Below are 230686 nucleotides of genomic sequence, written 5' to 3'. Positions count from 1 at the left end.
CAGATCTTCCCTGCGACTCATGTGTCCGATTCCTGGTGCGGTTCGCTGTGCTGCCGTGGTCCGACCTGGCCTTCGTCGAGGAATGGCGACCGGAGCCGCGCGAGGTCGTCGAACCCGGGCGTTTCCCGGACGAGGTCGCCCACGCCCTCATCGACGGCGGCTGGCAGATCAGCATGTTCAACGAAGCGCTCGCGATGGGTGCGATGACCGAGACGAAGGAGATCGCGGGACAGCATCACCGGCATGAGCCCTTCCCTGCCGCCGAGGCGGCGCTCACCGCGTTCCCGGCCGTGCTGAGTCGACGGCGCGGGCCCGGGGAGCAGGTCTGGATCAGCCGGTTCACCACGAATCCGCTGCGGGCCGCGCACACCGCCGACTCGCTCGCCGACTTCGCCGCCTTCCTGGGCGCCCGCCTCTTCCCGCTCGGCAGCGAACGGCAGGAGAGCATCCTCGCGGTCGACGAGCACGGCCGGATCTTCGCCCTCGACCAGGCCGGCGAGTGGTTCCTCGGTGCCGACATCGACGCCGCCCTCACCACCCTGTTGCTCGGCCGCGCCCCCGCCCGGGTCCGCGACGACGGCACCTGGTGAGCGTGCGGGCGATCAGAGGGCCACGCCGGTCAGCACCGTGACACGCGGCTCGGTGTAGTCGTCCATGGCGCTGCGCAGCCCTTCGCGCCCGGCCCCGGAGCCCTTCGTACCGCCGTACGGCATCTGGTCGGCCCGGTACGACGGCACGTCCCCGACGATCACGCCACCGACCTCGAGCGTGCGGGCGGCGTCGAACGCCACGTCGAGCCGGTGGGTGAGGACGCCGGCCTGGAGCCCGTACGCGGAGTCGTTGACGGCGGCGAACGCGGCCCTGTCGTTCACGACCGGGGCGACCACCAGCACCGGTCCGAACACCTCCTCGGCGCACACCTTCGCGTCGGCCGGCACGCCGCTGAGCACTGTGGGCGGGTAGGTGGCGCCGTCGCGCCGCCCGCCGGCCTCGATGGTGGCGCCGGCGGCGACCGCCTCGTCCACCCAGGTCTCGACGCGCTGCGCCGCCTCGACCGACACCAGCGGGCCGACGTCGGTCAGCTCGGATCGCGGGTCGCCGGTGCGCAGCGCCTGCACCGCCGCGACGAGCCGGGGCAGGAAACCGTCGTAGAGCCATTCGTGCACGTAGACCCGCTGCACCGCGATGCACGACTGCCCGGCCTGGTAGTTGGAGAACGTGGCGATGCGGTGCGCGGCGAAGGTCAGGTCCTCGTCCGCCGCCCAGTCCTCGCAGATCACCACCGCGGCGTTGCCGCCGAGTTCGAGCGTGACGTGCTTGTCCGGCGCGGCCCGGCGGATGGCCGCGCCGACCGGTCCGGAGCCGGTGAACGACACCACCGGCAGCCTGGGGTCGGTGACCAGTTCGGCGGCGCGCTCGTTCGGCAGCGGCAGCACCGAGAACATGCCCTCGGGCAGGTCGGTCTCGGCCAGGATCTCGCCGAGCAGCAGCGCGGTGAGCGGGGTCGCCGGTGCGGGCTTGACCACGATCGGGGTGCCGACGGCGAGCGCCGGGGCGACCTTGTGGGCGACCAGGTTGAGCGGGAAGTTGAACGGGGTGATGCCGAGCACCGGCCCGCGCGGCACGCGCCGGACCAGGGCGATCCGCCCGGTGGCGGCCGGGTCGGTGTCGAGCCGTTGCAGCTCGCCGGAGAAGCGGCGGGCCTCCTCGGCGGCCCAGCGGAACGTGGAGACCGCGCGCCCCACCTCCGCCTTCGCCCATTTGACCGGCTTGCCGTTCTCGGCGGTGATCAGCGCGGCGACCTCGTCGGCCCGCTCGGCGAGCCGGCGGGAGACGTGGTCCAGGGCGGCCGCGCGGGCGTGCGCGGGCAGGGCCGCGGCCTCCGCGGCCACGCCGGCGGCGCCCGCGACGGCGGCTTCGACCTGGTCGGGCGTGGCGAGCGTGGTACGCCCCACCGGCTGCCCGTCGTACGGGTGGGTGACTGTCAGCTCGTCCTCGCCGTGGGCGGGGCGACCGGCGACGTAGAAGGCTCTTGGCTCCACGACCGGCAGCCTAGACCACAGGCGCCCACGCGGAAACAGTTGCTCAAACCCTTGTCTGCCTCGGATTTAGTAGCCAAGATGGCAGTCAGATTGCGATAACCTCCGCTGACCCTCTCCCCGGCCACCCTCTCGGAGACTTCTGATGAGCGACCAGCAGCAGCTGCGCAACTTCGTCAACGGCGAGTACGTCGATCCGGTGGACGGCGGCTACGCCGACCTGATCGACCCGTGCACCGGCGAGGTCTTCGCCCAGGCCCCGGTCTCCGGCGCGGCGGACGTGGACGCGGCGATGAAGGCCGCCTCCGCCGCGTTCGAGACCTGGCGGGACACCACGCCGGCCGAGCGGCAGCGGGCGCTGCTGAAGTTCGCCGACGCGGTGGAGGCCCGGGCCGCCGAGCTGGTCGACGCGGAGGTGCGCAACACCGGCAAGCCCCGGCAGCTCACCACCGAGGAGGAGCTGCCGCCGGCGGTGGACGAGTTGCGCTTCTTCGCCGGGGCGGCCCGCCTGCTGGAGGGGCGCTCGGCCGGCGAGTACATGGCTGGGCACACCTCGTACGTGCGGCGTGAGCCGATCGGCGTCTGCGCCCAGGTGACCCCGTGGAACTACCCGCTGATGATGGCGGTCTGGAAGATCGCCCCCGCGCTGGCGGCGGGGAACGCGGTGGTGCTGAAGCCGTCGGACACCACGCCGGTGTCGACGCTGCTGCTGGCCGAGATCGCCGCCGAGCACCTGCCCCCGGGTGTGTTCAACGTGGTCTGCGGCGACCGCGACACCGGCCGTACGCTGGTCTCCCACCCGACTCCGCAGCTCGTGTCGATCACCGGCTCGACCCGCGCGGGCATGGAGGTCGCCGCCGCGGCGGCGCCGGACCTGAAGCGGACCCACCTGGAGCTGGGCGGCAAGGCCCCGGTGGTGATCTTCGACGACGCGGATCTGGCGGCGGCGGCCGAGGCGATCGCGACGGGTGGCTACTTCAACGCCGGCCAGGACTGCACGGCGGCGACCCGGGTGCTCACCGGGCCGGGCATCCACGAGGACTTCGTGGCCGCGCTGACCGAGCAGGCCCGCAACACCCGCACCGGCGCGCCGGACGACGCCGACGTGCTCTACGGCCCGCTGAACAACGCCAACCAGCTCGCCCGGGTGAGCGGCTTCGTGGACCGCCTGCCGGACCACGCGGACGTCACCACCGGCGGTGCCCGGGTCGGCGAACGCGGCTTCTTCTACGCCCCGACCGTGGTCTCCGGCGTACGCCAGACCGACGAGATCATCCAGGACGAGGTGTTCGGGCCGGTCATCACCGTGCAGCGCTTCTCCGACGAGGACGAGGCGGTGCGCTGGGCCAACGGTGTGGACTACGGCCTGTCCGCGTCGGTGTGGACGCGCGACCACGGCCGGGCCATGCGGATGACCCGTCGGCTGGACTTCGGGTGCGTCTGGGTGAACACGCACATCCCGTTCGTCTCGGAGATGCCGCACGGCGGTTTCAAGCACTCCGGCCACGGCAAGGACCTGTCGGTCTACAGCCTGGAGGACTACACCCGGGTCAAGCACGTCATGCACAACATCGAGGGCTGATCGGCGATGGCGACCAGCGAGGAGTTGCACAAGCGCCGGGTCGGGGCGGTGGCGCGGGGCGTGGGCAGCACGATTCCCGCGTACGTGGACCGGGCGGGCGGCGGCACGATCACCGACGTGGACGGGCGGGAGTGGATCGACTTCGCCGCCGGCATCGCCGCCACCAACGTGGGCAACTCCGCGCCGCGGGTGGTCGAGGCGGTACGCGCGCAGGTCGAACGGTTCACCCACACCTGCTTCATAGTCGCGCCGTACGAGTCGTACGTGGCGGTCTGCGAGCAGCTCAACGCGCTGACCCCGGGTGGTTTCGAGAAGCGCTCGGCGTTGTTCAACTCCGGCGCCGAGGCGGTGGAGAACGCGGTGAAGATCGCCCGGCACGCCACCGGGCGGCCCGCTGTGGTGGTGTTCGACCACGCGTACCACGGCCGGACCAACCTGACCATGGCGCTGACCGCGAAGAACATGCCGTACAAGCACCGGTTCGGGCCGTTCGCCGGTGAGGTCTACCGGGTGCCGATGTCGTACCCGCTGCGCGACGGCGGGCTGGACGGGGCCACCGCGGCGGCCCGGTCGATCGAGATGATCGAGAAGCAGGTGGGCGCGGAGAACGTTGCCGCGCTGCTGATCGAGCCGATCCAGGGCGAGGGCGGTTTCGTCGTACCCGCTGAGGGTTTCCTGCCGGCGCTGCGCGAGTGGGCGACGGCGGCCGGGGTGGTGTTCGTCGCCGACGAGATCCAGACCGGTTTCTGCCGCACCGGTGACTGGTTCGCCTGCGAGCACGAGGGCGTGCAGCCGGACCTGGTGACGCTGGCGAAGGGCATCGCGGGCGGGCTGCCGCTGGCGGCGGTGACCGGCCGGGCGGAGCTGATGGACGCGGTGCACGTCGGCGGCCTCGGCGGCACGTACGGCGGCAACCCGATCGCCTGCGCCGCCGCGCTCGCGGCGATGGAGACGATGCGGGAGCTGGACCTGGCCGCCGCCGCGCGCCGGATCGGTGCCGTGGTGGGCGAGCGGCTGCGCGCGATCGCCGCCGGTGACCCGCGGGTGGCCGAGGTACGCGGCCGGGGCGCGATGCTCGCAGTGGAGATCGTGCAACCGGGCACGCTGACGCCGGATCCGGCCGCCACGGCGGCGATCTCGGCGGCCTGCCACGCGGCCGGGCTGCTCACGCTGACCTGCGGTACCTACGGCAACGTGCTGCGGTTCCTGCCTCCGCTCGTCATCTCCGACGACGATCTGGGCCGGGGCCTGCACATCCTGGCGGCCGCCTTCGGCTGACCCCGGACGTGGAACACCATGGGCCCGATCTCCCCCAGGACCGGCCCATGGTGTTCCACCCGGGAGGTCAGCGGATCAGCTCGACGGTGTTGCGCCGGACCAGGTTCTTGCCGGGCTCGCGGATCGCGTCCATGGCCGCCGTGTTCAGCAGCACGCAACTGCCCGACGGCCCGGTGACAGTCACCGTCACGGTCTTGCTGTTGTCCAGGTTCGTCACCCGCAGCCGGGTGCCGGGCGGGAACTGGCCGCTGGTGGCGGCCGGCGCCCCGCCCTCGGCGAAGAACGTGATCGCACCGGAGCAGACGCCGCCGCCGATCGGCTGTGCCGCGCCCGGCCGGGTCTCGCCCGGCTGCGCACCTGGTGTGGGCGCGGCAACGCCGTCGAGGCGTTCCACCACGTTGCGGCGGATGACGTTCTTGCCCGGCTCGCGTACCAGGTCCATGGCGGCGGCGTTGAGCAGCACGCAGCTCCCGGACGGCCCGGTCACCGTCACCGTGGCCACCTTGCGGTTGTCCAGGTTCGTCACCCGCAACCGGGTGCCCACCGGGAACCGGTCGCTGGTCGCGGCCGGTGGCCCGCCCTCGGCCGAGAAGGTCACCGACCCGGCGCAGGCCGACCGCGCGGCCGGCGCGGTGTCCGCGAAACCGAGTCCGGTGCCCACCGAGACCGCCACCGTGGCGGTCACCGCCACCGTGGCCGCCAGCACGTGCTTACGCTGCACCCTCACGTTCTCTCCCGTCGTCGCTGTCGTTCGACGCGTGGTACGGACGGGAGGGCCGGACCGTTCACCCGGCTTCCTGGACCACAACGGACCGTAGCGGGTGTGTGGCGCTGCGGAAAGGTCGCCACCATCTGCCGCCGCGCCTTGGCGATCAGCAGTGAGCTGGGTCACCATGGGCGCGAGGAGGTCGCCGATGGCTGACCCGTGGCTCGCCCTGGAGTTCGGCGCGGATCCGGCGGAGCGGATCGCGCAGGTCGGCGCCGCCCACGAGGCGTTCCTCACCGCCGGCACCACCTCCGGGCGGGTCCGCGAGGTGGTGGCCCGGTCCTGGGAGCGGTCCGCGCTGCTCGACCCGGAGGCCACCGCACCGGTCGACCTCGTCGACAACGCGCTGGAGACCTACCGCGCCGCACACCCGCTGGCCCGGGTGATGCCGCTGTTCCGCGATCTGCTCGGCGGCATCGCGCAGGACGGCGCGCACCTGATGGCGGTCTGCGACGCCGCCGGGCGGCTGCTCTGGGTGGAGGGCCACCCCGGGGTGCTGCGGCACGCCGAGCGGATGAACTTCGTGCCGGGCGCCCGCTGGGACGAGGCGCACGCCGGCACGAACGCCCCCGGCACGGCCCTCGCCGTCGACCACGGCGTGCAGATCTTCGCCACCGAGCACTTCGTCCGGCCGGTGCAGCGCTGGACCTGCGCCGCCGCGCCGATCCACGACCCGGCCACCGGCGCGCTGCTCGGTGCCGTCGACATCACCGGCGGGGACCACCTGGCCAACCCGCAGAGCCTGGCCCTGGTCCGGGCCACCGCCCGGGCCGCCGAGGCGTTCCTGGCCGGCGCCGCGCCCGCCGCGCCGGACGGGGCGTACGTGTCGGCGCTCGGCCGCGACGAGGCGGAGCTGCGCGTCGGCGGTCGGCGCGTACGGCTCGGCCGCCGGCACAGCGAGCTGCTGGTGCTGCTGGTCGACCATCCCGAGGGGCGCACCGGGGAACAGCTCGGCCTCGACCTGTACGGCGACGACAGGCGGCATCCGGTCACGCTGCGCGCCGAGCTGTCCCGGCTGCGCCGTGTGCTCGGCGAAGAACTGCTCGACTCCCGCCCGTACCGGCTGCGGCCGGCCGTGCGCGCCGACTTCCGTACCGTCACCGAACTGCTGGAACGTGGCGATCCCGCGGCGGCGCTGCGCGCGTACCCCGGGCCCCTGCTGCCCCTGTCGGACGCGCCGGGAGTCGCGCGACTGCGCCGCCTGGTCGACGGCCAGTTGCGCGCCGCCGTGCTGGCCGGCAACGACCCGGGGCTGCTCGCGGCCTGGACCGCGACGGCCGCCGGGTCCGACGACCTGGCCGCCTGGCAGGCCCTGGCCCGCTCGCTGCCGCCGGGCGCGCCCCGCCGGCCGCTCGCTGTCGCGCGGGCCCGCCAGCTCGCCGAGGAGTACGCGCTGCCGCGCGCAACGTTCCTGCAACGTCCCGGAAACTAGCCTGCCCGCCATCCACCCCAGACGGACGGCGGAGGTACCCATGACGCGCTACGACGCCCCCACCCACTGGCAGTCCCGCTACGACCACTACATCGGCGGCGAGTACGTGAAGCCGCACGGTGGCAGGTACTTCGAGAACCCGACCCCGGTGACCGGGCAGACCTTCTGCGAGGTGGCCCGGGGCACCGGCGAGGACGTGGAGAAGGCGCTCGACGCGGCGCACGGCGCGGCCGACGCCTGGGGCCGCACCTCGGTGGCCGAGCGGTCGCTGATCCTCAACCGGATCGCCGACCGCATGCAGGACAACCTGGCGTCCCTCGCGATCGCCGAGACATGGGAGAACGGCAAGCCGGTACGCGAGACGCTCGCCGCCGACATCCCGCTCGCGATCGACCACTTCCGCTACTTCGCCGGGGCGATCCGGGCGCAGGAGGGCTCGCTCGGCGAACTCGACGACGACACCGTCGCCTACCACTTCCACGAGCCGCTGGGCGTGGTCGGGCAGATCATCCCGTGGAACTTCCCGATCCTCATGGCGGTGTGGAAACTCGCCCCGGCGCTGGCCGCCGGCAACGCGGTGGTGCTCAAGCCGGCCGAGCAGACGCCCGCCTCGATCCACTACCTGCTCTCGCTGATCGGCGACCTGCTGCCGCCGGGCGTGCTGAACGTGGTGAACGGCTTCGGCGTCGAGGCGGGCAAGCCGCTGGCGTCCTCGTCACGCGTGGCGAAGGTGGCGTTCACCGGCGAGACCACCACCGGGCGGCTGATCATGCAGTACGCCAGCGAGAACATCAAGCCGGTCACGCTGGAGCTGGGCGGGAAGAGCCCGAACATCTTCTTCGACGACGTCAGCGCCGCCTCCGACGACTTCCGGGACAAGGCGCTGGAAGGCTTCACCATGTTCGCGCTCAACCAGGGCGAGGTGTGCACCTGCCCGTCCCGGGCGCTCATCCAGCAGGGCCACTACGCCGACTTCCTGGCCGCCGCCGTGGACCGGACCCGGCAGATCACGCAGGGGCACCCGCTGGACACCGACACGACGGTCGGCGCGCAGGCGTCCAACGACCAGCTCGAAAAGATCCTGTCCTACCTGGACATCGGGCGGCAGGAGGGCGCTCGTGTCCTCACCGGCGGTGAGCGGGCCGACCTGGGCGGCGAGCTGTCCGGCGGCTACTACGTCCAGCCGACCATCTTCGAGGGCGACAACTCGATGCGGATCTTCCAGGAGGAGATCTTCGGCCCGGTGGTGTCGGTGACGTCCTTCGCCGACCTGGACGACGCCGTGAAGATCGCCAACGACACGCTGTACGGGCTCGGCGCGGGCGTGTGGACCCGGGATCTGAACACCGCGTACCGGGCCGGGCGGGCCATCCAGGCGGGCCGGGTATGGACGAACTGCTACCACGCGTACCCGGCGCACGCCGCGTTCGGCGGCTACAAGCAGTCCGGCATCGGCCGGGAGAACCACAAGATGATGCTGGAGCACTACCAGCAGACCAAGAACCTGCTGGTCAGCTACTCGCCGAAGAAGCTGGGCTTCTTCTGATGGGCGAGCCGGTGACAGTGACCCCCGCGGCGGCCGACCTGATCCGGTCGCTGCGGGGGCAGCACGGCCCGCTGATGTTCCACCAGTCCGGCGGCTGCTGCGACGGCAGCGCGCCGATGTGCTACCCGGCCGGTGAGTTCCGCACCGGCGGCTCGGACGTGCTGCTCGCCTCGCTCGCCGTCGACGGGGTGCCCGAGCCGGTGGAGTTCTGGATGTCGAAGGCCCAGTGGGAGCTGTGGCAGCACACCCGGCTCACCGTCGACGTGGTGCCCGGCCGGGGCAGCGGCTTCTCCCTGGAGGCCCCGGAGGGCGTCCGCTTCCTCATCCGCTCCCACCTGAACCGCTGATCTGTCCGAGATCTTGCAGCTCGCGGGTATCGCGGCGGTGGGATGCTGACGCCGTCCACTTCGGAATCAGCGTCCCGCCACCGCCCGACAGGAGACCGCGCATGTACCCGGTCCGACAACCAGTGCTCGCCGCCGGCCTCACCGCCCTGGCCACCGCCGCCACGCTCGGGCTCGCGCCGGGCGCCGCCGTCGCCGCCCCGGCTGCTTCCCCCAGCATCTCCGTCAACTGGTTCGGCACGGCCGGCGTGCGCGCGCACACCGCCACCGTCGGCGGCCGGTTCGACTGTGGCGCCGAGCGCGGCCTCGCGTACATCGAGGTGCACCTGGAGCAGCGGGTACGGCGCGGCACGGTCACCGGTTTCGGGTTCGGCGTGATCGGCGCGTGCACCGACGAACGCACCGCCGGCACCTGGACCGCCACGATCCCCGCCGACCAGGGCGCGTTCCGCGGTGGTCCCGCCACGGCGATCGCGCGCCTGGTGGTCGAGCCCAACTCCCTCACCGAAACCACCGAGCCCGTGCGCCTGCGCCCCCGCTGCACCCACCCCTGACCGCGTCGGCGGCCTCCGGTCAGGCGATCTGCCGGAGGTCGTCGCCGTAGTCGAAGATGATCCGTAGCCGGGCGCCGAGGGCGTTGGCATAGCGGCTCAACGTGGCCACCTCGTTGACGTCGAGGTCGCCGTTCTCGATCTGGCTGACCCGGCCGGGCGTGACCCCCATGATCTCGGCGACCTGCCGCTGGGTGAGCCCCAGCCGCTTGCGCTCCTCGGCCAGGTGGAACGCGCTCACCCAGGCGTCGGTCCGGGCGCGCTCCGCCTCGTACGCCTCGTCGTCACCGCCGAGTTCGGCGCGGACCTCGTCCCAGTGATAGAAATCCGTCACGACTCCCCCCTTCGCTCGCGCTCGCTGTCGAGCCAAGCCTTGTAGGCAACCTCCGCCGCCGGGATGTGCTGCCGGTACCAGCGGGTCCAGTTGCCCGCCTTGTTGCCGGCGACCAGGAGGACCGCCTGCGACCAGGGATCGAAGACGAACAGCACCCGGATAGCCACGTCCCGGCCGGAGCGGGGCCGCAGCTCCTTCAGATTACGGAGGCTGCTTCCACGCAGCGTGTCCACGAGCGGGCGACCCAGCCCTGGCCCGACCTCGGCCAGTTTGTCCACCGCCACCCGGACGCTCTCGTACGACGCCGGGTCGTGGTCCCGCAGGTCGCGCAGCCAGTGCCGGACCTCTCCGGTCACCCGGACCGACCAGCGCTTCCCGTCCGCACCCATGCCCCGACTATAGCCCGAGCTAAACATGCCGGGCTACCGGTCAGCGGTCGTCCAGGAGGGGCTGGGTGGGGTTCCATGGGGTTCCGGTTGTTGCGTCGTGGCGGCGGCGGGCTATCGCGGACAGCGCCTCCAGCACCACGCGGTTGCCGAGGAACGCGGTGATGTCGGCGTGGTCGTAGGGCGGGGCGACCTCGACCACGTCCAGCCCGACCACCGGCAGTTCGTAACACACCCGCCGGACCGCGTCGAGCAGCTGCCGGGAGGTGAACCCGCCCGGCTCGGGCGTGCCGGTGCCGGGTGCCATGCCGGGGTCGACCACGTCCACGTCGACGGAGAGGAACACGCCCTCGCACTCGTCGGTCGCGATGCCGAACGCCTCGGTCAGGCAGGTGTCCAGCCCGCGCGCCACGATCTCGGTCATCTCGTACGAGCGCATCCGCTGCCCGGCCATCCACGCCAGCGTGTCCGGGCCGGGCCAGTACCCGCGCAGCCCGATCTGGAGGAAGCGGTCGCCGCGTACCGCACCGGATTCGATGAGCCGCCGCATCGGCTGGCCGTGGCCGTGCAGCGAGCCGAACTCGACGTCGCCGGTGTCGGCGTGCGCGTCGAAGTGCACAAGCGACACCCGGCCGAGCCCATGGTGCCGGGCCACCCCTGTCGCGTCGGGCAGCGCGATGGAGTGGTCGCCGCCGAGCACCACCGGGATCGCCCCGGCCGACGCGACCGCGTGCACGGCGGTCTCCAGCGCGGCCAGTGAGCGCTCGATGTCGCCGCCGAACATCTCCACGTCCCCGGCGTCGTAGACGCACAGGTCCTTCAGCCCGTCCACGCGCAGCGCCAGCGAGGGGCGGGATCCGTCGTGCGGCAGGTAGCAGGCCTGCCGGATGGCGGACGGCCCGAACCGGGTGCCCGGCCGGTGCGAGGTGCCGCCGTCGAACGGGGCCCCGATGATCACGACGTCCGCGTCGGCGTACGTGACCGGTTCCTCGACGGTGCACGGCGGCACGCCGAGGAACGTGATGTCGGGACCGTACATCGGGCCGTACCGGGTCATCGTTCCTCCATCCCCCACGGCGAACCGTAGTCGGTGAGCAGGTCCAGGAAGGGGGCCGGCGGGAACGCCTCCGGGCCGAGCACGCCCGTGCCGGACCAGGCGCCGGTGGCGACCAGTTCCAGCGCGACGACCGGGTTCACTGCGGTCTGCCAGACCACCGCCTGGTGGCCGTACTCGGCCATCGACCACTCGTTGTCCACCACGTGATAGAGGTAGACCCGGCGCGGGCGGCCGTCCGGCCCGGTGCCGGTGACGTACGTGCCGGCGCACGTCCTGCCGCTCATCCGGTCACCGAGCGTGGCCGGGTCGGGCAGGGCGGCGGCCACCAGGTCGCGCGGCGATACGTCGACCCCGCGCACCCGCACCGGCTGGGTCGAGTCCAGCCCGAGCTTGTGCAGCGTGCGGAGCACCTCGATGAACTCGGCACCGAGGCCGTACTTGAAGGTGACCCGCTTCGCCGGCACCCACCGCGGGATGAGCAGCACCTCCTCGTGCTCGACGTTGACGCACTCGACCGGGCCGATCCCGGCCGGGAAGTCGAACACCTCCGGTTCGCTGAACGGTTCGGTGGTGAACCAGCCGCGCCCGGCCTCCCAGATCACCGGCGGGTTGAGGCACTCCTCGATGGTGGTCCAGATGGAGAACGAGGGCGCGAACTCGTACCCGGCGACTGTCAGGTTCGCGCCGTCGCGTACCCCGATCTCGTCGATCTCGGCGAAGAGTTCGTCGGCGGCGTAGCGGGCGAAGACGTCGGACAGGCCCGGTTCGACGCCGATGCCGCAGAGCGCCAGCCGCCCGGCGGCGGCCCACCGCTCCGCGACGGCGAACTGCTCGTCGCCGAGCTTGACGCCGGTCTCCGCGTAGGGGTGCTCGGGGTGCGGCCGGGACAGCGACATCGCCATGTCGAGGTAGTCGGCCCCGGCGGCGAACGCGCCGTCGAAGATCGGCATGACGAAGCGCGGGTCGACCGCGTTCAGCACGTGCGTGATCCGGTGTTTCCGGCACAGCGCGGCGACCGCGTCGGCGGAGGAGGCGTCCACGGTGGCGGCGACGAACCGGTCGCCGTGCCCGGCGACGGCTCGCGCCGCACGCGCCGGGTCGTGGTCGGCGACCACCATGGTCTCGAAGAAGGAACGGCGGGCGGCGATGGATACGGCGGCGGAGCCGACGCCACCGGCGCCGACGAGGAGGATACGCATCAGGAGTCGAACCCCAGTCCAAGACGGTCGAGAGTACGGAGCCAGAGGTTGCGCCGCCCGTCGCGCGCGTCGGCGCGGGCGAGCGACCAGCGGGTGAGGTTGATGCCCACGGACCGGGCCGGTTCCGGCGGGAACGGCAGCGGCTTGCGGCGCACCAGGTCGAGCCGGGTGAGCGGGGTGTCCGCGCCGGAGAGCAGGTCGAGCGTCACGCGGGCCCCGAACCGGGTCGCGCCGACGCCGAGCCCGGTGAACCCGGCGGCGTACGCCAGGCGCCCGTCGTACGCGGTGCCGAAGAACGCGCAGAACCGGGTGCAGGTGTCGATGACGCCACCCCAGCGGTGACTGAAGCGCACATCGGCGAGCTGCGGGAACGTGGAGAAGAAGTGCGACGCCAGCGTGGTGAAGGTGGCCTCGCGCTGCTCCAGCGCTGGTGTCACCCGGTTGCCGTAGTGGTAGATCGCGTCGTAGCCGCCGAACAGGATCCGGTTGTCGGCGGTGAGCCGGTAGTAGTGGAACTGGTTGCCGGTGTCGGCGAGCCCCTGCCGGTGCCGCCAGCCGATCGCGTCGCGTTGCGCCCCGGTCAGCGGCTCGGTCATCAGCGCGTAGTCGTAGACCGGCACCAGCCAGGAGCGCAGCCGGCGCAGCAGCGGCGGGAACGCGTTCGTGGCCAGCACCACCTGCCGCGCCCGTACCGCGCCGGGCGCCGCGTCCGCGCCGCCCGCCGTGGTGGCGCGCAGCCCGGCTCCGTCGCGGGCCAGGCCGGTGACGCGGGTGTGCTCGTGCACGCGTACGCCCAGGTCGAGCGCGGCCCGGCGCAGCCCCCAGGCGAGCTTCGCCGGGTCGAGCAGGGCCACCCGGTCGGCGTCCCACATCCCACCCAGGTACGTCGGCGACGCCACCTCGGCGCGTACCTCGTCGCGGTCGAGCAGCCGCACGTCGTGGCCGTACCGGCGGGCCAGTTCGGCGTCGGCGGCGAGCCCGTCGAGCTGGTACGGCTCGACCGCGACCGCCAGTTCGCCGGTGCGCTCGAAGTCGCAGTCGATGTCGTACTTCGCCACGGTGGCGGCGATGGCGTCCAGGTTCTCCCGGCCCAGCCGTTCCAGCTCGCCGATCTCGCCGGGGAACCGCTCGACGCCGTTGGCGAGCCCGTGGGTCAGCGACGCAGCGCAGAACCCGCCGTTGCGCCCGGACGCCGCCCAGCCGCACGTGCCCGCGTCGACGAGCAGGACGTCGCGGTCCGGGTCGGCCTCCTTCGCGAGCAGCGCGGTCCACAGCCCGGCGTACCCGCCGCCGACCACGAGCAGGTCGGCGGTGTGCATCCCGGCCAGCGGCGGCAGCGGGTCGGGACGAACCGGGCGGTCCAGCCAGTACGGCACGGGCGCGGCGTCGGCCAGCGCCCGGCCGGTATGCGGGAGTGTCATGGCTTGCCCGACGGTGTGGCGACCACCGCGAGGGCGGCCCGTCGCGCCCGCCGCCCGCGCAGCGAGGTGGCCCCGACCAGCAGCAACGCGATCACGAACATGGCCGTGCCGATGACGTTGACCTGCGGCGGGATGCCCCGCTGCGAGGCACCCCAGACGTACATCGGGAACGTGACAGTGGTGCCGGCGTTGAAGTTCGTGATGATGAAGTCGTCGAAGCTGAGCGAGAACGCCAGCAGCGCGGCGGCCACGATGCCTGGTAGCACGAGCGGCAGCGTGATCCGGCGGAACGTCTGCCACTCGCTGGCGTACAGGTCCATGGCGGCCTCCTCCAGCCGCCGGTCCATGCCGGCGAGCCGGGCCTTCACGGTGACCACGACGAACGACACGCAGAACATGACGTGCGCGATGACGATGGTCCAGAAGCCCTGCGGCACCCCGGCGGCCACGAAGAGGGCGAGCAGCGAGGTGCCCATCACCAGTTCCGGGGTGGCCATCGGCAGGAAGATGAGCCCGTTGAGCCCGGACCGGCCGCGGAAGCTGTGCCGGACCAGCGCGAACGCCATCAGCGTGCCGAGGAGCGTGGAGACGACTGTGGCGATCAGGCCGATCTGCATGCTGCGCACGACCGCGTCGCACATGTCCGCTGTGGCGCAGGGCTGCTTCCAGTTGTCGAGCGTGAACTCGTTGAAGTCGTAGGAGAGCCGGCTGGAGGGCCGGTTGAAGGACAGACCGGCGACCACCATGATCGGCAGCGTCAGGTAGCCGAGGACGAGCAGAGCCACGCCCATCACCCACCGGTCGGCGAGCCAGCGCCTGAGTTTCACAGGACCTCCTCCGTGCCGGCCCGCCGCAGGTAGACGAAGACGATCGCCAGGATCGCGGCCATCAGCAGGAACGACAGCGCCGCGCCCTGCGGGTAGTCCAGCCGGACCAGGAACGCCGAGTCGATGACGTTGCCGATCATGTACTCGTTCGGCGTACCGAGCAGCTCGGCGTTGATGTAGTCCCCCGTGGCCGGGATGAAGAACAGCAGCGTGCCGGCGATCAGGCCGGGCATCGACAGCGGTAGCGTGACCTTGGCGAACGCGCGCAGCGGACTCGCGTACAGGTCGCTCGCCGCCTCCAGCAGCCGGGGGTCGAGCCGCTCCAGGCTCGCGTACAGCGGCAGCACCAGGAACGGCAGGAAGTTGTACGTCAGGCCGAGCACCACGGCGATCGGGGTGGCCAGCAGCCGGCCGTCCGGGCCGAGCAGGTGCACGTCGCGCAGCAGCCCGACCAGCGCGCCGTTGTCCGACAGGATGGTCTTCCAGGCCAGCGTGCGCACCAGGAAGCTGGTGAACATCGGCGCGACCACCGCCACCAGCAGCAGGTTCTTCCACCGGCCGGCCTTCTGGGCGATCGCGTACGCCAGCGGGTAGCCCATCAGCAGCGCGAGCACCAGCGCGATCGCCGAGTAGAGGAAGGACCGGGAGAACTGCGGCCAGTACGCCTGCAACGCGTCCGGGTAGTTGCCGAACGCCCAGGTCATGGCGTACCCGGTGGTGAGCGAGCCGGACGGGTCGTAGAGGCTGGCGGAGGCGAGCTGCACCAGCGGGAGAGCGAAGAAGACGAGCAGCCAGGCCGCGCCGGGAAGCAGCAGCAGGTACGGCAGGAGGCGGCTGCGCCCGCGCCGCACCGGCGGCGGCGCCGGCTTCCCGGCGGAGGCCGGTACCTGGGCCAGCGCGCTCATGCCGCCACTCCGCTTCGCTCCGCGCCGCCATGAGGCACCTCCGCGCCGAGCCAGCCGATTCGCTCGCTGCACTCGCTCATGCCGCCACTCCGCTTCGCTCCGCGCCGCCATGAGGCACCTCCGCGCCGAGCCAGCCGATTCGCTCGCTGCGCTCGCTCATGGCAGCGCACCCACCGGCGGCTCGTCGAGCAGCGGCGCGGTCTGGTCGTCCTCACCGGCGTCCCGGGGCAGCAGGAACGCGTGCCGCGGATCCCAGTGCGCGGTCACCGCCGTACCGACGGCGAGCCGGCCACCCAGCCCGCTGTTCGCCGCGAACGCGGACAGCTCACTGCCCCACGCGGTGCGCACCAGGTACTGGGTGCTCACCCCGACGTAGGAGGTGTCGGTGACGACGCCGCCGACGTGCTGGTGCCCGGCCGGCACCCGGTCCGGGCCGTCGGCCAGGTGCAGCTTCTCCGGACGTACGCCGAGGAAGGCCGGCCCGTCGGTGAGCCGGGCCCGGCCGGCGGGCACGGAGAAGCGCGCGCCGTGCGCCGTGACCAGCACGTCGTCGGCGGCGCGACCGCCGGCTTCGGCGGCGAGCAGGTTGGACTGGCCGAGGAAGTTCGCCACGAACGCGGTGGCCGGGTACTCGTAGATGTCGGCGGGTGCGCCGAGTTGCTCGATCCGCCCGGCGTTCATCACCGCGACCGTGTCGGCCATCGTCATGGCCTCCTCCTGGTCGTGGGTGACGTGCACGAACGTGATGCCCACCTCGGTCTGGATCCGCTTCAGCTCGATCTGCATCTGCCGCCGCAGCTTGAGGTCGAGCGCGCCGAGCGGCTCGTCGAGCAGGAGCACCTGCGGGTGGTTGATGAGCGCCCGGGCCAGCGCGACGCGCTGCTGCTGGCCGCCGGAGAGCTGGGCCGGGCGGCGCCGGCCGTACCCTTCGAGCTGGACCAGCGCGAGCATCCGCTCCACCTGGTCGCCCACCTTGCGGATGCCGCGGCGACGCAGCCCGAACGCCACGTTCTCGTGGATGTCCAGGTGCGGGAAGAGGGCGTAGCTCTGGAAGACGGTGTTGACCGGCCGCTTGTACGGCCGCAGCCCGGCGGTGTCCTGCTCGCCGAGCAGTACCTTCCCGCTGGTGGGCTGTTCCAGCCCGGCGATCATCCGCAGCGTGGTGGTCTTGCCGCAGCCGGATGCGCCGAGCAGGGCGAAGAACGAGCCCTGCGGGACGGTGAGGGTGAGGTCGTCGACGGCGGTGAAGACGCCGAACCGCTTGGTCAGGTCGACCAGTCGCAGGTCACCGGCCGGGGTCTGCTGCCCCTTCACGCGCCGATCACCTGCTGGAACTTGGTCTCGTACTCCTTCTCCTGCGCTTCGTCGAGCGCCATGAAGACCTTTGCCTTCGACAGCATCGCGTCGTCCGGGAAGATCAGCGGGTTGGTGGCCAGATCCGGGTCGATCTTCTCCATCTCGGCCTGCGCGCCCTGCACCGGGCAGATGTAGTTGACGTACGCGGCCAGCTTCGCCGCGACCGCCGGGTCGTAGTAGTGGTTCATCAACGCCTCGGCGTTGGCCTTGTGGGTGGCCTTGTTCGGCACCAGCATGTTGTCCGACCAGAGCATCACGCCGGACTCGGGCACCACGAACTTGATCTTCTCGTCCTCGAAGCCGAGCTGCACCACGTCGCCGGACCAGCCGATGCACGCGGCGATGTCGCCCTTGGCCAGGTCGGGCGCGTAGTCGTTGCCGGTGAACCGCCGGATCTGCTTGCTGTTCACGGCCTTCTTCAGCTTGTTCAGCGCGTCGTCGAACTGGGCGGCGGTGAACTCGGCCGGGTCGTGACCGAGCGACTGGAGCAGCAGGCCGATGGTGTCGCGCATCTCCGACAGCACCGTCACCTTGCCCTTGAGGTCGGGGCGGGTGAGCAGCTCGTCGACGGTGCGGATCTCCTTGGTGACCTTCGCGTTGTAGGCGAGCCCGGCCAGCCCGGACTGCCACGGGACCGCGAGCTGGGTCTCGGCGTCGAAGGAGCGCCCGCGCAGCGACTGCAGCAGGTTCGCCTCGACGTTGGGCATCTTCGACTTGTCCAGCTTCTGCACCCAGCCGAGGCGAATCATCCGGGCGGCCATCCAGTCGGTGAGCACCATGATGTCCCGCCCGGTGCTCTGACACCCGGCGAGCTGGTTACGCACCTTGCCGAAGAACTCGTTGTTGTCGTTGACGTCCTCGGTGTACGTCACCTGGATACCCGAGGCGGCGACGAACGCGTCGAGCGTGGGGCGCTTGGACTCGTCCTTGTCGTCGGTGTCCATGTACTGCGGCCAGTTCGAGAAGGCGACCTTCTTCTCGGTGGCGGACAGATCCTCGCTCTTGCAGCCGGCTTCGGTCTGCTGGGCGCCCTTGGTCCCGCAGCCGGCCAGGGTGCCCGCGGTGGCGAGCAGCGCGGCCGAGCCGACGGTCCCGGTGAGCAGACCGCGCCGGGTGAGGGTCCGGAGGGGACTACGCATGTGACGACTCCTTGGGGGCATCGTCGGCGGCGGGACGGGGGCGGCGCGCCGGCGGGAGGGTCAGTGGCGATGGACGACTGATCCTGACATGAGGAAACCTCTCTCACAAGGGATTCCGTTGCCGGAATAGCCAGTCGCCACGAAATACGCCAGACTGCGCGGGGGACTACGCTCAACACGGAGAATCGGACACGAGGAGCGTCGATGGTCAACCGGCAGCAGGAGAACCCCAACGGCAGCCGCCGGGTCACCGTCCGTGAAGGAGCCAATCACGCTCTGCTCGACGACGTGGCCAAGCAGATCATCGAGCAGCTCCAGGAGGACGGTCGCCGCCCGTACGCGAGCATCGGCAAGGCGGTCGGCCTCTCCGAGGCGGCGGTACGCCAGCGGGTGCAGCGGCTGCTCGACGCGGGCGTCATGCAGATCGTCGCGGTCACCGATCCGCTCCAGCTCGGCTTCCCCCGCCAGGCCATGATCGGGCTGCGCACGGACGGCGACCTGGAACCGGTCGCGGACCGGCTGGCCGAGTTCGAGGAGATCGACTACGTGGTGATCACCGCCGGCTCGTTCGACCTGCTGGCCGAGGTGGTCTGCCGCAACGACGCGCACCTGCTGGAGATCCTGCAGAAGCTGCGCGGTGTACCCGGAGTGCTCTCCACCGAGGCGTTCGTCTACCTGAAGCTGCGCAAGCAGACCTACAGTTGGGGTACCGTCTGATGCGGATTCCGTTGACACGGAAGTGATGCGGCGCTGAATCCGTCGCGTTGAGGCTTGTTCACTTGCCTTATCGGCATCGCCTGTGGGATAACCGTGGGCAGAGCGGCCGGTGTCACCCCTGACCGGCCCGAGACCCGATGGGGCTGACATGGCCAACGCCACCGACCACCTGTGGATGCACTTCACCCGCATGGCGAGCTACCCCGCCGGCGAGGTTCCGACAATCGTCCGGGGCGAGGGCGCGTACGTCTGGGACGCGCAGGGCCGCCGCTACCTGGACGGGCTGGCCGGGCTGTTCGTCGTCAACGCCGGCCACGGCCGCACCGAGCTGGCCGAGGCCGCCGCCAAGCAGGCCGGCGAGCTGGCCTACTTCCCGCTCTGGTCGTACGCCCACCCGAAGGCGGTCGAGCTGGCCGAGAAGATCGCCACGCTCACCCCCGGCGACCTGAACCGGGTCTTCTTCACCACCGGCGGCTCCGAGGCCGTCGAGGCGGCGTGGAAGCTGGCCCGGGCCTACTTCAAGCGCACCGGCAAGCCCACCAAGCACAAGGTGGTCAGCCGGTACATCGCCTACCACGGCACCTCGATGGGCGCGCTGTCGATCACCGGCCTGCCCGGCATCAAGACCGACTTCGAGCCACTGGTGCCGGGCGGCATCAAGGTGCCGAACACCAACTTCTACCGGGCCCCCGAACACGGCGACGACGCCGAGGCGTTCGGCCGCTGGGCCGCCGAGGAGATCGGCCGGGCGATCGAGCGGGAGGGACCGGAGACGGTCGCCGCCGTCTTCCTGGAGCCGGTACAGAACTCCGGCGGCTGCTTCCCGCCGCCGCCCGGCTACTTCGAGCGGGTACGCGAGATCTGCGACGCGTACGACGTGCTGCTGGTCAGCGACGAGGTGATCTGCTCCTGGGGCCGGCTCGGCGAGTACTTCGGCGCGGTGCGGTACGGCTACCAGCCGGACATCATCACCACCGCCAAGGGCATCACCTCCGGCTACGCCCCGCTCGGCGCGATGATCGCCGGCGAGCGGCTGATGGAGCCGTTCCTCACCGAGACCGGCATGTTCGCGCACGGCGTGACGTTCGGCGGCCACCCGGTCTCCTGCGCGGTAGCGCTGGCCAACCTGGAGGTGTTCGCCCGGGAGGATCTGATCGGGCACGTCCGGGCCCACGAGGGCGCGTTCCGGTCCACCCTGGAGAAGCTGCACGACCTGCCGATCGTCGGCGACGTCCGGGGCGACGGCTACTTCTACGGCATCGAGCTGGTCAAGGACAAGACGACCCGGGAGACGTTCGACGAGGCCGAGTCCGAGCGGCTGCTGCGGGGCTTCCTGTCCACCGCCCTGTTCGACGCCGGGCTCTACTGCCGGGCCGACGACCGGGGTGACCCGGTGGTGCAGCTCGCCCCGCCGCTGATCGCCGACCAGCAGCACTTCGACGAGATCGAGCAGATCCTGCGCGCGGTGCTGACCGAGGCGTGGTCGCGGCTCTGACGCCGATGACCGACTACCGGCATCTGTCGTACTGGCTGTCCGGCCTGGACGAACCGCTGACACCGCGACCCGGGTTGCCCGGCGGCACGGACGCCGACGTGGCGATCGTGGGCGCCGGGTACACCGGGCTGTGGACGGCCTGGTACCTGGCCGAGGCCGACCCCACGTTGCGCGTCGTCGTGCTGGAGCGGGAGATCGCCGGGTACGGCGCGTCAGGCAGGAACGGTGGCTGGTGTTCGGCGCTGTTCCCCACCTCGCTGCCGGCGCTGGCCCGGCGGCACGGCCGGGACCGGGCACTGGCCATGCAGCGGGCCATGCACGACACGGTCGGCGAGGTGGGGCGGGTCGCCGCCGCCGAGGGCATCGACTGCGACTGGCGGGCCGGCGGCACCGTGACGCTCGCCCGCGGCGAGGCCCAGCTCCACCGGGCCCGCGCCGAGGTGGCGCAGGCCCACACGCACGGGCTGACCGACGACGACCTGACGCTGCTCGACGCCGGCGAGGCCGCCGCGCGTTGCAACGCCGAGGGGGTACGCGGCGGCACGTACACCCCGCACTGCGCGGCGGTGCACCCGGCGAAGCTGGTCCGGGGCCTGGCCCGGGCGGTCGAGCGCCGGGGCGTACGCATCCACGAGGGCACAGCGGTGACCGCGCTGCGGCCGGGCGCGGCGGTGGCAGCGGCGGGCGTGGTCCGGGCACCGGTGGTGGTCCGCGCGACCGAGGGCTACACGCCGGGGCTGCCCGGCCGGCGGCGTGTGGTGGCGCCGGTCTACTCGCTGATGGTGGCCACCCCGCCGCTGCCGGAGGAGACCTGGGCGCGGATCGGGCTGGCGCAGCGGGAGACGTTCTCCGACTACCGGAACGTCATCGTGTACGGCCAGCGCACGGCCGACGGCCGGCTCGCGTTCGGCGGGCGGGGCGCGCCCTACCACTACGCCTCCCGGGTGCGGCCGGACTTCGACCGGGATCCGCGGGTGTTCGCGGCGCTGCGCCGGGCGCTCGGTGAGCTGTTCCCGGTGCTCGGGCCGGACGTGCCGGTGACGCACGCCTGGGGCGGGCCGCTGGGAGTGGCCCGGGACTGGTCCGCGTCGGTGGGGCTGGACCGGCGCACCGGGCTGGCCTGGGCGGGCGGCTACGTCGGTGACGGCGTCGGCACCAGTAACCTCGCCGGGCGTACGCTCGCCGACCTGATCCGGGGCGTGGAGAGCGACCTGACCGCGTTGCCCTGGGTGGGCCACCGCTCCCCGCGCTGGGAGCCGGAGCCGCTGCGCTGGCTCGCCATGAACACCGGCCTGAAGATCATGTCCTCAGCCGACCGAACCGAGCACAGAACCCATCGCTCGTCCCGCCGAGCCGACCTCTTCAACCGCTTCCTGGGCCACTGACGGCCGGGTTCCCACGTGCACAGGGGTTCATGATCGACACCAGTTCGGGGTGGTGGTGGGGTCCGGGTGGCTTGGATGGCACCACATCCCCGTACTGGTGTTGATCTTGGCCTGGCCCGCACGTGGCCGACCAGCGCGACCTTCATGATCGGCCGATGGAGGGCCGTGGCCTGGGCGGGGCCGGTCAGTGGTGGGGTGGGATGACTCGGAGGTGACCCCGGCGGCCCTGCTGGGGGGCCTGGGGCTTGGTGGTGGGCTCGTCCTCGGGGGGACGGGGCGGGGCCGGGCGGGCGGCCTCGCGTACCGCCTCGGCCAGCGCCACCAGGTCGTCGGTGGTGGGCGGCGGCGGCTCGAACTCGCCCTCGTGCCGCACCACGTCCCAGCCGCGCGGGGCGGTCAGGTTGCGGGCGTGCGGCTCACACAGGTCGTACGTGTGCGGTTCGGCGAACGCCGCGAGCGGGCCCACCACCGCCGTCGACTCGTTGTAGACATAGGTCAATGTGGCGACCGCTTGCCGGGGGCAGCCGTTACGGGAGCAGCGCCGTGGTGACCTCACGGCGGCAGGGTATCCCCATTACCGGGTCCGGCGCACCGCTTCGCGTTACGACACGCCCGTCATGGTGATCACAATTCCACCGATCGACGCACCGGCACGCCGGACGGGCCGCGCGACAGCGGGTGGACCCCCGACCCGGGCTACCCTGTGCGTCATGACGAGCCCCCAGAACCGCCGCCCCGGCTCCGGCCGGCGCACCCACCGTGACCGGCACGGTCGCGGGCTGCGCGGGCGGCTGGTGCCGGCCACGGTGCCGCTGGCGCGGACGAAGGCCGAGGTCTTCGACGATCTGGTGCTCGACATGGTGGAGACGCTCGAACGCCGTTTCGCCAAGGAGTTGGCCGGGGTGGAGTTCGCGGTCGAGGACGTCCCGCCGGATCTGAACGTCTACGACTCGGACGTGCTGGAGGACGGCGAGGTGCCGCTCGCCCGGCTGCTGCCCGGGCGGCCCGGCCGCCAGGAGGTGCCGCCGCGGATCGTGCTCTACCGGCGGCCGCTGGAGTTCCGCGCGATGGACCGCGAGGACCTCGCCGACCTGGTGCACGACGTGATCATCGAGCAGGTGGCGAATCTGCTCGGGGTCGACCCGGACGAGCTGGCCTGACCGGGTAGGGCGCCGCCCCCCGGCCGGACGCGCCGGCCGGACGGCGACCCGGGTCCGGGCGGCCCCCACCGCCCGTGGACCCGTACGTGGATCAGGCGGCGACCCGCCGCTTGAGCTTGCGCCGCTCCCGCTCGGAGAGGCCACCCCAGATTCCGAACCGCTCGTCGTGGCCGAGCGCGTACTCCAGGCATTCCGTCTTCACTTCGCACCGCGAGCAGATGCGCTTCGCCTCGCGGGTCGAGCCGCCCTTCTCGGGAAAGAACGCCTCCGGGTCGGTCTGCGAGCAGAGCGCTCGCTCCTGCCACTCCGGCGCGTTCCCGAGCAGGTCGGCCACCTCGAGCTGGCCGTCCATCCATTGCCTCCTTGTCGCGCACCGGCGTCATTCGCCGCTGCAACCCCCCACGCGAAAGGCGTGCCTGTCCGTACGGTCACCATTTGTTGCGTTCCGTGCGAACAACCCCATTCAAATTACACGCGTGTAATGCGTGCGCCGTCAAGCCAAACTTGATAATGGAGTCGCCCTCCCGACACGTCCGGGACGACCGCCGCGGCCGCCCGTAGCCTCGCAACCTGCCCTATCGATTCAGACCCCGGACGAGTAACGCCCTCCCCGGCGAGTTGCCGGAAGTTTTCTGCCGTGGCGCATCGCCGACAGGCCGGCCGGACGCCCCCGCCGGCCGCTCGTACCAAGATCAGAATTGGTGGGGCAAAGGGTAACCCGCCTCCCGCGGTACCGCCCGTCGAGCCGTCCAACGCCGACCGCGCCCCGTCCATCATGTGGACGGGGCGCAGGTTCCGGCGCGACTGACGACTCAGTCCACGCGGGCTGGTGAGCTGGTGGGCCAGACGAATTCGGCGACGGACCCGCCGGTGACCGAGATTGCGCCGGCGGACGTGCACTCGTCCCACCAAACGGTATAAACACCCGCCTCCAGGTCCGGGTAGACGGCACTGTGGAACACCCCGTCCCGGACGTGCCGCTCGCGTACGGCGGAGTGGGTCCGCGGGCCGTCGAGGTCCGCACGGCTGATCTCGATCTCCCGGCCGTGCAGGTCCCGCCCGGTGTGGATGATGAGGACGCCTCGGTCACCGCCGAGGTCGAGCACGACGCTTCCGACCTCCGACGGGCCGAGATCGTGATGGTGTGACATCAGCCGCCTCCCGTCAGGACTTCTTCGCCTGCGGGTTGCCGAACCCGTCGTACGGCGTCCCGAGGAACGGGAAGTCGGCCAGGAACGGCGCTGTGACGTCGGCCGCGCTCAGGCCCGGCGTCACCGCCGCGGCGGCGGCGTCCGGCCGGAACGTCTTGTCGACCAGCGGCACGGTCAGCCCGGCGATGGCGCGCAGCGCGATCGTCACCACGTCGTCGGCGGGGCGGCGGCCGTTGGGGAAGCCGGCCAGGTCGCCGCCGAGCACCCCGAACCGGTCCGGCCTGCGGCTGGGCCGGATCGCCGTGTTCAGCCGCAGCATGTCCGCCTGCACGTCGCCTGTGGTGTTGGCGAAGCCGTCGATCAGTCCGGCGGGGACGCCGGTGAGCAGGATCGCCACCAGGTCGGCGCGCGGCTTCTTCGACTTGTTCAGCGCCTCCAGGTTGGGGAACACACCCGGGTAGAGGGTGGGCAGCAGCGCGGCCAGCTCGGGCCGCTCGACGAAGCCGGCGAACCGCTTGTCCTCCGACGGCGGCAACGTGTTCCAGACGTCCTTCCTGGACATCGGCACGATGACCTCGTTGAACAAAGGGTTACCGAGCCGCGACACCTGCGTGAAGGGACCGGCGGCGGTGTCGGCGGCGACCCGGTCCCCCAGCACCCGGACCTGCTGGCGGGACGCGCTGGTCCAGACCCCGATCGTCGAGGCGCGGTCGGCGGAGCCGTAGCGGGCCGCCTTCCGGCGTACCTGGGCGAGCGGCACCTGCACGGCGAGACTGTGCACGTTCAGCCGGTCCAGCGCGTTCACCGGCTCCCCCTCATCCCGGAACAGCTTCTTGCCGGCGACGTGCAGCTGCTGGAACGGCCGCAACGTACCCAGGTCGAACACCGCGCCCAGGTCGACGAAGAAGCCGTCGGCGCGCTGGCCGGCGAAGACCTTCTCGCCGGTGGACAGCTTGAACGTCGCCTGCCGGACCAGGTTCTGGTAGTTCGGTGTGGACAGCGGTCCGACGTTGCACGGCGGGCAGGGCAGCTTGTGCGCCAGCACACGGGCGCGGCCGTCGGCGATCCGGGTCAGCCGGTAGAACTGCCGCCGGTTCCAGTTCTTGCTCTCCAGCGACTCGATCGGCCCGGTGTTGTAGAGAAAACTGTTCTGGTTCGTGATCTCGGTAGTGAATTCGAAACGATAGGTGACGTCCGGATAACCGTCCCCGTCGTTGTCGATGTGAATCTCGTACCGGACGTCGTCACCGAACTCGAAGAAGTTCGGGCCGCCGGACGGGAGCTGCACCGGCACGTAGTTGGCGATCAACGTGACCGTGTCCGGCTGGCTCGGCGTGACGAACGCGTACAGGTCGGAACTGTCGGCGACCGGATCCTTGGCGATCTCCGGGGCCTCACGGTGAGAGGACATGGCGGACGCACCTTCGTCGGGGGAACGGAAAGCGGAACCGGCGCCGGGAGCCGCGCCGGCGGAGGGGCGGGTTCAGCGCCGACCGGCGGCGCGCACCAGGCGGTCGGCCAGGCCGCGGTCGCGTACCTCGACCCGGCCGGTGCCGACGAAGACGTCCATGACGCCGGTGGAGGCGTCGCGGAGGTGGACCACGATCGGCTCGTCGCGCCGCCCCGACGTGGGGGCGTTCTGCGCGGCGGACAGGCCCGGCACGGTGAGGGCGGCGGCGCCCAGTGTCGCGCTCGCCGCGGCGGTGAGCGTCTGCCTGCGGGTCAACCGCGGCCAGGTCCGCCGCTTCGGCGCGTCGGTGGTGTCGTCAGTGCTCATCGGCAGCCTCTCCGGACCGGCGCCGCAGCGCCGCAGCGGGCCGGGCACCCGGACACCGCCGGGCCCCGGTTCGGGTCACCGGCGGCGGTCCTCGCCGAAACCGCCGCCGGCATCCACAGGTACGGCGGGCGACGGGGAAAGGTTCGACCTCAGGCGCGGGCGTGACCGTACGCGGTCGTCCGCTTGCGGAACGGCCGCCCTGCGGCGGTGGCGACGGCCCGCAACTGCTCCTCGGTACGCGCCGAGCCGTTGCCCGAGCCGGCCATCCGGGAGATCGTCTCCTCCATCAGCGTGCCGCCCAGGTCGTTGCAGCCGCCGCGCAGCATCTCCACCGTGCCCGCGTCGCCGAGTTTCACCCAGGAGCACTGGATGTTGCCGATCCGGCCGTGCAGCAACAGCCGGGCCATCGCGTGCACCGCCCGGTTCTCCCGCCAGGTCGGACCCGGGCGGGCGAGGCCGGCCAGGTAGATCGGCGCGTTGGTGTGCACGAACGGCAGCGCCACGAACTCGGTGAACCCGCCGGTACGGTCCTGCACCCCGGTTAGCACCCGGAAATGGGCAAGCCACTGGCCCGGGTGGTCCACGTGGCCGTACATCATCGTGGAGCTGGACCGGATGCCCAGCTCGTGCGCCGTGCTCACCACGTCGACCCAGGCGGAGGCCGGCAGTTTGCCCTTGGTGAGCACCCAGCGCACGTCGTCGTCGAGGATCTCGGCGGCGGTGCCCGGGATGGTGTCCAGCCCGGCCTCGCGGAGCTGGAGCAGCCACTCCCGCACCGGCACCCCGGCCTTCGCGGCGGCGGTGACGATCTCCATCGGGGAGAACGCGTGCACGTGCATGTCCGGCACCCGCGCCTTGATCGCCCGCACGATGTCGGCATAGCCGGTCACCGGCATCTTCGGGTCGATGCCGCCCTGGAGACAGACCTCGGTCGCGCCGGCCGTCCACGCCTCCTCGGCCCGGTCGGCGACCTGCTCCAGGGAGAGCCGGAAGGCGTCGGCGTCGCTCTCCCGCTGGGCGAACGCGCAGAACCGGCAACCCACGTAGCAGACGTTCGTGAAATTGATGTTGCGGTTGACCACGTAGGTCACGTCGTCGCCGACCGCGTCCCGGCGCGCGTCGTCGGCCAGCCGGCACAGCTCGTCGAGCGCCGGGCCGTCCGCGCCGAACAGCGCCAGCGCCTTGGCCTCGTGCGCGGGCGTCAGCAGCGCGGCCGGGTCGTCCGCTGCGAGCCGCAGGCCCGCGCGCAGGTCGGCATCCGCGCCACCACCGAGGGGTACGCCCGCGCGCGCCTCCGGCGCCACCTTGCCGGCCACCTCGGCCCAGTCGCCGTACACGCTGTCGAAGTCGCCGCGACGGTCGTCGGTCCGGCCGGAGACGTCGATGGTGACGTGCAGGTCGGTGCGGCCGCCGAAGACCTCCTCCGGCTCCTGCCAGGGCCGTCCCACCGGGCGTGCCGCCTCGACCGCGAGCCCGGTGGCCGGGTCGGCGAGCGCTGTGACGTGCGGCAGCACGCGCGGGTCCAGCCACGGCTCGCCCGCCCGGACGTACTCCGGGTAGACGGTCAGCCGCTCACGCAGCGTGAACCCGGCACCCGCGGTACGCGCCGCCAGGTCGTCCAGGTGCGGCCAAGGCCGCTCCGGGTTGACGTGGTCGGGCGTGACCGGGGAGACGCCGCCCCAGTCGTCGATGCCGGCGCGCAGCAGCAGGTCGTACTCGCCCGCGATGAGGTTCGGCGGCGCCTGGATCCGGGCCTTCGGGCCGAGCAGCACCCGGGCCACCGCCACCGTGGCGGCCAGGTCGTGCAGTTCCGCGTCGGGCATGCCGCGCATCGCGGTGTCCGGCTTGGCGCGGAAGTTCTGCACGATCACCTCCTGGAGGTGGCCGTACTCCCGCATCGCGCGGCGGATCGCGAAGATCGCGTCGACCCGCTCGGCCCGGTTCTCGCCGATGCCGATCAGGATGCCCGTGGTGAACGGCACCCCGACCCGGCCGGCGTCGTCGAGCACCCGCAGGCGTACCGCCGGTTCCTTGTCCGGTGAGCCGTAGTGCGGGCCGCCCGGTTCGGACCAGAGCCGGGTGGCGGTGGTCTCCAGCATCATGCCCATGCTCGGCGCGACCGGCTTGAGCCGCTGCAACTCCGACCAGGTGAGCACGCCCGGATTGAGGTGGGGCAGCAGGCCGGTCTCCTCCAGCACCGCCACCGCGCAGGCGCGCAGGTAGTCCAGCGTCGAGTCGTACCCCCGCTCGTCCAGCCACCGGCGGGCCGCCGGCCACCGCTCCTCGGGCCGGTCGCCGAGCGTGAACAGCGCCTCCTTGCAGCCCTGCGCGGCGCCCTCGCGGGCGATCGCCAGCACCTCGTCGCGTTCCAGGTAGGCGGCGGGCAGCCGGTGCGGCACGGTGGCGAACGTGCAGTAGTGGCAGCGGTCCCGGCAGAGCCGGGTCAGCGGGATGAAGACCTTCTTCGAGTACGTCACCACGCCCGGCCGCCCGGCGTCGCGCAGCCCCGCGTCGCGGATGTCGGAGGCGATCCGGAGCAGTTCGTCGAGCATCGGCCCGCGAGCGGCGATCAGCGCGCCCGCCTCGCCGGCGTCGAGCGCCCGGCCGGTGGCGGCCCGCCCGAGTGCCCGCCGGATGCTCGCCTCGGTCGGTTCGGGGTCGCTGCGATCAACCATCCGCCCAGCCTAAGCGCTGCCGGACGGCCGGATGCCCGCCCCCGGGCCCGGTCCGGGCAGCGGGACGGGCCGGGTGAGCCGCCGCACGGCGGCGGACGACCGTGGCGGGCCGAGGTCGCGGCGGGCGACGACCTCCGTCGCCCGCCGCGCGGGACTCATCGGGGCCGGTTCGGGTCCTCGCGGTCGAACCGCTGGGTCCGCTCGTCGTCGGCGGCCGGTGACGGCGCGCCCGGCTCGGCGGACTGGCGCGGGATCGCCTGCGTCGGGTCGGCCGACGGCGGCTGGCCGAACGGCGGCGCGGGCTGCGGCGAGCCGTACTGCGGGGCCTGCTGCGGCCCGCCGAACGGCGGGCCGGACTGCGGCGCCGACTGCGGGTCGCCGAACGGCGGGCCGGACTGCGGCGCGTGCGGCGGGGCCGTGTTGAACGGCGGCGCCGACTGGGGCTGGCCGTACGGGCCGGGCTGCTGCGGCCACCCGGGCGACGGCGAGCCGGCCTGCGGGTAGCCCTGGCCGGGCTGCTGCGGGTAGCCGCCCGGACCGGGGTAGCCCTGCCCCGGCTGCTGCGGCCAGCCGGGCTGGGCCTGGCCGTACACGCCGGGCTGCGGCTTGGGCTTCGGCACGTGGTAGAGCGTGCGCCAGATCTTGAACACCACGAACGCGGCGACCCCGAAGATCGCCAGCCACGCCACGCGGGTGAGCAGACCAAGGAAGGCGTCCAGCACCTCGCCGTCGGCGAGCCGGCCGACCAGCCAGATCAGGAACGTCAGCGCGCCGAACACGACGGACACGGCGTACTCGACGAGCGCCACCTGCGTGATCAGCTTGGCCTTCGGCACGACCGGGAGGATCACGGTGGCGATCAGGACGGCGAGCAGCGGCAGGACCGTCGACTCCAGGCCGATGAAGGTGAAATACGTGCTCCCGGCCCGGCCGCCGGCCGTGCTGTAGTCGTCGACCGGCAGCAGGCGCACCAGGCCGACGAAGAGAAGCACGGCGTTGGCGCCGAGAAGGACGAGCGCGGCGAGTTCGCGCAACGGCTTGATCAACTGGCTGGCCTGCGTGGCGTCGCCGGACGCGGGCTCGGCGGGGCTGGTCACGGACTCCCCCAGGGGACGAAAACGGACAGTTGCCGAAGTGAGCGTAGTCTCTCCGGCCACCGGACGATCGACGGCGGCGCGTGCGGAAGGATGGACGCCATGCGCATCGTGGTACTGACCGGCGGCATCGGGGGCGCCCGCTTCCTGCTCGGCGTGCGGGCGTACGCCCGTCAGGTGGGCGCCGACGTGACCGCAGTGGTGAACGTCGGCGACGATCTGCTGCTGCACGGGCTGAAGGTCTGCCCCGACCTGGACAGCGTGCTCTACACGCTCGGCGGCGGCGCCGACCCGGAACGGGGCTGGGGCCGGGCGGGCGAGACGTGGACGGTGAAGGACGAGCTGGCCGCGTACGGCGCGGAGCCGAGCTGGTTCGGCCTGGGCGACAAGGACGTCGCCACTCACCTGGTGCGCACCCAGATGATCGACGCCGGTTACCCGCTGTCCCAGGTCACCGAGGCGCTGGCGGCCCGCTGGCAACCGGGCGTGCGGCTGCTGCCCGCCACCGACGACCGCCTGGAGACCCATGCCGTCGTCACCGACGAGCAGGGCCGCCGGGCGATCCACTTCCAGGAGTGGTGGGTGCGGTATCGGGCCGGCGTACCGACCGACCGGTTCGTCTTCGTCGGCGCCGACACGGCGAAGCCCGCGCCCGGCGTGGTCGAGGCGATCGCCGCCGCGGACGTGGTGCTGATCGCGCCGAGCAACCCGGTGGTGAGCATCGCCCCGGTGCTGGCGGTGCCCGGCCTGCGCGACGCGGTGACCGGCGGACCGGCTCCGGTGATCGGGGTGTCGCCGATCATCGGCGGCGCGCCGGTACGCGGCATGGCCGACCGCTGCCTCGCCGTGCTCGGCGTGGAGTGCAGCGCGGCCGGCGTGGGTGGCCTCTACGGCGCGCGATCGGCGGGCGGGCTGCTCGACGGGTGGCTCGTCGCGCCGGAGGACGAGGGCACCGTGGTGCCGGACGTGACGGTCCGCGCAGTGCCGCTGCGGATGACCGACGAGGCGGCGACCGCCGCGATGGTGCGCGCCGCGCTGGAGTTGATGTGAGGCTGGAGATCCTGCCGGTGCCCGGCATGGGTGACGTGACCGAGGGCGACGACCTGGCGGCGTTGATCACCGGCGCGGCGCCCTGGCTGCGCGACCACGACGTCCTGGTGGTCACCAGCAAGATCGTGTCGAAGGCGGAGGGCCGGCTGGTCGACGTGCCGGCCGACGGCCCGGAACGGCTCGCCGAGCGGGACCGGATCCTGGCCGGGGAGACCGCCCGGGTGGTGGCGACCCGGGGCGCGACCCGGATCGTGCAGACCCACCACGGGTTCGTGATGGCCTCCGCCGGCATCGACGCCTCGAACGTGGACAAGACCCGGCTGGTGCTGCTGCCGGTCGACCCGGACGCGTCCGCCCGGGCCCTGCGCGTCGCGTTGCGCGACCGGTACGGCCTCGACGTCGCCGTCGTCGTCAGCGACACGATGGGACGCCCGTGGCGCAACGGGCTCACCGACGTGGCACTCGGGGTGGCCGGCATGCCGGCGATCCGCGACCACCGGGGCGAGGTCGACCCGTACGGCAACGAGCTGTTCGTCACCCAGATGGCGGTGGTCGACGAACTGGCCGCCGCCGGTGAGCTGATCAAGGGCAAGTGCGATCAGGTGCCGGTCGCGGTGGTCAGGGGTTACCTCGCCGAGACCCGGGACGACGACGAGGGCGCCCGCGCGCTCGTCCGCGACGCCTCGATGGACCTGTTCTCCCTCGGTACGGCCGAGGCGCGCGCCGCCGGCCTGCGGGCGGCGGCGACGCTGCCGGACCGGACCGGATCCGAGCCCGCCGACCCGGCTGCGGTGCGGCGGGCGATCGACGCGGTCGCCGACGTGGTCGCCGTGGGCACGGTGTTCACCCACGTCACCGACGACGAGGTACGCGCCGGGCTCGCCGACACCGTGCCCGGCTGGCCCGCCTCGGCCACCGGTCTGCTGCTCGGCGCAGCGCCCGCTCCGGTCGACCCGGCGGACCTGGTCCGATTCGGCGCGGACCTGCAACGCCTGCGCGCCGCACTGGCCGCGGAGGGGATCGGCTCGACGTTGCTCCCGCCCCCGTCCGGCAGCACCGCGAGCGCGACGCTGGCGCTCTGACCAGGCCCGGCGGGGGTCTCAGGCGTCGAGGACGGCCCGGCCCAGCGGCGTGAGCGTGTGCAGGACGGTGTTTCGGTCACGCTGGCTGACCAGCAGCCCCGCGTTGCGCAGCACAGTGGTGTGCTGGCTGGCCGCGGCGGCGGAGATGCGCAGCCGGCGTGCCATCTCGCCGGTGGTGCAGCCCTCGTCGGCGGCCTGGAGCACCCGGGAGCGGGTACGGCCGATCAGGGCGGCGAGCGCCTCGCCCTGCGGCGACGCGGCAGGGCCGGACGCGGGCGTCAGGCCGGCGAGCCGGTCGACCGGGTAGACCAGCACCGGTGGCAGCGTCGGGTCGACCAGTGCCACCGGGGTACGCGAGCAGAAGAACGACGGCACGAGCAGCAGTCCCCGGCCGTCCAGGTGCAGCTCCCGGGTGTCCGGGTAGTCGAGCACCTCCAGCACCCCGGAGACCCAGCGCATGTTCGGCCGCAGGCTGGCCAGCAGCCCTTCGGCGCCGCCGTCGAGCATGGCACGGGCCCGCCGGGCCCGGTCCGCCTCGACCGCCGCCTGCACCCGGGACCAGTACGGCGTGACCGCGAGCGACTGGTATCGCGCCATGGCGTCGGTGAGGTGGTGCAGCGTCTCCGGTTCGCCACGGGCGAGCGCGGTGGCCGACGACGGGAGCGTGGTCTCCCCGGCGAGCCGCGTCAGGTCCCGGCGCAGCATGTCCACAGAGGTGCCCCGGACCGCGTCCAGCCCCGCTTCGAAGCCCTCCCGGCTGGCGAACGGGGTGAGGAAGTCGGGGAAGTAGCCGCGTGGCGGGTTGAGCGCGAGCAGCAGACGGTACTGCTCGGCGTCGGTGTCGGTGCGCAGTCCGTGCGCCACGGCGCGCCGCCACGTGGTCATCATCGGGTCCCGGCTGCGCCCCTGGAGCAGGTGCAGGCTGAGGACCAGCTCCCAGAGCGGGTCCGCGGCCGGCGCGACCCGGGTCCGCAGGACGTCCTCGTCCGAGAAAATGATCTTCAACATGGATTGCTCCCGTGCGGACGGCGGGGGTGCCCGCCACACTTCGCACTGTACCCGCCGGTACTAATCTCCATCTTTAAGCGTCAGGTGAAAGACCTCGACGCTGGGCGGGCCGGTTCGGCAAACTCTCTGTTGCCTGCCGACGCCGGGGCGCAACGTTGACCCGGACGCCGGCTGACGGGCGTGGCCGGGCGGCACCACGAGGGTCTGCGGCATCAGCCGCAGGGGTGCCGCCCGGCCCTCGCTCATCCGATCCAGAGCGCCACCCGATGGTCCTCGTCGGTGACGTAGTAGCAGCGTCCCGCCAGCTCGGCCAGCCCCTCCACGTGATGGAACGGCGCCAGCTCCGTGACCACCTCCCCGGCCACCAGGGCGTCCCCGCCCGCGTCGTGCCGGAACCGCACGTGCCGGGAGGTCACCTCGCCGCCGTGCGGGTGGTCGTCCAGCAGCACCGAACCCTTGCCCAGCGCGTCGATCGACCCGGTCACCGCCGCGTAGCCGCCGTCGCCAACCGGGGTGATCGCGCGGAAGCCGGCGAGCGCGCCGGGAGGCGTCACCCCGGTCAGCGCGTACGCCCCGAGCGCCCGCACGTCACCCGGTCGCTCCGGGTCGTCGAACATCTCCGGTACCCCGGCCAGCTCGACGTAGACCGGCTCCCCCTCGGCGGTCACCGGGAAACGCAGCCCCAGCAGCGCCGTACCGGCCGGGGTGAACGCCGCCGCCTCGACGTTGATCGGCAGGTCGTCCGCGGCGAGCCGGGTCACCCAGCTCTTCGCGCGGGCGGTGCCCCGGGCCAGCGTCTCCACGATGAACCGTTCCCGGACCCGGTCACCGGGCGGCAGCAGCGTCAACGCGGCGGCGGCGAGCGCGTCGTTCACCGCCCGGTGCAGCCGGAAACGGTTGCGCACCACGCGTACCGGCAGCGGCCCGGCCACGGCGTCGTCCTCCCGGAACCGGGCCACGAACGCGCGCCGGGGCCGCAGCGGACCCCCCTTGGACCCGAAGTGCGAGCCGAAGACGTACACCCAGCCGTCGTGGTGGGCCAGCGCCTCGCCGTCCTCGGTGCGGCCGTTCTCGCGGCCGGCGTCGGCGGGCACGTGGTGCGCCACCCAGTGGCCGTCGTCGCGTTCCAGCAGCAGCGCCAGGCACTGCTCGACCGGTCCCTCGTCCAACACCGTCCAGAAGCCGCGGCGCGCGCCGTGCGCCCGCAGCAGCGCGGCCGACCGCACCGGCAGGAGGTCGCTCGCCTCGTTGCCGGCCACCAGGAACTCGACGAGTCGCAGGGTCACCGCGCCAGGGTACGGAGGCCGCGCTCGTAGAGTGTCCGGGTGCCCGATCTCATCCCTTACACCGAGTTGCACACCGACGCCGTCGCGACGCTGGGCCACTGGACGGCGACCAGCCCCGCCGCCGCTGCCGCCCGGGACCGGACCCTGACGCTGCTGGCCGACGGACCGGCGGCGATGAGCCGGACGCACCGGGCCGGACACGTCACGGCCAGCGCCCTGGTGCTCGACCCGGACGGCCGGGTGCTGCTCTGCCTGCACGGCAAGATCCGCAGGTGGATGCAGCTCGGCGGGCACTGCGAGCCCGCCGACCGGACGCTCGTGGCCGCCGCGCTGCGCGAGGCCACCGAGGAGTCCGGCATCACCGGCCTGACCGTCGAGCCGGAACCGATCGACGTGGACATCCACCAGGTCGCCTGCCAGGGCGGGTCGTTCCACTACGACGTCCGGTACGTCGCCCTGGCCCCGGCCGGGGCGGTCGAGCGGGTCAGCGCGGAGTCCGAGGCGCTCGGCTGGTTCCCGCCGGACCGCCTGCCCGAGCCGCTCGCCCACGCCACCGCTCAGCTCGTGCCGCCGGCGCTCGCGGTGCTGGCCCGCCACGCCGGCGGCTGAGCGGCAGCGGCTCAGACCAGGCCCTCCTCGCCGCGTTCCTTCAGCTCGTCCACGATCTTCTTCACGTCCTGCGCGCGGTCGCGCGGGCAGACCAGCAGCGCGTCCGGGGTGTCCACGACGATCAGGTCGTGCACCCCGACGGTGGCCACGAGCCGGCCCGAGTGCGGCACCACCACCGTGCCGGTGGTGTCGTGCAGCAGCACGCCCGGCTTCGCGTCCCCGCCCAGCACCACGTTGCCGGCGCCGTCGGCGGGCAGCACCTCGCCGAGCGTGTGGAAGTCACCCACGTCGTTCCAGCCGAAGTCGCCGGGCACCGTACCCACCCGGCCGGCCGTCGCCGCGCCCTCCATCACCGCGTAGTCGACCGAGATCCGGGGCAGCGTCGGCCAGACCCGGCCGAGCACGTCGTCCTGCTCCGGGGTGCCCCAGGCCGCCGCGATGGCGGTGATCCCGGCGTGCAGTTCCGGCTGCTGGCGGGCCAGCTCGGCCAGGAAGACGTCCACCCGCCAGACGAACATGCTGGCGTTCCAGAGGTGCCGGCCGGAACGGACGTACACCTCGGCCACCTCGGCGGCCGGCTTCTCCTTGAACTCGCGTACCGGGCGCAGCGGGCCGTCCCCCACCGGCTCGCCGGTCTCCAGGTAGCCGTAGCCGGTCTCCGGACGGGTCGGGGTGATGCCCACCGTCATCAGCAGCCCCTGCTCCGCACCGCCGATGGCCTGCCGCACGACCTCGGCCAGCCGGGCCGGGTCGCCGATCAGGTGGTCGGCGGCGAACGAGCCCATCACCGCGTCCGGGGTCCGGGTGGCGATCACCGCAGCGGCCAGCGCGATCGCCGCGCAGGAATCGCGCGGCGACGGCTCGACCAGGATGTTCTCCTCCGGCAGGCCGGCCAGTTGCCGAGCCACCGCCGCGGCGTGCGCGGCCCCGGTGACCACGAGCATGCGCTCCGGAGTGGTCAACGGCGACAACCGGTCGACAGTGGCCTGCAACAGCGAGGCGGGCGTGCCGGTCAGCGGGTGGAGGAACTTGGGATGGCCGGCCCGGGACAACGGCCACAACCTCGTGCCGCTGCCGCCCGCCGGGATGACGGCGTAGAACATCAGCACATCATGCCCGAAGCGGGCGACCCGTCACGGTCGGTCGCCCGGGACCGGCAGCCGACGCTCAGGACCGGGCCCGTCGCCACGCCGCGATGTGGACCTCCGCGCTGGACTCCCAGGTGAACTCCTTGGCCCGGTCGAAGCCGGCCTTTGCGAGTGAGAGCCGCCGCTGCTCGTCGTCCAGCAGGGCACCGAGGTCGGTGGCGATCTGGTCCGGGTCCTCGCTGGTGTAGGCCACCGCGTCGCCGCCCACCTCGGGCAGGGACAGGCGCGGCGTGGTGAGCACCGGAGCGGCGCACGCCATCGCCTCCAGGATCGGCAGGCCGAAGCCCTCACCGTAGGAGGGGTAGGCCGCCACCAGCGCGCCGCCGAGGAAGCCGGGCAGGTCGGCGTAGCGCAGGTAACCCGGGCGCAGCAGCCGCAGGTGCGACGGGACCTCGGCCACCGCGCGGTCGATGTCGTCGTCGTGGCCCTGGCCGCCGGCCACCACCAGCGCGGGCGGGTTCGGCCGGTCGGCCACCGCCCGGGCCCAGCCACGGATCAGGTTGGGTACGTTCTTGCGCGGCTCCTTGGCCCCGAGGAACGCGATGTAGCTGCTGTCGCCCAGCCCCAGGCGGGCCCGGACGCGTGCCTTCTCCTCGTCGCCCGGCGCGTGGAACGCGTCCTGGTCGACGCCGTGGTAGGCGACGTCGATCCGGGTCGGGTCGGCGTCCAGCAGCCGGATCAGCTCGTCCCGGGTGGCCTTGCTCGGCACGATGACGCGGCCGGCCCGGCGCAGCGACGTCTTGATCGCGCTGCGGAAGAACGTCCGGCGCGACTTGTCGTAGTGCTCCGGCTCGGTGAAGAACGTCGCGTCGTGCACGGTGACAGTCACCGGGCACCCGGCCCGCAGCGGGCAGGTGTAGAACGGCGAGTGCAGCACCTCCGCGCCGACCTGCTGGGCCAGCAGCGGCAGGCCGGTCTGCTCCCAGGCCAGCCGCGCCGGCCGGTGCGCCACCGCCGCCGGAGCGGGGATCACCTCGGCGCCCGGCAGCATCCGGTGGTAGCGCTCCAGGTCGGTGCGGAGACTCACCACGGCCAGGTCGACGCCGGTGCCGCAGACCCGGCCCAGCGCGCCGAGCAGTCCGTCGACGTATCTACCGACGCCGCCACGGTCGGCAGGGACACTCGTGGCGTCGATGAGAACGCGGGGCGGGCGACCGGCGGTCACGGGGCGACTCCTCAGGTGGCGCAGTTGTGGGGAAGAACACTCTCGGCAAGCGTACGCCGGGCCCGGCGGAAGGCGCTGACCGCGACCCGACGGTACGCCGACTTGTCGTTGTCATCGAGTACGCACGCGCGGCGCGTATCGTTCGCGCCGATGGCCGACAACATTGCCCGGGTGTTCGCCGACGCGATCGCGACCGACCCCACCCGACCGCTGCTGACCTGGTACGACGACGCCACCGGCGAGCGCACTGAACTCTCCGGCGCCACGCTCGCGAACTGGGTGGCGAAGACCGCGAACCTGCTCACCGACGAGGTGGGCGCCGCGCCCGGCGACGCGGCCGGGGTGCTGCTGCCGCCGCACTGGCAGACCGCAGCCGTGCTGCTCGGCTGCTGGTCGGTGAAGCTGACAGTGACCGACGCACCGGGCTCGGTGGAGGTGCTGTTCGTGGCCGCCGACCGGGTGGACGAGGCGACCGTCTGGCCGGCCGGCGAGCGGTACGCGCTGGCCCTCGACCCGTTCGCGCTGCCGATGCGGCAGGCGCCTCCGGGCTGCACCGATTTCGTCGCCGCGGTACGCGGACACGGCGACCACTTCACGCCGGACCCGGCCGCCGGGGACGGGGACGCGGCCCTGCTGGCCCGCGCACAGGCTCGCGCCACCGAGCTGGGCCTGACCCGGGGCGACCGCCTCCTGGTCGACGTGACCACCCACCCCGACCCGGCCGACTGGCTGCTCACCCCGCTCACGGCAGGAGCCAGCGTGGTGGCGTGCGCCCACCCCGACCCGACCCGCCTGCCCTCCCGCGCCGAGACCGAGAAGACCACCCACACCCTGGTCTAGCCCTCTCTCCCCGTTGATCTTGCAGTTTCGGTCCTCGGCACGGGGGGTTCGCCCCTTTCGCCGGGGCAGAAAGTGCAAGATCAACGAGGGGAGACAGGGCTGTCGGTGGTGGCCCGGCGCTGGGCCAGGGCGGCGAACGCCGTCAGGGACTCCGGGTTGGCCAGGGCGCCCTTTGCGGCCGCGCTGTCGACAGGAGTACCCGTCAGGATCTTCTTAACCGGCACCTCCAGCTTCTTCGCGCTCAGCGTGCGAGGCACGGCCCGGACCTGGTGGATCTCGTCCGGCACGTGCCGCGGCGACAGCGCGGTACGCAGCTCCCGGCAGATCTTGCGCCGCATCTCGTCGTCGAGTTCCAGGCCCTCGGCGAGCACCACGAACAGCAGCAACTCGCCCGCGCCGCCCTCGTCGTCCTCCAGGTGCACGACCACCGAGTCGACCACCTCGTCCAACCCCTCGACCACGGAGTAGAACTCGGCGGTGCCGAGGCGGACGCCACCCCGGTTCAGAGTGGCGTCCGAGCGGCCGGTGATCACGCACCCGCCGCGCTCGTTCACGGTGATCCAGTCGCCGTGGCGCCACACGCCGGGATAGACCTCGAAGTACGCCTCCCGGTAGCGGGCGCCGTCCGGGTCGTTCCAGAACCCGACCGGCATGCTCGGCATCGGCTCGGTGATCACCAGCTCGCCGAGCTGCCCGATCACGGCGCTGCCGTCCGCCGAGCGGGCCTCCACCTTCGCGCCGAGCGCCCGGCAGGCGATCTCCCCGGCGTACACCGGCAACAGCGGCACGCCGCCGACGAACCCGGTGCACACATCGGTGCCGCCGGACAGCGACTGGAGCTGGAGGCGGTCGCTGACGTTCTCGTACACCCAGGTGAAGCCCTCGGCCGGCAGCGGCGCGCCGGTCGACCCGAGGCCACGCACCGCGGACAGGTCGGCGATCTCGCGCGGCACCAGCCCGGCCTTGCGGCAGGCCAGCAGGAACGGCGCCGACGTGCCGAAGTACGTGGTGCCGGTGTCGGCGGCCAGCCGCCACAGCGCACCCAGGTCGGGATGGCCCGGGTTGCCGTCGAACAGCACGATCGCCGCGCCCACCGCCGGGCCGGAGACCAGGAAGTTCCACATCATCCAGCCGGTCGTGGTGAACCACAGGAATCGGTCGGACGGACCCAGGTCGTGGTGCAGCGCCAGCATCTTGAGGTGTTCCAGCAGGATGCCGCCGTGGCCGTGCACGATCGGCTTGGGCAGGCCGGTGGTGCCGGAGGAGTAGAGCACGTAGAGCGGGTGGTCGAACGCCACCGGGGTGAACGTCAACGGCTCGTCCGTCGGCGCCGCCAGCTCCGCCCACGGCAGCGCGCCGTCGGGGGCCGGGCCGTCCGGATCGAGGTACGCGACGGCGACGGTGTGCCGCAGCGACGGCAGCGCGGCCCGGATCGCTGCCACCTCGGCGCGCCTGTCGACCGGCTTGTCGCCGTACCGGTAGCCGTCGACGGCGACCAGCACCGTGGGCTCGATCTGCTGCCAGCGGTCGGTGACGCTGCGGGTGCCGAACTCGGGCGCGCAGGACGAGAAGATCGCGCCGACGCTGGCGGTGGCGAGCAGCAGGACGTACGTCTCCGGGATGTTCGGCGCGTACGCGGCCACCCGGTCGCCCGGCCCAACGCCGAGGCGGCGCAGCCCGGCAGCCACCCGGCGGACCCGCTCACGCAGCTCGGCCGCGGTGAGCGTCTCCGGCGCGCGGGTCTGCCCGTGCGCGATCACCGCCGGGTCGTCGTCGCCCAGCCCCGGCATGCGCAGCACGTTCTCGGCGTAGTTGAGCGTCGCGCCGGGGAACCAGCGGGTGCCCGGCATGGCCCGGCCGGTGAGGGTGGCGCTCGGCGGGGTGTGCGCGACGACGTCGAAGTAGTCCCAGATCGAGCGCCAGAACGTCTCCAGGTCGGTCACCGACCACTGCCACAGCGCGTCGTAGTCGGCGAACTCCAGCCCGCGGTGCTCGGCCAGCCAGCGCAGGTAGTCACCGATCCGGGACCGCTCCCGCACGTCCGCCGGCGGCGTCCACAGCACGTCAGCCACTGTTCCACCCTCCCCTGGGCCCGCCACGACGGTGTGCCGGGCCGTGGCGCCATCTTGCCCTACCTCGTGCCGCCATTGTCCGCGCCGGGTGCGCCGTACGGGGCGTGCCCCGCCCACACCCCACACCCCCACCTCATGTGGCCCAGGTGTAAGGAAGGGCCCCTATTAACGCCTCGTGCATGTGAAGGGCCCCTTGTTAACACCTCGCCCTCCGTGGGGGTCCGCCGCCGCCGGTGGGGTTGCGTCCACGGGAGTGGTGTACGACTTGCCCGTGATGGGCGTGTTGCGTAGATGAGAGACGGCCATCGCGTCGATCCTTCAAGACGACCAAGTCAGAGAAGGAAGAGAGAACGCGATGGCCGCATCTGAGAGTGTGAGCCCTGTTGACCTGCTACGCGAGCAGATCGAGGGCGCGTCGCCGGACATGTTGCAGGCGATGATCAAGACGTTCGCGCAGGCGGTGATGTCCGCTGAGGCCGACGCGATCTGCGGTGCCGGTTACGGACAGCGCAGCGATGAGCGGGTGAATTCCCGCAACGGATACCGGGCCCGGGAGTGGGACACCCGCGCCGGCACGATCGATCTGGCGATCCCGAAGCTGCGGCACGGCAGCTACTTCCCGGAGTGGTTGCTGACGCACCGGCGGCGGGCCGAGCAGGCCCTGGTCTCGGTCGTGGCCACAAGCTATCTGCTCGGGGTGTCGACGCGGCGAGTGGAGAAGCTGGTCGAGCAACTCGGCATCCGGCAGTTGTCGAAGTCGCAGGTCTCAGAGATGGCCGCCCACCTCGACGCCCAGGTCGAGGCCTTCCGCAACCGGCCCCTGGACGCCGCCCACTACACGTTCGTGTGGATGGACGCGCTGACCATGAAGGTCCGCGAGCACGGCCGGACCGTCAACGTCCACGCCCTGATCGCCGTCGGGGTCAACGCCGACGGCGGCCGCGAAGTCCTTGGCATGGACGTGGCCTCGGATGAGGACGGCGCCGGCTGGCTGGCGTTCCTGCGCAGCCTGACCGCCCGCGGTCTGTCCGGTGTCCGCCTGGTCATCTCCGACGCGCACGCCGGCCTCGTGGCCGCGATCGGGGCGGCCCTGCCCGGCGCGACCTGGCAGCGGTGCCGCACCCACTACCTGCGCAACCTGCTGACGAAGGTGCCGAAGTCGGCGCAGCCATGGATCGCCACCCTCGTGCGCACGATCTTCGACCAGCCTGATGCCGATGCCGTCCACGCCCAGTTCCGGCGGGTCGTGGCCACGATCGAGGCGAAGTTCCCGGCCGCCGCTGAGCATCTCGACGCCGCCCGCGACGACCTCCTAGCCTTCACCGGCTTCCCCCGCGAGATCTGGCGCCAGATCTGGTCGAACAACCCGCAGGAACGCCTGAACAAGGAGATCCGCCGCCGCACCGACGTCGTCGGGATCTTCCCCAACCGGGCGGCGATCATCCGCCTCGTCGGCGCGGTCCTCGCCGAGCAGACCGATGAATGGACCGAGGGACGCCGCTACATGGGCCTGGAACTGCTCGCCAAAGCCCGTCTGATCACCGTCGACAGCAGCCAACACGACACCGACCACACCGACGCGGCACCGATCGCCGCATAACATCAGACCGGATCACGCGATGGCCGTCTCTTACACCACCAGCGCGGACGTGACCGCCGGTGGAGGCGGCGCGCGCAGGCGGGCGTGGGTGTTAACAGGGGTCCCCTCCTCTACCGCAGGCGTTAACAAGGGGCCCTTCCTTACACCTCAGCCGGCGCGGTGGGCCTGGATCGCGCGGCGCCGGGCGAGCCGGTGCGCGCGCCGGATCTCGGCCTCCCGGAAGCGGCGCTCGTCCTCCGGCGTCTCGGGCAGCACCGGCCGGACCGGACGGGGCGTGCCGCCCACGTCGACGCCCACGAAGACCAGGTACGCGGTGGCGACCCGGACCGGCTCCTCCTCGGCCGAGTCCCAACGCTCGGCGACCACCCTGACCCCGACCTCCATCGAGGTCTGGCCGGTCCAGTTGATCTGCGCGTGCGCGTGCACGAGATCGCCCACCCGGACCGGCTCGGAAAAGACGATCTCGTCGATGGAGGCGGTGACCGCGGTGCCGCCGCTGTGCCGTGCCGCCGCCGCGCCCGCAACGTCGTCCACGAATTTCATCAGTACCCCACCGTGCACGGTCCCGTACAGATTGACATCGACCGCGGTCATGATGCGACTGAGCGTGACGCGGGAGTACGACGTGGGCTTACCCGGCGGGACCGCGGGATGATCTGTCATGCCGGAAACGGTACGGTGCGCGGATGCGACATCTCTGGAGCTTCCTCGCCGGGTTGGCGGTGGCGCCGGTCACCTGGGTGCTCGTCACCCTCGGTCAGGACGGATCTGAGCGGACCGTCGACCGTTGGGTGGAGATCGGGACGTACAGCACGCCGAACCTGATCGAGCCGGCCGTCTATCTGGGCGTCGCCGGCATCCTGCTCGGCCTGCTCGGCACGTTGCGCTTCTCGCCGTTCGGCCCGCTGGTGGCCGGCCTGCTGCTCGCGGTCCCGTACCTCGGACTGTTCGTCGCGCCGTTCAGCGTGCGGGACCGGGTGCCGGACGACCTGAGGCTGCTCGGTGACCCGCTGCCGCTGCGCGACCCGCTGGACGACGGCACGCTGTTCCTCATCGGCGTGCTGCTGCTGATGGCAGTGTTCAGCACGAGCCGCTGGCGGCGTTTCGCCACACCCCCGGCGGCCGGGGCGGAGCTGACCCCGGCGGTCACACCGGCGGAGCACAAGCCGACGCTCACCGACTGGCCCCCGGCGCCGGCGAAGGACCCGGACACGCCGCCACTCACGCTGGCGTACCCCGAGACCCCCACCGAACCCCTGCCCCGCCGCACCGGCAGCGAGTCGCCGTGGTCCGCGCCCCCGCGCGGCGCGGGCCGGCCGGAGGGCACCGAGAGCCGTTGAACGAATGCGGGCGGGCCGGTAGGCAACCGGCCCGCCCGCCCGAACGCCGCGGTCAGCCCTTGAGCAACTGGCGCGCCATGACGATGCGCTGCACCTGGTTGGTGCCCTCGTAGATCTGGGTGATCTTGGCGTCCCGCATCATCCGCTCGACCGGGTAGTCGCGGGTGTAGCCGTAGCCGCCGAGCAGCTGGACCGCGTCCGTGGTGATCTCCATAGCGGCATCCGACGCGAAGCACTTGGCGGCCGCGCCGAAGTAGGTCAGGTCCGCGTCGCCGCGCTCGGACTTGCCGGCTGCCGCGTACGTGAGCTGCCGCGCCGCCTCCAGCTTCATGCCCATGTCGGCGAGCATGAACTGGATGCCCTGGAAGTCGGCGACCGGCTTGCCGAACTGCTTGCGCTCCTGGACGTAGCCCTTGGCGTAGTCCAACGCGCCCTGAGCGATGCCGACGGCCTGGGCGGCGATGGTGACCCGGGTGTGGTCCAGCGTCTTCATCGCGGTGGCGAAGCCGGTGCCCTCGGCGCCGATCATGCGGTCGGCCGGGATCCGGACGTTGTCGAAGTAGACCTCGCGGGTGGGCGAGCCCTTGATGCCGAGCTTCTTCTCGGGAGCGCCGAAGCTGACGCCCGGGTCGGACTTCTCCACCACGAAGGCGGAGATGCCCTTCGAGCGGGCTGTGGGATCGGTCACGGCGAACACGGTGTAGTACTCGGACACGCCCGCGTTGGTGATCCACCGCTTCACGCCGTTGAGCACCCAGTGGTCCCCGTCACGTACCGCCTTCGTGGTCATCGAGGCGGCGTCGCTGCCCGCCTCCGGCTCGGAGAGGCAGTAGGAGAACATGCCCTCCCCGGCCGCGACCGGGGTGAGGTACTTGCGCTTCAGCTCCTCCGAACCGGCCAGCAGCAGCGGCATGGTGCCCAGCTTGTTGACCGCCGGGATCAGCGAGGACGACGCGCAGGCCCGGGCCACCTCCTCAATCACGATGGCCGTGGCCAGCGCATCCGCGCCGGCGCCGCCGTACTCGACCGGGATGTGCGGCGCGTGGAAGTCGGCGGCGCGCAGGGCCTCGTAGGACGCCTTCGGGAACTCACCTGTCTCATCCGCCTCGGCGGCGTGCGGAGCGACCTTGGCCGCACAGACCTCACGGACCGCCTCCCGGATCGCCTCGTGCTCCTCCGGCAACTGGTAGACGTCGAACGACTGCTCTGCGGCCATGTCGGCCCTCCCCTTTCACCGCTATCATGCGCAGTCTGTGCCGCCCGGGGGCCTACGACTGCCGCAAACTGAAGGATAGCCACCGGCCCCGGCCGAACCTTACCGGCGGGTAGGCTCGCGCCCGAGCCTCGCCCGCCCCAGCCCACTACCCTCACAGCAGACATCCAGTTCCCTCGGTGCCCGGCCTCGGCGCCCCAGCAGAATGCGACGCGTGGAAGCGCCGCCAGTGCGAGCGGAGAAGACAGGCGTGACGATCCCGTACCCGAACACCCAGCCGATGCCCGCCATCGCCGCGGTGACCCCGCCGTCCGGCGCCGCCCGCCCGCGGGTGACGTTCCTCGGCACCGGCTACCTCGGTGCGACCTACGCCATCTGCTACGCGGAGCTTGGTTACGAGGTCCTCGGCTTCGACGTCGACTCGGACAAGATCGCCAAGCTGAACGCCGGCGAGGTGCCGATCCACGAGCCCGGCCTCGACGAATTGCTGCGGCGCAACCTGGCCGCCGGCCGCCTGCGGTTCAGCACCGACATCCAGGAGACCGCCGACTTCGGCGACGTCCACTTCATCTGCGTCGGCACCCCGCAGCGGGCCGACGGGATGGGCGCCGACCTGTCGTACGTCGAGGCGTCCGTGACCAGCCTCGCCCAGCATCTGACCCGCAAGGCGCTGATCGTCGGCAAGTCCACCGTGCCGGTGGGCACCGCCGAGTGGGTGGAGCAGCTCGTCGGCAAGCACACCCCGGCCGACCTCGGCGTCGAGGTGGCCTGGAGCCCCGAGTTCCTCCAGGAGGGCTTCGCCGTCGACGACGTGCTGCGTCCGAACCGGATCGTGGTCGGCGTCAAGAGCGAGTGGGCCAACGGCATGCTGTTCGCCGCCCACAAGGGCGTCTTCGACCTCGCCGCCACCGAGGACCGCGAGGTGCCGCTGGTGGTCACCGACTTCGCCACCGCCGAGCTGGTCAAGGTCGCCGCGAACGCGTTCCTCGCCACCAAGATCTCCTTCATCAACGCGATGGCCGAGGTCTGCGAGGCGGCCGGCGGCGACGTCACCCAGCTCGCCCGCTCGATCGGCTACGACCCCCGCATCGGCAACCGCTTCCTCCAGGCCGGGCTCGGCTTCGGCGGCGCCTGCCTGCCCAAGGACATCCGCGCCTTCCAGGCCCGCGCGCAGGAGCTGGGCGCCGGTGAGGCGCTGCGCTTCCTGCACGAGGTCGACCTGATCAACCAGCGCCGCCGCAGCCGCGTCGTGCAGCTCGCCGCCGAACTGCTCGGCCGCCGCTCCGGCCCGGCCGGGCCGGACCTGTCCGGCACCCGGGTGGCGGTGCTCGGCGCCACGTTCAAACCCAACACCGACGACGTACGCGACGCGCCGGCGCTCGCGGTCGCCTCGCTGCTCGGCAAGGCCGGCGCCGACGTGCACGTGTTCGACCCCCAGGGGATCGAGAACGCTCGCCGGGCGGTGCCCGAGCTGACGTACGAGGAGACCATGAACGACGCCGTCCGCGGCGCCGACCTGGTGTGCGTACTCACCGAGTGGGCCGAGTTCCGCAACGCCGACCCGGTGGCCCTGGGCGAGCTGGCGAACGGCCGCAAGGTGGTCGACGGGCGCAACTGCCTCGACTCGACACTGTGGACGCAGGCCGGCTGGGAGTACCGCGGTATGGGCCGCCCCTGACCCGCTGACCGTGCGGACCGGCCGCGGGGGAACGTCTCCCCGGCGGCCGGTCCGTTTTTGTTCTCCGGAACGCGGTGGCAAGTGTCGAAATCCCGGCCCACTCAAGGCATGCTGCCTCTGGGAGGTCCACAGTGCGGGGGCACGGGCGGACGGGAGACTGTCGTGGAGAGCTTCAGGTGCGCCTCGTGCGGGCAGGACATCAAGCCCGCCGTCGTCTGCCCGCACTGCGGCGCGCACCAGCCCCAGTGGGCCGAGCACCTGGCGGACATCGAGCGCTCGATCGCCGAGATGAAGGCCCGCGACGCCGAGATCGCCCGGGAACAGCGGCAGATCGCCGCCAAGATGCAGGCCGCTCTCTTCCAGCGCGACATCCTGGCGCACGCCGGTGAGGAACGGGTCCGGCAGGCCACCCGGCCGCGCCGGGTCCTGCGCCGCCGGCCCGGCCGCCGCCCGCCCACCGCCGCCACCGGCGCGCCGCCCCGGGTGCCCCGCCAGGGCACTCCGCCGCCCGGCCCGCCGGAGGACCTGCCTCCGTCGCCGCCGCGCGGTCGCCCGCGCTGGCTCGACGCGGACGATCCGGAGCATCCGCCCGAGGCGTCCTCGCGCGAGGTGCAGAACATCCCGCTCGGGCTGGGCGCGCTCCTGCTCGGCGTGGCCGCCGTGGTCTTCGCCGCGGTCGCCACCAGCTCGATGGACGCGCTGGCCCGCCTCGGCGTGCTGCTGGTGGCGACGGCGCTGATGCTGCTCGCCCCGCCGGTGCTGGCCCGGCGCGGGCTCACCTCCACCGCCGAGACCATCGCCGCGGTCGGGTTGCTGCTGGTGCCGCTGGCCGGGTACGCGCTGTGGGCCGTCGACCGGATCGGCGGCGACGGATCGGGTGCCGCGTTCGCCGGGACGATCTTCCTGGTCACCACACTCGTCGCCCTCGGGTACGCGTACGGGACAGGTCTGCGCGCGCCACGCTTCGCCACCGTGCTGGCCGCCCAGCCGGTGCTGCCCCTGCTGGCGTACGAGCGGATCACCGGGCCGGCCGGCTGGGCGCTGGTGCTGACCGTGGTGGCGGTCCTCGACCTGGCGCTCGCGCGTTCGGCTGTGGTACGCGAACGGCCCGTGCGGCGTGACCTGTCCGCCACCGAGCCGGCGCCGCCCGCTCCGCCCCGGCAGCGCGCCGACGACGACCGGCCGGAGTCGGCGCCGGAGGAGTCCGCCGAGGTGCTGGACGGCGAGATGCCGCCGGGTCCGGCCGCCACCGCCACCGCCACCGCCCGCCCGGTGCCCTGGCTGCCCGAGCTGACCTGGCTGCTGCACGGCGTGGCGGTCGTCGTCGCGCTGGCGTACGCGGTGACCGGCCTGCTGCGCGCCGCCACCGTGCCGCCGGCCGCCGCCGCGGGCACGGTGCTACTGCTCGCCGCCCTGGTCGCGCTGGCCGGGACGCTCGTGCTGCGCCGGCCGCCGCTGCCGGACGTCGGCGCCGGCATCCTCACGCTTGCGGTCATCGGCGCGCTCGGCCGGGTCGCCTCGGTGGCCCTGCCCGGCCGGTCCCTGCTGCTCATCTCGGCCGTCATCGCGCTGACCGGGCTCGCCGTCCGGGCCGTACCGGAGACGGCCCGGCGTGGCCCGCAGATCGCCTCCGCGGTGGCGCTGACGGTCAGCGGCCTGGTGGTGGCCGGTGGCGCGCTGCGCGCCGGGCTGGCCCCGGTCCGGGCCGCGTTGCCCGCCTGGTCGGCGGACCTGGCCGGATGGCACGCCGAGCTGGCCCGAGCGGTCGGCCCGACCGGCTGGCAGCTCGCGGCCAGCGCGTTGCTGCTCACCGTCGCCGCCGTGGTCGCGCTGCCGCCCGAGATCCGGCGCGAGTTCGCGGTGGTCGGCGCGGCGCTCACCGCGCTCGCCGTACCCGCCTCGCTCGGTCTGGGCTGGGCGGCGGCCTGCTGGCCGATGCTGTTGACCGCTGTCGCAGTCGGCGTCCTCGGGCTGACCGCACGCACCGAACGGGCCGCGGTGGCGCACGCGGTGACAGCGGCCGGGCTCGGCCTGATCGGTGCCGGCGCGGCGCTCCCCCGCCCGGCGCTCACCGCCGTCGCGCTCACCGTGCTGTTCCTGGCCGGGGCGCTGGTGTCCCTGACGCCACGGGTCCGGCTCGCCGCCGCCGCCACCGACACGGTCTGCGCCTGGGCCGCTGGTGGCGCGGCGTTCGCCCTGCCCGGCGCCGTCGCCGCGTTCGTCACCGCCACCGTGCCGACGCCGCCGGTCCCCACACCGGCGAACCTGCGCGAGATCACCGTGCCGATCCTCGCGGCCGGCTTCCTCGCCGTCTGCGTCACGCTCGGCTACGCCGCCCTGGTGCAGGTGGCGCAGCGGCATCTGAGCATGCCGCACGCGCTCGGCACGGTCCTCGGCGCGGTGGCAGTCGCCGCCGCCGCGTTCGGCGCGCCCGGCGCGACCTCGGCCGACGCCTGGGTGGGCAGCCTGCTCCTGGTCGCCGCCGCGCTGCTGGCGCTCGCTCCGCGCATCGACGCCGGGCGTCGCGCCGACATGTCCCTGGACGGGTCCGACCTGGCGCTGGCCGCCACCACAGTGGCGCTCGTCGCCACGCTGTCCCGGATCGCCGCGGTCCTCGCTCCCGGTGGCCAGCTCGTGGTGGCCTCCGCGCTGGTGCTGCTGGTCGCGGTGGCCGCCCGGGCGCTGCCCGAGGAGTGGCGGCGCGGCCCGATCCTCGGCATCGCCGCCGGTGGCACGCTGATCGGCCTGATCGCGGCCTGGAGCGCGTTGCGCGGCGGGCTCGGCGTGCTGGCCACCCCCGGCCCGATCTGGGCCGGTGACCTGACCGGCTGGCCGGCCGCGCCGACCGGCGGGTCGACCTGGCAGGCCCCGGTCGCGCTGGCGTTGCTGGCGGCGACCGCGGCCATCCTGTTGCCGCCACCGTGGAAGTACGACGTGTCCGGCCTGGCCGCCGTGCTCGCCACCGTCGGTGCCCCCGCCGCGTTCGACCTGCCCTGGTGGTCCCCGGTGCTGGTCGGCTGCATGGTGGCCACCGTCTACGGCATGGCCGCGGCGGCCGCTGTCGATCCGCGGGCCGCGCTGTCCCGGGCCACGGTGGCCGGGGTGGTGGCGCTGCACGCGGCCGGGGCCGGGCTGGTAAGGCCGTGGACCACAGCGCTGGCGCTGGGCAGCATCGCACTGATCGGCGCGACGGTGGCCGCAGTGGCCCGCACGCTCGCGCCGTCCCTCGTCGACGACAGCCGTGCCGAGGGCATGCCGCCGCACCTGGTGCAGGTGGGCGGTGCGGGCGCCGGAGCCGCACTGCTCGCGCTGCCCGGCGCGGTGGCCGCGCTGGCAGTCGAGTACGGCCGCCCGCCCCAGGTGGTGCTCACCGCCGCGCTCGCCGCCGCCAGCATCGGGCTGGCCGCGATCGCCGCGGTACGCCGACAGGTGCCGCAATACCTTCCGTACGCGAGCGTCGCGGTGGTCGGCGCGGCCACCGTCACCGCCGCGGCGGCGCTCGCTGTCGGCCTGCCGGCGGGCGTGTTCGCCGCCGCCGCCGCGCTGCTCGGTGTGCTCGCCGAGCTGGTACGTGCCGCCACCGTTCCGCCCGCCGGTTCCGGCCGGCCGGTACGCCGCTGGACTGTCCTGCTCAACGGGGCGCTGCGGCGTGACCCGGACGATCCGGAGCTGCGCTGGCGGGTCAGTCCGGCCGCCGGTGCGCTCGCCGCCGCGGCGCTGCCGACCGCGCTGGCGCTGGCCACCCTGGCGCCCTCGCTCGTGGTGGCGTTGTTCTCGCCGTTCGCGGTGCTGAGCCGGGTGTGGCAGGGGCCGCCACCGGAGTTGCTGACTCCGCCGCCGGAGGCGGTCGACTCCACGCACGTGCTCACCGCGCTGCTGCTGACGGTGACCGCGGCGCTCGCCGCCACCGGCTTCAGCGGCGGCCGCCGGTCCCGGGCGGTGCCGGTGATCCTGCCCGGCGCGGCGATCACGTTGCTGATCGCTCCGGTGGCGCTGGGGCGGGGCTGGCCGGTGACCGCGCTGGCCGCGCTCGCGGTGTTCACCATCTCGATGCTGGGGCTGGCGCTCACTCCGCCACCGGCGATCGCCGAGCCGGGCCGGTCGATCCGGGTGGCCCGGGTGCTGGTCTTCGCGCTGGGGCTGGTCGCCGGCGGCGCCGGTCTCGCCGGCAGCCTCGCCACGAGCGACCTGACGGTGTTCACGCTCGGCGGGGCGGTCGGCGTGGGCGCTGTCGCCGCGCTGTTCGGCACCACCCAGCGGGCCCGCATCCTGGGCTGGCTGTTCGGCTCGGTGATGGCACAGCTGTTCGTGCTCACGATCGGCCTGAAGTCCGGGCTGGCGGGCGTCTGGTCCGCGTTCGGGGTGCTCGCGGTCGGCGCGGCGTTGCAGGTGTTCGCCGCCACGCTTCCCCGGCTGCGCCGTCCCGAGGCGTACCGGGAGGCGGCCACCGTCGAGTGGAGCGGGTACGGGGCGGCGCTCATCGCGCTGGCTCTGGCGTACGACTCGCCCCGGCACATCGCCGCGCTGCTGGCCGCCTGGGGCGCGGTCCTCGGGGTGGCGGCCAGCCGTCCGGGACGCCGGCCGATGGAACGCAACCTGCTGTTCTGGGCGGTGGTGGTCTGTGAGATCAGCGCCTGGTGGATCCTGATGCGGGTGGCCGACGTGGCGCTGCCGGAGGCGTACACGCTGCCGTTCGCCGCGCTCGCCCTGCTGGTCGGCGTCCTGCAACTGCGGCACCGGCCCGATCTGTCGAGCTGGGTGGCGTACGGGCCGGCGCTGGTCACCGCGTTCCTGCCCACGCTGGCGATCGTGATCGCGACCGAGTCCAGCATGCTGCGTCAGGTGCTGCTGCTGCTCGGTGCCGTCGCGGTGCTGATCTTCGGCTCGACCAGCCGGCAGCAGGCCCCGGTTATCGTCGGGGCGACGGTGACCGCGATCGCGGCCGTGCACGCGCTGTTCAGCCTCGGCCCGTGGCTGGTCCTGATCCCGGTCGGCATCGTGCTGCTGGTGCTCGGCGCGAGCAACGAACGCCGCCGTCGCGCCCAGGAACGCCTGCAGACCGCACTGCGCGGCATGCGGTGAGCCGTCCGGCCGGGCTGCGACTGGCCGGGGCCGGACTGGTCTGGCTCGCGCCCAGGACCGCGCACCCTGCGCGACCGCCCTCGACTCGGTAACCCTCCGTGTCGACAGAGCGCGGCGGGGTAGTTCCCCTCTACCGACTTTGCTCTGCACCCACCGAGGCAACAGTTACCCAGCGTGCCGATCGCCGTCGCCGAGCCGTCGGCGTTGGAATGCCGCACCGCAGGTCGGAGCCGTGCTGCGCCGATGGCTGCAGAGCAAAGTCGGCGGAGGACACGAACACTCACCCGCCCGGTCCGTCACGCAGAGCAACCGACCGAGTTAAGCACGCAGGGTGACGGGCGATCAGGTCAGGGAGGCGCGCAGCGCGGCTTCCTTCTCGGCGACCAGATCCTCCAGGCTCGCCTGGTAGGCGGCCATCTTGTCGCGCAGGACCGGGTCGGAGGCGCCCAGGATGCGTACCGCGAGCAGACCGGCATTGCGGGCGTTGCCGATCGACACGGTCGCGACCGGCACGCCGGCCGGCATCTGCACGATGGACAGCAGCGAGTCCATGCCGTCCAGATGCTTCAGCGGCACCGGGACGCCGATCACCGGCAGCGGGGTCACCGAGGCGACCATGCCGGGCAGGTGGGCCGCTCCGCCCGCGCCCGCGATGATCACCTGGACACCACGGCCGGCGGCGGCCCGGCCGTACTCGATCATCTTGACCGGGGTGCGGTGCGCGGAGACCACGCCCACCTCGTACGCCACGCCGAACTCGTCGAGCGCCTCGGCGGCGGCCTTCATGACCGGCCAGTCCGAGTCGCTACCCATGATCAGCCCGACGGTACTCATCACTGCCCCTCCTGGAGCCAGCGGGCGGCACGCGCGGCCCGGGCCCGTACGTCATCGAGGTCGTTGCCGAGCACGGTGACGTGCCCGATCTTGCGGCCCGGGCGGACCTGCTTGCCGTACAGGTGGACCTTGGCTCCGGGCTCGGCGGCGAACAGGTGGTGCAACCGCTCGTCGATGGACATGCCGCCCGGCTCGCCGCCCAGCACGTTCGCCATCACCACGGCCGGCGCGGTCAGCGACGTGTCCCCCATCGGATAGTCGAGCACCGCCCGCAGGTGCTGCTCGAACTGCGAGGTCCGGGCCCCCTCGATGGTCCAGTGCCCGGAGTTGTGCGGCCGCATCGCCAGCTCGTTGACGACCAGCCCGGACGGCGTGTCGAACAGCTCCACCGCGAGCAGACCGACCACGCCGAGCGCGGTGGCCAGGTCGATGGCGAGCTGCTGAGCCGCGACGGCCTGCTCCTCCGGCAGGTCGGGCGCGGGCGCCAGCACCTCGACGCAGATGCCGTCGCGCTGCACCGTCTCCACCACCGGGTACGCGGCGACCTGCCCGAACGGCGAGCGGGCCACCTGCACGGCCAGCTCCCGGCGCAGCGCCACCCGCTCCTCCACCAGCAGCGGGGTACCACCGGCGAGCAGCGTGGCGGCCAGCTCGGCGGCCTGGCCGGCGTCGTCGACCATCCAGACCCCGCGCCCGTCGTAGCCGCCCCGGGCGGCCTTGAGCACCACCGGCCAGCCGGTCTCCTCGCCGAAGGCGATCAGGTCGGCCGGGGACTCCACCGGACGCCAGGCCGGGTTCGGCGCGCCCAGCTCACCGAGCCGCTCCCGCATCACCCGCTTGTCCTGCGCGTGCATCAGCGCCTCGGCGGGCGGGAACAGCTTCACGCCCTCGTCGGTCAGTGCGCGGATGTGCTCGTTGGGGACGTGCTCGTGGTCGAACGTGACCACGTCGCAGCCCTTGGCGAACGTACGCAGCGCGGCCAGGTCGGTGTGGTCGCCGTACTGGACGTCGGCGGCGACCAGCGCGGCGCCGTCGTCCGGGGCTTGCGCCAGCACGCGAAGCGACTGGCCGAGAGCGATGGCGGCCTGGTGGGTCATCCGGGCGAGCTGGCCGCCACCCACCATGCCCACGACGGGGAGACCGGTACGGGAGTCCATAGCGCCGCCAGCCTATAAGGGCCGGTGCCGGGCCGGACCGCGAGGGCGGCCCGGCCCGTTCCGCTCAGCCGAGCTGCTCGATCAGCTCCTCGACGCCGGTCACCGGCCGCTGGCAGACGAAGCCCCGGCAGACGTACGCGGCGGGTCGCCCGTCGACGAACGGCCGCCCGGCCAGCAGCGGCACACCGGGCTGATCCGGGGCGCCGGCCACCACCACCGCGCCGGGCGGCGCGTGACGCCGGGCGGCGGCCACCAGCGGGTCGCCCACCGGGTCGCCGGTCACCACCGCGATCTCGTACGGCCCCGACAGCAGCGCCTCACCGACGGTGGCCGCGTACCCGGTGAACCGGGCGTGCCGGTCGACGATCGGCGCGACAGTGGTCAGCGTCTGCTCGGCCGCCTCCCGGTAGCGCGTCTCCCCGGTCAGCGCCGCGTACGCCACGAGCGCCGCGACGATCGCGGACCGGCCCGACGGGGTCGCGTTGTCGGTCGGGTCGGCGGGCCGGGTGACCAGGCGCTCGGCGTCGTCGGCGGTGTCGTAGAAGGCGCCGTCCGGGCCGGCGAACCGGGCCAGCGCCACGTCGAGCAGCTCACCGGCCAGCGTCAGCCACCGCCCCTCGCCGGTGAGCTGGTGCATCGCGCAGAACGCCTCGGCGACGCAGCCGTAGTCCTCCAGCACCCCGGCCGGTTCACCCACGATCTTGTCCCGGGAGACCCGCCGCAGCCGGCCGTCCACGAGGTGCACGGCGGCCAGGTGCTCGGCAGCGTCCCGCATCGCGCCGTCGGAGACGATCAGCACGCCGTCCATCAGATTCGCGTCCTCGTCGTCGGGCGACACGAGCAGGGCGGCGACCTGCTGGAACTCCGCGATGGCGGTGATGGCGAGCCCGTTCCAGGCGGCCACCACCTTGTCGTCGCGGGCCGGCTGGGGGCGGGTGTCGCGAGCGGCCAGCAGCCGGCCCACCACGTCCTGCCAGCAGGCCCGCACCTGCGGGTCGGCGTCGTCGACGTCGCGGGCCAGCCGCAGCACGCTGGCGCCGTGCTCGAACGTGCCGTCGGCGGTGACCTCGAACAGGTCCGCGGCGAACCGGCCGTCGTCCTCCCCCAGCACCTCGACGAGCTGGCCGGGCGTCCAGACGTAGGTGAGCCCCTCGACGCCCTCGGTGTCCGCGTCCAGCGCCGAGGCGAAGCCCTCACCGGCGCGGTGCAGTTCGTCGGCGAGGAACCGGGCGGTGTCGCGGGCCACCCGGCGGGCCAGCCGGTCGCCGGTGAGCCGCCAGAGCTGGGTGTAGACCCGCAGCAGCAGCGCGTTGTCGTAGAGCATCTTCTCGAAGTGCGGCACGGTCCAGTGGCCGTCCACGGAGTAGCGGGCGAAGCCACCGGCGAGCTGGTCGTTGAGACCGCCGCGGGCCATCGCCTCGCAGGTGTGCCGGACGATCTCCAGGCTGCGCGCCGAGCCGGTGCGCTGGTGGTGCCGAAGCAGGAACAGCAGGTTCATGTGCGGCGGGAACTTCGGCGCGCCGCCGAAACCACCGTTCGTCTCGTCGTACTCCCGGGCGAGCTGACCGGCGGCGGCGTCGAGCAGTTCGGCGGTGAGCGGGGCGGTCACCCCGCCGACGGCCTGCGCGCCGCCGATCGCCTCGACCACGGCGGCGCCCTGCCGCAGCACCGCCTCGCGCTGGTCGCGCCAGGCCGTGGCGACGGAGCCGAGCAGGCGGATGAAGTTGGCGCGGGGGAAGTACGTGCCGCAGAAGAACGGGGTGCCGTCCGGCGTGGCGAAGACCGTCATCGGCCAGCCGCCCTGCCCGGTCATCGCCTGGGTGGCGGTCATGTAGACCGCGTCGACGTCGGGGCGCTCCTCCCGGTCGACCTTGACACAGACGAAGTCGTCGTTCATCAGCCGGGCCACTGCCTCGTTCTCGAACGACTCGTGGGCCATCACGTGGCACCAGTGGCAGGCCGCGTAGCCGACCGAGATCAGCACCGGTACGTCGCGCCGCTTCGCCTCGGCGAACGCCTCGTCGCACCAGGGCCACCAGTCGACCGGGTTGTCGGCGTGCTGGAGCAAATAGGGCGAGGTGGCGTGGGCGAGTCGATTCACCACCCGACCATAGCGAGCACGCGGAGCCGGTGCGGCGCGAGTGCGGCGGCCGGGCCGGGGCGGAGACGCCGGCCCGGCCCGCGCCTCAGCGGGTCAGGGTGAGCGTCGAGGTGTCCCGCACGGTGAACTCGTTCCAGTAGACGAAGTCGCGGACCAGGATCTCGCTGACCACCTGGGCGGTGCCACGCTGGAACTTGACGTCGGCCGGATAGGTCGTGGCCGACCACGGCACCACCTGGCCCGGGACGCAGGCGATGTGGGGTGAGAAGTAGCCGCGCACGATGCCCGCCTTCTTCTGCTCCTGAACGATCTCGCCCGCGATGGAGAAGCTGTCCGCCCGGGTGCAGGTGATCGAACCACTGACGGTGGCGATGCCCTTGCGGTTCACGGTGGCCACCGGGTCGACGGTCAGGGTCACGTCGAGCGCCGGCACCGGCGGCGGGTTCCCGATGTGGATCTCGCCGCGCAGGCTGCCGGTCGCGCCCTCGCACCGGATCTCGAAGGTGGCATCGAAGCGCTCGACGTAGTCGAAGGGGCCCCAGGAGGCGTCGAGGACCGTGAACGAACCGGTGCTCTGCGCACAGGAACGCCCCCAGCCGCCCTTGTAGAGTCGGATGCCGGCCGCGTCGCTTCGTACGCCGGCTGACCGACGTTCTGGTAGGTGTCGCCCGCCTTCAACGGCTGGCCGGCCGTCCTCCGCTGCCCCGTCCACGGCGGACGGACCGGTCAGGAGGCGCCGTCGGCGCGCAGCGGAAAGACGTTGCCGCGCGCCGCGTCGCGCAGCGATCCCAGCACCGCGGCGATCTTGTCGGCCGGCATCGGCTTGAAGAAGTGGTAGCCCTGGGCGGCGGTGCAGCCCAGCTCGGCCAGCGCGGTGCGCTGCTCGGCGGTCTCGACGCCCTCGGCCACCACCCGCAGGCCCAGTTCGTGGGCCAGCCCGACGGTGGTCCGGACGATCGCCGCCGCCTCCGGTGAGTCGGCCATCCGGAGCACGAACGAGCGATCCACCTTCAACTCGTCGACGGCGATCCGGGTGAGGAACGTCAGCGACGAGAAGCCGGTGCCGAAGTCGTCCACGGCGAGCTGCACGCCCATGGCACGCAGTGTGGCCAGCACCTCGTCGATGACCTCCAGCTCGCTCATCACCACCGTCTCGGTGATCTCCAGGACGAGCCGGTGCGGCGGCACCTGGTGGCGGCGCAGCGCCTCCTCGATCTCGGCAGGCAGCCGGGGGTCGAGCAGGCTGCGCGCGGACAGGTTCACCGAGATCGGCACGTCGAGCCCGTCCCGCGCCCATCCGGAGGCCACCGCCAGCGCCTTGTCCAGCACGTACCGGGTGAAGCTGCCGAGCTGCTCGCTGTTCTCCACCGGGCGGATGAAGTCGGCCGGGCCGAGCCAGCCCCGGCGCGGATGCCGCCACCGGATCAGCGCCTCCACCCCGGTCGGCGCGCCGGTCGCCAGGTCCACCGCCGGCTGCAACGCCAGCACCAGCTGGTCGTCGGCCGCCAAGGCCTCCCGCATCTCCGCGAGCAACGCCAGGTGGTCGGTGCTCGCCGCGTCGCGGGAGCTGTCGTACGCGGCGACGCTGCCGCCGCCCTCCTTCGCCTGGTACATGGCGATGTCGGCGCGCCGCAGCAGCTCGGTCAGGTCGGCCGCGCCCGCGTCGGCGACCACGACGCCCACCGCCACCTCGACGGACATCCGCACCCCGGCCACCTCGGTCGGTGCGGCGAGGCGCTCGGCGACCTCCCGGGCCTGGCGCAGCGCGTACGCCAGCGGGGCCGTCCGGTCCTCGACCAGCGGCACCGAGGTCAGCAGCAGGGCGAACTCGTCGCCACCCAGGCGCCCGAGCAGGTCACCCGGCCGGGTCAGCGCGGCGAGGCGGTTGGAGGTGAGCCGCAGCAACTGGTCGCCCGCCGAGTGCCCGAGCGTGTCGTTGACCTCCTTGAACTGGTTCACGTCGAGCAGCAGCAGGGCCACCGGGTGGTCGTGGGCGCGCTGCCGCAGCGCCTGATCCCCCTTGGCGAGCAGCGCCGCCCGGTTGAGCAGTCCGGTGAGCTGGTCGTGCACCGCGTCGTACGACGAGCGGGCGGTGACCAGCCGCAGCTCCCGATGCGTGGCGGCATCGTGCAGGGCGGCGGCCAGCGCGTCGCCGAACGCCGCCACGCCGTCGCGTTCCCGGGCGCTCGGTGGGGCGGACCGGGCGAACCGCACCCGCAGGCGGCCGACCTCCGTGGATCCCACGGCGAGGCGGCGCACCAGTTCGTGCTCCCCCGCGTCGGCGCCGGCGGACGGCTCCACCTCCCGGTCGCGTACCTGCCCGCCGCGGTCGGCCCGGTAGCGGCGCCAGCGTCCCTCGCCCCGGGCCACGTCGACCTCGGCGAGTTCCGCGCCGAACAGGGTGAGCGCGCCGGTCACCGCGGCGGTCGCCACGCCGCGCTCGTCGAGCTGGTTGAGCGCGGCGGTGGCCTCGGCGAACGCCCGCCAGGTGCGCCGTTCCTGATCGGCCCGCAGCCGGTGGCGGTAGGTCTGCTGGAGCAGCCACAGCGGCGGCGGCAGGAGCAGCAGCCAGCGCGCGTCGAGTTCGAGCAGCGCGACGACCACCAGGCCGACCGCCACGTTGCCGACGAACATGAGCAGCTTGCCGCGCAGCGCGGCCAGCAGCGGCGGCCCGATCGCGATGCCGTGCCGCAGGGCGAGCGTGACGGCGCCCAGGAAGGCGGTGGTCAGCAGGTACGTGACCGCGGCGGCGGTGAGCGTGAGCGCCAGCTCCGGGGTGGGCGCGGCGAGCAGCGGCGGACCGAGCGCGGTGGCCACTGCGGCGGCGAGCGCGGTGGCGGCGGTGAGCGAACCGGCGATGCCGACCAGTTCCAGCGCCGGACGGCGATCGGCGACCAGTGACATCACGGTCCAGGCGGTGCCCACGCCCAGCAGGGCGGCGGCCGGGAGCCAGCCGGCCGGCACCAGCCAGAGGCAGACCACGAGCGCCGCCTCGCCCCAGGTGATGCTCACCATGCCGGAAGCGCTGCGGAAGCGCAGCCGGGCGAGCTGGGCCACCGCGAACGCGACGGTGGCGATGCCGAAGCGCGCCGGACCGGGCAGTGGGTGGTCGGCCGGCAGGTGCGACGGCACGGTGAGGCCGAGCGCGGCGGCGAGCAGACCGGTCAGCGCAACCGCGACGGTGAGCAGGACGACGCCCACCGGCGTCCCGTGCAGGCCGATCCGGTCCGGGGAACGGTCGGCCGGCTCGGTGGTCACGGGGCCGCCCCGTCGACGGGTCGGGCGGGGGCATGGTCGGGGGCCGGTGCTGTCTTCGACATCGGCGTCCCCCTTCCGCGCAGGGTCCGGGGCCTGACGGTCCCCCCGGCGGAAGGCTAAGCCAAAGCCGGTGGTCGCAACAGGGGGCGACGACCGGCTTCGACGTGATTCACGCGGTGTTCAGCTGTTCCGGTGCTGCTGGGAGCCGTTGGGCGTATTCGTCGGTGAATCCTGCTCGACGAGCCCGTCTGTCGGATCGGCGACTGCGGAATCGGCCCGGCCCGGGGCGCCCTGCTGCGGGAAGCGGTCGGGCAGCCGGCGCAGCCGGCCGTTCATGTTGCGGATCAGCAGGACGGTGACGGTGCCCAGCGCGACGATGAGGAAGAGGCCCATCGGACCGGCCAGACCACCCGTACGGGTGTCACCGAAGTTGTTCTGCGCGAGCACCTCGACGGTGGTCAGCATGGTGTTCCTCCCATGTGCGACTGCGCACCAGGGTAGACCCCGGCCTGGTCAGTGGGCACGGCACGCCTCACGTACGCCGGCGAACAGGTCGGACTCGGGCAGCGGGCTGTCGACCATCGACCGGGCGAGTTGGAAGTCCTCCGTCGGCCAGGCGTGCTTCTGCAGCTCCATCGGCACCTGGAACCAGAAGCCGTCCGGGTCGATCTGGGTGGCGTGCGCGCGCAGCGCGTCGTCGCGGACCGGGAAGTAGTCGGCGCACTCGACCCGGGTGGTGATCCGGGCGCCCTTGTCGGGGCGCTCGTCCCAGCGCTTCATCCACTCGCCGTACGGCGATTCGAGCCCGGCGGCGAGCACCGCCTCGTGCAGGCTCATGATCTTGGCGCGGGAGAAGCCCACGTCGTAGTAGAGCTTCAGCGGCTGCCACGGCTCGCCCAGCTCGGGGTGGCGCTCCGGGTCACCGGCCGCGTCGAACGCCGCCACGGTGATCTTGTGGGTCATGATGTGGTCGGGGTGCGGGTAGCCGCCCTCCTCGTCGTACGTGGTCACGACGTGCGGGCGGAACTGCCGCATCAGGCGCACCAGCGGTGCGGCGGCGACGTCCACGTCCTGAAGGGCGAAGCAGCCCTCCGGCAGCGGAGGCAGCGGGTCGCCCTCGGGCAGCCCGGAGTCGACGAAGCCGAGCCACGCCTGCTCGACGCCGAGGATGGCCCGGGCGGCGTCCATCTCGGCCCGCCGGATGTCACCGATGTTCGCCCACACGTCGGGGCGGTCCATCTTGGGGTTGAGCACACTGCCCCGCTCGCCACCGGTGGCGGTGACGACCAGGACGTCCACCCCCTCGGCGACGTATTTCGCCATGGTGGCGGCGCCCTTGCTCGACTCGTCGTCGGGATGGGCGTGCACCGCCATGAGACGCAGCTGTTCTGCCACCTTCGGCGCTCCTCGTCTGTGCCCGCCGACCGGCCCCCGGGCCGACCGGCTGACCTGCCGGAATCTTCCCCCGCGCCCGCGAAAGCCCCCGTGACGGCCGGCCGGGCCCCACCACCGGAGTGGCCACGGCCACGCCCGCCGGTCCAGGCCGACCTGCCATCCTTGACTCAGCGCCGGGCTGGGAAGATGGACCTAGCCATTCTTGCCGATGCCGCCGACAACAACGCCAGGAGATACCCGCCGGTGAGCGAGACGCACGCCACAGTCGCCGCGCAGGCGCCGGTCTTCCCGCCGGGCCGCTACGGCCGCCGCCGGGAGCCGGGACGCCGCCGGCCACTCCTGCTCGTCCTCACGGTGACGGGCCTGCTGGCCGTCCTCGGACTGGGCGCGACGAAGCTCTACTACCAGTACGGCGATCCGGAGTACCGGGGCGAGATGATCAGCTACACCGACATCACCGACTCCCGGGTAGTGGTCGACTTCCGGGTCACCGTGCCGCCGGGCGGCTCCGCCACCTGCCTGCTGCGGGCCCGCTCCCACGACGGGGCCCAGGTGGGCAGCGCCGAGGCCACCGTGACCGCGGAGCCCGGCCGGCGCCACATCCGGGCCCGGCAGGAGGTGCCCACGAGCGCCCGGCCGTTCATCGGCGAGGTCGTGCGCTGCCGGCCCGCCGGCTGAGCCGGCTCGCCGGCGAGTCGCCGGCCACCGCACCCCGGTCCCGCCACCGGCACCCGGGGTGATTGATCACACCTCGACGCGCCCCGCACTGGTAGCCTTGCAAGTTCACCTGTCAGCCAGTCCGCACCAATCGAGGAGACCGCCTGTGTCCACAAATGGAAACGAGGCGCCCGCCACCTGGCTGTCCCAGGACGCCTACGACCGTCTGCAGGCCGAGCTCGACGAGCTGATCGCCAACCGGCCGGTCATCGCTGCCGAGATCAACGCCCGGCGCGAGGAGGGCGACCTGCGGGAGAACGGTGGCTACCACGCCGCCCGTGAGGAGCAGGGCAAGGCCGAGGGCCGCATTCTCTACCTCAAGGAGCTGCTGCGCACCGCCAAGGTCGGTGAGGCGCCGGATGCCGACGCGGTCTCGCCGGGCATGGTCGTGAAGATCTACTTCGACGACGACGCCGACGACAGCGAGACCTTCCTCCTCGGCTCCCGGGAGATCGCCTCCACCACCGACCTCACGGTCTACAGCCCCGAGTCCGCGCTCGGCAAGGCGATCCTCGGCGGCAAGGCGGGGCAGACCTGCACCTATACCGCGCCCAGCGGCGCCGATATCAAGGTGACCATCGTCTCCTTCGAGCCGTACAGCGGCTGACCCCTCCGGACCCGCGCCGGATGGCTCGGGTCCCGAACCCGACCGAGGCTGACAGGCCCTCCTCGGACCCGAGCCGCACACCCGAACGCCCCGACCGGATCATCCGGCCGGGGCGTTCGCGTTCCACCGTGGCGCCCGCGTACCCGCCCGGGGCTCAGCCCTCGCCGGTGAAGACCACCTGGTAGCCGCTGGCGCGCAGCGCACTGATCAGCGTGTCCGAGTGCTCCACCCCGCGGGTCTCCACGGACAGGGCCACCTCCACCTCGCCGAGGCGCAGGTGCGGGTTGGCGCGCTGGTGCACCACGTCCACCACGTTGGCCCGGTGCTCGGCGATCTCGCCCAGCAGGGAGGCGAGCTGCCCGGGCCGGTCCGTGCAGCGCACTGTGATCCGCAGGAACCGGCCGGCCGCCGCCAGGCCGTGCTCGATCACCCGGAGCATGAGCAGCGGGTCGATGTTGCCGCCGGAGAGCACCGCGACGACCGGCTCGGTCACCTCCACCACGCCGGCCAGCAGCGCCGCCACGCCGACCGCGCCGGCTGGCTCGACCACCTGCTTGCCGCGTTCCAGCAACATCAGCAGCGCCCGGGAGATGTCCTCCTCGGAGACCGTGACGACGTCGTCGACGAGCTTGCGGACATGGGTGAAGGTCAGTTCGCCCGGACGGCCGACGGCGATACCGTCGGCGATCGTCGCGAACGATGGCAGCCGTAGCGGCTCGCCGGCCCGCAGCGAGGGCGGGAAGGCGGCGGCGCTCGCCGCCTGGACCCCGATCACGCGTACGTCGGGACGCAGCGCCTTCGCCGCCACCGCCATGCCCGAGGCGAGGCCGCCGCCGCCCACCCCGGTCACGATGGTTCGCACGTCCGGGCACTGTTCGAGGATCTCCAGCGCCACCGTGCCCTGCCCGGCGATCACGTCCGGGTGGTCGAACGGGTGGATGAACACCGCTCCGGTCCGCTCGGCGAAGGTCTGCGCCGCGACGAGCGACTCGTCCACCGTGTTGCCGACCAGCTCGATCTGCGCGCCGTACCCCTTCGTGGCGGCTACCTTCGGCAGCGGCGCGTTCACCGGCATGAAGACGGTGGCGTGCGCGCCGACCAGCCCGGCGGCGAGCGCCACCCCCTGGGCGTGATTACCGGCGCTCGCCGCGACCACGCCGCGGGCCCGCTCCTCGGCCGAGAGCCGGGAGATCCGCACGTACGCGCCACGCACCTTGTACGACCCGGCGCGCTGGAGGTTCTCGCACTTGAGCCAGACCGGCCCGCCGAGCGCGGCGCTGAGCGGGCGCGACGGCTCCAGCGGGGTGGTACGGGTGACACCGGCGAGCAGTTCCCGCGCGGCCTGTACGTCGGCGAGACCGACCAGTTCCGTCATGCCCCGATCGTGCCACCCGGGGTGGGCGGAACCTGCGGCGACGTCGGCGCAACCGGCATCGGCGCGGCGGGCGCGGGCCAACCCGGCTGACCGGGCCAGACCGGCCGGCCGGGCCACGCCAGCACGGCCCGGGAGAGCCGGTCCTGCTGGGCGGCGGAGATCCGGCGGAGCAGCACGACGAATGCGATGCCGGCGACCAGGCAGGCCACCGCCGGCACCAGCCGGGGCGCGAGCGCGTCCTCGTAGAAGCGCACGTACGTGGCGAACTCCGCGTCGTTGCGGGGCAGCTCGGTCAGCCGGTCGTAACGCTGCTGCTCGGCCCGCGCGACGAACCGGTCACCGATCAGGAACACCAGCCAGCTCGCCCACCACACCCCGACCAGCCACGACTGGCGCCGCTGCCAGACGCTGTTGCGGAGCAGGTCGGCGAGCACCCGGGCCGGCACGACGAAGTTGGCGAACGGCACCAGCCAGCCGGCGATCGCCCACGCCGGGCTCAGGTTCGGCACGGCGCCCGGGAACGCGTCCAGGTTCTTGCGCGCCCGCCAGGTCCAGATCACCACGAGCGTCCCCGCGGTCAGCAGGGCGAGCAGGTAGGGCAGGGTGAACAACACCTCGGCCAGCACCGCGCCGAGCAGCACGTCCCGGTCGAGCTGCTCGGCGGCCGAGCGGGCCATCCGCACACCCACCAGCGGGAACAGGGCCGTGAGCAGGTAGCACAGGGTGGCGGCGCCGACCGCGGACGCGCCAGCCACGGCCAGTCCGCGTACGCCGTACGTGGGCACGCCGGGGCTCACGGCGGGCTGACCGACGCGGGTGCCGCAGCGCTGGCACTCCTCATAGGCCGGGGACGTGGCGTCCCCGCAGGTCTGGCAGTGCATCGGGGACCGTCCGAGATGGTGTGCGCGACAGGGGTGCGCACACGCTAGACGATCACGCGGTGGTCGGCGACCCCGTTCCGACGCGCGGATAGCCGGGGGCGTGCCGGGTCCACGGCGCCTGCATCTCGAACTGGCCGGCGACTCCGAGCAGCAGCAGTTCGGAGCCGGGCGGGCCGACGAACTGCACGCCCACCGGCAGTCCGTCCGGACGACGGCCGACCGGCACCACGATCGACGGCAGCCCGGCGATGTTCCACGGCGCCGCGTACGGGGCGTACCTGATGTTCGTCGACATGTTCGCCAGCCAGGAGCGGCCGGACCACCCGGCGGCCTCCGGCGGCGGCCCGGCCAGCGCCGGGGTGAGCAGCAGGTCGACCGAGTTGTCGGCGAAGAACTGCACCGACCGTTCGCGCCAGGCGGCCCGGTCGGCCTCCCGCACGTACCCCCGGCGCTGTGCCCACTCGCCGAGCATGACGTGCCGGCGGCTGCGTCGCTGAAGTCGACGCGGCGCCACCCCGGCGGCGCGCACGTCGGCGGCGGCCGCCGCGAACCAGGTGGCGATGCCCTGGAGGCCGAGCCGGGTCGGGTAGACCGGGTCGGCGGGCACGGTGTCGTGACCGGCGGCGGCCAGCAGCCGGCCGGCGGCGGCGACCGCGTCCCGGTTCGGCGCGTCCGGCGAGACCCCGCGTACCGGCGAGCGCAGCGAGACGCCCACCCGCAGCCGCTCCGGCGGGACCAGCTTGTCCGGACGGCGTCCGGCCAGCACCGAGAAGCCGACCACCGCGTCGGCGACGGTGCTGGTCAGCATGCCGTGCTCGGTGAGGCCGAACCAGTCGTCCGCGCCGAGCTGGCAGGGCACCACGCCCCGGCCGGGCTTGAGCCCGACCAGGCCGCAGCAGGCCGCCGGGATGCGGATCGACCCGAGGCCGTCGTTGCCGTGGGCCATCGGCACCAGCCCGGCGGCCACCGCGGCGGCAGCGCCGCCGGACGAGCCGCCGGGGGTACGCGCCAGGTCCCACGGGTTGCGGGTGACGGCGGTGTCGTCGTCGGTGAGGGCCCACAGACCCAGCTCCGGCATCCGGGTCACACCGAGGATGACAGCGCCCGCGCCGCGCAGCCGCCGGACCACCTCGTGGTCGGCCTCCGCCACCTCGGTACGCATCGCAGCCGACCCGTTCCAGGTGGGCAGGCCGGCCACCGGCGTGTTCTCCTTGACCGCCACCGGCACCCCGGCCAGCGGCAGGTTCGCCAGTTCCTCCTGCTCGTCGACCTTCTCCGCCTCGGTGATCGCCTCGCCGCCGCGTAGCGTGCGGAACGCGCCCAGTTCGGCGTCGACCCGGGCGACGTGGTCCAGGTGGTCGGCGACGACCTGGGTGGCGGAGACGTCGCCACGGCGTACCGCCCGGGCGATCTGTTTCGCGGTCGTCCCGACCCAGGTCGTCGGCAAGATGTCCGGCACTGCCACCCTCCCCAGCCAGCGGTCAGCCCAGGGCCTGCTCCAGATCGGCGAGCAGGTCGTCGACCGTCTCGATGCCGACAGACAGTCGCACGAGATCGCCGGGAACTTCAAGCGGCGAGCCCGCAGCGCTCGCGTGTGTCATCCGGCCCGGGTGCTCGATCAGGGACTCGACGCCGCCCAGCGACTCGGCGAGCACGAACAGCCGGGCCCGGTTGCAGATCTCCACGGCGTGCTCCTCGCCGCCCGCCGCGCGGAACGAGATCATGCCGCCGAACCGGCGCATCTGCTTGGCGGCCACCTCGTGGCCCGGGTGCGAGGGCAGGCCCGGGTAGACGACCTGGGCGACCTTGGCATGTCCGTCCAGGTAGGCCGCGATCCGCTCGGCGTTGTCGCAGTGCCGGTCCATCCGTACCCCGAGGGTCTTGATGCCGCGCAGGGTGAGCCAGGCGTCGAACGGGCCGTTGACCGCGCCCATCGCGTTCTGGTGGTAGCGCAGTTCCTCGCCGAGCGTGCGGTCCGCCGCGACGAGCGCGCCGCCGACCACGTCGGAGTGTCCGCCGACGTACTTGGTGGTGGAGTGCACCACCACGTCTGCGCCGAACGCGATCGGCTGCTGGAGGTACGGCGAGGCGAACGTGTTGTCGACCACCAGCAGCGCACCGGCGTCGTGCGCCACCGCGGCGAGCGCGGCGATGTCGGCGATGCCGAGCAGCGGGTTGGTCGGCGTCTCCACCCAGACGATCCTGGTGGTGCCGGGGCGAATCGCGGCACGCACGGCGTCCGGGTCGGAGACCTTCGCCGGGGTGTACGCCAGGCCCCAGCGCTCGGCCACCTTGGCGAACAGCCGGTAGGTGCCGCCGTACGCGTCGTCCGGGATCACCACGTGGTCGCCCGGCTTGCAGATGGTCCGCAGCAGCGTGTCCTCGGCGGCCAGGCCGCTGGCGAAGGCGAGCGCCACCGGGCCGCCCTCCAGCGCCGCCAGGCACTCCTGGAGCGCGTCGCGGGTGGGGTTGCCGGAGCGGCTGTACTCGTAGCCCTCGCGCGGCGCGCCGACGGCGTCCTGCGCGTACGTGCTGGTCTGGTAGATCGGCGGGATCACCGCGCCGGTGCGGGCCTCCGGGGCCTGACCGGCGTGGATGGCGAGTGTCTCGAAGCCGTGGCTCATGCCGCAGACGTTAGCCCGCCGCCCGGCCGCGCTCCCGCCAACCCGGCGCGAGTCACAACCGCGAAGGTGTCGGGGCGGTCGGTCATACTGGGCCGGTGAGTACGACCGGGGCGCTCCCCTCCCGCCTGCACGGCGTCGCCGACCGGATCCCCACGTGCCTGGACGACCTCAAGGGGCCCGAGCACGGCCGGGTCACCCTGCCGATCCGCCTCGCGTGGTCCGGTCTCACCGAGTTCGACGTCGACGACAGCGGGCAGCGGCTCACGCTCTACCGCACGCTGATGGACTGCGGGCAGCGCGAGGACATCGTCCGGTACGTCAATCCGGCGCTTCTCCGGCAGGACTGGTCCCGCATCCGCAAGCTGACCGCGCACCGGGTGATCCGCCTCTGGGAGAGCAGGATGCCGGGCCTGGCGGCCTAGCCGTGGACGAGTTGCACACACGCCTGCTGCACGTCGGATTCCGCGCCGGTGACGACCTCGGTCTGGTGCTCGCCGGTGGTTATGCACTCGCCGCGCACGATCTCGTGAGCCGGCCGTCCCGCGACATCGACTTCGCCACCGCAACCGCGCTGCCGCTGCCTCTGGTGGCGGCGCGGACCCACTGCCGGCTTTCTCGTCGATCATGAGGTTGACGGTGGTCGCGGTCCGATTTGTCGCCGCCAACCTCATGATCGCGCTCGGCCGGAGGTGGGGTGGCCGGGTGGGGCCTGGGGTGGGGTCGTGAGCGGGTGCGTGTTCTGCGGGATCGTGGCGGGCGAGGTGCCGGCCTTCCGGGTGACCGACGAGCCGGACGGGGTCGCGTTCCTCGACACCCGGCCGGTGTTCAAGGGCCACGTGCTGGTGGTGCCCCGCACGCACCTGGTCACCCTGTCCGACCTGCCGGCAGATGCGCTGCCCGGCTACTTCCGGCTGGTGCAGCGGATCGCCGTCGCCGTGGAGACCGGTCTGGGCTCCGGTGGGACGTTCGTGGCGATGAACAACCGGGTGTCCCAGTCCGTACCGCACCTGCACACGCACGTCGTGCCCCGCACCAAGGGCGACGGGCTGCGCGGCTTCTTCTGGCCGCGTACCCGCTACGCCGACGACGCCGAGGCGACGGAGTTCGCCGGGCGGATCTCGGCGGCGCTGGCCTGACGCCGGCGTGGGCGGGTAAGGAAGCAAGGGCCGACGCTGTTGCACACGCTGGGAAAGCCAAGAGAGGAGTCCCACCGTGTTCCTCCGCCGCATGAAGGCCGAGATGATCTCTCCTGACCAGGCCCTGCCGGGCCGCCCGATCGCGATGCCGATCGCCGACCGGCACGAGGTGCTGCCGTCGACGCTGAAGGGCCCGTTCCCCGAGGGCGCGCAGGTCGCCGTCTTCGGCATGGGCTGCTTCTGGGGCGCCGAGCGGCTGTTCTGGACCCTCCCCGGCGTGATCACCACGTCCGCCGGTTACGCGGGCGGGTACACCACCAACCCGACGTACGAGGAGGTCTGCTCGGGCATGACCGGGCACGCCGAGGTGGTCCAGGTGGTCTACGACCCGTCGAAGATCGCCTACGAGGACCTGCTCAAGGTCTTCTGGGAGAACCACGACCCGACCCAGGGCATGCGCCAGGGCAACGACGTGGGCACCCAGTACCGCTCGGCCATCTACACCACGACCGACGAGCAGCTGGCCGCGGCGAAGTCGTCGCGGGACGCGTTCGCGCCGATCGTGGCGCGGGCCGGCAAGGGCGAGATCACCACCGAGATCGCGCCGCTCGGCGACTACTACTTCGCCGAGGACTACCACCAGCAGTATTTGGCCCCGACGAAGAACCCGAACGGCTACTGCAACCACGGCCCGAACGGGCTGAGCTGCCCGGTCGGGGTGGCCCGCACGTCCAGCGCCGCTGACTGACCACCTGTTGCGGTAACTGGCAAGGCCACCGGGTTCCGACCCGGTGGCCTTGTTCCGTGTTGGGGTCTGGAAGTTTCCGGCTGAGTGTCGTGTCCGCCCGACGCCGTTCGTGGTGAAGATGGAGTGGACGACGGGTCCGCCCGGGACGAGGGAGCAGACATGGCCGAGTACCTCATCTACTTTAACCAGCAGTGGGTTGGTGACCACACCGAGGAGTGGTTTCGCGGGCGTGGGCCACTCGCCGCGGCGGTCGTGGACGAGATCAAGGCAGCCGGGGCCTACGTGTTCGCCGGGGGACTGGAGGAAGACGGCCCCGTCTTCAGTGCCGACGCCACGAGCGGCGCGTTGATGTTCACCGACGGGCCCTACGTCGAAACCAAGGAGTGGCTGGGCGGGCTGACCGTGGTGGACGTGGCCGACGAGGAAACGGCCCGGATGTGGGCCGGCAAGATCGCGGAAGCATGCGGCTGGCCCCAGGAGGTCCGACGGTTCGGGGTGATGAGTTGACTGGGAAAGGCCGATCACCGTGTCGGCAGCACCCCCGCACACGCGATCTTGCACCTTGGGCCCGCAGATTGTCTGGTTCGCGAGGATTGCGGGGCACCAAAGTGCAAGATCGGCCAAGCTGAAGACGCCGGGGCACGCGAGGCGGTCTGTGCGGTGTTCCTCACACCGGAACGGGGCCGGGTTTCCGGCATCCGGGCATGGAGGGCAGGAACCGAAGGCATGACAGGCAACCACCCTGCGTGACGGCGCATCGTAGCAAGCTGTCACACGTTCGTCATCGTCTCAACAGGCGAACTGCAACAAGCTCTGGCAGCATTGGCTCGTATGTGCGGACTTGCGGGAGAGTTCCGCCGTGACGGTTCACGCGCCGACGTCTCGGCCGTGGAGCGGATGGCGGCCACGATGAGTGACCGAGGGCCCGACGACAGCGGCGTCTGGTCGCAGGGCCCGACCGCGCTGGGACACCGGCGCCTGAAGATCATCGACCTGTCCGCGGCGAGCGGCCAACCCATCGTGGACGCCGCCGCCGGGCTCACCGGTGTCTTCAACGGCTGCATCTACAACTATCGGGAGCTGCGCGCCGAACTCCAGGCCAAGGGCCACCGGTTCTTCTCGTCCGGCGACAGCGAGGTCGTGGTCAAGGCGTACGCCGAGTGGGGGCTCGACTTCGTCGACCACCTGATCGGCATGTTCGCGGTGGCGATCAGCGAGCGCGACACCGGCCGCCTGGTGCTGGCCCGGGACCGCCTCGGCATCAAGCCGCTCTACCTGGCCGAGAGCCCCGGCGTGGTGCGGTTCGCCTCGACCCTGCCGGCGCTGCTCGCCGGTGGCGGCATCGACACCACCATCGACCGGGTGGCGCTCGCCCACTACCTGAGCTTCCACAGCATCGTGCCGCCGCCGCGCACCATCCTGGCCGGCGTCACCAAGCTTCCGCCGGCCACGGTCCGGGTGTACGAGGCGGACGGCTCCACCCACGAGCGGGTGTACTGGGATCCGTCCTTCGGCCGCAACGCCGAGCGGGCCGGCTGGTCCGAGCGGGACTGGCAGGACGCGCTGCTCGACTCGCTGACCACCGCCGTACGCCGCCGGATGGTGGCCGACGTGCCGGTGGGCGTGCTGCTCTCCGGCGGCCTCGACTCCAGCCTGGTGGTCGCGCTGCTCGCCGGTGAGGGGCAGGCCCGGTCCGGCCTGGCCACGTTCTCCATCGGCTTCGACGCGGTCGGCGGCCGGGAGGGCGACGAGTTCGTCTACTCCGACCTGGTCGCGAAGACGTTCGGCACCGACCACCACCAGATCCGGGTGCCCACCGGTGACCTGCTGCCGCCGCTGGAGGCCGCCGTCGCGGCCATGAGCGAGCCCATGGTCAGCCACGACTGCGTGGCGTTCTGGCTGCTCAGCCAGGAGGTCGCGCGGCACGTCAAGGTGGTGCAGTCGGGTCAGGGCGCGGACGAGATCCTGGGCGGCTACCACTGGTACCCGCCGCTCGCCGGGGTGGACCGGGAGCAGGCGCTCGAGACGTACGCGAAGGCGTTCTTCGACCGCGACGCGGCCGGACTGGCCCGGGTGCTCAACCCGGCGTGGCTGGCCGAGGGCGACCCGGCGCGGGAGTTCGTCGCCGCGCACCTGGGCCGCGCGGGGGCGCAGACCGCAGTCGACGCGGGCCTGCGGATCGACACCCAGGTCATGCTGACCGACGACCCGGTGAAGCGGGTCGACAACATGACCATGGCGCACGGCCTGGAGGCCCGGGTGCCGTTCCTCGACCACGAGTTCGTCGAGCTGGCCGCGAGCTGCCCGCCGGAGCTGAAGCTGGCCCAGGGCGGCAAGGGCGTGCTCAAGGAGATCGGCCGCCGGGTTCTGCCGCACGAGGTCATCGACCGGCCCAAGGGCTACTTCCCGGTGCCCGGCCTCACCCACCTGGAGGGCAAGCTTCTCGACCGGGTACGCGACGCGCTCACCGCCCCGGAGGCGCGCCGGCGTGACCTGTTCCGCGCCGACTACGTCGACGCGTTGCTCGCCGACCCGAACGCCGAACTGACCCCGTTGAACGGAAACAAGCTGTGGCAACTGGGACTCCTGGAAATGTGGCTCCAGAGCCACGGAATCGACTGACCATGACGGACACTCTCGCCACCGGAACGGCGCGAACCGACCGGGAACGGGTGCTGGGCCGGCGCCGGGAACGCACTGGCCCGGGCGGCGACCCGATCGCACCGGGTACGCCGGAGCCGCGACAGCCGGAGACCGCGTCCACCGACGCCTCGGGCGTGGTGCTGGACTGCGGCTGGGGCCGGCTGGTGTTCGGGCAGACGTTCGACGACCAGGTGCACGTGGCCGACGTGCTGCGCTCCGAAGCGGTCGGCGCCCGGGACATCTGCATCTACCTGCGCGACCCGCACGTGCTGGTGTCCCGGCTGCCGGACGAACTGTTCATCGACCCGTCGCTGACCTACCGGCTGCCGCTGGGCGAGAAGCGGCCCGCCGCCACCGAGGGCGGCGAGGTGCCCGGGCTGACCGTCCGGCCGCTGCGCGACGCCGCCGACGCCGAGGCGGTGAACCGGATCTACGCGCGCAACGGCATGGTCACCGCCCCGGTCGAGGTGCTGGTGGACAACGCCGGCACGAACCGGTTCCTGCACCTGGTGGCCGAGGACGCCACCGGTGAGGTGGTCGGCACCATCACCGGCGTGGACCACGTCGCGGTCTTCGACGACCCGGAGAACGGCGCCAGCCTGTGGTGCCTGACCGTGGACTTCAACACCGCCCCGCCCGGCACCGGGCAGGCGCTGCTGACCGCGCTCGCGGACCGGCTCGACGGGCGCGGACGGGCGTTCGTGGACCTGTCCGTGCTGGCCGAGAACTCGGGCGCGATCCGGCTGTACGAGCGGCTCGGCTTCCACCGCACCGGCACGCTCTGCGTCAAGCGGAAGAACCCGATCAACGAGCGCCTGTTCCTGCCCGCCATGCCCGAGGGGTACGACGAGCTGAACCCGTACGCGAAGATCGTCGCGGACGAGGCGATGCGCCGCGGCATCCGGGTCGAGGTGACCGACCCGCACTGGGGTGAGCTGAAGCTGACCACCGGCGGCCGGACCATCCACACCCGCGAGTCGCTGTCGGAGCTGACCTCGGCGGTGGCGATGAGCCGCTGCGACGACAAGCGGGTTACCCGGCGCATCCTCACCGAGGCGGGGCTGTCGGTGCCGCGCGGTCGCACCGCCACCGGCGAGCCCGACGACGTCACGTTCCTGGACGACGTGGGCCCGGTGGTGGTCAAGCCGGCGCGGGGCGAGCAGGGCAACGGGATCACCGTCGGCGTGCGTACGCCGGAAGCCCTGACCGCGGCCGTCGAGCTGGCCCGCCGGTTCTGCCCGGACGTGCTGATCGAGGAGCTGCGCGCGGGCGACGACCTGCGGGTCGTGGTGATCGACCACGAGGTGGTGGCCGCCGCGGTACGCCGGCCGGCGCAGATCACCGGCGACGGCGTGCACGACATCACCGAGCTGATCGAGCGGCAGAGCCGGCGCCGGGCGGCAGCCACCGGCGGCGAGTCCCGCATCCCCATCGACGACATGACCCGCGAGGTGGTGGCGGAGGCCGGGTACCGGATGCACGACGTGCTCCCGGAGGGCGAGGTGCTGGCGGTCCGCCGGACGGCCAACCTGCACACCGGCGGCACGATCCACGACGTGACCGCCGAGCTGCACCCGGCGATCGCCGAGGCGTGCGTCACCGCGAGCCGGGCGCTGGACATCCCGGTCACCGGGCTGGACCTGCTGGTCCCCGCCCCGGACCAGCCGGAACACGTGTTCATCGAGGCGAACGAGCGTCCCGGACTGGCCAACCACGAGCCGCAGCCGACCGCCGAGCGCTTCGTCGACCTGCTCTTCCCGGGTACCCGGGCACCGCAGCGACTCTGGTCGCCTGCCGGTGCGGCAGGCTCTGGGGCATGACCGCACGCAAACCCCAACCGCTCAAGCTCGATCTCGACTACCTCCGCCAGGTGCTGGTGGAGCTGCTGGAGATCCCCAGCCCGTCGGGGCGCACCGACCACATCCAGCAGTACGTGGGCGAGCGGCTCTCCGCGATCGGGATCAGCTCGACGCTGACCCGTCGCGGGGCGCTGAGCGCCTGCCTCCCCGGCCCCCGGTCGACCGGCGCCGACCGGGCCGTGGTGGTGCACACCGACACCATCGGCGGCATGGTGAAGCGGCTCAAGGAGAACGGCCGGCTGGAGATCAACCCGATCGGTACGCACAGCGCCCGCTTCGCCGAGGGCGCCCACGTGCGGATCTTCACCGACGACCTGGACCGGGTCGTCACCGGCCAGGTGCTGCCCCTGAAGGCGAGCGGCCACCGCTACAACGAGGCGGTCGACCTCCAGGGCGTCGGCTGGGAGCTGGTGGAGGTGCGGGTGGACGAGCCGGTGCACGACGAGGCCGGGCTGCGGGCGCTGGGAATCGACGCCGGGGACTTCGTCGCGTTCCTGCCCAACCCGGCCATCACCCCGAACGGGTACGTCAAGTCCCGGCACCTGGACGACAAGGCGGGCGTGGCGTCGGTGCTGACCGCGTTCAAGGCGATGGTCGACGCCGGTGTCACCCCGGCGGTCACCGCGCATCTGCTGGTCACCGTCACCGAGGAGATCGGCCACGGCGCGAGCCACGGGCTGGACCCGGACGTCGCGGAGATCGTCTCGGTTGACGCGGCGGTCGTCGCGCCGGGTCAGCAGTCCCGGGAGACCGCGGCGACGCTGGCGATGGGCGACGGGGTCGGCCCGTTCGACTACCACCTGACCCGCAACCTGGCCTCGATCGCCAAGGAGCACGGCGTCGACCTGGTCCGGGACGTGTTCGACTACTACCGCTCGGACGTGGCCGCGGCGGTCGAGGCCGGGGCGCACGCCCGGGTGGCGCTGCTCGGGTTCGGCGTGGACGCCACCCACGGCCACGAGCGCACCCACCTCGACGGCCTGCACCAGCTCACCCAGCTGCTCTGCCTCTACCTGCAGAGCCCGCTGGTCTTCCCCGAGTGGGACGCCGAGCCGGAGGGCGATCTGGCCGACTTCCCGTCGCTGGCGGTGCAGCCGGCCCACGAGGAAGGCCCGCGCGAGGGCCCGATCGGCCTGGACTGACACCTGTGATCGAAATCCGTTGCCGCGGCCGCCGCGAAGTGGATAGCGTGGCGGTACACGGGAAAGGAGGTGGTCCAGACTTGTATAGCAATCGGACTCGTGAGGTGGCTGTCCGCTAGCCGCTGTCCTCGACAGTGAAATCTCGTCCGCCGCGAGGCGGGCACCTGCAGGATCGTCGAGACCGTGTGGCAGCGGTGCGGCGAAACCACGACAGCCACCCGACCCCCGGGGTGCCGGCCCAGTCCAGCCGGCCCGCGCGCGAGCGCGGAAGCCCCGGGGGTCGCTTTATGCGCTCCGGAGGATGCCGTGTCCATGCGTGAGCTGGTGGTGCTCGGTACGGCCAGCCAGGCCCCGACCCGGCAGCGCAACCACAACGGCTACCTGCTGCGCTGGGACGACGAGGTGATCCTCTTCGACCCGGGCGAGGGCAGCCAGCGGCAGATGCTGCACACCGGGATCACCGCCACCGACCTGACCCGGATCTGCGTCACCCACTTCCACGGCGACCACTGCCTCGGCCTGCCCGGCATGATCCAGCGGCTCTCGCTGGACCGCGTACCGCGCCCGGTGGCGGTGCACTTCCCGGCCGGCGGCGCGGAGTACTTCGCCCGGCTGAGACACGCGTCCAGCTTCTACGAGACCGCCGAGCTGGCAGTCGAGCCGATCGACGCCGACGGGCAGCGGATCACGCTGGGCATCGGCACGCTGGAGGCCCGCCGGCTGCGGCACCCGATCGAGACGTACGGCTATCGCCTGGTCGAGCCGGACGGCTGCCGGATGCTTCCGGAGCGGCTGGCCGCGTACGGCATCGCCGGTCCCGACGTGGGGCGGCTGTTGCGCGACGGGCACCTGGACCGCGACGGGCGTCGCGTGACCCGGGACGAGGTGAGTGTGACCCGGCCGGGGCAGCGGTTCGCCTTCGTGATGGACACCGGGCTCTGCGACGGCGTGTACGCGCTGGCCGAGCACGCCGACCTGCTGGTGATCGAGTCGACGTTCCTGGAGTCGGAGGCGGCGCTCGCCGCCGAGGTCGGGCACCTCACCGCCGGCCAGGCCGCGCGGGTGGCGGCCGAGTCGGGGGTACGCACGCTCGTGCTCACCCACTTCTCCCAGCGGTACGCCGACCCGCGCCGGTTCCACGACGAGGCGCGCGAGCACTTCTCCGGTGATCTGGTGATCGCCGAGGATCTCCAGACGGTGCAGGTGCCGCCCCGGCGGGTACCGTCGCCCGGGTGACGATATCCCTACGTTCCGCGACCGAGGCCGACCTGATGGCGGTCGGCGCCCTGCACCAGCGCTCCCGGGTGGCGGCGTACTCGCCGTTCCTGCCGCCCGAGGCGCTCGCCGACCCGACGCCCGAGGCGATGGGCCGCTACTGGGTGGAACGGCTGACCTGGGAGGGTGCCGACCACCGAATGACCGTGGCCGAGCGGGACGGGCGGCTGGTGGGGTTCAGCTACCTCGGGCCGGACGACGGGGGCGACCCGGCGACCGGGCTGCTCAACGCGATCCACCTGGAGCCGTCCGAGCGGGGCCGGGGCACCGGGCGGGCGCTGATGGTGGACGCGCTCGACGCGATGCGGGCCCGGGGCTGGACCCGCGCGGCGCTGTGGGTGCTGCGGGACAACACCCACGCACGCGGGTTCTACGAGCGCGGCGGCTGGGCCGCCACTGGTGATCAGCGGGACGAGCACATCGGCCAGGTGCTCGTCCCCCAGCTCCGCTACGCCCGCCGCTTGTAAGGAAGGGCCCCCTATTAACGCCTCCGGTAGAGGAAGGGCCCCTTGTTAACACTGAGTGTTAACAAGGGGCCCTTCCTTACAGGCAGGTCAGCGGGCGCCGAGGTGGGCGAGCAGGTCCTGCCGGGTCAGCACGCCCTTGGGCTTGCCGTCGACGAGCACCAGCGCGGCGTCGGACTTCTCCAGCAGTCCGACCGCCTCGCTCACCGGCTGGCCGCCGCCGATCATCGGCAGCGGCTCGCCCATGTGCCGCTCGATCGTGTCGTGCAGGTGGGCCTGGCCGGTGAACAGGGCGTCGAGCAGGTCCCTCTCGGCGATCGAGCCGGCCACCTCGCCGGTCACCACCGGCGGCTCGGCCTTGAGCACCGGGAGCTGGGAGACGCCGTACTCGCGCATGTAGTCGATGGCGTCGCGGACCGTCTCGGTCGGGTGAACGTGCACCAGCTCGGGCAGGCCGCCGGGCTTGCCGGCGAGCGCGTCCGCGACAGTGGGCTCGGTGCCCGAGTCGTCCAGGAAGCCGTACCGGGCCATCCACCTGTCGTTGAAGATCTTCGACAGGTAGCCCCGGCCACCGTCCGGCAGCAGCACCACGATCACGTCGTCCGGGCCGGCCTTGCGGGCCACCTCCAGCGCGCCCACCACGGCCATGCCGCAGGAGCCGCCGACCAGCAGTCCCTCCTCGCGGGCCAGCCGGCGGGTCATCTCGAAGGACTCCTTGTCCGACACCTCGACGATCTCGTCGGCGATCTTCCGGTCGTACGTCTCCGGCCAGAAGTCCTCACCGACGCCCTCGACCAGGTACGGCCGGCCGGTGCCGCCGGAGTAGACCGAGCCCTCCGGGTCCGCGCCGATCACCTTGACCCGGCCCTCGGACGCCTCCTTGAGGTAGCGGCCGATGCCGGAGATGGTGCCGCCGGTGCCGACGCCCGCGACGAAGTGGGTGATCCTGCCCTCGGTCTGCTGCCACAGCTCCGGGCCGGTGGTCTCGTAGTGCGAGCGCGGGTTGGCCGGGTTGCTGTACTGGTTGGGCTTCCACGCGCCGGGGATCTCCCGGGCCAGCCGGTCGGAGACGTTGTAGTAGGAGCGCGGATCCTCCGGCGCGACGGCGGTCGGGCAGACGACCACCTCGGCACCGTACGCGCGCAGCACGTCCTGCTTGTCCTGGCTGACCTTGTCCGGGCAGACGAAGACGCAGCGGTAGCCCTTGAGCTGGGCCACCAGGGCCAGCCCGACACCCGTGTTGCCGCTGGTCGGCTCCACGATCGTGCCGCCCGGCCGCAGGATGCCCGCCTTCTCGGCGTCCTCCACCATGCGCAGCGCGATCCGGTCCTTGACCGAGCCGCCCGGGTTGACGTACTCCACCTTCGCCAGCACGGTGGCCTGGATGCCCTCGGTGACGTTGCGCAGGCGTACCAGCGGGGTGTTGCCGATCAGCTCGACGACGTTGTCGTAGTACTGCACCTCGTTGTGCCCTTCGTCGCGCCGCCGTCGTGGGGCGGTCGGTCAGCCGTCAGTTCGCCGACCAGCGTACGTGCCGTCAGGGCACCACGTGCCCGGGGATGACGGAGCTGCGACGTGCCTCCCACTCCAGGAACCGCTCGGTCTCGGCGAGCACGCTGCCCGCCAGCCAGGTGACCATGACGGCGTCGTCGGCCAGCCCGAAGATCGCCAGCGGGATCTCCGGCAGCAGGTCGATCGGGGAGACGATGTACGCCGTCGCCCCGGCCATCAGCGCCAGGCGCAGGCCGCCGTCGTACTCGCCCCTGGTGGTCGCGCGGATCATCCGCGGCAGCGCCGCCAGCCGGGCCCCGAGCGACGGCCCGCCCCGCGTGCCCGCCGCCAGCGCCCGGGCCAGTGCGGCGAACGCGGCACTGCGCTTCAACGTCTTCCCCATGATTTCGCCCCTCTCCGCTCGACCATGGTGCGGCCCGGCGGCAAGCCCGCGTCCGCTGCCCCCATCGGTACCCAATCGGGGCAGCGCCCAGCCATCCGATCACGGACAGCAGTGGTCGTACCGGCGCGATACTGTCGGCTCATGGGGGACGCTGGTTCCGTCGCGCCGGTCCGCCGGCAGCGCGCCCGGCAGATCGCCCGCCTCGCGGCGATCGGCACGGGCGCCACGGTGGCGGCCACCGCCGCCACCGGCGGCGTGCTGCTCGGCCAGGCCCGGCAGGCCCGCCGCACCATCCCGATGGCCCAGGCGCCGCCGCCGCGCTGCGACGGTGTGTACGGCGCGAAACTGCCCGGCCCGCCGGTCACCATGGTCGTCCTGGGCGACTCCTCAGCGGCCGGGTACGGCGTGCACAGGCGCCGGGAGACACCGGGCTCGCTCCTGGCCACCGGGCTGTCCCGCCGCCTGCACCGGCCGGTCCGGCTGCACCGGTTCGCCGTCGTCGGCGCGCTGTCGTCCGGGCTGAAACCGCAGGTCGAGTCCGCCCTCGAGGTCGAGCCGGACGTCGCAGTGATCCTGGTCGGCGGCAACGACGTCACCAACCGCACACCGTTCTCGGTGGCAGTGCGCTACCTGGTCGACGCGGTCCGCACGCTCCGGGCGGCCGGTTGCGAGGTGGTTGTCGGCACCTGTCCCGACCTGGGCACGATCCGGCCGATCCAGCCGCCCCTGCGCTGGCTGGCCCGGCGCTGGAGCCGCCAGCTCGCGGCCCTGCAGACGGTGGCAGTGGTCGAGGCCGGCGGCCGTACCGTCTCGCTTGGCGACATGCTCGGGCCGCGGTTCGCCGCCGAGCCCGGCCGAATGTTCGCCTGGGACCGGTTCCACCCCTCCGCCGAGGGGTACGCCATTGCCGCGGCGGCGTTGCTGCCCACCGTGCTGTCCGCGCTGGGCGCGGTCCCGGAACGCAGGCCTGTCCTGCCCGGCGTGGAAGGCGTACGGTCGCTCCCGGAGGCCGCCCACCAGGCGGCCCGGCACGCCGGCACGGAGGTCAGCGGCGCCCAGCTCCGGGGTCGCGACCGCGGGCCGGGCGGGCGGTGGGCGCAGCTTCGCCGGCGGGCCTTCTTCGGCGTCGGCGCGGTGCCCCCGACCGGCAGCGCCGCCGACTCGGCAACGCTGGAGGGAACGGCATGAGCGAGCGCAGCGAGCGAATCGGCCGGCTCAGCGCAAAGGTGCCTCATGGCGGCACGGAGCGAAGCGGAGTGACGGCATGAGCGAGCGCAGCGAGCGAATCGGCCGGCTCAGCGCAAAGGTGCCTCATGGCGGCACGGAGCGAAGCGGAGTGACGGCATGAGCGAGCGCAGCGAGCGAATCGGCCGGCTCAGCGCAAAGGTGCCTCATGGCGGCACGGAGCGAAGCGGAGTGACGGCATGAGCGAGCGCAGCGAGCGAATCGGCCGGCTCAGCGCAAAGGTGCCTCATGGCGGCACGGAGCGAAGCGGAGTGACGGCATGAGCGAGCGGAACGAGGTGGCCCGGTGGGGCCGGGCCGCGGCCCTGTCGCTGCTGGCGGGCACGGTGGGCGGCGCGGCGGTCCTCGCCGGCCAGGCCATCGCCGCCCGCACCCGCGAGTACGCCCAGCCCGAGCTTGGTCTGGTGCTGCGCGCGACGGTCGGCCGTGCGGACGCCCCGCCGCTGCGGCTGGTGCTGCTGGGCGACTCGTCGGCGCTCGGTGTGGGCGTCGACCGGTTCGAGGACACCATCGGCGGTCAGCTCGCCAACCTGCTGGCCGAGGGGCCGGCCGGCCGCCGGGTGCAGCTGTCCAGCGTGGGTGTCTCCGGCTCGCGCGCCACCGATCTGGCGACCCAGGTGGCCCGGGCGCTGCTCGGCGAGCCGCCGGACGTGGCGGTGGTGCTGATCGGGGCGAACGACGCCACCGCGATGGCCCGGCCCGGTGACGCGGCGGCCTACCTCGGCTCGGCGGTACGCCGGCTGCGGGAGGCGCACGTCGAGGTGGTCGTGGGCACGTGTCCCGACCTCGGCGCGGTACGCGCGGTCGCCGCACCGTTGCGTCAGGTGCTCGGCTGGTCCGGGCGGCGGATGGCGCGGGCCCAGACGGCGGCCGTGCTGGAGTCCGGCGGCACCGTTGTCGACCTGGGCACCGAGACCGGTCCGGTGTTCCGCGCGGACGCGGGCACGCTGTGCCGCGACGGCTTCCACCCGTCGGCGGACGGCTACCGGGTGTGGGCGCACGCCCTGCTCCCGGCGGTCGAGGCGGCGGCTGCTGTCGCGTTCCGGCACCGCCGGCAGCCGCCCACGGGGTGACATTTCCCGCCCGCCTCGCGACTTCCCGGGCATGTTACTCGCGCGTTAACGTTGGTTCATGCCGATTGAGTCGCCCCGCGACGCCGTCATCGTCGCCACCGCCCGGTCCCCCATCGGCCGCGCGTTCAAGGGTTCCCTCCGCGAGGTCCGCCCGGACGACCTCGCCGCCACCATCGTCCAGGCCGCCCTCGACAAGGTTCCGGCGCTCGATCCCGCCACCATCGACGACCTCTACCTCGGGTGCGGTCTGCCCGGCGGCGAGCAGGGCTTCAACATGGCCCGGGTGGTCGCCACCCTGATGGGCCTCGACGGCCTGCCCGGCGCCACGCTGACCCGCTACTGCGCGTCCTCGCTCCAGACCACCCGGATGGCGATGCACGCGATCCGGGCCGGTGAGGGTGACGTGTTCGTCTCCGCCGGTGTGGAGATGGTCTCCCGGTACGCCCGGGGCAACTCGGACACGCTGCCACCGGAGGCGCAGGCGCTCGTCGGCGGCGGCTGGGAGAACCCCCGCTTCGCCGAGGCGCGGGAGCGTTCCGCGGCCCGCGCCCAGGGCGGCGCCGAGGTGTGGACCGACCCGCGCGAGGCCGGGCAACTCCCCGACATCTACCTCGCCATGGGGCAGACGGCGGAGAACCTGGCCCAGGTGTACGACGTGACCCGTGAGGACATGGACGCGTTCGGCGTCCGCAGCCAGAACCTCGCCGAGAAGGCGATCGCGGACGGCTTCTGGGCCCGCGAGATCACCCCTGTCACCACGCCGGACGGCACCGTGGTCAGCACCGACGACGGCCCGCGTGCCGGGGTGACCCTGGAGGCGGTGGCCGGTCTGAAGCCGGTGTTCCGCCCGGACGGCCGGATCACCGCGGGTAACTGCTGCCCGCTCAACGACGGCGCCGCCGCCGTGGTGATCATGAGCGCCGAGCGCGCGTCCGAGCTGGGGCTCACCCCGCTGGCCCGGATCGTCTCCACCGGTGTCACAGCGCTCTCCCCCGAGATCATGGGTCTGGGCCCGGTCGAGGCGTCGAAGCAGGCGCTGAAGCGGGCCGGCATGACCATCGACGACGTCGACCTGGTCGAGATCAACGAGGCGTTCGCCGCCCAGGTGATCCCGTCGTACCGGCAGCTCGGCATCCCGGAGGAGAAGCTGAACGTCGCCGGTGGCGCGATCGCTGTCGGCCACCCGTTCGGCATGACCGGCGCCCGGATCACCGGCACGCTGCTCAACGCGCTGGAGTGGCACGACAAGACCATCGGTCTGGAGACCATGTGCGTCGGTGGTGGCCAGGGCATGGCGATGGTGCTCGAACGACTGAGCTGAGACCGGTTCGCCGGAGCGCGGGCCGGGTACGGGAGGCCGCATGGCGACCGTCGTGGAACGTGAGCGCAAGTACTCCGGCGACGAGGGTTTCCGGCTGCCCGACCTGACCGGGTGCGGTGGCGTCGTGACCATGTCCGACGCCACCGTCTCGGATCTGGACGCCGTCTACTGGGACACCGACGACCTTCTCCTGCTGCGCAGCGGGCACGCGCTGCGCCGGCGTACCGGCGGGCACGACGCGGGCTGGCATCTCAAGGTCGGCGCGGTCGGTGGCGCCCGGGTCGAGCACCAGTTCCCGGCCGGGGCGTCCGACGACGGCCCGCCGCCCGAGCTGGTCGCGCTGATCCGGGGCGCGTCGCGCGGCCGCCCTGTCGCACCGGCGGCCCGGGTGGTCAACCGGCGCCGCGAACACCGCCTGCTGGGCGCGGACGGCCGGGTGCTGGCCGAGGTGGCCGAGGACGACGTCCGGTCCGAGGATCTGGTGGACGGCGCCGCGCGGACCTGGCACGAGATCGAGATCGAGCTGGTCGAGGGCGACGAGGCGCTGCTCGACGCGCTCGGCGGGCGGCTGCGCGCGGCAGGTGCCCGTGAGGTGGCGGTCAGCAAGTCGCACCGGGCCGTCGCCGGCCGGATCGAGCGCTTCCACGACCGGGAACCGGACGGTCCGGCGGCACCGGTCCTCGCGTACGTCCGGGCGCAGCTCGACGCGATCGTCGGTAACCACGCGGCCGCGTACCAGGGGGACGAGGACGCGGTCCACGACATGCGCGTGGCGACCCGCCGGTTGCGGGCGACGCTGCGGACCTTCCGGGGTCTGTGGGACCGCCGGGAGAGCGAAGCGGTCCGGGCGGAGCTGCGCCGCCTCGGCGGGGAGCTGGGCCGGGTCCGCGACACCCAGGTGATGGCCGCGCGGCTCACCGATGCGGTGCACGAGCTGCCGGACGAGCTGGTGCTCGGTCCGGTGGCGGCGCGGATCGGCGAACGGTTCGCCGCCGACCGGGCCGAGGCGACCACCGCACTGCGGTCCGCGCTGGACTCCGACCGCTACCCCGAACTGCTGGCCCGCCTGGACCGGCTGGCCGCCGCCCCGCCCGCCGACGTCGGCCGACGGTGGGTGGACCGCCGGATCCGTAAGGCGGTAGGCCGCGCCGACACCCGGCTGGACCGGGCGCTCGCCATCACCGGGCCGGAGGGGGACGCCGCGCTGCACGAGGCACGCAAGAAGCTCAAGGCCGCCCGCTACGCGGTGGAGGTGCGCGAACCGGCCGCCGGCAAGCGGGCCGCCCGCCTGGTGAAGCGGTTCAAGGCGCTCCAGGATCTGCTCGGCACCCACCAGGACTCGGTGGTCACCCGGGAGGTGCTGCGGCGGCAGGCCCTTCAGGCGTACGCCGACGGCGAGAACACGTTCACCTACGGCCTGCTGCACGCGAGGCAGGCCGAGGCCGCCGGCCATGACCGCCCGGCCGTCCTGCGGGCGCGCGACCGCTCACGACGCCGCAAGGTACGCCGCTGGCTGAAGCCCTGACCGTCCCCCTCTTCCCGGCCGATCATGAAGTTGACGGGGATCGGCGTCCGTTTTGTCGCCGCCAACCTCATGATCAACGGGATCGGGGCGGGGCTAGAGGGCGGCGCGGGTCCGGGTTATCTGCGCGGTGGCCTCGGCTAGGACGTGGTCCGGGGGCGCGGCGAGCGTCAGGTCGGCGGTCACCACGCGGAGCTGGTCGGCCAGGGCCAGGTCGCTGGGGAGGCGGGGCACCTCGCGACGCGGCTCACCGGCCGCGTCGGCGGCCAGATTGGCGATCTCCTGGACCAGCTTGTGCACCAGGTCGGCGCGGGACACGTTGCCGCCGTCGGCCTTGGCCGACCAGCGCGGCTGCTGCCAGTGCCCGACCTGTCGGACCAGCAGGGTCACCGCCCGGTCCAGTTCCGCTGCGCTCATCGCCGCCGAGTCTACGGCGACTCCAGGCCCCGACGCGGCGACAGGCGCCCGGAGCCGGCATCAACGCCGACAGGCGCCCCGAGCAGACGGCCGCGGGCTGAGCCGCGACAGGCGTCCGGAGCCGCCGTCAGCGGCGGACATAGCTGAGCAGGCGGAGGATCTGCCAGTACAGGAAGATCAGCCCGACCAGCAGACCGAAGGCGCAGTACCAGGCGTAGCGGCGGGGCAGCCGGTTCGCGGCCGACCGCTCGACCAGGTCGAAGTCGAGGATGAAGCTGAGCGCGCCCGCGATGATCGCCACCACCGAGAACAGGTACGGCAACCAGCCCACCCGATCACTGAGGCTGTAGACGACCACCCCCTGCCGCCCGGTGAACAGGTACGCGAACAGGTTGACCAGGCCGATCGCCACGATCCCGACGAGCGTGCCGATGACCAGCCGGGCCAGGCGCGGGGTGGCGCGCACCAGCCGGGCCCGGTAGAGCACCGCCATGCCGAGGAAGACACCGAACGTGCCGACCACCGCCTGCGCCACGATCCCCGGGTAGACCATCTCGAAAGCGCGGCTGGCCACCCCGAGCAGCAACCCCTGGAGCACCGCGTACCCGACGATGACCGGCGGGCTGGTGATCTGCTTCAGCGAGATGACGAGCACCAGGGCCAGGCTCGCCAGCGCGCTTCCGGCGAGTGCGGCGGGGATCCACGCGGCCTGCGGCACCACCACCCAGGACACCGCCGCCGTGACGCCGGTGACCAGCAGCAGACCCACGGTCCGGCTGACCACGTCGGCCACAGTCATCGCGTCGGCGGTGCCGGCCCCGAGCACCTGCCGCTCGGCGCGGCCGACGTCGTCCAGCCGGTCCAGCACCGGGTTGGCACTGCGCACCGTGACCACCTCCCGCCCACGTACCCGGATCCCACTCTGCCCCGGGCGGCGCGGCGGGGACGGGGAAACGGCGACGCCCGCCGCCGCGGATGCGGCAGGCGGGCGTCGTCGGGGAGGGCGTGATGTCAGTCGTCGCCCTGGAAGTAGCTGAGCAGCCGCAGGATCTCGATGTAGAGCCAGACCAGGCCGACCACGATGCCGAAGGCGGCGGTCCAGGAGTATCGCTGCGGGAGGCCCATCCGGACCCCCTCCTCGATGTCGGCGAAGTTGAGCACGAAGCTCAGCGACGCCACCACGATGCAGACCAGGCTGAAGCCGATCGCGAGCGGGCTGCCGTCGCGCAGGCCGGTGTTCACGCCGAACAGCGCCAGCACCAGGTTGACCAGCATCACGCCGAACAGACCGGCCATGATCGACACGATGATCCGGGCGAACTTCGGCGTGGCCCGGATGATCCGCGCCTTGTAGATCATCGCCATCAGGAAGAAGACGCCGAACGTGGCCACGACCGCCTGGAGCACGATGCCGTCGTAGAGCGACTCGAACGCCTTGCTGACCATGCCGACGAAGACGCCCTCGACGATCGAGTACGCCACGACGAGGGCCGGGTTGGCCATCCGCGAGAACGAGATGATCAGGCCGAGCACCAGGCCGACCACCGCGGCGCCGATCCAGGCCGGGCCGGCGAGCGCGTCCGGCACGAGCACCCAGGCCGCCGCGGCCGAGGCGCCGAGGATGGCGAGCATGAGGACCGTCTTGACGACCACGTCGTCGAGGGTCATCGGGGTCACGGTGGGCGGGGCCACCGGCTGGCCGTAGCCGCCCGGGTAGGGCTGGGCGTAGGGCTGCTGGGGGTACTGCTGCTGCGGGTACTGCTGGGGGTATCCGGGCTGACCGTACGGCCCGGGCTGGGCGTACCCGGCCGCCCGCTCACGCTCTGCCGCCTGGCCGAGCCGGGCGAGCACCGGGTTCGAGGTCTTCACTTCTCAGGCCTCCCTCAGGGGGTCGATCGCACGAAAGACGTGCTACTCCAGGGTAGACGTGGGCGCAATCGCGCGCGCCACGGCTAGCTGTGGGAAACCTGAGAGTTCACGTGCCCGGGGCGGGGGTCGAACCCGCACGCCTTGCGGCAGCCGCTTTTAAGGCGGCCGTGTCTGCCGTTCCACCACCCGGGCGGGTGACACCGGCGCGTCGACACGCGCGGGTGCAGATCTCACCGTAGCGGCTCGGCCGCGACGCGGCGTACCCCGACGGGTGCGGCCGTTATGGTCGAGGCCGTGACCAGCGCCGCCCGCACGGCACCCGGGCCCGATCACGCCCGGGCGGCCCGCCCGGCGGCGGTCACGCGGCGGGTGACGGCCGCCGTCCGGCGGCACCGCGCGGACCTGCTGGCCGGGTTGGCGTTCGTCGCGCTCGCCGGGTGGCTCACCCACGGCCTCTGGCCGGCGCCGGGCACGCGGGTGCTCGCCCTGAACCCGGCCGACCAGACGCTGTACGAGTGGTTCCTGGCGCTGGACGCCCGTGCCCTGCGCGGTGAGCTGAGCCTGGTCACCGGCCGGCTGAACGCCCCGGACGGGGTCAACCTGATGGCCAACACGTCGGTCGTCGCGCTCGGCGTGCTGCTCGCGCCGGTCACGCTGGCGTTCGGGGCGCCGGTGACGTTCGCCCTGCTCGTCGCCGCGAACATGGCCGCCACCGCGCTCGCCTGGTACCTGCTGTTCACCCGCCTCCTGCGGGCCCGCCGGCTCGCGGCCGCACTCGGCGCGGCGCTCTGCGGCTTCGGGCCGGGGATGGTCTCGCAGAGCAACGGACACCTGCACATGACCGCGCAGTGGCTGGTCCCGGTGCTGGTCTGGCTCGTGGTCCGGCTGCTGCGCGCCGCCGACCCGGCCGGTCGCCCGGACGGCCCGGACCGCCGCCGGATGGCGTCCTCGACGGTCGGGCTCGCCGCTGTCGTCGCCGTGCAGGTCTTCGTCGGCGAGGAGGTGCTGTTCCTCGCCGCGCTCACGCTGGCGGTGACCGCTGTCGCGTTCGGGCTGGCCGACCGGAACCTGCTGCGCCGGGCCGGTGCCGGCTTCGCCGGTGGGCTGCTCGCCGCCGCCGGGCTGGCGCTGCCGGTGCTGGCGTATCCGCTGTGGGTGCAGTTCGCCGGCCCGCAGGGCGTCGCGGACGGGATCTTCCCGCCCGCCTACTTCTCCGCCGACCTGGTCGGCTGGACCCGTCTGTCCGCGCTGACGGTGTTCGGCAGCCCGGAGGCGGTACGGCTCACCACCGGCCCGGCCGAGTTCACCACGTTCCTGGGCTGGCCGCTGCTGCTCGTCGCCGTCGGCTGCGCGGTCTGGCTGGGCCGGCGCGCCTCGGTGGTGGCGCTCGTGGCCGGCGCGCTGGCGATGGCCGCCCTCGCGCTGGGGCCGGAGGTGGTGGCCGGCGGGGAGCGGACCGGGATCCCCGGCCCGTACGCGCTGCTGGCCGGGCTGCCGGTGGTCGACGGCGCGCTGCCGACGCGTTTCGCGCTGGCGGTGCTGCCGCTCGTCGGCACCGTGCTCACCCTCGCCGTGCACCGGGCGCTCGGCGAACCCGGCCGGGCCCGCCGGGTCGTCCCGTGCACGGTCGGCGCAGCGCTGCTCAGCGTCTTCCCCGCGCCGCTGCCCACGATGGACCGGCCGCCGCTGCCCGAGTTCGTCACCGGCGGCCACTGGCGGCAGTGCGTACGCCCCGGCGGGGTGCTGGTGCCGGTGCCCACCGCCACTCCACCGGATCCCTGGCCGATGCGCTGGGCCACCGCCACCGGTGTCGCCTTCGCCATGCCGGAGGGCTTCTTCATCGGCCCGTACGGCCCGGACGGCTCGGCCACCATGGGCACCTGGCAGCGGCCCACCTCGGCGCTGCTCGCCGACGTGGCCCGCCGCGGCGTGGCACCCGCGGTCGGTGACCGGCACCGCCGCCAGGCCGTCCGGGACGTCGAGTTCTGGCACGCCTCGTGCGTGGTGGTGACCGACGACGCGCCGCACGCGGAGCTGCTGCGCCGCACCCTGGAGCAGCTCTACGGGCGGCCGGGGGTGCGGCTCGCCGACGCCTGGACCTGGCGGTTCTGAGGCCGAGCGGCGGTTCAGTGCCCGGACACGGCGAAGGGCCCCTCCCGCACGGAAGGGGCCCTGTCGCGAAGGGCGTCAGACGCGCGCGGCGACCGGCGGGGCGGACGCCTCGGCGAACTCCTCGCGCGGATCGTGCAGCTGGCCCAGCGCGACCACCTCACGCTTGAGGAAGAACGCCAGCGTCCAGTCGACCACCACGCGCACCTTGCGGTTGAGCGAGGGGATCCGCGACATGTGGTACGTCCGGTGCATGAACCAGGCCGGCCAGCCGGTCATCTTGATGCCGTAGACCTGCGCCACGCCCTTGTGCAGGCCGAGGCTCGCCACGCTGCCGACGTGCTTGTGCTTGTAGTCGACCGGCTCCCGCCCGCGGATCACGTTCGCGATGTTGTCGGCCATCCGCGCCGCCTGCCGCACCGCGTGCTGGGCGCTCGGGGAGCAGAAGTTGCCCGGCTCCTTGGTCAGGTCCGGTACGGCGGCGCAGTCGCCCGCGCTCCAGGCGCCCTCGACCACCCGGTCGCCGTCCACGATCTGCAGCGTCGGCCGGCAGGTGACCCGGCGGCGCTCGTCACGCGGGAAGTCCGTCGCGTCGAGCATCGGCGACGGCTTCACCCCGGCCGTCCAGACGATGGTGTCGGACGGGAAGGTGTCGCCGTCGGAGAGCTTCACCACACCGTCGACGCACGACTCCAGCCGGGTGTCCAGGCGGATGTCCATGTCCCGCTTCATCAGCTGCTGCACCGTGTAGGCACCCATGTCCCGGTCGACCTCGGGCAGCACCCGCTGGGTCGCCTCGACGAGCACCCAGCGCATGTCCTCCGGCTTCAGCTCCGGGTAGTAGCGCAGCGCGTCCCGGGCCATGTCCTCCATCTCGGCGAGCGCCTCGATGCCGGCGTAACCGCCGCCCACGAAGACGAACGTCAGCGCGCGGCTGCGGACCGCCGGGTCGGTGGTGGAGGCCGCCACGTCGAGCCGGTCCAGCACGTGGTTGCGCAGGAAGATGGCCTCGCCGATGGTCTTGAACCCGATGCCGTTCTCGTGCAGGCCGGGGATCGGCAGGGTGCGGGAGACCGAGCCGGGGGCGACGACCACATGGTCGTACCGGATCTCCCGGGCCGGGCCGCTGATCGGCTGCACCACGGCGGTCATGCGGTCGTGGTCGATCCGGGTGACGGTGCCCGCCACCACGGTGCACTTGCGCAACTCCCGCCGCAGCGGCACCACGGCGTGCCGAGGGGAGATGTTGCCCGCCGATGCCTCCGGGAGGAACGGCTGGTACGTCATGTGCGGCTGCGGGTCGACGACGATGACCTCGGCCTCACGCCTGCTCAGCTTCTTGGACAGGCGCAGAGCGGCGTACAGGCCCACGTGACCGGCACCCACGACAAGGATCCGCTTCGGGTTCACGTCATCTATCTTTCCCCGGGTGCTTCGGGTAATCCCGCGCGAGACCCCCTTCTGTGACGGAGCACAACCGGTGTGACCTGCGCAACGTCCCCGGAGCGCTGCGTCATCGGCGCCGGAGCAGCCAGCCCAGGAGCGCGCTCAGCCCCACCGCCACCAGCAGCCCCGCCACTGTCGCCGCCTGTGAGCCGTCGGTCCCGCCCACTCCCCCGAGCCACGCCAGCACCACGCCGAGCACGGCACTGGCGAGCACCACGCCACCCGCGCGGCCCAGCCACCGCAGCACCACGTCCGGGTCGATCAGCCCGTCGTAGGGCAGCAGCGCGGCGAGCGCGCAGAGCGAGTGCGCCAGGTAGAGCAGCGTCGCCACGGCGAGCAGCCGCCACAGCGCCGGCGGCCGGTCGAAGCCGAGCGTGGCCAGCAGCCAGCCGCCGACAGTCACCAGCGCGGTGAAGGTCGGCCAGATCCGGCGCGGCCCGACCGCCGGCAGCACCGCGGCCACCGTCAGGGCCAGCAGCGAACGCGCGGTGAGGGCCTGCACCGGGTACGCGAGCAGGAAGCCGGCGAGCACGGTGAGGAAGATGCCGCCGCGTACGAGCAGCGGCAGCGGGCTGACCCGGGCGGCGGCGAACCGCAGCGCCCGCACCCGCTCCACCAGGGCATCCGTCACTGAGCCGGCCTTTCGTTCGCGACTGCGGGACTCCGCTCCGCTGCGTTCCTCGCGCTCACTGAGCCGGCCTTTCGTTCGCGACTGCGGGACTCCGCTCCGCTGCGTTCCTCGCGCTCACCGCAACCCTGCCTTCGGGGCGGTCGCCAGCCGGGCCACGTCGCGCAGCACCTCGTCCAGGCTGCCGGCGCCGGCCCAGCGCACCACCGGCACCCCGTGCTCGCGGAGCTGGCCGATCATCGTGTCCCGGTCCAGCCGCCACAGCCGGTACGCGACCTCGGCCCAGCCCCGCTCCTTCGGCACCGGCAGCTCGGCCGGCAACGTGTCCACCGCCACCACGAACCGCCCACCACGGGCCAGCCGGGCGAGCATCTGCGCGGACCGCTCGTCGAGCAGCGGGCTGAGCACCACCACGAGCGCGTCCGAGGAGAGCACCTGCGGGCCGAAGACCTGGTCGTACGGCTCGTGCGGCGACGACTCGGCCTGCACGTCGAGCAGCCACTCCAGGACGGTCAGGTACTGCCGCCGCCCGGTGGCCGGACGCAGCCGGCGCGCGGCCGGACCGTACTCCAGCATCGACACCCGGTCGCCGCGGTGCAGGTAGTGCTCGGCGATCGCGGCGGCGGCCCGGACGGTGGTGTCCAGCACCGACGCGGTCCCGTTCACGCCACCGGAGCGGCCCGCCTCGGCCAGCACGTCCAGCAGCACCACCACCTCGGCGTCCCGGTCCGACAGCGTCGCCGCGACGTGCAGTTGCCGGGCCCGCAGCGACACCCGCCAGTCGATCCGGCGCAGCCGGTCGCCGGGCGCGAACACGCGTACCCCGGCGAGTTCGCCGCCCTCGCCCGGCCGCCGCGAGCGGTGCGCGCCGACCAGCCCGGCGGCCCGGGGCATCGCCTCGACCGCGTCGAACGGCTCGGTACGCGGATAGACCCGGGCCCGGATCGGGTCGGTGAGCACCGCGCGGGAGACCAGCAGCCCGTCGGCGGCGGCGACCCGCACGCCGGCCGGGCCGATCGGGTGCCGTCCCCAGCGCAGGGCGGTGCCGGTCAGTTCCAGGTCGACGGCGCTGCCCCGGGGTACCGAGGTGACGAACGGGCGGTCCGCGCCACCGGAGCGGCTCACGTCCAGCCCGGCGCCGCCGAAGCCGACCTGCTCCACCCGCAGCCAGCGCGACATCCGGGTCCGGACCACCGCCAGGTCGTACCCGACCAGGTCGGGGTTGGCCACCGCGACGGTGGCGGCCAGCGGCGCGCCCTCGACCAGGTGGGTGTCCCCGACGCCGAGTTCCAGCTCGGGCAGCGCGGCGGGGCGGCGGCGCAACGCGTACGCGGTGCCGAGCGCGAACGGTGTGGCGAGCACCACCAGGTCGATGCGGCCGAGCAGCACCGCCGCGACGAGCAGCACGCCGGCGAGCAGCACGGCCCGGCCGAGCGCCCAGGTGGGCGCCCAGCCGCTCGCCGCGTCGGCCCGGTCCATCAGCGGCCGGCGGCGTAGCTGGGCAGCGCGCCGCTGGCCGGCGCGGGCGTGGAGTCCAGCACCTCGCCGACCACGAACGACGGGTCGACGCGGCGCAACCACATCTCCGGCCGCAGCGTGATCCGGTGCGCCAGCGCGGGCGCCGCCACCGCCTTGACGTCCTCCGGCACCACGTAGTCCCGGTTGGCGAGCACCGCCCGCACCCGGGACAGCAGCAGCAGCGCCAGCGAGCCACGCGGGGACGCGCCGACGAGCACCGACGGGTGCTCCCGGGTCGCCGCGGTGAGCGCCACGATGTACCGGCCGACCGAGTCCTCGACCACCACGTCCTCCAGCGCGGCCTGCATGGCGCGCAGCGTGGCGGCGTCCACCACCGGCTTGATCTCCGCCTCCTCGCGGCGGCGGGCGATCCGGCGGCGCAGCACGTCCCACTCCTCGTCGTGGCTCGGGTAGCCGAACGACACCCGCAGCAGGAACCGGTCGAGCTGCGCCTCGGGCAGCGGGTACGTGCCCTCGTACTCGATGGGGTTGGCGGTGGCCAGCACGTGGAACGGCTCGTCGAGGCGGTAGGTCACGCCCTCGACCGAGACCTGCTTCTCCTGCATCGCCTCCAGCAGCGCCGACTGCGTCTTCGGCGGCGTCCGGTTGATCTCGTCGGCGAGCAGCAGGTTGGTGAACACCGGGCCGGCGCGGAAGGCGAAGTCGCCGCTGCTCTGGTCGTAGAGGAACGAGCCGGTCACGTCGGCGGGCAGCAGGTCCGGGGTGAACTGGAGCCGCCGGAAGTCCAGCCCGAGCGCCTGCGCGAAACAGCGCGCGGTGAGCGTCTTGCCCAGGCCGGGCAGATCCTCCAGAAGCACGTGACCACCGGCGAGGATGCCGGCCAGCACCAGCTCCAGCGCGTCCCGCTTGCCGACCACGACGGTGCCGACCGCGTCCAGGACGGTCCGGGCGAGCCGGCCCACCTCGGCGGGGGGCATGCTCCGGTCCACGTCGTTCATCAGATCTTCTCCAGTTCGGCGACGATCGCCGCGAGGTCGCGCGGCGACGGAGGGCGGCGGACGGGGGTGGCGAGGAACGTCCACAGTGGCTCGCCGAGCACCGCCCGGGCGCGGGCCGGGTCGGACTCACGGGTGACGCCGTGGCGCTGGCGCAGCCGTTCGTCGGCCAGCTCGCCGAGGCGGGGCAGGACGCGCTCGGTGAACCGCTCCTGGTTGCCGGCGCACCAGTCCAGCGGGCGCTCCCAGCCGTTGATCGCGGTTCGCAGCGCGTCCCGCGCGGACCAGTTCCAGGTGCCGGGCTCCTCACCGGCGGATGTCCGGGCACCCGCACGGGGCGGCGGCGGGGGTGACAGCGCGGTGGTGACCCGGCGTACGGCGAGCACGGCGAGCACCCCCGCCACGACGATCCAGATCGGCACCTTCAGGCCGACCGCGCGCAGCCCGACCACGACCACCACCACGACGGCGGCGGTGACCGTGGCGGTACGCAGCAGCAGGCGCGCCCGGCCGCCGCCCGAGGGGCGGACGTCCTCCCCGGCGGGCTCCTCGCCGAAGGAGAGCAACTCGTCGATGCTGGTGCTCACGATGCCTCCCCCGCCAGGCTCGTCAGCTCGCCGCGCAGCCGCCGCAACGCGGCGCGGGCCTGGTCCCGGGTGTGCTCGTCGACCGGGTGCGTGGCGTACCGGGCCTCCCGGTAGACGTGCGCGAAACCGTCGAGCACGTCGGCGCTGGCGATCGCCGGGATGCCGGCCGCCGGGTCGCCGCGCAGCAGCCGGCCGACCAGGTCGGTCGGGGTGTCACCGGTGTGCCGGGGCACACCCGCGTCCTCGGCGGCCTCCTCCAGGCGTACCCAGCAGGCGATCACCGCGGTCCGCGGGTCGGTGGAGCGGTCGTCCAGTTCGACGAGTCCGGCGTCGAGCGCGGCCACCACCTCGCGGGCGGTCCCCTCGGCGGTACGCCGGGTGCGCCGCACCGGCACCGCGCGGGTCGTGCGACGCAGCGCGCCCCGGAGCACGTTCCACAGGACGTACCCGACGGCGACCAGCACCGCCGCTGACGACAACACCAGGGCAGCGGTCGCCAGCCAGCCCGGCACACCGCCCGAGGTGGGCTCGCCGGCGTCGCGGGGTTCCACCGGGATCGACGGCACCGCCTCGGGCGACGGGTAGTCCGGCACGTACGGGATGGTGTCGGCGACGGGCGGGATCCGGCTGGCCCCGATGGCGGAGTGACCGGCGGCGAACGCGGCGAGCGCGAGCAGCACCGTCACCGCGGCGACCGGCCACCACCTGCGCAGTACGCCGAAATCCATCCCACCGCCTCAGGTGTTCTCAGTCCACCCCGGCCAGGTCCTTCGCCCGGGTGAACACGTCGTCCAGCATCGCCGGTGTGAGCCGTCCGGTGAAGGTGTTCTGCTGGCTGACGTGATAGCAGCCCAGCAACGCCGGCACCGACTCGCCGGACCAGTGTGCCCCATGACCGAACACCGGTCGCGGTGTGGGCGGTCGCCGCCCGTACACCTGGCGTAGCACCGGCCACCACGCGGCCCACGCGAACGCGCCCAGCGCGACCACGACGCGCAGCGTGGGCCGGATCAGTTCGACCTCGCGGTGCAGCCACGGCGCGCAGGTGTCCCGCTCGGCCGGGGTGGGCTTGTTGTCCGGCGGCGCGCACCGCACGGCCGCGAAGATGCGGGTGCCGTACAGCGTCAGGCCGTCGTCGGCGGCCACGCTCGTCGGCTGGTTGACCAGCCCGGCGCGGTGCAGCGCCGCGAACAGCACGTCACCGGACCGGTCCCCGGTGAAGATCCGGCCGGTGCGGTTGCCGCCGTGCGCCGCGGGCGCCAGGCCGAGGATCGCGATCCGCGCGTCCGGCGGGCCGAGGCCGGGCACCGGCCGCCCCCAGTAGTCCTGGTCGCGGAACGCCGCCCGCTTGACCCGGGCCACCTCCTCCCGCCAGGTCACCAGGCGCGGGCAGGCGAAGCAGTCACTGACCGCGCCGTCGAGGTCGGCCAGGTCGGCCGCCCGCACGGCGCGGGCGACCACGTCCTGCGGGGTACGCGACTCAGCCAAGCTTCGCCCGGAACAGTTCCAGCGTGCGGGCCCAGGCGGTGGCGGCGGCCCGCTGGTCGAAGTGCTCGGGCCGGTCCTCGTTGAAGAACGCGTGCGAGGTGCCCGGGTAGTCGAACGTCTGGCAGGTGCCGCCGGCGGACTCGATGGACCGGCGTACGCTCTGCACCCCGTCGGCGGCGGAGAGGCCGTCCGCCTCGGAGCAGTGGATGAGCGCCGCCTTCCCGGCGTAGCCGGCCCAGCCGCCTTCGTCCGCCGCCCCGACGGCCATGCCCTCCCAGGGCAGGCGGGGGTAGAACCCGGCGGTGGCCACGATGCGCTCGGAGAACGTGCCGGACCACAGGGCCAGGCTGGCGCCCGCGCAGAACCCGGCGCAGCCCACCTTGCCGGTGACCTCGGACCGGCCCGCCAGGTACTCGGCGGCGGCAGCGATGTCGCTGGCCGCCTCGTCCATCTGGGAGCTGTTCAGAATCAGCCGCGGCTCGGTCGGCTTCACGGCCGGGCCGCCGTGCCGGAAGTCTGGCGCGAGGGCGACGAAACCGGCCTCGGCGAAGCGGTCCACCACGGCCCGGACGTGGGGCACCAGTCCCCACCAGTCCTGGATGACGATGACCGCCGGGCTGGCCGCACCGCCGGAGGGTATCGCGAGATACCCCTCGCTCGTCCCTCCGTTGCCGGTGAAGCTCACCATCTCGCCCATGGGCCCGTCCTCCTTGCGGTCAGTCAACGTTGGCTGGTCGCACAGTTGGCTGTTACGTGCCGGTAGCGTGCCACGCGGTGAGCGGCCCGGGGAAGACGGAACAACAGTGGCATTCACCTCCTGTCGGCCTCACATGAGGCCAGTGGACGTCCTGCACCACGACCCGGCGAGATCTTGGAGGAATCCGGCCCCCATGAGGGCCCTTTCCTTCCAAGATCTCGCCGGGTTCGAGTGCGTCAGGGGGTCGACGTGGGTGCCGGGGAAGCGCTGATGGTGGGCGCGGTCGGGGTGGATGTGGTCGGCGTGGGGCTGTCCGTGGGCGTGGGTACGGGCGGGGCGGTCGACGGCGGGGCCGGCGGGCCGAACGGGGCCCGCTCCGGGCAGTACGGGTAGGTGTGCTGCATCTCCGGCGCCACACCCGAACCGTCCATGCAGCTCGGCCAGCCGAGCCGGATCGGCACGCCGTTCTGGTCGAACAGCCGCGCGTCGCGGATCAGCCGCCCCTGCTGGTCGTAGACGAAGACGTCCTCGATCCGGTCGAACCGCCGGTCCTCCGACGTCTGCTCGTAGCCGCTGTAGTGGTCGGAGCTGGCGTTCCGGTCCACATCGACGAGCACCGCGAAGCCGAAGAGCAACAGCGCGGCCGTACCCAGCCGGTGCAGGCGGCGCGGCCAGCCGGTGAAGCCCGCGGAACGGCGGCCGAGCCACAGTGACGCGACCACCGCGCCGATGAGCAGCAGCAGGCCGGCCGACGCGTTGTCGTTCGGCCGGGGCAGCAGACCGAGCGGGCCACCGCCGAGCATCGCGCCGATCAGCAGGGCGGCCAGCCAGCCACGGAGCAGCCACCAGGCCGGACGCAGCGGACGCAGGAAGTCGCTCACCGTCGCGTGCCCGAGCACCGGGCCGAGCTGGCGGTCCAGCAGGCGCACCTGAGTGGCCGCCTGCTCCCGCGCCTCGGCCAGGCGGTGGAAACGCGCCGGTCGCCGCCCCTCCCCGGCGCCGGCGGCGGCACGCAGCTCGGCCGCGTACGCCTCGGGGGTGCCCAGCCGGTCCACGAGCGCGCCCTCGCCCTCGGCGGCCACCTCGGCGAGGTGTTCCGGCAGATCCTCGGTCAGCTCGTCGCGGACCCTCGGCGGGAGGTCGGCGAGCGCCGCGCGTACCCGGTCGACGTAGTCCGTGATCTCCTGCCCAGTGACGGTCATGCCGCCATCCCCCGATCGTCGAGCAGTGCGTCCATGGTGGTGGCGAACGAGCGCCACGTCTTGCCGGAGCGGGTGAGCTGGTCGCGCCCGGCGGCGTTCAGCGAGTAGTACTTGCGGTGCGGCCCGGACTCGCTGGGCACCACGTACGTGGTGAGCAGACCGGCCGCGAACAGCCGGCGCAGCGTGCCGTAGACCGAGGCGTCGCCGACCTCGGTGAGGCCGGCCTCGCGTAGCCGCCGCAGGATGTCGTAGCCGTATCCGTCCTCGTCCTTGAGCACGGCGAGCACCGCCAGGTCGAGCACGCCCTTGAGGAGCTGCGTGGTATCCACGCTCAGCACACTAGTGCGCATTGCGTACTACCGTCAACGACACAGCACCTACAGGCGAGCGGTCCACCCGATGAAACGGTCGAACAGGTCGGCCGGATTCGGGTTGGTGCGCAGCAGGTCGGCGGTGGCGTCGAACAGGCAACCGGCCATGAGGACCGACAGGGCGACGCGGTCGCGCCGGTAGTCCAGCAGCAGCAACAGGCGGGCCGGCTGGCACGGCCAGGGGGCCGCGCACACCCGGCACAACCACAGGGGCCGCATCGGTACGTGCGGCCGCACGACACGGCGACCCCGATCGGGTACGGGAGAACAGCCCTTCACGCTCATCCCCCGATCCTGCTCGCACCGTTGGCGATCGTCAACCCCTATCGCTGTTATCGATCGTCGAACAATCGCAGCTACCTACCGTCAAGGGGTGGTCGAGTTCGTGGGAATCGCCGAGATCCGAGACATGCTCGGTGGCGTCTCGCGTGCCCGCGCATCAGTGGTCGCCTCGCGGCGCGACTTCCCCGCGCCCTATCAGGTACTCCGGATGGGCCAGATCTGGCGCAAGTCCGACGTCGAGAAGTGGATCAGGGAACACCGCCCCGACCTGGCTACTGACTGACGCCCGGCCCTCCCTGTTGACCAAGGAGTTGGCGTCCTCTGAGGCGCCCTGATCGGACACAAACTCCTTGATCACCGCCGCGAGAAGGCGGACGAGGGCTAGGCGAGACTCCAGGCGATGCCGTCGAGGATGTCGTGCTCGGAGGCGACCACCGACGGCATCCCGGCCCGCTCCATGATCACTCGCAGCACCAGCGCGCCCGCGCCGATCACGTCGGCCCGCCCCGGGTGCATCACCGGGTACGCCAGCCGCTGCTCACTGCTCTTGCCGAGCAGGTCGGCGGTCACAGCGGCCACCTGCTCGTACGAGATCCGGGCGTGGTGGATGCGGCTCGGGTCGTACTCCTGGAGCCCTTGCGCCAGGGCGACCACAGTGGTGACCGAACCGGCCAGCCCGACCAGCGTTGCGGCCTCCCGGCCGGGCACGGCGGCGAGCGCGCGGTCGACGGCAGCGGCGACGTCGGCCTCGGCGGCGGCGACCTGCGCCGCGGTCGGCGGGTCGCCGTGCAGGTGCCGTTCGGTCATTCGGACGCAGCCGATGTCCACCGAGATCGCGCCGCGCACACCGTCGGCGCGGGTGCCGACGACGAACTCGGTGGAGCCGCCGCCGATGTCGACCACCAGGTACGGCGGCTCGGCGTCGGCGGGCAGGCCGCGCACCGCGCCGGTGAACGACAGCCGGGCCTCCTCGTCGCCGGTCACCACCTCGGGCGCTACGCCGAGCGTGCGCTCGACCATGGCGCGGAAGTCGGCGGCGTTGGAGGCGTCGCGGGAGGCCGAGGTGGCGCACATGCGTACCCGCTCGGCACCGGACTTCTCGATCTCGGCCGCGTAGTCGGCGAGCGCGACACGGGTCCGCTCGACGGCCTCCGGGGCGAGCATGCCGGTCTGGTCGACGCCCTGCCCCAGCCGGACGATCTCCATCCGCCGCGAGACGTCCACAAGTGGCGCCGAGTCCCCCGCCGACGCCTCCGGCAGGTCGGCGATCAGCAGTCGGATCGAGTTGGTCCCGCAGTCGATGGCGGCCACACGCGCACTCACGGCGCCCACCCTACGGCAGCCCACCCCCACGTCCGCACGATCATGAGGTTGACGGCGACAAACCGGACGCCGAACGCCGCCAACTTCATGATCGCCCGGAGAGGCCGCGACCTCAGAGGCGCAGCAGCATCCGGGTGTTGCCCAGCGTGTTGGGCTTGACCCGTTCCAGGTCCAGGAACTCGGCCACGCCCTCGTCGTACGAGCGCAGGAGCTGCTCGTACACCGGCTGCGGGACGGGGGCGCCGTCGATCTCGCGGAAGCCGAACGAGCCGAAGAAGCCGGTCTCGAACGTGAGCACGAAGATCCGGGCGATGCCCAGCTCCCGCGCCGCGTCGATCAGCTCACCGACGATCCGGTGCCCGATCCGGTGGCCCCGGCAGGACGGGTCGACCGCGACCGTCCGGATCTCGGCCAGGTCCTCCCACATGACGTGCAGCGCGCCGCACCCGACCACCGAGCCGTCCGGCGTCACCGCGACCCGGAACTCCTGCACGTCCTCGTACAGCGTCACGGTCGCCTTGCTGAGCAGCCGCCGGTCGTCGGTGTAGGTGTCCACAAGCCGCCGGATGCCGCGCACGTCGGTGGTGCGGGCCCGGCGCACAGTGATCTCGTCGGCGCTCATCTCACCGGGCCGGTGGCACGTCCACGCAGGGGCCGGCCGCCCACCACTTCTCCACCAGCGCCAGCGTCTCGTCACCGAACGGGTTGACCCCCGGCCCGGCGGCGAGCGCGTGCCCGAGGTGCACGTGCAGGCACTTCACCCGCCCCGGCATGCCGCCGGCCGAGATGCCGGCGATCTCCGGCACCTCGCCGATCGCCTCCCGGCGGGTCAGGTAGTCCTCGTGCGCCGCCCGGTACCGCGCGGCCAGCTCCGGATCCTCGGCGAGCCGCTCGGCCATCTCCTTCATCAGCCCGGCCGACTCCAGCCGGCTGCACGCCGCCGTGGCACGCGGGCAGGTCAGGTAGAACAGCGTCGGGAACGGCGTGCCGTCGGCCAGCCGGGGCGTCGTCTCCACCACGTCGGGCAGGCCGCAGGGACACCTGTGGGCCACCGCGCGGGTGCCGCGCGGCGGGCGTCCGAGCTGCGCGGCCACCGCGGCCAGGTCGGCCTCGGTGGCCGGCTGGCGTTCCGGCGGGGGTACGGAGTCCGCCGCCGGCTCCTGCGGTGGTACGACGCTCAAGGAAGTGCCTCTCGGATCAAAGCTCACTTGTCGGGGCGCTCGGCGTTGGCCGCCCGCACGCTCCCCCAAAGGGTGTCGTACCAGGGCTCGGGCGGCTTCGACGCCCCCGGCCCCGCGTCCCTGCCGGCGTCCTTCGCGGCGCCCTCCGGGTCGGACAGCACCACGAGCAGCGTCTCGCCCGGCTTGCCCATGAAGAACCGCTCCCGGGCCTGCGTCTTGACGTACTCCGGGTCCTGCCACTTGGCCGCCTCGGCGGTGAGCCGCTCGATCTCGGCGCGCTGGGCGGCCTGCGCGGCCTCCATCCGCTCGATGTCGGCCTGCTGGTCCAGGTAGACCCGGACCGGATAGGTGTACGCCAGGGCGAGCGCGATCAGCACCGCGAACAGCACCGTGGCGCGCCCGGTGAAGCGCCGGGGTTGGGGTGCGGTGAGCCGCTTGACCGGGCCACCGGCGGCGGTACGCCGGGCCGCGGCGGGGCGGCTCGCGGGGCGTACACCGTCGGTGGCACGGGACGCGCCGGGTGACCGGCCGGCGGCGCGCGCCTCCGCGCGGACGCCGTTGTCGCGGGCCGTGGACCGGACCCGGGCGCCGCCCGTCCGGCCGGGCTGACCCGGCCGACGGGCGGGCCGCTGGCCACCCGGTGTGCGGCGCTGCTGCATCGTCACACCCCTCCCCCGGAGCGCTCGCTCAGGCCGAACGGTAGCGCGGGAAGGCGCCCGCACCGGCGTACCGCGCCGCGTCGGCCAGCTCCTCCTCGATCCGCAGGAGCTGGTTGTACTTGGCCACCCGGTCCGAGCGGGCCGGCGCGCCGGTCTTGATCTGCCCGCAGCCGGTGGCGACGGCCAGGTCGGCGATGGTGGTGTCCTCGGTCTCGCCGGAGCGGTGGCTCATCATGCACTTGAAACCGGCCCGGTGGGCCAGGTCGACGGCGTCGAGCGTCTCGGTGAGCGAACCGATCTGGTTGACCTTCACCAGCACCGCGTTGGCGGCCCGCTCGGCGATGCCTCGGGCGATACGCTGCGGGTTGGTCACGAACAGGTCGTCACCGACGATCTGGATGCGGTCGCCGAGCGCGGCGGTGAGGGTGGCCCAGCCGCTCCAGTCGTCCTCGGCCAGCGGGTCCTCGATCGACACGATCGGGTAGTCGCCGGCGAGCTTGGTGTAGTAGTTGCTCATCTCCTCGGCGCTCTTGGCGCTGCCCTCGAACGTGTAGGTGCCGTTGTCGAAGAACTCGGTGGCGGCCACGTCGAGCGCGAAGACGATGTCGGTGCCGAGCCGGTAGCCGGCCTTCTCCACGGCCTCGGCGATCAGGTCCAGCGCGGCGGCGTTGGTGGGCAGGTTCGGGGCGAAGCCGCCCTCGTCGCCCAGGCCGGTCGACAGGTCCTTCTTCTTCAGCACCGACTTCAGCGCGTGGTAGACCTCGGCGCCGGAGCGCAGCGCGTCCCGGAACGTCGGCGCGCCGATCGGCGCGATCATGAACTCCTGGATGTCGACGTTCGAGTCGGCGTGCGCGCCACCGTTGAGGATGTTCATCATCGGCACCGGGAGCAGGTGCGCGTTCGGGCCGCCCAGGTAGCGGAACAGGCTCAGCTCGGCGCTGCCGGCGGCGGCCTTGGCCACGGCCAGGGAGACGCCGAGGATGGCGTTCGCGCCCAGCTCGCCCTTGTTGTCCGAGCCGTCGATGTCGATCATCTTCTGGTCGATCAGCCGCTGCTCGCTGGCCTCGTAGCCGATGAGCTGGTCGACGATCCGGTCCTCGATGTTCGCGACCGCCTTCTCGACACCCTTGCCCAGGTAGCGATCCTTGTCACCGTCGCGCAGCTCGACCGCCTCGAAGGCGCCGGTGGAGGCGCCGGACGGCACCGCGGCGCGGGCGATCGTGCCGTCGTCGAGCCCGACCTCGACCTCGACCGTCGGGTTGCCCCGCGAGTCCAGGATCTCCCGGGCGACGATTCCCTCGATGGTTGCCACTGAGTCGCTCCTCGTTTGTGTGGTTCCGGTCCGGTATGGGCCGCGACGGTGCGGCTGAGGCAGGTGTTGAACGCAGCGTATCGGTCCCCGCCCTGCCGCACCCCGCTCGGGGCGGCCCCCGAGGCGCCTGCTGAGACGGACATTCCCGGATTACCGGGCGTCAACCGGCAACCGGTTTGCGAGAGGTTGCGTCAATCGACAAGGCTGGGCATCATGCCTGCCGCCTCGACGACTCTCCGCGTGCTCGCCGCCTCGGTCATCGCGTCGCTCTCGGTCACCGGCTGTCAGGCCCTGGACGACGCCAACGTCGCGCTCGGCCGCTCCGACCTGGTCAACGACCTCGCCGCGCGGATGGACCGGGCGCTGGAGCAGACCTGGGCCGCCGACTACCAGCTCGACGGGGGCCGGACCGCCTCGATCGCGCAGACCAAGAAGCCACTGCGGTCCACGTACACCTGGCCGGGCGGCAAGATCACGGTGACGCAGGAGTCGGTGACCCGGTGCGCCAGCACCGCCGCCCGCACCTCCTGCACCGTCTCGCCGCCCGTGCTCACCGCCGGGAAGCCGTCGGTGGTCGTCTACGACGAGGCGCGCAAGCAGGGCCTGGTCACGCCGCCCGCGGTGATCCGGCTGCTCACCGACGCGGCGCTGGCGCCGGACGCGGTCATCGAGCAGAGCGACACCACGCTCGCCGGGCACCACGCCACCTGCGTCGACGTCACCCACGACGGGGAGCGCTTCACCGCCTGCGTGACGAACGAGGGCGTGCTGGGCAGCTTCTCCGGCGCGCTCGACGGCAAGCCCGCCGAGGTGACGCTGAGCCGCTACACCGAGAGCGTCGAGGCCGCCGCGTTCGCCGTGCCGGCCGGCGCCGGTGTGGTGGACCGCCGCCCCGCCACGTCGTGACCCCACCCGGCGGTTCCGCATCCGGCGCCGGGGGTCGGGCCGCCGACGGTTCCTCGTCCGGCGCCGGGACTCGGGCCGTCGTCGCTCGCCCGCCGGGCACCGGATTCCGGCCCGCGGCCGACCACGGCCGGGCGCCGCACCCGGACGACCTTGCGCTGCCCGTCGCCGGCCGGAAACTGCTGACCGGCCCGGACGCGCAGCCGCTACGGGTCGGCGCGCTGCCCGGCGACCTCGCCTGGACCCCGGTCGGCACGCTCGACGGCACCCCGACGTGGGCGGCCGAGGTGACCGATCCGGAGTCGCTGCCCGGCCGCTGGCGGAGCTGGCGTGGCCTCGCCGCCGAACTGCCCGCGCCCCGCGCCGACCTGGCCGGGCGGGCGCTCGCCGTGGTCACCTGGCGGCGTACGCACAGGTGGTGCGGCGCGTGCCGGGCCGAACTGGCCGACGTGCCGGGCGAGACCGCCCGCCGCTGCCCGGACTGCGGGCTCACCGTGTTCGTGCCGCTGTCCGTCGCGGTGCTGACCGCGATCACCCGCCCCGGCCCGGCCGGTGGTCCCGGCCAACTGCTGCTGGTCCGCCACGCGCAGGGGCCGACGCAGCTGTGGGCGCTCGTCGCCGGGTTCGTCGAGGCGGGCGAGTCGCTGGAGGCAGCGGTACACCGTGAGGTCGCCGAGGAGGTCGGCCTGACGCTGCGGCGACCGGCGTACGTGGACAGCCAGCCGTGGGCGCTGTCCGGGCCGGGCACGCTGCTCGCCGGATTCACCGCCGAGGTCACCGACCCGGCCGCCGAACCGCTCGTCGACGGCACCGAACTCACCGAGGCGCGCTGGTTCCCGGCCGACGCGCTGCCCGCCGAGTTGCCACCCGCGTACTCGCTGTCGCGCTGGCTGATCGACGCGGTCGCCGCCGGCCGGTGACGGCAGGCCGGGTCACCGCCGGGCGGTGAGCCTCACACCCCCAGCAGCGTCCGCAGGTGGCGCGGCGGCGGGCAGTCGTGCGCCAGCATGGCGTCGTGCCAGTCGCGCACCGGCACGCCGTCCGGCCGGGCGGCGGCGATGCCGGCCATCTCGCTGTAGCCGACGAAGTAGGTGGAGAGCTGCGTCGAGGTGAGCAGCGCCCGCCGCCACTTGCCGGCCGCCTCGCCCTCCTCCTGGAAGCCACGCCCGGTCATCAGCGCCATCGCCTCGGACTCGGGCAGGTCGTCGCAGTGCACGAGCTGGTCGAGCAGCGCGTTGATGGTCATCCGGAGCTGCATCTTGAGCTGCTGCAACCGCACCGGCAGGCCGCCGAAGCCGAGCCCGGCCATCAGCTCCTCGGCGTAGACCGCCCAGCCCTCGACGAACACACCCGACTCGGTGAGCGCGCGGACCCGGGTCGGGCCGTCGTACCGGCGGGCGTGGGCGAGCTGGAGGAAGTGGCCGGGCATCGCCTCGTGCACGGTCAGGTTGCGGATCATGTGGTCGTTGTACTCGCGGTAGAACGACTCGACCCGTTGCGCCGGCCAGTCCGCCGGGGTGGGCGAGATGCAGTAGAACGTCGGCACGTCGGCCGTCTCCAGCGGGCCCGGCGAGTCGCAGTAGGCCACCGCCACGCCCCGCGCGAACTCCGGCATCTCCTGGATCACGCACGGGTCGCCGACCATGCTGACCAGGTCGTGGTGGCGGACGAAGTCACTCGCCTCGTCCAGCGTGACCGAGGCGAGGTCGACGATCGTGGCGTCGTCCGGGTGCTCGGCGGCGAGCAGGTCCAGCGCCCGGCGTACCGTCTCGTCGTCGGCCGGACCACCGACCAGCTCGACCGACGCCGCGCGGATCTCCTCGGTGACCCGGTCGAGGTTGGCCCAGGCGCGGCGCTGCACCTCGGCGGCGCTCAGCTCGGTGTCGAGCGTGTGCCACAGCCGCGCCTCCCACCGCCGCCGGCCCAGCCGCGGGTCACGCCCCGGGCCGGCATCGGCGGCCAGGCCCTGCCGCAGCCAGGCCACGAACTCCTCCAGCGCGGCGATCGCGTCGGTGGCCGCCGGGCCGACCCGGTCGCGCAGCGCCGGCGCCTCGGCCAGCAGACCGGGCACCTCGTCGCGGATCAGCGCCGCCGTACCGGTGAACTGCCCGACCGCCGTCTCCGCGTGGACCCGCGGCATGTCCCGCAGCGTCGCGCGCGCCGTGGACAGCGCATCGGGTACGGACGACAGACGCCCGGCGAGACTGGTCAGGCGCTCCTCGGCCGGGGCGAAGGGACGGGCCAGCAGGGCGTGCAGCAGCGGCCCCGGATTGTGGCGCAGCGGATCCCACTCGTGACCGCGGATCTCGGTGGCCTCGAACAGACCCCGGTCGACGAGGCTGGTGAGCAGTGCGTGGTCGACGCTCTCCGCCACGTCGAGCGCGTCCGGGTCGATCTCCGCGAGCGCGTCGGCCGCGTCCTTGAGCATCGCCTGGTCGGCGGCGAGGGCGTCGGCGGAGAGATCGGGTAGCCGGTCGTCGTAGCGGTGGTCTCCGGCGGAGGTCGCCAGCCCGGGCCGGCTCTCCAGCAACGCCTCCACGATCCGCTCCGCCAGCGGCCCGAACGACTCCATCCCCCGACCCTACCGACCTTCTCGCCCACTCTCCTGCCTCGCCGTCCCTTCCCCTTCGCGTTGATCAAGGAGTTCGCGTCCTCGCCAGCGCCCGCCCCCGACCCAACCCCCTTGATCGGTTGGTCGGGCGCGGGCGGCGTAGATCTTGGACGCAAACGGCCCCTATAGGGGCCCCGGCCCGCCAGTCGACTCGGCGATCTTGCAGTTTGCGCCCGGGCAGATGGGGCATTTACGGCACCGCTCGGGCCGAAAGTGCAAGATCGCGGGGAGGGGCGGGGGCGGGTGGGGAGGCTGGTCAGGCGGGGCGGCTCGGGGTGGCGCGTTCGGCGGCTCTGACTGCTTCGGCGTACGCCAAGGTGGCCCGGCGCAGCGCGGCCTCCGGGTCGATGCCGGCCTGCCGAGCGGCGGCGACAGCGGCCAGCAGGCTCGCGCCGAGCCGGGCCTCCGGGTCCACCTGCGACTCGGCCAGCGGGGGCGGTACGGCGAGGCCGACCCGGCCGGCCCGGTCCAGGATCTTCGCGGCCAGCGAGAGCGCGGGCTGGCTCAGCGCGATGCCGTCGAGCACCGAGTCGCGGGTCTTCTCGGCCCGCTTGATCCGCTCCCAGTTCGCCTCGATCTCCTCGATCGAGCCGGCCGGCTCGCCGGAGAACACGTGCGGGTTGCGCCGGACCATCTTGTCGACCAGGGTGCCCGCGACGTCGTCGACGGTCCAGCTCTTGCCCTCCGGCAGGTTCTCCGCCAGCCGGGCGTGCAGCAACACCTGGAGCAGCACGTCGCCCAGCTCCTCGCGCAGCGCGTCGGTGTCGTCGGCGCTGATCGCGTCGTACGCCTCGTAGCACTCCTCCAGCAGGAAACCCGACAGGGTCCGGTGGGTCTGCGCCCGCTTCCACGGATCGCCGCCCGGGGAGGCCAGCCGGTCCATCACCTCGACCGCGTCGAGCAGCCGGGCACCGGGCGGATCCCACGAGCCGTACATCAGCTCCAGCTCGGCCAGGCCGGGCTCCCGGGCCAGCCGCAGCCCCAGCTCACGGGCCAGCGTCTCGTCGCCGGCCGGGCCGGCCAGCCACACCGCGCCGCCGTGCGCCGAGGCGGCTTCGAGCAGAGCCTGGGTCGCACCCTCGGTCACCACGCTGACCTCGGCGCCGGACATCCGGACCGCCCGGGTCAGCTCGCTCTCCGCACCGGCGAGGACCGGCGAGGACCGTACGGCGTCCCAGGCGGCCGAGGTCAGCAGGCCGGCGGGGAGCCGGGGTGAGGTGACGAGCAGGACGATGCGCGCGGTCATACGGCTCCGGGAGTCGGCGAGTCACCGGCCGGCGCCTCCGGCGTCGAGATGTCGGTGACCGGGCCGTCCTGGTCGACGTACGGCAGGGAGTAGAAGACGAGCGACTGGCCGGTGTTGACCAGCGACGGCACCCCGGTGACCCCGAAGCGCGGGTTGACGCGGACGTCCGACTTCTCGGCCTGCTCCTGGAGCGCGTTGCTGAGCGCCGTGGCGCTGCGCACGAACCCGGCCTCGCCGAACGCCTGCCGCACCTCGGCGACGCTCAGGCCCGGCTGGATCGCCCCGGTCTTCTCGATGGCGCGGTAGACGGCCATCAGGGACTCGTCGCTGAGGTCGGCCGGGGGCAGGCTCTGCTGGAGCGCGGCCGAGAGGTCGTACCACTCGCCCCACAGCTTCGTGTACTCGGTGGTCGCCGGCATCCGGAGCTGCTGCTGGAGCTGCTCCGGGGAGACCTCGTCGGTGACCTGGAGGCCCTTGTCGGCCGCCACGCGCTTGCCCAGGTCGAGCGCGACCAGCAGGTTCAGCACGTCCTGCCGGGTCACCGAGGACCGCAGTTCCTCCGGCGACGGCGTCTGCGGAGCCTGGGTGCGGACCGCGTCCGCGTACTGCCGCTGCGCGTCCTCGTAGATCGCGTCGACCCGGTCGACGGAGTACCGGGTGTCGCCGACGTAGGCGGCGACGTCCGGGGCGGAGCGGCCACAGGCGGCGAGAGAGAGCGCGGCGAGGGCCGCGACGCTGACGGCGACGAGGGAACGGCGAGCACGCATGAGGGTCACTCTCTCACGGCGAGTACGGACCTGTGACTCCGCCCACCTCATCGCACACCCGCCCCGGACCGGGTGACACCGGCGAACTCCTCGGGCTTGCCGAGGACATCGGCCAGGAGTTGCCCGCACCACTCCAGCAGCGCCTGGTCGCGCAGCGGCTCGCCGCCGATCCGCCGGGTGCTCGGCCGGGGCACACTGACCTGGTCGAGCGCCTGCTTGTAGACCGAGTCCGGGTGGTAGCGCTTGAGGCGCATCTGCTTCGAGTCGGGCAGCGGCAGCGGGCCGAACCGGATGTGCTTGCCCTGCATCGACACGTCGGTCAGCCCGTAGCGGCGGGCCAGCAGCCGGAACCGCGCCACCGCGACCAGGTTCTGCACCGGCGCGGGCGGCTCGCCGTACCGGTCGGTCATCTCGGCCACCACCTCGCGCAGCCGTTCCTCGTCGCGCGCCTCGGCGAGCTTGCGGTACATCTCCAGGCGCAGCCGCTCCACGGCCACGTAGTCGTGCGGCAGGTGCGCGTCGATCGGCAGGTCGACCTTGACCTCCGTCTCCTCCTCAGTGCTCTCGCCCTTGAAGGCGGAGACCGCCTCGCCGACCATCCGGACGTACAGGTCGAAGCCGACGCCCTCGATGTGGCCGGACTGCTCGCCGCCGAGCAGGTTGCCGGCGCCGCGGATCTCCAGGTCCTTCATCGCCACGTACATGCCCGCGCCGAGTTCGGTGTGCTGGGCGATGGTCGCGAGCCGCTCGTGCGCGTTCTCGGTGAGCGGCTTCTCCGGCGGGTAGAGGAAGTACGCGTACGCCCGCTCCCGGCCCCGGCCGACCCGGCCGCGGATCTGGTGCAGCTGGGCCAGGCCGAGCAGGTCGGCCCGCTCGACGATGAGCGTGTTGGCGTTCGGGATGTCGATGCCGGACTCGACGATCGTGGTGCAGACCAGGACGTCGAACTCCTTCTCCCAGAAGCCGACCATCACCTTCTCCAGCGCTTCCTCGCCCATCTGGCCGTGCGCCACCGCGACCCGGGCCTCCGGCACCAGCTCCCGCAGCCTGCGGGCCGTCTTCTCGATCGACTCGACCCGGTTGTGCAGGTAGAAGACCTGACCGTCGCGCAGCAGCTCACGGTGGATGGAGGCGGCCACCTGCCGGTCGTCGTACGCGCCGACGAACGTGAGCACCGGGTGCCGCTCCTCCGGCGGGGTGGCGATGGTGGACATCTCCCGGATGCCGGTGATCGCCATCTCCAGCGTGCGCGGGATCGGCGTGGCCGACATGGCGAGCACGTCGACCGAGGCGCGCAGCGTCTTCAGATGCTCCTTGTGCTCGACGCCGAACCGCTGCTCCTCGTCGATGATCACCAGCCCGAGGGACTTGAACCGGGTGGACGCCTGGAGCAGCCGGTGGGTGCCGATGACGATGTCGACGGTGCCTGCGGCGGCCATCTCCAGCGTCTGCTCGGTCTCCTTCGGCGTCTGGAACCGGGACAGCTGCCGGATCGACACCGGGAACTGGCTCATCCGCTCGGCGAACGTGTTGTAGTGCTGCTGCACCAGCAGCGTGGTCGGCACCAGCACGGCCACCTGCTTGCCGTCCTGCACCGCCTTGAACGCCGCCCGGACCGCGATCTCGGTCTTGCCGTAGCCCACGTCGCCGCAGATCAGCCGGTCCATCGGGACGGTCTGCTCCATGTCCCGCTTGACCTCCTCGATGGCGGCCAGCTGGTCGGGCGTCTCCTGCCAGGGGAACGCGTCCTCCAGCTCCCGCTGCCACGGGGTGTCGGGGCCGAAGTTGTGCCCCTTGGACGCCTTGCGCGCGGCGTAGAGCTGGATGAGCTGCGCGGCGATCTCACGGACCGCCTTGCGGGCCCGGGCCTTGGACTTCTGCCAGTCCGAGCCGCCCATCTTGTGCAGCGTGGGCTGCTCGCCGCCGACGTAGCGGGAGAGCTGGTCGAGCTGGTCGGTGGGCACGAACAGGCGGTCGCCGGGCTGGCCGCGCTTGCTCGGCGCGTACTCGATGACCAGGTATTCGCGGCTCGCGCCGTTGACAGTGCGCTGCACCAGCTCGACGTACCGGCCGATGCCGTGCTGCTCGTGCACCACGTAGTCGCCGGCCTTCAGCTCCAGCGGGTCGATGGTGTTGCGCCGCCGGCTGGGCATCTTGCGCATGTCGCGGGTGGAGGCGCCCCGGCCGCCGGTGACGTCGTTGCCGGTGAGCAGCACGAACTTCGACGCCTCGTCGACGAATCCGGCGGTCAGGCAGCCGCACGACACGAGCAACTCGCCCGGTGCGGGCGCGGCGGGCACCTCCTCGGTGAGCCGGGCGCCGAGACCGGCGTCGCGGAGCACCTCGACGGCCCGCTGGGCGGGACCGTGCCCCTCGAACACGAGGGCGATGGACCAGCCCTCACCGGCCCAGCGCAACAGGTCGTCGACCACCCGGGCGGTCTCGCCGTGGTAGAGCGGAGCCGGCTGGGCGGCGAGGCTCACCGCGATGGCGTCGTCGGGGGTGACGTCGACAGCGGCCGGCTCGTCCTCCCAGGGCTGCCGGGCCGGTGCCGCGTCCGCCTCGACCAGGCCGAACGGCGCGAGCGTCCACCAGGGCTGGCGCAGGACGCGGGCCGCCGTGCGTACCTCGGCCAGGGTCTTGAAGGCGGCGGCGCCCAGGTCGACTGGGGCCTGGCCGCCGACGGCGGCCGCGGCCCAGCTGGCCTGGAGGAACTCCTCCGAGGTACGGACCAGGTCGTGCGCGCGGGTACGGATGCGCTCGGGGTCGCAGAGGAGTACGTGGGTGCCGGTCGGCATGCAGTCGACGAGCAGTTCCAGCGCGTCGGCGCCGATCAGGGCGGGGGCGAGCGACTCCATGCCCTCGACCGGGATGCCCTCGGCCAGCTTGTCCAGGATCTCGGCCAGCTCGGGGTGCTCGGCGGCCAGCGCGACGGCCCGCTCCCGCACCGCCGGGGTCAGCAGCAGCTCCCGGCACGGCGGCGCCCACATCTGCGCGACGCCCTCGATGGTGCGCTGGTCCGCGACCGCGAACGTGCGGATCTCCTCCACCTCGTCGCCCCAGAACTCCACCCGGGACGGGTGCTCGTCGGTGGGCGGGAAGACGTCCAGGATGCCGCCGCGTACGGCGAACTCGCCGCGTTTCGTGACCAGGTCGACCCGGGCGTACGCCATGTCGGTGAGCCGGCGGGCGACGTCCTCCAGGTCGGCCTCGTCCCCGGCGGCGAGCTGCACCGGTTCCAGGTCGCCGAGGCCCTTGAGCTGCGGCTGGAGCAGCGACCGGACCGGCGCGACGACGACCCGCAGCGGCCCGGTGCGGCCGTGCGCGTCGGCGGCGTCCGGGTGGGCGAGCCGGCGCAGCACGGCGAGGCGCCGCCCGACCGTGTCGGAGCGGGGCGACAGGCGCTCGTGCGGCAGCGTCTCCCAGGAGGGGAAGACCGCCACCTGCTCCGGCGGGAGCAGGCTGCCCAGCGCGGAGGCCAGGTCGTCGGCCTCGCGGGTGGTGGCGGTGACCGCGAGCACCGGGCGGCCCGCGCCGCCGGCCGGCTCGTCGGCGGCGACCGCTGCCACCGCGAACGGGCGCAGCGCGGCCGGGGCGGTCAGGTCGAGCCCGTCGACCTGCGCGGCACCGGAGCGCGCCAGGTCACGCGCCCGGGCCAGCCCCGGGTCGGCCAGGGCGGCGGAGAAGAGTCCGGTGAGCATCAGTGATCACTTCCAGCGGATCGACACACGACGACGACCCCGCGTCCAGCCGGACGGGGGGTGCACCGTTCGAGCCTATCCCCCTCCACCGACGAACCGGGCCCGCCCGATCTTCGATCTTGACCGGCTGCGACCGGCGTGATGCGGTGGGCGGATGGTCGAGTATCGGACGGTCTTCGACGCCGAGGTGGTTTTCTCCAACGGTGGCGGTCTGCGCACCGACGGGTTCCGGCTGGACGTGCCGCACCCGGACGTCACCGACGACGAGGTGGCCGCGCTGCTGGTCCGGCACCTGGGGCTGCTCATGGTCGGCGAGGTACGGATCACCAACCGGACCGTCGTCGAGGAGCCGCACAAGGGCGGGCGCGGCGTCGAGCCCCCGGCCTCCGGTGGCCGGCGGCTGGTCGAGCTGAGTCACGTGATCACCGACGGGCTGGTCACGCTGCCCGGCTGGCCCGCCCCGAAGGTCACCGAGTGGCTGACCCGGGAGGCGTCCCGGGGGCGGTACGCGCCGGGTGTCGAGTTCCACGTCGCGGGGATCGACATGATCGCCAACACCGGCACGTACGTGGACACGCCGTCGCACCGCTTCGCCGACGGCCCGGACCTGACCGGGGTGCCGCTGGACCGCCTCGCCGACCTGCCCGGCCTGGTGGTACGCGTGCCGGCCGGCACGCGGGCGGTGGACCGGCTGATGCTCGCCCCGTACGACGTGGCCGGGTGCGCGGTGCTGCTGCACACCGGCTGGGACGCGCATTTCGGCACCGACGCGTACGCCGCTCCGGACGCGCCCTACCTGACCGGTGACGGCGCGCAGTGGCTGGCCGAGTCGGGCGCGGCACTCGTCGGCATCGACTCGATCAATATCGACGACATGACTCCGGCCGCTGCGGGTCAGCGCCCGGCGCACACCGGCCTGCTGGCCGCCGGGGTGCCGATCGTGGAGCACCTGACCGGCCTGGACGCGCTGCCCCCGACCGGCTTCCGGTTCACCGCCGCCCCGCCGCGCGTGGCCGGCATGGGCACGTTCCCGGTGCGAGCCTTCGCCGTCGTGTGATCCCGCTCCGCAAGATCCACTCCAGTGCGCCGAGGTGGCGGGGACCAGCGCCCGCCGACGCCGCCACCTCGGCGAGGCGGAGTGGATCTTTCGTGTCTCGCGCACGCTGCCCGCCGTCCGCCCGCACCCCGGCCAGCGGGTCGAGCCGCAAAGGGTGGCGGGTGGAACGCCACGGGTGCCACAGCAGACCGGAGACACCCATGACGTTCCGTCCAGCCGGTGAAACGGCGGTGGGTGGAACGTCATGGGTGCCAAACCGGGCCGGAGAGACACATGACGTTCCACCCACCCGCAGGGAGCGGCGGATGGAGCGGCGCGGCTGCCAGGAGAGGGCTGCCGGGTCGAGTCGGTGGAGCAGGCGCTGGAGGCGCGACAAGTTACCGAGCGCACCGAACTCTGCGCCGAGTTCGACGTCCCCGGCGCAGGTGCCATCGTGCGGGGGTCAGTAGCGGACCGAGATCCGGCGCTCGACCGCGTCCACCCGGATCTCGCCGCCGTACGGGATGATCAGCTGCGGATCGGTGTGGCCCAGGTCGACGTCGAAGACCACCACCGGGTCGTCGGCGTACGGCCCGATCGCCCGCAGGATCGCCTCCCGCTGGTCGGCGGCCCAGGACAGCCGCTCCGTCACGGAGTGCGGCCGGTCGAAGTCCCACGCCTTGGGGCGGCCGGCCACGATCGCGGGGAAGCCGGCGAGCAGCCCGCGCTCGCCCAGGTTGCGCACGATCCGGAAGACCTCCTCGGCCGGCGGCATCTCCTCCGAGGTCTCGACGACCAGCACCGAGCCGGCCAGCGCGGCGGCGGACGGCACCCGGTCGACCGCCGCCAGCCAGTGCAGGATCTCCAGGTTGCCGCCCCAGGTACGACCCCGCACCACCCGGGCCGGGCCGTGCCAGCGCCAGCCCTCGGACGGGTACATCGGCGGCTCCTCGGCCAGCGTGGCCGGGTCGCGCCAGTCGCACGGCTCGTCGCCCCACGCCGGGGCGGCGGTCAGCTCGTACCAGCCGTTGGTGAACAGCGCGGCGCGCAGCGAGTCGAGCGTGAGGGGGTGCGGCTTGCCGGAGCGTCCGAGGTGCACCAGCACGGACCCGCCGTGATAGCCGACGACGCCGAGCCGGTACAGGTGGTTGAGCACGTTGGTGTTGTCCGAGTAGCCGAAGTACGGCTTCGGGTTGGCCCGCAGCACGTCGTCGTCCAGGTACGGAGTGACGGTGATCAGGTCGTCCCCGCCGACGGTGGCCAGCACGGCGGTGATCGTCGGGTCGGCGAACGCGGCGGTCAGGTCACGCGCCCGGTCGCGCGGGTCGGCGCCCATGACCCGGGTGGTCGGATACTCCACCGGTTCCAGCCCGAGCTCGTCGCGGAGGCGGCGCAGCCCCAGCTCGTACACGTGGGGGAAGAGACCCGGCAGGCCGGCGGAGGGTGAGACGACCGCGACCCGGTCGCCCGGCTGCGGTTTGGCGGGATAGACAGGCACCGTCATGGTTCGACGCTATCGGCGCGGACCAGCGGTTTTCGCCCGACGAAACCCCATGGGCCGGGCATATGCCCGCAATAGGCTGAGGCCGTGGACGACGAGCCGGAGCTGCGTACCCGGGACTGGCTGCCGCGAACGGCGGCGCTGATCCTCGGCACCCTGGCGCTGGCGAGCGCGTTCATCGCCGCCTACGTCGGCGCGCTGCACAAGCCGGACCCGCGCGACGTGCCGGTCGCCGTCGTCACGAGCGACCAGCAGGCCCAGGCCGTGATGTCCGCCGTCCGCGCCCGCACCGACACGATCGAACCCGTCGGGTACGACAGCCGCGACGCCGCCTCCGGCGGCCTCAACGACCGGTCGGTGTACGCGGTGCTCAGCTCCGCCCCCGACGGCGGCCTGACGCTCGCCACCGCCAGCGCGGGCGCGCCCGCCGCCACCGAACTCGTCACCGACGTGTTCACCGAGGCGGCCCGGCAGGCCGGTGTGCCACTGGAGGTCACCGACGACGTGCCGGTCTCCGCCGACGACCCGCGCGGCCTGGTTCCGTTCTACCTGGCCGTCGGCGTGGTGCTCGGCGGCTACCTGGCGTCCACGGCGCTCGGCATCTCGCTCGGCACCAGCCCGCGCGACCTGCGCCGGGCCGGGCTGCGGATCGCCACGCTCGCGGTGCACGCGATCCTGCTCGGCGTCATCGGGGCGATCCTGGTCGGACCGGTGCTCGGCGTGTTCGACGATCGCGTGGCGACGGTGGCGGTGGTCGGCGCGCTCGCCGCGTTCGCGGCCGGGATGGTCGCCGCCGCCGTCCAGGGCTGGCTCGGACTGCTCGGCACCGGCATCGTGATCCTGCTGCTCGTGGTGCTCGGCAATCCCGGCTCCGGCGGCATCTACGCGCCCGAGTTCCTGCCGCCGTTGCTGCGCGGGATGCACCGCTGGAACGTGCCCGGCCTGGCCACCGACCTGTTCAAGTCGGCCATCTACTTCGACTGGCGCGGCGGCGGCTGGGCACTGACCGGGCTGCTGGTCTGGGTGGTCGCCGGGCTGGCCGGTCTGCTCACCGCGACCATGTTCCGCGCCCGCCGCCGGCGGGAGTCGGATCGGCACGCCGTCGGGCGGGGCTGACCTCCGGGCCGTCCCAGAGTGCAGATCATCACGCCGTCCCCCTCCTGTCCGCCGGGGCCGCGCGGATACCATCCAGAGGAGTCGGACAGCGCTGTCCTTCGTCCTCGCGTAAGGAGCGCAACCGTGACCGACCAGCACGACCACGACGGCCCCGACGCCGCTCTCCGGGCCGACATCCGCCGCCTCGGCACGCTGCTCGGGCAGACCCTCGCCCGCCAGGAGGGCCGCCCGCTGCTCGACCTGGTCGAGGAGATCCGCGCCCAGGTCCGCTCCGACGTGCCGGCCGCGGCCCAGCGCCTCGCCGGGCTCGACGTCACCACCGGCACGAAGCTGGCCCGCGCCTTCTCCACCTACTTCCACCTGGCGAACATCACCGAGCAGGTGCACCGCGCACGGGACCTGCGCCGCCGCCGGGCGACCCACGGCGGCTGGCTGGACCAGGCGGCCAAGATGATCGCCGAGCGGGGCGTACCGGCCGAGGAGATCGCCGCCGCGGCCCGCCGGCTGGCCGTACGCCCGGTCTTCACCGCCCACCCCACCGAGGCGGCCCGCCGGTCCATCCTGTCCAAGCTGCGCGCGGTCGCCGACGAGCTGGACACCGAGACCGCGAACGCGATCCTGTACGGCGCCAGCGACGAGGGCCCGGCGAACCGCCGCCTGGCCGAACTGCTCGATCTCATGTGGCAGACCGACGAGCTGCGGCTGGACCGGCCGGACCCGACCGACGAGGCGCGCAACGCGATCTACTACCTGCGCGACCTGTACGCCGAGGCCGCGCCCCAGGTCCTCGACGACCTCGCCGACACGCTGCGCACGCTCGGCGTGGAGACGTCGCCGACGTCGCGCCCGCTCAGCTTCGGCACCTGGATCGGCGGCGACCGCGACGGCAACCCGTTCGTCACACCGGTGGTCACCCGCGAGGTGCTGCGCATCCAGCACGAGCACGGCATCGCCGCCACCGAGAAGGCGATGGACGAGCTGATCACCGAGGTCAGCGTCTCCCGGCGGCTGCGCGCGGTGTCGCTCGACCTGTCCGCCAGCCTCGCCAAGGACCTGGACGCGCTGCCCGAGGTGGCGCCCCGGTTCCGCCGGGTCAACGCGGAGGAGCCGTACCGGCTCAAGGCGCGGTGTGTGAAGGCGAAGCTCGCCAACACCCGGGATCGGCTGCGGGCCGACACGCCGCACGTGCCGGGCCGGGACTACCGGGGCTCGACCGAGCTGATCGCCGACCTGGAGCTGCTGCGCGCGTCGCTGGCCCGCAACTCCGGCCAGCTCACCGCCGTGGGACGGCTCGCCTCGGCCATCCGTACGGTGTCCGCGTTCGGCCTGCACCTGGCGACCATGGACATCCGGGAGCACGCGGAGAAGCACCACGAGGTGCTGGCCCAGCTCTACGGGGCGGTCGGCGAGGTGTCCGACTACCCGGCGCTGTCCCGGCTGGAGCGCACCAAGCTGCTCGCCGACGAGCTGACCGGCCGCCGTCCCCTCTCCACCCAGGACAGCCCGCTCACCGAGTCGGCCCGCAAGACGTTCGACGTGTTCGCGGCGATCCGCGAGGCGCAGGACCGGTTCGGCCCCGAGGTCATCGAGTCGTACATCATCTCGATGACGCTCGGCGTGGACGACGTGCTCGCCGCCGTGGTGCTGGCCCGCGAGGCCGGCCTGGTGGACGTGCACTCGGGGCGCGCCCGCATCGGCATCGTGCCGCTGCTGGAGACCCCGGCCGAGCTGAACGCCGGTGGTGAGCTGCTGGACGAGCTGCTGTCGCTGCCCGCGTACCGGGCGCTCGTGGCGGCGCGGGGCGACGTGCAGGAGGTGATGCTCGGCTACTCCGACTCCAACAAGGAGGCGGGGATCACCACCAGCCAGTGGTCCATCCACCGGGCGCAGCGCGCGCTGCGGGACGTGGCCGCGCGGCACGGCGTACACCTGCGGTTGTTCCACGGCCGGGGCGGCACCGTCGGCCGGGGCGGCGGGCCCACGCACGACGCGATCCTGGCCCAGCCGTACGGCACGCTCGACGGCGCGATCAAGGTGACCGAGCAGGGCGAGGTCATCTCCGACAAGTACACGCTGCCGGCGCTGGCCCGGGAGAACCTGGAGCTGACGGTGGCCGCCGTGCTCCAGGCCACGCTGCTGCACACCGCGCCCCGGCAGCCGGCCGAGATGCTGGAGCGCTGGGACGCGGCGATGGACGTCGTCTCGGAGTCGGCGTTCCGGTCGTACCGGTCGCTGGTCGAGGATCCGGACCTGCCCGCCTACTTCTGGGCCTCCACCCCGACCGAGCTGCTCGGCGCGCTGAACATCGGCTCCCGGCCGGCGAAGCGCCCGAACACCGGTGCCGGCCTGTCCGGCTTGCGCGCCATCCCGTGGGTGTTCGGCTGGACGCAGACCCGGCAGATCGTGCCGGGCTGGTTCGGCGTGGGCTCCGGTCTGGCCGCCGCTCGGGCGGCCGGGCTGGCCGACGTGCTCGCCGAGATGAACCGGAACTGGCACTTCTTCCGCACGTTCCTGTCGAACGTCGAGATGATGCTGACCAAGACCGACCTGACCATCGCCCGGCGGTACGTGGAGACGCTGGTGCCGAAGAAGCTGCACCCGATCTTCGACAAGATCGAGCAGGAGTACGAGCTGACCAAGCAGGAGGTGCTGGCGGTCACCGCCGAACCGGCGCTGCTGGACAACTCGCCGGTGCTCCAGCGGACGCTCGCCGTCCGGGACACCTACCTGGAGCCGCTGCACCACCTCCAGGTGGCGTTGCTTCGGCAGTACCGCGAATCCGGCGCCGCCGGGCGGGCGGTGGTGACCGCGCCGGGTGGGCGGCGTGCCCCGAACGACGGGACGGCGTTGGAGCGGGCGCTGCTGACCACCGTCAACGGCATCGCCGCCGGCATGCGCAACACCGGCTGAGGTGTAAGGAAGGGCCCCCTCTTAACGCCTCGTGCAGAGGAGGGGGCCCTTGTTAACACGCGCGCGCGACGCACCGCGCGCCTCGCCCGGCGCCCGAGGCACGGCGCCCGACGCGGCGGCGTCGGCTAGAAGTCGCCGCCGCCGAAGTCACCACCGAAGTCCCCGCCGCCGAAACCACCGAAGTCGCCGCCGCCGTAGTCCCCGCCGCCGAAGTCGCCGCCCTGGTCGCCGCCCATGTCGCCGCCCTGGTCGCCGGCGTCCTGGCCGTCGCCGAACCCCTCCTGGTAGCCGGCGTCGTACCCGGGGTCGGCGAATGCGGGTGAGAACAGCGCATCAGCGATCAGAAGACCACCGACCACGCCGACGCCCGCGCCGAGCGCGGTCTTCCACCACGGCGTGGAGTACCAGCCGGCCGGCACCGGCCGCCCCTGGAACCGGCCACCCGGGTAGTAGTAGGGCGTCGCGTTCCCCGGCTGCGGGCCGGCCCGGAACGTCTGCCCCTGCACGTCGACCTCGCGCTCCTTGGTGAGCGCGCCCGCACCCTGCGCGGCGGCCAGCGGCGGCAGCTCCGGGCCCGGGTCGATGCCCATCGCGGTCCGCGCCGCCCGGATGTACGCCAGCCCCTCCAGCGCGGTCTCCCGGGCCAGCCCGAACTGGCGCGACGTGGTCGCCTGTTCCAGCTGCGAACCGGCGGCGTTGTACCGCTCACCGGCGTCGGCGAGCGCCTGCCGGACCGCCGGGGCGTCACCGTGCAGGTTCATCAGCTGGCCGCCGAGCCGCTCGTACCAGCGCTGCGCCTCGGCGCGGGCGTCGGCCAGCTCGTTGGACCGCCGCGATCTGCTCCCCCGCTGCCAGAGCACGAAGGCACCCCCGAGCAGCAGGATCAGGACCAGCCACAACGCGAATTCCATGACTCGAACGTACCCACCGGGCGCCCGTCGTACCCGTTTGGCAAGCTCTTGGCCATGAGCTTTGCGACGCTGGCCGTGGTGGTGCTCTGCCTCGCCGCGGGCGGCGCGGTGGGCTGGCTGGCCGCCCGCGCGCGTGCCGCGGCGGACATCGCCCGCCTGGAGGCGACGCTCGCCGCCACCCGGGCCGGCGAGGGCCGGCTGGAGCAGTCCATGCGGGCGCTCAGCTACGAGGCCACCGCACAGTCCCAGGAGGCGGTGGCCCGCGCGGTCGCGCCGCTGCACGACACGCTGCGCCGCTACGAGCAGCGGGTGGCGGAGCTGGAGCGGGACCGGGTCGACGCGTACGCCGAGCTGCGCGAGCAGGTGCGGTCCATGAGCGCCGTCTCCGGCGAGCTGCGCACCGAGACCAAGCAGCTGGTCGCCGCGCTGCGCGCGCCGCAGGTGCGGGGCCGCTGGGGTGAGCACCAGCTCCGCCGGATCGTCGAGGCCGCCGGCATGCTCGAACACTGCGACTTCAGCGAGCAGGTCACCGCCGCGACCGACCACCAGGGGGTACGCCCCGACCTGGTGGTGCGCCTGCACGGCGGCCGGACGGTGGTGGTGGACGCGAAGGCGCCGTTCGACGCTTACCTGACCGCGATGGAGGCGCGCGACGAGCGGGGCCGCGACACCCACCTGGACGCGCACGCCCGGCACCTGCGCGCACACGTCGACGGCCTGGCCGCCAAGTCCTACTGGTCGGCATTCGACCAGACCCCCGAGTTCGTGGTGCTGTTCGTGCCGGCGGACCCGTTCCTCGACGTGGCACTGCAACGCGACCCGTCCCTGCTGGAGCACGCGTTCGCCCGCAACGTGGTGCTGGCCACGCCGGCCACGCTGGTGGCGCTGCTGCGTACGGTGGCCTACTCGTGGCGGCAGGAGGCGCTGGCCCGCAACGCCGCCACGGTCCACTCGCTGGCCCGCGAGCTGTACGGGCGGCTGTCCACACTGGGTGACCACGTCGGCAAGCTCGGCAGTTCGCTGAGCGGGGCGGTGACGGCCTACAACCGGGCGGTGGGCTCGCTGGAGGCGCGGGTGCTCGTCAGCGCCCGCAAACTGGCCGAGCTGGGGGTCTCCGACGACGAGCTGGCCGCGCCGGCGCAGGTCGAACTGGCGCCGAGGCAGCCGCAGGCGCCGGAGCTGCTCGGTTCGCCATCCACATCGACCGAAAGGTCGATGGACGTCGACGCCTAACACGGCACACCTGACGATGTAGACCGATCCGTGTCACGGACTGGTCACAAACCCGATCCGGGTAGTGACACATGTCGTCGTGACACGCAGGATCACCGTCACACGTGCCCTGCCCCTCAAGGGCCCTGTTCTCTGGAGGAAGAGAACGTTGAGTAAACCCCGCACGCGCAGCCGGCGACCGTCCGCCGCGCTCCTGGCCTCGGTTCTCGCGGCCGGTGCCCTGACCGTCGGAGGTGGCGCCGGCACCGCGAGCGCCGCCCCCGCCCCCCAACCCTCGCAGCCGACCGCCGCGAAGGCACTGGGCGCACACGACGCCAAGCTGCTCGACGAGGCCGAGGCGAAGAACGCCCCGACCGTCACGATGATCATCGCGGCGAAGAAGGGCTCGGCCAAGAAGGTCGTCGACGGCCTGACCGGCCTGGGCGCCACCGTCAGCCAGCGGTACGACCAGATCGGCTACGTGCTGGCCAAGGTCCCCACCGCGAAGGCGCTCAAGGCCGCCACGCTGCCGGGTGTCTCCGCCGTCGACCTGGACGAGACGATCAAGCTCCCCGACCCGGCGCCGGAGGCGGCCCCGAAGGGCGCGAAGACCGCCGCTCAGGCCCAGGCGCCGGCCGGGCCGGGCGGTGACACCGGTGCGGTGAACCCGTACATGCCGACCAACGAGACCGGCGCGGAGGCGTTCAAGGCCGCGAACCCGGCGTGGGACGGCCGCGGCGTCACCATCGGCATCATGGACTCCGGTGTGGACCTCGACCACCCGGCACTCCAGCAGACCACCACCGGCGAGCGCAAGATCGTCGACTGGGTCACCGCCACCGACCCGCTGGAGGACGCCTCCTGGCGGCCGATGCTCACCGAGGTCAGCGGCCCGACGTTCACCACCTCGCTCGGCACCTGGACCGCGCCGGCCGGCAACTACCGCTTCAACGTCTTCCGCGAGAACATCACCGCGAACAGCGACGCGGAGGGTGACCTCAACCGCGACGGCGACACCACCGACTTCTGGGGCGTGCTCTACAACCCCACCACCGGTGACGTGCGCGTCGACGCGAACCAGAACAACGACTTCACCGACGACGAGGTGATGCGGCCGTACAAGGAGCGGTTCCAGGTCGGCCGCTTCGGCACCGACAACCCGGCCACCGCCGTGCGGGAGCAGATCCCGTTCGTGGTCGAGTACCGGCGCAACGTCAACACCGCGCCGGTCGGCGGCCCCGGTCTGGTCGACTACGTCAACATCGGCATCATCGAGAGCACCCACGGCACCCACGTCGCCGGCATCACCGCCGCCAACGACATGCTGGGTAACAGCGCCTTCGACGGCGCCGCCCCGGGCGCCAAGCTGGTCTCCGCCCGCGCCTGCTCGTGGGGTGGCGGCTGCACCGCGGCGGCGCTCACCACCGGCATGGCCGACCTGGTGATCAACCGCAGGGTCGACGTGGTGAACATGTCGATCGGCGGTCTGCCCGCGCTGAACGACGGCTCGAACGCCCGCGCGGTCCTCTACAACGACCTGATCAACACCTACGGCGTGCAGCTGTTCATCTCGGCCGGCAACTCCGGTCCGGGCGTGAACACGGTCGGTGACCCGTCGGTCGCCACCGACGTGGTCAGCGTCGCGGCGAGCATCAGCAAGGACACCTGGCTGGCCAACTACGGCTCGGTGGTCCGCAAGGACAACGCGCTGTTCAACTTCTCCTCGCGCGGCCCGCGTGAGGACGGCGGCTTCAAGCCGAACATCGCAGCTCCCGGCTCGGCCATCTCGACCGCGCCGACCTGGCAGCCGGGCAACCCGGTGCCGGAGGCGGGCTACCCGCTGCCCCCGGGCTACCAGATGCTCAACGGCACCTCGATGGCCGCTCCGCAGGCCGCCGGCGCCGCCGCGCTGCTGCTGTCGGCAGCCAAGGCGACCGGCAAGGGCGTGACCCCGGCCGCACTGCGCCGGGCCGTCTTCACCTCGGCCAAGCCGATCACCGGCGTCCCGACGTACGCGCAGGGCTACGGCATGTTCAACGTGCCGGGCGCGTGGAAACTGCTCGCCAAGGGCGTGCCGACCCGCACCTACACCTCCGAGGCGGCGGTCTGCACCGAGCTGTCGCCGAACCTGACCCGCTACGACCGGGCCTCCGGCACGTTCGTGCCGACCCCGAACGTCGGCAGCGGCCTCTACAACCGCTGTGCCGCCGACCGGGGTGGCCAGAAGGTCAAGGAGAGCCGTTACTACGAGGTCAAGCTGACCCGGACCAGCGGCCCGAACAAGGGCATCAAGCACGAGGTCGCCTTCCGGGGCAACGACGGCACCTACAGCGCCCCGAAGGTGGCCTGGCTGCCGCTGAACAAGACCGTCACGGTCAAGGTGAAGGCCAAGCCGATGACGGCCGGCGCGCACGGCGCCATCATGACCGTCGACGACCCGGCCACCAACGTGGTCGACTTCGAGGTCGCCACCGTCGTGATCGCGTCGAACCCGGTGCCCGGTCCGGCGTACTCCTTCTCGGCCGAGGGCTCGGTCGAGCGGAACAGCTTCACCTCGTACTTCGTGACGGTGCCGCCGGGTGCGGGCGCGTTGCAGGTCAACCTGTCCGGCATCGCGACCGGTTCGCAGACCCGCTTCATCGCCATCAACCCGTACGGTGTGCCGGTCGAGAGCACCGCCAGCACCGCCTGCTACACCAACTTCTCCGACGCCGCGGTCTGCAAGCCGCAGGAGCGGGACTACCAGAACCCGCTGCCGGGTGTGTGGGAGATCGAGGTGGAGGCGCGTCGCACCTCGCCGGCGCTGGACAACCCGTTCCGGCTCCAGGCCCGCGTGCAGGGCGTCACTGTGGAGCCGGCAGTGGTCCAGCTCCCGTCGGTCACCGCTGGTGCCCCGGCCCCGGTGAGCTGGACGCTCACCAACACCTTCGGCCCGGTCCAGGTGACCGGCGTCGGCGGTCCGCTGGCCAGCGTCCGGACCGAGCGGCCGAGCATCGCCGAGGGCGCCAGCCAGGAGTACGTGGTGGAGGTGCCCGCGGGCGCCACCTCGTTCACCGCCCGGATCGGCAACCCGTCCGACCTGAGCGCCGACCTGGACCTGACCGTCTTCCGCGGCACCACCCAGGTGGGGCAGGCCGCCGACGGTGACTCGGAGGAGGCCGTCACGCTGACGAACCCGACCCCGGGCACCTACCGGGTCGTGGTCGACGGTTACTCGGTGAGCGACCCGACCACCGCGTACGACTACCGGGACTCGTTCGCGTCCCCGGAGCTGGGCACGCTCTCCGCGCCGTCCACGCCGCTGTCCCTGGCCAACGGCGCCACCGCCACCCTCACCGGTGCGGTGACCGCCCTGTCCACCCCGGCCGCCGGCCGGGAGCTGTACGGCGACATGGCCGTTACCACCACCGAGGGCGCGGTCGTCGGCCGCGGTTCGGTCGAGGTTCTCGCGGTCAACTGATCCGCTGATCCGAAGGAGCCCCGTCCCCTCTCGTAGGGGGCGGGGCTCCTTCGCGTCGTCAGGCGGGGCGGGCGGACTCGACCACGAACGGGGTGCCCTGCTGGCAGGTGGTCATCATGCCCGGCTCGGGGCGGCCGGTGACCTCCACCTTGGCGCCGGCCTTCAACAGGTCGCGCGGACCGCCGACCAGCAGGTGGTCGTCGAGCAGGAGGCAGTTCGGCTCCACACCCGCCCGGATCGTGCCGGTGATGGTGGTGCCACCGACACCCGGCGGGGTCGACGGGCCACCCTTCCAGGTGGGGTTCGGCCGGCTGGGCGTCACGCTGGGCACGGGATCGGGCTGGCTGGTCACCGGGGCGGCTCCCGTCGTACTCGGGCTGGGGCTGGGATCGGCGGACCCGTCGCCGGGTGCGGCGCAGGCGGTCAGCGCGAGACCGGTGAGCAGTGCGACAAGCACCGTACGAGGAGTCTTCATGGTCGGTTGGACGCGGCGGGCGGCCGATCCGTTCCCGGTCAGCCGCGGGCCGCGGCGGCGGCCTTCATGTCGCGCTTGAGCTCCTGCGGCAGCGAGAACGTCAGCCGCTCGTCCGCGGTGGTGATCTCCTCGACGTCGCCGAAGCCCCGCTCGGCCAGGTGGGCGAGCACCTGCTGGACCAGTTCGTCGGGCACGCTCGCGCCGGAGGTCACACCCACTGTCCGGGCGCCGGTCAGCCAGGCGTCCTCGATCTCGTGCGCGAAGTCGACCAGGTAGCCGGCGCGGGCCCCGGCGTCGAGCGCCACCTCGACCAGCCGGACCGAGTTCGAGGAGTTGCGCGAGCCGACCACGATCACCACGTCGCACTCGGGGGCGATCTCCTTGACCACGTGCTGGCGGTTGGAGGTCGCGTAGCAGATGTCGTCGCTGGGCGGCGACTGGAGCAGCGGCAGCCGCTTCTTGAGCCGGGCCACGGTCTCCAGCGTCTCGTCCACCGACAGCGTGGTCTGGGAGAGCCAGACCACCTTCTCCGGGTCGCGCACGGTGACCTTGTCGACCCCGTCCGGGCCGTCGACGAGCTGGATGTGGGCCGGGGCCTCACCGGCGGTGCCGATGACCTCCTCGTGCCCCTCGTGGCCGATGAGCAGGATGTCGTAGTCCTGCGCGGCGAACCGGCGGGCCTCGTGATGCACCTTCGTGACCAGCGGGCAGGTGGCGTCGATCGCCCGCAGCGAGCGCTGCTTGGCCTGCTCGTAGACCTCGGGGGCGACACCGTGGGCGGAGAAGATGACGGTGGCGCCCTCCGGCACCTCCTCGTTCTCCTCCACGAAGATCGCGCCCTGGGCCTCCAGCGTGCGCACCACGTGCTTGTTGTGCACGATCTGCTTGCGGACGTAGATCGGCGCGCCGTAGAGCTTCAGCGCCTCCTCGACGGTCTGCACCGCCCGGTCCACGCCCGCGCAGTAGCCGCGGGGGTTCGCCAGGAGCACGCGCTTGCCGGTCCGGGGAGTCGTCTCAGCGTCAGTCACCCGCCCATCGTACGTGCCGCGCTCCCGCACGGCAGCGGCCGCGAGGCGCACGCGGGCGCTGTCGGTCCCGGGCCGTAGGGTGGGCGGGTGAGCGCGGGAGAGGACGGGCGGGGCACCCCGGACGGGCGGAGCACTCCGGACGGGCGGAGCACTCCGGACGGGCGGAGCACGGCCGAGGAGCCGTGGCCGGTCCGGGTGGTCAGCCAGAAGGTCGGCGCCTGGATCGCCCGCCTGGGCTGGGTCTGGGTCGACGGCCAGGTGGCGCAGATCAGCCGCCGGCCGGGTGCGAGCACCGTCTTCCTCACGCTGCGCGACCCGTCGGCCGACCTCAGCCTGACCGTCACCACCAACCGGGACGTGCTGGACGCGGGCGCGCCGGAGCTGCGCGAGGGCGCCCGGGTGGTGCTGCACGCCAAGCCCGAGTTCTACGCCGCGCGGGGCTCGCTCAGCCTGCGGGCCGACGAGATCCGCCAGGTCGGCCTCGGTGAGCTGCTGGCCCGGCTGGAGAAGCTCAAGAAGCTGCTCGCCGCCGAGGGCCTGTTCGACCGGTCCCGCAAGCGGCGGCTGCCGTTCCTGCCGGGCCGGGTCGGCCTGATCACCGGCCGCGCCTCGGCGGCCGAGCGCGACGTGCTGACCAATGCCCGCCGCCGCTGGCCCGCCGTCGACTTCCGCACGATCAACGTGGCGGTGCAGGGGCCGGGCGCGGTTCCCGACATCGTGGGCGCGCTCAAGGTGCTCGACGCCGATCCGGCCGTCGACGTGATCGTCATCGCCCGGGGCGGCGGCGGCATCGAGGATCTGCTGCCCTTCTCCGACGAGGCGCTGTGCCGGGCGGTCTTCGCCTGCCGCACGCCGGTGGTCAGCGCGATCGGTCACGAGACGGACGCACCGCTGATCGACTACGTGGCCGATGTGCGCGCCTCCACCCCCACCGACGCGGCGAAGCGGATCGTGCCGGACCTGACCGAGGAGGTCCGGCTGATCGGCCAGGCCCGGTCCCGGCTGGAGCGGGCGGTGCGCCACCTGGTCGACCGGGAGCAGCACCGGATCGACCTGCTGCGGTCCCGCCCGGTGCTGGCCCGGCCGCAGGTGATGGTCGAGCAGCGGACCGTGGACGTGTCCGCGCTGCGCGACCGCGCCGGCCGGTCCCTGGAGCACCGGCTGCGGGGCGCCACCGACGACCTGCGGCACACGCTGGCCCGGCTGCGCGCGCTGTCCCCGGCGGCCACGCTGGAGCGCGGCTACGCGATCGTGCAGCGCGCCGACGGCCACGTCGTCCGCGCGGCCTCCGAGGTCGCCGAGGGCGATCCTCTGCGGGTACGCCTCGCCGAGGGCGAGCTGACCGCCACCGTCGACGGCTGAGGGAAGAGAGAGATGACCGGGACGAAGCAGGACGAACAGCTCAGCTACGAGCAGGCCCGCGCCGAGCTGGCCTCGGTGGTGGAGAAGCTGGAGGCGGGCGGCACCTCGCTGGAGGAGTCCCTGGCCCTCTGGGAGCGCGGCGAGCATCTCGCCGGGGTGTGCCAGCGCTGGCTGGACGGTGCCCGCGCCCGCATCGACGCCGCGCGCCAGCGCTCCGAGGACTGACGGTGGGGTTCGGCGCGATCGCCGACCCCCCCACCGCAGACCTCAGTTGAACAGGTTGTACAGCTCGGCGGGCGCCTCGACGACCTGGTCGGCCGAGGGCTTCTGGGCCGCCGACGCGTTGCCGTAATCCGTGTAGGTGATCTTCAGATCCTGCGCGGCGCTCTGGCCGGCCGCCGGGATCTTGAGCACCATCTCGCTGAGCCGGCCCTGCGTGTCGACCTTGGCGGTGAACGGCACCGACTCGGCCTGCGCGCCGAGCGCGGTGATCACGGCCGGGTCGAGCGTGCCCACCTCGGCGGCCTTCGACACGTCGACGGTGCCCTCGTACGCGCCCTCGCCGGTCTGCCGTACCTCGGTGATGCCCTGGGTGAGAACGGCGCTGCCGGCCGGGTCGAGCTTCTCGAAGTCGAAGCCCAGCGCCCGGTTGCCCTTGATCCGGTTCTGGTCGAGGTGGTGGTACTTGCCGGTGTTGAGGTTCTTCACGCCGGGGATCTGCGTGGCCGCCGTGCCGCCGAGTTCCAGCTTGACCCAGCTGTCCGGCTTGGCGTGGATCAGGTCCAGCTTCATCATCAGATCCGACGACGGGTCGCCGATGGTCATCCGCATGTCGGCGCTCTGGCTCGGCTCGTGCACCTGCCCCTCGGCGGTGGAGCCCGCGCCAGTCATGGAGAACTTGAAGTTCCCCTCGCGGATCGCATTCGTGGAGTCGAGCAGAGCCTGCTTGGCCGCGCTGCTGGACGCCGTGGCGCTCGGTGCGACGCTGCCGGAGGCGCTCGGGGTCGCGGAGGCGTCGGACGTCGACCCGTTGCCGTTGCAGGCCGCCAGGCCGGGAATGAGCAGCGCCGCGGCGAACGCGGTGGCGCTGAAGCGTCGAATCTTCACGTCAACCTCTCCAGGTGGGTCGTCCGGGCTCGATGTCCCTTCTGTTCCCGGAAGCGGGGTTGCGCAATCCCGCGTCACCCGGAGGGAGGACGGTCAGCGCAGCGACATGGCGAGCTTGCGCAGCTCCGTCTCGCCCGCGTCACCGACCACGATCACCGTGCGGTCCGGTTCCAGCAGGACGAGCGCCTGCTCGTTGCCGCGGGCCGTGTAGCGCTGCCAGCTCAGCCCGCCGGGCAGGTCGGCCTGGCCCTGCGGCTGCCCCTCGGCCAACTCGGCCGGCAGCAGCTTCTCCGCCGGGACGTTGCTCTCCACGAGCTGCGCGCCCCGGCCCTCCGGGGTCACGTACCCGATCCGCAGCGTCGAGCCGTCCGCCTCGGTCCGGAAGCGGGCGTTCACCGTACGCCACTCGTCGCCCAGCCCGGTCGGCTCGCTCACCGGGAAGACGTTCGCGGAGCTGGCCTGCTCCAGCGCGGGCGCCGGGTCGACGGTGACCGGCGAGTCGCCGCCGAGGAAGCCCCGGTAGAAGGCGAGCAGGAGCGCGATCGGGATCAGCAGGATCAGCAGGGACAGCGCCATGTCCTTCGGGGACCGCTCGGACCGGGCCTTCTCCTTGCCCGCGGGCGGCGCGGGGGTGTCCACCGCGGCGGCCGGCTCGGCCCGCTCCGCGACGAGTGCGGGCTGACCCTCGGACGGGGCCGGGCCGTCGTCCGGCCGGACCGGCGGCTGGCCCTCCGGTGGGGTGGCGTCGGTCGGTGTGCGGTCGGCAGGCTGTGCGGCTTCCACCGGGCCATTGTCGCAGCCGACCGGGTGACGTGATCCTGGCCTCCTCCGCCCCACCGGGACGGCGAACCTGAGATCGTGTGAGGATCAGCGACAAAACCGGCGGCGATGACCGCCGGTCCCACCCCGCAACGTCGCGAGGAGGCCGCCATGACAACCACCAGGACGCGGACGCCCCAGGATCTCGACCGCAACCTCGCCCTCGATCTGGTCCGGGTCACCGAGGCCGCGGCGATGGCCGCCGGCCGCTGGGTCGGCCGCGGCGACAAGGAAGGCGGCGACGGCGCAGCGGTCGACGCCATGCGAAAGCTGATCAACTCGATCCCGATGCGCGGCGTCGTGGTGATCGGCGAGGGCGAGAAGGACAACGCCCCCATGCTGTTCAACGGCGAGGAGGTAGGCGACGGGACCGGCGCCGAGGTGGACGTGGCGGTCGACCCGATCGACGGCACCACGTTGATGAGCAAGGGCATGCCGAACGCGCTGGCAGTGCTCGCGGTGGCCGAGCGCGGCGCGATGTTCGACCCGAGCGCGGTCTTCTACATGGAGAAGCTGGCGGTCGGCCCGATGTACGCCGACGTGGTGGACATCAACGCCGGGGTGGCCGAGAACATCAACCGGATCGCCAAGGTCAAGGGCACCGACGCCGCCGAGGTGACCGTGTGCGTGCTGGACCGCTCGCGCCACGACGACCTGGTCAAGCAGATCCGGCGTACCGGTGCCGGGATCCGGTTCATCTCCGACGGCGACATCGCGGGCGCCATCGCGGCGGCCCGCGGTGAGTCGGACGTGGACGTGCTGATGGGCATCGGCGGCACCCCGGAGGGCATCACCGCCGCCTGCGCACTCAAGTGCATGGGCGGCATGATGCAGGCCAAGCTCTGGCCCAAGGACGAGCAGGAGCGCCGCAAGGCGCTGGACGCCGGGCACGACCTGGACCGGGTGCTGTTCACCGACGACCTGGTCACCGGTGACAACTGCTTCTTCGTGGCCACCGGCGTCACCTCCGGCGACCTGCTGCGTGGCGTGCGCTACCGCTCCGGCGGCGCGTACACGCAGTCGATCGTGATGCGCTCCAAGAGCGGCACGATCCGGGTGATCGACTCGTACCACCGCCTGGAGAAGCTCGCCCTCTACTCGGCTGTCGACTTCGACGGCCGCCCGCTGGCCGAGCAGGAGTGAGCAGGACCGGGACGGCGGCACCAGCGGCACCGCCGACGCTGTCGGCCGGGCGACGTGTCGCCGGTGTCGGGCTGGCCACCGCCTCGGGCGTGATGGTCGCCGTCCAGTCCCGGATCAACGGCGAGCTGGGCGTACGCCTGGCCGACGGAATCGCCGCCGCGGTGGTCTCGTTCGGCGTGGGCCTGCTGATCCTGCTGGTGCTGGTCCCCGCCACCCCCGGTGGCCGGCGGGGACTGGGCGCCCTGCGTGGCGCGCTGCGCACCGGCACGCTGCGGCCCTGGCAGTGCCTGGGTGGCGTCTGCGGCGCGTTCCTGGTGGCGACGCAGGGATTGACCATCGGCGCGCTCGGCGTCGCGGTCTTCACCGTCGCGGTGGTGGCCGGGCAGTCCGGCAGCAGCCTGCTCGTCGACCGGGCCGGCATCGGCCCGACCGGCCGGCAGCCGGTCACCCCGAACCGGCTGATCGGCGCGGTGCTCACCGTGCTCGCGGTCCTGCTGGCGGTGGGCGACCGGCTCGGTGACCCGGACGCGCTGGCGCTGGCCCTGCTGCCGCTGGCGGCGGGGGTGGGCATCGCCTGGCAGCAGGCGGTCAACGGGCGGGTCCGGGCGGCCTCGGGCAGCGCCATGACCGCCACGCTCGTGAACTTCACAGTCGGCACGGCGGCGCTGCTCGTGACCTTCGCGGTGGACCTGGTGGTTCGCGGCCGGCCGGCCGGCGCGTTCCCGGACGAGCCGTGGCTCTATCTCGGCGGCCCGCTCGGCATCGTGTTCATCGCGCTGGCCGCCGCCCTGGTCCGGTTCACCGGGGTGCTGCTGCTCGGCCTGGCCACGATCGCCGGGCAGATCGTCGGCGCGGTGCTGCTGGACCTGGTGCTGCCGACGGCCGCCTCGCACCCCGGGCTGGACACGCTGCTCGGCGCGGCGCTGACCATGGTCGCCGTGCTGGTGGCCGCCTTCGGCCCGGCCCGCCGCCCCTAGCGGGCGGCGGCGGGCGTCGAGGCGCGCAAGCCGGTGACCATCTCGTCGAGCACCCGGTCGAGCGGCGTCGCCTCGATCCCGAACGTCTCGCTCGCGGCGGTGGAGTCCATCACGAACGGCCCGGCGAACTGGTGCGCGGTCTCCCGCATCTCCCTGGCGAACGGGTCGGCCAGGCCACCGAGCCAGAGCACCGGGTAGGGCATCCGGGTGAGTCGTGGCGCCGGCGCCCCGGCCCGCTTCGCCGCCCGTTCGGCGACCGCCCGCATGGACACCGGGGGCGCGCTCGGCACGTGCCAGGCCCGTCCCCAGGCCCGCGGGTCGGTGGCGGCGGCCACGAGGGTACGGGCGACGTCCCCCACGTACGTCCAGGTGTGCGGCGCGTCCCAGGCGACGGGCAGGAACACCCGCTGCCCGGCGAGCACCTTGGGCAGCACCATCATGGGCAGCGACGTGCCGCCGAGCCCGATGTAGTCGGAGCCGCGTACCTCGGTGATCCGGGCCCGGCCGGCGCGGTGGGCGGCCAGGGCGTCGGCCCACATCCGGTTACGGACCCGGCCCTTGACGCCGGTGGCGGCGAGCGCTGTCGTCTCGGTCATCGGCGCGTCGACCGGGCCGTACCCGTAGAGGTTGCCGACGGTGGCGAGCACCGCGCCGCTGCGCTCGGCGGCGGTGAGCAGGGCGGCTGCGAGCGGCGGCCAGTCCGTCGCCCACGTGTGGTATTCCGGGTTGGCGCAGTTGTAGAGCGCGTCCGCGCCGTCGGTGATCGCGGCGAGCCGGTCCGCGTCGGCGGCGTCGGCGGCCACCCGCTCGATCGCCTGGTGTTCGGGGCCGGTGCCGCGCCGGGTGACCACCCGTACCCGCTCGCCGCGTTCGGCGAGGAGGCGGGCGGTGGCGGTGCCGACAGGGCCGGCGCCGACGATCACGTGCAGTGCCATGAAGATCCACCTTCGCAGAAGCAGTAATCCGAATCGAGAGCACCGCTCTCACAACAGAGCATGACTCATGCCGGCGGGCCACGTCAAGAGCAGTGCTCTCGCTTTTGATTGCCGCTCTCGCCCGTGGCAGAGTGGGGGCATGGTCGCTCCCTCGCTCCGCGCCCGGGTCCGCGCCGGGATTATCGAAGAGATCAAGACCGTCGCCCGCCGCCACCTGGACACCGACGGCGCGAACCTGTCCCTGCGCGCGGTGGCTCGGGATCTCGGCATGGTGTCCTCGGCGATCTACCGCTACTTCCCCAGCCGCGACGACCTGCTCACCGCGCTGATCCTGGAGGCGTACGACGCGCTCGGCGACGCGGTGGAGGCGGCCGACGCCGCCGCCGACCAGGCCGACCTGCGCGGACGCTGGCTCGCCGCCTGCCGGGCCGCCCGCACCTGGGCGCTGGCCCACCCCGCCGAGTACGCGCTGCTCTACGGCAGCCCGGTGCCCGGGTACGCGGCCCCGGACGACACCGTCGCACCGGCCCAGCGCCCCCCGGTGACCCTGGTCGGCATCCTGCGTGACGGGCTGGCCACCGGCCGGCTCGCCCCGCCCGGCGAGGACCTGCCCGAGCCGCTGCGCGGCGACGTGGCCGAACTGGTCGAGCTGCTCGGCATGGACGTGCCGCCCGCGCTGCTGGCCCGCGGCATGGCCGGCTGGACCCAGCTGTTCGGGCTGATCAGCTTCGAGCTGTTCGGCCGGATCAACCGGGCGCTGCCGCACCGCGACGAGTACTTCGACCACCAGATCGGCCTGATGGCGGACCTGGTCGGCCTGCCCTGACGGCGGCCCGCCGGTCGGGCCGCGCTACAAGCGGTCCACAGCGACCGACGGCGGGTACGGCGGCTCGACAGGTGGGCGCCACGGCTCGATCAGCCGGGCCGCGCGCCACCCGAGAAGCAGCCCCGGCACCGTACCGAGCACGGCGAGCGTGACGGCGGTCGAGGCGTACACCGGGCGGCCGTGGAGCCAGCTCGCCAGCGTGACGCCGGCCAGTGTCAGCGTGAGCACGGCAGCCGCCACCACCTCGGCGAACCACCCGCCGGGCACCTCCCGCGAGCGGCGCGGGATCAGCGCGAGCAGGGTGCTGCCCAGCAACAGCACCGCGCTGCCCAGGACCAGCACCGGCAGGATGAGGTCGTCGGTGAACCAGACGCCGAGCAGGAACATCGCGGCGACGGCCAGGATCGCGGTCTGGAGGATCGCCTCCGGCGAGCCACGGCCGGACGCTCGCCCGGCTCGCACCCCGGAGACGGCAAGGACCAGAACGCTCAACGCCACGGCCAGCAGCATCGCCCGGAGCGGATCGTTGTGCCGGTCGGCGGGCGAGATGACGCCCAGCGGCGGCGGCTCGGCACCCCACCGGCCGCCGGCGAACCCGATCCGCCGCCAACCGCCGTCGGCGTCGCGTACGGCGAAGCCGTCCCGGCCGTTCGCGACCAGGACCACATGCTGTCCGCCTGCGACGTCGAGCACTGTCAGATCCTGACCGGCGACCCGTTCGCCGTTCGGCCCGGACTCCGGGTAGCGCGCCCGCAGCAGCTCCCGCTGCTCGTCGGTGACCTGCCAGGACAGTCGCCAGGTGCGCCCCCCGTCGTCACTCTCCTCCACCCGGATCGCGCCCGGTCGCAGCCGGTAGCAGCGCTGCGGGGACGCGGTCGAGCAGACCCGGTCGCCGATCCGGGCCGTCCGTTCCGGGCGACGGTACAGGGCCGCCTCCTCGGCCTCGGCCGCGGCGCGCCACCTCGTACCGGCGTCGTCACTGATCCGCCACAGCCAGGGATCGCCGTCGGCGGCGCCGGCCGGGGTGTCCGTGGCGCCGGCTGCCAGCCGACCGCCGACCACAGTGGTGGTCACCGCGTCGGGATACCCGACCGGACCGGTGGCCGCCACCGCGAGCGTCGCGGCCGGCAGCAGCACGAGCAGCCGTACCGCGCGTACGGCACGGCGTCCCACCGGATCGCGCCGGGCCCGGCCCCGGACCCAGGCGGCCAGGACGAGCGCCGGCAGGGTGAGCAGGTCGGTGAGGTCGGCACGGATCAGTGACGGCCCGCTCACCGCGCTCCACAGGTCGGAGGCGACAGCCGCGGCGTACCCGCTGCTCTTGACCAGCGTGAAACCGAGGCCGACCGAGCCCAGCGCGACCCCGGCGGCGGCCCGGGCGGGAAGCCGCGGGGCCACGAGCGTCACGAGCACGGCGACCAGCGGCGGCGCGAGCACCAGGCCGGCGACGTCGCTCAGCTTGCCGGTCACCGGACCGGGACGGGCGTCCTTGAGCAGGTGATCGTTGAGCACGAGCACGACGAGCGCGAGCACTGTCACCGGATGGCCCAGCCAGGCCAACGCGACGCGGGCGCCGTCGGGCGGGGGCGGCTCGGCACGCGTCATCGGTCCATGGTGGGCCGCGGGTGATCTCGCCGGGGTCACGCGGCGGTGAGGATCGGGCGTCAGGTGCCGTCGGAGGAATGGCCGGGGAACAGGTGCGCGGTCGGGTCGATGACGACAGCCGCGTTGTTGACGGCGGTGGCGGCCTCGCCGAAGCCGGTGGCGATCAGGCGGACCTTGCCCGGGTACTCGGTGATGTCACCGGCCGCGAACACCCGGGGCAGGTTGGTGGCCATCGCGCTGTCCACCACGATGTGCCGCCGGTCGAGGTTCAGCCCCCACTCGCCGAGCGGGCCGAGGTCGGCGGTGAAGCCGAGCGCGGCGACGACGGTGTCCACCGGCAGCGTCTCCACCTCGCCGCCGCGTACGGTCAGCTCGGCGCCGGTGACCGTCTCCTCGCCGTAGAGCCGGCTCACCTCGGCGTTCACCACGATCCGCACCGGCAGTGCGCGGACCCGCTCGATGGTGGCCGCGTGCGCCCGGAAGCGGTCCCGCCGGTGCACCAGCGTCACCGACCGGGCCAGCGGCGCGAGCGTGGCCGCCCAGTCGAACGCCGAGTCGCCGCCGCCGACGATGAGCACGTGCCGGTCGGTCAGCTCGGCCGGCTGCGGCACGAAATAGACGATCCCGCCGCCGGTGAAGCTCTCCGCGACCGGCAGCGGCCGGGGCGTGAAGCTGCCGAGACCGCCGGTCACCACCACCGCACCGCAGCTGAGCTGCTCACCGCCGGCCAGGCCGAGCACCGGCCGGCCGTCGAGGTAGGACAGCTTCTCGGCGCGTACGCCGAGCCGGTAGTCGGGGTGGAACGGCGCCGCCTGGGCGACCAGGTTGGTGACCAGCTCGCGGCCCTTGATGGCGGGAAAGCCGGCGACGTCGAGGATCAGCTTCTCCGGGTACATCGCGGTGACCTGACCGCCCGGCTCGGGCAGCGCGTCGATCACCGACACGGAGAGTCCACGGAAACCGGCGTAGTAGGCGGCGAAGAGCCCGGCGGGACCGGCCCCGATCACGGCGACATCGACCTCGCGCATGGCGTACCGTCACTTTCCGCTCGGATCGCCCCGTGCTGATGCGGAAACGGTAGGCGGGCGGGTGACCGCGGGCAAGCACGTCCCGCGGTTCGATCAACGCGCCGTCAGGGCAGCGTCATCCTCGGTGAGCCGAGGTGGCCCGTGTCCCCGGTGTCGTTGCGGCGGCGGAACAGGATCGCCGCGACCACGCCGCCGAGCAGCCCGAACAGGTGGCCCTGCCAGGAGATGCGCTCGTCGGTCGGCAGGATGCCGAGCAGTTGCCAGCCGTAGAGCAACCCGACCAGCAGGCCCACGGCGAAGTTCCACCAGCTCCGCTCCACCACGCCCCGGGTGAGCAGGATGCCGAGGTAGCCGAAGATCACGCCGCTGGCGCCGACCACCACCGAGTCGGATGAGCCGGTGAACCAGACGCCGAGGCCGCTGACCAGGATGATGACCGCGGTGGACCAGAGGAACCGGCGGGTGCCCGCGGCGAGCACGAACGTGCCGAGCAGGATCAGCGGGATGCTGTTGCTGTAGAGGTGGTTCCAGCCGGCGTGCAGGAACGGCGAGAAGAAGACGCCGTCGAGGCCCTGGATCCGCTGCGGGATGATGCCGGCGGTGTAGTCCAGGCCGAGCCGCAGGCCGACGTCGAGCGCCTCGATGAGGAACAGCACCGGCACGACCGCGCACATGGCGACGAAGGCCCGGCCGAGCGCCGCGTAGAACGCGTCGGTGCCGAACCGGTGGGGGTCGCCACTAGGGCCGTACCAGGTCACCTACCAAGAGCTATCAGCAAATGCGGCGGGCCGCCACTCGGGCGCGGGTACGACGACGGCGGGACACGCGGGTCCGTCCGCGTGTCCCGCCGTCGTGGTGGTGTCAGTACCAGCCCGAACTCTGCGACTTCTGCCAGGCGCCGCAGGGGGTGTCGTACCGCCCCTCGATGTAACCGAGACCCCACTTGATCTGGGTTGCCGGGTTGGTCCGCCAGTCGTCGGCCACGGAGCCCATCTTGCTGCCCGGAAGGGCCTGCGGGATCCCGTAGGCCCCGGACGAGCGGTTCTCCGCCTTCGGGTTCCAGCCGCTCTCCTTGGACCAGAGCTTGTCCAGACAGGGGAACTGGTCGATGCCGAAGCCCTCGTCGAGCATGATGGCGCAACCGATCTTCCGGTTGCCGCTGTACTCCGCGCACGAGGACGGGATCGGGCCGTCGTACGGCTTGACCTTCGCCTCGGCCTCGGCTGCCTCCTTCTCCCGCTCCTTCTTGCGGGTGGCGGCGGCCGCCTCGGCCCGCTTGGCCCGCTCGGCGGCCTCCTTCGCCGCCGCGGCGGCGCGCAGCTTCGCCTGGTACTCGGCGGCACGCTGCCGGGACGAGTCCACGCGGTGGTCGGACAGCCGGTCGCGCTGGTACGCGTACTCCGCCTGGTCGACCTCCAGGCCGACCTGTGCGGTCAGGCCCTGCTGCTGGGTCTGTCGATCCTCACCCAGATAGAAGCCGCCGGCGACGCCCACGGAGAGCAGCGCGACAGCGGCCGTACGGGCGCCGAACCGGCTCCACAGCCGACTCACGAAGTGTCCCTTCGTCGGGGGCAGGGTCACGGCACGCGCATGGCCGGGTCGGGTCACGCCGGGTGCCGTGAGCGCACCGGTACCGGTGTGACTCCGGGCCGTGTCCGGCTCCCGGGTGGTAGGTGACGCTCGATGGACACCATTGCGCACAGTGAGGCCGGTGGGAAATGGCCGGGCACAAAAGTGATCTGCGTCACCCTAAAAATGCGGACAAAGTAGGGTGAAAGCGGCGGTCAGCCGGATGTGTCCTCCAGCAGATCGGTGACCATGGCGGCGATCGGAGAACGCTCCGATCGGCTGAGCGTGACGTGCGCGAAGAGGGGATGCCCCTTCAACGCCTCGATCACCGCCGTCACCCCGTCGTGCCGGCCGACCCGCAGATTGTCCCGCTGGGCCACGTCGTGGGTGAGCACCACCCGCGACCCCTGGCCGATGCGCGACAGCACGGTGAGCAGTACGCCCCGCTCCAGCGACTGCGCCTCGTCCACGATGACGAACGCGTCGTGCAGGCTGCGGCCACGGATGTGGGTCAGCGGCAGCACCTCCAGCAGCCCGCGCGAGGTGACCTCCTCCAGCACGTTCTCGTGCACCACCGCGCCGAGCGTGTCGAAGACGGCCTGCGCCCAGGGCGACATCTTCTCCGACTCCGATCCGGGCAGGTAGCCGAGTTCCTGGCCGCCGACCGCGTACAGGGGACGGAACACGATCACCTTCTTGTGCCGGCGCCGCTCCATCACCGCCTCCAGGCCGGCGCAGAGTGCCAGCGCGGACTTGCCGGTGCCGGCCCGCCCGCCGAGCGACACGATGCCGATGGACTCGTCCAGCAGCAGGTCGAGCGCGACCCGCTGCTCCGCCGAGCGCCCGTGCACGCCGAACGCCTCCCGGTCGCCCCGGACCAGCCGGATCGTCTTGTCCGGTTGCACCCGGCCCAGCGCCGAGCCCCGCCCGGAGTGCAGCACCAGGCCGGTGTGGCAGGGCATACCCGCCGCGGCGTCGACGTCGAGCGTCTCGCCCGCGTACAGCCGCCCGATCTCCTCCTCGGCCAGGTCCAGCTCGGCCATCCCGGTCCAGGTCGGGTCGCTGGCCTGGCCGTGCCGGTACTCGTCGGCGCGAAGGCCCACCGAGGCCGCCTTCACCCGCAGCGGCATGTCCTTGCTGACGAGCGTGACCTCGCGCCCCTCGGCGGCCAGGTTGAGCGCCACGGACAGGATGCGGGCGTCGTTGGACTCGTTGCGGAAGCCGGGCGGCAGCACGCCGTCGTCGGTGTGGTTCAGCTCCACCCGCAGCGTGCCGCCCTGGTCGTTGGCGGGCACCGGGCGGTCGAGCCGGCCGTGGCGTACCCGCAACTCGTCCAGCATGCGCAGCGACTGGCGGGCGAACCAACCCAGCTCGGGGTGGTGCCGCTTGCCCTCCAGTTCGGAGATGACCACCAGCGGCAGCACCACCTCGTGCTCGGCGAAGCGGTGGAACGCCGCCGGGTCGGACAGCAGTACCGAGGTGTCCAGGACGAAGGCCGGTCCGGCTGGTCGGGGCTCCTCGGCCTCCGCGGCGGCGCCGCGGCGGCTGCGGGTGGTCCGGCGGGTCGGGGCGGTCGAAGCCGGGGTCTGCTCGGCTCCGGCGGGGGTACGGCGAGTGGTCACAGGCCTGCTCCGCGGATGGGCACCCGGCCACCCGAGTTCCGCCTCTTCCGGTGCCCGGAGGACACGGGGTCGGATGCGGGCCCCGTGCGCGAGGACGCAGGTCCGGGCTGTCCGGCTGGCCCGGGAAAACCCCGCGCCATGCCTAGACGCTAATCGCACCGGGGCCGCGGGGCTAGAGGTGCGCGTGGATCATCGATCGGTCTTCGCCGGGCGTACACCCGTTCGAGTGACCGGCGGACCGGAACCGGCCGGGATGCATGCCCCCTGCGCGCACCCCGGCCGGTCGTCGGCGGCGGGCCTCAGCCCTGCCGGCGCACCAGCGTGCCGGCCCTCGGTCCGGCGCCGGCGGCGCCGAACGACGATCCGGTGTACGTGGTGCCCACCCGGCCGACGGCGCCGAGCCGGCCGGTGGCGGTGACGCGGACGGCCGGGGCCGAGCCGGGCCGGGCGGCGACCGCCGCGGGTACGGAGGTGCCGGCGAAGGGCACGGCGGAGCGCCCGGCCGAGGTCACCACCGTCGGGCCGGGACCGGACAGCGCGGAGGCGATGGCCGCCTGGGCGTCGCGCCGGCGGCGGTTCCAGGCGCCCCGGTCGCCGTCGAAGTAGCCCTGGCGGTAGCCGAACCGGTAGCCGATGCGGTAGCTGAGCTGACCGTGCAGGCGGCCGGCCGCGTAGCAGGTGGAGCCGAGCAGGAGGACGAGCACCACGGCGAGAAAGGGGGTCATCGCTCGTCCGTCCCGGATAGTGGGTCGACCACCAGCAGCCGTTCCAAATCGTCGGTGCTGACCTCCTCGACCAGCTCGACGCTGATCCGACATCCGTCGAGGATCACCTCGGCCACCGACGCCCGGCGGATCTCCCCGCCGGAGTCGTAGACCCGCACGCTCAGCTCGGGGCAGCCGAGGTGGGTCCGCCAGGCGTCCCACTCCCCCCGGTCGCCGACGCTGAGCGAGAGGTACCGGCACCCGCGGGCGAGATAGAGACGCCAGGGGGCGCTCAGCCCGGCGGACACCCCGTCCGCGATCAGCCCGAAGGCCTGGGCGCGGGTCGCGAGCTCGGTCACGAGACCCCCTCGGCACCCGCGGAGTGACGCATGTGAGCACTCGTCGTCTCAAGCACGTGACACACCGTAAGTTGTCTCATGAGCGTGACAGTATCAGCTTTTCAGGCCTTTGCCGCCGTACTGGCGTCCATCTATTCTGCCCTTGTGACACCCCTCAGGAGCAGCACTGGATCGTTTACCGGAAATCCCGGACCACCGTCACGTCAGCGTGACAGCAGCGTGCCGAGCCAGCCTCTCGGGACCGACTGGCCGTACCGTCACGGGGTGACCGAGACGACCAACGCACGGAAGATCGCGTTCGCCACCTTCGTCCGGCGCGCGCTCGACGACGCCCGCGCGCTGCGGGCCTGGAGCGGCACCGAGGTCTCCCGGCGCACCGGCGTCTCCCGGCAGACCATCAACCGCTGGGTACGCGGCGACTGGGCCAGCGACCCGGAGGCCGAGCGGGTGGTCGCCTTCTGCGAAGGGCTGGGGATCGAACCGGCCACCGCGTTCACCGCCCTCGGCTGGGACCGGGCCACCGGGCCGCGGACCGCGCCGACCCCGCCCCCGATGGACCCGGACGTGGAGGCGCTGCTGCGCCGGCTGGTCGACCCGAACGTGTCCGACGCGGAGAAGTTCCACATTCGAGAAACCATTCGTTACCTCGCATACCGCCCGACTCTGCCGGGCGGTGCCCGAAATAGGGGCAAACAGGCGGGCTAGTTCCTCAGATGGCGAAAGAACGGAAGGTCGGACCCGATCGTTTCGCCGCGGGGACGGAACGGACCCGCTAGCGTCCACGTTTGTACTGCTAGGGGCTCGTCATCGGCGGGGGGACGGGACACAGCCGAACCCAGCCCTGCGGGACAGAAGGAGGGGTCTGTCCATGACCCTGAAATGGTTGGCAGTCGTGGTCGCGGTGGTGTCGCTGACATCGTGCGTGACCGGCAACGTGGTGGTCGGCGTACTGGACGGCGGGCAGCTTCCCCTGGTCGTCAACCTCATCGCGCTCACCACAGCCGGCACCGCGGTGATCCTCGCCGTCGTCGCCGAGCTGCACGATCGGCTCAACGACCGGGTCAGCGCGCTCACCGAGTTCCTGGTGGCGCGACTCAACGAGATCGAGGCGCACACCGGCGACCGCAACACCGGCTTCGTGGAGGGCTATCTGCTCAGCCACGGCCAGGACGCGGCAGTGGTGCCGTTCGGTCGCCGGGGACGAGGAGCCGCCGAACGCTGACTCCCCACGTCGTTCCGACGTCACATCTCGGCCACGAATACGCCGCCCGGCGCGGGGTACGCTGACGCGCGTGCCGCCGTTGAATCTGGGCAACCAGCAGCCGAAGACCCCGTTGAACGCGGAGCACGCCTGGCGTGCGACCGCCGCCCGCGCGGGTGACGTCGTCCTCTTCTTCGACTTCGACGGCACACTGGCGCCCGTCGACGACGACCCCACGGCCGTACGGCCCGCGCCCAACGTGCTCACCGCGCTGGAGGCGCTCGCTCCGCACGTCCGCCGGATCGCCATCGTCTCGGCCCGCCCGGTGGACTTCCTCCGCGACCACCTCGGCGGCCTCGCCGGCATCGACCTGTACGGCCTCTACGGCCTGGAGCACAGCCACTGCGGCGGCGAGACGGTCACCGAGCCGGCCGCCCTGCCGTGGGTGCCGACCATGTCCGAGCTGGCCGAGCAGGCCCGCGCCGAGCTGCCGGCGGGCGCGCTCGTCGAGTTCAAGCGGCTCTCCGTCGCGCTGCACTGGCGTACCGCCCCGCAGCTCGGCGACCTCGTGCAGGAGTGGGGCCGGGCCCAGGCCGAGCGGCTGGGCCTGCGCGCCCAGCCGGGCCGGATGGTGCTGGAACTCAAGCCCCCGGTCGACCGGGACAAGGGCATGGTGATCGGCGAGACGGTCCGGGACGCCGGTGGCGCCTGGTACTTCGGTGACGACGTCTCCGACATCAAGGCGTTCGCCGCGCTGCGCGCCCGCGCCGCCGCCGATCCCGACTTCCTCGGCGTCTGCGTCGCCGTCGCCAACCCGGAGACCGGTCACGAGGTGGCCGACGCGGCCGACCTGACCCTGGACTCCCCGGCGGCCCTGGCCGACTTCCTCACCGCCGCCCTGCCCCACCTCCGCTGACGGCGGCGGGGGCGAGGTGGGTCAGGTGCCGAAGCGACGCTGGCGGGTGGCGTAGGAGCGCAGGGCCCGCAGGAAGTCGACCTTGCGGAAGTCGGGCCAGTTCAGCTCGCAGAAGTAGAACTCCGAGTGCGCGCTCTGCCACAGCATGAAGCCGGAGAGCCGCTGCTCGCCACTGGTCCGGATGATCAGATCCGGGTCCGGCAGCCCCTTCGTGTACAGGTGCTCGGAGATGTGGTCGACGTCGATCGACGTGGCCAGCTCCTCGATCGTGCCGCCGTTCGCCGCGTGCTCCAGCAGCAGCGAGCGGACCGCGTCGGCGATCTCGCGCCGCCCGCCGTACCCGACCGCGATGTTGACCTGAGCCCCGCCGTCGCGGTCGCGGGTGCGTTCCTCGGCGGCCTTGAGCGCGGCGGCGTGCTGCGCCGGCAGCACGTCGAGCGCGCCGACCATCCGTAGCCGCCAGGGGTTGCCCTCCTCGGCCAGCTCGGTGGTGAGGTCCTCGATGATCTGGAGCAGCGGATCCAGTTCGGCGGCCGGGCGGGAGAGGTTGTCGGTGGAGAGCAGCCAGAGGGTGACGTGCCCGACGCCGGCCACGTCGCACCACCGGAGCAGCTCCTTGATCCGCTCGGCGCCCATCCGGTGGCCGTCGTTCGGGTCGACGAAGCCCATCTCCCGGGCCCATCTGCGGTTGCCGTCGCACATCACGCCGACGTGTGCGGGTACGGGCTTGCCCGCGAGCTTCGCCGTCAGCCGGCGCTCGTACACGGAGTAGAGGAGTTTCCGCAGAGTCATCACCTTGCAGGGTAGCGACCCGCGGGAGAGATCAGTGTCTCGGTGGCATATCACCTGACGGCGAGACGGCCCGGCGCGGTCGCGGCAGGTCCGCCCCGATCGCGATCAGGGTGCGCGCGTCCAGCCGGCCGTCGCCGAGTCCCAGCTCCACCACCGTGCGGTAGACGCGCTCGTCCCGCCGGGCCGCGCCGACCACCGCGTCGACCACCCGGCGCCGCCGGGCCAGCCACGCCGCGACCGAGCTGTGCCGCAGGTGGGTGCCGAGCCGGGCGCGCAGCGCGGCGGCGTACGCCCGGGCGGCCCCGGCGGGAGAGCCGGCCGCCGCCGCGCCGGCGAGCGCCCCCGAGCGCAGCGCGTAGAAGATGCCCTCGCCGGTGAACGGGTTGATCAGCGACAGCGCGTCCCCGGCCAGCAGCACCCTCCCCCGGCCGGGCGCCGGCCGGTGGGTGGACAGCGGCAGGTGGTGCGCCCGCAGGCCGGTCACCGTGGCCGGGTCGACGCCGGGGAGCAGCGCGGCCATCCGGTCCAGCAGGTGCGCGCGGGTCAGCGGCTCGCCGCGCAGCACCTCCCCGTACCCGACGTTCGCGCTACCGTCGCCGATCGGAAAGGCCCAGGCGTACGCGGGCCAGCGCGCCGCCGAGGTGACGATCAGCTGTTCGGGCGGCCCGGCCGGCGCGGGCGCGTAGCCCCGGATCGCGAGGGCCAGGTGCCGGTCCGGGTTGACCGGGTGGCCGAGCGCGCGCCGTACCACCGATCCGGCGCCGTCCGCGCCGACCACCGCCCGTGCGGACAGTTCGCCGTCGAGCACCACCCGGTCGGCGGCGATGTCCACCCGCCGTACCGTGTGCCGCCGCAACTCCGCGCCCGCGGCCACCGCCGCCGCGACCAGGCGTGCGTCGAACACCTGGCGGGGCACCGTGTACGCGGGCCGGGGCAGCGTCCGGGCGACGGTGCCGCCACCGGGGGCGACGAGGCGCAGCGCGGGCAGTGGCGGGTAGCCGTCGACCGCCCCGGTCACGCCCAGCTCGGCGAGGACGTCAAGCGCGTGCGCGGCGATGCCGTCTCCGCACGCCTTGTCGCGGGGGAACTCGGACCGGTCGAGCAGCAGCACCCGCGCGGCCCCGGCACGCCGCGCACCGATCGCCGCCGCGGCTCCGGCCGGCCCCGCCCCCACCACCACGACCTCCCACACCCCCTCATCCTGCCCCGCCGCACCCCGCCCCGGGGCGTCGATCATGAGGTTGACGGCAGTGAGGGAGATCGAATTCGCCGCCAACCTCATGATCAACGAGGTGGGGTGCGGGTGGCGCGGCTCAGGGAGTAGACGGTGAGGGCGGCGGCCGTCACCAGGGGGGCGCCGTCGCGGATCAGGCCGTCGGTGCCCAGCAGCCACAGGCACAGCGGCAGGTCGATCGCCAGGGCGCCGAGCGTGACGGCCACCAGGGCCTTCCGCGCCCAGGCCTTGTCGCGCAACAGGAAGGCGGTGCAGAACAACACGGCGTAGCTGACCGCGATGCCCGCGCCGAACCAGAAGACCACTGCCGGTACGGCGGCCAGCCGCCCGTCCAGCACGGCACCCGTCGCGACGAGTGCCGGCACCAGCATCAGCGGGCTGTAGGTGAACGCCGCGACCCGGGCGGTGAGCAGCCAGCCGTTCGCCTGCGGGCGCTTCGGCGTCATCTCCCGCCAGGCGATCGTTCCGCCCTCGACGACCAGGCCCTTGCGGTGCCGGACCAGGTGCGCGCGGATCGCCTCGGAGCGGTAGAGCAGCACCACCACGGCGACGCAGAGCGCGGTGAGGACGGCGAACCCGATCAGGCCGGGCAGCGCGGGCACCCCCTGCCGGGGCACGATCAGCCGCCCGACCGCGAAGATCGTGGTCACGGCCAGAATCAGCCCGAATGGCCGGGCGCCCACCCGGCCCTTGTTGACCTGCCCGATCAGCAGCAGGAAGCCGAGGGACCGGAGCATCGCCCAGCCGGTGCGTACGGCCAGACCGAACTCCTGCTCCGGGGCGTACCAGTAGTTGAGCAGCTCGACCACGACGGTGGCCGCCGCGGTCACGGCGAGCAGTGTGGTGAGCGCCCGGACGGCGGACGGCCGCCGGACCTCGACAGGTTCAGCGGCCGTCCTCATGGCATCCGATGTTGCCCGGCGGGGGCAACAGGCACACCTGTTACTTCTGCGGCTCCGCGTCCAGCCGGGCGCGCAGCGCGTCCAGCTCGGCCCAGAGCACGCCGGGGAGCTTGTCCCCGAACTTCTCGAACCACTCGGTGACCAGCGGCAGCTCGTTGCGCCACTCGTCCGCGTCGACCTTCAGCGCGATCCGGACGTCCTCGGGGGTCATGTCCAGACCCTCGACGTCGAGCGCGTCCTGCGCCGGGACCATGCCGATCGGCGTCTCCACGGCCTCGGCCCGGCCCTCCAGCCGCTCGATGACCCACTTGAGCACGCGGGAGTTCTCGCCGAAGCCCGGCCAGAGGAAGTTGCCCTCGGCGTCCTTGCGGAACCAGTTCACGTAGTAGATCTTGGGCAGCTTGGACTCGTCGCCGTCCGTGCCCTTGCCCATCTCGATCCAGTGCCGGAAGTAGTCGCCGGCGTGGTAACCGATGAACGGCAGCATGGCCATCGGGTCGCGGCGGACGACACCGACCGCGCCGGAGGCGGCGGCGGTCGTCTCCGAGGAGAGGGTGGCGCCCATGTAGACGCCGTGCACCCAGTCGCGGGCCTCGGTGACCAGCGGGATGGTGTCCCGCCGGCGGCCACCGAACAGAATCGCGTCGATCGGCACGCCGTTCGGGTCGTAGTAGTCGTCGGCCAGGATCGGGCACTGCGTGATCGGGGTGCAGAACCGGCTGTTCGCGTGCGAGGAGAGGCTCTCGCTCTCCGGCGTCCAGTCGTTGCCCTTCCAGTCGACCAGGTGCGCCGGCGGCTCACCCATGCCCTCCCACCAGATGTCGCCGTCGTCGGTGAGCGCCACGTTGGTGAAGACGGAGTTGCCCCGGTCCAGCGTCCGCATGGCGTTGGCGTTCGTCTTCCAGTCGGTGCCGGGAGCGACGCCGAACAGGCCGTACTCGGGGTTGATCGCGTAGAGCCGGCCGTCCGCGCCGAACCGCATCCAGGCGATGTCGTCGCCGATGGTCTCGACCTTCCAGCCCGGGATGGTCGGCTCCAGCATGGCGAGGTTGGTCTTGCCGCAGGCCGACGGGAAGGCGCCGGCGATGTGGTAGACCTTGCCCTCCGGCGAGGTGATCTTGAGGATCAGCATGTGCTCGGCCAGCCAGCCCTCGTCGCGCCCCATCACGCTGGCGATACGCAGCGAGTAGCACTTCTTGCCGAGCAGCGAGTTGCCGCCGTAGCCGGAGCCGTACGACCAGATCTCCCGGGTCTCCGGGAAGTGCGAGATGTACTTGGTCTCGTTGCACGGCCACGCCACGTCCTGCTGGCCCGGCGCGAGCGGGGCGCCGATGGAGTGCAGCGCGTGCACGAAGTCGGCGTCGTCGCCCATCGCCGAAAGGATCGCCGACCCCATCCGGGTCATGATCCGCATCGAGGCGACGACGTACGGGCTGTCGGTGATCTCCACGCCGAACATGGGGTTCTCGGCCTCGACCGGGCCCATGCAGAACGGGATGACGTACATGGTGCGCCCGCGCATGCTGCCGCGGTACAGCTCCGTCATCGTCCGCTTCATCTCGGCCGGCGCCATCCAGTTGTTGGTGGGGCCGGCGTCCGCCTCGTCGACGGAGCAGATGAAGGTGCGCTCCTCCACCCGGGCGACGTCCGTGGGGTCGGTACGCGCGTAGAACGAGTTGGGCTTCTTCTCGGGATTCAGGCGGATCAGGGTGCCGCTTTCGACGAGTTCGTCGGTGAGGCGGCGCCACTCCTCATCAGACCCGTCCACCCAGACCACGCGGTCCGGGGTGGTCAGTTCCGCGACCTCACGGACCCAGGCGAGCAGCTTGGGGTGGGACGTCGGGGCCTGATCGATACCCCGAACAGCAGCCGGAGCAACCATGTCACTTCTCCTTGTGGTCGACGCTGACCGATCTATGGGGTGCACGAGTTCCGGCGGGCTGGTACGCCGCCTCGTGGAAACCTGGGATTGGGCTCAGCGTAAACCGGACTGCCCCGCCAGTCAGTGGGACTGGTTGTGAAGAACTGCACAAGGTACGGCCACGCTGCGGCATCACGATCTGATACCCGCTTTCGCGCGCAGTTTCACGCAAATCCTGCGGTGAACCTTCGACGGCCGGGTCCGGCACCGGAGTGACCGCGACGCCGGATCGCGGGGAAGCGTACGAACATGTCACGAAAGACGATTCCGTGATGCGCTCCACAGATTCGCACAGCGCGTTACGCTCTGCTCACGGACATCGAGAACGGGCCACGCCCTCGGCGACCCCCGCGGGCCCGAGCGCGACGGCCGCGGCGAAGCCGTCGTGGCCGACTCGCCGTTGCAGTCCGCCCGGTCACCGCGCAACCGGTACTCTCGGCGGGTGGCCGCGACGATGACCGGAGACCAGCCGGGCGCTCCGCAGACCCGCCGAGGTCCGATCGGAGCACTGCTCGACCGTTTCGGTCACCTGATCCATGAGCTGAGCAAATTCGCCACCGTCGGCGGCTTCGCCTTCGTCGTGGACTTCATCCTCTTCAACTACCTGTCCAGTGGCCGGGACATGGCCCCGCTGGCCGCGAAGACCATCTCCACGGTGATCGCCGCGACCGTCGCCTTCCTCGGCAACCGGTTCTGGACCTGGCGGCACCGGCAGCGGTCGCACCCGGCCCGCGAGTACGCGCTGTTCTTCTTCTTCAACGCGGTCGGCCTCGGCATCGCGGTGGCCTGCCTGGCGATCAGCCACTACGGGCTGGGCGCGATCTGGCCCGCGGTGTTCCAGACCCCCCTGGCCGACAACATCGCCAGCTTCGTCGTCGGCACCGGCCTGGGCACCCTCTTCCGGTTCTGGTCGTACCGACGGTTCGTCTTCGTCGAGGCGGGAACACCTCCCGTTCCCGCAACGAGCCACGACCGAGAGTCCGGGGCGTGACGAACCGCCCATCCCGACCCGCCGGGCCCAGCCGGCCCAGCCAACTGCCTAAGGTGTTCCGCATGCCTGGAGTCCGTCTGCTGCCCGAGCGCTGGCAGAAGTTCATCCACGAGGCGCTCAAATTCGGCATCGTCGGCGGCATCAACACCGTCATCAATTACGCGGTGTTCAATGCTCTTGCACTCACGGTTTTCCGTGACGGCCAACTGAAGGCGACAGTGATCGCGACCATCGTCGCCACGATCACGTCGTATCTGATGAATCGCCACTGGACGTACCGCGATCGACCGAAATCGGCACTGCGGCGCGAGTACGTCCTGTTCTTCCTCTTCAACGGCGCGGGCCTGGTCATCGAACTCGGCGTCCTGGCCCTGGCCAAGTACGGCCTCGGCGTACACGGCCTGCTCGCGCTGAACCTCGCCAAGACCATCGGTGTCGTGCTGGCCACGCTCTTCCGCTTCTGGTCCTACCGGACGTTCGTCTTCCAGCCGGTCCCCAAGCACGCCGAGGAGACCTGGCACTCGGTGCCGCGTGACGAGTGGGACAACGTCGCCGAGATGGACCCGGTGGCCGAGCTGGCCGAATCGGTCAGCGAGCTGGAGGAGGACCAACCGCGTCCGGGCGCCGGCCGGGCGGCCGACTTCCCGCCACCGCGGGGCCACCGCCCCGCACCGGCGGACGCCGGACTCGGCGGCGCGCTCGGCACCGACCTGGACGCCGAACTCGCCGCGGAACTCCAGCCCCGCCGCGCCCGCCGCTGAACGACGAGGGGCCGGCACCCCCGTCAGGGGTGCCGGCCTTCTCCGTCGGCGGGTCAGGGCTGGTCGCGCAGGGACTTGCCCTCGGACATGTCGGCCAGGATCTCGCGCATCTCGCCGTCGCCCAGGCTGTGCTTGTCGTGGTGCGCCTCGACCAGCTCGTAGAGCTTCGTCTGCACCTTGTCCACGCCCGGCACGTCGTGCAGCACCGACTGGCCGCGCTCACCCGCCGACTCGATGGTCAGCGTGCCGCAGCCGAGCAGCCGCTCCACGAAACGCTGGTGCATGGCGTGGTCGTTGATCCGGGTCAGCGGCAGATCCCGCCGGTTGCGCGACAGCACACCCTGCTGGAGCAGCACCCGCTCGTTGGTGAACAGGTAGTGCGTGGTGCGCCAGACCAGGACCGGCCGCAGACCCAGCCACAACACCAGCACCAGACCGGCCACCGCGATCGCGTAGAGCGCGATCGTGCCGCCGCTGCCGTCGGGCAGCAGGAGCCACCCGGCGACGACCGCCGCGACGGCGAGCACGAGCACCAGGACCGGCCGGATCAGGGCCTTCCAGTGCGGGTGCAGGTGCAACACGACGTGCTCGTCCTCGGTGAGCACGTCTTCGGGGAACGCCACGGCGGAACCTCCTCGCAGAACCGGACGCGCTGACCGTAACCGGTCTCCGCGTCCGACCGGCATCGGCCGCGCGGGCGGCTGCACGTGGTTCGCGCGGGCGGCTGCCCGTGGCTTGGTTAACAGGGGGCCCTTCCTCTACCGGAGGCGTTAAGAAGGGGCCCTTCCTTTCACCGCAGGTGCAGCACGTCGCCTGCCGCGAGCCGCAACGTCTCGGCGTCCGTCTCGACCAGGAGCTGCCCGTCGGGGTCCACGCCGGTGGCTGTGCCGTACGCCTCCCGGCCGTCGGGCAGCAGCACCCGCACCCGGCGGCCGATGGTGGCGCACCCAGCCAGGTACGCCGCGCGCAGCCCGCTGGCCTCCGCGTCACCACCGGCGTCACGCCAGCGCTCGTACCAGTCGGCGAGCGAGCGCAGCAGCGCCCGCAGCAGCGGATCCCGGTCGGTGGCGGTGGCGCCGGCGAGCTGGAGCGAGGTGGCTGGCAGCCCGTTCGGGTTCTCCGGCAGCTCGTCGGCGCGCAGCGTCACGTTCAGCCCGACACCGACCACGATCGCGGGCGGCCGGTCGTTCTCCCCCGGCACCGCCTCGGCCAGCACCCCGGCGCACTTCGCGCCGTCCACCAGCATGTCGTTGGGCCACTTCAGCCGCGCGTCCAGCTCGGCCAGCAGGCGTACCGCCTCGACCAGCGCGACACCGGCGAGCAGCGGCAGCCAGCCGAACCCGGTGGCGGGCACCGGCGACCAGCCACGCTCCGCGACCGCCTCGCCGGGCCGCAGCAGCACGCTCGTCGCGAGACCCGCGCGCGGCGGCGACTGCCAGACGCGGCCCCGCCGGCCACGGCCCGCGGTCTGCCGCTCGGCGACCACCACCAGGCCCTCCGGTTCGCCGGCCCGCGCCGCGGCCACCGCGTCCGCGTTCGTCGAGCCGGTCTCGGCCAGCAGCTCCAACCGGCGCCAGGGCCCGTGCGGCGCGACGAGCGCGCGCCGCAGCCGGGCCGCCGACAGCGGCGGTCGGTCCAGATCGGTGTACGGCGAGCCGGGCATCCCGCCAGCCTACGGTCCGAGTGAGGCGCACTGCACAGCCTCTTCGACCTGAACCATCGTTATATTCCCCTGGTGACTACCGAGACCGGGTTCAACATCCACACGACCGCCGGCAAGCTGGCGGACCTGGAGCGACGGCTCGACGAGGCGGTGCACGCCGGGTCGGCACGCGCGGTCGAGAAGCAGCACGCGCGGGGCAAGAAGACCGCCCGCGAGCGGATCGAGATGCTCCTCGACGAGGGCTCGTTCGTCGAGCTGGACGAGTTCGCCCGGCACCGCTCGACCAACTTCGGGCTGGAGAAGACCCGCCCGTACGGCGACGGCGTGCTGACCGGCTACGGCACCGTGGACGGCCGGCAGGTCTGCGTCTTCGCGCAGGACTTCACCGTCTTCGGCGGCTCACTCGGCGAGGTCTTCGGCGAGAAGATCGTCAAGCTGATGGACCTGGCCATGAAGACCGGCTGCCCGGTCGTCGGCATCAACGACTCCGGCGGCGCGCGGATCCAGGAGGGCGTGGCGTCCCTCGGCCTCTACGGCGAGATCTTCTTCCGCAACGTCCGGGCCAGCGGCGTCATCCCGCAGATCTCGCTCATCATGGGCCCGTGCGCGGGCGGGGCCGTCTACTCCCCGGCGGTCACCGACTTCACCGTCATGGTCGACCAGACCTCGCACATGTTCATCACCGGCCCCGACGTGATCAAGACGGTCACCGGCGAGGACGTGGGCATGGAGGAGCTGGGCGGCGCCCGGACCCACAACGCCCGCAGCGGCAACGCACACTACCTCGGCACCGACGAGGAGGACGCGATCGAGTACGTCAAGGCGCTGCTGTCGTACCTGCCGTCGAACAACCTGGACGAGCCGCCGGTCTTCGACGCCCCCGCGATCCTCGACATCACGGACTCCGACCGGGAACTGGACACGCTGATCCCGGACTCGGCCAACCAGCCGTACGACATGCACCGGGTCATCGAGCACGTGCTCGACGACGGCGAGTTCCTCGAGGTGCAGCCGCTGTACGCGCAGAACATGGTGGTCGGCTTCGGCCGCGTGGAGGGGCGCCCGGTGGGCGTGGTGGCGAACCAGCCGATGCAGTTCGCCGGCACGCTCGACATCGCCGCGTCGGAGAAGGCGGCCCGGTTCGTGCGCACCTGCGACGCGTTCAACGTCCCGGTGCTCACCTTCGTGGACGTGCCCGGCTTCCTGCCCGGCACCGGCCAGGAGTGGGACGGCATCATCCGGCGCGGCGCGAAGCTCATCTACGCGTACGCCGAGGCCACCGTCCCGAAGGTCACAGTCATCACCCGCAAGGCGTACGGCGGCGCGTACGACGTGATGGGCTCCAAGCACCTCGGCGCGGACCTGAACTTCGCCTGGCCGACCGCGCAGATCGCGGTGATGGGCGCGCAGGGCGCGGTGAACATCCTCTACCGCTCGGAGCTGGCGAACGCCGAGGACCCGGCCGCCGTCCGCGCCGAGAAGATCGCCGAGTACGAGGACACGCTCGCCAACCCGTACATCGCCGCGGAGCGCGGCTACGTCGACGGGGTGATCCCGCCGCACGAGACGCGTACCCAGATCGTGCGGGCGCTGCGGGTGCTGCGCACCAAGCGCGAGACGCTGCCGCCGAAGAAGCACGGCAACATCCCGCTGTGACGCGCCGGGTGCCCCCGCCGGTTCGGCGGCGGGGGCACCGGCTCAGCAACTTGGGTTCGCGGCCACGCACAATCGCTCGGCCGCGACGCGGGCCAGATCCCGCAGTGCCACCTCGTCGCCGCCCGGTCCGGTGCGCAGCACCGTGACGAGGTCCCCGACCCGCACCACCGCCTGGTCGCTCGGCGGGCTCGCGGCGCCGAGCGGCGCTCCGGTGTCCAGCCGCCGGACCTTCCCGACGGTGTGCCGCACGAGCACCGACTCGTCTCCCGCGAAGCCGCTGTCGACCGTCTGCCAGGAGTGAACGACCTCCGCCTGGATCCGCTTGCCCTTCCACTCCACCGGGCCGGCGGATCGCCACGCGCGGCAGGGCGCCAGCAGCGCGGGCAGTTCGTCGAACAGCCGCTCGCCGTCCTGCGCCGCGAGCCGGTAGACGTCCTGAAGTGCCACCGCCTGCCGTTCCGACGGGTCGGTGGTGCCCGGCCGCTGCCGCAGGAGGGTCACCGACCGCGAGTAGCGGGACTTCACCCACTCCGTCCGCAGGCCCTGATCCTGCCGGCAGAAATCCAGCATCTGGTCCAGCCGGATCTCCTCCTCCAGGCCGGCGTCGTTCCACGGGGTGATGCCGGCCGGCCGCAGGTCGACCGGTTGCAGCAGCACCTCGGCGGGCACGTCGGTGGCACTCCAGGGGGTCGCCGACGGGGTGGCGGCGACCGGTGCCGGCGCTGGTGAGGCGGCATGGCCGGACGCCACGAACGCGGCCCCGGAGGTGAGCGCGAGCACCGCCACCGCCGCGGCGGCCACCGTGCGGCGGCTGCGACGCCGGGCACGTGCCCGCAGCTCGGCCGGTGCCGCCCAGCGGACGTTGCGCAGGTCCCGCTGCATCGAGTCGATGAATGCCAGGTCGTCGTCACGCATCGGCGGGCTCCTCCAGATCCACGACCGTGAGCAGTTCGGCCAGGGCGGCTCGGCCCCGGGACAGCCGCGCCTTCACCGTGCCGACCGGCGCGTCGGTCTCCCGGGCGACCTCGGCGACCGGCATGCCGAGCAGGTAGTACAGCGCGAGAGCGACGCGTTGCTCTTCGGGCAGCCGCCGCAGCGCGGTCACCACCTCTACCGTGTCGGTGCTCGGAGCCGGCATGCTCTCCTCGGCGCCGTGGCGCAGGTAGGCGCGCGCCCGGCTGCGCAGGCTGCGCCAGCGGCTCACCGCGATCCGGCTCGCCACCACCCGTATCCACGCCTCCGGGTCGTCGTACCCGCGCACTGTGGACCACCGCTGCCAGGCCCGGATGTACGCCTCCTGCACGGCGTCCTGCGCCTCGGCGAGGTCGCCGGTGAGCACGTAGACGAAGCCGAGCAGCCGCTGCCGGCTGCCCCGGTAGAACTCGTCGAAACTGTCGCTGTCGGGCACCTGCCACCTCCCCGTTCGTGAGGGGACACGCCTGGCGGCGCGGTGCGGGTTGCCCGCTCAGCCGACCAGTTTCTCCAGTTCGCCGAGCGGGAAGCCGCCGGCCGGGATCCGGTCGCGGACCGCCCGGCGTACCGCGGTCTGCACCGCCGCGTTGGCCGGGGTGGGCACGCCGTGCAGGCGCCCGAGCAATACGATCTCGCCGTTGAGGTGGTCGGTCTCGACCGAGCCCGCGCCACGGGCCAGGCTCTGCCAGGTGGAGCCACCGGAGCGCTCCGTGCCGCCCACCGGCCGGTGCGACACCCGGTCACCGCGTTCGGCGGCCTCCTCCTCGACAGTGGTGTGGGCGATGCCGGCCGCGGCGAGCGCCGCCTCGCCCTCGGCGCGTACCCGCTTCGACAGCGACTCGGGGACGTCCCGGCCGAGCAGCGCCTGGAGGCCGTTGCCGAGGTTGGCGAGCAACTTGCCGTACTTCCAGCGCATCACGTCGTCGCGCACCGGCGCGACGAACCCGGCGGTGGTCAGGTCCGCGGCGACCGCCCGGCTGGTGTCGTCGGCGCCGCTCGGGTAGCGGCCGATGTGCAGCATGCCCGGATGCGGGTGGCCGTTGGCGACCACCACGCCCGGCTCCAGGTGGGTGGCGGGCAGCCACACGCACACCGGGTGTACGCGGGCGAAGCGCCGCAGCGCGGCCGGTTCGTTGGCCACGCCGTTCTGGGCCAGCACGACCGGCAGCCGTTCGCCCGCCGTGCCGCCGCCCTCGACCGGGGCGTCCGCCCAGGTGTCGAGCGCCGCCACGGTGTCCTGCGACTTCACGGTGAGGACCAGCGCGGTGTCCGCAGGCAGCGGCGGCCCCTCCGGCCCGGCCACCGCCGGGAGCCGGCCGGCCACGTCACGGTCCGGCGTGCGCAGCGTCAGACCCCGCTCCCGTAGCGCGTCCAGATGCGCGCCGCGGGCCACGAGCGTCACGTCGTGGCCGGCGTCGGCCAGGAGTACGCCGATGGTGCCGCCGACCGCGCCCGCTCCGATGATCACGTATCGCACGGATCCGATTCTGCCCTGCCGGGAGGCGGCCCGCTCCGCGACCCGGTGCGGCTCGGCTGCGGGCGCCTCTGCGCGGCTCGCTGCCGGGCGGCGGTGGTCAGGCGGTGAGGCCCACGTCGGCCAGGATCGGGCCTGCCAGCAGCAGCGCGCCGGCGGCCAGCGCGCCGAGGCAGATCACCAGGAACAGGCCCACCCAGAACAGCGCCGGGAACGGCGTGATCCGGGCGAGCTGGTCGGCGTCGGACTGCGGCATCCGGCCCCGGGCGCGCTGCCGGTGCAGCTCGAACACCGGCCGTACGCCGCCGAGCAGCAGGAACCAGACCGACGTCCAGGCGAACGCGGCCTGCACCTCGGGCGAGGTGTACCAGGAGACGGCGAGCACCACGCCGCCGGTGACCAGCAGCGACAGCACGCCGAACAGGTTGCGGATCAGCACCAGCATGGCCAGCAGCAGTGCCACCGCGAGCCAGAGCAGCAGCGTGATCCGGTTCCCGGCCAGCAGCCACGCACCGCCCAGGCCGAGCAGCGACGGCGCGACGTACCCGGCGAGCAGCGTGAGGATCATGCCGGGCCCGGTGGGACGGCCGGCGGAGAGCGTCAGGCCGGAGGTGTCCGAGTGCAGCCGGATGCCGTGCAGCCGCCGGCCGGTGAGCAGCGCGACGAGCGCGTGGCCGCCCTCGTGCGCGATGGTGACCGCGTTCCGGGCGATCCGCCACGGCAGCCGGGTGGCGACCACGGCGAGCGCGACCACGGCGGTGAGCACCACCAGCAGCGGCGGCGGGTCCGGCTGGGCGCTCATGAGCGTGTCCCAGAGCGTGGTGAGACCGTCGATCAGGGGCATGGGCGGGGAGCCTACCGGCCCGAGCCGTGTCGCTCGACCGGCCGAGTCTCATAGAGTGTGGGACTGATCGGACGAGGCGCCGGAGCGGAGGTGAGGTCGGTGAGCGCAGCTCCCTTGGAGCCCTACAGCTCGCACGTCGGTCCGTGGATCGAGGCCGACTACCTCGCGCTGGGCGACAGCCACGACCGCATCGAACTGCTCGACGGGAGCCTGATCGTGCGCCCTGCCCCGAGCCGACGGCACCAGCGGGTGGCGCGACGACTGGCGAACTCCGTGGAGCTGGCGGCCGAGCCGTCCGGCCTGTTCGTCTACGAAGCCATCAACGTGCGGCTGGGCGTGGACCGAATCGTGATCCCGGACCTCGTCGTCACGGACGCCGACGACGACGGCGTGATCCTCGACGCCGATCGCGTGGCGCTTGTCGGCGAGATCGTCTCGCCCGGCAACGCCGCTGCCGACCGGCTGGTCAAGATGCAGCTCTACGCGATCGCCCGAATCCCGTGGTACCTGCTCGTCGAGCAGGACGGCGACAGCCACTCGCTGCGGCTGCACCGGCTCGACGGCGGGCACTACGTCGAGGATGCCGTCGCCAAGGCCGGTGAAACGCTCAGTGTCACCGAGCCGTTCCGCTGGGCGATCGACCCGGGCGCGCTCCGCTGATCAGTAATCGCCACGCCACCTGGGCGAACGACGACAGTCGATGAAAATTTCCTCTCCTCCTGTTGCGATCTAGGGCACTTAGCTCCAAAGATAGGCGTCAATAGATGGACGTCCCTCTGGAGGCAACCATGGCCCGTACCAGACTCTCCGTACGCCGGCTTCTCGCTGCCGGCCTGGCCGCCGCCGCCACCGCGGCCGCGGCCCTCGTGGCGACCGCCGGACCGGCCGCCGCCGCGACCACGCCGGGGATCGACGTCTCCCGGTACCAGGGCAGCATCAACTGGACCAGCGTGCGCAACTCCGGCATCCAGTTCGCGTTCATCAAGGCGACCGAGGGTACGAGCTACAAGGACCCGAACTTCAACGCGAACTACGTCAACGCCTACAACGCCGGAGTGATCCGCGGGGCGTACCACTTCGCCCGGCCGAACATCTCCGCCGGCTCCACCCAGGCCAACTACCTGGCCAGCAACGGTGGCGCCTGGTCGGCGGACAGCCGTACGCTTCCGGCCGCGCTGGACCTTGAGGCCAACCCGTACAGCGGCGGCTACTGCTACGGCCTGAGCACCACCGGCATGCGCAACTGGGTGCAGAGCTTCCTGAACACCTACCGCTCCCGCACCGGCCGGTACGCGGTCATCTACACCACGACGAGCTGGTGGAACCAGTGCACGGGCAACTGGTCCGGCCCGTGGGCCAACCACCCGCTGTGGCTCGCCCGCTGGGCCAGCTCGCCCGGCACGCTGCCGGCCGGCGCACCGTTCTGGAGCTTCTGGCAGTACACCGACTCGGGTGCCGTCTCCGGGATCAGCGGCAACGTCGACCGCAACTACTGGAACGGTGACCGCAGCCGGCTGATCGCCCTGGCCAACAACACCTGACGTACGCACGACACAAGTGGGACCGCCTCCTCACGGGGCGGTCCCACTGTCGTCGTACCCGAGGTCAGGCTCTGCGGCGCGCGGTGGCCGGGACGGGCACCGGCGTCCGGCGCATCAGACGCCACGCCGCCACGCCGGCGACCGTGAGCGTCAGCACGCCGAGGACCGCGACCGGCGCGGACAGGCCGGCGCTGATCAGGAGCAGTACGACGTCTCCGAGCGCCACGAGCATCCACAGTGCCAGCCGCGGGCCGGTGTACCTCCGCCGGTAACCCATGTCGCGCCTCCTTCCGTCGTCGGAGTGATTCATACCCTCGAGGACGGAAAGCCATGCGAGCGAGTTTCGTGACCGGCGGGATTCCCGGTCAGTTCTTGCGGTCCGGCACGAAGCCCTTGGTGATGATCTCCCAGTTGGCCAGGTTGGCGTCCCAGTCCTTCGCGGGCACCTCCCAGCGCAGCGCGAAGCCCCGGTTGCTGGCGGTCGCCACACCACGGTTGCGCACGTGGAAGCGGGTGCCGTCGTCGCGCGTCTCCAGCCAGTCCCAGTCGGCGCAGGTGCGGAAGTAGGGGTCGCACTTGGTGATGTTGACGTACTCGTAGCCCCGGACGTAGTTGCGCCGGCTCGACTCCTGCGCCTTCCAGTCGGCGTACGCGTCCTTCTTCGGCGACGACGTCCACTGGATGAACAGCACCCGCCGAGCGCCGCCGACCTCGTAGAGCACGACGTTGTCGCTGCGGACCCGCGCCTCGAAACCGTTCGGGATCGGCACCTTGAAGCCGTTCGGGCCGGTGTAGAGGCGCCATCCCGCCGGCAGCGTGAACCCCGAGGCCGACGGGCTGGCCGACGGCGTGGGGCTGGCCGGCGCACTGGTCGCCGGGGCGCTCGGCGACGCGCTCTCGCTCGGCGCGGGCGGCGGCGGCGCCGCGGACGCCGAGGTGCCTGCCGTCGGCTCACCGCCGTCGCCGTCGTCACCGTTGTTCAGCAGCGGCACGGCCACCACCAGGCCGACGAGCAGCAGCACGACGAGCGCGCCGATCAGCAGGTTGCGCCGGTTCGGCGCGGACTTCTCGACCGGCAGCACCGTTGCCCGGCCGGTCGACGGCTCGGGATCGGCGGAAGCCGGAGCCGGGCTGACCGGCGCGGAGCCGGACACGGCCGGGCTCACCGGCGCGGCGGTGTCGGTGACCGGCTCGCCGTCCAGCCGCGTCTCGTCCAGCGCCGGGTCGACGCCGTCCTCGTCCACCCGTGTGTCGCCGACCGGCGGCGCGGGGTCGAGCCTCGCCGTCGGATCCGCGGGCGGCGGGGTCACCTTCGCGGTGGGCCCGGCGTCCGAGGTGGGCGCCGGCACCTGCGCCGCCGGGTCGGCGGCTGCCGCCGTACCCCCGGTTGCGGCGATCCCGGACGCCGCGCGCTCGGCCTGGTCGGCGGGGCGCGGCGCGGGCACCAGCGGCGGGCGCGGCACGCGCGGACCGTTCGGCCCGGGCCGGCGTACGCCGTCCAGCAGCGAGATGCTCTTGGCGCGACGGCCGGCGGCCTTGCGCAGCATGCGCTCCGCCACCTCGGCGGTGATCCGCTCGTCCGGGTCCTTGCGCAGCAGGCCCTGAAGCACCGGCTTGAGCGGCCCGGCGTTGCGCGGCGGCGGCATCGGCTCGGTGGCGAGCGCGGCGAGCGTGGCGATCGCCGACGGGCGCGCGTACGGCGACTTGCCCTCGACCGCCGCGTAGAGCGTCGCGCCGAGCGACCAGAGGTCCGCCTCCGGGCCGGCCGTGCCGTCGCGGGCGCGCTCCGGGGAGATGTACGCGGGCGAGCCCAGCACCATGCCGGTGCGCGTCACGTTCGGGTCGCCGGGGATGGTGGCCAGGCCGAAGTCGGTGAGCACCACGCGGCCGTCCTCGCCGAGCAGCACGTTGCCGGGCTTCACGTCGCGGTGCATGATGCCGGCCTTGTGCGCGGCCTTCAGCGCGTTGAGAACGCCGAGGCCGATCTCGACCGCCTTCGCCGCCGACACCGGGCCGTCCTCGGCGATGGTGTCCTGCAACGACTTCGACGCCACGTACTCCATGACGATCCACGGATCGCCGTCGGTGCGCAGCACGTCGAAGATGCGGACCACGTTGACGTTGTTGAGGCGGGCGATCGCCCGCGCCTCACGCAGCGAGCGTTCGCGCATCTCGCGGCGCTCCTCCGGGGTGAGGCCGGGGGGCGGGACCAGTTCCTTGATGGCCACGTCCCGGTGCAGCACCTCGTCCCGCGCCTTCCAGACGCGGCCCATGCCGCCCTGACCGAGCGGCGTGAGAAGCCGGTACCGGTCGGCGACGAGTTGGGGGAGAGCGTTCGACATCGCAGAAACCGTACCCGGCCGCTGCGACGCCCACACCGTCGGCACGCCACTGTACGGCGAAGGTCGAATTCACGACGCGTACCCTTGGGTCATGTCTGCCCAGGAGCCGCTGTTCCGGATCGTCCGTGGCGTGCCCACCGCCGAGGAGCTGGCCGCTCTGGTCGGCGCGATCGTGGTGCGCACCCGCCCGGCCCAGGCCGCCGCGCCGGCCCCCGTGTCGCAGTGGGCGCGCAGCGCGCGTCCCGCCATGGCCGGACCGATCGCCGGCCCCGGCGCATGGAGGGCCTCCGGCCTGGCCCGCTGACGTCTCCTTCCACTTGCGGCGGTGGGCGGGGCTGCCGGGATCCCGGTTGAGCCATTAACCTCACTCAGGGAAACCGTGTGGTGACGGGCAGGAGGCTCCGATGATCCCGGAGGACAACCAGCCAGCCGGCTGGCTGCGCGGCTACGGCGGCATCGAGGCCGACATCCGGCAGATGCGGGAGTTCGCCGACCGCCTCCAGGACGAGGTGACACGCAACTACGCGCCACACCTGTCCTACATCGCCGACGACATGAAGGCCCCGGTGCCCAACCCGGCCGACGCCTTCATCGAGCTGGTCCAGTTCCTCCAGGCCCACCACGACACCCAGACCGCGGCGGTGAGCGCGGTGTGGGATCTCGCACCCGCGACCGGCCGTCTCGCCGACGCCGCCGGACGGATCGCCGCCCGCTACGGCGACGCCGACGCGTTCTCCTCCGCCCGCGTGGCCGACGTGGAACGGGCGCTCGCCGGGCCGTCGAGCACCGTCGCCCGCCCGATGCCGCCACTGGCCGACCCCACCGCCGGTGAACAGAGCCGGGTGGTCCTGCCGTGATCGAACGGGGCAGCGGACGCACCTCCGGGCTGACCGACTGGCGGCTGATGGACGTCCTCAGCATGTGGGCGTGCGTGCAGGACCAGGACACCACCGGCCAGTGGAAGCAGGTCGCCGGCTGGCGCAAGGTCTGCGACCTCGCCCTGGCCCACCTGAGCCGCCTGCGCGAATACCGGCGCGGCCTGGCCGAGGCGTGGCCGCCGGAGACCAACACCGCCGCGCGGGCGTACATCGCCGAACTCGACCAGCTGATCGACCGCGTACAACGCACCCACGACGCCGCCGCCGCGAACTACGACGCGCTGGCAGCCGCCGCACGCGCCATCGGCAGCGCGCGGGCCGAGCTGCAACCACTGCATGAGGAGTACGCGAAGAAGCTGCGGCAGAAGCAGGCCTACGAGGCGACGATCGCCGACCCGAAGGCGGTAGCCGGCAGCCGGTTGCCGGAGCGGCCTCCGGTGACAGACGACGACTTGGAGCAGTTGAACGTACGGGCGCGCGGGTTGATGACGGGGTTGAGCGGCGAACTCCAGCACGCCCAGGTCATGCTCCAGCGCCCGCCGGCTGTTCCTCGACCTGGCATCGAGACGAATAACCCAGATGTCTATGGGGCCGGGGGCACCGCACCTGCTATTCCACCAATCGTTCCGGTTGTCGTCACAGGTCCAAGTCCAAAACCGAAGCCAGTGGCACTTGGCGGCGCTTCTAGCCAAGGGCCACAAACTCCCCCCGCCGTGGGCGTCGGACCGATCCTTGGCGGCGCCGGTTCCACCCTGACCCCTTCTCCACGTGCTGCCATACCAAACAATCCATTGACTCCCCCATCGTTGCCAAACTCGGTTCCCCTTCCGCCCACCACTCCTGGTGCTCTAGGCGCTAACCCGTCCTTGCGAGATACTCGGCCTCACCCCTCCACGGGCAGACCGGTTTCAGGCGAGGCACCAAAGAACGTCTTCCCTCGCACGCAGCCGAACGGATTGATCGGTCAACCATTTGGCCCGGGTCTCGTCCAGCCATCCTCTCCAAATGCCACGCCCCGCAGGGTGAATCCCGTGGGCGGCGTCATCGGAGGCGGCGGCGCGGGCACTGCCCCTACTGGCAATGCTGGATCGCGCCCCGGAATTGGGAAAAACTCAGCGATGGGCTCGATGGGCGGACCACCTCTTGGCGGTTTTCCTTCTACGAGCAGCCGATCCAGTCGCCAAAACGAGGCGGGTGGACCGTCTCGACCGTCTCGACCTTGGGATCCAGACCACCCGTGGGAGACCGATAAGGGGGTTAGTCCAGTCGTGCTACCTCCAACCGACGACGGTCCCATCGATCCAGGACCAGCAATCGGTCGAGATCGTTGACTGATTCAGCATGCGCATAGCCCTATCGATCTTGGCCGCCGTTAGCCTCATCTCGATTCAGGCAGGGCAGCCAGTCGCGCCAGAGGATGCTTCGCGAGTCCGACAAGATCAGTGGCATCTGGCCTTCCTCAAGGTAGACGAGGCTCACAACATCTCTCGTGGGGCCGGGGTCCAAGTGGCCGTCCCTGATACTGGCGTAGATCCTCATCCAGACCTCTCCCGAAATTTGTTTAAGGGAAAGAATGTGCTGACGGGCACAGGAGATGGTTTGCAGGACGCAAACAGCCACGGAACCGCCATGGCAGGGCTGATCGCCGCCCATGGCTCTGATGGGGAAATCGGCGCACTCGGCATAGCACCGGAAGCCAAAATCCTTCCAATCATATCGTCCAGATCAGACAACTATGGAGAGGCCGACAAACTCGCTGAGGCGATAGATTTTGCAGTCACGCAGCATGTCGGAGTTATAAGCATCTCAAGCGCAGGCGTCACGAGCGAGAAGCTGACCCGCTCAGTGAAGAATGCGCTGGCCGCCGACATAGTCCTTATCGCAGGCGTAGGCAACCTCCCTGAAGCCGCCACGATCGGTTATCCAGCCGCAGAGGAAGGCGTCATCGCCGTGAGCGGTACCGATCGGGCCGGGAACCATGCCCCAATTGCAGTCACAGGATCTAAGATCGATGTGGCTGCCCCTGCTGTCGATATCTACAGCACCAGCTACGACGGCAAGTACTCGAAGGGCACGGGGACGTCCAGCGCAACTGCGATCGTTGCCGGGGCTGCTGCTCTCATCCGCTCCAAGTACCCCGATCTTCCCGCCCAGGAAGTCGCCCACCGGCTGACCGCCACCGCCGTCGACAAGGGACCGCCCGGCCGCGACGACCAGTACGGCTACGGCGTGATCGACCTCGTCGCCGCGCTCACCGCCGACGTACCGCCGCTCGGCTTCGAGTCCTCCGACGTCACGCCACCGGCGTCGGCGGAGGCCGCCCCGGACAGGGACGGCGGCAGCAGCTCGACCGCACGTGGCCTTGCCACCCTGGGTGTGCTGGTGGCGGCGGGCGGCGGGTACCTGTTCTGGCGGCGGCGCCGACGTGCCGACGACCCGCCGCCGAGGGTCAGCCGGTAGCGTCGGCGGGGTGTCGACCTCCGTACCGGTGCGCCTCGTGCTCGCCTCGCAGTCCCCCGCCCGCCGCAAGTTGCTCCAGGCCGCCGGGATCGAGCCCGACGTGCTGGTCAGCGGTGTGGACGAGTCGCAGGTGGTGAGCGATCGGGCCGAGGACCTGTGCCTGGAACTGGCCCGGCTGAAGGCGCAGGCCGTACGCGATCGGCTGCGGCCCTCGCCGGACGAGCGCACGCTGGTGCTGGGCTGCGACTCGGTGCTCGCGTTCGACGGCGAGATCCTCGGCAAGCCCGATGACGCGGCGGACGCCACCCGGCGATGGCAGCGGATGCGCGGGCGCAGCGGCGTCCTGCACACCGGGCACTGCCTGATCGACGTGACCCACGAGGCGCGGGCCGAGGCGGTCGCCTCGACCACCGTGCACTTCGCCGACATCAGCGACGAGGAGATCGCCGCGTACGTGGCGACGGGCGAGCCGTTGGCGGTGGCCGGCGCGTTCACCATCGACGGGCTGGGCGGGGCGTTCCTGACCGGGATCGAGGGTGACCCTGGCACGGTGGTGGGGTTGTCCCTGCCGCTGCTGCGCCGACTGCTCGCCGAGGTGGAGCTGAGCATCGTCGACCTGTGGACGAAGGTCGCGCCCGGGGGCCAGGAGATCGAACATCTCGGCTAACGTCCGGACATGACCACGAAGCCGCTGCCGCTCACCCCGGAACTGCACGCCTACCTGGTGGCCCACGGGTCCACCCCGGACGAGGTCGTCCGTGACCTGGCCGAGGAGACTCTTGCGGCCCTGCCCGGCGAGGCGGTCATGCAGGTCGCACCCGAACAGGCCGCGTTCCTGACGTTCCTGACCCGGCTGCTCGGCGTACGGCAGGCGGTGGAGGTCGGCACGTTCACCGGCCTCTCCTCGCTGGCGATCGCCCGAGGGCTGGCCGAGGGTGGCCGGTTGACCTGCTTCGACATCTCCGAGGAGTACACGGGCGTGGCCCGGCGCTACTGGGAGCGCGCCGGTGTGCAGGACCGGATCGAGCTGCGCATCGGCCCGGCCGCCGAGACGCTGCGCGAACTACCCCGCGAGCGTTACCTGGACTTCGCGTTCATCGACGCGGACAAGGTCGGCTACCCGGTCTACTGGGACGAGCTGGTGCCGCGCATGCGTCCCGGTACGGTGATCGCGGTCGACAACACGCTGCGCGACGGCCGTGTGCTGGCTCCGCGCAACGCCGACGACCGGGCGATCGCCGCGTTCAACGACGCGGTCATGGCGGACGTCCGCGTCGAGGCGGTCATGCTGCCGATCGCCGACGGGGTCACGCTCGCCCGGGTGCTCTGAGCCGGCCGAACACAACCTCGCCGAGATGGCGGTATCCCTGATCGCCGGAAGCCGCCACCTCGCCGTAGTGGAGTCGATCAAGCCGCGCGGACCGGCGCAGGCAGGGCGCGGCCCAGCCGCACGGTCAGCAGCACCGCGACCGCGATGAACGCGGGCAGCAGCAGGAACGCCGGGTGCGGGCCGACGCCGTCGGCCACCCACCCCAGCGCCACCGGCGCGATCCCGAAACCCACACCCATCGAGTACGCCGACCAGCCCGCCGCCTTGTCCGCGGCCGGACCGGCGACGGCGAGCGCGATCGAGATCGCCAGTGGGTAGTGCAGCGCGTTGCCGAGCCCGAGCACGACCAGCCCGGCGACCGCGAGCCAGCCGACCGTACTGCCCCAGAACAGCGCGAACCCGGCCATCGAGACGGTGAGCGCGCCGAGCAGCAGCGGTACCGGCGCCCAGCGCAGCGCGGCCCGGCCACCGGCGATCCGCCCGGCGAACATGCCGCAGACGATCGCGGCGACCGCCGCCGACGCCCCGCCCGCGCTCAACCCGGCGTGGGTCCGCAGCACGTCGGCGGTCCACAACGACAGGCACACCTCGATCGAGCCGGTGACGGACATCAGAACCCAGGCGATCCAGTACGCACGCGGCAGCCGTCCCGCCGCACCGGAGCCGGAGGAAACGGGCACGCCGGAGGCGGGAACTGCCGAAGCCGGGACGGACTGAGCGGGGACGGCGGCTTCGGCGGCACCGGAGGCGGGAACGATCGAAGCGGGGACGGCAGAAACAGGCACGGCGGCCTCGGCCACCCCGGAAGCGGGAACGACCGAAGCGGGCACGGCGGCCTCGGCCACCCCGGAAGCGGGGACGGCGGGTACCCGGGTGGAGGCGGCGACGGGGATCGGCGCACCGGCAGCCGCGGCAGCGGGGGCGCGTTGCGGCACGCGTACCCGGAACGTCAGAGCGGCGAGCGCGACGAGCGTGATCAGGCCGACCTCGACGGCCATCAGCGGTCGCCAGCCGAGACCGGCGTCGACGGTGGCGCCGATGGTCAGCGGCGCCAGGATGCCCATGCCGGCGCAGGCCGCGTTGGCCTCGGTGAGCGCGGCGGGGGCGGCGGGTCCGTGCCGGGCGGTGAGCACCACGCTGACGCCGCTGACGACCATCATGCCGAAGGTGGCGACGAACGCGACGGCGGCGAGCGTGGCCGGCAGCGGGCGGAGCAGGCCGAGCGCTGAGACGCCGGCGGCGACGCCGGCGAGGCCGAGCCAGATGGCCGGGCCGCGGCCGAGGCGGCGGGCGACCGGGGCGAACAGCGCGCCGCCGGCGAGCGCGCCCACGGCGATGCCGGTGCTGTGCAGGCCGGCGACGGCGGCGCTGGTGCCCTGTTCGTCGCGGAGCAGGGGCACGACCGGGCCGAAACCGTAGAGGAAGAAGCCCCACAGACCGAGCTGGGCGTAGGTCAGCCAGGTGATCCGGTCACGGGTGAGGCGGGGCACCGGCCTTACGCTACGCGCGCGCCGCCGGTGCCCCGCCGTGAGTGAGAGGCAGCTCTCGTTGCGTGTGTTAAGCGGGGCCCCCTCCTCTACCGGAGGCGTTAAAAGGGGGCCCTTCCTTTCATCTCACGCTGCGGGCGAACTGGCGGGCGGCCCAGAACACGCCCGCGGCGGCGAGCACCGCGATGATGCCGAGGCCCTGCCAGACGCGGTCGTTGCCGAGGTCGCCGTTGAACAGCGCGCGGGTGCCCTCGACCGCCCAGGAGAACGGGTTCCACTTGGCCACGCCCTGGAGCCAGCCGGGGGCGAAGGTGAGCGGAAGCAGGATGCCGGAGAGCAGCAGCACCGGCTGCGCGACGGTGTTCATCAGCGGGGCGAGCGCGTCCTCGCTCTTGACCTTCAGCGCGATGCCGTAGGAGACGGCCGAGGTCATCAGCGCGATGAGGGCGAGCATCAGGTACGCCAGGAGCAGGTTGCCGATGAACACGCGCAGGTCGAACGCGAGCGCCAGCAGGGTGATGATGATCGCCTGCGCGATCAGCGAGACGACGTCGCGCAACGAGCGGCCGAGCAGCAGGGCGAGCCGGCTGACCGGGGTGACCCGGGAGCGTTCGATCACGCCGGCGCGCAGTTCGGCGATCAGGCCGAAACCCTGGAACAGGCCGCCGAAGATGGCCAGCAGCACGAGCAGGCCGGGCACGAAGATCTTGTACGCGGCGGCCTGCGTGGGCGCGTTCAGCGCCGGCTTGAGCAGCGGGGCGAACAGGAGCAGGTACATCACCGGCTGGAAGACGCCGACGAAGATCCATACCGGGTTGCGCAGCAGCAGTTGCGTCTGGCGCTGGAAGATCAGCCAGGTGTCGCGGGCGAGTTTCATGACAGCTTCTCCGGGGGTCAGGACTCGCGCAGCGAGCGGCCGGTCTTGGTGAGGAAGACGTCGTCGAGGCTGGGGCGGTGCAGCTCGATCGAGCGCAGGTCCAGCCCGGCGTGGTCGAGGCGGCGCAGCACCTGCGGGATGGCGGTGGCGCCCTCGTCGACGTAGAGGCGCAGGCCGCCCTCGTCGACGGTCTCCAGCTTGCTCACGTACGCCTCGGTGTCGAACAGCTCGGCGGCGCGCGGGGTGGTGGCGGCGTCCAGGCCGACGATCACCACCTCGCCGGAGATCTCCCGCTTCAGCTCGGCCGGTGTGCCCTCGGCGACGACCTCGCCGTGGTCCATGATCGCGATGCGGTCGCAGAGCGCGTCCGCCTCGTCCAGGTAGTGCGTGGTGATGAAGACGGTCATCCCCTCGGTACGCAGCCGGCGGATCTCGTCCCACATGTGCGCGCGGCTCTGCGGGTCGAGGCCGGTGGTCGGCTCGTCCAGGAAGACGATCTTCGGCTCGTGGATGATGCCGAGCGCGATCTCGACGCGCCGGCGCTGCCCGCCGGAGTAGGTCTTGGTCTTGCGGTCGGCGTACTCGGTGAGCTGGAAGGCTTCGAGCGCGCGCTCGGCCCGGCGGTGCGCCTCGGCCTTGCCGATGCCGTAGAGGCGGGCCTGGAGCACCAGCTCCTCGCGGGCGCTCGACTCGTCCCAGGTGCTGCCGCCCTGGGCCACGTAGCCGATCCGGCGGCGCACCTCGGCCGGGTCCTTGCGCAGGTCGGCGCCGGCCACCGTGGCCTCGCCGCCGTCCGGCTCGATGAGGGTGGCGAGCATCCGCAGCGTGGTGGTCTTGCCGGCGCCGTTGGGCCCGAGGAAACCGAAGATCTCCCCCGCTGCGACGTCGAGGTTGACGCCGCGGACCGCGTCCACGGTCTTCGTCTCGCGACCCGCGCGGGAGCGGTACGACTTCCGCAACCCCCTGGTCTCGATCATTTCTGCTCCTGGTCGTCCGGGCGGACCTGAGCGGCCGCCGATCGTCCGCGAGGACGCACGAATCCCCCGCGATTCCCGCTGAGGCTAACGCGATATAGCTCTTTTGGTCAACGTTGATTATGTCGTGTCATCGGGTTCCGTCGGTCCAGCCCGACCAGCCCTCGGCACGCTCCATCCCATCGGGCAGGTACGACACTCCCGCCTCGATCCGCTCCGCGATCCGCTCGCACCAGGCCGTCTCCGCCTCGGCGCGGGCCAGCCACAGCTCGAACATCCACCCGACGTGCACCGGCTTGCGGGTGCGCACCCAGTCCGAGTCGAGCGAGGCACGCATCGACTCGACCCCGGCCCGGAGCAGGTTCGCCCGGTTGCGCAGCGCCGCCGCGGCCTCCTCGCGCGGCATCGCCGGCAGGAAGCAGAACGCCGCGACGAACGGGTCCGGCGGCTCGTTGATCTCCCACCACTGCGCCCGCAGCAGCGTCTCGAACTCGTCCTCCCCCTTCGGCGTCACCTCGTACGTGGTGCGCGCCGGGCGGGCGCCCACCTGCTCGACCGAGACGGTCCGCAGCAGGCCCTCGTCGGCGAGCTTGCGCAGCGCGTGGTAGATCGAGCCGGGCTGCACGTTCGCCCACTTGTCCGCGCTCCAACTGAGCAGTTCGCGGCGCACGTCGTAGCCGTGCACCGGCTGCATCCACCTGACCAGGCCGAGAATCATCATCCGCGTCGCCGACACGGGGCAAGCGTAATAACCAAGTTTGACTACAGTGCCGCATCCCACACTGAGCGATCGTTAGGCTCCGCAGCCCGGCCGCTAAACTCCCGGCAACGACCGGGAGGAGCCACAAGGTGCGCAAGGTTCTCATCGCCAATCGCGGCGAGATCGCCGTCCGCGTCATCCGCGCCTGCCGCGACGCCGGGCTGGCCAGCGTCGCCGTCTACGCGGACTCCGACCGGGACGCCCTGCACGCCACGCTCGCCGACGAGGCGTACGCGCTCGGCGGCGACACCGCCGCCGACAGCTACCTGCGCATCGACAAGCTGATCGACGTAGCGGCCCGCGCCGGCGCGGACGCGGTACACCCCGGCTACGGCTTCCTCTCCGAGAACGCCGACTTCGCCCAGGCCGTCCTCGACGCCGGGCTGACCTGGATCGGCCCCACCCCGCAGGCGATCCGCGACCTGGGCGACAAGGTGACCGCCCGGCACATCGCGCAGCGCGCCGGCGCGCCGCTGGTGCCCGGCACCCCGGACCCGGTGGGCAACGCGGACGAGGTGATGGCGTTCGCCGTCGACCACGGCCTGCCGGTCGCCATCAAGGCCGCCTTCGGCGGTGGCGGGCGCGGCCTGAAGGTCGCCCGCACCATGGAGGAGATCCCGCACCTGTTCGAGTCGGCCACCCGCGAGGCGGTCGCCGCGTTCGGCCGGGGCGAGTGCTTCGTCGAGCGCTACCTGGACAAGCCGCGCCACGTCGAGGCGCAGGTGCTGGCCGACCAGCACGGCAACGTGATCGTGGTGGGCACCCGGGACTGCTCGTTGCAGCGCCGCCACCAGAAGCTGGTCGAGGAGGCGCCCGCGCCGTTCCTCACCGACGCCCAGCGGGCCCAGATCCACGACAGCGCCAAGGCCATCTGCCGCGAGGCCGGCTACCACGGCGCCGGCACCGTGGAATACCTGGTCGGCGTGGACGGCACGATCTCGTTCCTGGAGGTCAACACCCGGCTCCAGGTCGAGCACCCGGTGACCGAGGAGACCGCCGGCATCGACCTGGTGCGCGAGCAGTTCCGCATCGCCGACGGGGAGAAGCTCCGCTTCACCGAGGACCCGACGCCGCGCGGGCACGCCATCGAGTTCCGGATCAACGGCGAGGACCCGGGCCGCAACTTCCTGCCCGCCCCGGGCACCGTCACCGCCCTGCGCCTGCCCTCCGGGCCCGGGGTGCGGGTGGACACCGGCATCTCGGCCGGCGACGTGATCGGCGGCAACTTCGACTCGCTGCTGGCCAAGGTGATCATCGTCGGCGAGACGCGTACCGAGGCGTTGGAGCGGGCCCGCCGGGCGCTCGACGAGATGGTGGTCGACGGCATGGCCACAGCGCTGCCCTTCCACCGCCTGGTGATCCGCGACGAGGCGTTCACCGCCGAGCCGTTCACCGTGCACACCCGGTGGATCGAGACCGAGTGGGACAACACCGTCCCGGCCTTCACCGCCGCCGCCGGCCCCGCCGACGAACCGGCCGGGCGCGAGACGGTCGTGGTCGAGGTGGGCGGCAAGCGGCTGGAGGTCGTCCTCCCCGCCGGGCTCGGCGCGGGTACGGCGGCAGCCGCGCCCGCCGCGAAGAAGCCGGCCCGCCGGGGTGGCGGGGGCAAGGCGGGCGCCGCGGTCAGCGGTGACACGCTCACCTCGCCGATGCAGGGCACGATCGTGAAGATCGCCGTCGCCGACGGCGACGAGGTGGCCGAGGGCGACCTGGTCGTGGTGCTGGAGGCGATGAAAATGGAGCAGCCGCTGCACGCGCACAAGGCCGGCACGGTGAGCGGGCTCGCGGCCGAGGTCGGCGCGGTGATCACCGCCGGCGCGGCGATCTGCACCATCGCCTGAGGTGTAAGGAAGGGCCCCTTCTTAACGCGTGCGGTAGAGAAGGGGCCCCTTCTTAACAGCGCGGGGCGGGGTGGTCTGAGCCACCACCGGAGGCGGGAGCGCCGCCGGGCGGGAATGATGGCCGGGTGCGGTTCCTTCACGGCGCGGTCCCCGCGCACGACCTGACCTACAACGACGTCTTCATGGCGCCCAACCGTTCCGAGGTGGGCTCCCGGCTCGACGTCGACCTGGCCACCACCGACGGGACCGGCACGACGATCCCGCTGGTGGTGGCGAACATGACTGCCGTCGCGGGCCGGCGGATGGCCGAGACCGTGGCCCGGCGCGGCGCGGTGGCGGTGATCCCGCAGGACATCCCGATCGAGGTCGTCGCCGACGTGGTCGGCTGGGTCAAGCGGCGGCACCTGGTGCACGACACGGCGATCACGCTCGGCCCGACCGACACCGTCGGCGACGCCATCCACCTGCTGCCGAAGCGCTCGCACGGCGCGGTGGTCGTGGTCGACGCGGACGGCCGGCCGATGGGCGTGGTGACCGAGGCGGACACCGTCGGGGTGGACCGGTTCGCCCAGCTCCGGCACGTGATGTCGACCGAGCTGCATACCGTCGGGGCGGACGCGGACCCGCGTACCGGATTCGACCGGCTGTCGGCGGGCCGGCGACGGATCGCGCCGGTGGTCGACGGCGACGGCCGCCTGGTCGGGGTGCTGACCCGGCAGGGCGCGCTGCGCGCCACGCTCTACAAGCCGGCGGTGGACGACCGGGGCCGGCTGCGGATCGCCGCCGCCGTGGGCATCAACGGTGACGTCACCGGCAAGGCCGCCGCGCTGCTGGAGGCCGGGGTGGACACGCTCGTCGTGGACACCGCGCACGGGCACCAGGAGCGCATGCTCCAGGCGCTGCGGGCGGTCCGCCGGCTGGACCCGCCGGTGCCGGTGGCGGCCGGGAACGTGGTGACCGCGGACGGCGTACGCGACCTGGTCGACGCGGGCGCGGACATCGTGAAGGTGGGCGTCGGCCCGGGCGCGATGTGCACCACCCGGATGATGACCGGCGTGGGGCGTCCGCAGTTCTCCGCGGTGCTCGACTGCGCGGCGGCGGCCCGTTCGCTGGGGCGGCACGTCTGGGCCGACGGCGGCGTACGGCACCCGCGGGACGTGGCGCTGGCGCTCGCGGCGGGTGCCTCGAACGTGATGATCGGCTCCTGGTTCGCCGGCACCTACGAGTCCCCGGGCGACCTCTACACCGACGCCGACGGGCGGCGCTACAAGGAGAGCTTCGGCATGGCGTCGTCGCGTGCGGTGAGCGCCCGTACGGCCGAGGACAGCGCGTTCGACAGGGCCCGGAAGGCGATCTTCGAGGAGGGCATCTCCTCGGCCCGGATGTACCTGGCCCCGAACCGGCCGGGCGTCGAGGATCTGATCGACGAGATCATCTCGGGGGTACGCAGCGCGTTCACGTATGCGGGCGCGCGCAGCCTGGACGAGTTCCACGAGCGGGCGCTCGTCGGCGTGCAGAGCGCCGCCGGGTACACCGAGGGGATGCCGCTGCCGACGAGCTGGTGACGCCGGCCCGCCGGCTCAGCCGAACAACCGCCTGATCACGGTACGGGCGGCGGCCTCCGGGTCGTCGCCCACGCGGGGCGGCAGCGCGCCGGAGAGCCAGAGCGTGGCGAAGCCGTGCACGATCGACCAGGCCGCGAGCGCGTCGGCGTCCGGCTCCTGCCCGGTGTGCCGGGCCACGCCGCCGCGCAGCAGTTCGCCGGACCGGGCGCGCGCGGCGACCAGCTCGGGGTCGTCGGCCCGGTACAGCTCGGGCCGGAACATGACGTCGAAGTGTGCCCGGTGCCGCACCGCGAACCCGACGTAGGCCACGCCGGTGTCGAGCAGGTCGTCCCCGGCCTGCCGCAGGGCGTCGGCGAGCAGGTCGAAGCCCTGGGTGGCGAACGCGGTGAGCAGCCCGGCCTTGTCGCCGAAGTGGTGCGCGGGCGCGGCGTGCGAGACCCCGGCCCGCCGGGCCAGCTCACGCAGGCTCAGCGCGGCCGGCCCGGACTCGGCGATCGCGTCGGCCGCGGTGCTGAGCAGGACGCGACGGAGGTCGCCGTGGTGATACGAGGCCATGCCGCCACCCTAACTTGTCATTGACAAGATGGCATGCCGCAGGCAATCTTGTCGCTGACAAGATGCTCGTCGGAGGGATCGACACGATGGCACCCCTGATCGCACTCCTCGCCGGCACCGCGCTGGCCCGCATCGCCGGCCTGCTCGGCGTGGACGCCCTGGACGGGTGGCACCCCGCGCTGCGGGCCGGGCTGGCGCTGATGTTCGTCCTGACCGGCGTGGCCCACTTCGCGTCCCGCCGGGGCGACCTGATCGCGATGGTGCCGCCGTCGCTTCCCCGGCCCGACCTGCTGGTCACCGTGACCGGCGTACTGGAACTCGCCGGCGCGCTCGCCCTGCTGCTCCCGGCCACCGCGCGCCCGGCGGCAGCCGGGCTGGCACTGCTGATGCTCGCCATGTTCCCGCGAACATGTCAGCGGCGCGGCGTCGCCTCACGCTCGCCGGCCGCCCGGTGACGCCGCTCGGCGTGCGTACGGTGCTCCAAGCCGTGTTCGTGGCCGCCGCGCTGGCGGTGGCCCTCGGCGGCTGAGCTGCCGCAGACCCGGCAGCCCGCGCGCGCCGACCGCGGCTGAGGAGATTCTCAGAAATAGTTTGGGCCCTGATGATTCGGGGGCTAATCTGACGCTCGTGAACATGGGCCCGCTCGTCCGCTTTCCCGACGCGTTGCACCACGCGCCACTCGGCCGGCTGATCTCGATCGCCGGTCACGTCGTCGAGCAGCACTGGGGGCGTTACCTGGCCGAACATCACGGGCTCACGTCCGCCGGCATGCGGGTTCTGATGATCCTCCTCCGCTCCGGCGACGTGAGCCACCGGGAAATGGCCGAGCTGTGCTTCGTCCGGCCCGCCACGCTCACCGGCATCGTGGACACGCTCGAACGCGACGGCTTCGTCAACCGCCGTCGCGCTCCGGAGGACCGCCGCACGGTCCGGCTCGCCCTGACCGACAAGGGCGAGGAGCACGCCCGCGCCATCATCGACATGATCCACAGCGACCGGCCGTTGACGTCGGTCGACGCCGACCCGGCCAACCGGGCGGTGATCCGCCAGTTCCTGATCGAAATCATCACCGGCATGTCCGACGGGGACCTCCGTCGGTTGAACCGGGACAGCGAGTCCGACACCGAGCCGCCGACGGGGAGCCATCCGTGTTGATCCGCCTGCTCCGCACACATCTGCGCCCGTACCGACGATGGCTGGCCGCCGTGGTGGCGTTCCAGTTCGTCGGCACCATCGCCTCGCTCTACCTGCCGAGCCTGAACGCCGACATCATCGACCGGGGCGTCGCCGTCGGCGACACCGACCAGATCATCCGTACGGGCGGGTGGATGCTGCTGGTCAGTCTGCTCCAGATCGCCTGCTCGATCGCCGCCGTGTACTTCGGCGCGAAGACCGCGATGGCGTTCGGCCGCGACGTACGCGGCTCGATCTTCCGGCGCGTCAACAGCTTCTCCGCCCGCGAGGTCGCCCGGTTCGGAGCGCCGTCCCTGATCACCCGCAACACCAACGACGTCCAGCAGGTGCAGATGCTGGTGCTGCTGAGCTGCACCATGCTCGTGGCCGCGCCGATCATGAGCGTCGGCGGCGTGGTGATGGCGCTGCGCGAGGACGTCGGGCTCTCCTGGCTCGTGCTGGTCTGCGTACCGGTGCTCGCCGTCGCGCTTGGCCTGATCATCCGCCGGATGGTGCCGGGCTTCCGGCTCATGCAGACCCGGATCGACACCGTCAACCGGGTGCTGCGCGAGCAGATCACCGGCATCCGCGTGGTCCGGGCGTTCGTCCGTGAGCCGTACGAGACCGACCGTTTCCGGGTCGCGAACACCGACCTGACCACCACCGCGCTGCGGATCGGGCGGCTCCAGGCGCTGATCTTCCCGATCGTGATGCTGGTGCTGAACGTCTCCAGCGTCGCGGTGCTCTGGTTCGGCGCCGCTCGGGTCGACTCCGGTCAGATCCAGGTCGGCGCGCTCACCGCGTTCCTGCAGTACCTGATGCAGATCCTGATGGCGGTCATGATGGCCACCTTCATGCTGATGATGGTGCCCCGGGCCGCGGTCTGCGCCGAGCGCATCGAGGAGGTGCTGGACACCGACTCGTCGGTGGTGCCGGCCACCGACCCGGTCACCGAGGTCACCGGCCGGGGCGAGCTGGAACTACGCGGCGCCGGATTCCAGTACCCGGGCGCGAGCGCCCCGGTGCTGCACGACATCTCGTTCCGCGCCGAACCGGGCCGGACCACAGCGATCATCGGTTCCACCGGCGCCGGCAAGACCACGCTGCTGACGCTCGTCCCCCGGCTGGTCGACCCGACCGCCGGCGCCGTCCTGGTGGACGGCGTGGACGTACGGAACCTGGCCCCGGACGAGTTGTGGCGGCGGATCGGACTGGTGCCCCAGCGGCCGTACCTGTTCACCGGCACCGTTGCCAGCAACCTGCGCTACGGCAACCCGGACGCCACCGACGCCGACCTGTGGGCCGCGCTGGAGATCGCCCAGGCGCGCGACTTCGTCGCCGAGATGCCGGGCGGGCTGGAGGCGCCGATCGCGCAGGGCGGCACCAACGTCTCCGGGGGCCAGCGGCAACGCCTGGCCATCGCCCGGGCGCTCGTCCGCAAGCCGGAGATCTACCTCTTCGACGACTCCTTCTCCGCGCTCGACCTCGGCACGGACGCCCGGCTGCGGGCCGCCCTCAAGCCGGTCACCGCGGACGCGGCGGTGGTGATCGTGGCCCAGCGGGTCTCCACGATCGTCGGCGCCGACCAGATCATCGTGCTCGAGGACGGGGGTGTCGTCGGGATGGGACGACATGAGGAACTGCTGGAGAGCTGCCCCACGTACGCCGAGATCGTCGCGTCGCAGCAGACGGCGGAGGTGGCTGCCTGATGACGTCGTCGGTACCGCAGCAGAAGAACGAACCGACGCGGCTGCCACCGGCCGGGCGGCGTCCCGGCGGCGGCCCGCCGCACATGAGCATGGGCATGCCGGCCGAGAAGGCGATGAACTTCGGGCCGTCGGCACGCCGGCTGCTGGGGCGGCTGCGGCCGTACCGGCTCCAGCTCACCGGCGTGCTCGCGCTGGCCCTGGCCAGCGTCGGGCTCAGCGTCATCGGGCCGAAGGTGCTCGGCCATGCCACCGACATCATCTTCAGCGGGGTGATCGGGCGGCAGTTGCCACCCGGCACCACCACCGAGGCGGCGGCGGAGGCGGCACGCGCCGAGGGCAACGGCAACTTCGCCGACATGCTGGCCCGGATGGACGTGATCCCGGGCACCGGCATCGACTTCGCCGCGCTGGGCCGGGTGCTGGCGTTCGCTGTCGTGCTCTACATCGGCGCGAGCATTCTCCAGTGGGCGCAGGGCTGGGTCCTCAACGGGGTGGTGCAGCGCACCGTGCTGACGCTGCGCGCCGACGTGGAGGACAAGCTCAACCGGCTGCCGCTGCCCTACTTCGACAAGCAGCCCCGCGGTGAGTTGCTGAGCCGCGTCACGAACGACATCGACAACGTGTCGCAGACGCTCCAGCAGACGCTGAGCCAGTTGCTCACGTCGCTGCTCACCGTCGTCGGCGTACTCGGGATGATGTTCTGGATCTCGCCGCTGCTGGCGGTCGTCGCGCTCGTCGCGGTGCCGCTGTCGGTGGTGGTCACCGGCCAGATCGCCAAGCGGTCGCAGGGCAAGTTCATCGCCCAGTGGAGGCACACCGGCGAGCTGAACGGCCAGATCGAGGAGGCGTACACCGGGCACGAACTGGTCAAGGTCTTCGGCCGGCAGAAGGAGGTCGAGGCCGCCTTCCACGCCAAGAACGAGGAGCTGTTCCGGGCCGGCTTCGGCGCGCAGTTCGTCTCCGGGCTGATCATGCCGGCGATGTTCTTCATCGGGAACCTGAGCTACGTCGCGATCGCCGTGGTCGGCGGCCTGCGGGTCGCGTCGGGCTCGATGAGCCTCGGTGACGTGCAGGCGTTCATCCAGTACTCGCGGCAGTTCACCCAGCCGCTCACCCAGGTCGCGTCGATGGCCAACCTGCTGCAGTCCGGGGTGGCCTCGGCCGAGCGGGTCTTCGCCGTGCTCGACGCGGACGAGCAGAGCCCCGACCCGGCCGAGCCGGCCCGGGTCGCCGACCCGCACGGGCGGGTCGAGTTCGAGCACGTGTCGTTCCGGTACGACCCGGAGAAGCCGCTCATCGACGACCTGTCGCTGGTCGCCGAGCCGGGCCACACGGTCGCCATCGTCGGTCCCACCGGCGCCGGCAAGACCACACTGGTCAACCTGGTCATGCGGTTCTACGAGCTGGACGCCGGGCGGATCACGCTGGACGGGGTGGACATCTCCACGATGCGCCGCGACGACCTGCGCGGCCGGATCGGCATGGTGCTCCAGGACACCTGGCTGTTCGGCGGGACCATCCGGGACAACATCGCCTACGGCCGGCCGGACGCCACCGAGGAGGAGATCGTCGCCGCCGCCCGGGCGACGTTCGTGGACCGTTTCGTCCGCAGCCTGCCGGACGGCTACGACACGGTGATCGACGAGGAGGGCAGCAACGTCAGCGCCGGGGAGAAGCAGCTCATCACCATCGCCCGGGCGTTCCTGGCCGAACCGTCGCTGCTGATCCTGGACGAGGCAACCAGCTCGGTGGACACCCGGACCGAGGTGCTGCTCCAGCGCGCCATGGCGGCGCTGCGCTCGGACCGGACGAGCTTCGTCATCGCGCACCGGCTGTCCACCATCCGCGACGCCGACCTGATCCTGATGATGGAGCAGGGCCGGATCGTCGAGCAGGGCACCCACGACCAGCTCGTCGCCGCCGGAGGCGCGTACGCCCGGCTCTACCGGGCGCAGTTCAGCGGCGCGGTCATCTCCGACGAGGTGCCGGCGCCCGCCGCGGCCGGCCCGCCGGAAATGCGCGCCGGCACGCCGGTCGGGAACTGACATGGATCCGGCCACAGCTCCGGCACCGGTCCCCGTCCGGGTGCCCTCCCGGCACCCGGACGGGCCGGGGTCAGGCCGGAAGCAGCGCCGCCGACCGGCTCGCGACCACCGCGCCGATCAGGCCCACCGCCTCGTCGGCGGGTATCGGGGCGAGCGACCGGCCGTCGCGCAGGCGCAGCGAGACCGAGCCGCCGGCCGCCTCCCGGGCGCCGAGAACCCCGGTGTACGGGATGCGGCGGCGGGACGCGTCCCGGATCCGGGCGCCCAGCGAGCCGGTGTGGTCCACCTCGGCCCGCAGCCCGGCCGCCTCGGCCCGGCGGGCCAGCCCGGCGGCGGCGTCGGCCTGGGCCGCGTCGACCGGGAGCAGCAGCAACTGCACCGGGGCGTACCAGGCGGGGAACGCGCCCTCGTGCACCTCGATCAGGTACGCGAACAGCCGCTCCATGCTGCCGACGAGGCTGCGGTGCACCATCACCGGCCGTTTCCGGCGGCCGTCCGAGCCGGTGTACGACAGGTCGAACCGCTCCGGCTTGTCGAAGTCGAGCTGGACGGTGGAGATGGTCGACTCCCGGCCGGCCGCGTCCACGATCTGAATGTCGATCTTCGGGCCGTAGAACGCGGCCTCGCCGGGCGCCTCGACGACGTCCACCCCGTCGAGCGCGGCACGGAGCAGTTCCTCGGCCCGCGCCCAGCTCGCGTCGTCGCCCACGTACCGCTGGTCCGGCCCACGCAGCGACAACCGGAACCCGGCGGGACGGACGCCGAGCGCGGCGTGCGCCTCGCCGATCAGCCGCAGGATCTCGCGGACCTCGTCGCCGACCTGCTCCAGGGCGCAGAAGTTGTGCGCGTCGTTGAGCGAGATGGCCCGCACCCGGGACAGCCCGCCGAGCACCCCGGAACGCTCCGCCCGGTACATCCCGCCCAGCTCGGCGACCCGCAGCGGCAGCTCCCGGTAGGACCGGCCGCGGGCGCGGAACACGAGCGCGTGGTGCGGGCAGAGCGCCGGGCGCAGCACGAACTCGTCGTCGGCGCTCAGCCGCATCGGCGGGAACATGTCGTCGGCGAAGTAGCCCAGGTGCCCGGACAGCTCGAACAGCTCCCGCTTGCCGAGCGGCGGCGAGTAGACGTGCCGGTATCCGGCCCGGCGCTCCAGCTCCCGCACGTACTCCTCGACGGCGTGCCGGGCGGCGGCGCCGGCCGGCAGCCAGATCGGCAGCCCGGCGCCCGCGAGCGGGTCGGAGACGAACAGCTCCAGCTCCCGGCCGAGCCTGCGGTGGTCGATCATGTCGCTCTCCTTGATCGGGTACGACCCGGAGGCGAGCAGGCCCGGAACGCCGCGAGGCCCCGGAGCGGATCGCCCCGGGGCCTCGTCGACGGAAACGTCAGTGCGGCGCGCCGGGAACACCCGGCGTCGTGGTCACTACCGCGCTGCGCATGCCCGAACGATAGGCGCGCGGGTGTCGACGGCGCACCTGGGTTTCGGAGAGTGGGTGCGGGTCGCCGGCACGGGACCTGCCGGCGACCCGCGGCGGCCCGGGCATCGGGAACGGGGGACTCGACGACTCCGGTGCCGCGCCCGGTCAACGGTACGCCGGGAATCGACGATGCGCCGCCCCGCCCCGGCGCGTATGCCCCGGTGACCCGTCACCCGCGGGCGGGCCGCCTCGTTTGCCATCTACGGCCTGCCGGTGTCGGCTGTCACCGTGCGGTGGGGCCGGTGGTGGTGACGCCGGACACGGCGTCAGGCTCGATCCGGTCGAACGGAGAACTCCGGCGAGGTGGCGGTCGTGGCCGAACTCATCTCTGACGTCGCGTCGCCCATGTGGGCGTACGCGCTGCTGCTGACCCTGCTGATCGCCGACGCCTTCGTCCCGGTGGTGCCGACCCAGCTCCTCATGATCACCAGTGGGGCGCTGACCGTCTACGGCGGGCTCAGCCTGCCGCTGACCATCGCGGTCGGCGCGGCCGGCGTGTTCATCGGTGACCTGGCCTGCTACCTGATCGGCCGCAGTACGCCGACCCGGCGCGCGGCACGCGCCACCACACCCGGGTGGGCACGCCGGGCAGTCACCCGGGTCACCCGTGGGCTGCGCGAACCTGGGCCGCTGGTGATCCTGCTCTGCCGTTTCGTACCCGGCGGCCGGATGGCGGCCTGCTTCTCGGCCGGGCGCAGTCGCTACCCGTACCGCCTGTTCCTGCCGTACGAGGCGGCGGCGGCCCTCGCCTGGTCCAGTTACGGCACGCTCGTCGGCCACCTGGGCGGTACGGCGCTGACCCACTCGGCGTGGCGGCTGCTGCTGGTCGGTGGGGTGGCCGCTGCGGGGTTCGCGCTGGCCGGGTGGGCGATGACCTGGATCAGCAGCACCCGGCAGACCCGTGCCGAGGCCACCGCCGACTCGACCGGCAGCTGACGCGCAGTTGCCCCGCCCTCCCGTGAAGCCATCTTCCTGGTGGCCGGGGACAAGGCGGGGCAGTGGCAGAGTTGGTACCGGCTCGCCATTCCGTTGGCGGACGAGCGGTTCCAGGAGCACCTGACCAACTTGAAGGAAGAGCAGCCATGAGTGGTGGGGCGGACTGGCGCGACGTCAAGGCGAAGGCCCGAAGCATCGATCCCTCGTGGGACGACAGCGAGCGTGTCGCCCGGCGGGGACAGCTCCGAGAGAAGATGCTGGCTTCGGTCAGCGGCGCGCAGCTGGCGGAGATCCGCAAGCAGCTGGGTATGACCCAGGCTCAACTGGCGGAAGCGGCGGGCTTGTCTCAGGCGCGGATCAGCCAGATCGAGAACGGCGAGAGCGTCAACCTGGAGATCCTTCGCGCCTATGTGACCGGACTGGGCGGACACCTTGATGTGGTCGCCCGAATCGGGAACATCCGCCTCGACGTGGCCTGACGCGGTTCTCGGGGGTCCGGTAGGGGACGACCCGGGTAGCGAAGTGGGTGGTGGTCCCGGATCCGTCTGGGGCAGTTGCGGCGACAGGCTGGCCGTATGCCTGGAACGCGGAGCAGCGGCCTGTCGGCCCTCGGCGGGATCGTCCTGGCGGCGGTGCTCGCGACGGTCGGTCACCTCGAGGTGAGCGACGATCTGGATCCCTGGTCGCTGACCGTCAGCGACTTCGCCGTCTCCGATCGGGGCGGCGTCATCGACACCGCGATGGCGGTGCTCGCGGCGGCCAGCCTGGTGCTGCTGCCGGCGCTGCGCCGGGCCGGTGCGGGCCGGGTGCCGCTCGCGCTGCTGACCGCCTGGTCGGCCGGGTTGCTGGCCGCCGCCGTGGTGCCCACGAACGAGCCGGGTACGCCCATGGACACGGCCGCGTACGTGCACCGGTACGCCTCGGTGCTGTCGTTCCTTGCCCTGCCGGTGGCCGGCTGGCTGCTCGCCCGTCACCCGGTCGCCGGAGCGGCCGCCTGGCTGCGCGGCCTGACCACGGCCAGTCTGATGCTGGCGGGCGCGATGATCTGGTCCGCCTACCCCGGCGACCGCGCGCTGCTCGGCCTGATCGAGCGCGCGCTGATCCTGACGGAGACGGCCCTCCTGACCACCCTGGCCGTGCACCTCACCCTGACCAGAGCCGTCGATCATGCAGTTGTTGCCCCGCAAAGACCGGGCATACCGGTCGGATCGGGGGCAGCAACTCCATGATCGACGAGCAGCGGGGGCGGGCGGGCTACTCCAGCTCGTGGAGCATGAGCTGGCGGGCGGCCTCGGTGATGGAGCCGGACAGGCTCGGGTAGATGGTGATGGTGTGGGCCAGCTCGTTGACGGTGAGGTTGTTCTCCACCGCCATCGTGATCGGCAGGATCAGCTCGCTGGCCTTCGGCGCCACCACCACGCCGCCGATCACCTGGCCGCTCGCCGGCCGGCAGAACAGCTTGACGAAGCCGTCGGCCAGGTCGTCCATCTTCGCCCGGGCGTTGCCGGACAGCGGCAGCATCACCTGGCGGGCCGGAGTCTTGCCCGCGTCCACCTCGTCCTGGGAGACGCCGACGGTGGCCAGCTCCGGGTCGGTGAAGACGTTCGCCGCGACGGTACGCAACCGCAGCGGCCGGACCGCCTCGCCCAGCGCGTGCCACATGGCGATCCGGCCCTGCATGGCCGCGACGCTCGCCAGCGGCAGCACGCCGGTGCAGTCACCGGCCGCGTAGATGCCCGGCACATTGGTACGGGAGACCCGGTCGACAGTCACGTAACCGCCCCGGGCCAGCTCCACGCCGTACTCGGCCAGTCCCAGGTCGGCGGTGTTCGGGATCGAGCCGACAGCGATCAGCGCGTGCGAGCCGGTGACCTGACGGCCGTCGGAGAGCACCACCTCCACCCCGTCGCCGACGCGGCGGACCGCCTCGGCGCGGGAGTTGTTCAGGATGCTCATGCCCCGGTTGCGGAACACCCGCTCGATCGCCGACGCGGCGTCGGCGTCCTCGTGCGGCATGACCCGGTCGCGGCTGGACACGAGCGTGACCTTGACACCCATGGCCAGGTACGCGCTGGCGAACTCCGCACCGGTCACGCCGGAGCCGACCACGATCAGGTGCTCGGGCAGCTCGGGCAGGTCGTACACCTGGCGCCAGGTCAGGATGCGCTCGCCGTCCGGTACGGCGGTGGGCAACTGGCGGGGGGTCGCGCCGGTCGCGACGAGCACCGTCGACGCGGCGATGGAGTACTCCTCCCCGCCACCGGCCGGGGTGACGATCACCCGGTGGGTGTGGCCGAGCGTGTCCTCGCCGAGCCGGGCCGTGCCGGCGACGAACTCGACGCCGGCCTTGACCAGCTTGGTGTGGATGTCGGCGGACTGGGCCAGCGCAAGCCGCCTGACCCGCTCGTGCACCGCCGGGGCGTCGACGGTGACCGCCTCCAGGCCGTCGGAGTGCACCCCGAACTCCTCGGTGTCCCGGTAGCCGGTGACCACCTCGGAGCTGGCGATGAACGTCTTGGAGGGCACGCAGTCGGACAGCACGCAGGCGCCACCGGCGCCCTCCGCCTCGACCACTGTGACATCGGCGTCCAGCTGCGCGGCGACCAGAGCCGCCTCGTACCCGGCCGGCCCGCCGCCGATGATCACGATCTGGCTCACAGCAGTCGCCCCTCGTCTGTGCTCACAGTGACTTTCTTCTCCCCGTCCCGTACGACACGCACTGTCGTATTCTCCCCCACCGGCCAGCCGGGCTATCGTCGTCGCCGTGGGTCTCTACGCTGCTTACGGCTCGAACCTGGATCCCGCCCGCATGCGCGCCTACTGCCCGCATTCGCCGATGGTGGGCACCGGCTGGCTTGAGGGATGGCGGCTCACCTTCGCGGGCGAGGACGTCATCGGGTGGGAGGGCTCGGTCAGCACCGTCGTCGAGTCCCCCGGTGACCGGGTGTTCGTGGCGCTCTACGACATCCACCCGTACGACGCCGCGCAGCTCGACGAGATCGAGGGCGTGACCGCCGGGACGTACCGCAAGCTGACCGTCCGCGTCTCGACGCTCGACGGCGACGTGACCGCGTGGGTCTACGTGTTCGACGGGTACGAGGGCGGGCTGCCCACCGCGTGGTACCTCTCGGAGCTGGCGAACGCCGCGGAGAAGGCGGGCGCGCCGGACGACTACGTCACCGAGCTGCGGTCCCGCCCCACCGGCACCGCGTCCGCGTAGCGCGTCTCCCACCCCGACAGTGTGCGCCGGAGCGCCGCCCGGCCGCTCGGCGACCCCGGTACGGGCGTGCCGGGTCACACCCGCGAGGCGGGCACGCTCCGCTCGTACATGTCGGTCCAGCGCTCCTCGACCAGCCCGACGGAGCGGTAGAGGGTGACCGGCGCGGTCGGGTTGGCCAGGTCGACGCCGAGCCCGGCTCCGGTGCGGCCCTTCTCCGCGTAGATCGCGAAGGCCCGGCGCAGCAGCGCCGCACCCACCCCCCGGCGCCGGTACCCGGGCAGCACCGACAGCGTCCGCACCCACCCCAGGTTCTGGTCGAGTGCCTGGTCGGAGGACTGGAGCGCGCCGGCCGGCTCGCCGTCGACCTCGGCCAGGAGCCACTCGTCCCAGACCTTGCCGTACGACGGCAGCAGATCCCGCCACTGCTCGAAGTCGAGCGGATCGTGGTCCGGGGTGTCCCGGAACGCGGTGTCGTAGATCCGGTGGAACAGCCGCAGGTCGCCCTCGTCGTCGGTGCGCAACGGCCGCACTGTCACCCCGGGCGGGGGCGCCGGCTCGGCGGGCAGGTCGTCGAACGAGCGGCTCATCCGGATGTAGCGCTTGATCCGGGTGAACCCGGCCTCGGCCAGCTCACCGGCCCAGCGGGTCTCCGGCGCGTACACCCCGGTGCGCGCGGTCAACGCGGGCAGGCCGCGCTCGGCGGCCCGTTCGGCGACCCGCTCCAGGAGCCGGGCCAGCAGCGGCGCGCGCAGGTCGGCGCCGCGGTCGGGGTCGACGAGGACGTCCACCCACTCCCGGCCCACGCCGCTCGGGTTGGCCAGGATCGACCAGGCCACCGCCGTACCGTCCGGGTCGGTGACCAGCCAGGAGTCCCGGTCCGGGTCGACGAACGGCGCGGTCAGCGCGGCCCGCACGTCTTCGTCGTCGAAGTCGGGGTAGCCCACGGCGAAGGTGTCGGAGGCGTGCACCACCGCCAGGATCGCGGGCACGTCGTCGAGGGTCGGGCGTCGGGCCGACCAGCCGGCAGGGAGCGTCACGGGCCAGATCCTGGCAGCCGGACCGGCCGAATCGCCTCCCATTTATCCGCCGCGGGCGCGCTGCCGCGCGGCGCCGAGCAGTCCGAGCAGCTCAGCGCCCTCGGCGGCGTCCAGCGCGCGGAACGCCGCCGACGCCAGCCGGTCGGTCACCGCCTCGGCCCACAGCCGGCGCCGCACCAGCGGCCCGACCGGCGGGTACGGCGGCACCCACCCGCACGCGGCCGCCCCGGCCTCGCCCTCCGGCCCGGCCAGCACCGCCTCCAGCGGCGTCAGCCCGGCTGCCCGCACCGCCAGCAGGTACGCCCCGGCGAAGTGCTCGCGCAGCAGGAGCATGCCCACCGCCGCCCGCGCACCGGGGGACGGATCGGGCACCGGCATGGCCCGCCAGGCGGCGAACAGCGGCATGCCGCTGCCGTCCGCTGCGTCGACCGCCCGGCCCAGCAGCGCGGCGAGCCGGGACGACTCGGCGCCGTCGCCCAGCCGGGCGGTGCCCCACCGGCAGCACTCGGCCAGGTTGGCGGTGGCCACCTCCAGCGGCGGGACGGTCCGTACGGCGGCGTCCCAGCCGTCCGTGACCGCCTCCGGTGCGATGAAGCCGAGCGCCGCGGCGACCGTCTCGGCGCGGACGTCACCGAGCGCACCGGCCCGCCCGGTGATGTAGAAGGCCCACCCGGAGATGCCCAGCAGCCGCGCCCGGCGCAGCGTGGACGGGCAGCGGGCGAACGCCTCCCCGAGTTCGAGCACGAGCGGTTTGCAGGCGGCGGCGAGCTGTTCCGGTGTCATCGGCCGCCCGTCGCCGTCGCACCACCGTAGCCATTCATCACGCTCAGTCTGCCGCGTGGTCACCGGTGTCGGCATCCCCCTCTTCGGCGTCGATCGCCTCCAACACGGCCTCCACCTCACCGGCCCGGCGCCGGGCCGCGGTGACCGCCCGTTCCGCGCCCCGGCGGGCCAGCCGGGCCCGGCTCAGCTCCTGCTCGGCCACGGCCCGGCGACGCTCCAGCTCGGCCAGTTCGGTCTCGATCCGGTCCAGCGTCGCGGCGCCGTCCCGCTCGGCCGCGCCGGCCGTCGCCAGTTCCTTCTCGGCCCGGTCGAGGTCCGCGCGGGCCCGGGTCAGCTCCCGGGTCGCGGTCCGCCGCCGCCCGGCCCGTTCGGCCCGCGCCGCCCGCTCGTCGCGGGCCCGGCGCGCGTCGGCCCGCTCGGCCGCCCGATCCGGTACGACCGGCGCCTCCTCGCCCGCCGTCACGAGCCGGAGCTGGGGGCGTGGCACCTCGCCGAACCCGGCGTAGTGGCTGGCCCGCAGCAGGCGTCCGGCGCGTACCTGCTCGGCCACCTCGGTATCCGACAGCGCGGCGTTGAGTGTCGCCTCCACCTCGCCCAGCGGCAGCTTCCCGGCCGGGGGCACGGCGGGCTCGGCGGCGGCGAGCCGGCGTACCTCGGCCACCAGCGCGCCCACGACGGCGCGCCGCTGCGCGGACAGTTCCCGCAGCGTGCCGCCGCGCAGGTCGCGCTGCGCGGCGCGCAGCGACTCGGCCAGCTGGGTCAGGTCGGCGACCAGCTCGGGACGGCGGATCGCCAGCAGGTTGACCAGCCAGGCCGCCACGGTGGGGCGGCGCAGCTTCCCGATCTCCCGGGCGGTACGCGGGTCGCCGGACTGCCGCGCCTGCGCGACGGCGGCGTCCCGGGCCGCGACGAACCGGTCCGGCGGCGTGGCGTAGAGCTGCCGGATCACCTCCGCGGGCACCCCGGCCATGGTCAGGCGTCGATCCGGGTGCCCGGCTCCAGACGGCGGTAGTCGGTCTTGGACAGCGCCGTGTACTGCCGGTCCAGCACGCCGAAGCCGTTGTCGTTGAGCAAGCCGTCGTGCAGCGCGTACGCCCGCCGCGGGGCGACCGCGCGGATGAAGTCGACCACCTCGGAGAACTTCGACCAGGGCGCGTGTATCGGGGCGAACAGCGTGTCCACCTGCACGTCGTCGGGCACGAACAGCGCGTCGCCCGGGTGGTACACCACGTCGGCGAGGAGGTAGCCGATGTTCTGGATCACCGGGATGTCCGGGTGGATGACCGCGTGCTGCCCGCCGTACGCCCGCACCGGCACCCCGGCGACTGTGAACGACTGTCCGGGCTCGACCGTGACCAGCGCCCCGGCGGCGTCGCCGAGCACCCCGGCGAGCGAGGCCGGACCGTGCACCGGCACCGGACGCCGCTCCAGCGCCCGGGTCAGCGCGGCGACGTCCACATGGTCCGGGTGCTCGTGGGTGATCAGCACCGCGTCCGCGCCGTCCAGCGCCGCCGGATCGCTGAAGACACCCGGGTCGACGACGAGCACCGCACCGTCGTGCTCCAGCCGGAGACAGGAGTGGGCGTACTTGGTCACCTGCATCGTGACTCCTCGATTATCGAATCGTGATGTCCTCAGCGCAGTCTGCCGGAACCGGCGCGACCACGCGTCACGTCCGAGGTATCGGCCCCGGCGGGCGGGGCCGTCGACGATCGGAGTACGGGGTATGGGCGGACGACGAGTCCGGGGCGTGGCCCTGGTGGCGCTGGGCCTGGCAGCGGCGCTCGGTGTGGGCGCCTGCGGTGCGGGCGGGGACACCGGCAGCGACTCGGTCGCGCCGGCGGCCGACGGAGGCGCGGGCCGCGACCAGGTCGCCGAGGGCGGCGCGGACGACGGCCAGGTGGCCGGCGGCGCTGATCGCGACCAGGCCGCTCCCGGCGGCACCGGCGGTGCGGACCTGCGGGTCGACCAGCGGTCCATCATCTACACCGGAACCATGCAGGTCCGGGTGGACGATGTGGAGGCCGCCGCGCGGGAGGCGACCACCGCGGTGACGGCGGCCGGCGGATTCGTCGGCGCCGACCGGCGATCGAGCCGGGCCGCCGAGGCGCGGGCGGCGCTGACGCTGCGGGTGCCGGCGGACCGGTTCTCCGCGGTGATCGACCAGTTGGCCGGACTCGGCCGGCAGGAGCGCCGGGAGATCCGCACCGAGGACGTCACCGAGCAGGTGGTCGACCTGGACGCCCGGATCGCCACCCAGCGGGCGAGGGTGGAGAGCGCCCGCAAGCTGCTCGCCCGGGCCACGTCGGTGGACGAGCTGGTCCGGCTGGAGAACGAGGTGGGCACCCGGCAGGCGGACCTGGCCGCGCTGGAGGCGCGCAAGCGCCGGCTGGCGGACCTGACCTCGCTCTCCACCATCACCGTGACGTTCCTCGGTCAGGACGCCAGCACCGCCGAGGAGGAGGCCGACCTCGGCTTCCTGGCCGGACTGGGCGGCGGCTGGACGGCGTTCCTGGCCTCGGCCCGGATCCTGCTCACAGTGCTCGGCGCGGTGCTGCCCTTCGCGGTCGTGATCGGCGTACCGCTGTGGTTGCTGCTCCTGTGGCGACGCCGGGTGCGGGCCCGGCGGACGCCGCCGGCCGGCCCGAGCCCGGCGGTGCCGACGCCGCCGGGGCCGCCCGGCGGTCCGGTCAGCGCGCCGCCGCCAGTGCCCGCAGCGCGGTCTGGACCATGAGGCGTACGCCGGCCTCGATGGCGCGCTCGTCCACGTCGAACGAGGCCCGGTGCAGGTCCACGTTGGGCCCGCTGCGGCCGACGCCGAGGCGGGCGAGCGCGCCCGGCACGTGCTCCAGGTACCAGGAGAAGTCCTCGCCGCCCATGCTCTGCGGCGTCTCGGCGATGCCGTCCGGGCCGAGCGCGGCGGCGGTGGCCGCGGTGAGCACGCCGATCGCGCCGGCGTCGTTCGTCACCGGGGGCCGGCCGCGCAGGTATTCCAGGTCGACTGTGGCGCCGGTGGGCGCGAGCACGTCCCGCACCACCTGAGCCACGATCTTGGGTGCCTGGTCCCAGGTGTCGCGGTCCATCACCCGCAGGGTGCCGGCCGCGCACGCCTCGGACGGGATGACGTTGTAACGGGTGCCGGCCGAGGCGTGGCCGAACACCAGCAGCAGCCCGCTGTTGGCCGGCACCCGGCGGCTGATCAGCGTCGGCACCTCGGTGACCAGGCGGCCGAGCGCGTCCACCAGGTCGACGGTCAGGTGCGGGCGGGCGGTGTGCCCGCCGGGCCCGGTGAGCCGGACGGTGACGTTGTCGGCGGCGGCGGTGATCGGGCCGACCCGCAGGCCGACCTTGCCCACCGGCAGGTTCGGGTCGCAGTGCAGCGCGAAGATCTGCACCACGTCGTCCAGGCCGCCGGCCTCGATGACCTCCAGCGACCCGCACGGCAGGATCTCCTCGGCCGGCTGGAAGATCAGCCGGACCCGGCCGTCGAGGCGGCCGGTGTCGGCGAGCTGGGCCAGCAGCATGCCGACGCCGAGCATCACCGACGTGTGCACGTCGTGGCCGCAGGCGTGGCAGACGCCCTCGACGGTCGAGCGGTACGGCACGTCCTTCGAATCGCTCAGCGGCAGCGCGTCGATGTCGGCGCGGAGCGCGATCACCGGCCCGTCCGGGCGCCCGTCGATGTCGCAGATGACGCCGTTGCCCTTCGGCAGCAGACGCGGCTTCAGCCCGGCGAGGGACAGCTCGCGGTGTACCAGGGCGGCCGTCTCGAACTCCTCACCGGACAGCTCCGGGTGGGAGTGGATGTGACGGCGCGTCTCGATGAGGCCGGGTACGCGCAGCGCGAGCAGATGGTCGAGCTCGAAGGGCAGGGGCTGGTAGCCGGTCGGCGCCTCGGACCGGGACGACGCCAGCAGGCCGCCGGAAGGCAGCGTCAACGCACTCGTCACGTCGAATTCTCGATCACTAGAAGTGGATGGATCTTCGGGTCGGACAGCAGACAGCCTAGACCTCCGGCGGTGACGCTGCGCAACATCTTTCGCGTAGCGGTCGGACCGCGCAGCGTCACGAATGCCCTGGTGAGAGGGGTCGAATATCTGCGGGACAGCAGGTAGATCGCGGTCGAACGCCGTCATCCGCCTCCCACCTCCTACAACGCGTAACCGTTTCAACGGCCACAAATACCGGCCCGTCGTTCCGAATTGTCGCATTAGTCGCGGCAATTAACTGCCGCTCCGACAATTGCACGACAACTGTCGGCTGCCGGAAGACTCCCGACGGTGACACGAGTGTCCGACCGCCGACCGCACAGGCTGTCCGTCCCGTTCACCCGATCGGGTTACCCGAATCGCCGATTCGCACACGCGAAGGAGGCCCGCGCCGCACACCGAGGGTGCGCGGCGGGGCCGCCTGACGGACGGTTTCAGAACCGGTCGCTGGGCCGGTAGATCCCCCACACCTCGCGCAACGTCCCGCAGACCTCGCCGACCGTGGCGCGGGCGCGCAGCGCCTCCTTCATCGGGTAGAGCACATTGGCGTCCCCCTCGGCGGCGGTGCGCAGCTCGGCCAGGGCCCGCTCGACCGCGCCCGAGTCCCGCTCGGCGCGCAGCCGGGCCAGCCGCTCCCCCTGGGCCGCCTCGATCGCCGGGTCCACCCGCAGCGGCTCGTACGGCTCCTCCTCGTCGATCTGGAACCGGTTGAGGCCGACCACCACCCGTTCACCCGAGTCGATCTCCTGGGCGATCCGGTACGCGGACTGCTCGATCTCCCGTTTCTGGAAGCCGGCCTCGATCGCGTCCACCGCCGAACCGTGGTCGAAGACCCGGTCCATCAGCTCGGTGGCGGCCGCCTCCACCTCGGCGGTCATCGCCTCCACCACGTACGACCCGGCGAACGGGTCGACGGTGGCGGTCAGGTCCGTCTCGTACGCCAGCACCTGCTGGGTCCGCAGCGCCAGCCGGGCCGCCTTCTCGGTGGGCAGCGCGATGGCCTCGTCGAAGCTGTTGGTGTGCAGCGACTGGGTACCACCGAGCACCGCGCCGAGGCCCTGCACCGCCACCCGGACCAGGTTCACCTCCGGCTGCTGGGCGGTGAGCTGCACGCCGGCGGTCTGGGTGTGGAACCGCAGCATCATCGACTTCGGGTTCTTCGCGCCGAACTCGTCGCGCATCAGCCGGGCCCAGATCCGCCGGGCCGCGCGGAACTTCGCGACCTCCTCCAGCAGCGTGGTGCGGGCCACGAAGAAGAACGACAGCCGGGGCGCGAAGTCGTCCACGGCCAGCCCGGCGGCGAGCGCCGCCCGGACGTACTCCACGCCGTTGGCGAGCGTGAACGCGACCTCCTGCGCGGGTGAGGCGCCGGCCTCGGCCATGTGATAGCCGGAGATGGAGATGGTGTTCCACTTCGGCACCTCGGCCCGGCAGTAGGCGAAGGTGTCGGCGACCAGCCGCAGCGAGGGCTTCGGCGGGAAGATGTACGTCCCCCGGGCGATGTACTCCTTGAGGATGTCGTTCTGGATGGTGCCGTTGAGCGCCGCGCCGGGCACGCCGTTCTCCTCGGCCACGAGCTGGTAGAGCAGCAGCAGCACCGAGCCGGGCGCGTTGATGGTCATCGACGTGGAGACCTTGTCCAGCGGGATGCCGCCGAACAGCGTGCGCATGTCCTCGATGGAGTCGATGGCGACGCCGACCTTGCCCACCTCGCCGTGCGCGATCGGGTCGTCCGAGTCGTACCCCATCTGGGTCGGCAGGTCGAACGCGACGGACAGGCCCATGGTGCCGGCGCGCAGCAGCTGGTGGTAGCGCGCGTTGCTCTCGGTAGCGGTGCCGAACCCGGCGTACTGTCGCATGGTCCAGGGCCGGGACGTGTACATCGTCGGGTAGACCCCGCGGGTGTACGGGAACTCGCCCGGCTCGCCCAGCCGGGCGTCCAGCTCCGCCGGAAGGTCCGCCGCCGTGTAGACGCTCTGGATCGGGAAGCCCGACTCGCTTGACCGCGCATCGCTCATTACCGGATGGTAGGACGCGCGGACCGCCAGGTGAGTGAGGGGTACGGCACACCTCACGGGGGCGACCCACCGGAGGTGAGCGGCCGACCACATACCGTCGAGTAGGCAAACGCCCGCCGCGTCGGGTTTCGCATCGGGCGTCGGAACCAGCAAGATAGGGGGGTTGTGTCCCAGCCCCCTCGATATCCCCCGGTGGCTTTTCTGTGACTCAGATTCCGACGTGGAGCGGCGGACCGGCCAGTCCTCCCACTGGACGCGCAGCGCCCGGCACCACCATCGGTGGTCGCTACTCGCTGCGCTCCCCGGTGGGCAACGGAGGCATGGGCACGGTCTGGCGGGCCACAGACACGTTGCTGCGCCGTGATGTGGCGGTCAAGGAGGTCGTCCTCCCGCCGGGCCTCGCCCCGAGCGACCGCGACGCGCTCTACGAACGGACGCTGCGGGAGGCCCGCGCCGCCGCCGCGATCCAGCACCCTGCCGTGGTGCAGGTCTACGACGTGGTCACCGAGGGTGGCCGCCCGTGGATCGTGATGGAACTGCTGGACGCCCGCAGCCTGGCCGACATGGTGATCGAGGACGGGCCGGTCGCGCCGCGCGCCGTCGCCAAGATCGGGATCGCGCTGCTCGGCGCGCTGGAGGTGGCGCACGCGATCGGCGTGCTGCACCGCGACGTCAAGCCGGCGAACGTGCTGATCTGCACCGACGGCCGCTGCGTGCTCACCGACTTCGGCGTGGCGAGGATGCCCACCGACGTGCAGCTCACCACGCCCGGCATGGTGCTCGGCTCGCCGCACTTCATCTCGCCCGAGCGGGCCATGGGCCAGAAGTTCGGACCGCCGAGCGACCTGTTCTCGCTCGGCGTGACGCTCTACACCGCGGTCGAGGGCCGGCCCCCGTTCGACAAGGGCGATCCGATCGAGACCATGCACGCCGTGGTCGAGGACCCGCCCGCCACGCCGCAGCGCAGCGGCCCGCTCACCGGCGTGCTGATGGGGCTGCTGGAGAAGGACCCGGCCCGCCGGATGGACGTGCACCGGGCCCGGGCCAACCTGCGCGAACTGCTCGCCGGTCCGCTGACCAGCACCGCCACCGCTGTCAACTCGGTCACCGACCCGTACGCTGTGGTGCCGGTGCCGCGTCCCACGCCACCGCCGATCGCCGCGAAGCCGAAGCCGAGCGGGCAGATCGGCGGCCGGGCGATGATCGGGCCGGACGAGTCGCTCACCGACCGGCTCGCCGCGCTGCGGCGCGGTGAGCGGCCCACTGCCGAGAAGGCCGCGGCGGGTGCCGCCGCGCTCGACGAGACCAGCGCCGACGCGTTGGCCGGCCCGCTGCACACACCGACCGGTGCGATGTCCGGGCCCGGCACGCCGGACGCCACCCAGCGCATCTCGCCGGACGCCACGGTCCGGCTCGGCCAGGGCCCCGCAGCGGACGCGACCCAGGCGGTGCCGACCGCTTACGGCCGCACCGTCGACGCCACCCAGCCGGTGTACGGCGGCGGCAACCAGTGGTCGGTGCCCGGCACCGGCCAGCCGTGGACCACCCCGTCCACCGCGCCCGTGGCCGGTGGTGGCGGCGCGGCCGGCGGCGCCAAGGGCCTGCTCGGCCGGGTGAAGGCGTGGCCGCGCAAGGTCCAGCTCGCCGCCGCCGGCGGCCTGGCCGTGGTGCTGCTGGTGAGCGTGATCGCGCTGACCAGCGGCGGCGACGACGCTCCCCCGCCGATCGTGGGCGCGCTGCCCTCGACCTCGGCGGCGGCCGCGCCCGAGATGCAGGAGCAGACCGTCAAGGGTGTGACCATCCAGGTGCCGAAGGGGTGGCAGCGGCAGACCGGCGGCCTCTACGTCGACTACGTCGACCCGGAGGACGAGGGCCGCAAGGTGCGGGTCATCGCCGAGCCGTGGGGCGGCACGTCGATCAGCTGGGCCGAGTTCGCCTCCCGGAACCTGAACAAGAACAGCACCAAGAGCAAGACCTGCCCCGCCCCCTACACCGAGATGTCCGTCTCCGAGCAGCCGCTCGCCGGCCAGACCGCCGGCCAGCTCGAATACACCTGCGGCGAGGGTGAGTCCATGCGCCACGGCATCTGGCGGGGCGTGGTCAAGGACGGCAAGGTCTACTCGTTCTACCTCTCCTCGACCGACGCGCGGTTCGCCGAGAGCAAGCCGATCTTCGACGCGATGGTCGACTCGTTCCAGCTCACGGCGGCGAACTGAGTCGAGGCCGACGGCCAGTGGTGATCCGCCGCCGTGCTTTCATGAGGCAATGGCGGCGGAAACCACTGACCTTGACGACCTTCGCGTACGTGCCGAGCGCTGGCTCGCCGACGACCCGGACCCGGCCGACCGCGCCGAGCTGCGCGCGGTCCTGGACGGGCTGCCCGGCACGGCGGCCGACCTGACCGACCGGTTCGCCGGTCCGCTGACCTTCGGCACCGCCGGGCTACGCGGCCCGCTGCGCGCCGGACCCAACGGCATGAACCTCGCCGTGGTCACCCAGGCCGCCGCCGGACTGGTCGGCTGGCTCGCCGCCCAGGGCGGTGAGGGCCCGCTGGTGATCGGGTACGACGCCCGGCGCGGCTCGCGTGCGTTCGCCGAGCGCACCGCCCAGGTGGCCACCGGTGCGGGCCGCCCGGCGCTGCTGCTGCCCCGGCCGCTGCCCACGCCCGTGCTGGCGTTCGCGGTCCGGCAGCTCGGCGCGGTCGCCGGGGTGATGGTCACGGCCAGCCACAACCCGCCGCAGGACAACGGCTACAAGGTCTACCTGGGCGCGCAGCTCGGCGGTGAGCTGGGTGCGGGCGCGCAGATCGTGCCGCCCGCCGACGCCGGGATCGAGGCGGCAATCCGGGCGGTCGGCCCGCTCGCGGCGGTGCCGCTCGGCCCGGCCGGACAGGTGCTCGGCGACGACCTGGTGGCCGCGTACGTCGAGCGGGCCGCCGCCGTGGTCGACCCGGCCGGACCACGGGATCTGAAGGTGGCGTACACGCCGCTGCACGGGGTGGGCGCCGCGGTGCTGACCGCCGTGTTCGCGCGCGCCGGCTTCGGCGTTCCCGGCGTGGTGCCCGAGCAGGCCGAGCCGGACCCGGCGTTCCCGACCGTCAGCTTCCCCAACCCGGAGGAGCCGGGCGCGGTGGACCTGCTGGTCGCGCTCGCCGACCGCACCGGCGCGGACCTGGCCATCGCCAACGACCCGGACGCGGACCGCTGCGCGGTGGCGGTACGCGACGCCGGATCCTGGCGGATGCTGCGCGGCGACGAGGTGGGCGCCCTGCTCGCCGACCACCTCATGCGACGCGGCGTGACCGGCCTGTACGCGACCACGATCGTGTCGTCGGCGCTGCTGCGGGCCATGGCGGCGGCCCGGGGCCTGCCCTACGACGAGACGCTCACCGGGTTCAAGTGGATCGTCCGGGCTGGCGGGGGCCGGGAGCCGCTGGTGTACGGCTACGAGGAGGCGCTCGGCTACTGCGTCGCGCCGGCTCACGTACGCGACAAGGACGGCATCACCGCCGCGCTGACGGTCGCCGAGCTGGCGGCCGGTCTCAAGGCGGAGGGCCGTACGCTCCTCGACCGGCTCGACGAACTGGCCGCCGAGTTCGGCGTGCACCACACCGAGCAGCTCTCGGTCCGGGTGGAGGACCTGCGGGTGATCGCGGACGCGATGGCGCGGATCCGGGCGGCCACCCCGACTACGCTGCTCGGGCAGCCGGTGACCGAGGCGTCCGACCTGCTCCCCGACGCGGACGTGGTGATCCTGCGTACCGGCGCGGCCCGGGTGGTGATCCGGCCGTCGGGCACCGAGCCGAAGCTGAAGGCGTACCTGGAGGTGGTGGAGCCGGTGAGCGGCGGCGACGTGCCCGCGGCCCGGCAGCGCGCGCGGGCTGCGGTCACCGAGCTGCGCAACGAGATCGCCGCCGCCCTCGGTCTCTAGCCCCCGATGTAAGGAAGGGCCCCTTGTTAACGCCTGGCGTTAACAAGGGGCCCTTCCTCTACCGGAGGCGTTAAAAGGGGGCCCTTCCTTACCGCTTGCCCAGGGCGGCGTCGACGGCCTGGCCGAGCGCGGCGATGACCAGGCTGATCGACGGGCGTACCACGCTGTCGTCCAGGCTCACCGTGCCGGAGAACCCGGCGCCGGCGGCGATCTCCTCCAGGCGCCGGCCGGCGTCCTCGGCGGCCGGGCCGGTCAGCCCCAGCGCCGGTTCCATCCGCAGCACCGCGACGAGCGTGGCCAGCGCGGCGGTCCGCTCGTCCGGGAGCTGCCCGCTGGTCAGCGCGTCGGCCAGCCGCCGCCGGATGTCCGCCTCGACCGAGGCGTCGGCCACCGGGTAGCGGTGCACGTGGATGAAGCCCAGCTCGGTCTCGTCCACGTCCCGCACCACGCCCCGGCCGCAGAGGTCGGAGAGGATCCGGTCGCGCAGCCCGTGCCGCAGTCGCTGCACCCACGACGACGGCGTGTGCGGGGTGTCCGCGGCGATCTTGGCGAGTACGGCGTCCGCGATCGGCTCGCCGGTCGGGGCCGGGTCGACCACCGCCAGGTTCCCGTCCGCGTACGCGACCCGTCCGGCCAGTGCCAGCTCGACCAGCACCGCCGCGGCCATGCCCAGGTCCAGGCTGATCCGCGGCATGGTGGCCTTGCCGGTTTCGTCGTCATACGCGAGGAGCAGCAGCTCCTCGGCGAGCGCAACACCAGTCATGGCCCGGAACGCTAGCGCCTCCCCGCATCCCCGCGCACCAACTCGCCGGGGTCGCCCGGTTCCCGGTGGAGAGGGCCGTCCGGACCGCCCCTCTCCACCGGACGGTGTCTCAGAAGCGGGGCATGCCGCCGAACTGGCGGTCACCGGCGTCACCCAGGCCGGGGACGATGAACTTCGAGTCGTTCAGCCCCTCGTCGATCGAGGCGGTGACCAGGCGCAGCGGCAGGCCGGAGCGCTCCAGCCGCTCGATGCCGACCGGTGCGGCCAGCACGCAGAGCACGGTGATGTCGGTGCAGCCCCGGTCGGCGAGCAGCCGGCAGCAGTGCTCCAGCGAGCCGCCGGTGGCGAGCATCGGGTCGAGCACCAGCACCGGCAGGCCGGCGAGGTCGCGCGGCAGCGACTCCATGTAGGCGCGGGGCTCGTACGTCTCCTCGTCGCGGGCCAGGCCGACGAAGCCCATCGACGACTCGGGCAGCAGGCCGAGCGCGGCGTCGGCCATGCCGAGACCGGCCCGCAGCACCGGCACCAGCAGCGGCGGGTTCGCCAGCCGGGTGCCCTCGGTGGCGGTGACCGGGGTCTGGATCGAGTACTTCTCGACCGGGAAGGAGCGCGCGGCCTCGTACACCAGCATGGTGGTGAGTTCGCGCAGCGCGGCCCGGAACGACGACGAGTCGGTCCGGGCGTCCCGCATGGCGGTCAGCCGCGTCTGGGCGAGCGGATGGTCAATGACGTGTACGTCCACGATCGCTCAACCTACCGTTTGCCGGCCCGGCGCAGGGCGGGTGCGGTCCGACCAGCGACACCGCTCACGTATGACGCTCACAACGGGTCGGTCGTGAGCAAGATCACTCGACTCGCGGGTGCGTACTATTCGGGGCATGACGGCGACAACGACGTCGGCCCGGTCGGACCTCACCGAGCTGGGACGATCCGAGACCGCTCTGCGGACCTTCCTGCACGGCCTGCCCGGCGTGGACCAGGTCGGCGCGGAGCAGCGGGCGGCACAACTCGGCACCCGCTCCATCAAGACCACTGCCAAGGCCGAGGCGATCGACCTGGCGATCCGGATGGTCGACCTGACCACCCTCGAAGGGGCGGACACCCCGGGCAAGGTGCGGGCGCTGGCGGCCAAGGCGCTGCGCCCCGACCCGGCCGACCCGAGCTGCCCGCACGTCGGCGCCGTCTGCGTCTACCCGTCGATGGTCCCGTACGTGGCCGAGGTGCTGCGCGGCAGCGGCGTGCACCTGGCCAGCGTGGCGACCGCGTTCCCGTCCGGCCAGGCGCCACTGGAGATCAAGCTCGCCGACGTGCGCGCGGCGGTCGAGGCCGGCGCGGACGAGATCGACATGGTGATCAACCGGGGCGCGTTCCTGGCCGGGCGCTACTCCGAGGTCTACGACGAGATCGTGGCCACCAAGGATGCCTGCGGGGACGCGCACCTCAAGGTGATCCTGGAGACCGGCGAGCTGGCCACGTACGACAACGTGCGGCGGGCGTCCTGGCTCGCCATGCTCGCGGGCGGCGACTTCATCAAGACCTCCACCGGCAAGGTTCCGGTCGCGGCCACGCTGCCGGTGACGCTGGTGATGCTGGAGGCGGTCCGCGACTTCCGCGCCGCCACCGGGCGTCAGGTCGGCGTCAAGCCGGCCGGTGGCATCAAGACCACCAAGGACGCGATCAAGTACCTGGTCATGGTCAACGAGACGGTCGGCGCGGACTGGCTGAGCCCGGACTGGTTCCGGTTCGGCGCGTCGAGCCTGCTCAACGACCTGCTCATGCAGCGCACCAAGCTGACGACCGGCGTCTACGCCGGCCCCGACTACTTCACTCTGGACTGAACGCGATGTTCGAATACGCACCCGCCCCCGAGTCCCGCTCGGTGGTGGACATCAAGCCCTCGTACGGGCTCTTCGTCGACGGCGCGTTCGTCGACCCGGCCTCCGGCGGCAGCTTCAAGTCGGTGAACCCGGCCTCCGAGGAGGTGCTGGCCGAGATCGCCGAGGCGGGCGCCGACGACGTGGACCGCGCGGTCCGCGCCGCGCGGAGCGCGTACGAGAAGGTCTGGGGTCCGATGCCGGGCCGGGACCGGGCCAAGTACCTGTTCCGGATCGCCCGGATCATCCAGGAGCGCTCGCGCGAGCTGGCGGTGCTGGAGTCGCTGGACAACGGCAAGCCGATCAAGGAGTCCCGCGACGTCGACCTGCCGCTGGTCGCCGCGCACTTCTTCTACTACGCGGGCTGGGCGGACAAGCTCCCCCACGCAGGCTTCGGCCCGGACCCGAAGCCGCTCGGCGTGGCCGCGCAGGTCATCCCGTGGAACTTCCCGCTGCTGATGCTGGCGTGGAAGATCGCCCCGGCGCTCGCCGCCGGCAACACGGTGGTGCTCAAGCCGGCCGAGACGACTCCGCTCACCGCGCTGCTGTTCGCCGAGATCTGCCAGCAGGCCGACCTGCCCGCCGGTGTGGTGAACATCGTCACCGGCGCCGGTGACACCGGCCGGGCGCTGGTCGAGCACCCGGGCGTGGACAAGGTGGCGTTCACCGGCTCCACCGAGGTCGGCCGCGCCATCGCCCGCTCGGTCGCCGGCACCCGCAAGAAGCTCACGCTGGAGCTGGGCGGCAAGGCCGCGAACATCGTCTTCGACGACGCCCCGATCGACCAGGCCGTCGAGGGCATCGTCAACGGCATCTTCTTCAACCAGGGGCACGTCTGCTGCGCCGGTTCCCGCCTGCTGGTCCAGGAGTCGGTGGCCGACCGGGTGCTGGAGTCGCTCAAGCGCCGGATGGCCCAGCTCCGCGTCGGCGACCCGCTGGACAAGAACACCGACGTCGGCGCGATCAACTCGGCCGCGCAGCTCGCCCGCATCCGGGAACTGTCCGACGCCGGGTCCGCCGAGGGCGCGGAACGCTGGTCGCCGCCGTGCGAGCTGCCCGAGCGCGGCTTCTGGTTCGCGCCGACCATCTTCACCGGGGTCACCCAGGCGCACCGGATCGCCCGCGAGGAGATCTTCGGCCCGGTGCTGTCGGTGCTCACGTTCCGCACCCCGGCGGAGGCCGTCGAGAAGGCAAACAACACGCCGTACGGGCTGTCGGCCGGGATCTGGACCGACAAGGGTTCCCGGATCCTGTGGCTGGCCGATCGCCTGCGCGCGGGCGTGGTGTGGGCCAACACGTTCAACAAGTTCGACCCGACCTCGCCGTTCGGCGGCTACAAGGAGTCGGGCTACGGTCGCGAGGGCGGCCGGCACGGGCTGGAGGGGTACCTCAATGTCTGAGCGGGTCGCGGTACGCAAGACGTACAAGCTCTTCATCGGCGGGAAGTTCCCGCGCAGCGAGTCGGGACGGTCGTATCTGGTGCAGTCGGCGAACGTGTCTCTTGCCTCCCGGAAGGACGCGCGGGACGCGGTCGTGGCCGCCCGTGCCGCGGTGAAGGGCTGGGCCGGGGCGACCGCGTACAACAGGGGTCAGATCCTCTACCGGGTCGCGGAGATGCTGGAGGGCCGGCGCGAGCAGTTCGTGGCCCTGGGCGTCCCGGCCGACGAGGTGGACGCGGCGATCGACCGCTGGGTCTGGTACGCGGGCTGGTCCGACAAGATCGCCCAGGTGTACGGCGGCGCGAACCCGGTGGCCGGCCCGTACTTCAACCTGTCCGCGCCGGAGCCGACCGGCGTGGTGGCGGTGGTGGCCCCCGAGGAGCCCGCGCTGCTGGGCCTGGTGAGCGTGATCGCCCCGGCGATCGTCACCGGCAACACGGTGGTGGTGGCCGCCTCCCCGGCGGCGCCGCTGGCGGCGGTGACGCTGGCCGAGGTGCTCGCCACCTCCGACCTGCCCGGCGGGGTGGTCAACATCCTCACCGGCCGGCTGACCGAGACCGTGCCGACGCTCGCCGCGCACATGGACGTCAACGCCGTCGACCTGACCGGCGTCGCCGACGCCGAGCTGGCCGCCGACCTGGAGATCAAGGCCGCGGAGAACCTCAAGCGGGTGCTCCGGCCGGCCCCGGTCGGCCACGACTGGTACGCCGACCCCGGCATCACCCGGATGACCACGCTGCTGGAGACCAAGACGGTCTGGCACCCGAAGGGCGTCTGACTCGACGGAGTCCAGTCCGGCCCGAAGTGGCGGCACTCCCACCCGGGTTGCCGCCACTTCCCGTTCCCGCACTTCCCGAGCTGGTGTCGATCGCACCCTGCAAGATCAACACCCGTACGGCGAAATGGCCGCATCAAACCACCCCGGATACCGCCACCTCCCCGAGCCGGTGCGGATCTTGCCGAGGCGGGCCAGCAGGATCACCCCCGGAGCGACCTGGACCGAACCCCCGAACACCGGCCAGCCAACAAGATCGACACCACCTCCCCGAGGTGGCTGCATCAACCGGCCCGGGACGGCACCACCTCCCCGGACTGGTGTTGACCTTGCCCGCGCACCCCACCTCGGCCGCCAAGATCGACATCTCTTCCCCGAGGTGGAGTGGATCGGGCCGACCACCACCACGGACCTGGAAGATCGACACCAACACGCCGAGATGGCTGCATCGAACCGCCCCGGACCGCGCCACCTCCCCGAGCCGGTGTTGATCGTCGGGAACAGGAACCGGAACCGGAACCGGAACAGGAACCGGGCCGGCGGAAGGGGTCTACTACCGGGGGTAGGATTGACGGGTGACTCGGCTGGGGGACCTTGAGCGTGCGGTGATGGACGTGCTGTGGGACGCGGCGCCCGCCTCGTCGGGCGGGGTGACGGTGCGCGAGGTCGCCGACGCCCTGGACGGGCGGGAACTGGCCTACACCACGGTGATGACGGTGCTCGACCGGCTCGCCGGCAAGGGCATGGTGCAGCGCGAGCGGGAGGGGCGCGCCTGGCGTTACCGTCCGGCCGCCACCCGCGAGGCGCACATCGCCCAGCTCATGCTCGAAGCCCTCGACCTCGGCGGCAGCCGGGACGCCGCACTCGTGCGCTTCGCCCGCTCGGTGACCGGCACGGAGGCGGACGTGCTCCGCGCCGCGCTCGGCGCCGAGGCCGGGGCGACTGTCGAGGACGGACCGGCCGGCCGGGTCGAGAATCCCCGGCCCGGTCGGCCGGCGCTCGACGAGGCGACGGACCGGTAGGGCGGCTGCCGTGGCGTACGCCCTGCACTTCGCCGCGATCATCCTGGCCTGCTGGCTGACCGCGCAGGTCCTCGCCGCCGCGCGCTGGACCTGGCGGGCACCCCGGGTGGCGATCATCTGCTGGCAGGCGGTCGGGCTGGCGCTCGGCCTGTCGGCCATGGGGCTGCCGATGGCGCTGGGGCTCGACGCGTACGACCGGGCGACCGGGTACGCGCTGCTGGCCCTGGCCGACGACCTGGCCCACGGCACGCTGCCGGCCGGGGTGGGCGCGGTGCACCTCAGCCTGGTCGGCGTCGGTCTCGGCATCGGCGCGGTGCTGCTCACCACGACGGTGCGCAGCCTGCACGCCGCGGTACGCGCCCAGCGCCGGCACCGGGAGCTGCTGCACCTGGTGGCCCGGCGTGACCCCACGGTGCCCGGCGCGCTGGTGCTCGACCACCCGAGCGCGGCGGCGTACTGCCTGCCCGGGGTGCGTCCCCGGGTGGTGGTGAGCGCGGGCACGCTCGACCTGCTCGACCCGGCCGAGCTGGCTGCGGTGCTCACCCACGAGCGGGCGCACGCCCAGGAGCGGCACGACCTGGTGCTGCTGCCGTTCACCGCGCTGTGCCGGGCGCTGCCCTGGTTCCGGTGGGTGCGGGACGCGCACGCGCGGGTGGCGCTGCTGGTCGAGATGCGCGCCGACGACAAGGCCCGGGAGCTGCACGCGAACGCGCCGCTGGCCGGTGCGCTGCGCCGGTTCGCCGCGGCCGAGCACCGGGTGCAGCCGGCCGGCACGCTCGGACTCGGCGACCGCGACCTCGACGTACGCGTGCAGCGGCTGCTCGTCGCGGACCGACCGCCGCGGGTGCTCGGCGCGATGGCGCTGGCGGTCGCCGGCACGCTCGTCTCCCTGCCGTTCGCCCTGTTCCTGAGCTGATCCCGGCCTCGCCCCCTACGGGACTTCTCCGGGTTCGCGCACCCACATAGGTAGGCAGCCTATGTGTAGGTTGGCTACGACAAGTGAGCCAACCCATTGGAGGACGACAGTGGACCCGCTGCTCCTCGCCCGCCTCCAGTTCGCCACCACCACCTCGATCCACTTCCTGTTCGTGACGGTCACGCTCGGCCTGGTCACGCTCCTGGTCGGGTTGCAGACGGCCGGTTACCTGACCGGCAAGCCCGGGTACGAGCGGCTGACCCGGTTCTGGGGCCAGCTCTACGTGATCAACTACGTGCTCGGCATCGCCACCGGCATCGTCATGGAGTTCCAGTTCGGCCTGAACTGGAGCGGGCTGTCGCGCTACGTCGGGAACGTGTTCGGCGCGCCGCTCGCCATCGAGACGCTCGTGGCGTTCTTCCTGGAGTCCACGTTCCTCGGCATGTGGATCTTCGGGTGGCACCGGCTGCGGCGCGGCGTGCACCTGGCGTTGCTCTGGGGTGTGGCGATCACCGCGTACGCCTCGGCTTTCTGGATCATGGTGGCGAACGCCTGGCTCCAGAACCCGGTCGGGTACGAGGTCCGCGACGGCGTCGCCCACCTCACCGACTTCGGCGCGCTGCTCACCAACCCCACGTTCGGCATGGCGTTCGGCCACGTCATCTCGGCGAGCCTGGTCACCGGCGGCCTGCTGATGGCCGCGGTGAGCGCTTGGCACCTGCTGCGGCGTACCACCGACTACGCGCTCTTCCGCACCTCGCTGCGGCTGGGCCTGGTCACCGCGGCGCTCTCGGTCACCATGCTCCAGGGCTTCGGCTTCGCCCAGTTCGGCCCGGTCGGGCAGCTCCAGCCGACCAAGTTCGGCGGCGGGCCGGAGCGGGACGCGCTCGTCGCCGACTGGACCGCGCGGTTCGGCCCCGCCGACTGGGAGCCGCCGGTGCTCTCCGACGTCGGCCTCGGCTTCATGATCCTGATCGGCTTCACGCTCAGCGCCCTCTGGCTCCTGCTGCCGCTGCTCTGGCGCGACTGGATCATCCGGCTGAAGGCGCCGCTCTGGCTGATCCTGCTCGGCCTGCCGCTGCCCTTCGTGGCGATGCTGCTCGGCTGGATCGCCCGCGAGGTCGGCCGCCAGCCCTGGGCCGCGTACGGGCTGCTGCCCACCGCGCAGGCCGTCTCGCCGGTCTCACCCGGACTGATGCTCACCTCGCTGATCGGGTTCAGCCTGCTGCTCGGCGCGCTCGCGGTGACCAACTGGGTGCTGCTGGCCCGGCACGCCGCCCGCGGCGCGCACGACCCCGCGCTCGGCCGTCCGCCCGCGCCCGACACCGACGCCCACCACCAGCCCGTGTTCGCCTGAGGGAGCCGCCGTGGAACTCGCCTGGTACGCCCTGCTCGGCTTCTTCTTCGCCACCTACCTCGTGCTCGGCGGCTACGACTACGGCGTCGGCCTGCTGCTGGCCCGGCGCGGACCGGCACCGGGCAGCCGGGCCACGCTCACCGCGCTCGGGCCGTTCTTCCTCGGCAACGAGGTCTGGCTGGTGGCGGCCGTCGGCATCCTGTTCGGCGCGTTCCCCCGACTGGAGGGCGAGCTGCTCTCCGGCTTCTACCCGGCCGTGCTCGCCGCGCTGACCGGGGTGGTGCTGGTGACCGCCGGGGTGCAGTTGCGCAGCCGCCCGGCCTCCGCCACTGCTCGCGCCCGCTGGGACCGCGTGGTGGTGGTCGGCTGCGTGCTCGCCGCGCTGGGCTGGGGCGCGCTGCTCGCCGGGCTGCTCCAGGGCGTGCCGCTCGGCGCGGACGGCCACGTGGTCGGTGCCGGTCATCTCGCCACCCCGTTCGTCGCCGCCGCCGGGCTGGCGCTGCTCGCGCTGGTAGCGGTGCACGGTGCGACGTTCCTCACGCTCCGGCTGCCCGCCGCCGGGGCCCCGGCGCTCGCCCGGCTGGCGAGCGGCCTGGTGCCCGCCGCGCTCGCCGCCGTCGGCGCGGCCACCGTCCTGGGCCTGCTCTCCGATCGGGTACGCGCCGCGGTGGCGCGCCCGGCGGTGGCCGTACTCCTGCCGTTGGCGCTCGTGGCGGCGCTGCTGACGGCCCGCGCGGCGCTGCGCCGGGGCCGGGCCGGGGCGGCCTTCGCGGCGACCGCGACGGCACTGGCGCTGCCCGCGCCGCTGATCGGGGCCGCGCTCTGGCCCCGGATCCTGGTCTCCACTACCGACCCGGCGGCGTCGCTGACGGTGGCCGAAGCGGCCGCCAGCCGACCGACGCTGGCGCTGTTGGGATGGCTCGCGCTACCGCTCGTGCCGGCCCTACTAGGCTTTCAGGCGATGTGCTGGTGGGTGTTCCGGGGACGGATCGACGGCAGGGCACCGGTGTACTGGTGAACCGCCGCCCGTTCGACCCGCGTCTGCTGCGTCGGGTCCCCGCGGCCCGGCGCGACCTCGCCGTGCTCGCGGTGCTGGGCGGGCTCACCGCGCTGCTGGTCATCGCCCAGGCCACCGCCCTGGCGACGCTGCTGGCCACGGCGTTCGACGGCCGGCTGCACCGGCCGGCGCTGGCCGGGTTCGTGGCCGCGGTCGCCGGGCGGGCGCTGGTGAGCTGGGCCCAGGGCACCGTGGCGGCGCGGGCCGCCGCCACGGTCAAGGCGGCGCTGCGCGCCGACCTGCTCGGCGCGGTCGGCCGGCACGGTCCCACCTGGGTCGCCGGGCAGCGGGCCGGGCAGCTCGCCACCCTGGCCGGGCGTGGCCTGGACGCGCTCGACCCGTACTTCACGGGCTACCTGCCGCAGCTCGTGCTGAGCGTCACGGTGCCGGTGGCGGTGCTGGCCCGGATCGTGTTCGCCGACTGGAGCTCGGCGCTGATCATCGCGCTCACCATCCCGCTCATCCCGATCTTCGGCGCGCTGCTCGGCTGGCAGGCGCAGTCCGCCACCGAACGGCAGTGGCGACGGCTGTCGCTGCTCGGCGGGCACTTCCTCGACATGGTCGCCGGGCTGCCCACGCTGCGCGCGTTCGGCCGGTCCGAGCGGCAGGTCGACGTGGTACGCCGGATGGCCGACGGCCACCGCCAGGCCACCATGAAGACGCTGCGGATCGCGTTCCTGTCCGCGCTGGTGCTGGAACTGGTCGCCACGCTCTCCGTCGCGCTGGTCGCGGTGCCGGTCGGCATCCGGCTGCTCGGCGGCGGCCTCACGCTCTCCACCGCGCTGCTGGTGCTGCTGCTCACCCCGGAGGCGTACCTGCCGCTGCGCGCCGCGGGCAGCCGGTTCCACGCCAGCATGGAGGGGCTCACCGCGCTGGACGAGGCGCTCACGCTCTCCGCGACCGACGGGCCCGCCACCACCGCCGGGCCCCGGCGGCCGGCACCGGGCGGCCGGGGCGAGATCCGCTTCGAGGGCGTGACAGTCGCGTACGAGCGCACCACCGCGCTGCGCGACGTCACGCTGACCGTCCGGCCGGGCGACCGGGTGGCGATCATCGGGCCCAGCGGTGCGGGCAAGAGCACGTTGCTCAACCTGCTGCTCGGCTTCGTCGCGCCGACCTCGGGCCGGGTCACAGTCGACGGGGTGGACCTGGCCGGGGCCGATCTCGACGCCTGGCGGCGCGAGCTGGCCTGGGTGCCGCAGCGGGCGCACCTGTTCGCCGGGTCGCTCGCTGACAACATCCGCCTCGGCGCACCGGACACCCCCGATGCCGCGCTCGCCGCGGCGGTCACCGGCGCCGCGCTGGACGAGGTGGTCGACGCGCTGCCCGACGGGCTGGACACCCGCCTCGGCGAGCGCGGCCACGGCCTGTCCAGCGGGCAGCGGCAGCGGCTCGCCCTGGCTCGTGCGTTCCTGCGGGACGCACCGATCGTGCTCCTCGACGAGCCGACCGCGCGGCTGGACAGCGCCAGCGAGGCGGTGGTGCTGGACGCGACCCGGCGGCTGGTCGCCGGACGTACCGCGCTGCTCGTCGCGCACCGGCCCGCGCTGCTCGCCGACGCCGACCGGATCCTGCGTGTCGAGGACGGCCGGGTCACCGAGCTGCACACGACCGCCACCGGACCGGCGGTGCCGCGATGATCCCCGTCTCCCCCACCCGCCCGGTGGTGGCCCGGTGACCGCCGGCGACGGCGTGACGCCGGTGGGCCGCGAGCCGGCCGGGCCGACCGGCGTGCCGGTGGTCCCCGCCGGCACGCCGGAGCCGCCCGCGCCCGCCCGTCCCGGCGCCGAGCGGGCGGTACTGCGTCTGGCCCGGCCGTACCTGAGCCGGCTGCTCGGCGCGGGGCTGCTCGCCGCCGCGACCGAGTTCGCCGGCCTGGCGCTGATGGCCACCGCCACCTGGCTGCTGATGAGCGCCGCCGGCCGTCCGCCGCTGGACCGGCTGACGGTGGCCATCGTCGCGGTCCGGGCGCTGGCGGTCAGCCGGGGCGTGTTCCGGTACACCGAACGGCTCGCCGGGCACGACGCCGTACTCCGCATGATCACCGACGTACGAGCCCGCGTCTTCGCCACGCTCGCCGCCCGCCGCGAGACCGGCCGGCGTACCGGGGACGCGCTGAGCCGGCTGGTCTCCGACGTGGAGGCGGCTCAGGACCTGCTCCTGCGCGTCCTCGTACCGGGAGCGGCGGCGGCACTGGTCAGCGTGCTCGCGGTCGGCGTCGCCGCGCTGATCGCACCGCCGGCCGCCGGTGTGCTCGCGCTCGGCCTGCTCGTGGCGGGCGTGGCGCTCCCAGCGCTCGCCTCCCGGATCACCCGCCGCGCCGCCGACGAGGTGGCCCCGCTGCGGGGCGCGCTCGCCGTGGACGCGGTCGACCTCACCCACGGCGCCGCCGACCTGGCCGCGTTCGGGGCGACCGGCCCGGCGCTCGCCGCCGCCGCCGAGCGGGCCGGACGGCTGGCCCGGCTGGAACGCCGGCTCGCCGCGACCGGCTTCGCGGTGGACGCGCTCGGCGTCCTCGTGGCTGGTCTCACCGCCGCCGCCGTGGTGGTCGTGGCGCTGCGCGCCGAGGTCGGCGGCGTGCTGGTCGGCGTCCTCGCGGTCGGCTCACTCGCCGCCGTGGAGGTGGCGCTCGCGCTCGTCGCGGCGGCCCGCCAGCGCACCCAGTTGCGGGCCGGACTGGCCCGCGTCGCCGACCTGCTCACCGACCCCGCCCCGGCGACGCCGCAGACCGCTCCGGTGGCCGGGACCGACGGCCACGACGTGCGGTTCTCCGACGTGACGGTCCGCTACCGGGCGGGCGCCGCCCCCGCGCTGACCGGGTTCGACCTCGACCTGCCCGCCGGCCGGCGGGTGGCCGTGGTCGGACCGAGCGGCGCCGGCAAGAGCACGCTCGCCGCAGTGCTCACCGGCGCGGTGCGCCCCGGCACCGGCGAGGTCACCGCGGGGGGCGTGCCGGTGTCCGAGATCCCGGCCGAGCACCTGCCCCGGGTGGTCGGCGGCCTGCTCGCCGAGGCGTACGTCTTCCACGCCACCGTCAAGGAGAACCTGCTCCTCGGCCGTCCGGACGCCACCGAGGCGGACCTGGTCGCCGCCACCCGGGCGGCCGGCCTGCTCGACTGGGTACGCGAGCAGCCCGACGGCTGGGACACGGTGGTCGGCGAGCAGGGCGGGCAGCTCTCCGGCGGGCAACGGCAGCGGCTCGCGCTGGCCCGGGCGCTGCTGGCCGCCCCGCCGGTGCTGGTGCTCGACGAGCCGACCGAGGGGCTCGATCCGGCGGCTGCCGACGCGGTGCTGGACTCCGCGCTCGCCGCCACCCCGGCCGAGCACTCGGTGCTGCTGATCAGCCACCGGCTCAGCGGTCTGGCCGGGCTGGACGAGATCGTGGTGCTCGACGGCGGCCGGATCGTGCAGCGTGGCCGGCACGACGAGCTGGTGGCACGTCCCGGCTGGTACCGGGAGCAGTGGCTGCGCCAGGAGGCGGCGGAACGCGGCTACCTGGCGATCACGCCCTGACGATCGGGGTTTTCCCTGACGCGGGTGCCGCCCGCCGGTGGCAGGCTTACCCGCATGCGGGTGCATGAGGAGGCAGTGGTCGACCGTCGGCTGGACGAGTTGTCCACGCGGCTGCACGGGCCGGACCGGCTCAAGGCCGACCTGCTGACCGAGGCGCGGCACGCGCTGGAGGACGCCGTCGAGGCGTACCGGCACGGGGGCCTGCCGCGGGCGGAGGCGCAGCGGCGGGCGGTCGCCGAGTTCGGCAGCGACGCCCAGCTCGTGCCAGGTTTCCAGGCTGAGCTGGCTGTCGGCGCGCTGCACCGGCTGGCACTGCGCACGCTCGTGGTGGCGGTGGTGCTCATCGCCGCCGGTGACCTGACCTGGCAGGGGTCGAGCTGGAGCAGCGGTCCACCGCCGCCGCAGAGCTACCTGCTGCTCTCCGCCGCGTTGAACGGCATCTGGGGGGTGGTCGCCGCGCTGGCGCTGGCCGCGCTGCTGGTCGCCCGGTGGGGGTCACCGCGGCTCGTCCGCCCGGCTCGGGTGATCGGTTTCGGTCTGACCGGCAGCCTTCTGGTCGGTGCCGTCGCCGGGGGCGCGCTGTTCGGCTGGTCGATCGGGCTGTGGGACGCCGCGCTCACCTGGCCGCCCCTGATCATCGGGATGGTGGTGGTCTCGGCGGCCTGGTTCGCCCTGGCCCGTGCGGCCCGCTGCTGGGTGCTCGCCGACCGCCGGCTGGCCGGCTGAACGGCCATCGTGCTTGCTGCTCGGGCTGCCCGCTCGGCGCGGGCCCCGGGCGGGCGCGGTCAGGCCGGTGCGGTGGGCGGCTCGTCCGCGCCGAGGAACCGCCCGACTGTGGTGCTGAACTCGCGCCAGTCGGCCCGTTCCCCCGACAGCGCCCGGCCACCGGCTTCGGTCAGCTCGTAGGTGCGGCGCTCCCGGCCGTTCACAGTGCTCCAGGTGCTCGCCACCAGCCCGGCCCGCTCCAGCCGGCGCAGCGCGGGATAGATGGTGCCGGTGGGCAGATCCAGCGCGCCGCCGCTGCGGGCGCGCAACGCCTCGATGATCGCGTATCCGTGCAGCGCGCCCCGTTCCAGCACGGCGAGCAGCAGCGCGTCCAGGTGTCCGTGCAGCGCCTGCGCCTTCATGCGTAGCAACGCTACTTGTCGAGTCGCCGCGACGCCAAGGGGTGCGACTCCCGGCCGGAACCGTCGCCCACTAGGGTATGTGCGCAGAGTCACTCGGCGGCGCGACGCCGCCGGGTGGGCAACCCGAACGCACACGGAGGTCAGCGTGGCCCGCCAGTCGCCCCAACGGCCCGACGCCGACGAGCCCGAGCTCGACGACACCGACGCCGCCGCCGCGGCCGACGAGGTCGAGGAGGACCGCCCGCCGGCCGACCGCGCGCTCTGGGACGAGGTGCGGATCGACCCGGTGGAGATCGCCCTGCCCGCCGGCACCGGCTTCACGCTGCGGGCGTACCGGCAGGCGCGCGAGCTGACCCCGACCGACGTCGCCGAGCGCGACCAGGACGACCCGTTCCTGGCCCGCCGCCAGGTCGTCGAGACCGAGGAGGACGAGGAGGTGGTGATCCTCGACGAGGAGTTCGCCGCCCTCTCCGCCGAGGAGGACGACGAGGACGAGGAGAAGGACGCCAAGGCCCGCCGCAAGGACAAGGCCGACGCCTCGGACGACGACGAGGCCGCCGAGGACGAGGCCGGCGACGACGCCGACGAGGACGAGGACGAGGCGGGCGACGAGGAGGTGCCGGTCTTCCTCACCCACAAGGGCCGGCTCCTGCTGTTCAAGACCCCGGAGTCATTGGTCACTTTCATCCGTTCCGGTGCGCCCAACGACCTGTCCCAGCTGGACAGTTGGAATGAACTGTCCGAACGGCTGGAGCCGGCCGACATCGCCCCGCTGGACGAGGACACGTACGAGCTCGACCTGGTCGTGGAGAACCTGCGCGGCGGCCACGACGCGTGGGACCACGAGCTGCTCATCGAAGCCGGCGAGATCGCCCGTGACCTGGCGTACGCCCTGCGGCTACCCGCCGTGCTGGACATGCTCTCGGCGGGCTCCAGCCTGGACGACCTGGACGAGGCGCTGCGCGCTTCCGTCAACGGTGGCGTCGGTGGTTTCCTGGGTCGCCGCCGGCTGAAGAAAATCGGGGCACAAACCGCAAGTTTGGGTTGGCGCACCATTGTCGGCAAGATCTCTGCGGTTGTGGACTGGCGCGACTGACCCGGAGCGGGGAGCATCAGTCTCTGGCAGAGCAAGACCTGTGTCCCGGGAGGAGGACGACGCCGTGGCGCTCGTGCGCGTGTACTGCGGTCTGGCCTCGGCAGATCCGGCCGACCGAACGGCTTCGGCCGGAACGACGCTGACGTCCGCTGTGGTCGACGACGCAGGCCGTCTGCTGCACGTCTGCGAGATCGGTGACGATGCCGCCGGTTACGCCCGGCTGGTCGCGCTGCTGGTGGAACGGTCCGGCGGTCCGAGCGGCGCGGCCATCGCCGCGGACAGCGACGATCACATCGTCACCTCGCTGCTGAGCGCCGCCGGCCGTCCGCTGGCGATCGCGGACGACGACTCGGCCGACGACTTCGCCGAGCGCTTCGCCGACGACGACTCCCTGGAGGAGATGCAGTCCCCGCCCGCCGAGCGCCGGGCGGTCGGGCTGGCCCGTGCGCTCCAGGCCGGCGCGCTCTCCGCGGTGACCCTCCCGGCGCCGCGTGAACTCGCCGGATACACGCAGGTCCTGGCCGCGCACGCGGCGCTGGCGAGCGGCCGGCACTCCGCCGCGGTGACGTTGCGCGAGGTGCTCCGCGAGCTCTACCCGGCCGCGCTGCGGGCCTACCCGGACCCGGCCGACCGGGTCGCCCTGGCGGTGCTCGACGCGCTTCCCGAGCCGGGAATGCTCACCGGTCCCGCGACCCGTGGTGGCCGGGACGGCGCGCTGGCCGCCGACGCGGTCGTCGCGCAGCTGGCCGGCGAGGGAGTGGCCGACGCCGACGCCGTCTCCGACGCGGTGACCGCGCTGCGTGTGGCCATCTCCGAGACGCCCCGGCGGGCCACCGTCAACCGCACGCTCACCGCGGCCGTCGCCGAGACCGTACGCCAGGCCGTCGCCTCCGTCCGGACCTGTGACGCCGGCTGCGACGCGCTCGTCGGCGCACTCGCCGAACGCACCGCTCCCACTCCCGCGACCGGCCGCCGGGCCGCCGCCCGCCGGGGCGAGCAGGTCGACGAGCTGGCCGCGACGTCGGCGGCCGACCTCCGTCCGGTGCGCTCCATCCAGCCGGACCCGATCGCCGAGCCGCACCGCGGCCGTCCCGAGCCGGCCGGGGCACCCGAGCCGGCCGGCCGTCGCGGTCGTCCCGAGCCGCTCCCCGGTGGGCGGCGCAGCCGTCCGGAGCCGGTGTCCGGTCCGGCCGCCACGACGATGCCCCGGCCGCTGGGCCCGCCACCGGTCGCGCCCGCGCCTGTCACCCCGCCGCCGGTCGCCCCGGCCCCGGTCACGCCCGTCGCTCCGGCGGCAGCACTGGGCCGGCCGTCCTCGGCTCCCCCGGCGCGGCCCGAGCCGACCGGCGCGCCGATGCCGTCGCGGGTGGACGGCCCGACCAACCGGCCGATTTCCGCGCCGCCTCCGCCGCCCCCCGGGATCACGCCGATCGCCCCGTCCCCGCGCGGCGCCGTACCACCCGCCGAGGCCGGCGAGCCGTTCCGCCCGACGCTGACCACCGCGGCGATCAACAAGGCGCGGGCCGAGCGGCAGCGCACCGTCATCCCGCCCCGGCCCAAGACGAACCAGAACCCGGAACCGCCGACCGGTGGCTTCAGCGCCACCGACCTGAGCATCCCGGTGCCGGCCCCGCGTCCACCCGCGCCGGAGGCGCCGCCCGGCTCCCGGGCGAACTGGCCGCTGGTGAACAACGAGGACGACACCACCCGGGAGCGGGAGAGCACCACCTACTCGTACGGGCGGGGCGTGGACGCGCCGAGCGACCCGGGCCGGGTCACGCCACCGTGGCTCGCCGACGACCTGCCGCAGGAGCCACCGATGCTGCGGCTGGTGGAGCCGCCGCCGCTCGCCGACCGCGCGCTGCGCGACGAGATGGGCCGGCCGGTCGACCCCGGTCTGGAGGCGCCCCCGCTGCGTCTGGTCGACCAGGGCCAACCGGGCCGCGTTCCGCTTCCCGCCATGCCCGAGCGGCGTCCCGCCCCGAAGGAGCACCGGCCGCCGCCGGTCTCCGACGAGGGTGACGGCGACCTGCTGATCTTCGCGCAGGCCAAGTCCGCCTGGTTCGTCGGCCACGGCGACGAGGCCGACCTGGACTGGTCCACCACCGCCGACACCGGCTGGCAGGCGGCCGAGCAGGCGGCCCGCCCGTCCGTCGGCGCGGAGACCACGGCCGGGCTGCCGAAGCGCGTACCGCAGGCCAACCTGGTGCCGGGCTCCCCGCTGCGCGAGGAGCGTCCTCTGCGGATCGTCCGGAACGCGGCGAGCCTCGCCGAGAACACCACCGGATACTTCCGGGGCTGGCGGCGGGGCCAGGAGATCGGCGGCTTCGCCGTGGGCGGCCGACCGGGCCGTGAGGCGGCCGGCGGCTGGGACTTCACCCGCGACACCGGTGACCGCGACGACGACCGGGAGTACGAGTACCGCTCGGCGGGCTACCGCTCCTGACCGGGCCCGCCGGGGTGTTCCATCCCACACCGGGACGATTTGACGCTGGGCTGGACCGGCCGGGAACATACCCGGCGGACCAGCGGCGGCGCCTGTTCGCCGGGGTGGGAAGGCGATTCCATTGGCGACACCGGCGTTCGACTCCACTGTGCTCACCCGGCGGGGCGTCCTCGCCGCCGCTGCCGGCAGCCTGCTGCTCGCCGGTTGCGCCCCGCAGGGCCAGCGGCCGGACGACGGCCCGTCCAGCAGCGCGCCGGCCGACCAGGATCTCGTCGTCGGCGCGAGCCTTGAACTGACCGGCGCCGGGGCGCTGCTCGGCGTCGCCCAGCGACAGGCCCTTCAGCTCACCGCCGACTCGCTCAACCGCACCGGCATAGCCGTGGGAAACCTGGTCCGGTCGGTCCGGCTCCAGATCCTGGACAACGGCAGCAACCCCGAGGTCGCCGCCCGCCATGCCGCCGACCTCACCCGGGCCGGCGCCCAGGCCCTCATCGGCGGCGTGCTCGGCGAGACCTCGACGGCCCTCGCGGCGGCCGCCCAGCGGGTCAAGACGCCCTTCCTGTCCCTCGGCTACGGTGACCGCATCGTGCTGCCGCTGGAGGAGCGCACGTTCACCTACAAGCTCACCCCGGACGCCGTCGACATGGCGCGTCGCCTGGTGGAGCTGTTCGAGTCCAAGAAGATCCGGCGGGTGTCGGTGCTCGCCGCCGACGGCCTGCACGGCGACTCGGGTGTGCGCGCGATGCGGGAGGCGCTCGCCGACAGCAGCACCGACCTGGCCCGCACGGTACGCCTGCCGGCCACCGGCCGCCGCTTCCGCGCCGCCGCCGAGCGCGTCGCCGGCAGCCAGCGGGACGGCGTGGTGGTCTGGGGTACCGCACCCGACTCCGGTGTCGCGGCACGGGAACTGCGCGCCGCCGGTCACCGCGGCCCGATCTTCTTCGACGCCGGCGCGGTCGCCGACGACACCGTCCAGGGCGCGAACGCCGCCGCCGTGGAGGGCGCGTACGCGGTGCACCCGGCCTGCCTGGACGTCTCCGCTGCGACCGCCACCACGACGGCGCAGCGGGCCCGCAGGGACTTCGTCAACCGCTACACGCAGCGGCACGGCGTCAGCCCGGACTTCGCCCCGTACGCCTCGGACGCGCTCCAGCTCCTCGCCACGTCGGCGCGGATGGCGACGAGCCTCGACCGGGGCCGGCTGCGGGCCCTCCTGCAGGCGCAGACGGTCGAGGGCATCGCTGGCGGGTACGCGTTCCGCGCCGACCGGCACGGCGGCATGGAACCCGACTCGCTCGCCGTGTACCAGGTGTTCCGGGGCACCTGGACCCGGTACGCCTGACCTCGGCCGTCACCCGGTGACCGTCCCGCGTGGCCGGTCACCGGGTGATCGCTTACCGTGTCCACCCCCGGACGGCAGGAAGCGCCCGGTGGCCCTGAGGCCGCCGGGCGCTTCCGCGCGTCGGTCAGGCGGGCGCGACGGCCCGCGAGCGCCGCATGGTGAGCACGTACTCGACCAGCGAGATCAGCACGTGCTTCGTGGACTCCCGGTTCCGGGCGTCACACGGCACCACCGGCACGTCGCGGGAGATCGCCAGCGCGTCCCGGACGTCCTGCGGATCGTGGTACTGCATGCCGTCGAAGCAGTTGATGGCCACCAGGTACGGCAGCCGCCGGTGCTCGAAGAAGTCGATGGCGGCGAAGCAGTCGGCGAGCCGCCGGGTGTCGACGAGCACCACCGCGCCGATCGCACCCCGGACCAACTCGTCCCACATGAACCAGAACCGCGTCTGACCCGGCGTACCGAACAGGTACAGGATCAGATCCCGGTCGATCGAGATACGACCGAAGTCCATGGCCACCGTGGTCGTCGTCTTGCCCGGCACCTGCCGGGTGTCGTCGACGCCCACGCCGGCGGAGGTCATGATCGCCTCGGTGGTCAGCGGCGTGATCTCCGAGACCGAACCGACCAGCGTCGTCTTGCCGACGCCGAACCCACCGGCGATAACGATCTTCGCCGACGTCACGCGCCCGCTCGGGACCGGCGGCCGGTGCGACATGTCAGAGCCTGCGAAGTCCACTCAGCACCCTCTCCAGCAGTTCAGTGCCCACCGCGTCATCGGAGTCGTCCAAAATGGTCGGCTCGTGGACCGCGACCAGGCCGTCCGTCGCCATGTCGGCGATGAGCACCCGGGCCACGCCGAGCGGAAGCTGCATCCGCGCCGCGATCTCAGCGAGCGACTGCACACGTCCGTCACACAACGCGGCGATGTACTGGTGTTCACGACCGTGGCCACCGTTGCCAGTGGCAACCGCTCGGCCGCGCACCGTCGTCTCGACGAGTGCCTCCAGGGCGATGTCGAGCCGGGGACGGGTACGACCGCGGGTAACGGCGTACGGCCGGACCAACGCTCCGGTCGGCTCGTCACGATCCGCCATTTCGCCGCTCACCTCCCTCGTACCCGGCACCGGCTCGCCCCGGTGACATCCGTCGCTGTCGTAGTTGTTCCCGCACCTGACCCACCGGCCAGCGCGTCATTCAGCCCATCATCCCCACAGCCGTGCGCGGCTGCGGCGTCAGGGCGTCGCCCACCCGGTCCACGAGCAGGGCCATCTCGTACCCGACCTGACCCACGTCGCAGCTCCGCGCCGCCAGCACCGCGAACGACGAGCCGTCGGAGATGGACATCAGGAACAGGAAGCCGTTGTCCATCTCGACGACTGTCTGCAACACCGCCCCGCCCTCGAAGCAGCGGGCCGCGCCCTGGGTGAGGCTGACCAGACCGGACGCGATCGCGGCGAGCTGGTCGGCGCGGTCCCGCGGAAGGTCACGGGACGAGGCGAGAAGCAGGCCGTCGGCCGAGACCGCGACCGCGTGCGCCACACCGGGCACCCGGTCGGCGAAGTTGGCGAGCAGCCATCCGAGATCCTGCGTAGTAGTCATCCTTGTTGCTCCTTCTGCCCGCTCCCGGCCACCGGGCCTGAGTCAGACTGCGAGGACTGCTGCCCGCCCGGAGTGCCCTCCGGGCCGGTCGTGTTGCTGTCGGTGTTACGCCCGCGCTGCACGCCCCGATGGTAGGCCGAGAGCAGGCCCCGGACCCCCTCCGGTGTACGCCGCTGCACCGACGCGGAAGGCTTGTCGATGCTGCCCGGCACGAGCTGCGCCATCGGCTTCCGCTTCGGCAGGCCCTTCTGGGTGGTCTCCGCCACCGGCACCTCGGTGGCCGCGGAGGCGGCCCGCCAGCCGTCGTCGGCAGCGGTCTGCCAGGGGGAGGAGGGCTGCGGCGGCGCGGCCGGCTGCCGGGTCGGCAACCCGCCGGTGTACGCGGGACGGGGGTTGCCGTTCGCCGCGCCGTTGTCACGCGGTGCTCCGCCGGCCGTCGGAGTGTGTGCCATCGGTGTGTTACCTGTCGTTGCTGGTGTCGGCTGCGGCACGGGCCGGCCGGCGGTGTCCACCTTGGCGAACTGCTGGGTGGCGGCGCCACCGTTCGTCGTCGCGGCCGGAGCCGCCGCCTCGTCGTTGGGCCCGGGCCGGCGGGTGCGGAACCACGCCGACTCCAGCTCCCGGAAGATCGGCAGCTCCATCGTCTCGTCCGCGTACCGCTGGCGGTTGCCCGGCTGCTGCGGCGCGGCCGGTCGCGACGCCGGAGCCGCCGGGGTGGCGGGCCGGGCCTCGGACGGCCGGTTCGTGGCCGGAGCGGCGGCGGGCTGGCCGGCCGCCGACTGCGGGGTGGCCGGCATCTCCGTGCGCGGCACCCGGGGCAGCTCGGTGGTCATGTCCATACCGCTCGCGGGCCGTTCCGGCGCCGCCGGAGCGGGCGTCGGCGCGACCGGGGGCCAGACCGGCGGGGCGCTGACACCCGGAGCGGGCATCGAGCGTGCCTGCGGCTGGTTCACCGGCGGCGCGGAGGCCGGCTGACCGGCGGCGGGCTGTCCGGAGACCGGAACAGCCGACGCGGGGTGCCCGGAGACCGGCGCGGCCGAGACCGGACGGTACGGCATCGGGTCGCCGGAGACCGGCGCCGCGGAAACCGGACGGCCCGAGAACGGGTCACCGGAGACCGGGGCGGCCGAGACCGGACGGTACGGCAGCGGGTTGCCGGACATCGGAGGCAGCGGCGGTGCCGACACCGGCGGGACCGGCGGCGCGGAGACCGGCGGCGGGCTGTAGGGCCGCGCCTCCGGGCTGCTCGGCAGCTGGCGCGGGATCGCCGGCTGCTGGCCGGTGCTGCCCGGGTCGCCGTCGGCCGGGTTGCGCCGCTGGGGCAGCGGGTCCATCGACTGGCCGTTGGAGGGCCGGGAGCCGAATCCGCCGTCCCCGCCGGACGGGTTGGCGCCGGTCAGGTCGGACCAGGCCGGCATCGCCCGGCCGCCCCCGGCGTTCGCCGGGGTCCCCGAGCCGTTGCGCGGTGCCGGGTCGAAGGCCCGGCCGCCGAGCGTGACCTGGTTGCCCGAGGAGCCCGGGTGCGGCGCCGGCGGCAGGCTCGGCGGGTTGTTGTTGCCGAAGGCGGCAAGGGCGCCGAAGGCCGGTGCCGGGCCGTTCTGCTGCAGGGCGGCGGGCGGCAGGGCCGGCGCGGGCTGGCCGCGGCCGGCCAGGGCACGCGGCACCAGGACCGAGGTCGGCAGCGTCACGTCGGCGACGGTGCCCCGGTCGGCGCCCGGTCGCAGCTCGACCCGGACACCGTGCCGGGCGGCCAGCCGCGCGACCACGACCAGGCCCATCATCCGGGAGACCGCGACGTCCACCTGCGGCGGCGTGGCCAGCCGCTCGTTGAGGTCACGGAGCTGCTCCGAGCTGATGCCGATGCCGCGGTCCTCCACGTAGAGGGAGGCGCGGTCGCCGACCCGCCGGGCCTCCACCATGACCTGGGAGTCCGGCGGGGAGAAGGCGGTGGCGTTGTCGAACAGCTCGGCGACCAGGTGCACCAGGTCGTTGACCGCGTGGGCGGCGACCTCGATGTCCCGGTCGATCACGCCGAACTCGATCCGGGTGTAGTGCTCGACCTCGGACTGAGCGGCGCGGAGCACGTCGATCAGGGCGGCGGGCTCGCGCTGCACACGGGTGGAGTCCGCGCCGGCGAGGACCAGCAGGTTCTCGTCGTTGCGGCGCATCCGGGTGGCCAGGTGGTCGAGCTGGAACAGCTCGGCCAGCCGGTCCGGGTCCTCCTCGCCGCGCTCCAGCCGGTCGAGGTGGCCGATCAGCCGGTCGACCAGGATCTGCGAGCGGCGGGCCAGGTTGACGAACATGGTTGCGACCGAGGCCCGCAGGGCAGCCTGCTCGGCGGCGGTCCGGACGGCCTCCAGGTGGACGGCGTTGAACGCCTCGGTCACCTGGCCGAACTCGTCCTTGCTCCGCACCGGCAGCGGTTCGGCGATCTGGTTGGCCAGTTGTACCGGGGAGAGCTGACCGGTCACCTGCGGGTCGCGCAGCCGGGCGACCGCCTGCGGCAGCCCGTACTGGGCCACCGCCAGGGCGCCCTGGCGCAGGTCGCGCAGCGAGCGGGCCATCGAGCGGGCCACCAGGTACGCGAACAGGATGGCCAGCAGCAGCATGGTGAGCAGCAGGCCGGTCTCCAGGAACACCTGGCGCTGGGTGTCCGAGCGCAGCGCGTCGGCCTGCCGGACGACGTTGCCGTCCAGGCGGGACTCGACGGTACGGATCAGCTCGGCGTTGGCGACCATGGTCTGGTCCCACTGGTCCGACCCGAACGGGGCGTTCGCCATCGAGCCGTTGTTGTTGCCCGAGATGAAACTGGTGAAGCGGTCGGCCTTGCGCAGGTCGGGCCCGGAGACGGTCTGCTCGTAGAACAGCTTGTCGGGCTCGGTGGCGACGGCCTGGAAGGTCGCCAGCGCCTGCGACTGGCCGGTGCCGCTGGCGATGAACTGCTCGCGCAGCGCGGCGGTGTACTGGTTCTGGGTGAGCGCCTGGTGGACGACGACCCGGCGCTGGGTCAGGTATTCCTTCTGCCGGGCCACCGCGGCCGCCGCGCGCATCCGGTCGCTCAGGTCGTTGTCGCCGGCGAGCTGGGTGGCCGAGTCGCGGATCGCGAGCAGGTCCTCGATCAGCTGCCGGTACGCCTGGTCGGCGTCATTGATCTTGAGCTTGCCGTTCAGCACCTGGCTGCGGGTCGCCGGAAGATCCTTGAGCTGGGTGTCGATCGTGTCCAGCAGCCCGACGAAGTTGCGGGGCAGGTCGTCGATCTCGCCACGCTGCCGCAGGTAGGACGACTTCCTCTGGTCCACCCGCTGGTTGGCGCGGTTGTAGCCCTCCTGGTACTGCGCCCGGGTCTGGAACTCCTTCGCGCCGAGGAAGAGCACGGCGCCGACCCGCTCGTCCTGCACGCTGTCGACCAGGTCACCCGAGTAGCCGATCAGATTGGCCAGATCCCCCGCCCGGTTGGCATTGTTGAGCGTCTCCAGGTGGTCGACCAGACCACTGGTGCCCACCACGACCGTGGCGATGGTCGGCACGATCATGATCAGACCGAGCTTGGACCAGATCGGCATGTCGCGCAGCCGACTCATCGGCCGACGCAGCCGCGACAGGAAGGAGCCCGCCGTCGTTGGCCGTTTGCTCACGTCACCGCCCTCGCATTACCGCGCCCCGCGCCACCGTGAGGGCAACGCCGAGCGACCGACCCGGCGGGTCGGACCTCCGAGATTCCATCACGCCGCTCCGCAAAGAGAAAGACCAGGTTGTCCCTCACCGGAGGTGTGATGAGATGTTGATGCAATTTGATAGCAATCCGTCTGGCCGGAGTCACTTAAAGTAATGGAACACCCGCACCGCGTCGTTCTGCTTGCCGGCCCCTCCGGGTCGGGAAAGTCATACATAGCCCAGCGAACCGGACTTCCGGTGCTCTGCCTGGACGACTTCTACAAGGACGGCGATGACCCTACGTGTCCGCGTCGAAACGGACAGGTGGATTGGGAGTCCCCCTTGTCCTGGGATGCGGACACGGCGGTGCAAACAATCGCCCGACTGGCTCGTGAGGGCAAGGCCGAAGTGCCGGTTTATGCGATCGGCGTAGACCGCCGGGTAGCCACCCGGCCATTCCATGTCGACGGATCGCCAATCTTCGTCGCCGAGGGGATCTTCGCGGCCGAGATCGTGGCCGAGTGCCGGCGACTCGGGCTGCTCGCCGGGGCGTACGCGCTACGCCGCCCGCGCGGCGCGACGTTCCTGCGCCGCCTCGCCCGGGATCTCGCGGAGCAGCGCAAGGCGCCCCGGGTGCTGCTCCGGCGCGGAGTCGCGCTGCTGCGCGCCGAGCCCGCAGTGCTGCGCCGGCAGACCGGGCTGGGCGCCGAGGCGGCCCGCGCCGGGCAGGTGCTGCGCGGGGTGGCCGCGCTGCTCTCCGGCCACCCCCGCCAGTCGTGATCAGCCGATCAGCTCGGCGTACGCCGGCTTGATCACCTCGTCGATGATCCGCAGCCGCTCGTCGAACGGGATGAAGGCGCTCTTCATCGCGTTGATGGTGAACCACTGGAGTTCCTTCCAGCCGTAGCCGAAGGCCTCCACCAGCAGCGCCATCTCCCGGGACATCGAGGTGCCGCTCATCAGCCGGTTGTCGGTGTTCACCGTCACCCGGAACCGCAGGTCGCGCAGCAGCCCGATCGGGTGGTCGGCGATCGAGGCCGCCGCGCCGGTCTGCACGTTCGACGACGGGCACAGCTCCAGCGGGATGCGCTTGTCCCGCACGTACGCGGCCAGCCGGCCCAGCACCGGCGGGTTGCCCGGGGTGATGTCGTCGACGATGCGGACGCCGTGGCCGAGCCGGTCGGCGCCGCACCACTGGATCGCCTGCCAGATGGACGGCAGACCGAACGCCTCACCGGCGTGGATGGTGAAGTGGAAGTTCTCCCGCTGGAGATACTCGAACGCGTCCAGGTGCCGGGTGGGCGGGAAGCCCGCCTCGGCGCCGGCGATGTCGAAGCCGACCACCCCGGTGTCGCGGTGCCGCACGGCCAGCTCGGCGATCTCCTGCGAGCGGGCCGCGTGCCGCATCGCGGTGAGCAGCGTGCCGATCCGGATCGGGGTGCCCGCCTCGGCGGCCAGCGCGCTGCCCTCCCGGAACCCGGTGACCACCGCGTCGACCACCTCGTCCAGGGTCAGGTTCTGCTCCAGGTGCTGCTCCGGCGCGAACCGCACCTCGGCGTAGACCACGCCGTCGGCGGCCAGGTCCAGCGCGCACTCGCGGGCGACCCGGCGCAACGCGGCAGGGGTCTGCATGACCGCCACGGTGTGCGCGAACGTCTCCAGGTAGCGCTCCAGCGAGCCGGAGTTCGCCGCCTCGGTGAACCAGACGCCGAGCGCCGCCGGGTCGGTGGTGGGCAGTTCGTGGCCGACCTCGGCGGCCAGCTCGACGATCGTCGCGGGCCGCAGGCCGCCGTCGAGGTGATCGTGCAGCAGCGCCTTCGGGACTTTGACGATGTCCTCGTACGAGATTGCGACCATGCTCAGACCCTAGTCACCCCCGGTGCGGGCCGGACGGTGGACCGGCCCGGTCAGGGTCGCCAGCCGTACACCCGCTCCACCGCGAGCCGCAGGACCACCCGCCCGTCGGCCACCATGGCGGCCCGGTAGTCGGCCCAGTCCGGGTGCTCGCCGCGGATCCGCCGGTACACCTCGACCAGCTCGTCGACCGTCGCGTCGTCGGTCGTCGCGGCCGGCGGGGTGAGCGTCACGGTGCCATCGGCCACCGCGTACGCCCCGCCGTCGGCGGTGGTCACGTGGAAGCCGGCCCGGGGGTCGCGGCGCAGGTTGCGCACCTTCGCCCGGTCGCCGGTGGTGGAACAGCGGATCAGGCCAGGCTCGGCCAGGTAGTCGAGGTTGGACAGCTGGGGGCGGCCGTCCCGGCGCAGCGTGACGAGCACCCCGCGCCCGCGCTCCCCGAACAGCTCCCAGAGCCGGGCGCTCACGCCGCTCCCTCGGTCCGCAGCGGCGCGAGCGCGGCGGCCAGCCGGGCGAGCTGATCCAGCATGAGCGCGGCGGCCTCCTCGCGACCGGGGTCGGGTCGCAGCTCGCCCGACTCGTCCAGCGCCTGCCGCAGGAAGACGACCACCTGGTCGTTGACCGGGGTCATGTTCAGCGTGGTCACCACCTGCTTGATCATCTGTACCGCGCGCAGTCCGCCGGAGGTCATGCCGTAGCTGACGAAGCCCACCGGCTTGTGCTGCCACTCGTGGTAGAGGTAGTCGATCGCGTTCTTCAGCGGCGCACTGAAGCCGTAGTTGTACTCCGGCATCACCAGGACGAAGGCGTCCGCGGCGTCGATCTCGGCGCTCCAGGCGCGGGTGTGCTCGTGCAGGTAGACCCGCTCGGACGGGTGGTGCGGCTCGTCGTGGAAGGGCAGTCCGACCTGGGCCAGGTCGACCAGGCGTACCTCGTCGAAGCCGGTGTGCCGGACGGCGGCTGCGGTGAACCAGTCACCGATGCGGCGGCCGACCCGGCCGGGGCGGGTGCTGGCGACGACGACGTTCAGGCGGGGCATGGTGAGGTCACTCCTGTCGGGGCGGCGGCCGGGGCCGGCGCGGTGAGCCGGGGAACGAGCCAGGCGACGACCGGCCCGATGCCGATCGCGTAGAGCAGGGTGCCGGGGCCGACGGTGCCGCCGAGCAGCCAGCCGGCCGCCAGCACCGTCACCTCGATCCCGGTGCGGGCCGGGCCGAGCGGCAGGCCGCGGGCGGCCAGGCCGGTCATCAGCCCGTCCCGCGGGCCGGGGCCGAGCCGGGCGCCGAGGTAGAGCGCGGTGGCGAGGCCGTTGAGCAGGACGCCCGCGACCAGCAGGCCGATCCGGCCGGCGAGCGGATCGACCGGTGGCAGCAGGGCCAGCGTCGCGTCGAGGGCCAGGCCGACGAGCGCGACGTTCGCCACGGTGCCGACACCCGGGCGCTGCCGCAGCGGGATCCACAGCAGCAGCACCAGCAGCGCCACGCCGTTGACCAGCAGACCCATCGGCAGGCCGGTGCGGTCGGCGAGGCCCTGGTGCAGCACGTCCCAGGACGCGAGGCCGAGGTCGGCACGGACCATCAGCGCGACGCTGACGCCGAACAGGGCCAGGCCGGTGAGCAGCCGCACCAGCCGGGACGGCAGTTTGGTTGACATGTCATCAACCTAGGCGGCAACTTGGTGACATGTCAACAACACCGGTAGGATCGGCGCATGGACGAACCGCGCTGGCTGGACGAGCGGGAGGACCGTGCCTGGCGCGGCTACCGCCGCATGCGCCGCCTGCTCGACCTGGAACTGGCCCGGGAGCTGATGCAGGACGCTGGTCTCTCCGAGCCGGACTACGACGTCCTGAGCGACCTGTCCGAGACCCCGGAGCAACGGCTACGGCTCAGCGAACTGGCCGACCGGATGCTGTGGTCCCGCAGCCGCCTGTCCCACCACATCTCCCGGATGCAGCAACGCGGCCTGGTCACCCGGGAGGAGTGCGCAACCGACGGCCGCGGCTCGGTCGTCGTGCTCACCCCGGCCGGGCGCCAGGCCGTCGAGGCCGCCGCACCCGGGCACGTCGCGGCCGTCCGCCGGCACCTGATCGACCGGCTCACCCCGGCCGAGGTGGCCGCGCTCGGCACGCTCAGCCAGCGGGTGATCGACCACCTCACCGGCCGACCGGAAGCGGAGGACTGAGGCGTGGACGACTCCATCCTCGCCCGGCTGCGCTGCCCGGTCTGCGCCGAACCGCTCACCGGGACCACCGCCGGCACCGCACGCGCGTTGCGCTGTCCGCGCGGGCACAGCTTCGACATCGCCCGGCAGGGGTACGTCAACCTGCTCGCCGGTCGCGCCCCGCACACCGGGGACAGCGCCGAGATGGTCGCCGCCCGAGCCGGCTTCCTCGCCGCCGGTCACTACGACACCGTCGCCGCCGCGCTGGCCACCACAGCGGTACGCGTCGCGGGCTCCGGCCCGTACCCCCTGGTGGTCGACGCCGGCGCCGGGACCGGGCACTACCTCGCGGCGGTGCTGGCGGCGCTGCCGGACGCCGCCGGCCTGGCCCTGGACGTCTCCAAGCCGGCGCTGCGCCGCGCGGCCCGGGCGCACCCGCGGGCCGCCGCCGCGCTCGCCGACACCTGGCAGCGGCTGCCGCTGGCCGACCGGTCCACCGCCGTGCTGCTGAACGTGTTCGCGCCGCGCAACGGCCCTGAGTTCCACCGGGTGCTCGACCCCGGCGGCGCGCTGCTGGTGGTCACCCCGGCCGCCGACCACCTGACCGAACTCGTCGACGCGCTGGACCTGCTGCGGGTGGACCCGGACAAGGCCGACCGGGTCGCCGGCAGCCTCGGCGCCCACTTCGCCGAGGAGTCCACGACCGGGCACCGGGCCCGGCTCGCGCTGACCCGCGCCGAGGTCACCACGCTCGTCGGGATGGGACCGAGCGCCTGGCACGCCGACCCGCGACGGCTCGCCGCGCGCATCGCCGCGCTGCCGGAGCCGGTGCCGGTCACGCTCTCGGTCCGCCTCGGCGTGCACCGCCCGCGCTGACCCGGCTCAGGTGGACAGGTCGACCTCTTCCCAGCCCGGCGGCTCGTCGTGGTACGGCCCACGAAGCACCACCGCCCACTCCAGCGCCCACCGGCGCTGCCCGATCGCGTTGGCGTCCACCAGCCCCGGCAGCGCGCCACCCGCCTTCTCGGTCTCCAGGTACGCCCAGTCGAGGCAGTAGTGCAGGTCCAGCAGCGCCGCGGCGTCGCCGGGGTGCTGCGGCGCGGCCAGGATCCGGGCCCGCCACTGGCCGAACGTCTCCCCCGCGACCAGGTTCGGCATCCGCTCGACCAGCCGCTCGTCCACCGGCACCGTCGGGTCCAGCTCCTTGGCCAGCCCGAGCACCCAGGCCAGCGAGAACAAGGCGTCGTGGTGCAGCACGAACGACCTGTGGTCGCCCCGGCCGCCCATCACGAACTGCCACTCCGGCGGCGTCACCGCGTCGACCAGGTGCGACTCCAGCAGCCAGCCCGTCGCCGCTCGCGCGGGCATCCCGAAACAGCGGGCCAGGATCACGTGCAGCACCGCGATCCGGGCCTCGATCTCCGGGGTCGGACGCAGCTCGATCTCGTCACCCGGCTCCCACACCAGCGGGAACTGCGGCGGCGGCAGCGGAAGACCCAGCCGGGACAACTCGTCCAGGCTCGCCTCGCGGACGGCCCGGGGGTCGGGAGCGGGTACGCGCACGGTCAAGCCCCTGTCTGCTCACCTCGGCTCGTCGCCGGCCGATCCCCCCTGGCCTGGGAGGATAGCGGCTCCGGCCGGGCCGGCACCATGGCCGGTCCCGGTCAGCCGATCCGCTCGACGACCAGCGGCGTCGCGTCCGGCGCGTCCGGAGCGATCCGCACCGCGAGGCGCGCCTCGGCCAGCGCGGCCGGGATCCGCTCGGCGTGCTCGGCGCGCAGCTCGAACAGCGGCTCACCGGCACGCACCCGGTCACCGCGGCGCTTGTGCAGCACCACGCCGGCCGGGATGCTCACCGGGTCCTCCTTGCGGGCCCGGCCCGCGCCGAGCCGCCAGGCGGCCACCCCGATCGCATACGCGTCGACCTCGGCGATCCACCCGTCCTCGGTCGCGGTGACCATCTCGACCTCGTTCGCGACGGGCATCGGGGCTTCCGGGTCACCGCCCTGCGCCCGGATCATCGTGCGCCAGGAGTCCATCGCCCGGCCGTCCCGCAGCGCCGCCTCCGGGTCGGCGTCCGGCAGGCCGGCCGCGTCGAGCATCTCCCGGGCCAGCGCCAGCGTCAGCTCCACCACGTCGGCGGGACCGCCGCCGGCGAGCACCTCCACCGACTCGGTCACCTCGACCGCGTTGCCCACTGCGAGGCCGAGCGGGGTGGACATGTCGGTGAGCAGGGCTACCGTCCGTACGCCGTGCGCGCCGCCCAGCTCGACCATCGTGCGGGCCAGTTCGCGGGCGTCGTCGGCGTTCTTCATGAACGCGCCGGAGCCGACCTTCACGTCGAGCACCAGCGCGCCGGTGCCCTCGGCGATCTTCTTGCTCATGATCGAGCTGGCGATCAGCGGGATCGCCTCGACCGTGCCGGTGACGTCACGCAGCGCGTACAGCTTGCGGTCGGCCGGGGCCAGCCCGTCGCCGGCCGCGCAGATCACCGCGCCCACGTCGCGGAGCTGCGCGATGAACTCGTCGTTGGTGAGCGCCGCCCGCCAGCCCGGGATCGACTCCAGCTTGTCCAGCGTGCCGCCGGTGTGGCCCAGGCCCCGGCCGGACAGCTGCGGCACCGCCGCGCCGCACGCGGCCACCAGCGGGGTCAGCGGCAGGGTGATCTTGTCACCGACGCCGCCGGTGGAGTGCTTGTCCACAGTCGGCCGGGACACCGGCGACAGGTCGAGCCGCTCACCGCTGGCGATCATGGCGGCGGTCCACCGGGCGATCTCCGGCGCGGTCATGCCGCGCAGCAGGATCGCCATGGCCAGCGCCGACATCTGCTCGTCGGCGACCAGACCCTTGGTGTACGCGTCGACCACCCAGTCGATCTGCCCGTCGCTCAGCACGCCCCCGTCCCGCTTGGCCCGGATGACGTCAACCGCCGTAAAAGCACTCACCTTTGAGTTCCCATCAATAGATCAACAATCGCCGCGGATCGCACTCTTTCCGCGGACGGTGACCAGGTCCGGCCTGGGCCGACCGTGCCCGGCGGAGGGATCAAGCCTGACCGCCCGGAGCCGGGCACGGTCGGCCCAGGCCCTCCAGCTCAACCCCAACGAACAGGAATCTCCGAGGGAGGCTCACCCTCACCAGCCCAGAAGATCGTGCCCGAGGCGTCCACCACGACCACGCGCGGCGTCCGCGCCAACCCCCAGGCGATCGCCTCGGCCGGGTCGTCCCAGGACGAGCCCTCCTCCAGCACGCCGGTCTCGGCGCCCTCGGTCTCACCGGACGACCGCTCCCAGTACGTCGTCCAGACCTGCTGCCCGCCCGAGAGGTCGGGGTGCACGAACACGGTGCCCCGGCCCCGCCAGGCGGCCAGCCGGTCCGGCACCACCGGCACCGGGCGCTCGCCGGTCACCGCCTCGATGTCGGCCACGTCGAACGCGTGCGGCAGCAGCTCCGCCATCCGCAGCGGCCCGCCCTTCGCCTCGACCAGGCACTCCGGCCCGCCCTGCTCCCAGAGCAGCTGCCGGCACCGGCCGCACGGCATCAACGGCTCACCGGTGGCGTCGACGCAGGACAGCGCCACGATCCGGCCCCCGCCGGTGGCGTGCAGCTGCGAAACCACGCCGCACTCGGCGCAGAGCGTGACGCCGTATCCGGCGTTCTCCACGTTGCAGCCGACCACGACCCGGCCGTCGTCGACGAGCGCGGCGGCACCCACCGGGAACTTCGAGTACGGCACGTAGGCATGGCGCATGACCTCGGTGGCGGCGGTACGCAGCCGCTCCCAGTCGATCTCCATCACGACCCCCATTCTGCCCAATTCACGCCCGATCGGTCGCGGGCGCGGCCGGAGACGACGATGCCCGGCGGGGCGACCCGCCGGGCACTGCGTCGCGGCGGGCGGTCAGCCCTTGATGTACGGCTTGCCGTCGGCGGCCGGCGCCCGGACCTTGCCGACCAGCCCGGCCACGGCCAGGATCGTCGCCAGGTACGGCAGCATCGCCAGGAACTGGCTCGGAATGCCGCTGCCGATCGCGCCCAGGTAGGTGGCGAGCTGGTCGGCGAAGCCGAAGAACAGCGCCGCGAGCAGCGCGCCGGTCGGGCTCCACCGGCCGAAGATCAGCGCGGCCAGGGCGATGAAGCCCTTACCGCCGATCATGTTCTTGGTGAACGAGTAGAGCGCCAGCGTGTACGAGGCGCCGCCGACGCCGGCGACCAGACCGGCCAGGATCACGTTGCGGTAGCGCAGCCGCAGCACCTTCACGCCCAGCGTGTCGGCCGCGGTCGGGTGCTCGCCCACCGAGCGGGTCCGCAGGCCCCACCGGGTACGGAACAGCGCCAGGTGGATGACGAGCACCAGCAGCAGGCCGAGGTAGAGGAAGATGTTGCCCCGGAACAGCGCCGGGCCGATCAGCGGGATGTCGGACAGCAGCGGGATCTCCCAGTTGCCGAACCGGGGCGCGCTGTTGTACTTCGCCGCGTCGGTCTGCATCAGCCGCTCGTAGAGGAAGCCGGTGATGCCGACCGCGAGCAGGTTGAGCACGATGCCCATGACCACCTGGTCGACCAGGTAGCGGATGGCGAACACGGCCAGCAGGAACGAGATGAACGCACCGCCGATGGCGGCGGCCACCAGGCCCACCCAGACGCTGCCGGACATGCTGCCGAACAGCGCGCCGGAGAAGGCGCCCATCAAGAGCTGGCCCTCGATCGCCACGTTCACCACGCCGGAGCGCTCGCAGAGCACACCGGCGAGCGCGCCGAAGATCAGCGGCAGGGCCAGGATGAACGTGCCGCGGACGACGTTCACCAGCGGCATGAAGTTGCGGCCCTCGGGCGCGGCCGAGACCTGCCAGCACAGGAAGCTCAGCACGAATGCGACCAGCCCGGCGCCGAGCAGCAGCGTGAACCAGCGCTTCGGCACACCGGCCAGCAGGGCGGCGCCGGCCGCCGCGGCGATGACGCCGAACAGGATCGCGCCGACCGTACCGTTGATCTCCAGGGCGGCCCCGCCCTGGGTCTCGCTGAGCGTGAACCGCGCGTGCTGGTCGGTCGCGAGCGCGCCGAACAGCACCGCCGCGAGCACGCCGAGTGCCAGCAGGGCCGCGCCGATCTTCCGGTTACGGGTCCAGAAACCCTCGTCGACCGCGGTAACGGCGACCTCGGGGACAGCGGTGGTGGACATGCTCACCAGCCCTTCGCGAGGCTCGTCTGCAACCGGGCGGCGCGGGCCGCCCGGAGCTGGAAGATCGTCTTCACCAGGGCAGGCGCGGCGATGAAGATGACGATGAGCGCCTGGAGCACGGTGACCAGTTCCAGCGAGATGCCGGAGTACGACTGCATCCGGTTGCCGCCGGCCTGAAGCGCGCCGAACAGCAGCGCGGCCAGCAGCACGCCCCACGGCTTCACGCGGCCGAGCAGCGCGACCAGGATGCCGTCGAAGCCGATCTGCGCGATCACCAGCGGGGTCAGCGCCGTGGCAGTGGTGCCGAGCACCATGGTCGAGCCGCCGAGACCGGCCAGCATGCCCGCGAGCACCATCACCAGCACGTACGTCTTTGTGACGCTGATGCCGGCGGTCCGGGCCGCGTCCGGGTTCGCGCCCACCGCCCGCAGCTCGAAGCCGAGCGTGGAGCGGTTGAGCAGCCAGGCGATGAACCAGGTGGCCGCCACCGCGAGCAGGATGCCGGCGTGCACCCGCAGGTCGTCGCCGAGCAGGCGGGGCAGCTGCGCGGAGGAGTCGACCGGCTTGCTGATCGCGTCCGCCCGGTTCGGATCCTGCACCCCGCTCTGGACGATGATCCAGGTCAGGAAGTAGACCGCGATGTAGTTGAGCATGATCGTGTTGATCACCTCGTGCGCACCGGCCCGCGCCTTGAGGATGCCGGGGATGAAGCCCCAGAGCGCACCGCCGAGCGCGCCGGCGATCAACGCCACCAGCAGGTGCACGCCGGGCGGCAGCGGCAGCGCGAAGCCGGCCACGGCGGCCAGGATCACGCCGATGGTGGCCTGGCCCTGGGCGCCGATGTTGAACAGGCCGCCGCGGAAGGCGAGCGCCACCGACAGGCCGGTGAAGACGAGCGGCGCGGCGTAGGTGAGCGTCTCCGAGATCGGGCTCATGGCGGCGGTGAAGCCGACCGCGTCCGGGTCGAAGATCGCGCCCTTGAACAGGTTCGCGTACGCCTCGCTGACCACCGTCCAGCTGGCGTTCAGCGCGTCGGTGGGCCGGGCGGTGATGTAGCCGTAGGTGGCGAGCACCTCGGGGTCGGACACGATGATCAGCACCGCGCCGACCACCATGGCCAGCAGCACCGCGAGCACTGTCACGGTGAGCGTGTTGGCCGCCCAGAGGTTGTCCAGGAACATCCGGCCCATGCCGGGGCGGTGCTCTCCGCCCGGGGCCGGCTTCGCGGCGGTCGCGGTGGCCGGCACCGTCTGCTCGGTGTCACCGGCCGGCTGCGTCGGCGTCGCCCGGGCCTCGCTCAGCGACTCCTGCGCCTCGGTCGCCGGCTCCTTGTCCGGCGAGCCCGAAGCGGGGTTCGGGTTGGTCATGCCTCGTCCTCGTTGCCAGGGCCGCCGTCCCCGGTCGCGGTGGCGGCGTCCGGGGTGGCGGCGTCCGGGGTGATGCCGGCCATCAGCAGGCCGATCTCCTCGCGCGGGGTGTCCGGGCCGACGATGCCGATGATCCGGCCGCGGTACATGACCGCGATCCGGTCGGCCAGGCCGATCACCTCGTCCAGTTCGCTGGAGACCACCAGGACCGCGGTGCCGAGGTCCCGCTCGTGGACGACCCGGCTGTGGATGAACTCGATCGAGCCGACGTCCACGCCCCGGGTGGGCTGGGCGGCGATGAGAAGCTTCAACGGCCGGGACAGCTCCCGGGCCACGATCACCTTCTGCTGGTTGCCGCCGGAGAGCGTGCCGACCGCCGCGTCGGCCGAGGAGGTCCGGACGTCGAACTGCTCGATCCGCTCCCGCGCCGACTTCGCGATGGCCTCGGGCTTGAGCGACAGGCCCTTGCCGAACGGCGGCCGGTCGTAGATGTCCAGCACCAGGTTCTCCGCCACGGAGAACTCCTTGACCAGGCCGTCCACGCTGCGGTCCTCCGGCACGTAGCCGACACCGGCGCGGAGCACCTTCTTGGTCGACCAGCCGTGCGTCGGCTCGCCGTCGAGGCTGATCGTGCCGGCGAGCACCGGGCGCAGGCCCATGATCGCCTCGATCAGCTCGGTCTGGCCGTTGCCCTGCACGCCCGCCACGCCGAGCACCTCACCGGCGTGCACGGTCAGGTCGACGCCGTCGACCGCGCGTACCTGCCGGTCGTCGTCCACGACCAGGCCGGCGACCTCCAGGACCGGCTTGCCAGGGGTGGCCGGCTCCTTGTCCACCGTCAGCCGGACGCTGCGCCCGACCATCAGCGCGGCCAGCTCGTCCCGGCTGGCGCTCGGCTCGGCGGTGCCGACCGTCTTGCCGCGCCGGATCACGGTGATCCGGTCGGCGATCGCCTTCACCTCGCCCAGCTTGTGGGTGATGAACACGATCGACTTGCCGGCGGCCTTGAGCGACCGCATGACGGTAAGCAGTTCCTCGGTCTCCTGCGGCGTGAGCACGGCCGTGGGCTCGTCGAGGATCAGCAGGTCGACGTCGCGGGTGAGGGCCTTGACGATCTCCACCCGCTGCTGGATGCCGACCGGCAGGTCCTCGATCACCGCGTCCGGGTCGACCCGCAGGTTGTACCGCTCGGAGACCTCGGCGACCTCGCGCCGGGCGCGCCGGCGGTCGAGGATGCCGGCGAAGGGCCCCCTGACCTGCTCGGCGCCGAGCATGACGTTCTCGGCCACGGTGAAGACCGGCACCAGCATGAAGTGCTGGTGCACCATGCCGATCCCGGCGGCGATCGCGTCCGACGGGCCCCTGAGCTTCAGCGGCTTGCCGTCGACCAGGATCTCGCCCTCGTCCGGCTGGTAGAGGCCGTAGAGCACGTTCATCAGGGTCGACTTGCCCGCGCCGTTCTCGCCGAGCAGGGCATGGATCTCTCCAGGCTCCACCGTCAGGTCGATGTGGTCGTTGGCGACCAGATCACCGAACCGTTTGGTGATGCCGCGCAGTTCGAGTCTCAGCGCAACCTCCTGGAGTGCGAGCGATGGTGCAGCGTAGCGACCAGCCGCGCCGCGACCACGCCGGGTGGGGATGGTCGGGGGATTCAAGGTGATCGGCCGCCCCGGCGCTGGGGTACCTTCCCCGTTGCGCCGGGACGGCCGGATCGTCAGAGCTGGTGCCCGCCGGCCCCCGCTGCCGATGATCGCACCGTGGGGACCGGCGAAGCGGTCACTTGGTCGGCTGGGCCTTCGAAGTGACGGTGATGGTGCCGGCGGCGATGTCCGCCTTGATCTTGTCGACCTCGGCCTTCAGGTCCGCCGGGACCTTGCTGTCGAAGTCGTGGTACGGGGCGATCGAGACGCCGTTGTTCGCCAGCGTGCCGACGAAGCCCGGCGTGGACTGGAGCTTCTCGCCGCCGGCGGCCTTCAGCACGGCCTCCTTGACGGCGTCCGGGATGTTCTTGACGACAGTGGTCAGGATCGCCGAGCAGTCCGGCGTGCTCTCGCAGCCGTCGATGTCCACCCAGACGACCGAATACTTGCCGCCCGAGGCCTTGGCCGCGGCGGTGGTGCCGAGGCCGGCGCCGCCGGCGACCGGCATCACGATGTCGGCGCCCTGCGCGACGAGCGCGTCGGACACCTTCTTGCCCTCGTCCTGCTTGACGAAGTCGTTGGTGAAGGAGCCCTTCTGAGTGGCCTTGTCCCAGCCCAGCACCTGGACGTTCTTGCTCTTGGCCTTGTTGTAGTACGCCACGCCGTCGGCGAAGCCGTCCATGAAGATGGTGACCGGCGGGATCGGGAGGCCACCGTAGGTGCCGACCTTGCCGGTCTTGCTCATCCCGGCGGCCAGGTAGCCGGCCTGGAACGCGGCCTGCGCGGTGTCGAACTGCATCGGGTAGACGTTGCTCACGCCCGGGTTGGCGTCGACGAGCCCGAACTGCTGGTTCGGGTTCTTCTCGGCCGCGGCCTTGGTGGCGTCCGACATCAGGCCACCGACGGCCAGGATGAAGTCGCACTTCTGGTTGACGAACCCGGTCAGGTTGACCTCGTAGTCCGCCTCGGCCTTCGACTGGACGTTCTTGATCTCGATGTTGTCGTTCTCCTTCTGCGCCTCCTGGAGGCCCTTCCAGGCCGAGGCGTTGAAGGACTTGTCGTCGATGCCGCCGACGTCGGTCACCATGCAGGCGCTGTACTTCTTGCCGCCGTCGCCACCGGCGTTGTTGTCGTCGTCCGGAGCCTCACCACACGCGGCAGCGCCCAGCACGAGTCCACCCGCCACGACGGCGGAGGCGATCCGCATCCCACGCACAGAGCGCAAGACGTCTCCTTCCCCTTGCACACCGCGTCGTGCACGGTGTGCAGCCCTTTCGCCGGCCTGCGGTGTGCCGCCGGCGTCCCACGTTACGGACGGGAGCGTACGCCCGCGCCCACCCACCGGCCGACAATCGTGCACGACTGTTGAGCGTCCGTTACCCCGGCGTAACCCTTGCGTGGGGCACGTCACTTATCCGGCCCGGCAGGCGCGCGCGGTGGTGTCGCGAACGTCCGTTTCCCGAGCTTCCCCGACTCGCGGCGAACTAACGCCAGAACACCGCGACGGCTGCGTTGACCAGCGTCAACCCGACGATCGCGAGGAAGTGGCCACGGTTGACGGTCTCCCGCTTACGGGAGAAGAAGACCATGACGAAGATGAGCAGCGCGAGCACCAACTTGGTAACAAGTTTCGCCGGGGCCGGCTCGTCCCCGTCCCGCAGCGGAGCGGACAGCCCGACGCCGGTGAGGATCTGGATGATCGCGCCCCAGAGCATGGCGGCGTTGATCCGCAGCCGGCCGGTGACGTACTGGGCGATCGCGCCACCGAGCAGCAGCGCGAAGCCGATCAGATGGACGTAGAGGAGAATCAGTCGAAGAGCTTCCACGCGGCCCATCCTCCCCCATCAACGACGCTTCGTAGTAGTCGCCCCGCGCAGAAGCAGTCATACCGTGACCTCGGCTCGCGTCGGCGGCGCCACCGGCACCCGGGCGTCGGTGGCGGAACGCCGCCCGACCAGGACCAACCCGAGCCCGACCAGCGCGTACGCGGCCAGCACGGCCAGCGGCCGACCGGCGCCCGCGCCGTCGAAGAAGGCCGCCGAACGCAGCAGTGTGCCACCGGCGCCGACCGGCAGGAACTGGCCCACCACGCCCCACGGCTGCGGCAGCAGTTCCGGGGCGGCGGAGACGGCGGAGAGCGGATTACCGAGCAGGAACACGAGCAGCGCGCCGACCCCGATCCCGGCCCGCCCGAGCAGCGCGCCGAGTCCCGCAACGGTGCCGGCGGCGGCGAGCGAGAACAGCCCGATCGCGCCGGCCTCCCGCCACAGGTTCCCGTCGAGCAGGCCGAGCCAGCCGTGCAGCACCGCGACGCCTGCGGCGCCGGCCAGCACCGCGTACCCGATCAGGCCGGCGAGGCGGACGCGGCGGCCGGCGACCAGCAGCGTGAGCAACGCGCCGGCCAGCATGCCGGTGAGCGCCAGGGGCAGGAACCCGGCGGCGAAGCCGGCCCCGCGCGGGTCGTCCGGGTCGGTCGGCACGACCGGGGTAACCGGCACCGGGCGGCCGGGCGAGAGCTGGCCGGCGGCCTCGGTGAGCAGGGCCGCCACGGTCGGACTGGCGGCCGGCGCGGTGTGCAGGGCGACGCCGTCCGGGCCGGCCACGAACGCGGCGTACACCTCGCGGTCCCGCAACGCCCGGTCGGCCGCCGCCACGTCCGGCAACGTGGTGACTGCGAAGCCGCCGGGCCGGGCGGCGGTGAGCCGGGCGGTCAGCTCGGCGACGACCGGCGGCGGGCCGGCCACGGCCACCGGCAGGTCGCGCGGCGAGAGGTGCGTGGCGGGCTCCGCGAACAGCGGTACGAGCAGCGCCTGCACCATCACCACAACGCCGACGAGCAGCGCGGCGCGGGTCCAGGGCGAGCGGGAGCGAAGCATCGTCGTCTCCTTAAAACGAATGTTCGTTCTCTTGAGCTGAAGCGTGCGCCGTCGCCAGCGCGTTCGTCAAGAACGAACGTTCGCTTTAGAATGTGTGTCGTGCCACGCGTCTCCGAACAGCACCTCTCCGCCCGCCGCCAGCAGATCCTGGACGCGGCCCGGCGCTGCTTCGTGCGCGACGGCTTCCACCAGACCTCGATGCAGGACGTGGTCAAGGAGGCCGGGCTCTCCGTCGGCGCGGTCTACCGCTACTTCCCCAGCAAGAACGACCTGATCACGGCCATCGCCCAGGCGGTGGTCGGCACCGCCGACGAGAACTTCGCCGACCTCTC

Annotated in this window: 211 protein-coding genes, 1 tRNA gene and 1 pseudogene (2 of these 213 only partly in view); 92 read left to right on the top strand and 121 right to left on the bottom strand. The window is 72.8% G+C overall.

The window, feature by feature from the left end:
- On the top strand, window positions 1-590 hold the 3' portion of the coding sequence (locus KSK32_RS17435) for an SUKH-3 domain-containing protein (protein ID WP_216932169.1). 646 nt of this gene lie to the left of the window's left edge; only the last 590 of its 1236 coding nucleotides appear in the window; its start codon lies off the left edge, out of view; the stop codon is at window positions 588-590.
- 12 nt (window positions 591-602) lie between these two features.
- Here KSK32_RS17435 and KSK32_RS17430 read toward each other — a convergent pair whose 3' ends face one another.
- Window positions 603-2042, bottom strand: a complete 1440-nt coding sequence (locus tag KSK32_RS17430; protein ID WP_216932168.1) for an aldehyde dehydrogenase family protein — start codon at window positions 2040-2042, stop codon at window positions 603-605.
- Window positions 2043-2184: 142 nt separating this feature from the next.
- Between KSK32_RS17430 and KSK32_RS17425 the strand changes: the two genes are divergently transcribed.
- Together KSK32_RS17425 and gabT are read left to right on the top strand one after the other, a co-directional pair.
- Window positions 2185-3621, top strand: coding sequence for a gamma-aminobutyraldehyde dehydrogenase (locus KSK32_RS17425; RefSeq protein ID WP_216932167.1), 1437 nt, complete (start codon window positions 2185-2187; stop codon window positions 3619-3621).
- 6 nt (window positions 3622-3627) lie between these two features.
- Complete coding sequence (gene gabT, locus KSK32_RS17420; RefSeq protein WP_216932166.1) at window positions 3628-4899, top strand: 4-aminobutyrate--2-oxoglutarate transaminase; 1272 nt, start codon at window positions 3628-3630, stop codon at window positions 4897-4899.
- A gap of 67 nt (window positions 4900-4966) precedes the next feature.
- Here the strand turns inward: gabT and KSK32_RS17415 are convergent, their stop codons facing one another.
- A complete protein-coding gene (locus tag KSK32_RS17415) occupies window positions 4967-5626 on the bottom strand; it encodes a septal ring lytic transglycosylase RlpA family protein (protein WP_216932165.1) in 660 nt (219 codons plus the stop codon).
- Window positions 5627-5813: 187 nt separating this feature from the next.
- On the opposite strand from KSK32_RS17415, the gene KSK32_RS17410 reads away from it, so the two are divergent.
- The 4 genes from KSK32_RS17410 (at window position 5814) to KSK32_RS17395 (ending at window position 9541) form a co-directional block, all read left to right on the top strand.
- Complete coding sequence (locus tag KSK32_RS17410) at window positions 5814-7097, top strand: transcriptional regulator (protein ID WP_216932164.1); 1284 nt, start codon at window positions 5814-5816, stop codon at window positions 7095-7097.
- A gap of 40 nt (window positions 7098-7137) precedes the next feature.
- Window positions 7138-8643, top strand: a complete 1506-nt coding sequence (adh, locus tag KSK32_RS17405; protein ID WP_216932163.1) for an aldehyde dehydrogenase — start codon at window positions 7138-7140, stop codon at window positions 8641-8643.
- Complete coding sequence (locus tag KSK32_RS17400; protein WP_018787561.1) at window positions 8643-8990, top strand: DUF779 domain-containing protein; 348 nt, start codon at window positions 8643-8645, stop codon at window positions 8988-8990. The genes adh and KSK32_RS17400 overlap by 1 nt, the downstream gene beginning before the upstream one ends.
- Window positions 8991-9091: 101 nt before the next feature.
- Window positions 9092-9541 carry a hypothetical protein gene (locus KSK32_RS17395; protein ID WP_216932162.1) on the top strand — a complete coding sequence of 150 codons (450 nt, stop codon included), beginning with the start codon at window positions 9092-9094 and terminating at the stop codon, window positions 9539-9541.
- Window positions 9542-9560: 19 nt separating this feature from the next.
- On the opposite strand, the gene KSK32_RS17390 is transcribed toward KSK32_RS17395, so the two are convergent.
- The 9 genes from KSK32_RS17390 to KSK32_RS17350 all read right to left on the bottom strand — a co-directional run bounded on the left by KSK32_RS17390 (window position 9561) and on the right by KSK32_RS17350 (window position 18162).
- The gene (locus KSK32_RS17390) at window positions 9561-9872 is read right to left on the bottom strand and encodes a helix-turn-helix domain-containing protein (protein WP_216932161.1); all 312 of its coding nucleotides are present in this window, start codon (window positions 9870-9872) and stop codon (window positions 9561-9563) included.
- Entirely contained in the window at window positions 9869-10261 is a 393-nt protein-coding gene (locus tag KSK32_RS17385) for a type II toxin-antitoxin system RelE/ParE family toxin (protein ID WP_186461666.1), read from the bottom strand. The genes KSK32_RS17390 and KSK32_RS17385 overlap by 4 nt, the downstream gene beginning before the upstream one ends.
- A 40-nt stretch (window positions 10262-10301) precedes the next feature.
- Window positions 10302-11315 (bottom strand): agmatinase, encoded by a 1014-nt coding sequence (speB, locus tag KSK32_RS17380; RefSeq protein ID WP_216932160.1) that lies wholly within the window; start codon window positions 11313-11315, stop codon window positions 10302-10304.
- Entirely contained in the window at window positions 11312-12514 is a 1203-nt protein-coding gene (locus KSK32_RS17375) for a saccharopine dehydrogenase family protein (protein ID WP_216932159.1), read from the bottom strand. The genes speB and KSK32_RS17375 overlap by 4 nt, the downstream gene beginning before the upstream one ends.
- A complete protein-coding gene (locus KSK32_RS17370) occupies window positions 12514-13935 on the bottom strand; it encodes an FAD-binding oxidoreductase (RefSeq protein WP_216932158.1) in 1422 nt (473 codons plus the stop codon). The genes KSK32_RS17375 and KSK32_RS17370 overlap by 1 nt, the downstream gene beginning before the upstream one ends.
- Window positions 13932-14762, bottom strand: a complete 831-nt coding sequence (locus tag KSK32_RS17365; protein ID WP_289256301.1) for an ABC transporter permease — start codon at window positions 14760-14762, stop codon at window positions 13932-13934. The genes KSK32_RS17370 and KSK32_RS17365 overlap by 4 nt, the downstream gene beginning before the upstream one ends.
- Window positions 14759-15667: an ABC transporter permease gene (locus tag KSK32_RS17360; protein WP_216932157.1), complete on the bottom strand. Its 909-nt coding sequence runs from the start codon at window positions 15665-15667 to the stop codon at window positions 14759-14761. The genes KSK32_RS17365 and KSK32_RS17360 overlap by 4 nt, the downstream gene beginning before the upstream one ends.
- 156 nt (window positions 15668-15823) lie before the next feature.
- Window positions 15824-16981, bottom strand: a complete 1158-nt coding sequence (locus KSK32_RS17355; RefSeq protein ID WP_216932156.1) for an ABC transporter ATP-binding protein — start codon at window positions 16979-16981, stop codon at window positions 15824-15826.
- Complete coding sequence (locus KSK32_RS17350) at window positions 16978-18162, bottom strand: spermidine/putrescine ABC transporter substrate-binding protein (protein WP_216932155.1); 1185 nt, start codon at window positions 18160-18162, stop codon at window positions 16978-16980. The genes KSK32_RS17355 and KSK32_RS17350 overlap by 4 nt, the downstream gene beginning before the upstream one ends.
- 204 nt (window positions 18163-18366) lie before the next feature.
- On the opposite strand from KSK32_RS17350, the gene KSK32_RS17345 reads away from it, so the two are divergent.
- The 3 genes from KSK32_RS17345 to KSK32_RS17335 all read left to right on the top strand — a co-directional run bounded on the left by KSK32_RS17345 (window position 18367) and on the right by KSK32_RS17335 (window position 21759).
- Window positions 18367-18879: an Lrp/AsnC family transcriptional regulator gene (locus tag KSK32_RS17345; protein ID WP_216932154.1), complete on the top strand. Its 513-nt coding sequence runs from the start codon at window positions 18367-18369 to the stop codon at window positions 18877-18879.
- 148 nt (window positions 18880-19027) lie between these two features.
- Window positions 19028-20374 carry an aspartate aminotransferase family protein gene (locus tag KSK32_RS17340; RefSeq protein ID WP_216932153.1) on the top strand — a complete coding sequence of 449 codons (1347 nt, stop codon included), beginning with the start codon at window positions 19028-19030 and terminating at the stop codon, window positions 20372-20374.
- A gap of 5 nt (window positions 20375-20379) precedes the next feature.
- Complete coding sequence (locus KSK32_RS17335) at window positions 20380-21759, top strand: FAD-binding oxidoreductase (RefSeq protein ID WP_216936167.1); 1380 nt, start codon at window positions 20380-20382, stop codon at window positions 21757-21759.
- Window positions 21760-21943: 184 nt separating this feature from the next.
- Here the strand turns inward: KSK32_RS17335 and KSK32_RS17330 are convergent, their stop codons facing one another.
- A complete protein-coding gene (locus KSK32_RS17330) occupies window positions 21944-22315 on the bottom strand; it encodes a DUF3499 domain-containing protein (RefSeq protein ID WP_216932152.1) in 372 nt (123 codons plus the stop codon).
- Window positions 22316-22469: 154 nt separating this feature from the next.
- On the opposite strand from KSK32_RS17330, the gene KSK32_RS17325 reads away from it, so the two are divergent.
- The gene (locus tag KSK32_RS17325; protein WP_216932151.1) at window positions 22470-22919 is read left to right on the top strand and encodes a metallopeptidase family protein; all 450 of its coding nucleotides are present in this window, start codon (window positions 22470-22472) and stop codon (window positions 22917-22919) included.
- A 91-nt stretch (window positions 22920-23010) separates the two neighbouring features.
- Here the strand turns inward: KSK32_RS17325 and KSK32_RS17320 are convergent, their stop codons facing one another.
- The 6 genes from KSK32_RS17320 to KSK32_RS17295 form a co-directional block, all read right to left on the bottom strand.
- Window positions 23011-23271, bottom strand: a complete 261-nt coding sequence (locus KSK32_RS17320) for a WhiB family transcriptional regulator (RefSeq protein ID WP_013284161.1) — start codon at window positions 23269-23271, stop codon at window positions 23011-23013.
- A gap of 460 nt (window positions 23272-23731) precedes the next feature.
- Entirely contained in the window at window positions 23732-24070 is a 339-nt protein-coding gene (locus KSK32_RS17315) for a phospholipase (RefSeq protein WP_216932150.1), read from the bottom strand.
- 13 nt (window positions 24071-24083) lie between these two features.
- Window positions 24084-25481, bottom strand: coding sequence for a DUF4331 domain-containing protein (locus tag KSK32_RS17310; protein WP_216932149.1), 1398 nt, complete (start codon window positions 25479-25481; stop codon window positions 24084-24086).
- Between the two features lie 72 nt (window positions 25482-25553).
- Window positions 25554-25847, bottom strand: a complete 294-nt coding sequence (locus tag KSK32_RS17305; RefSeq protein ID WP_216932148.1) for a hypothetical protein — start codon at window positions 25845-25847, stop codon at window positions 25554-25556.
- A 149-nt stretch (window positions 25848-25996) separates the two neighbouring features.
- Window positions 25997-28522 carry a bifunctional FO biosynthesis protein CofGH gene (locus KSK32_RS17300; protein WP_216932147.1) on the bottom strand — a complete coding sequence of 842 codons (2526 nt, stop codon included), beginning with the start codon at window positions 28520-28522 and terminating at the stop codon, window positions 25997-25999.
- 155 nt (window positions 28523-28677) lie between these two features.
- Window positions 28678-29619: a hypothetical protein gene (locus tag KSK32_RS17295; RefSeq protein ID WP_216932146.1), complete on the bottom strand. Its 942-nt coding sequence runs from the start codon at window positions 29617-29619 to the stop codon at window positions 28678-28680.
- 99 nt (window positions 29620-29718) lie between these two features.
- On the opposite strand from KSK32_RS17295, the gene cofD reads away from it, so the two are divergent.
- On the top strand, window positions 29719-30666 hold the full coding sequence (gene cofD / locus KSK32_RS17290) for a 2-phospho-L-lactate transferase (protein ID WP_216932145.1): 948 nt from the start codon (window positions 29719-29721) through the stop codon (window positions 30664-30666).
- Entirely contained in the window at window positions 30663-31748 is a 1086-nt protein-coding gene (locus tag KSK32_RS17285; RefSeq protein ID WP_216932144.1) for a coenzyme F420-0:L-glutamate ligase, read from the top strand. The genes cofD and KSK32_RS17285 overlap by 4 nt, the downstream gene beginning before the upstream one ends.
- An 18-nt stretch (window positions 31749-31766) precedes the next feature.
- On the opposite strand, the gene KSK32_RS17280 is transcribed toward KSK32_RS17285, so the two are convergent.
- Both KSK32_RS17280 and KSK32_RS17275 read right to left on the bottom strand, forming a co-directional pair.
- The gene (locus KSK32_RS17280) at window positions 31767-32756 is read right to left on the bottom strand and encodes a helix-turn-helix transcriptional regulator (RefSeq protein ID WP_216932143.1); all 990 of its coding nucleotides are present in this window, start codon (window positions 32754-32756) and stop codon (window positions 31767-31769) included.
- A gap of 242 nt (window positions 32757-32998) precedes the next feature.
- Window positions 32999-34042 carry a DUF4185 domain-containing protein gene (locus KSK32_RS17275; protein ID WP_216932142.1) on the bottom strand — a complete coding sequence of 348 codons (1044 nt, stop codon included), beginning with the start codon at window positions 34040-34042 and terminating at the stop codon, window positions 32999-33001.
- A 39-nt stretch (window positions 34043-34081) separates the two neighbouring features.
- Between KSK32_RS17275 and KSK32_RS17270 the strand changes: the two genes are divergently transcribed.
- Window positions 34082-34651 carry an NUDIX hydrolase gene (locus KSK32_RS17270; protein WP_216932141.1) on the top strand — a complete coding sequence of 190 codons (570 nt, stop codon included), beginning with the start codon at window positions 34082-34084 and terminating at the stop codon, window positions 34649-34651.
- 11 nt (window positions 34652-34662) lie between these two features.
- On the opposite strand, the gene KSK32_RS17265 is transcribed toward KSK32_RS17270, so the two are convergent.
- Both KSK32_RS17265 and KSK32_RS17260 read right to left on the bottom strand, forming a co-directional pair.
- Window positions 34663-35754, bottom strand: a complete 1092-nt coding sequence (locus KSK32_RS17265; RefSeq protein ID WP_216932140.1) for a mannose-1-phosphate guanylyltransferase — start codon at window positions 35752-35754, stop codon at window positions 34663-34665.
- A gap of 64 nt (window positions 35755-35818) precedes the next feature.
- On the bottom strand, window positions 35819-36964 hold the full coding sequence (locus KSK32_RS17260) for a glycosyltransferase family 1 protein (RefSeq protein WP_216932139.1): 1146 nt from the start codon (window positions 36962-36964) through the stop codon (window positions 35819-35821).
- Window positions 36965-37114: 150 nt separating this feature from the next.
- Here KSK32_RS17260 and KSK32_RS17255 point away from each other — a divergent pair, with 150 nt between their 5' ends.
- The gene (locus KSK32_RS17255; protein ID WP_216932138.1) at window positions 37115-37804 is read left to right on the top strand and encodes a TIGR03089 family protein; all 690 of its coding nucleotides are present in this window, start codon (window positions 37115-37117) and stop codon (window positions 37802-37804) included.
- Between the two features lie 80 nt (window positions 37805-37884).
- Here the strand turns inward: KSK32_RS17255 and KSK32_RS17250 are convergent, their stop codons facing one another.
- Entirely contained in the window at window positions 37885-39876 is a 1992-nt protein-coding gene (locus KSK32_RS17250; RefSeq protein WP_216932137.1) for an acetoacetate--CoA ligase, read from the bottom strand.
- A gap of 355 nt (window positions 39877-40231) precedes the next feature.
- Between KSK32_RS17250 and KSK32_RS17245 the strand changes: the two genes are divergently transcribed.
- A complete protein-coding gene (locus KSK32_RS17245) occupies window positions 40232-41476 on the top strand; it encodes an IS256 family transposase (RefSeq protein WP_216928124.1) in 1245 nt (414 codons plus the stop codon).
- 147 nt (window positions 41477-41623) lie between these two features.
- Here KSK32_RS17245 and KSK32_RS17240 read toward each other — a convergent pair whose 3' ends face one another.
- Window positions 41624-42139, bottom strand: coding sequence for an acyl-CoA thioesterase (locus tag KSK32_RS17240; RefSeq protein WP_216932136.1), 516 nt, complete (start codon window positions 42137-42139; stop codon window positions 41624-41626).
- Between the two features lie 23 nt (window positions 42140-42162).
- Here KSK32_RS17240 and KSK32_RS17235 point away from each other — a divergent pair, with 23 nt between their 5' ends.
- Entirely contained in the window at window positions 42163-42816 is a 654-nt protein-coding gene (locus KSK32_RS17235) for a hypothetical protein (protein WP_216932135.1), read from the top strand.
- 52 nt (window positions 42817-42868) lie between these two features.
- Here the strand turns inward: KSK32_RS17235 and KSK32_RS17230 are convergent, their stop codons facing one another.
- The gene (locus KSK32_RS17230; RefSeq protein ID WP_216932134.1) at window positions 42869-44032 is read right to left on the bottom strand and encodes an acyl-CoA dehydrogenase family protein; all 1164 of its coding nucleotides are present in this window, start codon (window positions 44030-44032) and stop codon (window positions 42869-42871) included.
- 247 nt (window positions 44033-44279) lie between these two features.
- On the opposite strand from KSK32_RS17230, the gene KSK32_RS17225 reads away from it, so the two are divergent.
- On the top strand, window positions 44280-45707 hold the full coding sequence (locus KSK32_RS17225; protein ID WP_216932133.1) for a UDP-glucose/GDP-mannose dehydrogenase family protein: 1428 nt from the start codon (window positions 44280-44282) through the stop codon (window positions 45705-45707).
- A 162-nt stretch (window positions 45708-45869) separates the two neighbouring features.
- Window positions 45870-50789, top strand: a complete 4920-nt coding sequence (locus KSK32_RS17220; RefSeq protein ID WP_216932132.1) for an SCO7613 C-terminal domain-containing membrane protein — start codon at window positions 45870-45872, stop codon at window positions 50787-50789.
- A gap of 342 nt (window positions 50790-51131) precedes the next feature.
- Here the strand turns inward: KSK32_RS17220 and purE are convergent, their stop codons facing one another.
- From purE to mca, 7 genes are all read right to left on the bottom strand, one after another.
- Window positions 51132-51623: a 5-(carboxyamino)imidazole ribonucleotide mutase gene (gene purE / locus KSK32_RS17215; protein ID WP_216932131.1), complete on the bottom strand. Its 492-nt coding sequence runs from the start codon at window positions 51621-51623 to the stop codon at window positions 51132-51134.
- Window positions 51623-52780, bottom strand: coding sequence for a 5-(carboxyamino)imidazole ribonucleotide synthase (locus KSK32_RS17210; RefSeq protein ID WP_216932130.1), 1158 nt, complete (start codon window positions 52778-52780; stop codon window positions 51623-51625). Before KSK32_RS17210 ends, purE begins: the two co-directional genes overlap by 1 nt.
- 64 nt (window positions 52781-52844) lie before the next feature.
- Window positions 52845-54881, bottom strand: a complete 2037-nt coding sequence (locus tag KSK32_RS17205; RefSeq protein ID WP_216932129.1) for a thioredoxin domain-containing protein — start codon at window positions 54879-54881, stop codon at window positions 52845-52847.
- Window positions 54882-54966: 85 nt separating this feature from the next.
- Complete coding sequence (locus KSK32_RS17200; protein ID WP_254187088.1) at window positions 54967-55593, bottom strand: hypothetical protein; 627 nt, start codon at window positions 55591-55593, stop codon at window positions 54967-54969.
- Between the two features lie 14 nt (window positions 55594-55607).
- Window positions 55608-58139: a putative bifunctional diguanylate cyclase/phosphodiesterase gene (locus KSK32_RS17195; RefSeq protein ID WP_374226716.1), complete on the bottom strand. Its 2532-nt coding sequence runs from the start codon at window positions 58137-58139 to the stop codon at window positions 55608-55610.
- Window positions 58140-58319: 180 nt separating this feature from the next.
- Window positions 58320-58604 carry a hypothetical protein gene (locus KSK32_RS17190; RefSeq protein ID WP_216932128.1) on the bottom strand — a complete coding sequence of 95 codons (285 nt, stop codon included), beginning with the start codon at window positions 58602-58604 and terminating at the stop codon, window positions 58320-58322.
- 48 nt (window positions 58605-58652) lie between these two features.
- Window positions 58653-59534 (bottom strand): mycothiol conjugate amidase Mca, encoded by an 882-nt coding sequence (mca, locus tag KSK32_RS17185; RefSeq protein ID WP_216932127.1) that lies wholly within the window; start codon window positions 59532-59534, stop codon window positions 58653-58655.
- Window positions 59535-59777: 243 nt separating this feature from the next.
- Between mca and KSK32_RS17180 the strand changes: the two genes are divergently transcribed.
- Both KSK32_RS17180 and greA read left to right on the top strand, forming a co-directional pair.
- Window positions 59778-60212: a DUF4307 domain-containing protein gene (locus KSK32_RS17180; RefSeq protein WP_216932126.1), complete on the top strand. Its 435-nt coding sequence runs from the start codon at window positions 59778-59780 to the stop codon at window positions 60210-60212.
- Between the two features lie 145 nt (window positions 60213-60357).
- Window positions 60358-60858, top strand: a complete 501-nt coding sequence (gene greA / locus KSK32_RS17175) for a transcription elongation factor GreA (protein ID WP_018787521.1) — start codon at window positions 60358-60360, stop codon at window positions 60856-60858.
- 154 nt (window positions 60859-61012) lie between these two features.
- On the opposite strand, the gene ilvA is transcribed toward greA, so the two are convergent.
- From ilvA to KSK32_RS17155, 4 genes are read right to left on the bottom strand one after another with little or no spacing between them, the layout of a single operon-like run.
- Complete coding sequence (ilvA, locus tag KSK32_RS17170; protein ID WP_216932125.1) at window positions 61013-62233, bottom strand: threonine ammonia-lyase; 1221 nt, start codon at window positions 62231-62233, stop codon at window positions 61013-61015.
- Window positions 62230-63114, bottom strand: coding sequence for a DUF4328 domain-containing protein (locus tag KSK32_RS17165; RefSeq protein WP_216932124.1), 885 nt, complete (start codon window positions 63112-63114; stop codon window positions 62230-62232). Before KSK32_RS17165 ends, ilvA begins: the two co-directional genes overlap by 4 nt.
- A 52-nt stretch (window positions 63115-63166) precedes the next feature.
- Complete coding sequence (locus tag KSK32_RS17160) at window positions 63167-64579, bottom strand: amidase (protein WP_216932123.1); 1413 nt, start codon at window positions 64577-64579, stop codon at window positions 63167-63169.
- 16 nt (window positions 64580-64595) lie between these two features.
- On the bottom strand, window positions 64596-65738 hold the full coding sequence (locus KSK32_RS17155; protein WP_216932122.1) for a cystathionine gamma-synthase: 1143 nt from the start codon (window positions 65736-65738) through the stop codon (window positions 64596-64598).
- Between the two features lie 95 nt (window positions 65739-65833).
- On the opposite strand from KSK32_RS17155, the gene KSK32_RS17150 reads away from it, so the two are divergent.
- From KSK32_RS17150 to KSK32_RS17105, 10 genes are all read left to right on the top strand, one after another.
- Window positions 65834-66160 carry a hypothetical protein gene (locus tag KSK32_RS17150; RefSeq protein WP_216932121.1) on the top strand — a complete coding sequence of 109 codons (327 nt, stop codon included), beginning with the start codon at window positions 65834-65836 and terminating at the stop codon, window positions 66158-66160.
- Between the two features lie 2 nt (window positions 66161-66162).
- The gene (locus KSK32_RS17145) at window positions 66163-66366 is read left to right on the top strand and encodes a nucleotidyl transferase AbiEii/AbiGii toxin family protein (RefSeq protein ID WP_216932120.1); all 204 of its coding nucleotides are present in this window, start codon (window positions 66163-66165) and stop codon (window positions 66364-66366) included.
- 94 nt (window positions 66367-66460) lie between these two features.
- Complete coding sequence (locus KSK32_RS17140) at window positions 66461-66874, top strand: HIT family protein (RefSeq protein WP_135243386.1); 414 nt, start codon at window positions 66461-66463, stop codon at window positions 66872-66874.
- 76 nt (window positions 66875-66950) lie between these two features.
- Window positions 66951-67622, top strand: a complete 672-nt coding sequence (gene msrA / locus KSK32_RS17135) for a peptide-methionine (S)-S-oxide reductase MsrA (protein WP_216932119.1) — start codon at window positions 66951-66953, stop codon at window positions 67620-67622.
- Window positions 67623-67781: 159 nt separating this feature from the next.
- Window positions 67782-68129, top strand: coding sequence for a YciI family protein (locus KSK32_RS17130; protein ID WP_216932118.1), 348 nt, complete (start codon window positions 67782-67784; stop codon window positions 68127-68129).
- A 324-nt stretch (window positions 68130-68453) separates the two neighbouring features.
- Window positions 68454-70244: an N-acetylglutaminylglutamine amidotransferase gene (locus KSK32_RS17125; RefSeq protein ID WP_216932117.1), complete on the top strand. Its 1791-nt coding sequence runs from the start codon at window positions 68454-68456 to the stop codon at window positions 70242-70244.
- 2 nt (window positions 70245-70246) lie between these two features.
- Entirely contained in the window at window positions 70247-72085 is a 1839-nt protein-coding gene (gene ngg / locus KSK32_RS17120) for an N-acetylglutaminylglutamine synthetase (RefSeq protein ID WP_216932116.1), read from the top strand.
- Complete coding sequence (locus KSK32_RS17115; protein ID WP_216932115.1) at window positions 72082-73266, top strand: osmoprotectant NAGGN system M42 family peptidase; 1185 nt, start codon at window positions 72082-72084, stop codon at window positions 73264-73266. The genes ngg and KSK32_RS17115 overlap by 4 nt, the downstream gene beginning before the upstream one ends.
- 306 nt (window positions 73267-73572) lie before the next feature.
- Window positions 73573-74502: a ribonuclease Z gene (locus KSK32_RS17110; protein WP_216932114.1), complete on the top strand. Its 930-nt coding sequence runs from the start codon at window positions 73573-73575 to the stop codon at window positions 74500-74502.
- Window positions 74499-75008 carry a GNAT family N-acetyltransferase gene (locus KSK32_RS17105; RefSeq protein ID WP_216932113.1) on the top strand — a complete coding sequence of 170 codons (510 nt, stop codon included), beginning with the start codon at window positions 74499-74501 and terminating at the stop codon, window positions 75006-75008. The genes KSK32_RS17110 and KSK32_RS17105 overlap by 4 nt, the downstream gene beginning before the upstream one ends.
- Window positions 75009-75095: 87 nt before the next feature.
- Here KSK32_RS17105 and KSK32_RS17100 read toward each other — a convergent pair whose 3' ends face one another.
- Window positions 75096-76466: a cystathionine beta-synthase gene (locus tag KSK32_RS17100; RefSeq protein ID WP_216932112.1), complete on the bottom strand. Its 1371-nt coding sequence runs from the start codon at window positions 76464-76466 to the stop codon at window positions 75096-75098.
- A 76-nt stretch (window positions 76467-76542) separates the two neighbouring features.
- On the bottom strand, window positions 76543-76899 hold the full coding sequence (locus KSK32_RS17095; RefSeq protein WP_013474058.1) for a YkvA family protein: 357 nt from the start codon (window positions 76897-76899) through the stop codon (window positions 76543-76545).
- Between the two features lie 141 nt (window positions 76900-77040).
- On the opposite strand from KSK32_RS17095, the gene KSK32_RS17090 reads away from it, so the two are divergent.
- The 4 genes from KSK32_RS17090 (at window position 77041) to KSK32_RS17075 (ending at window position 82062) form a co-directional block, all read left to right on the top strand.
- Entirely contained in the window at window positions 77041-78087 is a 1047-nt protein-coding gene (locus tag KSK32_RS17090; protein ID WP_216932111.1) for an SGNH/GDSL hydrolase family protein, read from the top strand.
- 316 nt (window positions 78088-78403) lie between these two features.
- Complete coding sequence (locus KSK32_RS17085; protein ID WP_216932110.1) at window positions 78404-79216, top strand: SGNH/GDSL hydrolase family protein; 813 nt, start codon at window positions 78404-78406, stop codon at window positions 79214-79216.
- Between the two features lie 58 nt (window positions 79217-79274).
- Window positions 79275-80537: an acetyl-CoA C-acetyltransferase gene (locus tag KSK32_RS17080; protein ID WP_216932109.1), complete on the top strand. Its 1263-nt coding sequence runs from the start codon at window positions 79275-79277 to the stop codon at window positions 80535-80537.
- A gap of 40 nt (window positions 80538-80577) precedes the next feature.
- Complete coding sequence (locus KSK32_RS17075; RefSeq protein WP_216932108.1) at window positions 80578-82062, top strand: CYTH and CHAD domain-containing protein; 1485 nt, start codon at window positions 80578-80580, stop codon at window positions 82060-82062.
- A gap of 93 nt (window positions 82063-82155) precedes the next feature.
- On the opposite strand, the gene KSK32_RS17070 is transcribed toward KSK32_RS17075, so the two are convergent.
- The 4 genes from KSK32_RS17070 to KSK32_RS17055 all read right to left on the bottom strand — a co-directional run bounded on the left by KSK32_RS17070 (window position 82156) and on the right by KSK32_RS17055 (window position 84537).
- Complete coding sequence (locus KSK32_RS17070) at window positions 82156-82476, bottom strand: hypothetical protein (RefSeq protein WP_216932107.1); 321 nt, start codon at window positions 82474-82476, stop codon at window positions 82156-82158.
- Between the two features lie 127 nt (window positions 82477-82603).
- Window positions 82604-83362 carry a Bax inhibitor-1/YccA family protein gene (locus KSK32_RS17065; RefSeq protein WP_216932106.1) on the bottom strand — a complete coding sequence of 253 codons (759 nt, stop codon included), beginning with the start codon at window positions 83360-83362 and terminating at the stop codon, window positions 82604-82606.
- Window positions 83363-83487: 125 nt separating this feature from the next.
- Window positions 83488-84345, bottom strand: a complete 858-nt coding sequence (locus tag KSK32_RS17060; protein ID WP_216932105.1) for a Bax inhibitor-1/YccA family protein — start codon at window positions 84343-84345, stop codon at window positions 83488-83490.
- 111 nt (window positions 84346-84456) lie between these two features.
- Window positions 84457-84537 (bottom strand) — tRNA-Leu (locus KSK32_RS17055).
- Between the two features lie 90 nt (window positions 84538-84627).
- On the opposite strand from KSK32_RS17055, the gene KSK32_RS17050 reads away from it, so the two are divergent.
- Entirely contained in the window at window positions 84628-86457 is a 1830-nt protein-coding gene (locus KSK32_RS17050; protein WP_216932104.1) for a hypothetical protein, read from the top strand.
- Between the two features lie 75 nt (window positions 86458-86532).
- Here the strand turns inward: KSK32_RS17050 and KSK32_RS17045 are convergent, their stop codons facing one another.
- The 11 genes from KSK32_RS17045 to KSK32_RS16995 form a co-directional block, all read right to left on the bottom strand.
- The gene (locus tag KSK32_RS17045) at window positions 86533-87864 is read right to left on the bottom strand and encodes an NAD(P)/FAD-dependent oxidoreductase (protein WP_216932103.1); all 1332 of its coding nucleotides are present in this window, start codon (window positions 87862-87864) and stop codon (window positions 86533-86535) included.
- Window positions 87865-87967: 103 nt separating this feature from the next.
- Window positions 87968-88531: a hypothetical protein gene (locus KSK32_RS17040; protein WP_216932102.1), complete on the bottom strand. Its 564-nt coding sequence runs from the start codon at window positions 88529-88531 to the stop codon at window positions 87968-87970.
- A 114-nt stretch (window positions 88532-88645) separates the two neighbouring features.
- A complete protein-coding gene (locus KSK32_RS17035) occupies window positions 88646-90007 on the bottom strand; it encodes a DUF58 domain-containing protein (RefSeq protein ID WP_216932101.1) in 1362 nt (453 codons plus the stop codon).
- Complete coding sequence (locus KSK32_RS17030) at window positions 90007-91005, bottom strand: MoxR family ATPase (RefSeq protein ID WP_216932100.1); 999 nt, start codon at window positions 91003-91005, stop codon at window positions 90007-90009. The genes KSK32_RS17035 and KSK32_RS17030 overlap by 1 nt, the downstream gene beginning before the upstream one ends.
- On the bottom strand, window positions 91005-91592 hold the full coding sequence (locus KSK32_RS17025) for a hypothetical protein (RefSeq protein WP_216936164.1): 588 nt from the start codon (window positions 91590-91592) through the stop codon (window positions 91005-91007). The genes KSK32_RS17030 and KSK32_RS17025 overlap by 1 nt, the downstream gene beginning before the upstream one ends.
- Entirely contained in the window at window positions 91586-92317 is a 732-nt protein-coding gene (locus tag KSK32_RS17020; protein ID WP_216932099.1) for a DUF4129 domain-containing protein, read from the bottom strand. Before KSK32_RS17020 ends, KSK32_RS17025 begins: the two co-directional genes overlap by 7 nt.
- A 19-nt stretch (window positions 92318-92336) precedes the next feature.
- Window positions 92337-93050: a uracil-DNA glycosylase gene (locus tag KSK32_RS17015; protein WP_216936162.1), complete on the bottom strand. Its 714-nt coding sequence runs from the start codon at window positions 93048-93050 to the stop codon at window positions 92337-92339.
- Between the two features lie 19 nt (window positions 93051-93069).
- A complete protein-coding gene (locus KSK32_RS17010) occupies window positions 93070-93774 on the bottom strand; it encodes a dienelactone hydrolase family protein (RefSeq protein WP_216932098.1) in 705 nt (234 codons plus the stop codon).
- A 236-nt stretch (window positions 93775-94010) separates the two neighbouring features.
- Complete coding sequence (locus KSK32_RS17005; RefSeq protein ID WP_216932097.1) at window positions 94011-94976, bottom strand: hypothetical protein; 966 nt, start codon at window positions 94974-94976, stop codon at window positions 94011-94013.
- Complete coding sequence (locus tag KSK32_RS17000; protein WP_030271259.1) at window positions 94973-95305, bottom strand: PadR family transcriptional regulator; 333 nt, start codon at window positions 95303-95305, stop codon at window positions 94973-94975. Before KSK32_RS17000 ends, KSK32_RS17005 begins: the two co-directional genes overlap by 4 nt.
- A 48-nt stretch (window positions 95306-95353) precedes the next feature.
- On the bottom strand, window positions 95354-95542 hold the full coding sequence (locus KSK32_RS16995) for a hypothetical protein (protein ID WP_374226715.1): 189 nt from the start codon (window positions 95540-95542) through the stop codon (window positions 95354-95356).
- A gap of 178 nt (window positions 95543-95720) precedes the next feature.
- Here KSK32_RS16995 and KSK32_RS16990 point away from each other — a divergent pair, with 178 nt between their 5' ends.
- Window positions 95721-95912, top strand: a complete 192-nt coding sequence (locus tag KSK32_RS16990; RefSeq protein WP_222947856.1) for a hypothetical protein — start codon at window positions 95721-95723, stop codon at window positions 95910-95912.
- A 98-nt stretch (window positions 95913-96010) separates the two neighbouring features.
- Here KSK32_RS16990 and KSK32_RS16985 read toward each other — a convergent pair whose 3' ends face one another.
- From KSK32_RS16985 to eno, 5 genes are all read right to left on the bottom strand, one after another.
- Complete coding sequence (locus tag KSK32_RS16985; RefSeq protein WP_216936160.1) at window positions 96011-96940, bottom strand: Ppx/GppA phosphatase family protein; 930 nt, start codon at window positions 96938-96940, stop codon at window positions 96011-96013.
- 124 nt (window positions 96941-97064) lie between these two features.
- Complete coding sequence (locus KSK32_RS16980; protein WP_216932095.1) at window positions 97065-97574, bottom strand: amino-acid N-acetyltransferase; 510 nt, start codon at window positions 97572-97574, stop codon at window positions 97065-97067.
- A gap of 1 nt (window position 97575) precedes the next feature.
- Window positions 97576-98133 (bottom strand): DUF501 domain-containing protein, encoded by a 558-nt coding sequence (locus KSK32_RS16975; protein WP_216932094.1) that lies wholly within the window; start codon window positions 98131-98133, stop codon window positions 97576-97578.
- A gap of 23 nt (window positions 98134-98156) precedes the next feature.
- Window positions 98157-98792, bottom strand: coding sequence for a septum formation initiator family protein (locus tag KSK32_RS16970; RefSeq protein WP_216936157.1), 636 nt, complete (start codon window positions 98790-98792; stop codon window positions 98157-98159).
- Between the two features lie 28 nt (window positions 98793-98820).
- Window positions 98821-100104 (bottom strand): phosphopyruvate hydratase, encoded by a 1284-nt coding sequence (gene eno, locus KSK32_RS16965; protein WP_128138784.1) that lies wholly within the window; start codon window positions 100102-100104, stop codon window positions 98821-98823.
- Between the two features lie 213 nt (window positions 100105-100317).
- On the opposite strand from eno, the gene KSK32_RS16960 reads away from it, so the two are divergent.
- A complete protein-coding gene (locus tag KSK32_RS16960) occupies window positions 100318-101010 on the top strand; it encodes a hypothetical protein (RefSeq protein ID WP_216932093.1) in 693 nt (230 codons plus the stop codon).
- On the top strand, window positions 101007-101927 hold the full coding sequence (locus KSK32_RS16955; RefSeq protein ID WP_289256299.1) for an NAD(+) diphosphatase: 921 nt from the start codon (window positions 101007-101009) through the stop codon (window positions 101925-101927). Before KSK32_RS16960 ends, KSK32_RS16955 begins: the two co-directional genes overlap by 4 nt.
- A 32-nt stretch (window positions 101928-101959) precedes the next feature.
- Here the strand turns inward: KSK32_RS16955 and KSK32_RS16950 are convergent, their stop codons facing one another.
- From KSK32_RS16950 to mfd, 4 genes are all read right to left on the bottom strand, one after another.
- On the bottom strand, window positions 101960-103579 hold the full coding sequence (locus KSK32_RS16950) for a DUF885 domain-containing protein (RefSeq protein ID WP_216932092.1): 1620 nt from the start codon (window positions 103577-103579) through the stop codon (window positions 101960-101962).
- A gap of 295 nt (window positions 103580-103874) precedes the next feature.
- A complete protein-coding gene (locus KSK32_RS16945; RefSeq protein WP_216932091.1) occupies window positions 103875-104864 on the bottom strand; it encodes a nucleoside triphosphate pyrophosphohydrolase in 990 nt (329 codons plus the stop codon).
- A complete protein-coding gene (locus KSK32_RS16940; protein ID WP_216932090.1) occupies window positions 104861-105631 on the bottom strand; it encodes a SurA N-terminal domain-containing protein in 771 nt (256 codons plus the stop codon). The genes KSK32_RS16945 and KSK32_RS16940 overlap by 4 nt, the downstream gene beginning before the upstream one ends.
- A 47-nt stretch (window positions 105632-105678) precedes the next feature.
- Window positions 105679-109332: a transcription-repair coupling factor gene (mfd, locus tag KSK32_RS16935; RefSeq protein WP_216932089.1), complete on the bottom strand. Its 3654-nt coding sequence runs from the start codon at window positions 109330-109332 to the stop codon at window positions 105679-105681.
- A gap of 154 nt (window positions 109333-109486) precedes the next feature.
- Here mfd and KSK32_RS16930 point away from each other — a divergent pair, with 154 nt between their 5' ends.
- A complete protein-coding gene (locus KSK32_RS16930) occupies window positions 109487-110389 on the top strand; it encodes a cyclase family protein (RefSeq protein WP_216932088.1) in 903 nt (300 codons plus the stop codon).
- Between the two features lie 442 nt (window positions 110390-110831).
- On the opposite strand, the gene KSK32_RS16925 is transcribed toward KSK32_RS16930, so the two are convergent.
- A complete protein-coding gene (locus KSK32_RS16925) occupies window positions 110832-111872 on the bottom strand; it encodes a S66 peptidase family protein (RefSeq protein WP_216932087.1) in 1041 nt (346 codons plus the stop codon).
- Window positions 111873-111956: 84 nt separating this feature from the next.
- On the opposite strand from KSK32_RS16925, the gene KSK32_RS16920 reads away from it, so the two are divergent.
- Both KSK32_RS16920 and ppc read left to right on the top strand, forming a co-directional pair.
- Window positions 111957-112985 carry a hypothetical protein gene (locus KSK32_RS16920; RefSeq protein ID WP_216932086.1) on the top strand — a complete coding sequence of 343 codons (1029 nt, stop codon included), beginning with the start codon at window positions 111957-111959 and terminating at the stop codon, window positions 112983-112985.
- Window positions 112986-113108: 123 nt separating this feature from the next.
- A complete protein-coding gene (gene ppc, locus KSK32_RS16915; RefSeq protein ID WP_216932085.1) occupies window positions 113109-115895 on the top strand; it encodes a phosphoenolpyruvate carboxylase in 2787 nt (928 codons plus the stop codon).
- A gap of 125 nt (window positions 115896-116020) precedes the next feature.
- Here the strand turns inward: ppc and KSK32_RS16910 are convergent, their stop codons facing one another.
- Window positions 116021-116806 carry a hypothetical protein gene (locus KSK32_RS16910; protein ID WP_216932084.1) on the bottom strand — a complete coding sequence of 262 codons (786 nt, stop codon included), beginning with the start codon at window positions 116804-116806 and terminating at the stop codon, window positions 116021-116023.
- A 54-nt stretch (window positions 116807-116860) separates the two neighbouring features.
- Between KSK32_RS16910 and KSK32_RS16905 the strand changes: the two genes are divergently transcribed.
- Window positions 116861-118039: a DNA recombination protein RmuC gene (locus KSK32_RS16905; protein WP_216932083.1), complete on the top strand. Its 1179-nt coding sequence runs from the start codon at window positions 116861-116863 to the stop codon at window positions 118037-118039.
- Window positions 118040-118187: 148 nt separating this feature from the next.
- Complete coding sequence (locus tag KSK32_RS16900; protein WP_216932082.1) at window positions 118188-121478, top strand: S8 family serine peptidase; 3291 nt, start codon at window positions 118188-118190, stop codon at window positions 121476-121478.
- Between the two features lie 58 nt (window positions 121479-121536).
- Here KSK32_RS16900 and KSK32_RS16895 read toward each other — a convergent pair whose 3' ends face one another.
- Window positions 121537-121953 carry a hypothetical protein gene (locus KSK32_RS16895; RefSeq protein ID WP_216927946.1) on the bottom strand — a complete coding sequence of 139 codons (417 nt, stop codon included), beginning with the start codon at window positions 121951-121953 and terminating at the stop codon, window positions 121537-121539.
- 38 nt (window positions 121954-121991) lie between these two features.
- Entirely contained in the window at window positions 121992-122981 is a 990-nt protein-coding gene (locus KSK32_RS16890; protein ID WP_030270742.1) for a 4-hydroxy-3-methylbut-2-enyl diphosphate reductase, read from the bottom strand.
- Between the two features lie 195 nt (window positions 122982-123176).
- On the opposite strand from KSK32_RS16890, the gene xseA reads away from it, so the two are divergent.
- Window positions 123177-124343 (top strand): exodeoxyribonuclease VII large subunit, encoded by a 1167-nt coding sequence (gene xseA, locus KSK32_RS16885; RefSeq protein ID WP_216936155.1) that lies wholly within the window; start codon window positions 123177-123179, stop codon window positions 124341-124343.
- Between the two features lie 12 nt (window positions 124344-124355).
- Entirely contained in the window at window positions 124356-124568 is a 213-nt protein-coding gene (locus KSK32_RS16880) for an exodeoxyribonuclease VII small subunit (protein ID WP_216932081.1), read from the top strand.
- Between the two features lie 42 nt (window positions 124569-124610).
- Here KSK32_RS16880 and KSK32_RS16875 read toward each other — a convergent pair whose 3' ends face one another.
- Entirely contained in the window at window positions 124611-125450 is an 840-nt protein-coding gene (locus tag KSK32_RS16875) for a hypothetical protein (protein WP_216932080.1), read from the bottom strand.
- A gap of 93 nt (window positions 125451-125543) precedes the next feature.
- Entirely contained in the window at window positions 125544-126233 is a 690-nt protein-coding gene (locus tag KSK32_RS16870; protein WP_216932079.1) for a DUF4245 domain-containing protein, read from the bottom strand.
- Window positions 126234-126380: 147 nt separating this feature from the next.
- Between KSK32_RS16870 and glpX the strand changes: the two genes are divergently transcribed.
- Together glpX and KSK32_RS16860 are read left to right on the top strand one after the other, a co-directional pair.
- Window positions 126381-127412 (top strand): class II fructose-bisphosphatase, encoded by a 1032-nt coding sequence (gene glpX / locus KSK32_RS16865; protein WP_216932078.1) that lies wholly within the window; start codon window positions 126381-126383, stop codon window positions 127410-127412.
- Window positions 127413-127504: 92 nt separating this feature from the next.
- Complete coding sequence (locus tag KSK32_RS16860; RefSeq protein WP_254188085.1) at window positions 127505-128389, top strand: DMT family transporter; 885 nt, start codon at window positions 127505-127507, stop codon at window positions 128387-128389.
- Here the strand turns inward: KSK32_RS16860 and KSK32_RS16855 are convergent.
- The gene (locus KSK32_RS16855) at window positions 128386-129324 is read right to left on the bottom strand and encodes an NAD-dependent epimerase/dehydratase family protein (RefSeq protein WP_216932077.1); all 939 of its coding nucleotides are present in this window, start codon (window positions 129322-129324) and stop codon (window positions 128386-128388) included. The two genes, KSK32_RS16860 and KSK32_RS16855, sit on opposite strands and share 4 nt — an antisense overlap.
- A 139-nt stretch (window positions 129325-129463) precedes the next feature.
- On the opposite strand from KSK32_RS16855, the gene KSK32_RS16850 reads away from it, so the two are divergent.
- Window positions 129464-130150, top strand: coding sequence for a TetR/AcrR family transcriptional regulator (locus KSK32_RS16850; protein ID WP_216932076.1), 687 nt, complete (start codon window positions 129464-129466; stop codon window positions 130148-130150).
- Between the two features lie 24 nt (window positions 130151-130174).
- Here the strand turns inward: KSK32_RS16850 and KSK32_RS16845 are convergent, their stop codons facing one another.
- From KSK32_RS16845 to KSK32_RS16815, 7 genes are all read right to left on the bottom strand, one after another.
- Window positions 130175-131755, bottom strand: a complete 1581-nt coding sequence (locus KSK32_RS16845) for a hypothetical protein (RefSeq protein WP_216932075.1) — start codon at window positions 131753-131755, stop codon at window positions 130175-130177.
- A gap of 59 nt (window positions 131756-131814) precedes the next feature.
- Window positions 131815-132783, bottom strand: a complete 969-nt coding sequence (locus KSK32_RS16840; protein WP_216932074.1) for an NAD(P)/FAD-dependent oxidoreductase — start codon at window positions 132781-132783, stop codon at window positions 131815-131817.
- Between the two features lie 104 nt (window positions 132784-132887).
- Entirely contained in the window at window positions 132888-133541 is a 654-nt protein-coding gene (locus tag KSK32_RS16835) for a rhomboid family intramembrane serine protease (RefSeq protein ID WP_216932073.1), read from the bottom strand.
- A 103-nt stretch (window positions 133542-133644) separates the two neighbouring features.
- The gene (locus KSK32_RS16830) at window positions 133645-134334 is read right to left on the bottom strand and encodes a transglycosylase SLT domain-containing protein (protein ID WP_216932072.1); all 690 of its coding nucleotides are present in this window, start codon (window positions 134332-134334) and stop codon (window positions 133645-133647) included.
- A 233-nt stretch (window positions 134335-134567) separates the two neighbouring features.
- Window positions 134568-135974, bottom strand: coding sequence for a PhoH family protein (locus tag KSK32_RS16825; RefSeq protein ID WP_216932071.1), 1407 nt, complete (start codon window positions 135972-135974; stop codon window positions 134568-134570).
- Between the two features lie 299 nt (window positions 135975-136273).
- A complete protein-coding gene (locus KSK32_RS16820) occupies window positions 136274-136699 on the bottom strand; it encodes a hypothetical protein (protein ID WP_216932070.1) in 426 nt (141 codons plus the stop codon).
- On the bottom strand, window positions 136696-137037 hold the full coding sequence (locus KSK32_RS16815; RefSeq protein ID WP_216932069.1) for a hypothetical protein: 342 nt from the start codon (window positions 137035-137037) through the stop codon (window positions 136696-136698). Before KSK32_RS16815 ends, KSK32_RS16820 begins: the two co-directional genes overlap by 4 nt.
- A 264-nt stretch (window positions 137038-137301) precedes the next feature.
- On the opposite strand from KSK32_RS16815, the gene KSK32_RS16810 reads away from it, so the two are divergent.
- From KSK32_RS16810 to otsB, 3 genes are all read left to right on the top strand, one after another.
- On the top strand, window positions 137302-137742 hold the full coding sequence (locus KSK32_RS16810; protein WP_216932068.1) for an XRE family transcriptional regulator: 441 nt from the start codon (window positions 137302-137304) through the stop codon (window positions 137740-137742).
- Window positions 137743-137905: 163 nt separating this feature from the next.
- A complete protein-coding gene (locus KSK32_RS16805; protein ID WP_216932067.1) occupies window positions 137906-138259 on the top strand; it encodes a hypothetical protein in 354 nt (117 codons plus the stop codon).
- 70 nt (window positions 138260-138329) lie between these two features.
- A complete protein-coding gene (gene otsB / locus KSK32_RS16800) occupies window positions 138330-139154 on the top strand; it encodes a trehalose-phosphatase (protein ID WP_216932066.1) in 825 nt (274 codons plus the stop codon).
- Window positions 139155-139175: 21 nt separating this feature from the next.
- Here otsB and KSK32_RS16795 read toward each other — a convergent pair whose 3' ends face one another.
- From KSK32_RS16795 to KSK32_RS16780, 4 genes are read right to left on the bottom strand one after another with little or no spacing between them, the layout of a single operon-like run.
- Window positions 139176-139946 (bottom strand): isoprenyl transferase, encoded by a 771-nt coding sequence (locus KSK32_RS16795; protein ID WP_216932065.1) that lies wholly within the window; start codon window positions 139944-139946, stop codon window positions 139176-139178.
- 31 nt (window positions 139947-139977) lie between these two features.
- Window positions 139978-141183 carry a geranylgeranyl reductase family protein gene (locus tag KSK32_RS16790; protein ID WP_216932064.1) on the bottom strand — a complete coding sequence of 402 codons (1206 nt, stop codon included), beginning with the start codon at window positions 141181-141183 and terminating at the stop codon, window positions 139978-139980.
- 47 nt (window positions 141184-141230) lie between these two features.
- Entirely contained in the window at window positions 141231-142082 is an 852-nt protein-coding gene (locus KSK32_RS16785; protein ID WP_216932063.1) for a hypothetical protein, read from the bottom strand.
- Between the two features lie 40 nt (window positions 142083-142122).
- Entirely contained in the window at window positions 142123-143964 is a 1842-nt protein-coding gene (locus KSK32_RS16780; RefSeq protein ID WP_216932062.1) for a phosphoenolpyruvate carboxykinase (GTP), read from the bottom strand.
- A 493-nt stretch (window positions 143965-144457) separates the two neighbouring features.
- Between KSK32_RS16780 and KSK32_RS16775 the strand changes: the two genes are divergently transcribed.
- Window positions 144458-144994 (top strand): GtrA family protein, encoded by a 537-nt coding sequence (locus KSK32_RS16775; protein ID WP_216927968.1) that lies wholly within the window; start codon window positions 144458-144460, stop codon window positions 144992-144994.
- Window positions 144995-145056: 62 nt separating this feature from the next.
- On the top strand, window positions 145057-145755 hold the full coding sequence (locus KSK32_RS16770; protein ID WP_216932061.1) for a GtrA family protein: 699 nt from the start codon (window positions 145057-145059) through the stop codon (window positions 145753-145755).
- 53 nt (window positions 145756-145808) lie between these two features.
- Here the strand turns inward: KSK32_RS16770 and KSK32_RS16765 are convergent, their stop codons facing one another.
- Window positions 145809-146378, bottom strand: a complete 570-nt coding sequence (locus KSK32_RS16765; protein ID WP_216932060.1) for a PH domain-containing protein — start codon at window positions 146376-146378, stop codon at window positions 145809-145811.
- A gap of 167 nt (window positions 146379-146545) precedes the next feature.
- On the bottom strand, window positions 146546-147418 hold the full coding sequence (locus tag KSK32_RS16760) for a biotin--[acetyl-CoA-carboxylase] ligase (protein WP_216932059.1): 873 nt from the start codon (window positions 147416-147418) through the stop codon (window positions 146546-146548).
- 72 nt (window positions 147419-147490) lie between these two features.
- Between KSK32_RS16760 and KSK32_RS16755 the strand changes: the two genes are divergently transcribed.
- Window positions 147491-149074, top strand: a complete 1584-nt coding sequence (locus KSK32_RS16755) for an acyl-CoA carboxylase subunit beta (protein ID WP_216932058.1) — start codon at window positions 147491-147493, stop codon at window positions 149072-149074.
- A gap of 42 nt (window positions 149075-149116) precedes the next feature.
- On the opposite strand, the gene KSK32_RS16750 is transcribed toward KSK32_RS16755, so the two are convergent.
- The 4 genes from KSK32_RS16750 to KSK32_RS16735 form a co-directional block, all read right to left on the bottom strand.
- The gene (locus tag KSK32_RS16750) at window positions 149117-149989 is read right to left on the bottom strand and encodes a hypothetical protein (RefSeq protein ID WP_216932057.1); all 873 of its coding nucleotides are present in this window, start codon (window positions 149987-149989) and stop codon (window positions 149117-149119) included.
- On the bottom strand, window positions 149982-150482 hold the full coding sequence (locus KSK32_RS16745; protein ID WP_216932056.1) for a SigE family RNA polymerase sigma factor: 501 nt from the start codon (window positions 150480-150482) through the stop codon (window positions 149982-149984). The genes KSK32_RS16750 and KSK32_RS16745 overlap by 8 nt, the downstream gene beginning before the upstream one ends.
- Before the next feature lie 57 nt (window positions 150483-150539).
- Window positions 150540-151523, bottom strand: coding sequence for a ketopantoate reductase family protein (locus KSK32_RS34565; RefSeq protein WP_289256298.1), 984 nt, complete (start codon window positions 151521-151523; stop codon window positions 150540-150542).
- Window positions 151524-151620: 97 nt separating this feature from the next.
- The gene (locus tag KSK32_RS16735; RefSeq protein WP_216932055.1) at window positions 151621-152364 is read right to left on the bottom strand and encodes a M50 family metallopeptidase; all 744 of its coding nucleotides are present in this window, start codon (window positions 152362-152364) and stop codon (window positions 151621-151623) included.
- Window positions 152365-152463: 99 nt separating this feature from the next.
- Between KSK32_RS16735 and KSK32_RS16730 the strand changes: the two genes are divergently transcribed.
- Together KSK32_RS16730 and KSK32_RS16725 are read left to right on the top strand one after the other, a co-directional pair.
- Window positions 152464-153024, top strand: a complete 561-nt coding sequence (locus KSK32_RS16730) for a Uma2 family endonuclease (RefSeq protein WP_289256297.1) — start codon at window positions 152464-152466, stop codon at window positions 153022-153024.
- A gap of 128 nt (window positions 153025-153152) precedes the next feature.
- Window positions 153153-153905 (top strand): GH25 family lysozyme, encoded by a 753-nt coding sequence (locus KSK32_RS16725; RefSeq protein WP_216932054.1) that lies wholly within the window; start codon window positions 153153-153155, stop codon window positions 153903-153905.
- Between the two features lie 64 nt (window positions 153906-153969).
- Here KSK32_RS16725 and KSK32_RS16720 read toward each other — a convergent pair whose 3' ends face one another.
- Window positions 153970-154182, bottom strand: coding sequence for a hypothetical protein (locus tag KSK32_RS16720; RefSeq protein WP_013284045.1), 213 nt, complete (start codon window positions 154180-154182; stop codon window positions 153970-153972).
- A gap of 88 nt (window positions 154183-154270) precedes the next feature.
- The gene (locus KSK32_RS16715; protein ID WP_216932053.1) at window positions 154271-156247 is read right to left on the bottom strand and encodes a serine/threonine-protein kinase; all 1977 of its coding nucleotides are present in this window, start codon (window positions 156245-156247) and stop codon (window positions 154271-154273) included.
- Window positions 156248-156338: 91 nt separating this feature from the next.
- Here KSK32_RS16715 and KSK32_RS16710 point away from each other — a divergent pair, with 91 nt between their 5' ends.
- The 5 genes from KSK32_RS16710 to KSK32_RS16690 all read left to right on the top strand — a co-directional run bounded on the left by KSK32_RS16710 (window position 156339) and on the right by KSK32_RS16690 (window position 160915).
- Complete coding sequence (locus KSK32_RS16710; protein WP_216932052.1) at window positions 156339-156551, top strand: acyl-CoA carboxylase subunit epsilon; 213 nt, start codon at window positions 156339-156341, stop codon at window positions 156549-156551.
- A 100-nt stretch (window positions 156552-156651) separates the two neighbouring features.
- The gene (locus KSK32_RS16705; RefSeq protein WP_216932051.1) at window positions 156652-157104 is read left to right on the top strand and encodes a hypothetical protein; all 453 of its coding nucleotides are present in this window, start codon (window positions 156652-156654) and stop codon (window positions 157102-157104) included.
- Between the two features lie 1362 nt (window positions 157105-158466).
- The gene (locus KSK32_RS16700; RefSeq protein ID WP_216932050.1) at window positions 158467-159585 is read left to right on the top strand and encodes a S8 family serine peptidase; all 1119 of its coding nucleotides are present in this window, start codon (window positions 158467-158469) and stop codon (window positions 159583-159585) included.
- A 10-nt stretch (window positions 159586-159595) separates the two neighbouring features.
- Entirely contained in the window at window positions 159596-160252 is a 657-nt protein-coding gene (locus KSK32_RS16695; RefSeq protein WP_216932049.1) for a nucleoside triphosphate pyrophosphatase, read from the top strand.
- A 9-nt stretch (window positions 160253-160261) separates the two neighbouring features.
- On the top strand, window positions 160262-160915 hold the full coding sequence (locus KSK32_RS16690) for an O-methyltransferase (protein ID WP_216932048.1): 654 nt from the start codon (window positions 160262-160264) through the stop codon (window positions 160913-160915).
- Between the two features lie 77 nt (window positions 160916-160992).
- Here KSK32_RS16690 and KSK32_RS16685 read toward each other — a convergent pair whose 3' ends face one another.
- The 4 genes from KSK32_RS16685 to KSK32_RS16670 form a co-directional block, all read right to left on the bottom strand.
- Window positions 160993-162405 (bottom strand): sugar MFS transporter, encoded by a 1413-nt coding sequence (locus tag KSK32_RS16685; protein WP_216932047.1) that lies wholly within the window; start codon window positions 162403-162405, stop codon window positions 160993-160995.
- Between the two features lie 118 nt (window positions 162406-162523).
- Entirely contained in the window at window positions 162524-163279 is a 756-nt protein-coding gene (locus KSK32_RS16680; protein ID WP_013284036.1) for an ABC transporter permease, read from the bottom strand.
- A 17-nt stretch (window positions 163280-163296) separates the two neighbouring features.
- Window positions 163297-164256: an ATP-binding cassette domain-containing protein gene (locus KSK32_RS16675; protein ID WP_216932046.1), complete on the bottom strand. Its 960-nt coding sequence runs from the start codon at window positions 164254-164256 to the stop codon at window positions 163297-163299.
- Between the two features lie 127 nt (window positions 164257-164383).
- Complete coding sequence (locus KSK32_RS16670) at window positions 164384-164974, bottom strand: PadR family transcriptional regulator (protein WP_216936148.1); 591 nt, start codon at window positions 164972-164974, stop codon at window positions 164384-164386.
- A 128-nt stretch (window positions 164975-165102) separates the two neighbouring features.
- On the opposite strand from KSK32_RS16670, the gene KSK32_RS16665 reads away from it, so the two are divergent.
- The gene (locus KSK32_RS16665; protein ID WP_216932045.1) at window positions 165103-166854 is read left to right on the top strand and encodes a biotin carboxylase N-terminal domain-containing protein; all 1752 of its coding nucleotides are present in this window, start codon (window positions 165103-165105) and stop codon (window positions 166852-166854) included.
- Between the two features lie 125 nt (window positions 166855-166979).
- Window positions 166980-168419 carry a GuaB1 family IMP dehydrogenase-related protein gene (locus KSK32_RS16660; RefSeq protein ID WP_216932044.1) on the top strand — a complete coding sequence of 480 codons (1440 nt, stop codon included), beginning with the start codon at window positions 166980-166982 and terminating at the stop codon, window positions 168417-168419.
- Window positions 168420-168434: 15 nt separating this feature from the next.
- On the opposite strand, the gene KSK32_RS16655 is transcribed toward KSK32_RS16660, so the two are convergent.
- A complete protein-coding gene (locus KSK32_RS16655; RefSeq protein WP_216932043.1) occupies window positions 168435-168974 on the bottom strand; it encodes a TetR/AcrR family transcriptional regulator in 540 nt (179 codons plus the stop codon).
- An 86-nt stretch (window positions 168975-169060) separates the two neighbouring features.
- Between KSK32_RS16655 and KSK32_RS16650 the strand changes: the two are divergent.
- The 4 genes and pseudogenes from KSK32_RS16650 to KSK32_RS16635 all read left to right on the top strand — a co-directional run bounded on the left by KSK32_RS16650 (window position 169061) and on the right by KSK32_RS16635 (window position 173901).
- Window positions 169061-169503, top strand: a pseudogene (locus KSK32_RS16650) (DoxX family membrane protein).
- 104 nt (window positions 169504-169607) lie between these two features.
- Window positions 169608-170129 carry a MarR family winged helix-turn-helix transcriptional regulator gene (locus KSK32_RS16645; RefSeq protein ID WP_216932042.1) on the top strand — a complete coding sequence of 174 codons (522 nt, stop codon included), beginning with the start codon at window positions 169608-169610 and terminating at the stop codon, window positions 170127-170129.
- Window positions 170123-171856 (top strand): ABC transporter ATP-binding protein, encoded by a 1734-nt coding sequence (locus KSK32_RS16640; RefSeq protein ID WP_216932041.1) that lies wholly within the window; start codon window positions 170123-170125, stop codon window positions 171854-171856. The genes KSK32_RS16645 and KSK32_RS16640 overlap by 7 nt, the downstream gene beginning before the upstream one ends.
- Window positions 171856-173901, top strand: coding sequence for an ABC transporter ATP-binding protein (locus KSK32_RS16635; protein WP_216932040.1), 2046 nt, complete (start codon window positions 171856-171858; stop codon window positions 173899-173901). The genes KSK32_RS16640 and KSK32_RS16635 overlap by 1 nt, the downstream gene beginning before the upstream one ends.
- Before the next feature lie 70 nt (window positions 173902-173971).
- Here KSK32_RS16635 and thrS read toward each other — a convergent pair whose 3' ends face one another.
- Window positions 173972-175186, bottom strand: a complete 1215-nt coding sequence (gene thrS, locus KSK32_RS16630) for a threonine--tRNA ligase (RefSeq protein WP_216932039.1) — start codon at window positions 175184-175186, stop codon at window positions 173972-173974.
- Window positions 175187-175688: 502 nt separating this feature from the next.
- On the opposite strand from thrS, the gene KSK32_RS16625 reads away from it, so the two are divergent.
- The 3 genes from KSK32_RS16625 to KSK32_RS16615 all read left to right on the top strand — a co-directional run bounded on the left by KSK32_RS16625 (window position 175689) and on the right by KSK32_RS16615 (window position 177541).
- On the top strand, window positions 175689-176312 hold the full coding sequence (locus KSK32_RS16625) for a DedA family protein (RefSeq protein WP_216932038.1): 624 nt from the start codon (window positions 175689-175691) through the stop codon (window positions 176310-176312).
- Between the two features lie 146 nt (window positions 176313-176458).
- Window positions 176459-176791: a helix-turn-helix domain-containing protein gene (locus KSK32_RS16620; RefSeq protein WP_216932037.1), complete on the top strand. Its 333-nt coding sequence runs from the start codon at window positions 176459-176461 to the stop codon at window positions 176789-176791.
- A gap of 96 nt (window positions 176792-176887) precedes the next feature.
- Window positions 176888-177541 carry a DUF998 domain-containing protein gene (locus tag KSK32_RS16615; RefSeq protein WP_216932036.1) on the top strand — a complete coding sequence of 218 codons (654 nt, stop codon included), beginning with the start codon at window positions 176888-176890 and terminating at the stop codon, window positions 177539-177541.
- A gap of 25 nt (window positions 177542-177566) precedes the next feature.
- Here the strand turns inward: KSK32_RS16615 and KSK32_RS16610 are convergent, their stop codons facing one another.
- A complete protein-coding gene (locus KSK32_RS16610) occupies window positions 177567-178970 on the bottom strand; it encodes an NAD(P)H-quinone dehydrogenase (protein ID WP_216932035.1) in 1404 nt (467 codons plus the stop codon).
- A gap of 106 nt (window positions 178971-179076) precedes the next feature.
- Here KSK32_RS16610 and KSK32_RS16605 point away from each other — a divergent pair, with 106 nt between their 5' ends.
- Entirely contained in the window at window positions 179077-179532 is a 456-nt protein-coding gene (locus KSK32_RS16605; protein WP_194798618.1) for a gamma-glutamylcyclotransferase, read from the top strand.
- Window positions 179533-179606: 74 nt separating this feature from the next.
- Here the strand turns inward: KSK32_RS16605 and KSK32_RS16600 are convergent, their stop codons facing one another.
- From KSK32_RS16600 to KSK32_RS16585, 4 genes are read right to left on the bottom strand one after another with little or no spacing between them, the layout of a single operon-like run.
- Window positions 179607-180569, bottom strand: a complete 963-nt coding sequence (locus tag KSK32_RS16600) for a GNAT family N-acetyltransferase (RefSeq protein WP_216932034.1) — start codon at window positions 180567-180569, stop codon at window positions 179607-179609.
- 42 nt (window positions 180570-180611) lie between these two features.
- On the bottom strand, window positions 180612-181352 hold the full coding sequence (locus tag KSK32_RS16595) for a hypothetical protein (RefSeq protein ID WP_216932033.1): 741 nt from the start codon (window positions 181350-181352) through the stop codon (window positions 180612-180614).
- 43 nt (window positions 181353-181395) lie between these two features.
- The gene (locus KSK32_RS16590; protein WP_216932032.1) at window positions 181396-182322 is read right to left on the bottom strand and encodes a hypothetical protein; all 927 of its coding nucleotides are present in this window, start codon (window positions 182320-182322) and stop codon (window positions 181396-181398) included.
- Window positions 182323-182324: 2 nt separating this feature from the next.
- Window positions 182325-182954 (bottom strand): MBL fold metallo-hydrolase, encoded by a 630-nt coding sequence (locus KSK32_RS16585; protein WP_216932031.1) that lies wholly within the window; start codon window positions 182952-182954, stop codon window positions 182325-182327.
- A 124-nt stretch (window positions 182955-183078) separates the two neighbouring features.
- On the opposite strand from KSK32_RS16585, the gene KSK32_RS16580 reads away from it, so the two are divergent.
- Window positions 183079-184086, top strand: coding sequence for a DUF4349 domain-containing protein (locus KSK32_RS16580; RefSeq protein ID WP_216932030.1), 1008 nt, complete (start codon window positions 183079-183081; stop codon window positions 184084-184086).
- On the opposite strand, the gene KSK32_RS16575 is transcribed toward KSK32_RS16580, so the two are convergent.
- Together KSK32_RS16575 and KSK32_RS16570 are read right to left on the bottom strand one after the other, a co-directional pair.
- On the bottom strand, window positions 184043-185302 hold the full coding sequence (locus KSK32_RS16575) for an amidohydrolase (RefSeq protein WP_216932029.1): 1260 nt from the start codon (window positions 185300-185302) through the stop codon (window positions 184043-184045). The two genes, KSK32_RS16580 and KSK32_RS16575, sit on opposite strands and share 44 nt — an antisense overlap.
- 473 nt (window positions 185303-185775) lie before the next feature.
- Window positions 185776-187359, bottom strand: a complete 1584-nt coding sequence (locus KSK32_RS16570; protein WP_216932028.1) for a methylmalonyl-CoA mutase — start codon at window positions 187357-187359, stop codon at window positions 185776-185778.
- Between the two features lie 203 nt (window positions 187360-187562).
- Between KSK32_RS16570 and KSK32_RS16565 the strand changes: the two genes are divergently transcribed.
- Window positions 187563-189575, top strand: a complete 2013-nt coding sequence (locus tag KSK32_RS16565) for a serine/threonine-protein kinase (protein WP_216932027.1) — start codon at window positions 187563-187565, stop codon at window positions 189573-189575.
- Window positions 189576-189624: 49 nt separating this feature from the next.
- Window positions 189625-191289, top strand: a complete 1665-nt coding sequence (locus KSK32_RS16560) for a phospho-sugar mutase (protein WP_216932026.1) — start codon at window positions 189625-189627, stop codon at window positions 191287-191289.
- A gap of 88 nt (window positions 191290-191377) precedes the next feature.
- Here KSK32_RS16560 and KSK32_RS16555 read toward each other — a convergent pair whose 3' ends face one another.
- Window positions 191378-192052: a GPP34 family phosphoprotein gene (locus tag KSK32_RS16555; RefSeq protein ID WP_216932025.1), complete on the bottom strand. Its 675-nt coding sequence runs from the start codon at window positions 192050-192052 to the stop codon at window positions 191378-191380.
- 109 nt (window positions 192053-192161) lie between these two features.
- Entirely contained in the window at window positions 192162-192794 is a 633-nt protein-coding gene (gene upp, locus KSK32_RS16550; RefSeq protein WP_018786091.1) for a uracil phosphoribosyltransferase, read from the bottom strand.
- Window positions 192795-192930: 136 nt separating this feature from the next.
- On the opposite strand from upp, the gene deoC reads away from it, so the two are divergent.
- The 10 genes from deoC to KSK32_RS16500 all read left to right on the top strand — a co-directional run bounded on the left by deoC (window position 192931) and on the right by KSK32_RS16500 (window position 204731).
- Window positions 192931-193890 carry a deoxyribose-phosphate aldolase gene (gene deoC, locus KSK32_RS16545; RefSeq protein ID WP_216932024.1) on the top strand — a complete coding sequence of 320 codons (960 nt, stop codon included), beginning with the start codon at window positions 192931-192933 and terminating at the stop codon, window positions 193888-193890.
- Between the two features lie 5 nt (window positions 193891-193895).
- Entirely contained in the window at window positions 193896-195326 is a 1431-nt protein-coding gene (locus tag KSK32_RS16540) for an aldehyde dehydrogenase family protein (protein WP_216932023.1), read from the top strand.
- Window positions 195319-196143: an aldehyde dehydrogenase family protein gene (locus KSK32_RS16535; RefSeq protein WP_216932022.1), complete on the top strand. Its 825-nt coding sequence runs from the start codon at window positions 195319-195321 to the stop codon at window positions 196141-196143. Before KSK32_RS16540 ends, KSK32_RS16535 begins: the two co-directional genes overlap by 8 nt.
- A gap of 572 nt (window positions 196144-196715) precedes the next feature.
- Complete coding sequence (locus KSK32_RS16530; protein WP_026268060.1) at window positions 196716-197162, top strand: BlaI/MecI/CopY family transcriptional regulator; 447 nt, start codon at window positions 196716-196718, stop codon at window positions 197160-197162.
- Between the two features lie 10 nt (window positions 197163-197172).
- Window positions 197173-198078 carry a M56 family metallopeptidase gene (locus tag KSK32_RS16525; protein WP_216932021.1) on the top strand — a complete coding sequence of 302 codons (906 nt, stop codon included), beginning with the start codon at window positions 197173-197175 and terminating at the stop codon, window positions 198076-198078.
- 109 nt (window positions 198079-198187) lie between these two features.
- Window positions 198188-199435, top strand: coding sequence for a cytochrome ubiquinol oxidase subunit I (locus KSK32_RS16520; protein WP_216932020.1), 1248 nt, complete (start codon window positions 198188-198190; stop codon window positions 199433-199435).
- A gap of 10 nt (window positions 199436-199445) precedes the next feature.
- Window positions 199446-200453, top strand: a complete 1008-nt coding sequence (gene cydB / locus KSK32_RS16515; RefSeq protein WP_216932019.1) for a cytochrome d ubiquinol oxidase subunit II — start codon at window positions 199446-199448, stop codon at window positions 200451-200453.
- Complete coding sequence (cydD, locus tag KSK32_RS16510; RefSeq protein ID WP_216932018.1) at window positions 200450-202132, top strand: thiol reductant ABC exporter subunit CydD; 1683 nt, start codon at window positions 200450-200452, stop codon at window positions 202130-202132. Before cydB ends, cydD begins: the two co-directional genes overlap by 4 nt.
- A 34-nt stretch (window positions 202133-202166) precedes the next feature.
- A complete protein-coding gene (cydC, locus tag KSK32_RS16505; RefSeq protein ID WP_216932017.1) occupies window positions 202167-204005 on the top strand; it encodes a thiol reductant ABC exporter subunit CydC in 1839 nt (612 codons plus the stop codon).
- A gap of 54 nt (window positions 204006-204059) precedes the next feature.
- A complete protein-coding gene (locus KSK32_RS16500; protein WP_216932016.1) occupies window positions 204060-204731 on the top strand; it encodes a permease prefix domain 1-containing protein in 672 nt (223 codons plus the stop codon).
- 59 nt (window positions 204732-204790) lie between these two features.
- On the opposite strand, the gene KSK32_RS16495 is transcribed toward KSK32_RS16500, so the two are convergent.
- Window positions 204791-205132, bottom strand: coding sequence for a PadR family transcriptional regulator (locus tag KSK32_RS16495; RefSeq protein WP_216932015.1), 342 nt, complete (start codon window positions 205130-205132; stop codon window positions 204791-204793).
- 145 nt (window positions 205133-205277) lie between these two features.
- Between KSK32_RS16495 and KSK32_RS16490 the strand changes: the two genes are divergently transcribed.
- From KSK32_RS16490 to KSK32_RS16480, 3 genes are all read left to right on the top strand, one after another.
- Window positions 205278-206228 carry a DNA primase gene (locus tag KSK32_RS16490; protein WP_216932014.1) on the top strand — a complete coding sequence of 317 codons (951 nt, stop codon included), beginning with the start codon at window positions 205278-205280 and terminating at the stop codon, window positions 206226-206228.
- A 40-nt stretch (window positions 206229-206268) separates the two neighbouring features.
- Complete coding sequence (locus KSK32_RS16485) at window positions 206269-208674, top strand: transposase (RefSeq protein ID WP_216932013.1); 2406 nt, start codon at window positions 206269-206271, stop codon at window positions 208672-208674.
- A 121-nt stretch (window positions 208675-208795) separates the two neighbouring features.
- Window positions 208796-210016 (top strand): ABC transporter substrate-binding protein, encoded by a 1221-nt coding sequence (locus KSK32_RS16480; RefSeq protein WP_216932012.1) that lies wholly within the window; start codon window positions 208796-208798, stop codon window positions 210014-210016.
- Between the two features lie 124 nt (window positions 210017-210140).
- On the opposite strand, the gene KSK32_RS16475 is transcribed toward KSK32_RS16480, so the two are convergent.
- From KSK32_RS16475 to KSK32_RS16460, 4 genes are all read right to left on the bottom strand, one after another.
- The gene (locus KSK32_RS16475) at window positions 210141-210734 is read right to left on the bottom strand and encodes an ATP/GTP-binding protein (protein ID WP_018786076.1); all 594 of its coding nucleotides are present in this window, start codon (window positions 210732-210734) and stop codon (window positions 210141-210143) included.
- Window position 210735: 1 nt separating this feature from the next.
- A complete protein-coding gene (locus KSK32_RS16470) occupies window positions 210736-211113 on the bottom strand; it encodes a DUF742 domain-containing protein (protein WP_030501200.1) in 378 nt (125 codons plus the stop codon).
- 100 nt (window positions 211114-211213) lie between these two features.
- Window positions 211214-211618, bottom strand: coding sequence for a roadblock/LC7 domain-containing protein (locus KSK32_RS16465; protein ID WP_013283992.1), 405 nt, complete (start codon window positions 211616-211618; stop codon window positions 211214-211216).
- Entirely contained in the window at window positions 211615-215253 is a 3639-nt protein-coding gene (locus tag KSK32_RS16460; RefSeq protein WP_216932011.1) for a nitrate- and nitrite sensing domain-containing protein, read from the bottom strand. The genes KSK32_RS16465 and KSK32_RS16460 overlap by 4 nt, the downstream gene beginning before the upstream one ends.
- Window positions 215254-215680: 427 nt before the next feature.
- Here KSK32_RS16460 and KSK32_RS33465 point away from each other — a divergent pair, with 427 nt between their 5' ends.
- The gene (locus KSK32_RS33465) at window positions 215681-216052 is read left to right on the top strand and encodes a hypothetical protein (protein WP_254187079.1); all 372 of its coding nucleotides are present in this window, start codon (window positions 215681-215683) and stop codon (window positions 216050-216052) included.
- Here the strand turns inward: KSK32_RS33465 and KSK32_RS16450 are convergent, their stop codons facing one another.
- Genes KSK32_RS16450 through KSK32_RS16435 form a run of 4 tightly spaced genes read right to left on the bottom strand, consistent with a single transcriptional unit; the run spans window position 216053 to window position 218779 of the window.
- Window positions 216053-217129, bottom strand: coding sequence for an adenosine deaminase (locus KSK32_RS16450; protein ID WP_013473969.1), 1077 nt, complete (start codon window positions 217127-217129; stop codon window positions 216053-216055).
- A 50-nt stretch (window positions 217130-217179) separates the two neighbouring features.
- Entirely contained in the window at window positions 217180-217593 is a 414-nt protein-coding gene (locus KSK32_RS16445; protein WP_216932009.1) for a PPOX class F420-dependent oxidoreductase, read from the bottom strand.
- Window positions 217590-218165, bottom strand: a complete 576-nt coding sequence (locus tag KSK32_RS16440) for an NADPH-dependent FMN reductase (RefSeq protein WP_216932008.1) — start codon at window positions 218163-218165, stop codon at window positions 217590-217592. The genes KSK32_RS16445 and KSK32_RS16440 overlap by 4 nt, the downstream gene beginning before the upstream one ends.
- Window positions 218153-218779, bottom strand: a complete 627-nt coding sequence (locus KSK32_RS16435; protein WP_216932007.1) for a YitT family protein — start codon at window positions 218777-218779, stop codon at window positions 218153-218155. Before KSK32_RS16435 ends, KSK32_RS16440 begins: the two co-directional genes overlap by 13 nt.
- A gap of 57 nt (window positions 218780-218836) precedes the next feature.
- Between KSK32_RS16435 and KSK32_RS16430 the strand changes: the two genes are divergently transcribed.
- Together KSK32_RS16430 and KSK32_RS16425 are read left to right on the top strand one after the other, a co-directional pair.
- Entirely contained in the window at window positions 218837-219310 is a 474-nt protein-coding gene (locus tag KSK32_RS16430; protein WP_216932006.1) for a MarR family winged helix-turn-helix transcriptional regulator, read from the top strand.
- Window positions 219311-219313: 3 nt separating this feature from the next.
- A complete protein-coding gene (locus KSK32_RS16425; RefSeq protein ID WP_216932005.1) occupies window positions 219314-220165 on the top strand; it encodes a putative RNA methyltransferase in 852 nt (283 codons plus the stop codon).
- A 6-nt stretch (window positions 220166-220171) separates the two neighbouring features.
- Here KSK32_RS16425 and KSK32_RS16420 read toward each other — a convergent pair whose 3' ends face one another.
- From KSK32_RS16420 to KSK32_RS16380, 9 genes are all read right to left on the bottom strand, one after another.
- On the bottom strand, window positions 220172-220852 hold the full coding sequence (locus KSK32_RS16420; protein ID WP_216932004.1) for a DUF4272 domain-containing protein: 681 nt from the start codon (window positions 220850-220852) through the stop codon (window positions 220172-220174).
- 101 nt (window positions 220853-220953) lie between these two features.
- Window positions 220954-222234 (bottom strand): thymidine phosphorylase, encoded by a 1281-nt coding sequence (locus tag KSK32_RS16415; protein ID WP_216932003.1) that lies wholly within the window; start codon window positions 222232-222234, stop codon window positions 220954-220956.
- A gap of 149 nt (window positions 222235-222383) precedes the next feature.
- Window positions 222384-223085 carry a cytidine deaminase gene (locus KSK32_RS16410; RefSeq protein ID WP_216936146.1) on the bottom strand — a complete coding sequence of 234 codons (702 nt, stop codon included), beginning with the start codon at window positions 223083-223085 and terminating at the stop codon, window positions 222384-222386.
- A gap of 105 nt (window positions 223086-223190) precedes the next feature.
- Window positions 223191-224471 (bottom strand): ABC transporter permease, encoded by a 1281-nt coding sequence (locus tag KSK32_RS16405; RefSeq protein WP_216932002.1) that lies wholly within the window; start codon window positions 224469-224471, stop codon window positions 223191-223193.
- Window positions 224472-224473: 2 nt separating this feature from the next.
- The gene (locus KSK32_RS16400) at window positions 224474-225661 is read right to left on the bottom strand and encodes an ABC transporter permease (RefSeq protein WP_374226751.1); all 1188 of its coding nucleotides are present in this window, start codon (window positions 225659-225661) and stop codon (window positions 224474-224476) included.
- A 173-nt stretch (window positions 225662-225834) separates the two neighbouring features.
- A complete protein-coding gene (locus KSK32_RS16395; protein ID WP_308163677.1) occupies window positions 225835-227493 on the bottom strand; it encodes an ABC transporter ATP-binding protein in 1659 nt (552 codons plus the stop codon).
- Between the two features lie 121 nt (window positions 227494-227614).
- Window positions 227615-228685, bottom strand: coding sequence for a BMP family protein (locus KSK32_RS16390; protein ID WP_216936143.1), 1071 nt, complete (start codon window positions 228683-228685; stop codon window positions 227615-227617).
- A 277-nt stretch (window positions 228686-228962) separates the two neighbouring features.
- Window positions 228963-229304 (bottom strand): hypothetical protein, encoded by a 342-nt coding sequence (locus tag KSK32_RS16385; RefSeq protein WP_026268052.1) that lies wholly within the window; start codon window positions 229302-229304, stop codon window positions 228963-228965.
- 57 nt (window positions 229305-229361) lie between these two features.
- A complete protein-coding gene (locus tag KSK32_RS16380; RefSeq protein WP_216932000.1) occupies window positions 229362-230354 on the bottom strand; it encodes a hypothetical protein in 993 nt (330 codons plus the stop codon).
- Between the two features lie 99 nt (window positions 230355-230453).
- Here KSK32_RS16380 and KSK32_RS16375 point away from each other — a divergent pair, with 99 nt between their 5' ends.
- Window positions 230454-230686 carry the beginning of a TetR/AcrR family transcriptional regulator gene (locus KSK32_RS16375; protein ID WP_216931999.1) on the top strand. Its footprint extends 355 nt past the window's final position, so 233 of the gene's 588 nt are visible here — the first part of the coding sequence; its start codon is at window positions 230454-230456; its stop codon lies off the right edge, out of view.

The organism is Micromonospora sp. WMMB482 (assembly GCF_019038635.1).
Lineage (GTDB): Bacteria > Actinomycetota > Actinomycetes > Mycobacteriales > Micromonosporaceae > Micromonospora > Micromonospora marina.
This window is presented reverse-complemented; position numbering and strand designations above follow the sequence as displayed.

Excerpts from the sequence above, each read along its gene's own strand:
- KSK32_RS17155 (WP_216932122.1), bottom strand. The coding sequence starts at position 65,738 with ATGAGCCACGGCTTCGAGACACTCGCCATCCACGCCGGTCAGGCCCCG.
- KSK32_RS17300 (WP_216932147.1), bottom strand. The coding sequence starts at position 28,522 with ATGGTTGATCGCAGCGACCCCGAACCGACCGAGGCGAGCATCCGGCGG.
- KSK32_RS16700 (WP_216932050.1), top strand. The coding sequence starts at position 158,467 with ATGCGCATAGCCCTATCGATCTTGGCCGCCGTTAGCCTCATCTCGATT.
- KSK32_RS16620 (WP_216932037.1), top strand. The coding sequence starts at position 176,459 with ATGAGTGGTGGGGCGGACTGGCGCGACGTCAAGGCGAAGGCCCGAAGC.
- KSK32_RS16590 (WP_216932032.1), bottom strand. The coding sequence starts at position 182,322 with ATGGCCGGGGTGCCCGCGGAGGTGATCCGGCAGCTCTACGCCACGCCG.
- KSK32_RS16725 (WP_216932054.1), top strand. The coding sequence starts at position 153,153 with ATGGCCCGTACCAGACTCTCCGTACGCCGGCTTCTCGCTGCCGGCCTG.
- KSK32_RS16670 (WP_216936148.1), bottom strand. The coding sequence starts at position 164,974 with ATGATGATTCTCGGCCTGGTCAGGTGGATGCAGCCGGTGCACGGCTAC.
- KSK32_RS17165 (WP_216932124.1), bottom strand. The coding sequence starts at position 63,114 with ATGCACTGCCAGACCTGCGGGGACGCCACGTCCCCGGCCTATGAGGAG.
- KSK32_RS17400 (WP_018787561.1), top strand. The coding sequence starts at position 8,643 with ATGGGCGAGCCGGTGACAGTGACCCCCGCGGCGGCCGACCTGATCCGG.
- KSK32_RS17255 (WP_216932138.1), top strand. The coding sequence starts at position 37,115 with ATGGCCGACAACATTGCCCGGGTGTTCGCCGACGCGATCGCGACCGAC.
- KSK32_RS16960 (WP_216932093.1), top strand. The coding sequence starts at position 100,318 with ATGCCTGCCGCCTCGACGACTCTCCGCGTGCTCGCCGCCTCGGTCATC.
- KSK32_RS16805 (WP_216932067.1), top strand. The coding sequence starts at position 137,906 with ATGACCCTGAAATGGTTGGCAGTCGTGGTCGCGGTGGTGTCGCTGACA.
- KSK32_RS16715 (WP_216932053.1), bottom strand. The coding sequence starts at position 156,247 with ATGTCGAACGCTCTCCCCCAACTCGTCGCCGACCGGTACCGGCTTCTC.
- KSK32_RS17125 (WP_216932117.1), top strand. The coding sequence starts at position 68,454 with ATGTGCGGACTTGCGGGAGAGTTCCGCCGTGACGGTTCACGCGCCGAC.
- KSK32_RS17190 (WP_216932128.1), bottom strand. The coding sequence starts at position 58,604 with ATGCTGACCACCGTCGAGGTGCTCGCGCAGAACAACTTCGGTGACACC.
- KSK32_RS17210 (WP_216932130.1), bottom strand. The coding sequence starts at position 52,780 with ATGGACTCCCGTACCGGTCTCCCCGTCGTGGGCATGGTGGGTGGCGGC.
- KSK32_RS16860 (WP_254188085.1), top strand. The coding sequence starts at position 127,505 with ATGGTCGCCGTCCAGTCCCGGATCAACGGCGAGCTGGGCGTACGCCTG.
- KSK32_RS16950 (WP_216932092.1), bottom strand. The coding sequence starts at position 103,579 with ATGGAGTCGTTCGGGCCGCTGGCGGAGCGGATCGTGGAGGCGTTGCTG.
- KSK32_RS16435 (WP_216932007.1), bottom strand. The coding sequence starts at position 218,779 with ATGTCAACCAAACTGCCGTCCCGGCTGGTGCGGCTGCTCACCGGCCTG.
- KSK32_RS17335 (WP_216936167.1), top strand. The coding sequence starts at position 20,380 with ATGACCGACTACCGGCATCTGTCGTACTGGCTGTCCGGCCTGGACGAA.
- KSK32_RS16570 (WP_216932028.1), bottom strand. The coding sequence starts at position 187,359 with ATGAGCGATGCGCGGTCAAGCGAGTCGGGCTTCCCGATCCAGAGCGTC.
- KSK32_RS16555 (WP_216932025.1), bottom strand. The coding sequence starts at position 192,052 with ATGACTGGTGTTGCGCTCGCCGAGGAGCTGCTGCTCCTCGCGTATGAC.
- KSK32_RS16855 (WP_216932077.1), bottom strand. The coding sequence starts at position 129,324 with ATGGCACTGCACGTGATCGTCGGCGCCGGCCCTGTCGGCACCGCCACC.
- KSK32_RS16940 (WP_216932090.1), bottom strand. The coding sequence starts at position 105,631 with ATGCGTGCTCGCCGTTCCCTCGTCGCCGTCAGCGTCGCGGCCCTCGCC.
- KSK32_RS16560 (WP_216932026.1), top strand. The coding sequence starts at position 189,625 with ATGGCGGCGGAAACCACTGACCTTGACGACCTTCGCGTACGTGCCGAG.
- KSK32_RS17265 (WP_216932140.1), bottom strand. The coding sequence starts at position 35,754 with ATGTTCTACGCCGTCATCCCGGCGGGCGGCAGCGGCACGAGGTTGTGG.
- KSK32_RS16585 (WP_216932031.1), bottom strand. The coding sequence starts at position 182,954 with ATGCAGGTGACCAAGTACGCCCACTCCTGTCTCCGGCTGGAGCACGAC.
- KSK32_RS17245 (WP_216928124.1), top strand. The coding sequence starts at position 40,232 with ATGGCCGCATCTGAGAGTGTGAGCCCTGTTGACCTGCTACGCGAGCAG.
- KSK32_RS17035 (WP_216932101.1), bottom strand. The coding sequence starts at position 90,007 with ATGGACCGGGCCGACGCGGCGAGCGGCTGGGCGCCCACCTGGGCGCTC.
- KSK32_RS17325 (WP_216932151.1), top strand. The coding sequence starts at position 22,470 with ATGACGAGCCCCCAGAACCGCCGCCCCGGCTCCGGCCGGCGCACCCAC.
- KSK32_RS17375 (WP_216932159.1), bottom strand. The coding sequence starts at position 12,514 with ATGCGTATCCTCCTCGTCGGCGCCGGTGGCGTCGGCTCCGCCGCCGTA.
- KSK32_RS17395 (WP_216932162.1), top strand. The coding sequence starts at position 9,092 with ATGTACCCGGTCCGACAACCAGTGCTCGCCGCCGGCCTCACCGCCCTG.
- KSK32_RS16430 (WP_216932006.1), top strand. The coding sequence starts at position 218,837 with ATGGACGAACCGCGCTGGCTGGACGAGCGGGAGGACCGTGCCTGGCGC.
- KSK32_RS16850 (WP_216932076.1), top strand. The coding sequence starts at position 129,464 with ATGGTCGCTCCCTCGCTCCGCGCCCGGGTCCGCGCCGGGATTATCGAA.
- KSK32_RS17230 (WP_216932134.1), bottom strand. The coding sequence starts at position 44,032 with ATGGCCGCAGAGCAGTCGTTCGACGTCTACCAGTTGCCGGAGGAGCAC.
- KSK32_RS16705 (WP_216932051.1), top strand. The coding sequence starts at position 156,652 with ATGATCCCGGAGGACAACCAGCCAGCCGGCTGGCTGCGCGGCTACGGC.
- KSK32_RS17075 (WP_216932108.1), top strand. The coding sequence starts at position 80,578 with ATGGCGACCGTCGTGGAACGTGAGCGCAAGTACTCCGGCGACGAGGGT.
- KSK32_RS17320 (WP_013284161.1), bottom strand. The coding sequence starts at position 23,271 with ATGGACGGCCAGCTCGAGGTGGCCGACCTGCTCGGGAACGCGCCGGAG.
- KSK32_RS16880 (WP_216932081.1), top strand. The coding sequence starts at position 124,356 with ATGACCGGGACGAAGCAGGACGAACAGCTCAGCTACGAGCAGGCCCGC.
- KSK32_RS17370 (WP_216932158.1), bottom strand. The coding sequence starts at position 13,935 with ATGACACTCCCGCATACCGGCCGGGCGCTGGCCGACGCCGCGCCCGTG.
- speB (WP_216932160.1), bottom strand. The coding sequence starts at position 11,315 with ATGACCCGGTACGGCCCGATGTACGGTCCCGACATCACGTTCCTCGGC.
- KSK32_RS16675 (WP_216932046.1), bottom strand. The coding sequence starts at position 164,256 with ATGATCGAGACCAGGGGGTTGCGGAAGTCGTACCGCTCCCGCGCGGGT.
- KSK32_RS17305 (WP_216932148.1), bottom strand. The coding sequence starts at position 25,847 with ATGAGCACTGACGACACCACCGACGCGCCGAAGCGGCGGACCTGGCCG.
- KSK32_RS16500 (WP_216932016.1), top strand. The coding sequence starts at position 204,060 with ATGCGGGTGCATGAGGAGGCAGTGGTCGACCGTCGGCTGGACGAGTTG.
- KSK32_RS16615 (WP_216932036.1), top strand. The coding sequence starts at position 176,888 with ATGCCTGGAACGCGGAGCAGCGGCCTGTCGGCCCTCGGCGGGATCGTC.
- KSK32_RS17385 (WP_186461666.1), bottom strand. The coding sequence starts at position 10,261 with ATGGGTGCGGACGGGAAGCGCTGGTCGGTCCGGGTGACCGGAGAGGTC.
- KSK32_RS17090 (WP_216932111.1), top strand. The coding sequence starts at position 77,041 with ATGGGGGACGCTGGTTCCGTCGCGCCGGTCCGCCGGCAGCGCGCCCGG.
- KSK32_RS16680 (WP_013284036.1), bottom strand. The coding sequence starts at position 163,279 with ATGAAACTCGCCCGCGACACCTGGCTGATCTTCCAGCGCCAGACGCAA.
- KSK32_RS16405 (WP_216932002.1), bottom strand. The coding sequence starts at position 224,471 with ATGTCCACCACCGCTGTCCCCGAGGTCGCCGTTACCGCGGTCGACGAG.
- ilvA (WP_216932125.1), bottom strand. The coding sequence starts at position 62,233 with ATGACGGAACTGGTCGGTCTCGCCGACGTACAGGCCGCGCGGGAACTG.
- KSK32_RS16720 (WP_013284045.1), bottom strand. The coding sequence starts at position 154,182 with ATGGGTTACCGGCGGAGGTACACCGGCCCGCGGCTGGCACTGTGGATG.
- KSK32_RS16980 (WP_216932095.1), bottom strand. The coding sequence starts at position 97,574 with ATGAGCGCCGACGAGATCACTGTGCGCCGGGCCCGCACCACCGACGTG.
- KSK32_RS16775 (WP_216927968.1), top strand. The coding sequence starts at position 144,458 with ATGACCGGAGACCAGCCGGGCGCTCCGCAGACCCGCCGAGGTCCGATC.
- KSK32_RS16400 (WP_374226751.1), bottom strand. The coding sequence starts at position 225,661 with ATGGGCCGGATGTTCCTGGACAACCTCTGGGCGGCCAACACGCTCACC.
- KSK32_RS16735 (WP_216932055.1), bottom strand. The coding sequence starts at position 152,364 with ATGCCCCTGATCGACGGTCTCACCACGCTCTGGGACACGCTCATGAGC.
- KSK32_RS16770 (WP_216932061.1), top strand. The coding sequence starts at position 145,057 with ATGCCTGGAGTCCGTCTGCTGCCCGAGCGCTGGCAGAAGTTCATCCAC.
- KSK32_RS16465 (WP_013283992.1), bottom strand. The coding sequence starts at position 211,618 with ATGACTACTACGCAGGATCTCGGATGGCTGCTCGCCAACTTCGCCGAC.
- KSK32_RS16750 (WP_216932057.1), bottom strand. The coding sequence starts at position 149,989 with ATGCGTGACGACGACCTGGCATTCATCGACTCGATGCAGCGGGACCTG.
- KSK32_RS16540 (WP_216932023.1), top strand. The coding sequence starts at position 193,896 with ATGTTCGAATACGCACCCGCCCCCGAGTCCCGCTCGGTGGTGGACATC.
- deoC (WP_216932024.1), top strand. The coding sequence starts at position 192,931 with ATGACGGCGACAACGACGTCGGCCCGGTCGGACCTCACCGAGCTGGGA.
- KSK32_RS16580 (WP_216932030.1), top strand. The coding sequence starts at position 183,079 with ATGGGCGGACGACGAGTCCGGGGCGTGGCCCTGGTGGCGCTGGGCCTG.
- KSK32_RS16655 (WP_216932043.1), bottom strand. The coding sequence starts at position 168,974 with ATGGCCTCGTATCACCACGGCGACCTCCGTCGCGTCCTGCTCAGCACC.
- KSK32_RS17010 (WP_216932098.1), bottom strand. The coding sequence starts at position 93,774 with ATGGGCGAGATGGTGAGCTTCACCGGCAACGGAGGGACGAGCGAGGGG.
- KSK32_RS17020 (WP_216932099.1), bottom strand. The coding sequence starts at position 92,317 with ATGGATTTCGGCGTACTGCGCAGGTGGTGGCCGGTCGCCGCGGTGACG.
- KSK32_RS16790 (WP_216932064.1), bottom strand. The coding sequence starts at position 141,183 with ATGATCGACGCCCCGGGGCGGGGTGCGGCGGGGCAGGATGAGGGGGTG.
- gabT (WP_216932166.1), top strand. The coding sequence starts at position 3,628 with ATGGCGACCAGCGAGGAGTTGCACAAGCGCCGGGTCGGGGCGGTGGCG.
- KSK32_RS16925 (WP_216932087.1), bottom strand. The coding sequence starts at position 111,872 with ATGACGGTGCCTGTCTATCCCGCCAAACCGCAGCCGGGCGACCGGGTC.
- KSK32_RS17345 (WP_216932154.1), top strand. The coding sequence starts at position 18,367 with ATGGTCAACCGGCAGCAGGAGAACCCCAACGGCAGCCGCCGGGTCACC.
- KSK32_RS16905 (WP_216932083.1), top strand. The coding sequence starts at position 116,861 with ATGAGCTTTGCGACGCTGGCCGTGGTGGTGCTCTGCCTCGCCGCGGGC.
- KSK32_RS16390 (WP_216936143.1), bottom strand. The coding sequence starts at position 228,685 with ATGCGGATCGCCTCCGCCGTCGTGGCGGGTGGACTCGTGCTGGGCGCT.
- KSK32_RS17030 (WP_216932100.1), bottom strand. The coding sequence starts at position 91,005 with ATGAACGACGTGGACCGGAGCATGCCCCCCGCCGAGGTGGGCCGGCTC.
- KSK32_RS17095 (WP_013474058.1), bottom strand. The coding sequence starts at position 76,899 with ATGGGGAAGACGTTGAAGCGCAGTGCCGCGTTCGCCGCACTGGCCCGG.
- KSK32_RS16795 (WP_216932065.1), bottom strand. The coding sequence starts at position 139,946 with ATGACTCTGCGGAAACTCCTCTACTCCGTGTACGAGCGCCGGCTGACG.
- KSK32_RS16595 (WP_216932033.1), bottom strand. The coding sequence starts at position 181,352 with ATGACACCGGAACAGCTCGCCGCCGCCTGCAAACCGCTCGTGCTCGAA.
- KSK32_RS17050 (WP_216932104.1), top strand. The coding sequence starts at position 84,628 with ATGGTCGAGGCCGTGACCAGCGCCGCCCGCACGGCACCCGGGCCCGAT.
- KSK32_RS16910 (WP_216932084.1), bottom strand. The coding sequence starts at position 116,806 with ATGGAATTCGCGTTGTGGCTGGTCCTGATCCTGCTGCTCGGGGGTGCC.
- KSK32_RS16440 (WP_216932008.1), bottom strand. The coding sequence starts at position 218,165 with ATGCCCCGCCTGAACGTCGTCGTCGCCAGCACCCGCCCCGGCCGGGTC.
- KSK32_RS16780 (WP_216932062.1), bottom strand. The coding sequence starts at position 143,964 with ATGGTTGCTCCGGCTGCTGTTCGGGGTATCGATCAGGCCCCGACGTCC.
- KSK32_RS17240 (WP_216932136.1), bottom strand. The coding sequence starts at position 42,139 with ATGACAGATCATCCCGCGGTCCCGCCGGGTAAGCCCACGTCGTACTCC.
- KSK32_RS16895 (WP_216927946.1), bottom strand. The coding sequence starts at position 121,953 with ATGAAGACTCCTCGTACGGTGCTTGTCGCACTGCTCACCGGTCTCGCG.
- KSK32_RS17070 (WP_216932107.1), bottom strand. The coding sequence starts at position 82,476 with ATGAGCGCAGCGGAACTGGACCGGGCGGTGACCCTGCTGGTCCGACAG.
- KSK32_RS16690 (WP_216932048.1), top strand. The coding sequence starts at position 160,262 with ATGACCACGAAGCCGCTGCCGCTCACCCCGGAACTGCACGCCTACCTG.
- KSK32_RS17085 (WP_216932110.1), top strand. The coding sequence starts at position 78,404 with ATGAGCGAGCGGAACGAGGTGGCCCGGTGGGGCCGGGCCGCGGCCCTG.
- KSK32_RS16495 (WP_216932015.1), bottom strand. The coding sequence starts at position 205,132 with ATGAAGGCGCAGGCGCTGCACGGACACCTGGACGCGCTGCTGCTCGCC.
- KSK32_RS16785 (WP_216932063.1), bottom strand. The coding sequence starts at position 142,082 with ATGAGGACGGCCGCTGAACCTGTCGAGGTCCGGCGGCCGTCCGCCGTC.
- KSK32_RS16710 (WP_216932052.1), top strand. The coding sequence starts at position 156,339 with ATGTCTGCCCAGGAGCCGCTGTTCCGGATCGTCCGTGGCGTGCCCACC.
- adh (WP_216932163.1), top strand. The coding sequence starts at position 7,138 with ATGACGCGCTACGACGCCCCCACCCACTGGCAGTCCCGCTACGACCAC.
- KSK32_RS16635 (WP_216932040.1), top strand. The coding sequence starts at position 171,856 with ATGACGTCGTCGGTACCGCAGCAGAAGAACGAACCGACGCGGCTGCCA.
- purE (WP_216932131.1), bottom strand. The coding sequence starts at position 51,623 with ATGAGTACCGTCGGGCTGATCATGGGTAGCGACTCGGACTGGCCGGTC.
- KSK32_RS17235 (WP_216932135.1), top strand. The coding sequence starts at position 42,163 with ATGCGACATCTCTGGAGCTTCCTCGCCGGGTTGGCGGTGGCGCCGGTC.
- KSK32_RS16760 (WP_216932059.1), bottom strand. The coding sequence starts at position 147,418 with ATGCCCGGCTCGCCGTACACCGATCTGGACCGACCGCCGCTGTCGGCG.
- KSK32_RS17350 (WP_216932155.1), bottom strand. The coding sequence starts at position 18,162 with ATGCGTAGTCCCCTCCGGACCCTCACCCGGCGCGGTCTGCTCACCGGG.
- KSK32_RS17080 (WP_216932109.1), top strand. The coding sequence starts at position 79,275 with ATGCCGATTGAGTCGCCCCGCGACGCCGTCATCGTCGCCACCGCCCGG.
- KSK32_RS16450 (WP_013473969.1), bottom strand. The coding sequence starts at position 217,129 with ATGGTCGCAATCTCGTACGAGGACATCGTCAAAGTCCCGAAGGCGCTG.
- cofD (WP_216932145.1), top strand. The coding sequence starts at position 29,719 with ATGCGCATCGTGGTACTGACCGGCGGCATCGGGGGCGCCCGCTTCCTG.
- KSK32_RS17340 (WP_216932153.1), top strand. The coding sequence starts at position 19,028 with ATGGCCAACGCCACCGACCACCTGTGGATGCACTTCACCCGCATGGCG.
- mfd (WP_216932089.1), bottom strand. The coding sequence starts at position 109,332 with ATGCTCACCGGACTCTTCTCCGCCGCCCTGGCCGACCCGGGGCTGGCC.
- KSK32_RS17410 (WP_216932164.1), top strand. The coding sequence starts at position 5,814 with ATGGCTGACCCGTGGCTCGCCCTGGAGTTCGGCGCGGATCCGGCGGAG.
- KSK32_RS16410 (WP_216936146.1), bottom strand. The coding sequence starts at position 223,085 with ATGGAGATCGACTGGGAGCGGCTGCGTACCGCCGCCACCGAGGTCATG.
- KSK32_RS16945 (WP_216932091.1), bottom strand. The coding sequence starts at position 104,864 with ATGACCGCGCGCATCGTCCTGCTCGTCACCTCACCCCGGCTCCCCGCC.
- KSK32_RS16470 (WP_030501200.1), bottom strand. The coding sequence starts at position 211,113 with ATGGCGGATCGTGACGAGCCGACCGGAGCGTTGGTCCGGCCGTACGCC.
- KSK32_RS16930 (WP_216932088.1), top strand. The coding sequence starts at position 109,487 with ATGGTCGAGTATCGGACGGTCTTCGACGCCGAGGTGGTTTTCTCCAAC.
- KSK32_RS16970 (WP_216936157.1), bottom strand. The coding sequence starts at position 98,792 with ATGCAGCAGCGCCGCACACCGGGTGGCCAGCGGCCCGCCCGTCGGCCG.
- KSK32_RS16645 (WP_216932042.1), top strand. The coding sequence starts at position 169,608 with ATGGGCCCGCTCGTCCGCTTTCCCGACGCGTTGCACCACGCGCCACTC.
- KSK32_RS17310 (WP_216932149.1), bottom strand. The coding sequence starts at position 25,481 with ATGTCCTCTCACCGTGAGGCCCCGGAGATCGCCAAGGATCCGGTCGCC.
- KSK32_RS17315 (WP_216932150.1), bottom strand. The coding sequence starts at position 24,070 with ATGTCACACCATCACGATCTCGGCCCGTCGGAGGTCGGAAGCGTCGTG.
- ngg (WP_216932116.1), top strand. The coding sequence starts at position 70,247 with ATGACGGACACTCTCGCCACCGGAACGGCGCGAACCGACCGGGAACGG.
- glpX (WP_216932078.1), top strand. The coding sequence starts at position 126,381 with ATGACAACCACCAGGACGCGGACGCCCCAGGATCTCGACCGCAACCTC.
- KSK32_RS17115 (WP_216932115.1), top strand. The coding sequence starts at position 72,082 with ATGACCGCACGCAAACCCCAACCGCTCAAGCTCGATCTCGACTACCTC.
- KSK32_RS17130 (WP_216932118.1), top strand. The coding sequence starts at position 67,782 with ATGGCCGAGTACCTCATCTACTTTAACCAGCAGTGGGTTGGTGACCAC.
- KSK32_RS17280 (WP_216932143.1), bottom strand. The coding sequence starts at position 32,756 with ATGTTGAAGATCATTTTCTCGGACGAGGACGTCCTGCGGACCCGGGTC.
- KSK32_RS16380 (WP_216932000.1), bottom strand. The coding sequence starts at position 230,354 with ATGCTTCGCTCCCGCTCGCCCTGGACCCGCGCCGCGCTGCTCGTCGGC.
- KSK32_RS16840 (WP_216932074.1), bottom strand. The coding sequence starts at position 132,783 with ATGCGCGAGGTCGATGTCGCCGTGATCGGGGCCGGTCCCGCCGGGCTC.
- KSK32_RS17425 (WP_216932167.1), top strand. The coding sequence starts at position 2,185 with ATGAGCGACCAGCAGCAGCTGCGCAACTTCGTCAACGGCGAGTACGTC.
- KSK32_RS16820 (WP_216932070.1), bottom strand. The coding sequence starts at position 136,699 with ATGACCCCCTTTCTCGCCGTGGTGCTCGTCCTCCTGCTCGGCTCCACC.
- KSK32_RS16475 (WP_018786076.1), bottom strand. The coding sequence starts at position 210,734 with ATGTCGCACCGGCCGCCGGTCCCGAGCGGGCGCGTGACGTCGGCGAAG.
- KSK32_RS16535 (WP_216932022.1), top strand. The coding sequence starts at position 195,319 with ATGTCTGAGCGGGTCGCGGTACGCAAGACGTACAAGCTCTTCATCGGC.
- KSK32_RS17005 (WP_216932097.1), bottom strand. The coding sequence starts at position 94,976 with ATGACCGTCACTGGGCAGGAGATCACGGACTACGTCGACCGGGTACGC.
- thrS (WP_216932039.1), bottom strand. The coding sequence starts at position 175,186 with ATGATCGACCACCGCAGGCTCGGCCGGGAGCTGGAGCTGTTCGTCTCC.
- KSK32_RS17360 (WP_216932157.1), bottom strand. The coding sequence starts at position 15,667 with ATGAGCGCGCTGGCCCAGGTACCGGCCTCCGCCGGGAAGCCGGCGCCG.
- KSK32_RS16845 (WP_216932075.1), bottom strand. The coding sequence starts at position 131,755 with ATGACGCGTGCCGAGCCGCCCCCGCCCGACGGCGCCCGCGTCGCGTTG.